Origin of the sequence: Enterobacter sp. S-33, assembly GCF_028735835.1 — a bacterium.
Classification (GTDB): domain Bacteria; phylum Pseudomonadota; class Gammaproteobacteria; order Enterobacterales; family Enterobacteriaceae; genus Enterobacter; species Enterobacter vonholyi.
The window spans coordinates 114,937-345,622 of the sequence record NZ_CP117838.1; the positions used below are offsets into that span (position 1 = coordinate 114,937).

Consider the following 230,686-nt stretch of genomic DNA (forward strand, 5'->3'; position numbering starts at 1 on the left):
CGCTCATGGCTTTGAACAATATCAAACTGCTGTTGCTGCCACAGCGCGCGCGCGGCTTGTGCAAACCCGCGTTCTCGACTGATGCGGCCCCATTTTTGAGGGTTGCAAATGTGGATATGCCAGTCGTCTTGCTTCTCTCCCTGCCACTCACGCGTGATGACGTTGAGTTCAAGGTTCTGATTGCTCAATGCGGTGAGAGCTCGCGAAACGAAGCGCTCTGCCCCGCCATCAGGGCGATATTTTTGGCGAACAATGGCCAGACGATGGTTTTTCATGACAGATATCTCCTTGCAGCGGAGACGACTGCATCAACAGGAATGGCATCGAGATAGCGTTCTTTCGTTTTAGTATCAATGGCATCCGGATCGGGCAGCGGGCCGTAATCGCCGGCCCAGATCACTTCCCCTTTAACCTGCCACGGTGACCAGAATGTCAGTTTTGATGGACCAAACAATGCCACGCAGGGCGTTTGCAGCGCGGCGGCCATATGCATTGGAACGGAGTCAACGCCAATAAACAGAGAGGCATGATCGATAAGCGATGCCAGTTGACGCAGCGTCAACTGGCCTGCCAGCGAAACCACGCCGGTTTTGGGTGCGGCAGCGAGAATGCGATCGATCATCGCCAGCTCTTTTTTATCCGGCCCCGCGGTGAGCACAATCGTATGACCATCCTGCTGCAGAGCAGTCATGGTTTGCGCCATCTTGTCTTCGCTCCAGCATTTAAAGAACCAGCGGGACGTCGGTTGGATCACGATATAGCTGTCGCCCACACCTTTCTGCGTCAATCTTTGACGGGCATGATCCCAGTCTTCTTCGGTGTAGGCCATGGTTACGGCAGGCTGTGGCGCGATCGGCAATGGTGTCAAAATGGAGAGATTCTGTTCGACCGTATGCAGGGATTTATGGCCGTCGACAGAGACCAGATCGGTATGACAAAAACGCCAGAACGCACTATTGCGTTTGTTAAACGCAAATCCGAGGCGAACGGGGGCACCGGTGAAACGGGTAACGATCGCGCTACGCCATTGATCGGCAAGGTTAATTACCAGATGATAATGCTGATTTCTTAACGCACACAACAACTGCCACTCTTTTTGAAGATGCTTCAGCGTGCCCAGCTGTTTCCATTTGCGATCAATTCCATAAATTGTACCGATCGCTGGATGCGCGGCGAGCATATCGCGGGTTTCTTCATACAGCAGGACATCAATCTGCGCCTGCGGCCATTTTTGACGTAACGAATCAATGACGGGAGTGGTCAGCAACATGTCGCCATGATGGCGGAGTTTGATAAGTAAAATGCGCAAATCAGGTGTGTCAGGTAAGTTATTCATCATCATCTTATCGGCGTTGTACTGATGGCAATTCTAATAGACCTGTTAGCGACTTGCACTCTTTCTCCATAATCTCAGTAATTTCCCTGGAAGGGTTTACTCATGCTTTGGAGAGTGCGTAACATAGCGCTAACTTTCCTGTCTTGCGGACTCATTATGAACAAACCAGCGTTTATCATCACAATTGATACTGAGGGCGATAATCTCTGGCAAAATCACCGCGTCATTAAAACGGAAAACGCGCGCTATCTGGCGCGTTTCCAGACGCTTTGCGAGCGTTTCGGCTTTAAGCCCGTCTGGCTGACCAATTATGAGATGGCGATCGAGCCCGTTTTCATCGAATTCGCAAGGGACGCGATCGCCCGCGGTCAGGGGGAGGTGGGAATGCACCTCCACGCATGGAATAGCCCGCCGGAACACGATCTCACGGGAGATGACTGGCGCTGGCAGCCTTATCTGATTGAATTTTCCGATGAGATGATGCGCGAGAAAGTGCTGTTCATGACCCAACTGCTGGAAGAGACCTTTCAGACCAAAATGTTAAGCCACCGTGCCGGACGTTGGGCATTTGACAGTCGCTATGCAAAATTGCTCGTTGAACTGGGTTACCAGGTTGATTGCTCCGTGACGCCACGCGTGAACTGGCGCAATGCGAAAGGCGCCCCGCAGGGCAATGGCGGAACGGATTACCAGCATTTCCCCGACCACGCCTATTTCATGGACTTAGACAATATTTCCCGGGCAGGTAATAGCCCATTACTCGAAGTGCCGATGAGCATTCAGTATAAACACCCGGCGTGGTTGAACACGATCAAACAGGGTTACGATCGGCTTCGGGGTAAATACCGTTCCCCGTCCGTCAACTGGCTAAGACCGTCCGGTGGGAATGCGGCGCAAATGATTCAGGTCGCACAGCAATGCCTGTCGCAGGGAAATGAGTACGTGGAGTTTATGCTTCATTCGTCGGAATTTATGCCAGGCGGAAGTCCTACGTTTAAAGATGAGGCAGCGATAGAAGGGTTGTATCAGGATTTAGAAACGCTCTTTGGCTGGTTATCCGATAAGACGGTAGGGATGACGCTGGCGGAGTTTTATCAATACAAGAAAAAATAATGCCCGCAAGGCGGGCACTATCATTAACGTTGCCTGGTTTGTGAAAAAGGTGTACTCAGCGCAAACACGGTGACAAAGAAAATTAAGGCCTCTGAACTCAATAGTATGACGTCCGTCATGCCGTAGAGTAATAAAAGAAGCAGGGTCGTCAGCAGCAGGCCATTTTTGTTTTTTAGTGCGTAAGCGAACATCGATATATAGGCAAAGAATAATATCGCTAGCCCGGGGATCCCTTGCAGTGAATATTTTTCAATAAACTCATTGTGCAGATGCACTTTGATAAACTCGAGTGCGGACGCAAGATGTGGATGCCCATTTTTCACATATTGCTGTGTCCATACTTCGCGGTCTTCAACTGATTGCCCTAAAGGATGGGCAAGTCCGTTTTGAATACCCACACTCCACATAGAGAAACGTGCGCCGAGCGAGGTTGCATCATTACCTTTTTGGTAATTTTCAACTTCAATTTGTGTTTGTTGTATCTTTGGTAAAATTAATGGCTTGTAGCTAACGACAACAATGCCCGCCACAATGCATAAGAAAATCAACGTTGATTTAAGATGTATTCTTCTGAAGTGGTAGAGCGTGAGTATAATCGCCAGGAGTAAATATAATCCCATTGCGGCACGCGTGCCCGTTAGAAGAATGACAAAGTAAGAGATTAATATGATGAATCCTGCGGCTACATACAGTTTTATATTTTTCTGTAGATAAAGGCTATATACAAACGCCAGTGACAGTACAGAGTAAACATAGGCCGACACGGTTGAACGGTTTATGGCCATCTCGATACGCCCCATACCCTGCGATGCTTGCCATAAGCCATAGCCAGTAGCAAGAATAAACCCAGCACCAGAAGCGTATAAGAAATATTTCTGGAAGGATGCTTGATCAATGTAAGACTTAAACCGGTCAAGATAGAATATAAGGATACTCGCCAGAATCAATTTTTTACTTGCACCGAGATAATCACTATAAACGTTCAAACCCTCGCTATGATACTCATACACCATATACCAGCTAAGGTTAAGCAACCCGATTAATAAAATCGGCAATGCGATAGTAAAAGGGCGCACTGTGATCTTTTTATATTCGCAAGCTAAACCGATGATGCTGGCATAAATTGCAATATAGAAAAACTCGCGCTGCTTACCTGAACTCAGCAGCGCCAGCGCAAGCGAAATAAGGCTCAAAATCAGCGTAAGCTGATAAAGCCGCAGTTTTACTTTTTCCATAATGCCTCAATGACCCTTTTTTTGTAGCTGAAACGTACATCTCTGGAGAAGAAAAAAGAGAAAGAATAAAGAGCGTTTACCCGCTGCTTAACCAGTTTGAGTTGCTGTTCAGTCAGATGCTGGCGGTGGTTACTGTAAATATCAAACCAGTGACAATTCACAAGGTGTCTAAATGATGGCGGAAATGTTTTTTCCATCTGTAGTGTGCATTCAACCAGCATAGCGATTTTACTGGCGTCGAGTCGACTCGACAAACTGTCGCTACGTTTAATGTAATAATAGTGTCCCTGACGCTGATAAACTATTTTACTCGATTGCATCAGCATGCCGGGAAATACGGCGAAATCTTCATAGCAGATCATCGAAGGAATCGGGTTGTTTGCATACAATTTTCGATGCATGAATTGCCCGATGAGATGTGCCTGAAAATCTTTGTGCTGCAGGAACCGCTTTATTGCTTCATGCTGTGACAAAGCAACAGGAGAGAAATCCTGCCAGTCGGCGGTGATTTTCTTAGTGTCGCGAATTTCCAGCAGGCGCGTCAGTAGCATATCAGGGTGTTCTTTTTTGAGAAAGGCCACTGCGTCCCTGATGCTGCCTGGTTTCAATCGGTCATCGCTATCCAGCATGGTAATATATTCACCTGAGGCCAGCGAGAGGGCACTGTTTCGAACATGACCTACGTTACGGTACTCAACGTATCGGGATTGGGCATTCGGAAACGCTGGCAGCCATGCTTCAATAATATCCTGCGTTGAGTCATTGGAGCTGTCGTTAAAGATAATGATCTCTACATCGTTGCCCGCACCATCAATTGCCTTTTGCAGGCTTTCCAGGGTTGCGTGAAGCGTATCTTTAGCGTTATGCGCGGCAATAATGATGCTTAGAAAAGCCATAGTAATTATTTTCCCTGAGCATCAAAGGAGTATGCGGTTGCGTTAGTTGTTGATAACTCGCAAATAAAATGTTTGAGGTCACGTAGCGATTCTTCAGTTACAGCGAAGAGTTCTTCTCTGCTCTGTGAGAAGTAATACCGCGTTTCAAAAACGTATGAGCAAATGTTGTCATCATTTCCAATTAGCAATACGTTGCCCAGCGGACGCTGTTCATAGTGGCAACAAGGCCCGAACAATAGGATAACTGGCACTCCGACGGCATCGGCGATGTAAACATTCCCCGAGTCAGAGGCGATATAACAATCCATTTTAGAAATGGCCCACGGCAGCTCTTCAAGCGAGATTTTGCCAATCAGATTAATAAAGTTGGGCAGTTCACCATAAGTGCGGGTGATATCGTCCATCCACGATTGTTCATTTGGGGCGCCAAAAACATAAAATTCGCAAGGCAGGTCAGCGAGACGATCGGCAATTTGCTTCCAGATGACCGGCGGAACGGTTTTCGCTTTATTCCCGGCGGCTACGCTGATGCCAATGCGGATCACGCCGGGTTTATCGAGGATTGCCGGATAGGTTGCGGGTTTGTAAAGTGGCTTTGTGGCGTGCTTTGGCGAGTCTTGCCAGGTTAAGGTGCGATCGGCCAGCTTGAGATAATTCGTGACCGAAAGAGTCTTCTTACCATGTTCAACAATACCGTCTGCCGTGGCATAGAAAATACCGTGATACCATCTGCGCGTGTAAGTGCTTAAAAACTGTTTGTTTTTAGCATTACACACGGAGGCGAAAAAGAGATTTACGCTGTTAGGTTGCAGGAGATAGACATTGTCATAGCGATTCATGATCCGGCAGGCAAAGACCAGTTTTCGCCACAGGTTACGCTTATGCTGCTCGATGAAAAAAATTTCATCGATCGTCTCATCATGCTTCGCCAGCGCACCCACGCTACGACTGATGAGTACGTCGCTTTTTTGAAGGTATGCCAGAAGGGGCGTTGCATTAACAAAATCGCCGATTTTAGCTGTCTGAATGACCAGGTTTTTACCTGTCTCTTTGCGGAACAGCTTCCGGATAAGCTTTACCGGAAAAAGTAAAATCAGCAGAAATACGTAACTCATGCGTTAGATATCCCTGTTGGAAAGCCAACGGCTGCCCTGTAAAAATGAAAAAATAGCATCTGCGCTGATATCCTTCGTTTGCTGGGTCGGGCTGACCATCTGATGCTGGTTCTTACCGTAACCCCCGATCAATCCGGGATCGGTCGGACCAAAAATCGTAATATTCGGACGATCCAGCGCCGCGGTTAAATGGCTTAAACCGGTATCAACGGAAACAATAGCATTCGCCCCCGCCAGCTGTGCAGCAACCTGCGCCAGCGTGAGTTTCGGCAATACCTCGACGTGCGAAAATCCTGCAGCCAGACGCTCTGCACGCTGCCGCTCATGTTCAGCGCCCCAGGGCAGTTTAATATGGATGCCGGTAGGTTGCATTAGTTCAATCAGGCTTCGCCAGTGCGTTTCCGGCCAGTGTTTATCGTCGCGAGTTGTGGCATGCAGGAACACAAGATAAGGCTGAGCACAGGGATCTGTATTGCGCAAAAAGTGCTGTGCAATGGCGTAGTCGCCCTGGGTTTCCGGTTTGGCATAGCCCAGGCTTTTTGCGAAAAGCTCGCGGGTACGTTCGACGGCATGCTGTTGCTTTGCGATGTAGTGGCGGCGGTTATAGAACAGGCTCGCCAGCGGTTCGCGGGCGGTGTGCCAGTCCATGCCGTGCTTTATGCCGCGTGCCAGACGCGTCACCAGCGCAGCGCTTTTCACCAGCCCCTGGGCGTCGATGATAGCGTCGTAATGTTGTGCCTGCACCGCCTCACGGAAGGCTTTGCGTTCGGCTTTAATTAGCGCGGAGAACCACGCTTTGCGCCAGCGGCGAATCGCCACCGGGATCACGCGGTCAACCGCTTCATGCCAGGTGGGGATCTGCGCGAAACCTTCTTCCACTACCCAGTCAAAACGAATGCCGGGAATGGCCCGCATGGCGTCCGTCAGTGACGGCAGCGTATGCAGAACATCGCCCATCGAAGAGGTTTTAACGATCAGTACCCGCATTCGTTATCCTTCTTCGCTCAGCAGCAGTTCGTTAAGTTCTTCGAGAACGCGCTTCGGGGTAATGTCGATCAGGCTCTGATGGTAGCCTTCTGCGGCATCGCCTTTGCGCACTTTGTGGTAGCCGGTGATCAGGCGAATGACGCGCGCTTTATGAGAAAGCGGGGGCGTGAAGTCCGGGCTACTTGGGCCATACAGCGCCACAAGCGGGCGGTTGAGCGCGGCAGCGACGTGCATCAGGCCAGAATCGTTACTTACTACAGCCTTACAGGCGGCAATCAGAATAACCGCCTGTTCAAGCTGCGTTTCTCCCGCCAGGTTGCGGCACCAGGCCTGCTGTTCATTACTGAGCGTCGCGAGAATTTCGTTGCCTGCCTCGTGGTCCTTTGCCGAGCCGAACAGGACAATCTGGTAGCCTTCGTCAATCAGCTGTTTCGCCAGCTCCGCATAATGATAGTGCGGCCAGCGTTTTGCCGGGCCGAACTCGGCGCCAGGGCAGAAGCCAATCATCGGGCGTTCAGACGAAAGACCAAACGCGTTACAGGTCTGGGATTTTTCACCGTCGTTAACCTGAAGCTGTGGCCAGAGCAGCGGCTGCGGCAGGTCTTTCGCACTGCGCATCACGCCTTTGTCATAGGCCAAAGCCACGTAGCGTTCCACCATCAGCGGCCAGGCCTCTTTATTCAGCACCCGTGCATCGTTCAGCAGGCCGTAGCGCATTTCGCCGCGCCAGCCGGTACGGTGCGGTATCCCCGCAAAAAAGGGCACCAGGGCGGATTTAAAGGAGTTTGGCAGGACATACGCCCGATCGTAGCGCTTCTCGCGCAGGCTATGACCGAGTTTGCGGCGTTCGCCGATTTCCAGCGCCCCGTGGCCAAGCGGCATCGGGATGGCTTCATTCACTTCCGGCATACGCGACAACAGAGGACGGCACCATGCAGGTGCCATCACGTCGATTATCGCCTGGGGATAGCGCGCCTTGAGCGTGCGATAGAGACTTTGCGACATCATCATGTCGCCCACCCATGACGGGCCGATCACCAGAATCTTCATACTTACGCGTCGCGGTTCAGCCAGGCCATATATTCCGTTACGCCTTCGGCAACGGTCTTGAACGGCTTGTCATAACCCGCTGCGCGCAGGTTAGTCAGATCGGCCTGCGTGAATGCCTGATAACGGCCTTTCAGCTTGTCAGGGAACGGAATGTACTCAATGCTGCCTTTTTTGTGATACGCCAGCGTGGCGTCAGCCACTGCCTGGAAGGACTCCGCGCGGCCGGTCCCCAGGTTGAAGATGCCGGATACGCCGTTTTCCCAGAACCACAGGTTCACTGCGGCAACGTCGCCTACGTAGACGAAATCACGCTTAAAGCCGTCACTGCCTTCGAACAGTTTCGGACTTTCGCCGTTATTCAGCTGGGTGTTCAGGTGGAACGCTACGCTTGCCATACTGCCTTTGTGGCCTTCGCGCGGTCCGTAGACGTTGAAGTAACGGAAGCCGACGATCTGCGAGTTCGCTTCTGGCAGAACCTGACGCACGTACTCGTCGAACAGAAACTTAGAATAACCGTAGACGTTCAGCGGCTGTTCATACTCGCGGGACTCGATGAAGTCTGAGGTGCGGCCGCCGTAGGTTGCAGCAGAGGAGGCGTACAGGAACGGAATTTCACGTTCCAGGCAGTAGTGCAGGATCTCTTTGGAGTACTGATAGTTGTTGTCCATCATGTACTTACCGTCCCACTCGGTGGTGGAAGAACACGCACCTTCGTGGAAGATGGCTTCGATCTCGCCGAACTCTTCCCCTGCCATAATCTGGATAAGGAAGTCTTCTTTATCCATGTAGTCAGCGATGTTCAGATCCACCAGGTTGACGAACTTGGTGCCGTCTTTCAGGTTGTCAACCACCAGGATGTCGGTGATGCCTTTGTCATTGAGGGCCTTAACAATATTGCTGCCGATAAAGCCCGCGCCGCCGGTAACGATGATCATAACTGTAACCTTTGAAGTGTGGAGCCCGGGGACAATCCCGGACGCTAATGTCTCTATCATATCATTAGTATGGCTGCCCTTCAGCCATTCACCTTCACAGCGCAGGGGTACGCGTGATTTATGCTGCAAAAACGACAAGAGATGACGTGTCATCTCGTCATGAACTATAGGTTTGGGTAATATGTCCCGAAATTTGCCGAGTCTGGAGAATTGCAATGCGTGGTGATTTTTACAAACAGTTAAACAGCGACCTCGACACCGCACGTGCGGAAGGGTTGTTCAAGGAAGAGCGTATTATCACGTCTGCCCAGCAGGCGGACATCACCGTTGCCGACGGCAGCCATGTGATCAACTTTTGTGCGAACAACTACTTAGGTCTCGCAAATCACCCTGAGCTGATTGCCGCTGCAAAAAACGGCATGGACACCCACGGTTTCGGCATGGCCTCCGTACGCTTTATCTGCGGTACGCAGGACAGCCACAAGCAGCTTGAGCAAAAGCTGGCGAGCTTCCTCGGAATGGAAGACGCGATTCTTTACTCCTCCTGCTTTGACGCCAACGGCGGTCTGTTTGAGACCCTGCTCGGTGCAGAAGATGCGATTATCTCCGACGCCCTGAACCACGCTTCCATCATCGACGGCGTACGCCTGTGTAAAGCGAAGCGTTTCCGCTACGCCAACAACGATATGGTTGAGCTGGAAGCGCGCCTGAAAGAGGCTCGTGAAGCGGGTGCTCGCCACGTGCTGATCGCCACCGACGGCGTGTTCTCCATGGACGGCGTGATCGCCAACCTGAAGGGCGTGTGCGACCTGGCGGATAAATACGACGCGCTGGTGATGGTCGATGACTCTCATGCGGTCGGTTTTGTCGGCGAAAACGGCCGCGGTTCCCACGAATACTGTGACGTGATGGGCCGCGTGGACATCATCACCGGCACGCTGGGCAAAGCGCTCGGCGGCGCGTCCGGCGGCTATACCGCCGCGCGTAAAGAGGTGGTCGAGTGGCTGCGTCAGCGCTCCCGTCCGTATCTGTTCTCCAACTCCCTGGCGCCGGCGATTGTTGCCGCCTCCATTAAAGTGCTGGAGATGGTGGAGTCCGGCGCTGAGCTGCGCGACCGCCTGTGGTCCAACGCCCGTCTGTTCCGTGAAAAAATGAGCGCCGCAGGGTTTACCCTGGCCGGTGCCGACCATGCGATCATTCCGGTGATGCTCGGCGATGCGGTCGTCGCGCAGCAATTTGCCCGCGAACTGCAGAAAGAAGGGATTTACGTCACCGGGTTCTTCTTCCCGGTGGTGCCAAAAGGTCAGGCGCGTATCCGCACCCAGATGTCTGCGGCGCATACGCTTGAACAAATTGAACGTGCGGTAGAAGCCTTTACCCGCATTGGTAAACAGCTGGGCGTAATTGCCTGAGGACGTGTGATGAAAGCGTTATCCAAACTGAAAGCGGAAGAAGGGATTTGGATGACCGACGTGCCGGAGCCGGAAGTCGGTCATAACGATCTGCTGATCAAAATTCGTAAAACGGCCATCTGTGGTACTGACGTTCACATCTATAACTGGGACCAGTGGTCGCAGAAAACCATCCCGGTACCGATGGTTGTCGGTCACGAATATGTCGGCGAAGTGGTGGGTATCGGCCAGGAAGTAAAAGGCTTCAAAATTGGCGACCGCGTCTCCGGTGAAGGCCATATTACCTGCGGCCACTGCCGTAACTGCCGCGGCGGGCGTACTCACCTGTGCCGTAATACCATCGGCGTGGGCGTGAACCGTCCGGGCTGCTTCGCGGAATATCTGGTGATCCCGGCCTTTAACGCGTTCAAAATCCCGGACAATATTTCTGACGATCTGGCCTCCATCTTCGACCCGTTTGGCAATGCGGTGCACACGGCGCTCTCTTTCGACCTGGTTGGTGAAGACGTGCTGGTCTCCGGCGCGGGCCCAATTGGCATTATGGCGGCAGCCGTGGCGAAGCACGTGGGTGCGCGCAACGTTGTGATCACCGATGTAAACGAATACCGTCTGTCGCTGGCGCGCAAAATGGGCGTCACCCGTGCGGTGGATGTCTCGAAAGAGAGCCTGAGCGACGTGATGGAAGAGCTGGGCATGACCGAGGGCTTTGACGTGGGTCTGGAGATGTCCGGCGCGCCACCGGCGTTTCGCACCATGCTCGACACCATGAACCACGGCGGTCGTATTGCGATGCTGGGTATTCCGCCATCGGATATGTCTATCGACTGGAACAAGGTCATCTTCAAGGGGCTGTTCATTAAGGGCATCTATGGCCGCGAAATGTTCGAGACCTGGTACAAGATGGCAGCGCTGATCCAGTCCGGTCTGGATCTGTCCCCGATTATCACTCACCGTTTCTCCATCGATGAGTTCCAGCAGGGCTTTGACGCGATGCGTTCCGGCCAGTCAGGGAAAGTGATCCTGAGCTGGGATAAGTAATCAAAAAGGGGCCTGAGGCCCCTTTTTTTATTGATTCTTTTTCTCTTCGTCCGTCAGGTAGCGCACCTTGCGAGTGTAGTCCTGACCTTTGAACAGCAGTTTGTTATCCGGTGATTCAAGATACTTTTGCCATTCTGAGAGAGGGAAACCGCCGTGCGCGCCAATCACCTCTTTCGGGACTACGGCTTCCTGCCCGCCGATCTTCTTGGAGACCGGCCAGTTCATCCAGTCACCCAGGTTAACCGTTTTTAAATCCAGCATGTCCAGCAGCGCGGCGAGCGGCAGCTGATCGGTCGGCGGCTGCGTGTCGTCCATCAGTTCCCAGGTATCCTGGAACAGCGTCAGCCACAGCGGGCAGATACGGCGCCAGGTTTTTTTAGTTGCCGCAAGAAACGCGCCGTTAACGTGATCGACCAGATAAGGGCGCACCGTCTCCTTGTAATACGCCGGCACTTTCTCCGCAGGCGCACCGTCCAGCTTGGCAATCATTTTACCCTGACGGAAGCTGGAGTAGATGTGCATATCGGCCATGTTGATCTCTGGCATCTTCAGCAAATTGAGATCGGAATCGATCATCAATATCCCTTCACCGCGAGCCTGTAGCGGGGCGTTAAGCTTCACCAGACGGCTGAGGTAGATCTGCTTATAGCGGTAACTTTCCTCACGAACGGGAAGGTTAAGCGTCACTACGCGGGTTTTAGGCGGCAGTATCCCAAAGGCAGATTCGGGTTGATCGCTGACGATGACGATTTCGCTCACCCCGGTGGCATAACGTTCCGCGAAGGTGGCAGAGAGTAATGCTTCTTCGACGAAATCTGCGCCGGTACACGGAATCACAATAGAGTCCACCGCAGCAAGCGCGCCCGTCATGGGAAGAGAGCTGTAAGGAATGTTGTGTCGCCCGGTGATATGACGATAGCGAGCATTAAGAAATTTAAACATAGTTATCTCGTTTGGTCAGCGCGCGCCAAGCACGGCTTCGACACCGCTGACGTAGTTTTCAATGGCGTAGTTATGACAGACGTTCTGGTAAGCAGCTGCCGCCAGTCGAGCCCGCAGTTCCGCGTCTGCCCAGATATTGTCCAGATGCTGTGCAAGTTGTGGAACATCGCTCCAGGGGAAGAGCAGACCTGTCGAATCATGGTCAATCAATTCTGCCGTGCCGGTCACCTGAGAGCCAATCACGGGGATATTGAGAAGCATCGCTTCCAGCACCACGCGCGGTAGCCCTTCGCTTTTTGAGGCGAGGATAAAGGCGTCAAACGTAGCGAGGTAATCAAACGGGGTGTTCTGAAAACCGGTGAAGATGACGTGATGTTCAATGCCCAGCGCTCGGGCCTGTTCCGCTAAAGCGCGGCGTTCGGCACCTTCGCCGACCAGCACCATTTTCCATTTCGCCTGCGGATGCTTCTCGCTGAACTGTGCCAGCGCCTCCAGCGTGTGGTGGTTGGCTTTACGAGGGATTAACGACCCGATACTGCCGAACACAAACGTGTCGTCATCAATATTCAGGCGCTGGCGCATCGCACGCCGGTCAGGCAAAGGCTGGTGGATGTCGATGGCATTATTGACCGTCGTACACAGTTCGGGCCGGACGCCATGCTGAAGTAACACGCGTTCAACGCCGTGCGAGACGGCGATGATTTTTGTGGCATGGGCATTAACCATCTTTACCAGAGGTGGGGTCAAAACAGGTTCAATGCGGCAGTGTTGGATCACCCGCGCCTGCAGGTTCGCCGCCGCCAGATAGCCTTCTTCATTTGAGCCAGGCTGGTTATTCATATAGAGCGTATCGAAACCGCCCTGCGAGAAAAGAGTTTCGATCTTGCTGACGTTAGGCCTGATGCGCCACATAATATCCACGTGACGCGTTAATGCCTTGCGGGCGCTGCGCGAGAAAAACAGCAGGCTACGTCCCGCTTCCTTCAGCAATTTGGCCCAGACCGGCTGCTGGCGTTGAGGGATAACGATGAGTGGGATCCCGATGCCTTTGAGCACCTGGCCAATCGTCTCACCTTCAGCACGACTATAATCACTGTAAAAACAACAGGTAATATCGAATTTATCGCGATTGATTCGCTTCAGGAGCTCAAGCATACTGTTGGTGCCTCCCCCCCATTCTTTACCCGTATCCAGGAGGAGAATTTTACTTTTGTGCGGCATGTCTGAATCCGTGTGCTACCCTTCATCTGACAGCATTATAAAGAATCTGTTGAAATAAAATAGATTTTTCTATTTTATTGCGCTTCAGGATTAGAGAAAATTTCAAGCGCGTTTATTTTAAAAGTGTGATTCAGGACTTTAACCATCTCTACTCATTTATATAGTATTAATAATATTAATTTAGGCTGCTATTGAGAGTGGGAAAATGTTTAAAATAACGGTCTGCTTATTAACGTTTAATTCTGAGAGATTGTTGCATGATGTTATTCCGCCTCTTTTAAAAATAGCGGATGAAGTCGTTGTGGTTGATTCAGGTAGTACGGACAAAACACGATATATTTGTGAAAGCTTTGGACTGCTCCCGGTCTATAAAAAATTTGTCTGGCATGGCGAGCAGATGAACCATGCCATATCCTTAGCCAGCAATGACTGGGTCCTGTGCATCGACAGCGACGAAATTCTTGATCAGGAAACGGTTAATGCCGTTTTAACGTTAAAAGCAGGCGATGAGCCAGACCCGGGAATGGCATGGCAAATATGCCGCCACTGGTTTGTTCTGGGTGAGGAAGTCCGGACGATTTATCCCGTTTCATCCCCTGATTATCCTGTGCGTCTTTTTAACCGTAACCAGTCCCGGTTTAATAACCGACCGGTAGACGATCAGGTCGAAGGTTTTCTCCGTTGTGAACGTATTCCGGGTTATGTAAAACATGATACGTTTCCCACGCTGCACGAGCTTTTTAATAAATTAAATTGTTATACAACCCGCCTGGTTCAACATCAAAAAATACGGCCCTCTGTTGGGCGCGGCGTAATCAGCGCCATCGGTGCTTTTTTCAAATGGTATCTTTTTAGCGGCGCCTGGCGTAAGGGCAAAGTGGGGGTGGCAACGGGACTGTATGCCACAGCCTATAGCTTTTTGAAGTATTTCAAATCCTGGTATCAGCATCAGGAAAAAAAAGAGTCCGTTGCTAACGAGCAGACGGACTCTCAGATTGCGAAATAAGCGTCAGGCTTTCTTACCCCATCCCTGCCACTGCTGCTGGACGTATTTCACCAGCGTACTGTTACTGATGCTGTCTCCGATGACGGAGAAGAAGCGGGTCGCATAGACCGGTTCAAGCGGCTGCTTCGGTACACAGCGCTTCACGCCGCGGAACGGATTACGCGGCGCTGTCGGGACGGGCTGCGCAGAATTCGGTGTAGAGGTATCCACCTGCGGCTCATTCAGTAGATCGCTCGGCCGTACCAGCGTGATATCGGAAGGCAAGGTCGGCAGCATCTGCTGCAGGACGCGAACGGTAGACGGGTGCGGGTGACCGATGGCGATGGCTGAGCCATTGCGGCGGGCCAGCTGTACCGCGCGATTAAACTGCATGCGGATATCGGCTTCGTTCTGGGTATCATCCAGGAACACCTTGCGCTTAATTACCTTTACGCCCGTTCCCTGAGCGGCACGCATCGCCTGGCTGTTGCCGATGGTCATGCTGTCGAGGAAGTAGAGGTTGTAACGCTCCAGCGCCTGCATCACTTTGAGCATCCCGTACAGGCTTGACGTCATCGCGCTGCCCATATGGTTGTTCAGCCCTACGGCATACGGCACTTTGTTGTAGGCGTCACGGATGATGCGCTCGATTTCCTCGCTGCTCATGTCCGGGCGCAGGGTATCTTTTTCCAGCGGCTGCTTGCTGAGAGGTGCCATTGGCAGGTGGATCAGCACCTGATGGCCGCTGCTGTGTGCTTTGGTCGCCATCTCACGCGCGTGGGGAGCATTCGGAAGGACGGCGACAGAGATGGCCGACGGCATCGCCAGCACCTGATTTTCATAGTGCGGACGATAACCGAAGTCATCAATCACGATAGCGAGTTTACCTGCGTATACCGGTGCAGCCAGCGCCAGCGCGCTGACGACGGAGAAAACCATTCGACGAAATTGAAGCAAAACTTATCTTCCCAACCACGGCTGTGGATTGACCGCCTGACCCTGGCGACGAATTTCGAAATAGAGTGACGGGCGGCCCTGACCGCCACTGCTGCCCACAAGGGCGATGGGTTGGCCGGCGCGCACCTGCGTGCCGACGCTGACCAGCGCGCTCTGGTTGTAGCCGTAAAGGCTCATATCACCTTTACCGTGTTCGACCACCACGACCAGTCCGTAACCCTGCAGCCAGTCGGCAAGAATCACGCGGCCATCGGCGATGGCTTTCACTTCGCTACCTTCAGACGCACCGATAACGATCCCTTTCCAACGTAGCTCACCCTGCAGCTGTTCGCCATAGCGATGCAGAATTGAACCGCGAACAGGCCAGAAAGCCTGGCCGCGAGGAGAACCCAAACCGCCGGTACGCGACATCAGGGAACGTTCGCTCTCGCTTGGCTTGTAGGTGGTGCCTTTGCGGGACGCTTCCTGCTGCTTGTCGCGAACGGCCTGCGCCTCGCGCGCTTCTTTTTCGGCACGCGCTTTCGCCGCGGCTTCCGCACGGGCGATGCTGTTACGCAGTTTTGATTCGTTGGCGCGCATTTCGCTGAGCTGGCTCTGTCCTTCCTGAATAGAGGATTCAAGGCCGGAAAGGGTTTTCTTACGCTCGTTGCGCGCCTGCTCGAGCTTCGCCTGCTGGGCCTGCTGATCGTAGAGCAGCGTCTGCTGCTGGCTCTGCTTCTCTTCCAGCTCGGCTTTTTGCGTGGTGACCTCTTCGCGCGTCTGCTTCAGCTGCGCGATAGTCTCCTGACGCGCCTGGTTGAGATAGCCAAAGTAGGCCTGCAGGCGCTGGCCGCGCTGGCTCTCTTCGCCGCTGAGGATCAGCTGGAGTCCGGTATGTTCACCCTGGCGGAATGCGGCATCAAGCTGTGCGGCAAGATTGCGCTCCTGCGCATCGCGCTGGCGTTCCAGTTTGGCAATCGACGCGTTCATCTCGTCGATCTGCTTGTTCAACAGGGCGAGGGTGTTTTGCGTTTCACGCAGTTTACGCGCGGCGGCGGAGATCGCCTCTTCCTGTTGCTTTAGCTGGGCAAGAAGTGCGGATCGCTGCTGTTGCTGCTGGCGTACCGCACGCTCTTTGGCGGCGATATCGGCCTGAATGGATTTCAGCTGGTCGCGGTCATCCGCGTGGGCGGATGCGGCGCACAGCAATACGCCAGCGCTGAGTGCGCTGGCGTAAAACAGAGGTCTGACTGATAACCTAAACGGCTTCACGACCCATGTGATTGAAAAAATCGCCTTTCCCCTCATGGGGAGCGATTATTCCACGATGAACAGCGGCTTACCAGTCATCTCTTCAGGGATCGGCATCCCCATCAGCGACAGCATGGTTGGCGCGATGTCAGAAAGCTTGCCACCCTCCACTGCTTTCAGTGATTTATCACCCACATAAATCAGCGGAACGGGCAGGTTGGTGTGGGCGGTATGCGCCTGGCCAGTCGCCGGGTCGCGCATCTGTTCAGCGTTACCGTGATCTGCGGTGATCAGCAGCTGGCCGCCAACGGATTCAACAGCTTTCGCAACCTGATCAACGCAGTGATCCAGTGCTTCAACCGCTTTCACTGCCGCTTCCATCACCCCGGTATGACCCACCATGTCGCCGTTCGGGTAGTTACAAATGATGGTGTCATATTTTCCGCTCTCGATGGCCGCAACCAGTTTTTCCGTCAATTCTGCAGAGCTCATTTCTGGCTGCAGATCGTAGGTGGCGACTTTCGGTGAGTTGATCAGAATGCGGTCTTCGCCTTTGAACGGCTCTTCAACGCCGCCGTTAAAGAAGAAGGTCACGTGTGCGTATTTTTCCGTTTCGGAAATACGCAGCTGCGTTTTGTCGTTCTTCGCCATCCACTCACCGAAGGTGTTTGCCAGCGAGGCCGGTGGATATGCGCACGGCGCTTTGATGTCTGCCGCATATTCTGTCAGCTGGATGAAGTCGATGTTTACCACTTTCTTGCGGGCAAAACCGTCGAAGTCGCTGTTGACGAAAGCACGGGTGATTTCGCGCGCGCGGTCAGCGCGGAAGTTCATGAAGATCAGCGCGTCGCCATCTTCCATGGCGGCGTCGGTCTGGCCTTCAGCGCGAATGACGGACGCTTTGACGAATTCGTCGTTTTCATCACGAGCATAAGCTGCTTCCAGCGCTTCAACGGCGGTCGCGAACTGGAACTCACCTTTTGCCAGGGTCAAAAGGTCATAGGCCTGTTCAACGCGATCCCAGCGGTTGTCGCGGTCCATGGCGTAGTAACGGCCAATAATGGATGCTACGCGGCCTTTACCCAACGCGGCGAATTTGTCTTCGAAGGCTTGCAGAGAGCCTTTTGCGCTGCGTGGTGGCGTATCGCGACCGTCCAGGAAGGCGTGCAGATAGATTTTTTCTGCACCGCGTTCAGCGGCCAGTTCAACCATCGCCATGATGTGATCTTCGTGGCTGTGCACGCCGCCAGCAGAGAGCAGGCCCATAATGTGTACAGCCTTGCCAGCGGCAACGGCTTTATCGACCGCGCCAGACAGCGTTGGGTTGGAGAAGAAGGTGCGTTCTTTGATTTCAACGTCCAGACGCGTCAGGTCCTGATACACAATACGCCCGGCGCCCAGGTTTACGTGACCGACTTCGGAGTTGCCCATCTGGCGGTCCGGCAGGCCCACTTCCAGGCCAGACGCGTCAATCAGCGTATGTGGACGTTTTGCCCACAGGGCATCCATGACCGGGGTTTTGGCGTTGAAAATAGCGTTATCCTGGCTATCTTCACGGTAGCCATAACCATCCAGAATCACCAGTACCATAGGTTTTTTAGAAACCGACATTGCGACAACCTCATGCTCAAGAGTCAAAATTTGCGTAATTTTACTACAGCTGAATCGATCAAATAGCCGCAGAAGATCAAAGAAAGCGCAGGGGCAAGGTGCCCTCCAGACCATTTTGAGGCATTTTTTTAGGTGGCATGCCGCAGAAAATGGATTAGGTTATGGTCGCTGGCTGTATTTGCCAGAACGCACAGGTATACTCCTGTCCTGGTTTTTTTATCACTTAGTCGGGAGTAGTTACCCTCCATGCAAGAAATTATGCAATTCGTTAGCCGCCATCCGGTTCTGAGCATCGCGTGGATTGGCCTGCTGGCCGCTGTGCTGTTCACCACTTTTAAGAGCCTGACGTCTAAGATTAAGGTTATCACCCGTGGTGAAGCGACGCGTCTGATTAACAAAGAAGATGCCGTCGTGGTCGATCTGCGTCAGCGTGACGATTTCCGTAAAGGTCACATTGCGGGCGCAATCAACCTGTTGCCAGCTGAAATCAAAGCGAACAACGTCGGTGAGCTTGAAAAACACAAAGCCCAGCCGATTATCGTTGTCGATGCGACCGGCATGCAGGCACAAGAATCTGCCAGCGCGCTTCATAAAGCAGGCTTCGAAAACGTAACTGTGCTGAAAGAAGGTATTTCCGGCTGGAGCGGGGAAAATCTTCCTTTGGTGCGCGGTAAATAAGGAGTTCAGTCATGGCCAATATTGAGATCTATACCAAAGCGACGTGTCCGTTCTGCCATCGTGCGAAAGCGCTGCTGAACAGCAAGGGCGTCACGTTCCAGGAACTGCCGATCGACGGTGACGCGATTAAACGCGAAGAGATGATCAAACGTAGTGGTCGCACGACGGTTCCGCAGATTTTTATTGATGCGCAGCACATTGGCGGCTGTGATGACTTGTATGCGCTCGACGCCCGTGGTGGACTCGATCCGCTGCTGAGCTAAGAGACTTTAGGACAATTAAAAAGGGTATTTCCATGTCAGAACAAAACAACACCGAAATGACTTTCCAGATCCAGCGTATCTACACCAAGGACGTCTCTTTCGAAGCGCCAAATGCGCCACACGTTTTCCAGAAAGATTGGCAGCCAGAGGTTAAACTTGATCTGGATACCGCATCTACCCAACTGGCAGATGACGTGTATGAAGTCGTGCTGCGTGTGACCGTTACCGCATCCCTGGGTGAAGAAACTGCATTCCTGTGTGAAGTACAGCAGGGCGGCATCTTCTCTATCGGCGGTATCGAAGGCAACCAGATGGCACATTGCCTGGGTGCGTACTGCCCGAACATTCTGTTCCCGTATGCGCGTGAATGCATCACCAGCCTGGTTTCTCGCGGTACATTCCCGCAACTGAACCTTGCGCCAGTTAACTTTGATGCGCTGTTCATGAACTATCTGCAGCAGCAGGCTGGCGAAGGTGCTGAACAACATCAGGATGCCTGATGAGCACTGTTAATGCGTCAATGACTGTGATCGGTGCCGGCTCATACGGCACCGCTCTTGCCATCACGCTGGCAAGAAATGGTCACGATGTGGTCCTCTGGGGCCACGACCCAAAACATATCGCAACGCTGCAGCGCGACCGCTGTAACGTGGCGTTTCTCCCGGACGTTCCGTTCCCTGACTCCCTGCACCTTGAAAGCGACCTTGCGACCGCGCTGGCGGCCAGCCGCAACATTCTGATTGTGGTTCCGAGCCATGTCTTTGGCGACGTGCTGCGTCAGATTAAGCCGCTGATGCGCCCGGATGCGCGCATTGTCTGGGCGACTAAAGGACTGGAAGCCGAAACCGGACGCCTGCTGCAGGACGTTGCCCGTGAAGCGCTGGGTGATGAGATCCCGCTGGCGGTCATCTCCGGCCCGACCTTTGCCAAAGAGCTGGCCGCTGGCCTGCCGACGGCGATTTCGCTGGCCTCAACCGATCGGGCCTTCTCAGACGATCTTCAACAGCTGCTGCACTGCGGCAAGAGCTTCCGCGTCTACAGCAACCCCGATTTTATCGGCGTGCAGTTGGGCGGAGCGGTGAAGAACGTGATTGCGATTGGTGCCGGGATGTCAGACGGCATTGGTTTTGGTGCCAACGCGCGTACGGCGCTGATCACCCGCGGTCTGACCGAGATGTCCCGCCTGGGCGAAGCGCTGGGTGCCGATCCGGCCACCTTTATGGGAATGGCTGGCCTGGGCGACCTGGTGCTGACCTGTACCGACAACCAGTCTCGTAACCGCCGTTTTGGCATGATGCTCGGACAGGGCAGCAATGTGAAAGACGCGCAGGAGAAGATTGGTCAGGTGGTGGAAGGTTACCGCAATACCAAAGAAGTCCGCGAGTTGGCGCACCGTTTTGGTGTCGAAATGCCAATAACCGAGGAAATTTATCAGGTATTATATTGCGGAAAAAATGCGCGCGAGGCAGCATTGACCTTATTAGGTCGTGCGCGCAAGGACGAGCGCAGCAGTAACTAGTCGGAACCGTTGTCACCTGAATGACCCAGCCAGCGCAGAACTGGCTGGTCATTAACTATCGTCTGGAGTAAGCAATGCCGTGTGAAGAACTGGATATCGTCTGGAACAACATTAAAGCCGAAGCCCGGGCGCTGGCCGACTGTGAGCCTATGCTGGCCAGTTTCTACCACGCAACGCTACTCAAGCACGAAAACCTCGGCAGCGCGCTCAGCTATATGCTCGCCAACAAGCTGGCATCCTCAATAATGCCTGCTATCGCTATCCGTGAAGTGGTGGAAGAGGCTTACGCCGCTGACCCGGAAATGATCGCCTCTGCCGCCTGTGATATCCAGGCGGTGCGCACGCGTGACCCGGCGGTCGATAAATATTCTACCCCGTTGCTGTACCTTAAGGGCTTCCACGCCCTGCAGGCTTATCGAATCGGCCACTGGCTGTGGAATGAAGGCCGCCGCGCGCTGGCGATCTTCCTGCAAAACCAGGTTTCCGTGACGTTTCAGGTTGATATTCACCCGGCGGCTAAGATTGGCCGCGGGATCATGCTCGACCACGCCACCGGGATCGTTGTCGGGGAAACGGCAGTGATTGAAGACGACGTCTCGATCCTGCAGTCGGTTACCCTGGGCGGTACCGGCAAAACCAGCGGCGATCGCCATCCGAAAATTCGTGAAGGGGTGATGATAGGCGCGGGTGCCAAAATTCTTGGCAATATCGAAGTCGGACGCGGCGCGAAGATCGGCGCAGGCTCCGTGGTGCTCCAGCCGGTGCCACCGCATACTACCGCCGCTGGCGTACCGGCGCGCATCGTCGGTAAACCAGACAGCGACAAGCCGTCCATGGACATGGATCAGCACTTCAACGGCATTCACCATACCTTCGAGTATGGCGACGGCATTTAACTTTTGAGAATGGCGCCCGGATATCCCAGCTGGCGCCATGCTTCATACACCACCACCGACACCGCGTTCGACAGGTTCATGCTGCGGCTGTCCGGCATCATCGGAATACGGATTTTCTGCTCGGCGGGCAGGGCATCCAGAATCGTGGCCGGCAGGCCGCGGGTTTCCGGGCCAAACATCAGATAGTCACCTGCCTGATAGCTCACGGCGCTGTGCGCCGGCGTGCCTTTGGTGGTCAGGGCGAACATGCGCTGCGGCTGCTCGGCTTCCAGAAACGCGGCGTAATCGTGGTGGCGAATAACGGCGGTAAATTCATGGTAATCCAGCCCTGCGCGACGCAGACGTTTGTCGTCCCACGTAAAGCCCATTGGCTCAATGATGTGCAGACGAAAACCGGTGTTGGCACACAGGCGGATAATATTGCCGGTATTCGGCGGAATTTCTGGTTCGAATAAAACGATGTTAAGCATGCTGCCCCCTTAATTGCGGGGGCAGAATAGCAGAAAAGAGAGGAACTACGCGACGCCGGGCTCCTGCGAGCGGCTGTACAGCATTTTGTAGACGGTTGCCGCGGCGGCCACCAGAGCGGGTATGCTGAGGATCATTAAAATACTGTCCGCCTGCCACTGCATAGAGAGAAGCTGGGCGCTGGTCATAGTTCCCGCCACGCCGCCAAAGCGGCCGATCCCCTGCATCCAGGCGATGCCCGTCGCGCGGCACTCGGTAGGGTAAAAGGTGGCGGCCAGGGTCTGCATGCCCGACTGCGCACCGTTCATCGCGATCCCCATCAGGAAAATCAACCCGCCAAACAGGGCGATATGATTATGCTCCATGCCGAGTAGCAGGATCAGCCCCATCGTCAGGATAAACCCGCCCGCGACCACCTTGTGCGCTTCCCAGCGGTCCATCATCCAGCCCGCGAGCAGGATCCCGGCCGTGCCGCCGAAGGTGAACAGCGAGGTGAGCCAGGCGGACTCCGCCAGGGCATAACCCATTCCCTGCATCAGCGTCGGCATCCAGCTCAGCAGGACGTAGTAAATCACCAGCCCCATAAAATAGGTCACCCACAGCATCAGGGTGCCGGGCAGCCAGGGCATGGAAAACAGCTGCGACACGCTCCCTTTTTTAGACGCGACTTTCTCCTCCGCCAGGAAAAAGCCCGTGACGCTATCCAGCGTGCTGCGGGCGAACCGGCTGGCGATGCGGCGGACCTGCATGACATCTCTTCCGCGCTGCACCAGAAACTTCACCGACTCCGGCAACAGCAGCGCCAGCAGCAGCGTTAAAATCAGCGGTGCAATTGCGCCGGTCAGCAGCACGCTTCGCCAGCCGTGGTGGGGAATCAGCCAGGACGAGATCGCGCCGCCGCCCGCCGCACCCAGAGGGAAGCCGCAGTACATGGTGTTAATCGCCATGGCGCGACAGCGCTGGGGGGCAAACTCGGAGATAAGCGTAATGGCGTTGGGCATCGCAGCACCGAGCCCGAGCCCCGTCAGGAAGCGCCACAGCGTCAGGGTATTCAGACTTTGCGCCCAGGCCGTCCCCAGGCTCGCCAGGCCGAAGAACAGGCACGAAAAGACCAGCACGCGCTTGCGCCCCATCCGGTCCGATACCGGACCGGCGATCAGCGCACCCAGCGACAGCCCCAGCAGCGCCGCGCTCAGCACCGGCCCCAGATCCTGTTTATGAATCCCCCATTCTGCCGACAGCGTAGGCGCGATGTAGCCCATCGCCGCCGTATCAAAGCCATCGATCGCCAGAACCAGAAAGCCCAGCACAATGAGCAGCCAGTGAAATCCTGAAAAGCGACTTTCATCGATCACCTGCTGAATATCCACCTTACCTGAATACGCCATACGCTCCCCTCTGATGTGATGTTGTTTTTGTGTTCTTGTCTTTGCTTGTCTATACAATTGCGGACGGCAGGCGGATGTCAAATTTTCTTATCCAATATGTTATCTGGATGTTATTTTTGGCATAAAAAAGCGCCCGAGGGGGACTTCGGGCACATGAGAAAGGGGGAGTAACCGGAGAAGGTCAGGCCGCGTTTCCCTGAGCAAGGGGAGCCAGCGCTGCCGGTAATTTGCTTAACTCCTGCACCAGGGAATCTCTGCTGATTTCGCCGATCGTTTTCGCACCGGTGAGCGTCATCGCCACCTTCATCTCTTTTTCGATCAGGTTGAGCAGATTCGCCACGCCTGCCTGACCGGCCGTCGCCAGGGCGTACAGATACGCGCGTCCCAGCAGCACGCTGTCGGCGCCCAGCGCAATCATGCGCACCACGTCCAGCCCGTTGCGGATCCCGCTGTCGGCCAGGATGGCGATATCGCCCTTCACCGCATCGGCAATGGCTGGCAGGGCGCGTGCGGAGGAGAGCACCCCGTCAAGCTGGCGTCCCCCATGATTAGAGACCACAATCCCGTCTGCGCCAAAGCGGACCGCATCGCGGGCATCTTCCGGGTCGAGGATCCCTTTGATCACCATCGGGCCATCCCAGAATTCGCGGATCCACTCTAGGTCTTTCCATGAGATGGACGGATCAAAGTTATTCGCCAGCCAGCCGATGTAATCCTCCAGCCCGGTGGGTTTACCCAGATACGCCGAGATATTCCCCAGATCGTGTGGACGACCGTTCAGGCCGACGTCCCACGCCCACTGTGGATGCGTTAACGCCTGCCAGTAGCGGCGGAGCGCCGCATTTGGGCCGCTCATGCCGGAGTGCGCATCGCGGTAGCGCGCGCCGGGGGTCGGCATATCAACGGTAAAGACCAGCGTGGAGCAGCCCGCCGCTTTGGCGCGCTCGAGCGCGTTACGCATAAAGCCGCGATCGCGCAGGACGTACAGCTGGAACCACATCGGGCGTTTGATGGTTGGGGCGACCTCTTCAATCGGACAAACCGAGACGGTAGAGAGGGTAAACGGAATACCTTTGGCATCCGCTGCAGCGGCGGCCTGCACTTCGCCACGGCGGGCATACATACCGCACAGGCCTACGGGCGCGAGCGCGACGGGCATGGAAAGCGTTTCGTTGAACAGTTTCGTCTCAAGGCTCAGGTCAGACATATTCTTCAGCACGCGCTGGCGCAGCGCCACCTCCGACAGGTCTTCCACGTTGCGGCGCAGGGTGTATTCGGCATACGCCCCGCCGTCGATGTAGTGGAACAGGAACGGGGGCAAAATGCGCTGCGCCGCGGCGCGATAGTCACTGGCTGCTGAAATAATCATGCTTTGTTCTCCCTGGAAATATCACTGTCGCCTGGCAGACGGGTAATACGCGCCTGTCGGGCCTGGTCTTCATCGAATCGTTTGATGGTGGTATGCACGAAGCCCAGATGCGCCATCATCGCTTTGCGCGCGGCCTCGGCATCACCGGCAAGAATGGCGTTGAGCACCGCCTCGTGCTGTTCGGTCAGTTGGGCAAACACCGGCGGAACCAGATACATGCGCTGGCGGCTCTGCTTCACGGAGGATTGCAGCAGGTCGAAAAACCCGCGCATGGTCTGGAGCAGCACCACGTTGTGCGACGCCTCGGCAATCGCAAGGTGAAAACGGACGTCCGCCTGGGAGGCGATATCCGGGTCGCTGCTTTGCGTGGCCTCAAAGCAGGCGATGAGTTTCTCTTTGTCGGCGTCGGTTGCCCTCATGGCCGCGTGCCAGGCGGTACTGGTTTCGATGGCGTGACGCGCTTCAAGGATGTCGAAGCTGTAGTCCGGGTCGTTCTCCATCAGCGTTTTCAGCGGCTGAACGATGTTTTGCTCGGACCAGTCGTCATGCTGCCAGCGCACAAAGGTGCCGCCGCCGCGACGGCTTACCAGTACCCCTTCGCTGACCAGCGTCGCCAGCGCCTCGCGCAGTGAATTGCGCGACACGCCAAGCTGGGCGGCGAGCTGGCGTTCGGCGGGCAACTTCATGCCCGCTTCCAGCTGTTGTTCTTCAATCAGCGCCCGCACGCGAGAGGCAATCTCGTCGGACAGGCGTCTGGGCATCACTATCATGGGATCATCCAGGTTAAGACATAGGCCTGCAGGGTGGTGATCACCCCGACCATGCAGGTGAATATCAGGCTGTGTTTCACGGTAAAGCGGAACAGATCCGACTCTTTACCGACCAGTCCCACCGCCGCACAGGCAATGGCGATGGATTGCGGGGAGATCATTTTCCCGGTCACGCCGCCCGTCGTGTTCGCGGCCACCAGCAGGACGTCCGACACGCCAATCTGCTGGGCCGCCGTGGCCTGCAGCGCGGCAAACAGGGCGTTAGACGAGGTATCGGACCCGGTCAGGAATACCCCCAGCCAGCCGAGGAACGGCGAGAAGAAGGTGAAGGCGTGGCTGGTATGGGCCAGCGCGAGCGCCAGCGTCGATGACAGTCCGGAGTAGTTCGAGATAAACGCGAACGCCAGCACCATGCCGATGGAGTAAATCGGCAGCATCAGCTCTTTAACGGTCGCCGCAAAGGTCTGTACCGCAGCCGCAGGCTTCATGCGCAGCCACACCACGGAAAGAATAGCGGCAAACAGGATGGCGGTCCCGGTGGCGGAGAACCAGTCGAATTTATAGACCGCGGCATACGGCGTGGCGGCGTGCACTACCGGCGGCATACGGGCGACCATCTTGTCGAGGAACGGCACGGAGATATTAATCACCATGTCGTACAGCGCGCCGCCAGGGGCGAACAGGGCTTTAAACGGCGGGATGCTCCACAGCGTGACCGTGGCGGTCAGGAACAGAAACGGTGACCAGGCGCGGATCACCTGTCCTGCGGTGTAGCCGGTGCGGGCCAGCGTTTGATCGACCTGCGAGGCGCCCATGTCGGCGAAGCGGAAAATACGGACCGGCTGCCAGCGTTTCAGGAACAGCGTCAGGCAGACCAGAGAAACCAGCGAAGAGATGATGTCCGGCAGCTCCGGGCCAAGGAAGTTCGAGCTGAGGTACTGGGCGATAGCGAACGAACCGCCCGCCACCATCACCGCAGGCCAGGTCTCCTTCACGCCGCGCCAGCCGTCCATAATCGCCATGATCCAAAACAAGACGATAATGGTCAGGAACGGCAGCTGGCGGCCAACCATCTGGCCGATCTCGAAGCTGTCCAGCCCGGTGACCTGCCCGGCCACCAGAATCGGAATACCCATCGCGCCAAACGCCACCGGCGCGGTGTTCACAATCAGGCACAGGCCCGCGGCATAGAGCGGGTTAAAGCCCAGACCCACCAGCAGCGCGGCGGTGATCGCCACCGGTGCGCCAAAACCTGCCGCGCCTTCCAGAAACGCCCCGAAGGAGAAGCCAACAATCAGCATCTGCAGGCGCTGGTCAGGCGTGATGGAGAGAATCGACGAGCGGATAATGTCGAACTGCCCGGTTTTCACCGAGATTTTATAGACAAAGACCGCCGCGATGATGATCCACGCAATCGGCCACAGGCCGTAGAAGAAACCGTAGACGACGGAGGCCAGCGCGCGATCGACCGGCATTTTGTAGAAGAACAACGCCACCATCAGGGCGATGGCAACGGTATACGTCGCGGCGAGGTAGCCCTTCAGCTTTAGCTTAATCAGCGCAAAGAAGAAGAACAGGATCGGAAGCGATGCGATCAGGCTCGACAGCCAGATATTTCCAGCCGGGTCGTAGTTTTGTTGCCAGAGGCTCATGCAGGTCTCCTGGGGACCAGACAGCCTGCGCTGCGGGTGAGTCTCCGCTCAACTCTGCGTCACAGGTTGTGTAAAAGTGGTCCTGCCAATGTTGTGTTGTAGGGTTAATGACAATGAATGGTTAACCAGATGTTATGAGCTAGCAATGGTTTTGTGAGCGGAAATAATGGAATTGTGAACCGGGGAAGGATTGATTGCGCTATTGGTTGGACCAATTCACGCGAAGGGGAAAAGAGTAGGCCGGGTAAGCGCAGCGCCACCCGGCATGAAATCAGAACGCGGTCTTACAAAAGCCCGTCATCTCTTTCAGGCCCATTTCGCGGCCAAGCTCGGTCATCGGGTGTACCACCACCAGACCGCGGACGCTTTTCTTCAGCTTGCCCATGTCGGCCTGTTCTTTTTTGGTGATCGCGCGGCGGTGCGGCATGTTCATCAGCTTCTGCGCTTCTTTGCTCAGCTTCTGGCCTTTGACTTCGCGCAGGCGCTCGATTTCCGCTTCCAGCTTCGCGGTCTCTTTCTCAAGCTCGGCGTATTTCTCGGCGGAATCGACCAGCGACAGGCCAGCCATCTGGTGGCGGATGAGATCCAGGCGGTCGCTCAGGCGTTTAATTTCGTTCTTTTCGACTTCTTTCATAACAAATGACTCTGAAAACGGGGAATTTACAGGGAAGGATACACCAATGTGAGCAGGCTTACTTCTGAAACGCTTTTTTTAAGCTGATTCGGGAAATCAGCTCAGTCAGGGAGAGAACCATCGTGGAACGGACAACCTGTTGATAACGCAGCTTTTGCATCGCGTAAAGCTCAGGGTCGCTGTTATCAAAATGGGGAGCAGGGGGCAGCGCGGTAACGCAGTGCAGCTCGCCGAAGGGCCCCAGAATCTCATCGTCGGTAAAGGTGTACTCGTTACCGTCATGATTGAGCTCTTCGCGCAGCGCCATTAGCAGCTCCGCATCTTCATACTCTTGTCGGTTCAGCACCCCAAGACCATAAATCAGCTTCAGACGCACGGATAAATCGCCCAGCGGTCCGTCTCCGTCCAGTAACGGTTCTACAGCATATTTTACCGCGTAGTCGTCTTTGCGAAACACCTGAAGCACCAGGATATTCACCGCCTCGGTTAACAGCTCGACGGCGGCAATCAGGAAACTTCGTACGGTTTTGCCAGCATTCAGACGCTCAAGCACACGATTTTCAAAGGCCTGGGTTTGTTCCATTATTGCCTGCATATCTGACAATCTGTAATCAGGGCGCAGGATTACCTGCGCCGCATTCTGCATCATTTGGTTGCGTTGTATGCGTTGACCGCCTCCGCAACCACGTCGCTGTTGGCGTCCAGACCGGAGATCTGCGCCAGCGCAGCCTGCGCGCCTTTATCATCAATCAGCTGAGCCAGCTCAATCGCCTGTGGGTCCTGCTCGCTGCGGTAGTGCATCGCTGCGGCAATCCCTTTCACCAGGTTGGCATGCGGCAGGCCGTATTCCAGCGTGCCCAGCAGCGGCTTAATCAGGCGATCGCCCGCGCTCAGCTTGCGCAGCGGCTGGCGGCCCACGCGCTCAACGTCATCTTTCAGATACGGGTTTTCAAAGCGACCGAGGATTTTCTGGATGTATGCTGCGTGTTTCTCAGCATCAAAACCGTAGCGTTTGATCAGCACCGCGCCGCTCTCTTCCATTGCCCCTTTTACCACCGCGCGGATCTTCTCATCGAGGATCGCGTCACGAATGGTTTGATGACCGGCCAATTTTCCGAGGTACGCGGTTATAGCATGCCCGGTGTTCAGCGTGAAGAGCTTGCGTTCGACAAATGCCATCAGGTTATCGGTTAATTCCATTCCCGGAATGGTCGGCAGCGCGCCTTTAAACTGGGTTTTATCGACGATCCACTCGCTGAAGGTTTCTACGGTCACTTCCAGCGGGTCGTTGGTCGCGGATTCGGAAGGCGGAACGATGCGATCCACGGCGGAATCCACAAAACCCACGTGCGCTTCAACCCAGGCTTTGTCTTCGTCTGCCACCGCGTTAAGAACGTGGCCTTTCAGCTGCGTAGTGCCGCGCACCATGTTTTCACAGGCGATGATGTTCAGCGGGGTGTCGATACCCTGCGCTTTACGTTTTGCCAGGCCTTTCGCGACAGCGGGTGCGATGCGCTCAAGGACGACCGGACCCACGGCGGTGGTGACCAGATCGACGCTGGCGATCAGGTCAATAACGTCTTCACCGATGCTGCTGACCGCGTTGACGCCAGATACTGTCTCAACCTGCTCGTTTTCGCCCACCACATGGACCTGATAGCTATGACGGGCATTCAGGGCATCCAGGACAACCTGATTCACATCGGCGAATGTCAGGGTAATGCCCGCGTCTGCCAGTAGTTTACCGATAAAACCACGACCGATATTACCTGCGCCAAAATGTAATGCTTTCATAGTGTTAACCTTCATCAATGTTTTTACCCGAGAGGGCTGGGGTGAGGAACGTTTTCCCCTCACCCTAGCCCTCTCCCCGGGGGGAGAGGGAAGAGAACTTATTTGTTCAGCAGAGCCAGCACTTCTTCCACGCTGGTGGTGTTGGCCAGACGCTCAATGACGGACTCATCGTCCAGCGCGTTGGTCAGGCTGGTAATCACCTGAATGTGCTCGTTGTTGCGAGCGGCGATACCAATTACCAGACGGGCGATGTCGTCTTCTTCTTCACCGAAGCGCACGCCCTGCGGATACTGACAGAATACGACGCCGGTTTTCAGGACGCGATCTTTCGCTTCAACCGTTCCGTGCGGCACCGCGATGGATTCGCCCAGGTAGGTTGGCGTCAGTTTTTCACGTTCCAGCATCGCGTCGACATATTCAGGCTGAACGTAGCCGCCTTTCACCAGCTGCTCACCGGCAAAGCGAATCGCTTCTTCTTTGGTGGCCGCGGTACGACCGAGGAAAATATTCTCCGCACCCAGCTTAAACAGGTGTGCATTGCTCTCATCAAAGCTGTCCTGCAGGCTGGAGCGCACTTTCACTTCGTTGTCTTCGTGACGCTGCGCGGCCACCAGACGTTCGGTCAGGCTGGTGTACAGGCCGCTGTCGAGGAAGTTGGTCAGCGAAATGTGCTGTGCCTGTGGTACCTGACGCATGGCGCGTTCGGTCAGATCGCGGTGCGTGATGACCAGGTCAACATCCGGCGGCAGGCTGTTAATGGCGCTGTTGGTCACGGAGATGTTGGTCAGGCCCGCATCCTGCACTTTCTTACGCAGCACGCCTGCACCCATCGCGCTGGAACCCATACCGGCGTCGCAGGCAACGATGATTTTACGCACGTGGCTCAGGTCGTTAGAGACATCACCGGCTGCCAGTGGCGTCGCGCCTTTGGATTCGGCTTTCATGTCGTGCATACGACGGGTTGCGGCTTCGATGTCATCATCTTCTTTCACTTTGCTGGTTTTCAGCAGGATAGAAGAGACCACGAAGGAGACGGCCATTGCCGCAAAGATAGCTGCGAGGTTCGCGAAATAAGCGCCTTTTGGCGTCATCGCCAGTACCGCCAGGATAGAACCCGGAGAAGCTGGAGAAACCAGACCGCCGCCCAGCACGCTCAGGGTGAACACGCCGGTCATACCGCCGAGGATAACGGCCAGGATCAGACGTGGGTTCATCAGCACGTACGGGAAGTAAATTTCGTGGATACCGCCCAGGAAGTGGATGATAGCCGCACCGCCAGCAGACTGTTTTGCGCTACCACGGCCGAAGAAGATGTACGCCAGCAGAACGCCCATACCCGGACCCGGGTTGGCTTCAATCAGGAAGAAGATAGACTTGCCGAGATCGTGAGACTGCTGAATACCCAGCGGCGAGAAGATACCGTGGTTGATGGCGTTGTTAAGGAACAGGATTTTCGCCGGTTCAACGAAGATAGACGCCAGCGGCAGCATTTCGTGCGCCACCATGAAGTTAACGCCTGCCGCCAGAATTTTAGACAGCACTTCAACCGCAGGGCCAATGCCGAGGAACGCCAGAATGGCGAGGATCATCCCGATGATGCCCGCAGAGAAGTTGTTCACCAGCATTTCGAAGCCGGATTTGATCTTACCATCAACCCAGACGTCGAATTTCTTAATCGCCCAGCCGCCCAGAGGACCGGCAATCATCGCACCGAGGAACATCGGCATATCCGCACCGACGATAACACCCATGGTTGTGATGGCACCCACTACGCCACCACGGTCACCGCCCACCAGACGACCCCCGGTGAAACCGATGAGCAGCGGCAGGAGATAGGTAATCATTGGGCCAACAAGTTTCGCCAGCGTTTCGTTAGGCAACCACCCTGTCGGAATGAACAATGCGGTGATGATACCCCACGCGATAAACGCGCCGATATTTGGCATCACCATGTTGCTGAGGAAACGACCAAAGCTTTGAACTTTGATCTTGAAATCGGATGACATAAAACACCCCTTCTTCTGTTTACGCTAAGGCTTATGGCCCGAGGTTTATTGTTAATGAGGCGGCAGAGGTAGCCGGGCCCTGTTCTGATGCTGTGAAATCTGGCACTGAATCGTTCAACTGTCCAGACAGTGAAAATTTATGTGATTCATGTCACGTAAATGTAGGGGGTGAGGATATCTATGAGGTGATCTGAATCACAAAAACGATGGGCAAAAAAAATACGATGGCGAGAAAAAAAGCAAAACAAACCCTTTTGTGTGATTGTTGTCACGTTTTGTTCTGGCGTGTTTGTTTCTGGATTGTGACTGATTTCACAAAATATTTTTATGCAGATTTCTCCGGCTGTGATCGACGGCAAACTCTGCTTCGCGTTTCAGCGCCAGGATGATATGGCACGACACGATAAGCCAAAAAATCACTTTTGATGTGTGGTATGGCGAAAAGTTAAAAGGTGGATTACGCTCATATTGTAAGGTTAAGTCTATTATTATTCAGGATATATTTTGACACGCTTATAAACTTGCATGGAGATATTATAAAAATCCATACTCCCCTGCTCGGAAATAATAAGCACAACCCCGTGTTTATAAAAAATTAATTAGGTTGCGTACCGTTTTATTAATTTAATGAGTTGACGTTGTTTAAGTGAGGAGAATATGTTTCTCAACTATTTTGCGCTGGGCGTATTGATTTTTGTATTTCTGGTTCTCTTTTATGGAATCATCGCCATCCATGATATTCCTTATAATATGGCTAAAAAGCGTAACCATCCGCATGCCGATGCCATTCATACGGCTGGCTGGATTAGCCTGTTTACGCTTCATGCCATCTGGCCATTCCTGTGGATTTGGGCCACGCTGTACCGCGAGGATCGCGGCTGGGGCATGCAAAACCACATCACAAAGCCTGATGAGGTCCCGGGCATGGATGCGCTGGCAAAACGCGTGGCCGAATTAGAACAAAAGCTGGCCGCGGTAAAGCCCGCTGCTGATAAGAACACGCTGGAGCGCTAATCATGGATCTGTTGATTATTTTGACCTACGTGGCATTTGCCTGGGCCATCTTTAAAATATTCCGAATTCCGGTCAACCAGTGGACGCTTGCCACCGCAACATTAGGCGGCGTATTTATTGTTGCCGGACTTATTCTGCTAATGAACTATAACCACCCGTATACGTTTACGGCGCAAAAAGCGGTTATTTCTATTCCAATCACGCCGCAGGTGACCGGTGTGGTCAGCGAAGTGACCGATAAAAATAACCAGCTAATTAAAAAAGGCGAAGTGTTATTTAAACTGGATCCAGGCCGCTATCAGGCGCGGGTCGACAGGCTTCAGGCCGACCTGGTGACCGCGACGCACAATATCGATAATCTGAAAGCGCAGCTGGCGGAAGCCGTTGCCAATACCACGCGCGTCTCCGCTGAACGCGATCGCCTCTATAAAGATTATCAGCGCTACCTGAAAGGCAGCCAGGCGAAGGTGAATCCGTTCTCTGAAAGCGATATCGACAACGCGCGGCAGAACTATCTGGCGCAGGATGCGCTGGTGAAAGGCTCCGTGGCTGAACAGGTACAGATCCAAAGCCAGTTAGACAGCATGGTGAACGGCGAGCAGTCGCAGATTGCGTCGTTACGCGCCCAGCTTGCCGAAGCCAAATACAACCTGGACCAGACCGTGGTGCGTGCGCCGAGCGATGGTTACATCACCCAGGTGCTGATACGTCCGGGGACCTATGCCGCCGCGCTGCCGCTGCGTCCGGTGATGGTCTTTATCCCAGAACAGAAGCGTCAGATTGTGGCCCAGTTCCGCCAGAACTCGCTGCTGCGTCTGAAGCCGGGCGATGAAGCGGAAGTGGTGTTTAACGCGCTGCCGGGCCAGGTGTTCTCCGGGAAGCTCACCAGTATTCTGCCGGTGGTGCCGGGGGGAACCTATCAGGCGCAGGGCGCGCTGCAGTCGCTGACGGTGGTGCCTGGAACGGACGGCGTTCAGGCACTTATTGAGCTGGAACCCAACGCCGAAGTCGATGCCCTGCCGGACGGTATCTATGCCCAGGTGGCGGTCTATTCGGACCACTTCGCCCACGTCTCGGTTATGCGTAAAGTACTGCTGCGTATGACCAGCTGGATGCACTACCTCTACCTCGATCACTAATCCTTCCAGGGCAGGAATGCGACATGCAGACCTGCCCTTTTTTCATCGCTTGATCCATACTGACTTTTTTCCGGCATCAAGGATCAGGCAATGAAACTCATCGGCAGCTATACCAGTCCCTTCGTGCGAAAAATCTCGATTCTCCTGCTGGAGAAGGGGATTGAATTTGAATTCGTGAATGAACAGCCCTACAACGCGGAAAACGGCGTCGCGCAGTACAACCCGCTGGGAAAAGTGCCAGCGCTGGTCATGGACGAGGGCGAATACTGGTTTGATTCCCCGATTATTGCGGAGTATATCGAGCTGCTGGGCGTTGCCCCGGCAATGCTGCCGGCTGACCCAAAAGCGGCGCTGGCGGTGAAGCAAATTGAAGCCCTGGCCGACGGTATTATGGATGCGGCATTAACCTCCGTACGGGAACAGGCCAGGCCCGTTGCCCAGCAGTCGGAAACGGAACTGTTACGCCAGCGGGAAAAAATCAGCCGCAGCCTGGACAGGTGCGAACAGCTTATCCGGGAGGGAAAGATCGACACCGACAGCCTGAACCTGGCAACTATCGCCATCGCCTGCGCCATCGGCTATCTCAACTTCCGCCGGGTTTCCCCTGGCTGGTGCGTCGACCGTCCGCTGCTGGTGAAGCTTGCAGACACGCTTTTTAGCCGCGAGAGCTTTGCCCGTACCGAACCGCCAAAGGCTTGACGCGGGTTATAACACTTCGGCGTCGGAGGCGGTACAATCCCTCTACATGTTAACTCCCTCTCCCGTCGGGAGGGGGGAAGATATTTACTCGCCAGGCGCTTTCATGACTACTCATCGTTCGCTGTACAGCCAGATCCCCGCTACCGACCGTCTCCTTCGCGAGCCCCGCATTTATGCTGTTGTTGAGCGCTTCGGCCATACCGCGACGGTGGAAATGTTACGCCTGCTTCAGGACGAAGCCCGCTGCGCGATTCAGGCAGAAAACGCCTTGCCCGACTGGTGCAGTGCGTGGGAGCAGGAAGTTGAACAGCGGCTGGATGAGAAGGCGCAAAGCGCATTACGCCCGGTGATTAACCTGACCGGTACCGTACTGCATACCAACCTCGGGCGAGCCCAGCAGGCGGAAGAGGCCGTTGCCGCCGTCGTGCAGGCCATGCAAGCGCCCGTGACGCTGGAGTACGATCTGGACGGCGCCGGACGCGGGCATCGCGACCACGCGCTGGCGGAGCTGCTGTGCCAGCTGACCGGCGCGGAAGATGCCTGCATTGTGAATAACAACGCCGCAGCGGTGCTGCTGATGCTGGCGTCCACCGCCAGCGGCAAAGAGGTAGTGGTGTCCCGCGGCGAGCTGGTGGAGATTGGCGGGGCATTTCGTATTCCGGACGTGATGCGCCAGGCGGGCTGTACGCTGCATGAAGTGGGCACCACCAACCGTACCCATGCGAAAGACTATCGCGCGGCAGTGAATGAAAATACTGCCCTGCTGATGAAGGTCCACACCAGCAATTATCATATTGAAGGCTTCACCAAAACGGTTGAAGAGGCGGAGCTGGCGGCGATTGGGCGCGAACTGAACATACCGGTGATTGCCGATCTCGGCAGCGGCTCGCTGGTGGATCTAAGCCTGTACGGGCTGCCAAAAGAGCCGATGCCGCAGGAGATGATTGCGGCGGGCGTTAGCCTGGTCAGTTTTTCCGGCGACAAACTGCTGGGCGGGCCGCAGGCCGGGATTATCGTCGGCAAGCGCGAGCTGATTGCGCAGCTGCAGCAGCATCCGCTCAAGCGCGCCCTGCGCGCCGATAAAATGACGCTTGCCGCCCTGGACGCTACGCTGCGGCTCTATCTCCACCCGGAGAAACTGGCCGACCGCCTGCCCACGCTGCGTCTGTTAACCCGTGATGCCGCTTCGATTCGCGCCCAGGCCGAACTTCTGCTGCCGCGCGTCGCCGCGCACTACCCCGATTTTGACGTTCGCATTGAGCCCTGCCAGTCGCAGATTGGCAGCGGTTCGCTGCCGGTGGACAGGCTGCCGAGTGAAGCGCTGACGTTCACGCCGCGTGACGGGCGCGGCGGCCATCTGGAAGCCCTGTCGTCGCGCTGGCGCGGTCTCTCGACGCCGGTTATCGGGCGGATTTACGATGGCCGAATGTGGCTGGATTTGCGCTGCCTTGAAGATGAAGAGCGATTTCTGGAGATGTTGTTGAAATGATTATTGCCACCGCCGGTCACGTTGACCACGGAAAAACCACGTTACTGCAGGCCATTACCGGCGTAAACGCCGATCGCCTGCCGGAAGAGAAAAAGCGCGGCATGACCATCGATCTGGGCTATGCCTACTGGCCCCAGCCTGATGGCCGCGTGCTGGGCTTTATTGATGTGCCGGGGCATGAAAAGTTTCTGTCCAACATGCTGGCGGGCGTGGGCGGCATCGATCATGCCCTGCTGGTGGTGGCCTGCGATGACGGCGTGATGGCGCAAACCCGCGAGCACCTGGCGATCCTCCAGCTGACCGGTAACCCGCAGCTGACCGTGGCGCTGACCAAAGCCGATCGCGTGGATGACGCACGCGTCAGCGAGGTGCGCGAAACGGTACAGGCGACCTTGCGGGAGTATGGTTTTTCCGATGCACGGCTATTTGTCACCGTGGCGACGGAAGGGCGCGGTATCGACGAACTTCGCCACCACTTACAGCAGCTTTCATCACGCGACCACGCCAGCCATCATCGTTTCCGCCTGGCGATCGACCGGGCGTTTACCGTAAAAGGCGCGGGGCTGGTGGTGACTGGTACGGCGCTGAGCGGCGAAGTGAACGTCGGTGATACGCTCTGGCTGACGGGCGTGAACAAACCGATGCGCGTGCGCGGGCTGCACGCACAAAACCAGCCCGCAGACCGCGCCCACGCCGGGCAGCGGATCGCGCTGAACATTGCCGGGGATGCGGAAAAAGAGCAGCTTAATCGCGGCGACTGGCTGCTGGCCGATGCTCCGCTGGAACCGTCTGAACGCGTCATCGTCTCCCTGCAGGCAAACGTGCCCCTGACCCAATGGCAGCCGCTGCATATTCACCACGCGGCCAGCCATATCACCGGGCGCGTGTCGCTGCTGGAAAACGATCTTGCCGAACTGGTATTCGATTCACCGCTCTGGCTGGCAGACAACGATCGTCTGGTTCTGCGTGATATTTCTGCAAGGGAAACGCTGGCCGGGGCGCGCGTGGTGGCGCTGAATCCACCGCGACGCGGCAAGCGCAAACCTGAATATCTGCAGTGGCTGGCCGCGCTGGCGCAGGCCAGCGATGATAACGCCGCGCTGCGGGTGCACCTCGATCGCGGGGCGGTGAGCCTGCGTGATTTTGCATGGGCACGCCAGCTGAGCGAAGAAGGGTTACGCCTGCTGGCCCAGCAGCCGGGCTTTATACAGGCCGGAGACAGCCTGCTCAATGCCCCGGTTGCTGCGCAATGGCAGCGTAAGATACTGAACACGCTTGCGACTTACCACGAACAGCATCAGGACGAGCCAGGCCCGGGCCGTGAGCGTCTGCGACGCATGGCGCTGCCGATGGAAGACGATGCGCTGGTGCTGCTGCTGATTGAAAACATGCGCGAAAGCGGGGTGATTAAAAGCCACCACGGCTGGCTGCACCTGCCGGATCACAAGGCCGGGTTCACCGCAGATCAGGAGGCGATATGGCAAAAAGTAGCCCCGCTGTTTGGCGATGAGCCGTGGTGGGTTCGCGATCTGGCTCGCGAAACCAACACCGACGAGCAGCTGATGCGCCAGGTATTGCGCCATGCGGCGCAGCAGGGGCTAATAGTCGCGATCGTGAAAGATCGTTATTACCGTAACGATCGTATTGTGGCGTTTGCCAGCCTGATCCGCGAGCTGGATCAGGCGCGCGGCTCGACCTGCGCAGCGGATTTCCGCGATCGGCTGAACGTGGGGCGCAAGCTGGCGATCCAGATCCTGGAATACTTCAACCGCATCGGCTTTACCCGCCGTCGCGGTAACGATCATTTATTACGCGATTCGTTATTATTTCCTGAAACTCCGTGACCCCCGTCGTAAACGCCGTTATCGGTTGGCGAGAAAATCGCCAGCCGGAACTACCCTTGTTGTACACCAACAGCAAGGAGACGGTCATGACAAACAATCCTCCCTCATCGCGTATCCAGCCCGGCGAGTATGGTTTTCCCCTCAAGCTGAAGCCTCGTTATGACAACTTTATTGGCGGCGACTGGGTAGCTCCCGTCGACGGCGAATACTATTCCAACCTTACTCCCGTTACCGGCCAGCCGCTGTGCGAAATTGCCAGCTCCGGCAAGCGTGATATCGACCTGGCGCTGGATGCGGCGCACAAAGCGAAAGAAAAATGGGCTCACACCTCCGTGCAGGACCGGGCGGCGATCCTGTTCAAAATCGCCGATCGGATGGAGCAGAATCTGGAGCTGCTGGCGACGGCTGAAACCTGGGATAACGGCAAGCCGATACGGGAAACGATGGCGGCAGACGTGCCGCTGGCCATTGACCACTTCCGCTATTTTGCTTCCTGCATTCGCGCTCAGGAGGGAGGAATAAGCGAGGTAGACAGCGATACCGTGGCGTATCACTTCCACGAACCGCTGGGCGTCGTTGGGCAAATCATACCGTGGAACTTCCCGCTGCTGATGGCGAGCTGGAAAATGGCGCCCGCGCTGGCGGCGGGAAACTGCATCGTGCTGAAACCGGCGCGTCTGACCCCGCTCTCGGTGCTGCTGCTGATGGAAATCGTTGGCGATCTTTTGCCGCCGGGCGTGATTAACGTGGTTAACGGTGCGGGCGGTGAGATAGGGGAATATCTGGCTACCTCAAAACGGATCGCCAAAGTGGCGTTTACCGGATCGACGGAGGTGGGCCAGCAGATCATGCAGTACGCCACGCAGAACATCATTCCGGTGACCCTGGAGCTGGGCGGGAAATCCCCGAACATCTTCTTCGCAGACGTGATGGAGGAAGAGGATGCCTTCTTCGATAAAGCCCTGGAAGGGTTTGCGCTGTTTGCGTTTAACCAGGGCGAAGTCTGCACTTGCCCAAGCCGTGCGCTGGTACAAGAGTCCATCTACGAGCGCTTTATGGAGCGGGCGATTCGGCGCGTTGAGTCTATCCGCAGCGGTAACCCGCTTGATAACGCCACGCAGATGGGGGCGCAGGTCTCGCATGGACAGCTGGAAACTATCCTCAACTACATTGATATCGGCAAGAAAGAGGGGGCGGATATTCTCACCGGTGGGCGTCGTAAGGTACTCGGTGGGGATCTGCAGGACGGGTATTATCTGGAGCCGACGATCCTGTTCGGTCAAAACAACATGCGCGTCTTCCAGGAAGAAATTTTCGGACCGGTACTGGCCGTGACCACCTTCAAAACGATGGAGGAGGCGCTGGAGATTGCCAACGACACGCCGTATGGCCTGGGAGCAGGCGTCTGGAGCCGCAACGGTAATCTGGCCTATAAAATGGGCAGAGGCATTCAGGCCGGGCGCGTATGGACCAACTGCTACCACGCCTATCCTGCGCACGCGGCATTTGGCGGTTATAAGCAATCGGGCATCGGGCGTGAAACCCACAAGATGATGCTGGAGCATTATCAGCAGACGAAATGTTTGCTGGTCAGCTACTCCGATAAGCCGCTGGGGCTGTTTTAATCACCCAGCTCAGGCCGTCCATGCACGGCCTGAGCAATTTGCTGGCGCAGGCAGTTCAGAACGCCATCCAGTACGTATTGCACGCGCCAGGGCTGGTATTCGCGTTTGCGGAAGATGGCCGTCAGATCGAGCCACCACTCTTCCTGATGCGGGAAGCAGGGGACCAGCATCCCTTGCGTTAATTCTTTTTTCAGACTTTCTTTTGGTGCAAAAACAATCCCAAGATTATTTCTTGCCAGCTCCAGAGCCGTCTGAGTATTGTCGCAAATATAATTACCGGTCACCCGGTAGTCATGCACGTCATCGCTGCCGTGCACTCGGAAACGCCAGATGTTGGCATCATCAACCAGCATGGAGTCAATGAGAATACAGGAGTGATTAATTAAATCTTCCGGTCCCGTTAAGGGGTGTTTATTTAAATACTCCACGGTTGCGAAGGCCGTAACGGAATATTGTGTCAGAACGCTGGCAACCAGACTTTCGTCTTTAGGCTGCGCATAAGTAATTAAAATGTCGCAGTCATCCGGAAAGGAAACGCCTTCTGAAAATTCATTCCGGTCCAGATTGTAGGTTTTCAAAGAGATGCGAATGTCACCGATGTCTTCTATCTGATGGATCACGTGTCGCGCGAGGTAGGTCACGATGCCGGTTGGGGCATAGATCGTCACTTTTCCGCGCTTTTCGTGCTTATAATCCGCAATGAAATTCACAAGCTGGCTGTTCTTATCCAGTGTTGCATTAACGTAAGGGAGCAACGCTTCACCAAACTGGGTCAGGGCAAGCTGGCGCGTGGTGCGCTCAAAAACCTTGAGTCCAACCCGCGTTTCAAAATCAGACAGATATTTACTGACGTTGGCCTGCGCCATACCCAGCAGGGCGGCGGCATCACCAATGCTGTGGGTGGCTGCAATGACGGAGATAATTTTTAATTCGCGTGGTTTTAGCTGTAATGTACTCATCATGCACACCCATCTATATGATTTTATATATAATATTATATAAACCGCAGCGTTGCATTGGCAATTTTGTAACCATTATTATGCGCCTCGCTTGTTTGGCATTTAAATGGATTACATAGAATGACTATTAAATACAATTTACTCATCGCGGCCACGTTATTTGCATCAACGTCTGCCATGGCTGGTGATTTTTCACTTGGAGCGGGGGCTGTATTTAATGAGTCTCCTTACAAAGGTTATAACGAAAATACTACCGCAGTACCGTTAATTAGCTACGAAGGCGATCGCTTTTATGTTCGCCAGACCACGGGTGGATGGATCCTCTGGAAAGACGCAAAAAATGAACTCAGCCTGACCGCAACGTGGATGCCGCTGCATTTCGATCCTGATGACAACGACGACCATCAGATGAAGCAGCTTGATGAGCGTAAAGCATCTGCGTTCCTCGGTGGGGCGTACTACCGTCACGAAAGCTGGGGGTCGCTGAAAGTGGCCGTTTCTGGCGATGCGATGGATGAAAGCGGCGGCGTGGTGGGCGAGGTATCGTACTTCCGTCCGATCAAAATGGAGCGCCTGACCCTGACACCTTCTGTTGGTGTTTTCTACAGCGACGAAAGCTATAACGACTATTACTACGGCGTATCCGGCAGCGAGTCTCGCCGCTCCGGACTGGATAAATACACCGCTGGCGACAGTTGGACGCCATACGTTGGCCTGGCGGCTAAATATCAGTTAACCCAGAATCTATACCTCAACGCCAGCGCGGTTTACACCGTGTTGCCTGACGACGTGAAGAACAGCCCGATGATCGACCGCGATGACAGCTTCGCGCTGATGACCGGCCTGACCTGGCGTTTCTGATGCGGTAAAGCCGGGGGCAGGTTCGCCTTACCCGGCCTACTTGAACTGCCATCGCAGTTTTACGTATGCCCGCGCGAGCGAAGCGCCGCCGGGTATTTTTGATTGTAATGAACTCCCATTTTCCTTTCCCTTAAAAACTTCCTCATTAATGTTCCTGATATGCTAATGCGATCTGCGCCATCAATAAAGATGTGCATCATGTGTATCATTCTTAAAGAAAATTAAATCTGGCACTCTCGCCCGTATTTGGCGAAAGGCGGGAATTAAGCACGGATATCAGGAGTCGTTATGTTTTTTCCGGCTTACATTCATTCTGATTCAGACGGTAGCGCCAGCGGCTTTTCCCTGACGTTCCATGCTGTTGTTTCAGGTGATTCCATGTACGACGCTTTTAAGGATGCACGTGATGCGCTCATAGCGCACTTCGAAGCGTATTTCGGGCTGAGGCAGCACGTCGCGTGCTGCCTGGGTAAAAAATTAATTATATAGAGCTGCTGTTGCTTTCAGCATATCAGCAAAGGAATAGATATCATCGACTGTCGTTATAGGGTGACGCGTTTCGTTTTTTTCTATGTCGAAAAGTCCGATGTATTTTTGTGTGCGATTAAAATGCAATCGGCAAAGAGGTTTGCGGTTGTTGTCATCTACAAGAACACCAAAGTAACTTTTGGTATCTCGATGAGTTATACGGGGTGCCTCCAGTACCGCTCTGGTGATTGCTTTAACAATATGATATCCCTCGAGCTCCTCTAGCGTTGTAACCACGTCGCTTTCATCTTTATGTTCGTCTTCCTCAATATGTGATGATTCATTTGGAGTTTCGATGATCGCTGGGGTTATGCCCGTAATAGCAGACTTGAGGCGCTCATTAACCTGATCATTTATGTACTGACTTGCAGCTTTTTTGGTCAAATTTAAAAAAGACTCTCTGACTTTTTGAGTCAGAATCCCATCATAAACTCGGGATGCAAAAAATTTCACAAAGTCATCTTCAGGATTATTTAGTTGAGAGTGCAGGATTTTTTTGATCTGGCTGACATATTTTAATTCACCAGCAGCATTGATAATTGATTCCAAATCAAAGGAAGACTTAGTTATTTTTTTTAACTCAGGTATGATATTTTCGTCAATATCAAGAAGATCTACTTCCAAAAATGGTTTTTCATCCATTTTATTAGGGGCATCCAGATCTGTGAAAAATTTATAATTTTGTCCATTGGTGAGTATTGAAATTCTGGCGTTTGTTACATGAAAATACCTGAATAATTGCGAGGCATGATTTATATTTAATGGTTCGCCAATTTTTTTACATTCAATAAGTATCTGCACATCATTGTTTTTCATTATGGCATAATCGATTTTCTCGCCTTTTTTTGTACCAACATCACAGACAAACTCAGGTGTCACCTCTGAAGGATCAAAAACATCATAACCCAGAACGTTATGGATGAATGGCATTACAAATGCAGTTTTTGTTGCTTCTTCAGTATTAATTGCATCAAGTTGTTGTCTTATTTTATTTGATAAGGCATTTAATCTTTCTGTGAATTCCATGGGATATCCTTATTTTTAGCTGTGTGTCTTTATGGAATAACACTAAAAGGCATCTCAGACAATGGTATGTCTGAGCTGAACGGCTGCAAAAAAAACAATATCGAGGGTTAGATCACATTGTCTTTCAATCGATGATAATCAGGGAACTCGGCATCACCGAACTCCATAAAAATATTATATATTCATAAAGGTGATATTATTCTTGTTTATGTTCCATCCACCCAGATCCGCATTTCTCCTTCTCCCCGATTTGCCCAACTGAACCAGGGAATAAGAGTCAGCGTGCAAGGCTGGCGCTGGAGATGATTTTACAGCAGGTGTCGCTCTCTTAAGAGTATGAAGACAGCGCGGATCAGGCCGGTGCGGCGATTGCGTGGAAGACGAAGCAGCTCATTCGCACGTAGTTTCATTTACCGCTTTCGAAGTCGCAGCCAGCAAAAGCGTTGCACGGCAGTATTGATTACTTCAGGCGCGTGTTTCGCCGGACTTTCCATTTAACCCTGACTGAGGCGATACATCGCCTCAGTCAGGGCAGCGGAAAACCGTAGCTGGATGGCTCTGCCTCGCTGACCGAAGTGGCAAACCGCTGCTGTTTTAATCACGTGGGCTATGTTCGGCAGATATTTTCAAAGCATACGGGCTTAACACCCGCTGTCTGGAAACGGCGGTACTGTAAAGAGCATATCAATTCCGGCTGAGCGCATCCTCTTTGACCCATAACACCTTCGCTGAATCTGGCGGTATGTATGATGTATACAGTACCCGCTTTTAATGCACGCGAGGCGTAACAGATGAACCGATTTATCATGGCGGATGCGGAAAAATGCATCGGGTGCCGCACCTGTGAAGTGGCCTGTGCGGTTGCGCATCAGGATGACTTCACCGCAGAGGCTTTTACCTCTCGCCTGCGGGTTGTGAAGGGGGATACATATACTACGGCGGTGGGTTGCCATCAGTGCGAGGACGCACCCTGTGCCAATGTCTGCCCAACCCATGCCATTTGCCTTATGGCGGGCGCCTGGCTTGTTGAGCAGACGCGCTGTATTGGCTGCAAGAGCTGTATGGTCGCCTGTCCGTTTGGGGCGATGCAGGTGCGTCTGGATGGGGGTAAGGCACAAGCGCTGAAATGTGATTTGTGCCTGCATCGCGAAGGCGGACCGGCCTGCGTGGAGGCCTGTCCAACCCACGCGCTGCGCTGTGTTGATCCTGCCAGTCTTCGGGCTGAAAAGCTTACTGCATTTTGTTGAAATTCCAGGTAAACGTCAGGCTGTAGCGCCAGTCTCTGTTGCGACTGTCTGTCGGAACATCCCCGACGGGTCTTGCCGCCTCAACCGTGATGCTATAGTGGCGGGTATCGCCTACCATCACGCCTGCCGCCACTGACCCGAGCCGCTGATGAGGCAAGCCGGAGGTGTTAAACCAGGTTTGCGCGGTATCGGCCAGGATGTAGGGCTGGATAGTGGCAAGCCAGGTGCTCTCTTTTCGCATCTGGATATAGCGCAGTTCTACCTGCCCGCCGTAGCCGTAGTCACCGCTTGCTTCACTGTCCTGATATCCTCGTCCAAAGCGCTGGGCACCGAAGCTAACGCGTTCGGGCTCGGGCAGCGTGTTGTTTGACCAGTCTCCCTCCCAGGAGGTTGATAGCCGCCATTTATCGGCAAACAGCCAGGCTGCGTCCAGATAGCTTTTCGTGAGCGTAAAATTAATATCGGGCCTGGGGGCCGAGACGATATCGGCACCCATCGCATCAATACCCTGACGAACGTTGAGTCGGCCGCTGATGCTGGCGGTTGTGAATTGATGTGCACCGTTGATGCCGACTTCCAGGGCGGGATAACGCGCGTGCTGATTGACGGAGTCAAGGCTATAGGTTTTGCCCTGCAGTCTGGCCTGCAGAGCATAATCATCCTGGCGGTCGGTGTAATCAAAACCGCTGGTCAGATTAATTTGTGATTTTTGCGTCAGCAGCAGGGGATAGCCAAACGTCACGCCGCCGTTGTATTGCGTTGTTTTTTGCTTCGAATCGACGCTGATATTATTCGGCAAAGAGAGCAGGGGAGAAAAATCTCGCGGCTCTTCATGGTAATAGCTGCCTTTGAGCTGCATCGTCAGCCCTTCATCGTTTAAAAACTGCTGCCAGTTGAGCCCGACATAGTTTTTTCGCGTGTTGCTATCTAACGGCACAAGCGTGGCCACGCCAAGCTGATCGCCATAGCTTGTCATGTTGCTGAGCGTGCCGTTCAGCATCATTAAATCTTGCCCTTTACGGGTATCGATCGTCGAGGCGATATTCCAGCTCCGCTCCTGGTTGCCGGTGATTTGCATCGCCGCCGCGCCATAGATATTGGTTGGCAGCTGCGCGTTAGCCGTAACCGGAACGTTCGGGGTGCGCGTCATCAGCTGGCTGTAGCGATCGAACGTATCCTGAGACAGCGGTTTTTCCGCCATGATTTTTTCGGACAGACGTTTAAGACGTTCAGCGATGTGGGGGTTATTACTGGTGATGTCGCTATGAGCGACATAGCCTTCAACCAGAACAATTTTAATATTGCCCTGCTGGAAATTATTATCGGGCAGCCAGGCATAGGAGAGCGGAAAACCGTCAGCCTTGTAGCGCGCCGTAATATCGTTTACCAGCCCCGTGAGCGTTTTTAGCGGCACGGTTTTTCCGGCGTAAGGTCTGAAGGGCTGAAGTAATTCCTTCAAGGGATAACGCGTGCCGCCAATAAACTGAATGTGATTAATGGTAATGGGCGTTTCAGGCGTCAGCGTTGACTTCGGTTTTTCTATTTTGACGGTCGGCTGTTGAACGGCTTCAGTCTGTTCGGGGGCAACGTTACGAGAAACTTGCGCCGGGTTATCGGGGTTAATAATAGAGGGCAGAGTATCGGCGCGGGCCATGCTCAGCACAACCAGCCCCGTCAGCGAAAAAAGGAAGTGGTGTTTCATCGCGCAATCCCTGTTCGTCATCCCCGGTTGGGGTAAGTGTCGCTGAATAAAGCGCCCCTTAACCAGGGGCGCAGACAGGCAATAAAAGGATTACTGTTTTGGCGTCAGTAGGCTCGACGTTAGCGTGTTGAGCCCGTTAATCGGGTTTGACGTAGATGTGTTTTGGGTTGTGCCTGCATTGGCCGTTACACCCGCAGTCAGCGTATTGAGGGTGGTATTGACCGTTGTGCTCAGGCTATTGTTTGTGGCTGTCACATTGGCATCGGCCGTCAGAGATCCTGTGCCGCTGCCTCCGGTGGTTGATGTGGGTTTCACTAGCGTACCGCTATCCGTGACCGTCTGGCCGACATTTTGAACGACCTGACCGACACCGCTAAGCCCGCTATTGCTGCTGCTAATGTTGGTCCCTACGCCGCTGACGGTGCCACCCACCTGGGTTAGCAGACCGTTGACCGGTGTGCCGAGACCCGTTGTGGTGCCTACGGTTTGCGTCACGCCTTGTACTCCGCCCAGCGTCTTGTTAGCCAGGGTCGTGGTATCGGTTGTTACCTGAGTGACTGCAGGGCTGCTTACCGTGTTGGTGAGACCCGTGCCGGTGTTACTGACCAGTTGCCCGGTACTGTTTACCACGCTACCCGTCAGGCCCGTTACGCCGCTGACCGATGTTCCGGAAGTGGAACTCGCCAGGCCCGTACCTACCGTTGAAACGGTATTGCCGAGGGAGGTGACCGACGTGGTCACGCCTTTAACCGTTGTACCCACACCGTTCGGGTTGTTTGGATCGCCAACGCCAGTCGTGACGCCTGTCCCCACGGTGGACACGGCACTGCCAACACCGCTGACGGTGGTTGAAACGGTTGATGTGACGGGATTATTTGTTGGAAGCTGGCTTCCGAGGCCATCCACAGTGGATCCGACGCTGGTCACGGTTTTACCTGCATCACCCAGTATCGTATTTACGCCTGAGGTAGTTGTTCCTCCACTGCCCCCTGAGCCTGAGCCCGATCCTGAACCAGAACCCGTTCCGCCACCAGCGCCTGTCCCGGTACCTGAACCCGTTCCGGTGCCCGATCCGTTGCTGCCCGAACCGCCATTGCTCGCGGTTGTGCCACTTCCATCATCTGAGCCGCTGCTGCTTCCCGTTGCAGGGTTATTTTTGGCTGTTGAGTGAGATCCGCCACCGCTTCCACTACAGGCAGAAAGAGAGAACGCGAGCAGTACCGCAACAGCAATAGCGCTGATGCGACTAACATTATTAGGTAGCATATGAATACTCCACGCAAAAGAACGCCGAGCGGCGTATTAGTGAGTATATGCAGTATTTTTAAATATGCATGAAAGTGGCTGAGGAAGATATTTTTCTTCGGTGTAGGTGGTTATTCAAAATAACAATAAGTTAGGGTATTTAATCGGTGCTTAATTATTTAGTGAGTAGTTAGTGGGCGTAAATTAAAGGAATATTCCTAAGAAAACTCAATGGGGATGATAAATGAAACGCTACAGGATATATCCTTATTGTAAGATTCAGATCACGGAAAAATAAGGCTCTTCATTTGAAGAGCCTTATTTTTTAACAATTGCCTTCGAGCCAGGCTTTTTCGATTTCTTCGGCGAGAATTTTAACCCCCGCTTCGATTTTTTCCGGGTCGGGGACGTAGTTCATGCGCATGCACTGATGGGTATGCGGCCATGGCTTATCCAGTCCCGGGAAGAAATAATCGCCCGGAACCATCAGCACCCCGCGCTTTTTAAGGCGCTGGTAGAGCAGTTCGGTAGTGATAGGCAAATCCTTAAACCACAGCCACAGGAAAATCGCTCCTTCGGGCTTGTGGATCAGGCAGCGTTCTTCCGGCAAATAGCGGCGAATTGTCGCGATTGTTTCCTGAACGCGCTGGTAATAGAAAGGCTTAATCACGTCATTCGACAGACGCAGCAGGTCCTTGCGTTTGATCATCTCGCACATCATCGCCGGGCCAATGCCGCCCGGTGAAAGGCTGATAATACCGTTCATATTGGTAATGGCGGTGATGATTTTCTCATTGGCGATGATGATGCCGCAGCGGCTGCCCGGCAGTCCCAGCTTAGAGAGGCTCATGCACAGGACAATGTTCGGGTTCCACAGCGGACGTGCTTCGCTGAAGATAATGCCCGGGAACGGCACGCCGTAGGCGTTATCGATTACCAGCGGAATGCCGTGCTGATTTGCCAGTGCATCCAGCTTCATCAGCTCGTCATCGGTGATCACATTGCCCGTTGGGTTAGTCGGGCGCGATACGCAGATCATGCCCGTCTCTTCACCAATATGCAGGTGTTCAAAATCGACGTGATATTTGAACTGGCCTTCCGGCAGCAGCTCGATGTTCGGGCGCGCGGAGACGAACAGATCCTCTTCCAGGCCGGAATCGGCATAGCCGATATACTCCGGCGCCAGCGGGAACAGCACTTTTTTGGTGGTGCCGTCGGCGCGACGCCCTGCGAACAGGTTAAACAAGTAGAAAAATGCGCTCTGGCTGCCGTTTGTCAGTGCAATATTCTGTGGTTCGATATCCCAGCCCAGCTCGTCACGCAGCATTTCGGCGAGGAGTGCCAGCAGTTCGGTTTTACCCTGCGGGCCGTCGTAATTGCAAAGCGCATCGGTTGCTTTGCCGCTTTCCAGCATCTGAGCGAGCAGCGTCTGGAAATAGGTCGTCATCTCCGGAATTTGAGCCGGGTTTCCGCCGCCGAGCATGATTGCGCCGGGTGTGCGCAGCCCGTCGTTGAGGTCCTCCATCAGGCGAGTAATGCCTGAATGGCGGGTAAATTTGTCGCCGAAAAGTGAAAACGTCATAGCAGGTGATCTGTCGAGCTTATTTTGAAAGTGGGTAACCATAACGCTAGCACCGTGTTGGTGCAAATCGGGTGGTGTGGTCGGATTTGTTGTTTTATAGGGCGGGAGTGGGTTTGTGTAGTGAATAGTTCTGGAGCTCCTCCCCTCTCCCCATGGGGAGAGGGTTAGGGTGAGGGGTATGATCTACTGATTCCCCGCCCAGACGACCATCACCTTATCGCCATCATGTTCACGTACGAAGCCATACCCCTCTTTCAGCGACAGCGTGGTTTGTTTGCCTTCACCAATCGCCGGGTGGCGGGCGCGGAACTGACCCAGCGTTTGCCAGTGGGCGACGGTTAAGGCCTGCTTGCCCGTAACGTCCTGCCAGTTCATATCCGAACGGGTGCCCTGCAGCGGGTCGGAGCCTGCTGGCCCGAATGGACGCTCAGACTCATCCCCGTAATAGATTTGCACGCTGCCCGGCGCCAGCAGGAGCAGCTCCGCCGCGCGCTGGCCTCCTTCGCGGAACAGACGCGTATCGTGTGATGAGAGATAGCTCAGCACGTTGAAGTTTTGCAGCTTTTCCGCCATCTGCTGCCAGGTGAGATCCATATCGGCCAGGCAATCCACCGCCTTTGCCGCCTGCTCCTGATAGTCAAAGTTAATCATCGCGTCAAAACCGTGACGGTAATAATCGCTCTGCATCACCCCGTGGCCCCAGGATTCCCCGGTCATCCAGAACGGTGCGTTGTCGATCTTTTTGTCCGGGTGAGCGCCTTTCCAGGCGGCCAGCGCCTGGCTTGCCTGGTCTTTCAGCTGTTTCCAGGCCGCAAGCTCAACGTGTTTCGCCGTATCCACCCGAAAACCGTCGATGCCGTAGTCACGTACCCACTGGCTGAGCCAGTGGGTCAGGTAGTCGCGCGGGGTATAGCCCGGAATCGCTTTCGCGTGGGTATCGGGCTTGTATTGATAGAAATTGGGCAACCCGGAAGGGACGGTGGATTCCGTTTTCAGATCGGGTAAAAACGCCAGCGACATTGTTAAATCATCAAAACCGGGGTTGTCGTAATCACCGATGTCGGTGCGGATCCACTTTTTACCCCACCATTTTTCCCATGCGGCTTTATCGCCGAAGTTAATGTAGTCGTTAAAGCTGTGCCAGCTTTGTCCCGCGCCCGGCTTCCAGTCCGTCCAGCGTTCTCCCAGCGTCTTTTTCAGTTCATCACCCTGCAGGTACAGGGCTCCAAACTGATACTCCTGCATGTCTGCAAGCGTGGCATAGCCAGCGTGGTTCATAACGATATCGAACAGAATGCGGATCCCGCGCTTGTGCGCTTCGTCGACAAGATGGCGTAAATCATCTTCGGTGCCCATGTTGGCGTCGAGTTTTGTCCAGTCCTGGGTGTAGTAGCCGTGATAGGCGTAGTGAGGAAAATCTCCTTTGGTGCCACCGCCGACCCAGCCATGGATCTGCTCAAGCGGGGAGCTTATCCAGAGCGCGTTCACTCCCAGCTGCTGCAGGTAGTCGAGCTTGCCGGCGAGTCCCTTGAGGTCACCACCGTGGAAGGTGCCTATCTCCTGCATACCGTCTTTATGGCGACCGTAGCTGTTGTCGTTACCCGGGTCACCATTCGCATAGCGGTCGGTCAGCACAAAATAGACGGTGGCATTTTGCCAGCTAAACGGCGCAGGCTTGTCGGTTTCGGCGCGCTCAAGCAGCAGCAGGCCGTTACTGTTGACGGCTGGCTGCAGAGTGATGTTTCCATTCTGCACCGTCGCCGTCTGTTTACTGTAGTAGTCGCGCACGACGGAGCCTTCCGGGAAGGTATGGCTGACGTCCAGCGTCAGCGGCTTACCGTCCCACTTCGGACACTGACGGATGACGTTTGCAACCGGCTGTTCTGCGGCGCTCTGAATCGTCAGCAGCAGGGTGGGCGTGCCGGAGCGGGTATCAATCCGCATCTGGTATTCACCGCCGCGGAAAAGGCGCCACTGCGGCGGCGTGCCGTCACAGGGCTTGAGCGACAGCATCTCATTGAGTTTTATCGCACCTGTAGGCTGCCAGCACGTCTTGTCAAAACTCAGCGTAAGAGGACGCGTACCCTTCGCAAGCTTTGCCTGGCTGGTGAAGACCCCGGTGCCTTCGGCGCTAAATGCGCTAAACCCTGGCGATGACCAGTCGGCATGCGCCAGTGCGGGTAACATCAGAAAGGCTAATGCGGTACGTTTCATTCCTTTTTCCTGTCGCGGCATTTTTGACCAGTGTGCCATCAGGCGAGGGGCAAAAACTCATCCCCAGTCGGTTTCCGCCAGGAGGATGCGTGAGGATGAGTGATCTCGCGCAAAATTAGGCAGTTATCTGCGATAGCGCACACAGTTTTTGTGGAATGATGTTTTTATGAGCAAGTTTCAGGTGACATAGTTTCGGAATTGGACTATTTCTATACGTGCTCTTGAAGTCCATTTTTGATATGATTTGAGATTCCGCTCTCAAATTTGTGAAAAAAATAAGGTGTTAGGATGATTACATCCGACCAGGAGACCTAATGATATCGACTCCCATTCGACGATATGGGGCTGCGATACTCATGTTACTCACCACGGCATTTTCGGGTGAGGTGCTTGCGAAGACGCACACGGATACAACGAGTAAGAAAGCCCACGTAATAAAGACGACAAGTAGTAAGGTTAGCAGTAAACAAGAGTATTCTCGCAATAGTGCAAAGAGTAGTTCACTTCCTGATTTGCGAAAATACCCTTCCGGAACACCAAGGAAAAAAGCGTTTCTCCGGACGGTAATGCCTTACATCACGAGTCAAAATGCCGCGATTACTGCGGATCGTAACTGGCTGATTTCCAAACAGTACGATAGCCGCTGGTCGCCATCCGAGCGCGCGCGTCTGAAGGATATCACGAAGCGCTACAAGCTGAGCTGGAACGGTAACACGCGTCGTGTGCCGTGGAACGCTCTCCTTGAGCGTGTGGATATCATCCCAGGCAGTATGGTTGCGACCATGGCTGCAGCCGAAAGCGGCTGGGGGACTTCTAAGCTTGCGCGTAGCAACAACAACCTTTTCGGCATGAAATGCGTGAAAGGCCGTTGTACTAATGCGCCGGGCAAGGTGAAAGGCTATTCGCAGTTTGAATCCGTGAAAGATTCCGTTAGCGCCTACGTGGTGAATCTGAACACGCACCCGGCCTACTCATCGTTCCGGAAATCACGCGCTCAGCTGCGTAAAGCGGACCAGGAAGTGACGGCCAGTACGATGATCCACAAGCTGAAAGGGTATTCGACGAAGGGACAGAGCTATAACAACTATCTGTTTGCTATGTACCAGGATAACCAGCGCTTAATCGCCGCCCATATGTAATCTCAAAAAAACGCCTTCCACCGGAAGGCGTTTTCTTTTCTAGATCAGCACCTCGCTGTGGCGATCCCGATACTCTTTCGGCGTGGTGTCATACTCTTTGCGAAACACCGAATAAAAATATTGCAGCGACGGGTAACCGCACATCTGCGAGATTTCGTTGATCGACAGCGATGTGGAGATGAGCAGGCTGCGTGCTTTCTCCAGCTTTTCAGCATGGATGACGGCATGAATAGTTTCGCCCACCTCTTCTTTAAAACGCTTCTCCAGATTCGAACGCGAAATACCCACCGAATCCAGCACCTGATCCACCTTAATCCCTTTGCAGGCGTGGTTGCGAATATAGTGCATGGCCTGAATGACGGCCGGGTCGCTTAAGGAGCGATAATCGGTTGAACGACGTTCTACGACGCGAACAGGAGGCACCAGCAGGCGCTGAAGCGGCAGAGATTCTTTATCGAGCAGGCGATGCAGCAGCTTCGCCGCCTGATAGCCCATCTGACGAGTGCCCTGGGCAACGGAGGAAAGCGCCACGCGGGACAGATAGCGGGTCAGTTCTTCATTATCAATGCCAATCACGCACAGCTTTTCGGGCACCGGAATATGTAAGTGTTCGCAGACCTGCAGCACGTGGCGCGCACGCGCGTCCGTCACGGCAATGATACCGGTTTGCGGCGGCAGCGTTTGCAGCCAGTCAGCGAGGCGGTTTTGCGCGTGCTGCCAGTTTTCCGGCGCGGTTTCCAGCCCCTGATAGACCACGCCGCGATACTTCTCCTGCGCGACCAGCTGGCAAAACGCGTGTTCACGCTCAACGGCCCAGCGCTTGCCGCTGGTGGCGGGTAGGCCGTAAAACGCAAAGCGGTGGACGCCTTTCTCTTTTAAATGGAGAAACGCGGCCTCGACCAGGGCATGGTTATCGGTGGCAATATAGTGAACCGGAGGATAGTGTTCGGGCGAATGGTAGGAGCCGCCGACGCCCACAATCGGAACGTCGACGTCGGTCAGCAGCTGTTCGATGACGGGGTCGTCATAGTCGGCGATAACGCCATCGCCCAGCCAGTCTTTGATGTTCTCCAGACGGGTGCGGAAATCTTCTTCAATAAAAATATCCCATTCGGATTGCGACGCCTGCAAATATTCACCCACGCCTTCTACCACCTGGCGGTCGTAGGCTTTGTTGGCATTGAATAACAACGTAATGCGGTGACGCTTTTCAAACATGGCTCACTTCCTAATTAAGTCACAATACCGTTATCAGGCCCGTCGCTTGGTGGCCGAATCCATCCAGACTGCCAGTAAAAGAATTGCCCCCTTGACGATATACTGCCAAAACGTCGGGACGTCCATCATACTCATCCCGTTATCCAGCGACGCCATAATAAATGCCCCCATGACCGCGCCTGCCACGCTACCGATACCCCCTGCGAGGCTGGTACCGCCAATGACGCAGGCGGCGATAGCATCCAGCTCGGCGATGTTACCGGCGGAGGGAGAGCCGGCGCCCAGTCTTGAGCTGAGGATCAGCCCGGCGATAGCGACCATCAGGCCGTTAATGGCGAAGACCGCGAGTTTGGTGCGTTCGACGTTAATACCCGAAAGCCGAGCAGCCTCAAGGTTGCCGCCAATGGCATAAATACGGCGGCCAAACGCGGTGCGCGTCGCCATAAACATACCGCCCAACAGTAAAAGTGCCAGCAGCAGGACGGGTGTCGGGACACCGCGGTAGTCGTTTAAAAGCCAGATGGCGCCCAGCACAATGACCGCCGTGAGCGCCTGACGCCCCACCACCGACGTTGACGCCGGAGAAGCGAGACCCAACGCCTGACGGCGCATGCGTCCACGCCACTGCCATGCGACAAACGCCAGCAATCCCACCACGCCGATGGAAAAGCCCACGCTATCTGAGAGGTAACTCTGGCCAATCTGCGACATGGCTGCACTGGTCGGGGAGACGGTGGTGCCGTTAGTGATGCCGATTAAGATCCCGCGGAAGGCCAGCATCCCCGCCAGGGTGACAATGAACGACGGCACTTTACGATAGGCTACCCACCAGCCGTTCCAGGCTCCCAGAACCAGACCCAGCACCAGCGTGACCGCTACGGTCAGCGGCAGAGGCCAGCCGAGCCATACGTCAAAAATCGCCGCCACGCCGCCGAGAAGTCCCATCATCGACCCGACCGACAGATCGATCTCCGCGGAGATAATCACGAACACCATGCCCACGGCCAGGATGCCGGTGATGGCGGTCTGGCGGAGCAGGTTGGAGACGTTTCGCGCGCTTAAGTACGAGCCATCGGTCATCCAGGTAAAGAACAGCATGATGACGATAATGGCCGCGATCATTACGAAGACCTGCAGGTTCAGCGCTTTTAGCCCTGCGAACGCACTGGGCGTCGGAACGGCGACTTTGATCTCAGACGGATTGCTTTTCGACATGACGTTCGCTCCTTAAAGCGGCTTCCATCACCTGCTCCTGCGTCAGGTTCTGGTTAATCAGGTTGGCTTTCAGTTTCCCCTCATGCATGACCAGCACGCGGTCGCTCAGACCGAGCACTTCGGGTAACTCAGACGAAATGACAATGACGGCAATCCCTTGCTGTACAAGCTGATTAATCAGTTTGTAGATTTCATATTTGGCACCGATATCAATCCCGCGCGTCGGTTCATCAAGGATTAATATGCGTGGATTAAGCAGCAGGCAGCGCGCCAGAATGGCTTTTTGCTGGTTGCCGCCGCTCAGGCGACCAATCGCCAGTTCCGGAGAGGATGTTTTGACCTTCAGACGGGCGAGTGACTGGAGGATGCACTGTTGCTCTGCGGCATCGTCCAGGCTGCTCAGCGCGCCGGAGAAGCGATCGAGCGCCGCCAGCGTAATGTTTTTCCCCACCGCCATGACCGGCACGATGCCGTCTTTTTTACGATCTTCCGGCACCATGGCAATGCCGCGGGCGATCGCCTGCTGGCAGTTGTCAATTTTCACCGGCTGACCGTCGATATAAATCGTGCCCTCCCAGCGCCCCGGCCACACGCCAAAGAGACACTGTACGGCCTCCGTGCGGCCGGCGCCGACTAACCCGGCAATACCAAGAATTTCGCCGCTGTGCAGAGAAAACGAGACGTTATTGACGCGCCTGATATGGCGGTTAACGGGGTGCCACGCGGTCAGGTTTTCCACGCGCAGCACTTCATCACCTTTGGTGTGAGGCTCATTCGGGTAGAGCGCCGTCAGCTCGCGCCCTACCATCATGGTGATGATGTCATCTTCGCTCATCCCGGCGGCTTCACGCGTGCCGATGTGCTGCCCGTCGCGGATCACGCAGATGGTATCCGAAATGGCTTTAACCTCGTTCAGCTTGTGTGAAATGTAGATGCAGGCGATGCCGTGGTTTTGCAGATCGCGGATGATATTGAGCAGAACCGCGGTTTCCTGTTCGGTGAGCGAGGCTGTAGGCTCATCGAGGATCAGCAGCCTGACCTGTTTATTGAGCGCTTTCGCTATTTCGACCAACTGCTGTTGCCCAAGGCCCAGGTCGCCCACGCGGGTATCCGGTGAAATGCTGAGGCTCACCTGCGCCAGCAGCTTTTCACAGCGGAGCGTCATGGTGTCGTAATCCAGCACGCCGTGGCGGGAAATTTCGGCCCCGAGGAAAATGTTCTCCAGCACGGTGAGATGCTTCACCAGCGCCAGCTCCTGGTGGATGATGGCGATGCCTTTACGTTCGGTATCACGAATGTGTGTCGCCTGGATAACTTCACCGGCAAAGACGATTTCGCCTTCGTAGCTGCCGTGCGGGTAGATCCCGCACAGCACTTTCATCAGCGTCGACTTGCCCGAGCCGTTCTCGCCACACAGCGAAACCACTTCGCCGGGGTTCAACCGGAGGCTGACGTTATCGACGGCTTTCACCGTGCCGAAGCGCTTGGTGATGCTTTTCATTTCAAGTAAATAAGGCATAACTGCTCCACATAACCCGAGGGAAGAACAGTACAACGTGATGCGCCCCCGCAAAGCAGGGGACGCGCCGGATTACAGTTCGCTCTTCTTGTGGAAGCCGTCTTTAATGACGGTGGCGTCAATGTTCTCTTTATTGACTTCAATAGGGGTGAGCAGGCGAGCCGGAACGTCTTTCAGCCCGTTATTTAGCGTTGCGTCTGCTTTAGGCTGCTTGCCATTGCCCAGTTCCACGGCGATTTCCGCCGCCGTATTGGCAAGCTCGGTAATCGGTTTGTAGACCGTCATGGTTTGGGTGCCTGCGATGATGCGTTTTACGCCAGCCAGATCGGCATCCTGTCCTGAAATGGCGACTTTACCGGCCAGCCCCTGTGCACTCAGGGCCTGGATAGCACCGCCTGCGGTGGCATCGTTGGAGGCCACAACCGCATCAATTTTGTTGTTGTTGGCCGTCAGCGCGTTTTCCATAATCTTCAGCGCGTTTTCTGGCAGCCAGCCGTCGGCCCACTGATCGCCGACCACTTTAATTTTCCCGTTGTCGATGTACGGCTTAAGGACTTTCATTTGCCCTTCGCGGAACAGCTTGGCGTTGTTATCCACCGGCGAGCCGCCCATCAGGAAATAATTGCCCTGAGGCACTTTGTCGATCAGGCTTTGCGCCTGTAATTCCCCGACTTTTTCATTGTCGAACGAAATATAATAATCAATGTCCGCATTATTAATCATGCGGTCATAGGCCAGGACTTTAATGCCTTCCTGTTTGGCTTCTTTCACCACGTTACTTAATACCTGGCCGTTATAGGGGATAATGACCAGCACATCGACGCCACGGTTAATCATATTCTCAATCTGCGACATTTGTGTTTCTTCGTTGCCGTTAGCCGACTGAACAAACACGCTGGCGCCGAGGGATTCTGCTTTTTTAACAAAAATATCGCGATCTTTTTGCCAGCGCTCCAGGCGCAGGTCGTCAATCGCCATGCCAATTTTGACCTCTTTGGCATGTCCTGCAAAGCTTGCAAGGAGGAGCGTAGTGCAGAGCGTTAGAGTCAGGTTCTTTATCTTCATAATTATTAGGCCTTTTTGTAGGGGTATATGTTGCTGAGATAAAAGAAACATTCACTGCTGGGACGCAGCAAATTTTTAACGCGGAAAGGCGGGCTGGCAATTACAGATTTTTATCTTCGCATTATGATATTTGGTTTATTTCTGAATTTATGACCGCGATCGGATTTTAAAATACGTAACCTCTTAATTACATTTGATTCTGGAATATGCGCCGAAAAATAGTTTGTCTGCGCATTATTTTGCGAGCCAGCGCACAGTTGTGCATTCTCTCAATAGCAGTGTGAAATAACGTAATTGAGCAACCCAAAATGTCTATTCACTATTACTCCTGTATCAACGACTCGCCGCATACCCTGATTATGGAGCTCAATATGCAAGCTTATTTCGACCAACTCGATCGTGTTCGTTACGAAGGCCCGAAAACGACCAATCCTTTAGCATTTCGTCACTACAACCCGGATGAGCTGGTGCTGGGTAAGCGCATGGAAGATCATCTGCGCTTTGCCGCCTGTTACTGGCATACCTTCTGCTGGAATGGCGCCGATATGTTCGGCGTGGGCTCCTTTGATCGCCCATGGCAGCAGCCGGGTGAGGCCATCGAACTGGCAAAGCGCAAAGCCGACGTTGCGTTTGAGTTCTTCCACAAACTGAACGTGCCGTACTACTGCTTCCATGACGTCGATGTGTCGCCGGAAGGCGCATCGCTGAAAGAGTATCTGAACAACTTTGCACAGATGGTGGATGTACTGGCAGCAAAACAGCAGCAAAGCGGCGTAAAGCTGCTCTGGGGCACGGCAAACTGCTTCACTAACCCACGCTACGGCGCGGGTGCGGCAACCAACCCGGACCCGGAAGTGTTTAGCTGGGCGGCCACGCAGGTTGTGACGGCAATGAACGCCACGCATCAGCTGGGTGGCGAGAACTATGTCCTGTGGGGTGGCCGTGAAGGCTATGAAACCCTGCTCAACACCGATCTGCGTCAGGAGCGCGAGCAGATTGGCCGCTTTATGCAGATGGTTGTCGACCACAAGCACAAAATTGGCTTCCGCGGCACGCTGTTGATTGAGCCGAAGCCGCAGGAACCAACGAAGCATCAGTATGACTACGACGTGGCGACGGTGTATGGCTTCCTGAAGCAGTTCGGTCTGGAAAAAGAGATCAAAGTGAACATTGAGGCCAACCACGCCACGCTGGCGGGCCACTCTTTCCACCACGAGATCGCGTCTGCGATTGCGCTGGGCATCTTCGGCTCGGTCGATGCGAACCGCGGCGACCCGCAGCTGGGCTGGGACACCGATCAGTTCCCGAACAGCGTGGAAGAGAATGCGCTGGTGATGTACGAGATCGTCAAAGCGGGCGGTTTCACCACCGGTGGCCTGAACTTTGACGCCAAAGTGCGTCGCCAGAGCACCGACAAATACGATCTGTTCTACGGCCACATTGGCGCGATGGACACCATGGCGCTGGCGCTGAAAGTGGCGGCACTTATGATTGAAGACGGCGAGCTGGATAAACGCGTGGCGAAGCGCTACAGCGGCTGGAACAGTGAGCTGGGCCAGCAAATTTTGAAAGGGCAGTTATCGCTTGCGGACATCGCGAAGTACGCTGAACAACATCAGCTGGCGCCGCAGCACCAGAGCGGGCACCAGGAACTGCTGGAAAATCTGGTTAATCACTACCTGTTCGATAAATAACAGCATCCAGGCCCGGTACGCGGAAGCGCCACCGGGCATTTCTGTCAAAGGAGTCACCGCAATGTATATCGGGATTGATCTGGGCACATCGGGTGTGAAAGCCATCCTGTTGAGCGAGCAGGGCGAGGTGTTAGCAACGCAGACTGAAAAGCTGCAGGTTTCACGTCCGCATCCGCTGTGGTCGGAACAGGACCCGGAGCAGTGGTGGCAGGCAACGGATCGTGCAATCAAGGGGTTAGGTGAACAGCATTCTCTGCGTGACGTGAAAGCGCTGGGGATTGCCGGGCAAATGCACGGTGCAACCTTGCTGGACAGCGAGCATCGCGTGTTGCGACCCGCCATTCTCTGGAACGATGGCCGCTGTGCAGAAGAGTGTGCGCTTCTCGAGGCGCGTGTACCCACTTCCCGCGCGATCACCGGCAACCTGATGATGCCCGGCTTTACCGCGCCCAAGCTGCTGTGGGTGCAGCGACACGAGCCGGAGATTTTCCGGCAGGTGGCGAAAGTCCTGCTACCGAAAGACTATCTGCGCTTTCGTATGACGGGCGATTTCGCCTCCGACATGTCCGATGCCGCCGGCACGATGTGGCTCGACGTGGCGAAACGTGACTGGAGCGAGGCGATGCTGGATGCTTGCCATCTAACCCGGGAACACATGCCCGGGCTGTTCGAAGGTAGCGAGGTAACAGGCACGTTGCTGCCGGACGTTGCGGAACGCTGGAATATGCCTGCCGTACCGGTGGTTGCCGGGGGCGGTGACAATGCCGCGGGTGCCGTGGGCGTCGGCATGGTTGAGGCGGGTCAGGCGATGCTGTCGCTGGGAACGTCTGGCGTCTATTTTGCCGTCAGTGACGGCTATCGCAGCAATCCCGAAAGCGCGGTGCACAGTTTCTGTCATGCACTTCCTGGGAAATGGCATTTGATGTCGGTGATGCTGAGCGCTGCGTCCTGCCTGGACTGGGCGGCGAAGTTGACCGGGATGGCCGATGTTCCTGCGTTGATTGCCGCAGCACAGCAGGCGGATGAAAATGCCGGTACCGTCTGGTTTTTACCGTATCTTTCCGGCGAACGTACGCCGCACAACAACCCGGAAGCGAAAGGGGTGTTTTTTGGCTTAACCCATCAGCATGGTCCGGCAGAACTGGCGCGTGCAGTTCTGGAAGGGGTGGGCTATGCGCTGGCCGACGGGATGGACGTGGTGCACGACTGCGGCCTGAAACCGACGAGCGTCACCCTGATTGGAGGAGGTGCGCGAAGCCCTTACTGGCGACAAATGCTGTCGGATATCAGCGGGTTGCAGCTGGATTTCCGCACGGGAGGGGATGTTGGCCCCGCGCTCGGCGCCGCGCGTCTGGCGCAGATAGCCATTCATCCGGAACAACCGCTTTCACAACTGCTGCCGCAGCTTACCCTTGAGCAGGCGCATTTCCCGAACGCGGTAAACCATGCGCGGTACGCGGAAAGGCGCGCGGTATTCCGTAAAATCTACCAGCAGCTGCTGCCGCTGATGTCGTAAATACGCTTGTCCGGGAGAGGCACGAGGATGTCCTTTTTTGGTCTGTGCGTGCCTTCCTTTCCTTGCCAGTATGGTGTTACACCCACCGGCGAGGAGATCCACCATGTCACGCATTGCACTCATCAATATTGATACTCAGCAGTCGTTCCATCATCGCAATTACTGGCAGGAGGACGACATTCCTGCCTTTCAGCAGGCGATGCTGGGGCTGATTGAAGGCTGCCAGGCGCGCAATATTCTGGTCGTTGATATTTTTCATGTGGATGAAGACGGTCCTTTCACCCTGGAAAGCGGCTATGTCAAACCGATGGCCTTTTTGCGTCATCAGCCGGATGTGGTTTTCCAGAAACACGTCCATAATGCCTTCACGGATACCGGGCTTGACCGCTGGCTGCGCGAGCGTGATATCAACCAGCTGATTATCTGCGGCATTCGCACTGAACAATGCTGTGAAACCACCGCCCGGGTGGCATCCGATCTGGGTTATGCTGTGACCTTTGTAAGCGAGGCGACGCTGACGTTTCCCATGACGTACAAAGGGATAACCCTTAGCGCAGCGGAAATTCGCCACCGTACCGAAACGGTACTGTCCGGGCGTTTTGCCGAAATTAAAACGGTAGCGGAGACGCTGGAGTCACTGTAATGAGCATCGACGTCTGGTTCGTCATGTTGCCCGGGGTGCTGTCATTAGATATGACGGGCCCGGCAGAGACCTTTGTGCTGGCTGGCGACGCGTTTCGTCTGCATTACATTGGCCCGCAACCGGACGTTCCGACGTCGATAGGCCTGACGATGAGCGGCATTCAGCCGCTGCCGGAACGTCTTCCAGAGGGGAGCCTGCTGGTATTGCCCGGCGTGAGTGACTCCCGCGCTCAGTTTTCGACACCACAGGCGTTACGGATACAGCACTGGCTGATGCGCCTGCAGCCGGCCATTCAGCGCCGGGATATCACGGTGATGTGCGTCTGTTCAGGGGCGCTGCTGGCGGCGAAATCGGGTCTGCTGAACAACCGGCAGTGTACAACCCACCATGACGTTATCAGCCGTTTACGCACCGCAGCCCCCTCGGCGACGATTAAAGAAAACCGCATCTTTGTGCAGGACGAGAACATCTGGACCAGCGCGGGGATCACGTCGGGCATCGATCTGGCGCTGCATATGATTAACCGCCTGTGCGGTCCCGAAAAGGCGCTGTGTGTGGCGCGTGAGATGGTGGTCTGGTTCCGCCGTTCCGGTGACGATCCCCAGCTATCCCCGTGGCTGCGCTACCGCAATCATCTTCATCCGGCGATCCATCGGGCGCAGGATGCGCTCACCGCCGAGCCGCAAAAAGCGTGGCGCTTGCCTGACATCGCCGCGCTGGCGCACGTCAGCCCGCGCCATCTCACCCGGCTTTTCCAGACTCATTTAGGCATTAGCGTTCGCGATTATCTGGAGCAGCTGCGTCTGGCGGTGGCGGAACAGTGGCTATTGCAGGGGCGCGGCGTGGAGCAGGCTTCGCTGGCGGCAGGGTTTTCCTCCCCGCGCCAGTACCATCGCGCCCGGCAGCGCAGCGTTAGCTGACGAAGCGGCGAACGTCTATTTTTTGCAGCAGCATCGACAGCAGCAGGCTGATCGCCAGGGTCGCGGCAAAAATCCAGACCATATCCAGTACCGGCCAGCTTTTTAGCTCAACGCCTCTCGTGCGCAGCGCGTGGATCACCAGCGCGTGAAAACCGTAAATCCCGAGAGAGTGTCGTGAAATGACGCTCAGTACGGGAAGGGGACGCGCATTCAGGGTGTTTTTGGCGAGCGTGAGCAGCGATACGGCACAGATAAAGACCATCGGCCCGCAGTAGAGATACCAGGTATCGGCAAAATTGCCGCGCCACTGCAGCTCGTACAGCGTCCCACGTGAAATCACCGCCACGCCAGCGATAAACAGCGCCCCGCAGAGCCAGTTCAGCCCGCGTTTTTGCGTGTCCATCATCCCGATGGCGCGCCCCAGCATGCCGTAAAGCACGTAGTAAAAGGTATCGCCGTTGATATAGAGGTTCACCGGCAGCCACTCAAACCCGTCGATTTTCTGCGAAACCGTATTCGGGTTGGCGATGATGCCAATCACCACCATCAGGGCCAGGAGCATTTTCCCGCTGACGTTTTTCACCTGAATGAGCGGGGAGACCAGATAGATAACGATAATGGCGAAGAAGAACCACAGGTGGTAGAACACCGGTTTTTGCAGCACGTATTTCAGCGATAGTCCGGCGTTTATTGAGGTAAATAGGGTGATATAGAGCAGGGCAACGGCGCTGTAAAACCCCAGGCAGGCTGCGATGCGGATGAAGTGCCTTGGCTGCGCGCTGCGCTCGCCAAAAAAGAGAAAGCCGGAAATCATAAAGAACAGCGGCACGCTGACGCGTGACGCAGAGTTGAGAATATTGGCGATATCCCAGTTAACGGGGCTGATGCTGTGGGCATTCGTGACGTACCAGGTCGTCGTGTGGATCATGACCACCATCAGACACGCTATTCCTCGCAGGTTATCAATCCAGTTAATTTTTGACGGCATCAGTTCCTCGTATTCCCTGTAAATTGAGTGTGACTCCCATTGTCCAAAAGTCTTCGTTTGGAAAATTCTGAGTTTTATGCGCAGGCTTGCCGGGAGACCGCGAGATTCGCAGAATGGCAGTCCTTAATCTATAAAAGTGTTGATACTAAAAATAACAGCCGCTGACCGGGACGGTAATAAAAATGATGATGAAGCGTGTGGCGTCACTCTTTCTGCTGTTGATCCTGGCGGGATGCAGTGCGCCGCAAGAAGCACCCGTGCAAAAAGCGCAGCAGGGTAAAATGAGCCCGGAACGTTCGCTGAATATGGAAGCACTCTGTAAAGATCGGGCCGCTCGGCGCTATAACTCGGACGTTCAAAAAATTGATGTCACCGGGTTCGAGCGTTTTCAGGGAAGCTACGAGCTACGGGGCCATACGTCGCGCAAAGAGGGCTTTGTCTGCTCGTTTGATGCGGACGGTCAGTTTTTACACCTCTCCATGCGCTAGCCTGCTCGCATAATCAACAGCCAGAAGCCGGCAGCGCCCTGGCGTGAATGCTTATTTCCCAATTTTCCCTAAACAACCCCGTTTCGTACTGTATATCTTGCAGCCAGCGGGTATACTGGTCGCTTCCATTTAAAACCACACGTATCCAGCACGAAATACTATGCAAAAGTTTGATACCAAGACCTTCCAGGGCCTGATCCTGACCTTACAGGATTACTGGGCTCGTCAGGGCTGTACCATTGTTCAACCTTTGGACATGGAAGTCGGCGCCGGCACTTCACACCCGATGACCAGTCTGCGTGCGTTGGGGCCAGAGCCAATGGCGACCGCGTATGTGCAGCCTTCCCGTCGTCCGACCGATGGTCGTTACGGTGAGAACCCGAACCGTCTGCAACATTACTATCAGTTCCAGGTGGTGATTAAGCCATCACCCGACAACATTCAGGAACTGTACCTCGGGTCGCTGAAAGAGCTGGGTATGGATCCAACCATCCACGACATCCGTTTCGTGGAAGATAACTGGGAGAACCCAACGCTGGGTGCCTGGGGTCTGGGTTGGGAAGTGTGGCTTAACGGTATGGAAGTGACCCAGTTCACTTACTTCCAGCAGGTGGGGGGTCTGGAATGTAAGCCGATCACCGGTGAAATCACCTACGGTCTGGAACGTCTGGCGATGTACATTCAGGGCGTAGACAGCGTTTACGACCTGGTCTGGAGCGACGGCCCGCTGGGTAAAACCACCTACGGCGACGTGTTCCATCAGAACGAAGTGGAGCAATCCACCTATAACTTCGAATACGCGGACGTGGACTTCCTGTTCACCTGCTTCGAGCAGTACGAGAAAGAAGCGCAGCAGCTGCTGGCGCTGGAGACTCCGCTGCCGCTGCCTGCCTACGAGCGTATTCTGAAGGCCGCCCACAGCTTCAACCTGCTGGACGCCCGCAAAGCCATCTCCGTGACTGAACGTCAGCGCTACATTCTGCGTATTCGTACCCTGACCAAAGCCGTTGCAGAAGCTTACTACGCGTCCCGTGAAGCCCTTGGCTTCCCGATGTGCAACCGAAACAAATAAGAGGCGGCCATGTCTGAGAAAACTTTCCTGGTGGAAATTGGCACCGAAGAGCTGCCACCAAAAGCCCTGCGCAGCCTGGCTGAATCTTTTGCTGCGAACGTGACCGCCGAGCTGGATAACGCTGGCCTGGCGCACGGTAAAATTGAGTGGTTTGCTGCCCCGCGCCGTCTGGCGCTGAAAGTGGCAAACCTGGCGGCGTCTCAGCCAGATCGCGAAGTCGAAAAACGTGGCCCGGCGATTGCTCAGGCGTTTGACGCGGAAGGCAAGCCGAGCAAAGCGGCGGAAGGCTGGGCGCGCGGCTGCGGCATCACCGTCGATCAGGCCGAGCGTCTGACCACGGATAAAGGCGAATGGCTGCTGTATCGTGCCCATGTGAAAGGCGAAAGCGCGGAAGCGCTGCTGCCGGACATGATTGCCACGTCTCTGGCGAAGCTGCCTATTCCTAAGCTGATGCGCTGGGGCGCGTCTGATGTGCACTTTGTGCGTCCGGTTCACACCGTGACCCTGCTGCTGGGCGACACCGTTATTCCGGCTACCATTCTGGGCGTGGCGTCCGATCGCGTGATCCGCGGCCACCGCTTTATGGGCGAGCCAGAGTTCACCATCGACAATGCCGACCAGTACCCGCAGATCCTGCTGGAGCGCGGCAAGGTCATTGCTGACTACGAACAGCGTAAAGCCAAAATCAAAGCGGACGCGGAAGACGCGGCGCGCAAGATTGGCGGTAAAGCCGATCTGAGCGACAGCCTGCTGGAAGAAGTGACCTCGCTGGTGGAATGGCCGGTTGTGCTGACCGCGAAGTTTGAAGAGAAATTCCTGGCCGTTCCGGCTGAAGCGCTGGTGTACACCATGAAGGGTGACCAGAAGTACTTCCCGGTCTATGCCAACGACGGCAAGCTGCTGCCAAACTTCATCTTCGTGGCAAACATCGAATCGAAAGATCCGATCCAGATTATCTCTGGTAACGAGAAGGTCGTGCGTCCACGTCTGGCCGATGCCGAGTTCTTCTTCAATACCGACCGTAAAAAGCGTCTGGAAGATCATCTTCCACGCCTGCAGACCGTGTTGTTCCAGCAGCAACTGGGTACGCTGCGCGACAAGACCGACCGTATCGCGGAGCTGTCCGGCTGGATTGCCCGTGAAATCGGTGCGGACGTCAACCACGCAACCCGTGCTGGCCTGCTGTCTAAATGCGACCTGATGACCAACATGGTGTTCGAATTTACCGACACCCAGGGCGTGATGGGCATGCACTACGCGCGTCACGATGGCGAAGCGGAAGACGTGGCCGTGGCCCTGAACGAGCAGTATCAGCCGCGCTTTGCGGGTGACGAACTGCCGTCCAACCCGGTTGCCTGTGCCGTGGCGATCGCCGATAAGATGGACACCCTGGCGGGTATCTTCGGTATCGGTCAGCATCCAAAAGGCGACAAAGATCCGTTTGCGCTGCGTCGTGCCGCGCTCGGCGTGCTGCGTATCATCGTTGAGAAGAACCTGAACCTGGATCTGCAGACCCTGACCGAAGAAGCGGTGCGTCTGTACGGCGACAAGCTGACCAACGCGAACGTGGTGGATGACGTGATCGACTTTATGCTCGGTCGTTTCCGCGCCTGGTATCAGGATGAAGGTTACACCGTCGACACCATTCAGGCGGTGCTGGCGCGTCGTCCGACCCGTCCGGCTGATTTCGATGCGCGTATGAAGGCGGTTTCCCACTTCCGTACGCTGGAAGCGGCATCTGCTCTGGCGGCGGCCAACAAGCGTGTATCCAACATTCTGGCGAAATCCGACGAGACGCTGAACGAGCGTGTGAACGCCGCGACGCTGAAGGAGCCGGAAGAGATCGCCCTGGCGATGCAGGTTGTGGTGCTGCGCGACAAGCTCGAGCCGGTCTTCGCGGAAGGTCGTTACCAGGAAGCGCTGGTGGAGCTGGCCGAGCTGCGTGACGTCATTGACGCCTTCTTCGAGAAAGTGATGGTGAACGTAGAAGATAAAGAGCTGCGTATTAACCGTCTCTCTATGCTCGAAAAACTGCGTGAGCTGTTCCTGCGCGTAGCGGATATTTCGCTGCTGCAGTAATGTGCCCGTTGATACAAATGCTAAAAACCCGCTTCGGCGGGTTTTTTTATGATGTGTTGCTGAAAATTTAACCTTGAAACCGTCAACACATTACCGCTATCCTTATCCACGTTAACTTTCTCGCGCTGGAGTGCCCCCCAAAAATGAACAAACACGACTGATGAATTTCGATCCTTGCTAAACGCCACCGCGTCGGCAGGGGATGTTTTGATTTCATTCAGGAGTGCTTATGGCTCATTTTGCGCAGTCCCCTTCTTTTATTCTGCATCAGGTTACCTGCCAGTTTCCGACGGGCGATACCCTTTTTGGCCCGCTGAATCTCACGCTGGAACCCTCTCTGTGCGCGCTGGTTGGCCGCAACGGCAGCGGAAAAACGCGTCTGCTGCGTCTGCTGGCGGGGCTGGACGAACCGGCTACCGGTCATATTGAACGCTTTGGCTCGCATGTCTTTGTGGCGCAGCAGCACGTTATTTCTTCGCAGACGACGCTGGCTGAACTTCTCGGATATGACGCGATTTTTACTGCGCGTAAGCGCATCGACAGCGGTGATTACCAGCCTGACGATCTGGCGTTGCTCGACGGCTACTGGGATGTAGCCGAGCGACTGAGCGAGGCGTTTATCAATGCGAAGCTCCCGGCGTTTGATCCGGATAAGCCTGCCCTGGAACTCAGCGGCGGCGAGCGCATCCGCGCCCTGCTGTGCGGCGCGTTTACGGCTGAAGCGGATTTCATGCTGCTGGACGAACCGACTAACCATCTGGATCGACAAGGTCGGGCGTGGTTCTACGACCAGTTGAGTCGCTATCAGGGCGGTGTGCTGGTGGCCTCTCATGACCGCGAACTTCTGGAGCAGGTGCCGCGTATTCTTGAGCTGAGCGCCTCGGGTCTGCGCAGCTACGGCGGAAATTATGCGGATTATCAAGCCCAGCGCGATGCCGAACAGCAGGCTGCCCGCGCGGCGCTCGAACATGCGGCAACCGAGCGCAAACGCACCCGCGCGCGCATGCAAAAAGAGCATGATGACAGCCAGCGGCGGTCGGCAAAGACGTTACGCACCGTCGATACCCTGAATATCGCATCGTTTGAGCGTGTCAAATACAAAGGCGCGGCAAAGGAGCGGATCGGCTCATGGAAAAAACAGCACAGCGAGCAAAATGAAGCCCTGAACGCCGCGGTAAACAAGGCGCGTGAACGCGTTGAAGAAGATAACCCGGTCATGTTCACCCTGCCGGGAAGTCAGGTCCCGGAAGGGAAACAGGTACTGGTTCTGGAGGATCTGGTGTTGCCGCATGTGCCTGTCCCACCCATCACATGGCGTATGGACGGACCGATGCGCGTGGCGTTAAAGGGACCGAACGGCTGTGGGAAATCGACGTTGTTAAAAACCATCCTCGGCGAGGTTACTCCCCGTTCGGGTGCCTGTAAGGTATCCGTCAGCTGTGCTTATCTCGACCAGCATCTGTCGCAACTCGATCTCACGCAGTCGGTCATGACGCATCTCAATTTGAGTCATACCCCTCTGGAAGAGGGGGTATTGCGAACCCGTTTAGCACAGCTTCAACTGGGGGCCGACAAAGTGAAGCTCCCATTGGCGGAGCTCAGCGGCGGCGAGTGTCTTAAGGCTGCCCTGGCCTGCGTGCTGTGGCGTGCGGAGGCCACGCAGCTTCTTCTGCTGGATGAACCGACCAACCATCTGGATCTGGCTTCAGTCCAGGCCATTGAAGCGGCGCTGGCCGGTTTCCCTGGGGCTCTGCTGGTGGTATCACACGATGAGGTTTTTTTAAGAGGCCTGGCGTTAACGCATGAGCTGGTATGGGAAGAGGTGGGTTGGCGTTGTGATAGCCTGTAAAACACAAGCCCCCGCAAAGGCGGGGGCATTCAATCTTCACTACGCTATCTGTTTGCTGAGTGCAGGGTTGGCCTGAATCAGGCGCATCAGCCGTAACTCGGTTGGGGTGGGTTTCTCACGTTTTGACTCCCACTCCTGCACCATAGCCACGCTGACACCCATCGCTCTGGCGAATTCTTCGGTTTTCAGTCCTGTCCCTTTGCGCAATTGCTCATATTCTGTAAAGGGATTGGATTTTTGTTGCAGGGTAATCATCTGCGGTACATCTTTAAAAATGATCTGTTCCAGACTGCTCAGCAGTTCAAACTCAGGATCTTTATATTCCATTGAGGACTCCTCTTAAATCTCACATCGTGATCAAGAACATCAGAGAGCCAGTTAAGAATAGTCCCTAATACCAACCCAGGATCGTCACGGGTGTGATTAATTGTGCGGTAACGATCGCTGTATCCGATTCAGCAATATGGATAGTTATGCTAATTCCCTGATTAGTCATAGGTCGGCTTCGCCAGGTATTTTTTTGTAAATGATAAGAAATAAATCGGCAATAGCCGTTTTGCATGAAAAGAGTATCTTGCAAGGCTGACCTGGACTATCCTTGTCAGCGTCGGGCACGCGTGTGCCGGTGTGCGCTTTTTTGGGTGAAAGGAGTAATAAAATGGCGACAGGAAAGTCCTGCTCTCGCTGGTTTGCGCCTATTGCGGCGTTGTTGATGGTTGTTAGCCTGAGTGGGTGTTTTGATAAAGAAGGCGATCAGCGCAAAGCGTTTATCGATTTTCTGCAGAATACAGTGATGCGCAGCGGGGAGCGGTTGCCGACGCTGACTGCGGATCAGAAAAAACAGTTTGGTCCCTTCGTGTCCGATTACGCCATTCTTTATGGTTATTCACAGCAGGTGAGCCAGGCGATGGATTCCGGTATCCGCCCGGTAGTGGATAGCGTGAACGCCATCCGCGTTCCACAGGATTATGTGACGCAGCGTGAACCGCTGCGCCAGTCCAACGGTGCGCTTGGCGTGCTGAGCCAGCAGTTGCAAAATGCGAAAATGCAGGCTGACGCGTCACGTTCTGCGCTCAAGCAAGGTGACGATCTTAAACCGGTCTTCGACAAAGTGTATGAGAAAGTGGTGACCAAGCCTTCTGAAGCGCTGCAACCGCTGATTCCGGCTGCGCAAATCTTCACGCAGCAACTGGTTCAGGTGGGTGACTTTATCGCCCAGCAGGATACGCAGGTGAGCTTTGTTGCCAACGGTATTCAGTTCCCGACCTCGCAGCAGGCAAGCCAGTATAATACGCTGATTGGGCCGCTGGCCTCCCAGCATCAGGCCTTTAGCCAGGCCTGGAGTGCGGCAGTCACTGCCACAGAATAAACCGAAAAACCCCCGCTTCTGGCGGGGTTTTTTTATGCCTGTCGAAAATAACGCTTGTCATTCCTCTACCACATCGGTATAACTATTCCCGTCGGTTTGTTACACAGACCTAAAGCAGTTTAGTAAAGCAGTCCAGATTGTTATCCATAGATACCCTTCGTAGTGACCCTTCCTTCATCGCTTAAAAATCTGTAACGCAATCCATCAAGCCGGAAGGCACAATATATTTGTTAATAAGGTAATTTCTATGTCTGCTAAAATGACTGGTCTGGTAAAATGGTTCAACGCTGATAAAGGTTTCGGCTTCATCACTCCTGACGATGGCTCTAAAGACGTGTTCGTACACTTCTCTGCTATCCAGAACGATGGCTACAAATCTCTGGACGAAGGTCAGAAAGTGTCCTTCACCATCGAAAGCGGCGCTAAAGGCCCAGCAGCTGGTAACGTTGTAAGCCTGTAAGCTTCCAACCCAGTAGCAAAAAATTTAAAAACCCGCCTTCTGGCGGGTTTTTTCGTTTCTACCGTTGCACCTGCGGGTTCACGCAGTTTATCTCCACCTTTCCGCTAAGGGCGGCAATTAGATTATCGACCGCCGTGGCCGCCATATTGTAGCGCGTCTCATGGGTGGCTGAACCGATGTGGGGCAGGGCAACCACGTTAGGCAGCGAAAGCAGCGGCGAATCCACCGGCAGCGGCTCCTGCTCAAACACGTCCAGACCTGCTGCATGGATCTGACCGTTTTTAAGGGCCTCAATCAGCGCCTTCTCATCCACCACCGGACCACGACCCGCGTTGATGAAAATGGCTGACGTCTTCATTTTTTCAAACGCCTCTTTGCCAATCAGATGACGGGTTTCGTTCGTGAGCGGCAGAACCAGGCAGACAAAATCGGCTTCCTGCAGCAGGGTATCCAGCTCGCAGTAACGAGCGTTGAAGCGTTCTTCGGCTTCACCGTGATGGCGACGCGCGTTATACAGAATCGGCATGTTAAAACCAAAATGCGCGCGCTGCGCCAGCGCCAGCCCGATACGACCCATACCGACAATGCCCAGCGTCTTGCCGTGAACGTCCACGCCGAACCAGTCCGGACCAATGCTTTTTGTCCATTCGCCCGCTTTGACGCGCTCAGCTACTTCCACCACGCGACGGGCCGTGGTGAGCATCAGCGCCATCAGCGTATCGGCCACGGTTTCCGTCAGGGCATGTGGGGTATGCATCAGCAGGATCTTGCGGGCGTTAAGGGCATCCACGTCGAAGTTGTCGTAACCCACGGAAACGGTTGAGGTAGCACGAAGCTTCGGCATTTTTTCCAGCAGGGCGACATCCACTTTCTCGCTTGAACCCAGCAGGCCTTCGGCGCTGGCGAACGCGTCGGCGTGCTGTGCCACGGTTTCCGGGCTCAGGTTCTTCACCTGCGTGACGGTGAAGTGTTCTTCAAGGCGTTTCTGCAGATCTTCCGGCAGTGCTTTATACAAAATGACGGACGGCTTCATGCTAATCTCCGTTGATTTTTAAGGATTCAGGCGTGGCGAGCGCCGACATGGTGTTGTTGATTATTAGCAGGCTTAACAATCAGAGTAAGCCACACGGAGGCGAAAAGCGCCACCCCCATAAAGATGTACGATGCGGACGGGCTGCCGGTGGCACCGTTCAGGTAGCCGACGAACCAGGAGCCGCAGAACGAGCCCAGCGCACCCATGCTGTTAATTAACGCCATTGCGCCACCCGCAACGTTACGCGGGAGCATCTCCGGGATGATGGCAAAGAACGGTCCGTAAGGGGCGTACATGGCCGCACCGGCAATCACCAGCAGGGTGTAAGAGGCCCAGAAATGGTTTGCGCCCACGGCCCAGGAGCCAATAAAGGCGAAGGCAGCAATCAGCAGCAGCGGCCAGACAAACAATTTACGGTTCTGCAGCTTGTCCGATGCCCAGGAGACGACGATCATGGCGATGGTTGCCGCCAGATATGGTACGGATGACAGCCAGCCTACTTCGACCATGCCGAGGTTCTCGCCGCCGCTGCGAATAATGGACGGCAGCCACAGCACAAAGCCGTACACGCCAATGCTCCAGGTAAAATACTGCGCGCAGAGCAGGAGCACGTTTCGCGAGCGGAAGGCTTCGCCGTAGTTACGTACCGCCTTCAGGCCCTGCTGTTCTTTGTCCAGCTGCGCCTGCAGCGCCGCTTTCTCATCTTCAGAAAGCCATTTCGCCTGGGCTGGTTTATCTTTCACCAGCACCCACCAGCAGAAGGCCCAGATAATCGCCGGCACCCCTTCAATGATAAACATTTCGCGCCAGCCGAAGGACTGGATCAGGTAGCCGGACACCACTGACATCCACAGTACCGTTACCGGGTTACCGAGGATAAGGAAGGTATTCGCGCGCGAGCGTTCAGATTTGGTAAACCAGTTGCTGATGTAGATCAGCATCGCCGGCATAACCGCCGCCTCAACGACGCCGAGGATAAAGCGAATGGCGGCCAGGGCAGGAATATTGTTCACCATGCCGGTCAGTGACGCGCAGGCGCCCCACAGGATCAGACAGATGAAGATCAGCTTACGCACGCTGCGGCGTTCCGCATAAATCGCGCCGGGGATCTGGAAGAAGAAGTAGCCCAGGAAGAAAAGGGCACCCAGCAGGGAGGAGATACCTTTGGTGATGCCAAGGTCCTCTGTGATCCCTGCCGCAGACGCGAAGCTGAAGTTGGCACGGTCAAGGTACGCCAGGCTGTACGTGATAAACACGATTGGCATGATGTACCACCAGCGTTTTACTGCATTGGTCGAACTGTTCATAGGCTTGCCTCTGTTGTTGAGGTTGTTACCGCCGTTGTCTGTAGGGTACACGGTGGCTTAATTATTTGGTGCGGCTTGCTGCCCTCACCCTGGCCCTCTCCCACAGGGAGAGGGAATTTAAACGCCGAGCTGTGCTCGCGTTGGTAATCCTTCGCTGTCGCCCTGCACCTGAATGGCCAGCGAGCCAATCTTGTTGCCTCGCGTGACGGCCTGCGGCAGCGTTTTGCCTTCCAGCAGTGCGCTAATCACGCCCACGGCAAAGCCGTCGCCCGCGCCGACGGTGTCGACTACGTTCTCGACCTTCACCGCCGCGACCGCGCCCTGTTCGCCGTCGGCCGTTTTAAACCATGCGCCATCAGCACCGGTTTTCAGCACCACCGCTTTTACCCCTTTATTCAGATAGAAATCGGCAATGCCTTCCGGCGTGCTTTCGCCGGTGAGGATCATCCCTTCTTTCAGGCCTGGCAGAACCCAGTCCGCCCTGAACGCCAGACGGTTCAGTTTCTCCACCATTTCCGCTTCGCTTTTCCACAGCACCGGGCGCAGGTTGGGGTCGAACGATATGGTTTTCCCCTGGGCTTTCAGGGTGGCTGCCGCATGATCCAGCAGCTCATACGAGCTGGCAGACAGCGCGGCCGCCACGCCGCTCAGGTGCAGATGGCGCGCGGAGGCAAAGTAATCTGTGTGGTAATCCGCGACAGACAGGTGGCTTGCGGCCGATCCTTTTCGGAAATACTCCACGATGGGATCGGTTCCATTTTCGACCTTAGATTTAAGCTGAAAGCCGGTAGGGAAGCGTCCGTCGAGGGTGACGCCTGCGGCATCAATCCCCTCTTTTTTCAGCGAATCGAGAACGAAATGGCCAAAGCTGTCATCCCCCACGCGGCTGACCCAGCCCACGTTCAGGCCAAGACGCGCCAGGCCGGTTGCGACGTTGAGTTCAGCGCCTGCGACGCGTTTAATAAAGTGCTCTACCGCGCTCAGCTCGCCCGTTTCGGTGGCGACAAACATCGCCATGGCCTCGCCGATCGTGATGACATCCAGCGTCTTGTGCATGGTTTACTCCTCGCGCAGCAGGTTGACGTAATGGCGGGTAACGGCGGTTAAATCCGCCCCTTCCAGCGGGAACTCGATACCGCGCGGGGCATCGGCAGGCAGCTGGCCGAGCAGATCCAGCCAGCGCGCATCGGCGCGGTCCGGCGCCACGGCGCGGAAGTTATCTTTATGCGGCACGGCGGCCTTCACGTGGATATAGCTCACCGCAGGGGCCAGATGACGCGCGGCCTCTTCGGGGGAATCACCGACCCATAGCCAGTTGCCCATGTCGAAGGTTAGCGTGACGGGTAAAGCCATTTCCCGACAGGCGGCCTGGAAGCGCTGCATGGGGGCGAGCTGCCCGCAGTCGGTCTGATCGTTCTCCACGACCAGCGCCATACCGCTTGCATTAAGCAGGCTACGCAAGTCGTCAAGAGGCTGCGCGTCGCGGAAATGGCCCAGGGAAACCTTCAGCCACAGGGCGTTCAGGGTGTTGGCTTCAGAAAGATAGCGGGGCAGGTCCGGGTTGAGGTTGCCGTCGGGCATAAACAGGGCGGCGGGTGCGGAGTAGCACGCAAGCAGGCCCAGCAGCTCAATGGATTCACCCAGCGCAGGCAGTGCCAGCAGCTCTTCGCTATTGAACAGTTCCCGGCGGATCTCCACGCCGTCTGCCCCTGCGCCTGCAATAACGGGAAGCATCGCCCGCTGACCGCCTGCCTGTCGCACCTGTTCCGCACCGTACGCGGCGGTGACCACCATAATTTTCCTGCCCATCTTCGGACTCCATCGCAACATATCAATACTATTACGCTAGATGGAACCGGTTCCAAAGAAAAGGTCAGGATGTTGAATTTATGATCGCTATCACAAGGGAAATTTAACGCGCGGTGGAGCCACGAACGATCAGCTCGCCGGAGAAGACCTGCTCGCGAACGGCATCGCTGGTACCTTCAATACGACGAACCACTTGTTCAACAGCAGCATAGCCAATTTGCCAGGTGGGCTGCTTGAGGGTGGTAATGCCTACGCCAGCCAGTTCCGCCCACTCCAGTTCATCAAACCCCAGCAGACCGATGTCGCTGCCCCAGTGGAGGCCAATGCGCTTGAGCGAGCGGGCGACCTGAAGCGTCAGCGCCCCGTTGGCCGAGATAACGGCTTTGCGCATCCCGCGATGGCGCGTGTGGAACTGACGCAGGGTGTTGTCGAGCTGCCCGGCTTCGTGAAGCGGCGTTTCGGCATTTTCGGCGATCACGCCGGGATATCGCTCCAGCGTGGCGCGAAATGCACTCAGGCGCTCGCGACGGGTATTGACCATCCCCAGCGGTTCACTCAGAAACAGAATAGCCTCGAAGCCCTGTTCAATGAGATGTTCGGTAGCGGTCGTGGCGGCCTGGGTGTTATCCAGCCCGACGACATCGCAGGCAAATTCAGGGATTTTACGGTCGATGAGGACCATAGGCAGAGAGGACTGCTGCAGGCGGTTTAACCCCTCTTCACGCATGCCTACCGCGTTGACCACAATCCCTTCCACCTGATAGCTGCGCAGCAGGTCGAGATAGTGCAGCTCCTGGTCGACTTCATTATTGGTATTACAGACCAGTGGCGTGAACCCCTTCTCGCGACAGGCGGCTTCGATACCGCTGAGCACGTTAACGGAGTAGGGATTAGTGATATCGGCGATGATAAGTCCGATAAGACGGGTGCGACCGCGTTTAAGCCCGCGCGCCATGAGGCTGGGACGGTAGTCGAGATCGGCAATGGCCTGTTCAATTCGCGCCAGCAACGCATCGGACAGCAGGTGTTTTTCACCGTTAAGGTAGCGCGAAATACTGGTTTTACCGGTTTTGGCGGCTTTCGCCACGTCGCTGATGGTGGCCCGGGCTGGTTTGCTCATCGCTGATTTCCCTGAATTTAGTGAGAATACCTTAGCGGGAAAATCAACGATGGCAAGTGGTTCATGCCGGGGTGTGGGGCTTGATGCCCTCACCCCGACCCTCTCCCGCTGGGAGAGGAGGAAATGCAATTACTGAATTGGGCTCAACGTAATCTCAACGCGGCGGTTCTGCGCTTTGCCTTCCGCCGTGCTGTTGCTGGCGATAGGGTTGGCAGGGCCCATGCCGCTGGTGCGGATGCGGTTTGCTTCAACGCCCTGAGTGATGAGCGAGCTGGCCACGGCGTCGGCGCGCTGCTGGGACAGACGCATGTTCAGTTCCTGGCTGCCGGTGCTATCGGTATAGCCCATCACGTTCACGGCAGTCTTGTTGTACTCTTTCAGCACCATTGCCACGCCGGTGAGCGTATTCGCACCTGCTGGTTTCAGCGTTGCGCTGCTGCTGTCGAAGGTCACGTTGTTCGGCATGTTCAGGATGATGTTATCGCCGCTGCGCGTCACGCTCACGCCGGTTCCCTTCATTTTGTCGCGCAGCTTCGCTTCCTGCACGTCCATGTAATAACCAACGCCGCCGCCCAGCGCCGCGCCCGCCGCTGCGCCAATCAGCGCGCCTTTGCCGCGGTCTTTCTTGGAGGAGGAGAGCGCCCCAACGCCTGCGCCGACCAGCGAGCCGATACCCGCGCCAATGCCGGATTTACCCGCTTCGCGTTCACCGGTGTAAGGGTTGGTTGTGCAGCCAGAAACAGCCAGGGCACCGCTCACCAGAGCGGCAATAACGAGTACGCGTTTTTTCATCTTCTTTCCTTAATCCTTTTTATTCTTTGCCACGGCGAGCGTGGCAGTTGATTATGACGTCCAGATACGGAGAAAATTCCGGGTATAACTCTGAAATTTGTGACAAACCATAAACTGCCTCAGCAAAGAAGGCCGTAAAACCTGCACGCAACCAGGAGCGCACGCTTGAGCACCTCAACGAAAACCATTCTGACCGCCGCCCACTGGGGTCCGATGCTGGTCGAAACCGATGGCGAAAATGTTCTGTCGTCCCGCGGGGCACTGCCAACCCAACATCCCAACTCGTTACAGACCGTCGTTCGCGATCAGGTGCACAGCAAAACGCGCGTGCGCTGGCCGATGGTGCGTCAAGGTTTTCTGGCCTCGCCGGACAAGCCGCAGGGTATTCGCGGTCAGGATGAGTTTGTTCGCGTGAGCTGGGATGACGCGCTGGCGCTGATCCACGCCCAGCACAAGCGTATCCGCAACAGCTACGGTCCGTCGTCCATTTTCGCCGGGTCCTACGGCTGGCGTTCAAACGGCGTGCTGCACAAAGCCTCGACGCTGCTGCAGCGCTACATGAGCCTGGCGGGAGGCTATACCGGTCATCTGGGGGATTACTCCACCGGCGCGGCGCAAGCGATCATGCCGTACGTCGTGGGCGGGAACGAAGTGTACCAGCAGCAGACCAGCTGGCCGCTGGTGCTGGAGCATACCGATGTGGTCGTACTGTGGAGCGCTAACCCCCTTAACACGCTGAAAATTGCCTGGAATGCCAGCGACGAGCAGGGCATTGGGTATTTCGACGCGCTGCGTAAAAGCGGCAAGCGCATCATCTGCATTGACCCGATGCGTTCTGAAACCATGGATTTCTTTGGCGACAGCGCCGAGTGGGTTGCCCCGCATATGGGCACCGACGTGGCAATGATGCTGGGTATCGCCCATACCCTGGTGGAGAACGGCTGGCACGATGTCGAATTCCTGACGCGCTGTACCACCGGTTTCGATAAATTCGCCGTCTACCTGACGGGTCAATCCGATGGGATTGCGAAAACGGCAGAGTGGGCGGCAAATATTTGTGGCGTTCCTGCGGAAAAAATCCGCGAACTGGCGGCGTTGTTCCATAAAAATACCACGATGTTAATGTCCGGCTGGGGAATGCAGCGCCAGCAGTTTGGCGAGCAAAAACACTGGATGCTGGTGACCCTTGCTGCGATGCTTGGGCAGATCGGCACGCCGGGCGGTGGTTTTGGTCTCTCCTATCACTTTGCTAACGGCGGCAACCCCACGCGTAAAGCGGCGGTGCTGGCGTCTCTGCAGGGCTCGGTGCAGGGCGGCGTGGATGCCGTGGATAAAATCCCGGTGGCGCGTATTGTTGAAGCCCTTGAAAACCCCGGTGGTTTTTATCAGCACAACGGTCTGGACCGCCATTTCCCGGACATTAAATTTGTCTGGTGGGCTGGCGGGTCGAACTTCACGCACCATCAGGATACCAACCGCCTGATCCGCGCCTGGCAAAAGCCGGAGCTGGTGGTGATTTCCGAGTGCTTCTGGACCGGTTCGGCTAAGCATGCAGATATCGTGCTGCCGGCGACCACCTCGTTTGAGCGTAACGATCTCACCATGACCGGTGACTACAGCAACCAGCATATGGTTCCGATGAAGCGCGTAGTGGCCCCGCGAGATGAAGCACGTGATGATTTTGAGGTGTTTGCTGAACTGAGCGAACTGTGGGAAACGGGCGGCCGCGAGCGTTTTACCGAAGGGAAAAGCGATCTGCAATGGCTGGAGACCTTCTACCAGATTGCCGGACAGCGCGGCGCAGCGCAGGGCGTGACGCTTCCGCCATTCGCTGAGTTTTGGGAGGCGAACCAGATTGTCGAGATGCCGGAGAGCGAGCAGAACGCGAAGTTTGTCCGTTTTGCCGATTTCCGTCGCGACCCCGAGAACCACCCGCTGAAAACAGAGAGCGGAAAGATCGTGATTTACAGCGAGCGCATCGCCAGCTTTGGCTATGCCGATTGCCCACCGCACCCTACCTGGCTCGAGCCGGATGAGTGGCACGGCAACGCCCGGCCGGAACAGCTACAGGTGTTGTCTGCGCATCCAGCGCACCGTCTGCACAGCCAGCTTAACTATACGTCCCTGCGCGAGCAGTATGCGGTCGCCGGGCGAGAGCCCATCACGCTGAATACCCATGATGCGAAAGCGCGCGGGATTGCCGACGGTGACGTGGTGCGCGTCTGGAACTCGCGCGGGCAGGTGCTGGCAGGGGCGGTGGTGAGCGACGGAATTAAACCGGGCGTGATCTGTATTCATCAGGGCGCATGGCCCGACCTTGAGCCCGCCGAGGGCGGTATCTGTAAAAACGGGGCGGTTAACGTGCTGACCAAAGATCTCCCCAGCTCGAAGCTGGGGAATGGTTGCGCAGGGAACACGGCGCTGGCCTGGGTCGAGAAATATGAGGGGCCCGAGCTTACCTTAACGGCGTTTGATCCGCCTGCCAGCTCATGATCCATGTCGGGTGCTGAGTATCATCCTGCCAGGCGCTGTCTTCAATGCGAAAGCCATGAGCATGATAGAAATTCACCGCCCGGACATTTTTCTGGTACACCTCCAGAGTTAAGTGCGGGAAGCGCTGTTGAACATGGTTCAGCAGCGCGCGCCCAATGCCTTTCCCGATGCATGACGGCGCCACAAACAGGGCGCCGACAAACTGAGACTGCATCACGCTGATAAATCCGTAAGGTTCGCCATCCTGTTCCCAAACCCAGGTTTCCGCCGACGGCAGGTAAACGTCCCGCACCATGGCCTCGTTCTCTTTCCAGTAACCCGGCTCGATAAACGGATGCGCTTCCGTGGTGCTTTCAAGCCACAGGCTCAAAAGCGGCGCGGTATTCTCATTTTGCCATTTGCGGATCATGATGGCCTCCCGGATGACAGAAGCAGCCGGTAACGTGGTCATTGACCAGGCCACAGGCCTGCATAAAGGCGTAGCAGATGGTGGAGCCGACAAACTTAAAGCCGCGTTTTTTCAGTGCTTTCGAGAGCGCATCCGAGGCCGGGGTGGAGGCCGGGATTTCCGCGAGCGTGGCGGCCTGAGTGAGTTGCGGTTTGTTGTTCACAAACGTCCAGACAAAATCTGAAAATGATTCGCCGTTTTGCTCCATCGCCAGGTAAGCGCGTGCGTTGCCGATGATGGCCTGGATCTTACCGCGATGGCGGATGATGCCGGCGTCCTGCACCAGCCGCTCCACGTCCTCATCGGTCATCACAGCGACGGCGACGGGATCGAACTGATGGAAAGCGTTGCGGTAATTTTCACGTTTTTTCAGTACCGTAATCCATGATAACCCCGCCTGCTGGCCCTCCAGGCAGATCATCTCGAAGAGCTTTTTGCCATCCCTTTCCGGCACGCCCCATTCCCGATCGTGATAGTCGATATAAAGCTGATCCTGGCTTACCCAACCGCAACGTTCCATCCGTCATCTCCCTTATTGATACTGATTTCGCAAAAATTTCGTTCTGACTGGCTTGACGTGTTTACTATAAAGACAATAGTTAATACAGGGCCATATGCTCTCTAAGCTCTTCCTGAATAACGACAAATATCGCCGAATTCGGCTCTCTCTGGGGTCGCGTTGATGATGATAAAAAAAATCAGTGGTCGCCATGCTGCTTCTGGCCTGGTGGGAATTTCAGCCTGCCTGTTCTTTTGTAATACAGCGTCTGCCTGGCAACAGGAATATATCGTTTCAGACGCCCAGAATAATACGGCGGAACGCTATACATGGGACGCGGATCACCAACCGCGTTATGAGGATATTCTGGCTGAGCGTATTCAGTCTTCGCAGAACGCGCCGGGACTTGCCCTGAATATACCGTCTGGCAGAACGACGGAGGGGGCAATGAGCGTGGGCTGGAATTTTCCCGTTTCAGCACGCATCACCACCGGCCCGGTGGTGGCATGGCGGTACGACGGCACGACTCCCATGATGATCAACGAGTTTGGTGATAGCGCGTCGACGCAAGCAATCACCGACCCGCTCTGGCATGCCAGCGTCAGCACGCTGGGGTGGCGCGTGAATACCCAGTATGGCGATCTCCGTCCGTGGGCGCAGATTAGCTATAACCAGCAGTTTGGTGAAAACCAGTGGAAATCGCAGTTTGGCATGCCGCAAACGCCAGCCCCTGCCCAAAACGGTAGCTGGATGGATGTCACCGTGGGAACGGATATTCCCTTTAACACGCGTATGGCGGCCTATGCGTCGCTGGCTCAGGGGGAGCACACCACCACCGGTGAGGAGTTTTTATACACACTCGGCGTCAGCGCAAATTTCTAGAGTTGTTACTTTTTTAAACGTTACGGTAACATCTCGAATACAATAACCACGGGCTTTACAGCGATAGCAGATACTAACATGCTATCGCTTTATTCCCGTGCCAGGTCATTCATTCCCGATTCCAGGCATTTCATTCCGTTCCGCCTGCATTTCATGCCGTTTTACCCCAGGTGTTTTAAGGTTTTGTTTATCGTTGTCCTCAGCGAACTTCCTTAATTTCTCTTGCAGGACAACTGCCATGAACACATCAACCTATAACCGCACGCGCTGGCTCACGCTCTTTGGCACCATCGTCACTCAGTTTGCATTGGGGTCGGTCTATACCTGGAGCCTGTTCAACAGCGCGCTTTCCGACAAACTCGGCGCGCCGGTCAGCCAGGTCGCGTTCTCCTTTGGTTTGCTGAGCCTGGGTCTGGCGATTTCATCTTCCGTCGCGGGTAAGCTGCAGGAGCGTTTTGGCGTGAAGCGCGTGACCATGGCGTCCGGCATCCTGCTGGGTCTGGGCTTTTTCCTGACGGCGCACTCCAGCAACCTGATGATGTTGTGGCTGAGCGCCGGCGTGCTGGTGGGTCTGGCCGATGGCGCAGGTTACCTGCTGACCCTGTCGAACTGCGTGAAGTGGTTCCCGGAGCGTAAAGGTTTAATCTCCGCGTTTGCCATCGGCTCTTATGGCCTGGGCAGCCTCGGGTTCAAATTTATCGATGCCCATTTGCTGGCGTCCGTCGGCCTCGAAAAAACCTTTATGATCTGGGGCGCAATCGTGCTGGTGATGATTTTGTTCGGCGCCACGCTGATGAACGATGCGCCGCAGCAGGAGGTTAAATCCGTGAACGGCGTGGTGGAGAACGACTTCACCCTCGCGCAGTCCATGCGTAAGCCACAGTACTGGATGCTGGCGGTAATGTTCCTGACTGCCTGCATGAGCGGTCTGTATGTTATCGGCGTGGCGAAGGATATCGCGCAGGGCATGGTGAAGCTGGATGCGGCCACGGCGGCGAACGCGGTGACGGTCATCTCCATTGCCAACCTCTCCGGTCGTCTGGTGCTCGGTATTCTGTCTGACAAAATTGCCCGCATCCGCGTGATTACGATTGGGCAAGTGGTCTCGCTGGTCGGTATGGCGGCGCTGCTGTTCGCTCCGCTGAATGAAGCCACCTTCTTTGCGGCGATTGCCTGCGTGGCCTTTAACTTCGGCGGCACTATTACCGTCTTCCCGTCACTGGTGAGCGAGTTCTTTGGCCTGAACAATCTGGCGAAAAACTACGGCGTTATCTATCTGGGCTTCGGGATCGGCAGTATCTGCGGCTCGCTGATTGCCTCCCTGTTCGGCGGGTTCTACGTGACCTTCTGCGTAATATTTGCCCTGCTGATTATCTCGCTGGCGCTCTCAACCACGATTCGCCAGCCGCAGCGCGAAGTATTCAAAGAAGCGCATGCGTAAGCGGTATGAAAGAGGCCTCTGTGGCCTCTTTTGTCTTTATGCGAGACGCTTCCCGTCTCGATATTTTGTAAAAATTTACACCGATCACACTCTCTGCTGCCACTTTTCTCTCCCGCTGTGGTCTACTTACCGCGCTTGTAGACGTTTCTCATAACGCTTCCTTACGCATTTACTTACTCTGTCCGCTTTCTCTTTGAGATTCGACGGGTCTTTATACCCCTTCCCCCAGGGTTGTTTGCATGAAATACATTAGGTCTCTTACCCAGCAAAGATTGTGTCTGATGCTGGCTGTCTATATCGGATTATTTCTGAATGGCGCGGTACTGTTCAGAAGAGTGGAAGGTTATTTCGAAAACCTTACCGTAAGTAATTGTATTTTTGCCGCAATTGAAGTGTTCGGCTCCGTCCTCGCTACCTTCTTCCTCTTACGCCTGCTGTCCCTTTTTGGCCGACGTACCTGGCAAATTTTGGCCTCGCTGGTGGTGATTATTTCTGCCGCCGCAAGCTATTACATGACCTTTATGAACGTGGTCATTGGGTACGGTATTGTTGCCTCGGTGATGACCACGGATATCGATCTCTCGAAAGAGGTGGTAGGGAAAGGCTTTATCGTCTGGACGGCTTTAACCTGTCTGATCCCGCTGTTCTTTATCTGGAACAATACGTGCCGCTATACGCTGTTACGCCAGCTGCGCACGCGTGGACAGCGGATCCGCAATATCGTCGTCGTCCTGCTGGCCGGTCTGCTGGTATGGGCGCCTATCCGCCTGATGGAAACGCAGCAAAAACGCGTTGAAAAAGCGACGGGCGTGGATATGCCAAGCTATGGCGGCGTGGTGGCAAACTCCTATTTGCCGTCTAACTGGCTGTCAGCGTTAGGTCTGTATGCCTGGGCGCAGGCGGATGAATCCGGTGATGTTAAGTCGCTGATCAATCCACTGAAAAAATTCACCTACCAGCCGCCAGCCGACGGGCTTGATGATACGTACGTCGTTTTTGTCATTGGCGAAACGACGCGCTGGGATCATATGGGCATTCTCGGCTATAACCGGGATACCACGCCAAAGCTGGCGCAGGAGAAGAACCTGGTGGCGTACCGGGGTTACTCCTGCGATACCGCGACCAAGCTTTCGCTGCGCTGTATGTTTGTTCGCGAAGGCGGTGCAAGCGATAACCCGCAGCGTACGCTGAAAGAGCAAAACGTCTTTGCCGTGCTGAAGCAGCTTGGATTTAGCTCAGACCTGTTTGCCATGCAAAGTGAGATGTGGTTCTACACCAATACCCTGGCAGATAATATCGCGTACCGTGAGCAGATTGGCGCCGAACCGCGTAATCGCGGTAAAAACGTCGACGACATGCTGCTGCTGGAAGAAATGTCGCAATCCCTCAAGAATCATCCGCAGGGCAAGCATCTTGTCATTCTGCATACCAAAGGATCGCATTACAGCTATTACCAGCGCTACACGCGTGATTTCGCGAAGTGGCAGCCTGAGTGCGTGGGCATTAATAAAGACTGCAGCAAGCAGGAGCTGATCAATGCCTATGATAACTCAGTGCTGTATGTGGATACCTTCCTGAGCCGGGTGATCGACCAGCTGCGCGATAAGAAAGCGATTGTGATTTATGCGGCAGACCACGGTGAATCCATCAACGAGAAAGAGCATCTGCACGGTACGCCGCGCAAGCTGGCACCGCCTGAACAGTTCCGCGTGCCGATGATCATGTGGATGTCGGATAAGTACCTGGAAAACCCGGAGAAGGCGAAGATGTTTGCTCAGCTGAAGAAAGAGGCGGAGATGAAGGTGCCGCGTCGTCACGTTGAGCTGTACGACACCATTATGGGTTGTCTCGGCTATACCTCACCGAACGGTGGGATTAACGAAAACAACAACTGGTGTAAACTCCCTGCTAACAGCGTAAAAACCGCGCAGTAGCTGCTCTGGCGAGAATATCGCCAGTTGAATGGCTTTTTGAAAATAAGGGATTGACGGGGGCGCACCTCAGCAGTAAGATGCGCTCCGCATTCGGCGAGTAGCGCAGCTTGGTAGCGCAACTGGTTTGGGACCAGTGGGTCGGAGGTTCGAATCCTCTCTCGCCGACCACATTCTGAAAAGGGCTAACCGCAAGGTTAGCCCTTTTTGCATTATGACCTTATCCCGCCAGAGTATCCAAAACGCCCCTTAGATCCGCTTCTTCCTGCCTGTTAACGATTTTGTGACATAATCCATTGTATTTTTTTATATATAGATTGATCTTTTTTCGCGTTGCTTATGGATAACCTCAGCATTTTTCGCTGTGCGTTTTAGCGTTCATGGAATTTAGTGCTCAGATAATCACCATTCTGCAAGAAAATTTACCCATTCTGAATAAAAGTTAATCACTGATTGTTGCGAAATATGAAGAGACTTGTGCTGCAGGATAGCGAGTAGCATAAATTTCCCTGCTGAAAACTGGCATACATAGTTTTTTTAATCTTTGTTTGCGGTTTCTCACACTCAGCGTAAATCCCCGTCACCTGTATTGACGTTTTCACATTCTGTTGACAGATTGTAGGGCATGAGGGGCATTTCAGGGACGATCTGCGCTGCAACTCAAACGCTCTTCTGAAAGGATTCTCCATCCCTTTAAAGCCTTCGGGCATCACCGACCGGACCGGGTAAAAAATAAATAAAGGTCTGGCGGCGTAACACAACAAAGCAAAACATCACATTGGAGCAGAATAATGAGTATTTCCTTGAAGAAGTCAGGGATGCTGAAGCTTGGTCTGAGCCTGGTGGCTATGACCGTGGCAGCAAGCGTACAGGCAAAAACCCTGGTTTACTGTTCTGAAGGCTCGCCGGAAGGCTTTAACCCACAGCTCTTTACCTCTGGTACGACTTACGACGCAAGCTCTGTACCGATCTATAACCGTCTGGTTGAATTCAAAACCGGTACCACGGAAGTGATTCCGGGGCTGGCAGAGAAGTGGGACGTCAGCGAAGACGGCAAAACCTATACCTTCCACCTGCGCAAAGGCGTGAAGTGGCAGGACAGCAAAGAATTCAAACCAACGCGCGACTTTAACGCCGACGACGTTGTGTTCTCCTTCGATCGTCAGAAAAACGCGCAGAACCCGTACCACAAAGTGTCTGGCGGCAGCTATGAATACTTCGAAGGGATGGGCCTGCCGGATCTGATTTCTGAAGTGAAAAAAGTGGACGACAATACCGTTCAGTTCGTGCTGACGCGTCCGGAAGCGCCATTCCTGGCTGACCTGGCTATGGACTTTGCTTCAATTCTGTCCAAAGAGTATGCGGACAACATGCTGAAAGCCGGTACGCCGGAAAAAGTCGACCTGAACCCAATCGGTACCGGTCCATTCCAGCTGCTGCAGTACCAGAAAGACTCCCGCATTCTGTACAAAGCGTTCGAAGGCTATTGGGGCACCAAGCCGCAGATCGACCGTCTGGTCTTCTCCATTACGCCTGATGCATCAGTGCGTTATGCAAAACTGCAGAAAAACGAATGCCAGGTTATGCCATACCCGAACCCGGCTGACATTGCCCGCATGAAGCAGGACAAGAACATCAACCTGCTGGAGCAGGCTGGCCTGAACGTGGGCTATCTCTCCTTCAACACCGAGAAGAAACCGTTTGATGACGTGAAAGTGCGTCAGGCGCTGACCTACGCGGTGAACAAAGAAGCGATCATCAAGGCGGTTTACCAGGGCGCTGGCGTTGCAGCCAAAAACCTGATCCCACCAACCATGTGGGGCTATAACGACGACGTTAAAGACTACAGCTACGATCCTGAGAAAGCGAAAGCGCTGCTGAAAGAAGCGGGCCAGGATAAAGGCTTCACCGTCGAGCTGTGGGCGATGCCGGTACAGCGTCCGTACAACCCGAACGCACGCCGCATGGCAGAAATGGTTCAGGCTGACTGGGCTAAGATTGGCGTTCAGGCCAAGATTGTGACCTACGAGTGGGGCGAGTACCTGAAGCGCGCTAAAGCGGGTGAGCACCAGGCGGTAATGATGGGCTGGACCGGTGATAACGGGGATCCGGACAACTTCTTCGCTACCCTGTTCAGCTGCGCGGCGGCGAAAGACGGTTCTAACTACTCTCGCTGGTGCTACAAGCCGTTTGAAGACCTGATCCAGCCGGCGCGTGCGACCGACGATCACAACAAACGTATTGAACTGTACAAGCAGGCTCAGGTTGTTATGCACGATCAGGCTCCGGCGCTGATTGTTGCTCACTCCACCGTGTACGAGCCAGTGCGTAAAGAAGTGAAGGGCTACGTGGTTGATCCACTGGGCAAACACCACTTCGAGAACGTATCTGTTGAATAATAAGTAGGGTGTTTTCCCTCTCCCTCCGGGAGAGGGCAGGGGTGAGGGGCGTGCATGCATCCCCTCACCCTCATCTTCTCTCAAGGGAGAAGAAATTTACATTTGTGAGCAATACAGACGTCACGCCACTGGTCGTGCGTCATCAGAGAGAATCCGGGTTATGTTGCAGTTCATCCTCCGACGTCTGGGACTTGTTATCCCCACGTTTATCGGTATCACCCTTCTCACTTTTGCCTTCGTCCATATGATCCCCGGCGACCCGGTAATGATTATGGCGGGCGAGCGTGGTATTTCCCCTGAGCGCCATGCACAGCTGCTGGCTGAACTCGGTCTCGATAAGCCGATGTGGCAGCAGTATCTCCACTATATCTGGGGCGTGCTGCACGGTGATTTAGGGATTTCGCTGAAAAGCCGTCTTCCGGTGTGGGACGAGTTCGTGCCGCGTTTTAAAGCGACGCTGGAGCTTGGCGTCTGCGCCATGATTTTCGCCACTGCGGTAGGTATCCCGGTTGGGGTACTGGCAGCCGTTAAGCGTGGCTCTATTTTTGACCATACCGCCGTGGGCCTGGCGCTGACCGGCTACTCCATGCCTATCTTCTGGTGGGGCATGATGCTGATCATGCTGGTCTCGGTGCAGCTTAACCTGACCCCGGTCTCCGGGCGCGTTAGCGATATGGTCTTCCTGGATGACTCCAACCCGCTCACCGGCTTTATGCTGATTGATACGGCTATCTGGGGCGAGGAGGGCAACTTCATGGATGCCGTCGCGCACATGATCCTGCCTGCCATGGTGCTGGGGACCATTCCTCTGGCGGTGATCGTGCGTATGACCCGTTCATCGATGCTGGAAGTGCTGGGTGAGGATTATATACGCACCGCGCGCGCCAAGGGCCTGACGCGTATGCGCGTCATCATTGTTCACGCGCTGCGTAATGCCATGCTGCCGGTGGTGACCGTTATCGGTCTCCAGGTGGGGACGTTGCTGGCGGGGGCGATTCTGACCGAAACCATCTTCTCCTGGCCGGGCCTGGGCCGCTGGCTGATTGACGCGCTGCAACGCCGTGACTATCCGGTTGTGCAGGGCGGTGTACTGCTGGTCGCGACGATGATTATCCTCGTCAACCTGCTGGTCGATTTGCTGTACGGCGTGGTGAACCCGCGTATTCGTCATAAGAAGTAAGGGACCATCATGTCACAAGTCACTCAAAATAAAGCGGTCGCGGCACCGGTTCCTATGACGCCGCTGCAGGAATTCTGGCACTACTTCAAGCGCAATAAAGGTGCGGTAGTAGGTCTGGTGTATGTTGCTATCATGATCCTGATTGCGGTGTTTGCGAACTTCCTCGCACCGTATAATCCGGCGGACCAGTTCCGCGATGCGCTGCTCGCGCCACCTGCGTGGCAGGACGGCGGTAGCCTGGCGCACCTGCTCGGTACCGATGACGTGGGCCGCGATGTGCTGTCGCGTCTGATGTACGGCGCGCGCCTGTCGCTGCTGGTCGGCTGCCTGGTGGTGGTGCTCTCCCTGATTATGGGGATCGTTCTCGGCCTGGTTGCCGGTTACTTCGGCGGTATCGTTGATAACATCATCATGCGTATCGTCGACATTATGCTGGCGCTGCCAAGCCTGCTGCTGGCCCTGGTGCTGGTGGCGATCTTTGGTCCGTCGATCGGTAATGCCGCCCTGGCGCTGACGTTCGTGGCGCTTCCTCACTATGTACGTTTAACCCGTGCGGCGGTGCTGGTGGAAGTGAACCGCGATTACGTTACCGCCTCTCGTGTGGCGGGGGCCGGTGCGATGCGCCAGATGTTCGTGAATATCTTCCCTAACTGCCTTGCGCCGCTGATCGTTCAGGCGTCGCTCGGTTTCTCTAACGCCATTCTTGATATGGCCGCTCTTGGCTTCCTGGGAATGGGTGCGCAGCCGCCAACACCGGAGTGGGGCACCATGCTCTCCGACGTGTTGCAGTTCGCACAAAGCGCCTGGTGGGTTGTCACCTTCCCGGGTCTGGCAATCCTGCTGACGGTGCTGGCATTTAACCTGATGGGTGATGGCCTGCGTGATGCGCTTGATCCCAAACTGAAGCAGTAAGAGGCACGAGATGGCGTTATTAAATGTAGATAAATTATCGGTGCACTTCGGCGATGAAGGCACCCCGTTTCGCGCCGTGGACCGCATCAGCTACAGCGTAAATCAGGGCGAAGTGGTAGGCATTGTCGGGGAGTCCGGTTCCGGTAAGTCGGTGAGTTCACTGGCGATCATGGGGCTGATTGATTACCCGGGCCGCGTGATGGCGGAAAACCTACAGTTCAACGGTCAGGATCTGAAGCGCATTTCTGAAAAACAGCGCCGCCAGCTGGTGGGCGCCGAAGTGGCGATGATTTTCCAGGATCCGATGACCAGCCTTAACCCCTGCTACACCGTTGGTTTCCAGATTATGGAAGCGATTAAGGTGCATCAGGGTGGGAATAAGAAAACCCGTCGCCAGCGCGCGATCGATCTGCTGAACCAGGTAGGTATTCCTGACCCGGCATCGCGGCTGGACGTTTACCCGCATCAGCTCTCCGGTGGGATGAGCCAGCGCGTGATGATCGCGATGGCGATTGCCTGTCGGCCAAAGCTGCTGATTGCGGATGAACCGACGACGGCGCTGGATGTGACTATTCAGGCACAAATCATCGAACTGCTGCTGGAGCTGCAGCAGAAAGAGAATATGGCGCTGGTGCTGATTACGCACGATCTGGCGCTGGTGGCCGAAGCCGCGCACAAAATCATCGTGATGTATGCGGGCCAGGTGGTTGAGACCGGAAATTCTCACGATATTTTCCGCGCGCCGCGTCACCCGTATACCCAGGCGCTTTTACGCGCGCTGCCGGAGTTTGCTCAGGACAAAGCGCGTCTGGCGTCGCTGCCGGGTGTGGTGCCGGGTAAATATGACCGTCCGCAGGGCTGTCTGCTCAATCCGCGCTGTCCATATGCGACGGACAAATGCCGGGCGGAGGAGCCAGATCTGAACCAGCTGGCTGATGGTCGTCAGTCGAAATGCCACTACCCACTCGATGATGCCGGGAGGCCAACACTATGAGTACGCAACAGGCCACCACGCAACAGCCGCTGTTGCAGGCCATCGACCTGAAAAAATACTACCCGGTGAAGAAGGGACTGTTTGCCCCTGAACGCCTGGTAAAAGCGCTGGACGGCGTCTCCTTTAACCTCGAACGCGGTAAAACGCTGGCGGTGGTGGGAGAGTCAGGCTGCGGGAAATCCACGCTGGGCCGTCTGCTGACGATGATTGAAGTGCCGACCGGCGGTGAGCTCTATTATCAGGGGCAAGATCTACTCAAGCACGATCCGCAGGCGCAGAAGCTGCGTCGCCAGAAAATCCAGATTGTGTTCCAGAACCCGTATGGTTCGCTGAACCCGCGTAAAAAAGTGGGACAGATTCTGGAAGAGCCGCTGCTGATCAACAGTAATCTGAGCAAAGAGCAGCGCCGTGAAAAAGCGCTGGCGATGATGGCGAAGGTCGGCCTCAAAACCGAGCATTACGATCGCTATCCGCACATGTTCTCCGGTGGCCAGCGTCAGCGTATTGCTATCGCGCGCGGGCTGATGCTCGATCCGGACGTGGTGATTGCCGATGAGCCGGTCTCCGCGCTCGACGTATCCGTGCGTGCGCAGGTGCTGAACCTGATGATGGATCTGCAGCAGGAGCTGGGGCTGTCTTACGTTTTCATCTCCCACGACCTGTCGGTGGTGGAGCATATTGCTGATGAGGTGATGGTGATGTACCTGGGACGCTGCGTGGAGAAGGGGACCAAAGACCAGATCTTTAATAATCCTCGTCACCCGTATACCCAGGCGCTGCTGTCTGCGACGCCGCGTCTGAACCCGGACGATCGTCGTGAGCGTATTAAGCTGACGGGTGAATTGCCAAGTCCGCTGAATCCGCCTCCGGGATGTGCATTCAACGCCCGCTGCAGCCGCCGCTTTGGCCCGTGCACCCAGCTCCAGCCGCAGCTGAAGGATTATGGCGGCCAGCTGGTTGCCTGCTTCGCGGTCGATCAGGATGAAAATGGCGAGAAGCCACACGCATAACGAAAAAAACCGGCGCTAAGCCGGTTTTTTTATGTCTGATTGATTATTTCCGCAGGCGAATCTGGTCGACGGCGTGCTTCTCGCTCTTGGTGAGGATCAGGCTCGCACGCTCGCGCGTCGGCAGGATGTTCTCTTTGAGGTTCACGTAGTTGATCTCATTCCATAGCCCCGTCGCCACATTGATCGCTTCTTCTTCAGAAAGCTGAGCATAGTGGTGGAAATAGGAATCCGGATCGGTGAACGCCCCTTCGCGGAACTTCAGGAAGCGGTTGATGTACCAGTTTTGCAGCAGGTCTTCCGGCGCATCGACATAAATAGAGAAATCGACGAAATCCGAGACGAATACGTGATGCGGGTCGTGAGGATAGTCCATGCCGCTTTGCAGCACGTTCAGACCTTCCAGAATGAGAATATCCGGCTGAACCACCGTTTTATCCCCACCCGGGATGCGATCGTAGATCAGGTGCGAATAGACTGGCGCAGTCACGTGCGGCACGCCGGATTTCAGGTCAGAGACAAATTTCACCAGACGGTGCATATCGTAAGAGAGCGGGAAGCCCTTCTTCTTCATCAGCCCACGTTCTTTTAATACCTCGTTCGGGTGCAGAAAACCGTCGGTGGTGATCAGCTCCACGCTGCGGTGTTCCGGCCAGCGGCTCAACAGTGCCTGCAGGACGCGCGCGGTGGTACTTTTACCCACGGCCACGCTGCCTGCGATACTAATGATATAAGGAATGCGTTGACCGTTCGTCCCGAGAAACTGCTCCAGCACGGCCTGACGACGCAGGTTTGAGCTGATATAGAAGTTAAGCAAGCGAGAGAGGGGGAGATAAATTTCTGCCACCTCTTCCAGGGACAGATCTTCGTTTATCCCTTTTAACCGTGCGATTTCACCTTCCGTCAGCGTCATAGGGACGGAATCACGCAGGGCAGCCCACTGGCTGCGGTTAAAGTGAAGATAAGGCGTCATTAACGTTTGCTCTTTTTTGCTCATAAGCATGCTTCAGCGAGCCAGCACCACACTGCCGGATCGTGGCTCATCACATAGTTAATTTTGGACAATGGGCAGGAGGTTAACACCAGATGACGGGAATAATAAGAAAAAAGATGGAAAGCGCTGCGTTACGCGGAAGCCGTCACGCTACGGTGAATACGGTGCAAATCACGATGATATGTTGAATATTTGACCTCGAATGGCTACTTTTACAGCGCTCTATACGCTGTTCGCATAAAATGTGAGCGAAAGAACGTTTTATGCAAATTTTTAGTTGCATGACCGCGCAGGTATCCATAGAATGCGCGCTACTTGATGCCGACTTAGCTCAGTAGGTAGAGCAACTGACTTGTAATCAGTAGGTCACCAGTTCGATTCCGGTAGTCGGCACCATCAAGTCCGGTGGGGTTCCCGAGCGGCCAAAGGGAGCAGACTGTAAATCTGCCGTCACAGACTTCGAAGGTTCGAATCCTTCCCCCACCACCACTTTCTGGCAGCGTAAATGCCGCCGGAGCTGGTTGGAAAAATTAGCCAGCTCAAACTGAAAAAGAGAGAAATCTCTTTTTTTGTTACAGAAAGAACTGGGTAGCCGAGTTTCAGGATGCGGGCATCGTATAATGGCTATTACCTCAGCCTTCCAAGCTGATGATGCGGGTTCGATTCCCGCTGCCCGCTCCAATACGTGCTGATATGGCTCAGTTGGTAGAGCGCACCCTTGGTAAGGGTGAGGTCCCCAGTTCGACTCTGGGTATCAGCACCACTTCACTTCTCCTTCCCGTTTCTCTCTGTTTCAATTTTACTGTATTCAACAATTCAGGCATTTCGCCTGGTTGATGTGGTGATATCACCGATTTATCCGTGTCTTAGAGGGACAATCGATGTCTAAAGAAAAGTTTGAACGTACAAAACCGCACGTTAACGTCGGTACTATCGGCCACGTTGACCATGGTAAAACAACGCTGACCGCTGCAATCACTACCGTTCTGGCAAAAACCTACGGTGGTTCTGCTCGTGCTTTCGACCAGATCGATAACGCACCAGAAGAAAAAGCTCGTGGTATCACTATCAACACCTCTCACGTTGAGTACGACACCCCGACTCGCCACTACGCACACGTAGACTGCCCAGGCCACGCCGACTATGTTAAAAACATGATCACCGGTGCTGCGCAGATGGACGGCGCGATCCTGGTTGTTGCTGCGACTGACGGCCCAATGCCTCAGACTCGTGAGCACATCCTGCTGGGTCGTCAGGTAGGCGTTCCTTTCATCATCGTGTTCCTGAACAAGTGCGACATGGTTGATGACGAAGAGCTGCTGGAACTGGTAGAGATGGAAGTTCGTGAACTGCTGTCTCAGTACGATTTCCCAGGCGACGATACTCCAATCGTTCGTGGTTCTGCTCTGAAAGCGCTGGAAGGCGAAGCTGAGTGGGAAGCGAAAATCATCGAACTGGCTGGCTTCCTGGATTCTTACATCCCAGAACCAGAGCGTGCGATTGACAAGCCATTCCTGCTGCCAATCGAAGACGTATTCTCCATCTCCGGTCGTGGTACCGTTGTTACCGGTCGTGTAGAGCGCGGTATCATCAAAGTTGGTGAAGAAGTTGAAATCGTTGGTATCAAAGAGACTGCGAAGTCTACCTGTACTGGCGTTGAAATGTTCCGCAAACTGCTGGACGAAGGCCGTGCTGGTGAGAACGTTGGTGTTCTGCTGCGTGGTATCAAACGTGAAGAAATCGAACGTGGTCAGGTTCTGGCGAAGCCAGGCTCAATCAAGCCACACACCAAGTTCGAATCTGAAGTGTACATTCTGTCCAAAGACGAAGGCGGCCGTCATACTCCGTTCTTCAAAGGCTACCGTCCACAGTTCTACTTCCGTACAACTGACGTGACCGGTACCATCGAACTGCCAGAAGGCGTTGAGATGGTAATGCCAGGCGACAACATCAAGATGGTTGTGACTCTGATCCACCCAATCGCGATGGACGACGGTCTGCGTTTCGCAATCCGTGAAGGTGGCCGTACCGTTGGCGCGGGCGTGGTTGCTAAAGTTCTCGGCTAATCGCTGATAACATTTGACGCAATGCGCATGAAAAGGGCATCATTTGATGCCCTTTTTGCACGCTTTCACATCAGAACCTGGCTCATCAGTGATTATTTTTGTCATAATCATTGCTGAGACAGGCTCTGCAGAGAGCGTATAATCCATAAAGGGATTAGCGTTTCGATTTGGCTCGCCTCGCAATCGCGGGGTGAAATTATTTGTAGAATTCTTCTGACAGGTTGGTTTATGAGTGCGAATACCGAAGCTCAAGGGAGCGGGCGCGGCCTGGAAGCGATGAAGTGGGTCGCTGTTGCCGTGCTGCTGATTGTGGCAATCGTTGGCAACTATCTTTATCGTGACATGATGCTGCCGCTCCGCGCGCTGGCAGTGGTGATTCTGATTGCTGCAGCGGGCGGTGTCGCGCTGTTGACGACTAAGGGTAAAGCGACCGTTGCTTTCGCTCGTGAAGCACGTACCGAAGTCCGCAAGGTCATTTGGCCGACTCGCCAGGAAACATTGCACACCACGCTGATCGTGGCTGCAGTGACTGCGGTAATGTCACTGATCCTGTGGGGACTGGATGGTATTCTGGTTCGCCTGGTTTCCTTTATTACTGGCCTGAGGTTCTAAGATGTCTGAAGCCCCTAAAAAGCGTTGGTACGTCGTTCAGGCGTTTTCCGGTTTTGAAGGCCGCGTAGCAACGTCGCTGCGTGAGCATATCAAATTACACAACATGGAAGAGTTATTTGGCGAAGTGATGGTTCCGACCGAAGAAGTGGTTGAGATCCGTGGCGGCCAACGTCGCAAAAGCGAGCGTAAATTCTTCCCGGGTTACGTGCTGGTTCAGATGGTGATGAACGATGCGAGCTGGCACCTGGTGCGCAGCGTACCGCGCGTGATGGGCTTTATCGGCGGCACGTCTGACCGTCCGGCGCCAATCAGCGATAAAGAAGTTGATGCGATTATGAACCGCCTGCAGCAGGTGGGTGATAAGCCGCGTCCGAAAACGCTGTTTGAACCGGGTGAAATGGTTCGTGTTAGCGACGGTCCGTTTGCTGACTTTAATGGCGTCGTTGAAGAAGTGGACTACGAGAAGTCCCGCCTGAAAGTTTCTGTTTCTATTTTCGGTCGTGCGACCCCGGTAGAACTGGACTTTGCGCAGGTCGAAAAAGCCTAAGCAGCGATCAAAAAAGCGGCGATTTAATCGTTGCACAGGGCGCGAGATTGGAATACAATTTCGCGCCTTTTGTTTTTATGGGCCCCGGCCCGTAAAACGAATTTTATTCACGGGGAGCCTCCCTGAGGCGCTATCACCCAATCAGAGGATTTTAGAATGGCTAAGAAAGTACAAGCCTACGTCAAGCTGCAGGTTGCAGCTGGTATGGCGAACCCAAGTCCACCAGTTGGTCCAGCTCTGGGTCAGCAGGGTGTGAACATCATGGAATTCTGTAAAGCGTTCAACGCAAAAACTGAATCCCTGGAAAAAGGTCTGCCAATCCCAGTCGTAATCACTGTTTACGCTGACCGTTCTTTCACTTTCGTTACCAAAACCCCTCCAGCAGCTGTTCTGCTGAAGAAAGCGGCTGGTATCAAGTCTGGTTCCGGTAAACCGAACAAAGACAAAGTGGGTAAAATTTCCCGCGCTCAGCTGCAGGAAATCGCGCAGACCAAAGCTGCCGACATGACTGGTGCCGACATTGAAGCGATGACTCGCTCAATCGAAGGTACTGCACGTTCCATGGGCCTGGTAGTGGAGGACTAAGAAATGGCTAAACTGACCAAGCGCATGTCCGTGATCCGTGACAAAGTTGATGCGACCAAACAGTACGACATCAACGAAGCTATCGCTCTGCTGAAAGAACTGGCAACTGCTAAGTTCGTTGAAAGCGTTGACGTTGCCGTTAACCTGGGCATCGACGCGCGTAAATCCGATCAGAACGTTCGTGGCGCAACTGTACTGCCACATGGTACTGGCCGTTCCGTTCGCGTAGCTGTATTTGCTCAGGGTGCAAACGCTGAAGCTGCTAAAGCTGCCGGCGCTGAACTGGTAGGTATGGAAGACCTGGCTGATCAGATCAAGAAAGGCGAAATGAACTTTGACGTTGTTATTGCTTCTCCAGATGCAATGCGCGTTGTTGGCCAGCTGGGCCAGGTTCTGGGTCCACGCGGCCTGATGCCAAACCCGAAAGTTGGTACTGTAACCCCTAACGTTGCTGAAGCGGTTAAGAACGCTAAAGCAGGTCAGGTTCGTTATCGTAACGACAAAAACGGCATCATCCACACCACCATCGGTAAAGTGGACTTTGACGCTGACAAACTGAAAGAAAACCTGGAAGCTCTGCTGGTTGCGCTGAAAAAAGCGAAACCAACTCAGGCGAAAGGCGTGTACATCAAGAAAGTTAGCATCTCCACCACTATGGGTGCAGGTGTTGCAGTTGACCAGGCTGGCCTGAGCGCTGCTGCAAACTAATGCCTTTACGTGGGCGGTGATTTTGTCTACAATCTTACCCCCACGTTTGCTAACAAAAGTTAGCGGCTAAAAGATTTGTTCGTTGGAGCCTGGCCTAATCCAGGCCTCCGTCGAAGACCGCAGGTGTTTCGCAAGAGACTTAATCCCCTGCGTAGACGGTGACAGAACGCTAAGATTATTTTTGGATACTCTGGCTTGTTTCTGCTCACCGTATTAAGACGCTCTTTCCGTTGGGGAGAGTGAAGTGAGTTCCGGAACATGAGTTCCGGCAAACATCCAGGAGCAAAGCTAATGGCTTTAAATCTTCAAGACAAACAAGCGATTGTTGCTGAAGTCAGCGAAGTAGCCAAAGGCGCGCTGTCTGCAGTAGTTGCGGATTCCCGTGGCGTTACTGTAGACAAAATGACTGAACTGCGTAAAGCAGGTCGTGAAGCTGGCGTATACATGCGTGTTGTTCGTAACACCCTGCTGCGCCGCGTAGTTGAAGGTACTCAGTTCGAGTGCCTGAAAGACACGTTTGTTGGTCCGACCCTGATTGCATACTCTATGGAACACCCGGGCGCTGCTGCTCGTCTGTTCAAAGAGTTCGCGAAAGCGAATGCAAAATTTGAGGTCAAAGCTGCAGCCTTTGAAGGTGAGTTGATCCCGGCATCGCAAATCGATCGCCTGGCAACCCTGCCGACCTACGAAGAAGCAATTGCACGCCTGATGGCAACCATGAAAGAAGCTGCGGCTGGCAAACTGGTTCGCACTCTGGCTGCTGTACGCGATGCGAAAGAAGCTGCTTAATCGCAGTTATCTTTATAAAGCATTTGCTTACGTATAAACTTATTCTGATTTTCAGGAACAATTTAAATGTCTATCACTAAAGATCAAATCATTGAAGCAGTAGCAGCTATGTCCGTAATGGACGTTGTAGAGCTGGTTTCTGCAATGGAAGAAAAATTCGGTGTTTCTGCTGCTGCTGCTGTAGCTGTAGCTGCGGGCCCGGCTGAAGCTGCTGAAGAAAAAACTGAATTCGACGTAATTCTGAAAGCTGCTGGCGCTAACAAAGTTGCTGTTATCAAAGCAGTACGTGGCGCAACTGGCCTGGGTCTGAAAGAAGCTAAAGACCTGGTAGAATCTGCTCCAGCTGCGCTGAAAGAAGGCGTGAGCAAAGACGACGCAGAAGCACTGAAAAAATCTCTGGAAGAAGCTGGCGCTGAAGTTGAAGTTAAATAAGCCAACTTTTCTGGTTGCAGCCTGAGTAATTAGGCTGATGGCTGGTGACTTTTTAGTCACCAGCCTTTTTGCGCTGTAAGGCATCAGTAGCATTTCACACTGTTTGACTGCTGATTGTCCTGACAATGCATGTTTCTATCGACGACTTAATATATTGCGACAGGGTGCTCGCTCTGTGTAAATCGCGACGAAATGATTTAAGCGTGATAGCAACAGGTATTGCGGAAAGTATTCAATTTTCCGGTCCACAAAATGGTGTTGCACAAACTGTCCCTTCGTCGGACAGATGGGTCGACTTGTCAGCGAGCTGAGGAACCCTATGGTTTACTCCTATACCGAGAAAAAACGTATTCGTAAGGATTTTGGTAAACGTCCACAAGTTCTGGACATTCCATATCTCCTTTCTATCCAGCTTGACTCGTTCCAGAAGTTTATCGAGCAAGATCCTGAAGGGCAGTACGGTCTGGAAGCAGCCTTCCGCTCCGTGTTCCCGATTCAGAGCTATAGCGGTAACTCCGAGCTGCAGTACGTCAGCTACCGCCTTGGCGAACCGGTGTTTGACGTTCAGGAATGTCAGATCCGTGGCGTGACCTATTCCGCACCGCTGCGCGTAAAACTGCGTCTGGTGATCTACGAGCGCGAAGCTCCGGAAGGCACCGTAAAAGACATTAAAGAACAAGAAGTCTACATGGGTGAAATTCCACTCATGACAGACAACGGTACTTTCGTAATCAACGGTACTGAGCGTGTTATCGTTTCCCAGCTGCATCGTAGCCCGGGCGTCTTCTTCGACAGCGATAAAGGTAAAACACACTCTTCCGGTAAAGTACTGTATAACGCACGCATCATTCCTTACCGTGGTTCATGGCTGGACTTTGAGTTCGATCCGAAAGACAACCTGTTTGTCCGTATCGACCGTCGTCGTAAGCTGCCTGCAACCATCATTCTGCGTGCACTGAACTATACCACTGAGCAGATCCTGGACCTGTTCTTTGAGAAAGTGATCTTTGAAATCCGCGACAACAAGCTGCAGATGGAGCTGGTGCCGGAACGTCTGCGTGGTGAGACCGCGTCGTTCGACATCGAAGCCGACGGCAAAGTGTATGTGGAAAAAGGTCGCCGTATCACCGCGCGCCACATCCGCCAGCTGGAAAAAGATGATATCAAACACATCGAAGTTCCGGTTGAATACATTGCAGGAAAAGTAGCCGCGAAAGATTACGTTGATGAATCAACTGGCGAGCTGATCTGCCCGGCGAACATGGAGCTGAGCCTGGATCTGCTGGCTAAGCTGAGCCAGTCTGGCCACAAACGTATCGAAACGCTGTTCACCAACGATCTGGACCACGGTGCGTATATCTCTGAGACTATTCGCGTCGACCCAACCACCGATCGTCTGAGCGCGCTGGTAGAAATCTACCGCATGATGCGTCCTGGTGAGCCACCAACTCGCGAAGCGGCGGAAAGTCTGTTCGAGAACCTGTTCTTCTCCGAAGACCGCTACGATCTGTCTGCGGTTGGTCGTATGAAGTTCAACCGTTCTCTGCTGCGCGACGAAATCGAAGGTTCCGGTATCCTGAGCAAAGACGACATCATCGAAGTGATGAAGAAGCTCATCGATATCCGTAACGGTAAAGGCGAAGTGGACGATATCGACCACCTCGGCAACCGTCGTATCCGTTCCGTAGGCGAAATGGCGGAAAACCAGTTCCGCGTTGGCCTGGTACGCGTAGAGCGTGCGGTGAAAGAGCGTCTGTCTCTGGGCGATCTGGATACCCTGATGCCTCAGGATATGATCAACGCCAAGCCGATTTCTGCAGCAGTGAAAGAGTTCTTCGGTTCAAGCCAGCTGTCTCAGTTCATGGACCAGAACAACCCGCTGTCTGAGATTACGCACAAACGTCGTATCTCTGCACTCGGCCCAGGCGGTCTGACCCGTGAACGTGCAGGCTTTGAAGTTCGAGACGTACACCCGACGCACTACGGTCGCGTATGTCCAATCGAAACGCCTGAAGGTCCAAACATCGGTCTGATCAACTCCCTGTCCGTGTACGCACAGACTAACGAATACGGTTTCCTTGAGACCCCGTACCGTAAAGTGACCGACGGTGTTGTAACCGATGAAATTCATTACCTGTCTGCTATTGAAGAAGGTAACTACGTTATCGCTCAGGCGAACTCCAACCTGGATGACGAAGGCCACTTTGTAGAAGATCTGGTTACCTGCCGTAGCAAAGGCGAATCCAGCTTGTTCAGCCGCGACCAGGTTGACTACATGGACGTATCCACCCAGCAGGTGGTATCCGTCGGTGCGTCCCTGATCCCGTTCCTGGAACACGATGACGCCAACCGTGCATTGATGGGTGCGAACATGCAACGTCAGGCCGTTCCAACTCTGCGCGCTGATAAGCCGCTGGTTGGTACCGGTATGGAGCGTGCTGTTGCCGTTGACTCCGGTGTTACTGCAGTTGCTAAACGTGGCGGTACTGTTCAGTACGTCGATGCATCCCGTATCGTTATCAAAGTTAACGAAGACGAGATGTATCCGGGCGAAGCAGGTATCGACATTTATAACCTGACCAAATACACCCGTTCTAACCAGAACACCTGTATCAACCAGATGCCTTGCGTGTCTCTGGGTGAGCCAGTTGAGCGCGGCGACGTGCTGGCAGACGGTCCGTCCACCGACCTCGGTGAACTGGCGCTCGGTCAGAACATGCGCGTAGCGTTCATGCCGTGGAACGGTTACAACTTCGAAGACTCCATCCTCGTCTCCGAGCGTGTGGTTCAGGAAGATCGTTTCACCACCATCCATATTCAGGAGCTGGCATGTGTGTCCCGTGACACCAAGCTGGGGCCAGAAGAGATCACCGCTGACATCCCTAACGTGGGTGAAGCTGCGCTCTCCAAACTGGATGAATCCGGTATCGTTTACATCGGTGCTGAAGTGACCGGCGGCGACATTCTGGTTGGTAAGGTTACGCCTAAAGGTGAAACCCAGCTGACGCCAGAAGAGAAACTGCTGCGTGCAATCTTCGGTGAGAAAGCGTCTGACGTTAAAGACTCTTCTCTGCGCGTACCAAACGGTGTTTCCGGTACGGTAATCGACGTTCAGGTCTTCACCCGTGACGGCGTTGAGAAAGATAAGCGTGCGCTGGAAATCGAAGAGATGCAGCTCAAACAGGCTAAGAAAGACCTGTCTGAAGAACTGCAGATCCTCGAAGCGGGTCTGTTCAGCCGTATCTATGCGGTGCTGGTTGCCGGTGGCGTTGAAGCTGAGAAGCTCGACAAACTGCCACGCGATCGCTGGCTGGAACTGGGCCTGACCGACGAAGAGAAACAAAATCAGCTGGAACAGCTGGCTGAGCAGTATGACGAACTGAAACACGAGTTCGAGAAAAAACTCGAAGCGAAACGCCGCAAAATCACTCAGGGCGACGATCTGGCACCTGGCGTGCTGAAGATTGTTAAGGTGTATCTGGCTGTTAAACGTCAGATCCAGCCTGGTGATAAGATGGCAGGTCGTCACGGTAACAAGGGTGTTATCTCTAAGATCAACCCGATCGAAGATATGCCGCACGATGCTAACGGTACGCCGGTAGATATCGTACTGAACCCGCTGGGCGTACCGTCTCGTATGAACATTGGTCAGATCCTGGAAACTCACCTGGGTATGGCTGCGAAAGGCATCGGCGATAAGATTAACGCCATGCTGAAACAGCAGCAGGAAGTCGCGAAACTGCGCGAATTCATCCAGCGTGCCTACGATCTGGGTACCGACGTGCGTCAGAAAGTCGACCTGAACACCTTCAGCGATGAAGAAGTGCTGCGTCTGGCAGAGAACCTGCGCAAAGGTATGCCAATTGCAACGCCGGTATTCGACGGTGCAAAAGAAGCTGAAATTAAAGAGCTGCTGCAACTGGGTGGTCTGCCAACGTCTGGTCAGATTACGCTGTTTGACGGCCGTACTGGTGAACAGTTCGAACGTCCGGTAACCGTAGGTTACATGTACATGCTGAAACTGAACCACCTGGTCGACGACAAGATGCACGCTCGTTCTACCGGTTCTTACAGCCTGGTTACTCAGCAGCCGCTGGGTGGTAAGGCACAGTTCGGTGGTCAGCGCTTCGGGGAGATGGAAGTGTGGGCGCTGGAAGCATACGGCGCGGCATACACCCTGCAGGAAATGCTCACCGTTAAGTCTGATGACGTGAACGGTCGTACCAAGATGTATAAAAACATCGTGGACGGCAACCATCAGATGGAGCCGGGCATGCCAGAATCCTTCAACGTACTGTTGAAAGAGATTCGTTCGCTGGGTATCAACATCGAACTGGAAGACGAGTAATTCTCGCTCAAACAGGTCACTGGTGCCGGGTTAACCCCCGGCACCAGATTGTGCTAACTCCGACGGGAGCAAATCCGTGAAAGATTTATTAAAGTTTCTGAAAGCGCAGACTAAAACCGAAGAGTTTGATGCGATCAAAATTGCTCTGGCTTCGCCAGACATGATCCGTTCATGGTCTTTCGGTGAAGTTAAAAAGCCGGAAACCATCAACTACCGTACGTTCAAACCTGAGCGTGACGGCCTTTTCTGTGCGCGTATTTTCGGGCCAGTAAAAGATTACGAGTGCCTGTGCGGTAAGTACAAGCGCCTGAAACACCGTGGTGTGATCTGTGAGAAGTGCGGCGTTGAAGTGACCCAGACCAAAGTGCGTCGTGAGCGCATGGGCCACATCGAGCTGGCGTCTCCGACCGCTCACATCTGGTTCCTGAAATCTCTGCCGTCCCGTATCGGTCTGCTGCTGGATATGCCGCTGCGCGATATCGAACGTGTTCTGTACTTCGAATCTTATGTGGTTATCGAAGGCGGGATGACGAACCTGGAACGTCATCAGATCCTGACTGAAGAGCAGTATCTGGACGCGCTGGAAGAGTTCGGTGACGAATTCGACGCGAAGATGGGTGCGGAAGCTATTCAGGCCCTGCTGAAGAGCATGGATCTGGAGCAAGAGTGCGAGCAGCTGCGTGAAGAGCTGAACGAAACCAACTCCGAAACCAAACGAAAAAAGCTGACCAAGCGTATCAAACTGCTGGAAGCGTTCGTTCAGTCTGGTAACAAACCAGAGTGGATGATCCTGACTGTTCTGCCGGTTCTGCCGCCAGATCTGCGTCCACTGGTTCCGCTGGATGGTGGTCGTTTCGCAACGTCCGATCTGAACGATCTGTATCGTCGCGTTATCAACCGTAACAACCGTCTGAAACGTCTGCTGGATCTGGCTGCGCCGGACATCATCGTACGCAACGAAAAACGTATGCTGCAGGAAGCGGTAGATGCCCTGCTGGATAACGGTCGTCGAGGTCGTGCGATCACCGGTTCTAACAAACGTCCTCTGAAATCTTTGGCCGACATGATCAAAGGTAAACAGGGTCGTTTCCGTCAGAACCTGCTCGGTAAGCGTGTTGACTACTCCGGTCGTTCTGTAATCACCGTAGGTCCATACCTGCGTCTGCATCAGTGCGGTCTGCCGAAGAAAATGGCACTGGAGCTGTTCAAACCGTTCATCTACGGCAAGCTGGAACTGCGTGGCCTCGCCACCACCATCAAAGCCGCTAAGAAAATGGTTGAGCGTGAAGAAGCTGTCGTTTGGGATATCCTGGACGAAGTTATCCGCGAACACCCGGTACTGCTGAACCGTGCACCAACTCTGCACCGTTTGGGTATCCAGGCATTTGAGCCAGTCCTGATCGAAGGTAAAGCTATCCAGCTGCACCCGCTGGTTTGTGCGGCCTATAACGCCGACTTCGATGGTGACCAGATGGCTGTTCACGTACCGCTGACGCTGGAAGCCCAGCTCGAAGCGCGTGCGCTGATGATGTCTACCAACAACATCCTGTCCCCAGCGAACGGTGAACCAATTATCGTTCCTTCTCAGGACGTTGTACTGGGTCTGTACTACATGACCCGTGACTGTGTTAACGCCAAAGGCGAAGGCATGGTGCTGACTGGTCCGAAAGAAGCTGAGCGTATTTATCGCGCTGGCCTGGCCTCTCTGCATGCGCGCGTTAAAGTGCGTATCACCGAATACGAAAAAGATGAAAACGGCGAATTCGTTGCGAAAACCAGCCTGAAAGACACGACCGTTGGCCGTGCCATTCTGTGGATGATCGTACCGAAAGGTCTGCCTTTCTCCATCGTCAACCAGGCGCTGGGCAAGAAAGCGATCTCCAAAATGCTGAACACCTGTTACCGCATTCTGGGTCTGAAGCCGACCGTTATCTTCGCTGACCAGACAATGTATACCGGCTTTGCTTACGCAGCGCGTTCAGGTGCATCTGTTGGTATCGATGACATGGTCATCCCAGAGAAGAAACATGAGATCATCTCTGAAGCGGAAGCCGAAGTTGCTGAGATCCAGGAGCAGTTCCAGTCTGGTCTGGTTACCGCGGGCGAACGCTATAACAAAGTTATCGATATCTGGGCAGCGGCGAACGATCGTGTATCCAAAGCGATGATGGATAACCTGCAGACCGAAACCGTGATTAACCGTGACGGCGTAGAAGAGCAGCAGGTTTCCTTCAACAGCATCTACATGATGGCCGACTCCGGTGCGCGTGGTTCCGCAGCACAGATTCGTCAGCTGGCAGGTATGCGTGGTCTGATGGCGAAGCCAGATGGCTCCATCATCGAAACGCCAATCACCGCGAACTTCCGTGAAGGTCTGAACGTACTCCAGTACTTCATCTCCACGCACGGTGCTCGTAAGGGTCTGGCGGATACCGCACTGAAAACTGCGAACTCCGGTTATCTGACGCGTCGTCTGGTTGACGTTGCCCAGGATCTGGTTGTGACCGAAGACGATTGTGGCACCCTCGAAGGTATCACCATGACCCCGGTTATCGAGGGTGGTGATGTTAAAGAGCCACTGCGCGATCGCGTTCTGGGTCGTGTGACCGCGGAAGACATTCTGAAGCCGGGCACTGCAGACATTCTGGTTCCACGCAACACGCTGCTGCACGAGCACTGGTGCGACCTGCTGGAAGCGAACTCTGTTGACTCCGTGAAAGTACGTTCCGTTGTATCCTGTGACACCGATTTTGGTGTATGTGCGCACTGCTACGGTCGTGACCTGGCGCGTGGCCACATCATCAACAAAGGTGAAGCAATCGGCGTTATCGCGGCACAGTCCATCGGTGAGCCGGGTACACAGCTGACGATGCGTACGTTCCACATCGGTGGTGCGGCATCTCGTGCGGCTGCTGAATCCAGCATCCAGGTGAAAAACAAAGGTAGCATCAAGCTCAGCAACGCGAAGTCTGTTGTTAACTCCGCTGGCAAGCTGGTTGTGACCTCTCGTAACACCGAGCTGAAGCTGATCGACGAATTCGGTCGTACCAAAGAGAGCTATAAAGTGCCTTACGGTGCGGTTATGGCGAAAGGTGATGGCGAGCAGGTTGCTGGCGGTGAAACCGTTGCAAACTGGGATCCACACACCATGCCGGTTATCACCGAAGTAAGTGGTTTCATCCGCTTCACTGACATGATCGACGGCCAGACCATTACTCGTCAGACGGACGAGCTGACCGGTCTGTCTTCTCTGGTGGTTCTGGATTCTGCTGAACGTACTACCGGTGGTAAAGATCTGCGTCCTGCACTGAAAATCGTTGATGCTCAGGGTAACGACGTTCTGATCCCGGGTACCGACATGCCTGCGCAGTACTTCCTGCCGGGTAAAGCGATCGTTCAGCTGGAAGATGGCATTCAGATCGGTGCGGGTGATGCTCTGGCGCGTATTCCACAGGAATCCAGCGGTACCAAGGACATCACCGGTGGTCTGCCACGCGTTGCGGACCTGTTCGAAGCACGTCGTCCGAAAGAGCCTGCAATCCTGGCTGAAATCAGCGGTATCATCTCCTTCGGTAAAGAGACCAAAGGGAAGCGCCGTCTGGTTATCACTCCAGTAGATGGCAGCGAACCGTACGAAGAGATGATTCCTAAGTGGCGTCAGCTCAACGTGTTCGAAGGTGAACGTGTAGAACGTGGTGACGTGGTTTCCGATGGTCCAGAAGCTCCGCACGACATTCTGCGTCTTCGTGGCGTACACGCAGTAACGCGTTACATCACCAACGAAGTACAGGACGTTTACCGTCTGCAGGGCGTTAAGATTAACGATAAGCACATCGAAGTTATCGTTCGTCAGATGCTGCGTAAAGCAACCATCGAAAACGCAGGCAGCTCCGAGTTCCTGGAAGGCGAGCAGGTTGAATACTCACGCGTCAAGATCGCTAACCGCGAACTGGAAGCGAACGGCAAAATCGGTGCGACCTTCTCGCGCGATCTGCTGGGTATCACCAAAGCGTCTCTGGCAACCGAGTCCTTCATCTCTGCAGCATCGTTCCAGGAAACGACTCGTGTCCTGACCGAAGCCGCTGTTGCAGGTAAACGTGATGAACTGCGCGGTCTGAAAGAGAACGTCATCGTGGGTCGTCTGATCCCGGCTGGTACCGGTTATGCGTACCATCAGGATCGTATGCGTCGTCGTGCTGCGGGCGAACTGCCAGCTGCACCGCAGGTGACTGCTGAAGATGCATCCGCGAGCCTGGCAGAACTGCTGAACGCAGGTCTGGGCGGTTCCGACAACGAGTAATCGTTGATGCCGTAAATAAAAAACCCGCCTCGGCGGGTTTTTTTACATCTGCATGTATTCAATTCACCAACGGGATCCGACGATAAAGCTCAATCATATCGCCCGCCAGATCCTGAATGACCATGGCGTTCATCAGGTGATCCTGCGAGTGGACGGTGATCAGGTTAACCGGAAGCTTCCCGGTTCCCTCATCAAGACCGATAAGCTGCGTCTGTATAGTGTGCGCATGCTTCACATATTCACGCGACTCTTCCATCGCTTTTTCAGCTTCGTCAAAATCACCTTTACGCGCCATCTGCAACGCCGTCAGGGCTGCACTGCGCGCCGCGCCCGCGTTGACCAGCAGTTCCATAATCGTGGTTTCTAAGTCTTCCATTATGACTCCAGAAGTTTGAGCGCTTTTTCCAGTACGGCATCACCTTTCATCATGCCGTAATCCATCATGTCGATCACCGCGACCTTTTTACCCAACGGGTCGGCCTGCGCCTGGAGTTTAGCCTGCTCGTATTTAACCTGTGGCCCCAGCAATACGATGTCGGCCGTCGCGATGTTGTCTTTAAACTCCGCAACCGGAACGGCTTTAATGGTGACTTCAACTCCTTTTTTCTGCGCGGCGTCTTTCATACGTTGAACCAGCATGCTGGTTGACATTCCCGCTGCACAGCATAAAACGATGTTCTTCATAATCAGCCTCGATCTACATGTGTTTATTGATAATTATCCCGTGCAGACCGCTTCAACAACCGCTTTACCGCGATTGTGTGTCAGGCATCACAAAGAAACCGGTGATTTTCTGAAACCGGTTACAATTTTGCATTGTCAGGCACCCGGCCCGTGGAAACGGGCAGGGTGAAAGAGGCAGGATTAGCTGATGGACGTTCGGTTGATGCGGTTTTTGCCCTGCTGTTTGGCGCTGTAGAGGGCGTTATCAACGCTCCCGACAAATTGCTCCAGCGGTTCAAAATGCCACTCTCCAAGACCGCCGCTGAACGTAACCCGCAGGTTTTCTTCCCGCCAGACGCGCTTTTCAACGGCGGTACGCCACGCTTCCAGCAATGAGAGCGCGGAAGACATCTGCTCAGCCTGGAAGATTACCGCGAACTCTTCTCCACCATAACGGTAAATTGAGACGTGATGTGGCTGCATGATCTGAATCCCTTCGCGAGCCACGTTACGCAGAACAATATCACCGGTCAGGTGGCCCAGCGTGTCGTTAATTGACTTGAAGTTATCAATGTCTACCAGCGCCATCGCGAAAGGCTGCTGGGCATTCAGCAGCTCCGCGACATCGCTGTCGAACGCGCGGCGGTTTTTACAGCCCGTCAGCGCATCGTGAGTGGCCTGGCGAACATACGCCATTTCACGCTCTTTGTTGGACTGAATCGTGTGGCTCAGCATCGCTTCCAGGCGCGGCGCCTCGCTAACATCGCCAGTTTTGATGGCATTGATAATGTGCATCAGCACTGAACGCGAGGCGTGGCGGAGGTATAAGCCGAAGAGGATGATGATGATGGCGGCCAGCGCAAACCCCCAGCCAACGATCGTTGTTTCGTGACGGGTAATATCGGTGAGCGTCTCGCCAGAGACCCGGTAGATGACAAACCAGTCCGGGTTGGTAAACGAGTAGTAGTAATACCAGGCGTTGCTTTTCTTGTCGTAAAGATGACCTTCGCCGCTGGTCATTTTGTCCATCAGCGCTTCGCTCACGTACTGTTTGAACAGCGCGCCGGTATCCGGATGCAGCACCACGGCACCATCGCGTTCGACGACGAAGAATTCCCCCTGAACGGGCGCCACCATCTGGCGCAGGGTGAAGCCCATAGACGTCAAATCGAGATGGAAAGCGAGCGTTCCCTTCAGTCTCCCTTCAGGCGAAATCAAAGGCTTATAGAGTGTTACCGTCGGATGGCCAGTGAAGTAGTCCATGTAGGGACGGGTGTAGTGACTGAAGATACTGGCTTCCGCCTGAGCGACGAACCACGGGCGTGTCCGGGGATCGAAGGTTTTACTCGTCTCCGTGGGGAGCACCTCTGGTGCGCGAAGATAATGCCCCTGCGTGTCCGCCAGCGAGATGGAGGAGACGGTCGGCATCAGGTTCTGCAAATGCATCATCATCTGCAGCCCTTGCGTCGGGTTGACGTTGAGCGTCTCGTTTAGCCTGTCGTCGCGGGCAAAGTACATCGCGGAACGGCCCAGGATATAGTCGTTTTCACGCAGGATAGATTCGGTGTAGTTCACCGCCAGGTTATGCGTGAAGTTGCTATTGATCTTATGATAATCCTCAAGAAAATCCTTTCGTTGCGAAAGCGTTACCGCGATCGCGATCACCGCAAAACTGCAGAGGATCCCCGCAAAGCTGAGCATGATTGGCCGTGTAAAAGAGAGCTTTTTGCTGTGAAGTGCCATGAGCTGTACATCGTTCCTGATGGTGAATATTTTTCGTCTGCCGATATCCTCTCAGCATAGTCGCTGTCCTGCGGTTAGCGGTGAATTATACGGCGCACGATTTCTGACGAGATGATTTATCTTAAGAACCATTAAGAAAATACTTATTCATTTGCCGGGGGCAGTTTGTGAAATGAATCAGAGGCAGGGCGAAACGAGGAAGAAGCTTTTCGCCCCGGTCAGCATCCGTTGCTGACCTTGTGACAATAAAAAACCGGACGATCGATGACAATCATCCGGTTTTGCCTTTTCGTAGCGTCTCGACAAATTTCTATGATGTTGCTGTGCGTTTCAACGTCATTGCGAGGCTCTTCCCAGCCAGCTGTCCCAGTCTTTCCAGACAGGCTGAAGGCCCTGCGCCGTCAGGGCTGCGGCGACCGCTTCCGGACGTCGCCCGTCATGCGGCACAAACTGCTCCAGCTCCGGACGATCGTCGGCGTAGCCGCCAGGCTGCGTTTTGGAAAATGCGCTGACGTTGTTAATTGCAAGCGGGATAACGCGATCGCGAAACGCCGGGGACTCACGCGTTGAGAGCGATAATTCAACTTCCGGGGCGAGCAGGCGAAACGCGCAGATCGTCTGCACCAGCTGGCGTTCATCCATTAGCGAAGCCGGTTCGATCCCTCCCGCACAGGGGCGCAGGCGCGGGAAGGAGATGGAATAACGGCTCTGCCAGTAGTGCTGCTGGAGCCACAGCAAATGTTCCGCCACCATATAACAATCCACCCGCCAGCTGTCGGAGAGCCCGATCAGCGCACCCAGACCGATTTTGTCGATACCCGCGCGGCCGAGCCTGTCCGGCGTTTCCAGCCGGAAAAAGAAATCCTGTTTCTTACCCTTCAGGTGGTGCCGGGCGTACGTCGCCTCATGATAGGTTTCCTGGTAGACCATGACCCCGTCCAGCCCGAGGTTTTTGAGCTCTGCGTACTCCTCCTGCGACAGGGGCTGCACTTCCATCTGCAACGACGCAAACTGACGACGAATGGCGGGAAGGTGCTGACGGAAATAGTCCATTCCCACTTTTCCCTGATGTTCGCCCGTGACCAGCAGAAGATGTTCAAAGCCCATTTCACGAATGGCCGCACACTCCCGGGAAATCTCATCTTCATCGAGCGTTTTACGCTTGATGCGGTTGCTCATGGAAAAACCGCAGTAGGTGCAGTCATTGGCGCACAGGTTGGAGAGATAGAGCGGCACGTAGAAGCTCACCGTGTTGCCAAAACGCTGGCGGGTGAGCCGCTGTGCTCGCTGGGCCATCGGTTCGAGGTACGCGCTCGCCGCGGGGGAGAGCAGGGCCATCAGATCCTCGCGGGTCAGATGGCGGGCATGCAGCGCGCGCTCCACGTCAGCCGCCGTTTTGCTGTTGATGCGCAGGGCAATGTCGTCCCAGTTAAGCTGCCGCCAGCGCTCGGTAAACGTGCTCATGAGATCGCCTCCAGAAAACCGGTCAGCGGGCTGGTGGCCTGCGCCTGGAAACTGCGCGAACCGGGGCCGGCTCCCCTTGCCAGCAGGCCAGCCTCTACGGCCATGCGGAATGCACGCGCCATCATGACCGGGTCGTCGGCAACCGAGATGGCCGTGTTGACCAGCACCGCGTCGGCGCCCATCTCCAGCGCTTGCGCGGCATGGCTGGGCACGCCAATGCCCGCATCAACGACCACCGGCACGGTGGCCTGCTCGATGATGATCTCCAGCATCGCGCGGGTTTCCAGCCCCTGGTTGGAGCCAATGGGGGCCCCCAGCGGCATGACGGCAGCGCATCCGACCTCTTCGAGACGTTTGCACAAAACAGGGTCAGCGCCGCAGTAAGGCAGAACGGTAAACCCTTGCTGCACCAGCTTTTCAGCCGCTTTCAGCGTTTCAATCGGGTCGGGCAGCAGCCAGCGGGCATCCGGATGGATTTCCAGCTTTAGCCAGCGGGTGCCGAGCGCCTCGCGGGCCAGCTGCGCGGCAAAAATCGCCTCTTCGGCCGTTTTGGCGCCGGAGGTGTTGGGCAACAGCGTGACGCCTGCTTCCAGCAACGGAGCCAGAATGGCATCGCTGTGGTGGCGCAGATCCACGCGCTTGAGCGCCAGCGTCACCAGCTGGCTGCCGCTTTCGCGAATGGCATCCACCATCAGCTGCGGCGAGGCGAATTTTCCGGTTCCGGTAAACAGATGCGAATCAAAAACCTTATCGGCAATACGTAACATCTCAGCCCCCTGCGATAACCTGAAACAGCAGGATCTGGTCGCCTTCATTGACCTGCTGATGTTCCCACTGCTCGCGCGGCAGGATCTGTTGATTGAGCGCCAGCGCCGTTCCCGGCTTGAGCTGACGCAGCTTGTCGAGCAGTGCGGCAACGGTAAGCCCGTCGTCGCATCTCATCGGCTCATCGTTAAACAGAATGCGCATCGCGGTCTCCACATACCGGGCAGCGGCTGGCGCGGCGTAACGCCAGCTGGCGCCAGCTGCTGGAGCGAGCATCAAACAGCCGCAGCGTATTGCGTTCCGTCTCCATGCCGCTGAGCAGCTTGATGGCCTCCAGTGCCTGCATGGTGCCCATCACCCCGACCACCGGGCCAAGAATGCCCGCCGTACGGCAGTTGCGCGTCGGCTCGGCATCGTCCGGCCACAGGCAGCGATAGCAACCCTGCGACCACGGCGGGGTCAGGACCATCATTTGCCCGCCGAACCCCACCGCGCTGGCGGTAATGAGCGGCGTATGATTTGCCACGCAGGCGGCGTTAATCGCCTGGCGCGTCGCCATGTTGTCCGTGCAGTCCAGTACCACGTCGGCAAGGGCGACTTCACGGCGCAGGCTTTCACCGCTAAGCCGCTCCTGTAAGGCAACCAGCTCGATATCCGGGTTGAGCTGCGCCAGGCGCTGCCGGGTGATTTGCGCTTTCGGCTGGCTGATATCCTCGGTGGTAAAGAGGATTTGTCGCTGCAGGTTGCTGAGGTGGACCTCATCGTCGTCCGCCAGCACCAGCGTGCCGATGCCCGCGCCTGCCAGATAGAGCGCGGCGGGCGCGCCTAATCCGCCCAGACCGACAATCAGCACCCGGCTGGCGAGCAGTTTTTGCTGGCCATCGATGGCGATATCCTCCAGCAGGATCTGACGGCTATAGCGCATAAAATCACGATCGTTCATCGCCTGCTCCTGCCAGCTGTAACAGCTGTTCGGTGGCGAGACGCCAGTCTGCGGCCTGGGTGATGGCGCTGACGACGGCGATGCTGCCGACGCCGGTCTCCAGCACCGCCGGGGCACGTTCAAGGCTGATTCCGCCGATGGCGACGGTGGGGTAATCGGCAAGGCGTTTAACGTGACTTGCCAGCTGCGTCAGACCCTGCGGAGCGGAGGGCATCTGCTTGGTTTGCGTCGGGAAGACGTGACCGAGCGCGATGTAAGAGGGACGAGCCGCCAGGGCCACGTCAATCTCCATGTCATCGTGCGTTGACACGCCCAGACGCAACCCGGCTTCACGGATTGCGCTCAGATCCGTTGTTACCAGGTCCTCCTGGCCCAGATGCACGCCGTACGCCCGGTGCTTAACGGCCAGCCGCCAGTAGTCGTTGATAAACAGGCGGGCGTTATACCGGCGCCCCAGCGCGATGGCGGCAACCACATCGGCTTCCACCTCGTCATCGCGTTTATCCTTGATGCGCAGCTGGATCGTTCGAACGCCTGTCTCCAGCAGGCGCTCTATCCACGCCACGCTGTCCACCACCGGATAGAGCCCTAAACGGAAGGGGACGGGTGGGAAATCAGGCTGGTACATTACGCCTCCTCTTTTTTGAGGTAGATTTCGCCGCCTTTGGCGCGGAAGGTTTCGGACATGTCCGCCATACCCACTTCAATGGTTTGCGTGGCGGCGTAGTCGCGCACCTCCTGGCTGATTTTCATCGAGCAGAACTTCGGCCCACACATGGAGCAGAAGTGCGCGACTTTGCCCGATTCCTGCGGCAGGGTTTCGTCGTGGTAGGCGCGGGCGGTGAACGGATCCAGCGCCAGGTTGAACTGGTCTTCCCAGCGGAATTCAAAGCGCGCCTTCGACATGGCGTTATCACGGATTTGCGCGCCCGGATGGCCCTTGGCCAGATCCGCCGCGTGGGCGGCAATCTTGTAGGTGATCAGCCCCTGCTTCACGTCCTCTTTGTTTGGCAGCCCGAGGTGCTCTTTCGGCGTCACGTAGCACAGCATGGCGCAGCCGAACCAGCCGATCATCGCCGCGCCAATGCCTGACGTGAAGTGGTCATAGCCCGGCGCGATGTCGGTGGTCAGTGGCCCCAGCGTGTAGAACGGCGCTTCGTGGCAGTGCTCCAGCTCCTCGGTCATGTTGCGGCGGATCATCTGCATCGGCACGTGTCCCGGGCCTTCAATCATCACCTGCACGTCATACTCCCAGGCGATTTTGGTCAGTTCGCCCAGCGTGTGGAGCTCGGCAAACTGCGCTTCGTCGTTGGCGTCACGGATGGAACCCGGGCGCAGGCCGTCGCCCAGCGACAGGGAGACGTCATAGGCGGCGCAGATTTCGCAGATCTCGCGGAAGTGTTCGTAGAGGAAGTTCTCCTGGTGGTGGGAGAGGCACCACTTCGCCATGATGGAGCCGCCGCGCGAGACGATGCCGGTCAGACGCTTCGCGGTCATCGGCACGTAGCGCAGCAGCACGCCCGCGTGAATGGTGAAGTAGTCCACGCCTTGCTCGGCCTGCTCCAGCAGGGTGTCGCGGAACGCTTCCCAAGTGAGGTCTTCGGCAATGCCGTTGACCTTCTCCAGCGCCTGATAAATCGGGACGGTGCCAATCGGTACCGGGCTGTTACGCAGGATCCATTCGCGGGTTTCATGGATATAGCGGCCGGTGGAGAGATCCATTACCGTGTCCGCACCCCAGCGCGTGGACCAGACCAGCTTTTCCACCTCTTCTTCGATGGAGGAGGTGACGGCCGAGTTACCGATGTTAGCGTTGACCTTCACCAGGAAGTTGCGGCCGATAATCATCGGCTCGGATTCCGGGTGGTTAATGTTGGCGGGGATAATCGCGCGGCCGGCGGCCACTTCGTCACGTACAAATTCCGGCGTGATGTTCTCCGGCAGGCGCGCGCCAAAGCCTTCACCAGGATGCTGATAGCGCAGCACTTCGCTGCGGATACGCTCGCGACCCATGTTTTCACGGATGGCGATGAACTCCATCTCCGGCGTGACGATACCCTGGCGGGCGTAGTGCAGCTGGGTCACGCATTTACCCGCTTTAGCACGTTTTGGCGTCAGCAGGCCGGTAAAGCGCAACTCGTCCAGACCGTCGTCGGCCAGGCGCTCTTTGGTGTACGCAGAGCTGAGCACGCTCAGCTCTTCGCAGTCGTTACGCGCGTCAATCCACGGCTGGCGCAGCTTTGCCAGCCCCTGCTGGACGTTGATGGCAACATCAGGATCGCCGTATGGGCCGGAGGTGTCATACACCGGCACGGCTTCGTTGTCTTCATACTGCGGATTCTGTTTGCTGCCGCCGATAAGCGTCGGGCTGAGCTGGATTTCGCGCATCGGGACGCGGATATCGGCCTGCGAGCCGGAAATGTAGATGCGTTTCGAGTTGGGGAAAGCGGTGCCTTCCAGGGTATCGATGAAGTGTTGGGCCTGTGCGCGCTGTTCGCGGCGGGTCAGTTTTGCAGTAGACATAGCTCATTCCAAAAGTGAAGGACATGGCTTGTCAGACGACGGATGAAGCAAGAGAGGATCGCCCGGTGGGCGATACAACAGCAGTGTGACTCTTGTTCCCTTCGCAGGTATTAACCTGATCAGGTTCCGCGGATCCCGAATTAACGGTCTCAGCCCGGCTTTCGCTCTGGGCACTCCGACAAGAAAAATCCCCCTCGTGAGAGGGGCGAATGGTTGTAAATTACTCGTTAACGATTAAGAACTCAAGCAGGGCGCGCGACGTTCTCTTCGTTACTGATGTTCAAATCATTGTCCAGGGCGAGAGAGATCAGCTTGTCTTCCAGCGTGAATCGCTCCTCCAGCGCTTCGCCGAGGTCGGATAGCGCTTTCTGGAACTCAAGATAGTTATCGTGATCGATGGCATTCTCGAGCGTGGAATCATAGTAATCCATGATCTGCTGGGTATTGGCTTCCAGCAGCGGATAGAGCTTGCTGGCCGCTAAATACGGCGTTGTCCCTTCCATTTCGCGGATAATGCGTTCATAAATATTGAAATGGCCGTCGGACAGATAGTCGACCAGGCCCTGACAAAAATCATCCAGCGCTTTTTCGTTCAGTCGCATAAACGATTCTTTGCCAGGCTTAATGCCGACCAGATTGTAATAAGCCACGAGTAGATGCTTGCGCACATGCAGCCAGCGATCCACCAGTTTGTTACTTCCTCTAACGCGCTCAGTCAGGCTTTCTAGCTGGTTTAACATGGTCGACTCCGCAAAGTGTAGGATTGAATCTGCTCATCCAGAATGTAACCACAATGCTAACAACATGTCAGTGAAGCGAAGGTAGTGCAATAGATATGGATCGTATTATTGAAAAATCAGATCTGGGTTGGTGGATCGTCAGCCACGAACAAAAATTATGGTTGCCCGGTGGAGAACTGCCCTACGGTGCGGCGGAAACGTTCGATCTCGTGGGCCAGCCTGCGCTAGAGATCGGCGAGTGGCAGGGTGAGCCTGTGTGGTTGATCCAGCAAGCGCGTCGTCAGGATATGGGATCCGTTCGCCAGGTGTTGGATCTGGACGTGGGCCTGTTCCAGCTGGCGGGGCGCGGCGTGCAGTTGGCGGAGTTTTATCGCTCGCACAAATACTGCGGCTACTGCGGTCATACCATGCACCCGAGCAAAACCGAGTGGGCGATGCTCTGCAGCCACTGCCGCGAGCGCTACTATCCGCAGATTGCGCCGTGCATTATCGTCGCTATCCGCCGGGATGATTCCATTCTGCTGGCGCAGCATACACGTCATCGCAACGGCGTACACACCGTGCTGGCCGGCTTCGTCGAGGTGGGCGAAACGCTGGAGCAGGCGGTGGCGCGCGAGGTAATGGAGGAGAGCGGCATCAAAGTGAAGAACCTGCGCTACGTCACCTCCCAGCCGTGGCCGTTCCCGCAGTCGCTGATGACGGCCTTTATGGCCGAATATGACAGCGGCGAGATCGTTATCGATCGGAAAGAGCTGCTGGACGCGAACTGGTATCGCTATGACGATCTACCGCTGCTCCCCCCACCGGGTACCGTGGCGCGTCGGCTAATAGAAGATACCGTGGCGATGTGTCGGGCCGAGTATGAGTAGTGTTACACTGAGGCCATGACGCTTAAGGAACTGCAAAAATGACCGAACTGAAGAACGATCGTTATCTGCGTGCGCTGCTGCGCCAGCCCGTTGATGTCACCCCGGTGTGGATGATGCGCCAGGCGGGACGCTATCTGCCAGAGTACAAAGCCACGCGCGCGCAGGCGGGCGATTTTATGTCGCTTTGCAAAAACGCCGAGCTGGCCTGTGAAGTGACGCTCCAGCCGCTGCGCCGCTTCCCGCTGGATGCGGCGATCCTCTTCTCGGATATTCTGACCATTCCGGATGCGATGGGCCTTGGCCTGTACTTCGAAACCGGTGAAGGTCCGCGTTTCACCGCTCCGATCAAAAGCAAAGCCGACGTGGACAAGCTGCCGATCCCCGATCCGGAAGGCGAACTGGGCTACGTGATGAACGCCGTGCGCACCATTTGCCGCGAGCTGAAAGGTGAAGTGCCGCTGATTGGCTTCTCAGGCAGCCCGTGGACGCTGGCGACCTATATGGTGGAAGGGGGCAGCAGCAAAGCCTTCACCATGATTAAAAAGATGATGTACGCCGAGCCGCTGGCCCTGCATGCGCTGCTCGACAAGCTGGCGAAGAGCGTTACGCTCTATCTGAACGCGCAGATTAAGGCGGGCGCGCAGTCGGTGATGATTTTCGATACCTGGGGCGGCGTGCTGACCGGGCGCGATTATCAGCAGTTCTCCCTGTATTACATGCATAAAATCGTTGATGGCCTGCTGCGTGAAAACGAAGGTCGCCGCGTGCCGGTGACGCTGTTCACCAAAGGTGGCGGCCAGTGGCTGGAAGCGATGGCGGCAACCGGCTGCGACGCGCTGGGTCTCGACTGGACCACCGATATTGCCGATGCGCGTCGTCGCGTGGGCGACAAAGTAGCGCTGCAGGGCAATATGGACCCGTCCATGCTTTATGCGCCGCCAGCCCGCATTGAAGAAGAAGTGTCGACTATACTGTCTGGTTTCGGCCAGGGGGAAGGCCACGTCTTTAACCTCGGCCACGGCATTCATCAGGATGTGCCGCCAGAACACGCAGGCGTATTTGTGGAGGCGGTGCATCGGCTTTCTGCCCAGTATCACAAGTAAGGAGTCGTTATGGATCTCGCGTCGCTACGCGCTCAACAAATCGAACTGGCCTCATCGGTGATCCGCGAGGATCGTCTGGATAAGGACCCTCCGCAGTACATTGGCGGAGCAGACGTCGGGTTCGAGCAGGGCGGGGACGTGACGCGAGCGGCGATGGTGGTACTGAAATACCCTTCGCTCGAGCTGGTGGAGTACAAGGTCGCGCGTATCGCGACCACCATGCCGTATATTCCGGGCTTTCTCTCCTTCCGCGAATATCCCGCGCTGCTGGCAGCGTGGGAGCAGCTCTCGCAAAAACCTGACCTGCTGTTTGTCGATGGGCACGGGATCTCACACCCGCGTCGTTTAGGCGTTGCCAGTCATTTTGGGCTGCTGGTGGATGTGCCGACCATTGGCGTCGCCAAGAAACGCCTGTGCGGCGCGTTTGAACCTCTTTCATCCGAGCCGGGTGCGCTGGCGCCGCTTATCCATAAAGGCGAGCAGCTGGCGTGGGTCTGGCGCAGCAAGGCACGCTGTAACCCGCTCTTTATCGCTACCGGGCACCGTGTGAGCATGGACAGCGCCCTCGCGTGGGTGCAGCGCTGCATGAAGGGCTACCGCTTGCCGGAGCCGACGCGCTGGGCAGACGCCGTGGCGTCTTCACGTCCGGCTTTTGTTCGTTGGCAGGAAATTCAGCGATGATTCAGGTAAACTGCGCCTAATTTTCGATTCGAGAGATCATCATGCTACAAAACCCGATTCACCTGCGCCTTGAAAAGCTGGAAAGCTGGCAGCACGTCACCTTCATGGCTTGCCTGTGCGAGCGCATGTATCCCAACTATGCCGCGTTCTGCAAGCAGACCGGCTTTGGTGATGGCCATATCTACCGCCGCATTCTGGATCTGATCTGGGAAACGCTGACGGTGAAAGACGCGAAGGTGAATTTCGACTCTCAGCTCGAAAAGCTGGAAGAGGCGATCCCGGTGGCGGATGATTTTGACCTGTACGGCGTCTACCCGGCAATTGATGCCTGCGTGGCGTTAAGCGAACTGCTTCACTCCCGTCTGAGCGGTGAAACGCTGGAGCACGCTATTGAAGTCAGTAAGGCATCTATTACGACCGTCGCGATGCTGGAAATGACCCAGGAAGGTCGGGAAATGACCGACGAAGAGCTGCGTGCGAACCCGGCGGTTGAGCAAGAATGGGACATTCAGTGGGAAATTTTCCGCCTGTTAGCAGAGTGTGAAGAACGCGATATTGAGCTGATAAAAGGGCTGCGCGCGGACTTACGAGAGGCTGGCGAGAGCAATATTGGTATAATTTTTAACCAATGAGACAATAAATCTTGAGATAACGCCCGTTTTGTCGCTCCTCGACTCTTCCCTTTCGCCCCTTGTCTGGTCTACATTTGGGGGGCGAAAAAAAGTGGCTATCGGTGCGTGTATGCAGGAGAGTGCTTTTTTGGCATTTTCGTCGCACTCGATGCTTAGCAAGCGATAAACACATTGAAAGGATAACTTATGAACAAGACTCAACTGATTGATGTAATTGCGGACAAGGCTGATCTGTCTAAAGTGCAGGCTAAAGCTGCTCTGGAATCTACCCTGGCTGCTATTACTGAGTCTCTGAAAGAAGGTGATGCTGTACAACTGGTTGGTTTCGGTACCTTCAAAGTGAACCACCGCGCTGAGCGTACTGGCCGCAACCCGCAGACCGGTAAAGAAATCAAAATCGCCGCAGCTAACGTGCCGGCATTTGTTTCTGGTAAAGCACTGAAAGACGCTGTTAAGTAAGACGCGTGGCAGTGAACAGTTTTAGCGAAGGGGCGGTAACGCCCCTTTTGTCTTTCTGGCGTGGAACGCTCGCGCTGGCAGGCATGCTGCTGCTGTCAGCCTGTAGCCACGACACCTCCCTGCCGCCGTTTACCGCCAGCGGTTACGCGGACAACCAGGGCGCGGTCAGGGTCTGGCGCAAAGATTCCGGCGGCGAAGTTCATCTGCTTTCTGCCTTCAGCCCGTGGCATAACGGCAATACGTCGACTGCGGAATATCGCTGGCAGGGAGATGACCTGTCGCTGATTGAACTGAACGTCTACAGCAAAACCCCCGAACACGTGAAAGTGCGTTTTGACGACCATGGCGAGCTGAGCTTTATGCAGCGCGAAGTCAGCGGTCAAAAACAGCAGCTTTCCAGCGATCAAATCGCCCTCTACCGTTATCGTGCTGAACAAATCCGCCAGACCAGCGATGCGCTTCGTCTGGGACGCGTCGTGCTGCGCCAGGGGCGCTGGCATAACGACGGGACGGTGACGACCTGCGAAGGGCAAACGGTCAAGCCTGAGCTCGAATCCTGGGCAACCGAACACATTCAACGCCGTCAGCGTCATTCATCAATGGAAGTGAGTGTGGCGTGGCTTGAGGCGCCGGAAGGCTCTCAGCTGCTGCTGGTGGCGAACGAAGACTTCTGCACCTGGCAGCCGACGGAGAAGAGTTTCTGAGGTAAATCCCCTCTCCCTTGAGGGAGAGGGTCAGGGTGAGGGGGAACAGACGGTTCCGTTACTTCCCCTGCTCGCGCGCAATCGCGCGATAGCCGATATCCTGACGGCTAAAGCTACCGTTCCAGTGAATATCTGCCATCAGCGCATAGGCGCGCTTCTGCGCTTCTGCCACGGTATGGCCCAGCGCGGTTGCACACAGCACGCGGCCGCCGTTGGTGAGGACGCGATCGTCGCCAGCCAGCTTCGTACCCGCGTGGAACACCTTCGCACCTTCAATCTCTTCCAGCGGCAGGCCGTGGATTTCATCACCGGTGCTGTAGTTCCCCGGATAACCACCCGCAGCAATCACCACGCCGAGAGACGCACGCTCGTCCCACTCGGAGGTTTTCTCGTCCAGCTTGCCATCGCAGGCTGCCAGACAGAGCTCCACCAGATCGGATTTCATGCGCAGCATGATTGGCTGCGTTTCCGGATCGCCAAAGCGGCAGTTGAATTCGATGACCTTAGGGTTACCCTGCTTGTCGATCATCAGACCTGCGTAAAGGAAACCGGTGTAGGTATTCCCTTCTGCCGCCATTCCCTTCACGGTAGGCCAGATGATGCGATCCATGGTGCGCTGGTGAACTTCGTCAGTCACTACCGGAGCGGGGGAGTAAGCGCCCATTCCACCGGTATTCGGGCCGGTATCGCCATTGCCCACACGCTTGTGGTCCTGGCTGGTGGCCATCGGCAGAACGTGCTCACCGTCGACCATCACGATGAAGCTTGCTTCTTCACCGTCGAGGAACTCTTCGATCACGATGCGGTGGCCCGCATCACCGAAAGCATTGCCCGCCAGCATATCCTGAACTGCGGCTTCGGCTTCGTCGAGCGTCATCGCGACGATCACGCCTTTACCGGCGGCCAGACCGTCGGCCTTGATAACAATCGGCGCGCCCTTCTCACGTAAGTAGGCCAGAGCAGGCTCCACTTCAGTGAAATTCTGATATTCCGCCGTCGGGATGTTATGACGCGCGAGGAAATCTTTGGTGAAGGCTTTGGAGCCTTCCAGCTGCGCGGCGCCTTCCGTTGGGCCGAAAATTTTCAGGCCCGCTGCGCGGAACGCATCCACCACGCCAATCACCAGCGGCGCTTCCGGGCCGACGATGGTCAGGTCGATTTTCTCGCTCTGGGCAAAACTCAGCAGCGCCGGAATGTCGGTCACGCCGATAGCCACGTTCTGCAGCGCGGGTTCCAGTGCGGTACCGGCGTTGCCCGGTGCCACGAAGACCGTTGTCACCAGCGGAGACTGCGCCGCTTTCCATGCCAGCGCGTGCTCGCGTCCGCCGTTACCAATCACTAATACTTTCATTTTCAGCTCCGGGAATTAATGGCGGAAGTGGCGCATGTCGGTGAAGATCATCGCGATGCCGTGTTCGTCGGCAGCGGCAATCACTTCGTCGTCGCGGATTGAACCGCCTGGCTGGATCACGCAGGTGATGCCCACAGCGGCTGCGGCGTCGATACCGTCACGGAACGGGAAGAAGGCGTCAGAGGCCATGGCGGAGCCTTTGACTTCCAGACCTTCGTCACCTGCTTTAATACCCGCGATTTTCGCAGAGTAAACGCGGCTCATCTGGCCTGCGCCTATCCCGATAGTCATGTTCTCTTTCGCATAGACGATGGCGTTGGATTTTACGAACTTCGCCACTTTCCAGCAGAACAGCGCGTCACGCAGTTCCTGTTCGGTCGGCTGGCGTTTGGTCACCACGCGCAGGTCGGCTTTTGTCACCATGCCCAGATCGCGGTCCTGAACCAGCAGGCCGCCGTTTACGCGTTTGAAGTCCAGGCCCGGCACGCGTTCTGCCCACTGGCCGCAAATCAGTACGCGCACGTTCTGTTTTGCCGCGGTGATTTTCAGCGCTTCTTCGGAGGCCGATGGCGCGATAATCACTTCGACAAACTGGCGGGAGATAATGGCCTGTGCGGTTTCAGCATCCAGTTCGCGGTTGAAGGCGATAATGCCGCCGAACGCGGAGGTCGGGTCGGTTTTGTAGGCGCGATCGTAGGCATCCAGAATAGAGGTGCTTACCGCCACGCCGCATGGGTTGGCGTGCTTGACGATAACGCAGGCCGGCTCGCTGAACTCTTTCACGCATTCCAGCGCCGCGTCGGTGTCGGCAATGTTGTTATAGGAGAGCGCTTTGCCCTGAACCTGCTGAGCGGTCGCAACAGAGGCTTCTTTTACCTCTTCTTCTATATAGAAGGCAGCCTGCTGGTGGCTGTTCTCACCGTAACGCATATCTTGTTTCTTAATGAAGTTCAGATTCAGGGTACGCGGGAAGCGGCCAGAAGGATCTTTGCTTTCACCGTGGTAAGCCGGCACCAGGCTACCGAAGTAGTTGGCGATCATGCTGTCATACGCTGCGGTGTGCTCGAAAGCTTTAATGGCGAGGTCGAAACGGGTATCCAGAGTCAGCGACCCTTCGTTGGCATCCATCTCATTAATAATGGTCTCGTAATCGCTGCTCTTCACCACGATAGCCACATCTTTATGGTTCTTGGCTGCTGAGCGCACCATGGTTGGGCCGCCAATATCAATATTCTCTACGGCATCCTCCAGAGAACAGCCTTCGCGGGCAACGGTCTGGGCAAACGGGTAGAGGTTAACGACAACCATGTCGATCGGCGCGATGTCGTGCTGTTCCATAATGGCGTCGTCCTGGCCGCGACGGCCAAGAATACCGCCGTGGACTTTCGGATGCAGGGTTTTGACGCGTCCATCCATCATTTCCGGGAAACCGGTGTAATCGGACACTTCGGTTACCGGCAGACCTTTATCTGCTAACAGGCGAGCGGTACCGCCTGTAGAAAGCAGTTCTACACCGCGTGCAGAAAGTGCCTGAGCGAATTCGACGATACCGGCTTTATCAGAAACACTGAGCAGAGCGCGGCGGACTGGACGACGTTGTTGCATGGTAAATCCCCTGGATTTCACGATTACAGAGAGCGTTAGATGAATTTTCCTGCGAAAAACTCATCTAACACACCTGACGAGGCATCCTTGTTAAGCGCGAGCATTTTAACGAAAACGTTTGCGCAACGCTCGCACATTTTCACTTTTTCGCATCACTGTGGATAACTTTGTGCATAAAAGGGTATAAGGCGGGGTTTTGCTGGGGAATGCAGCAGTCAGTCATTTTTTTGCAACTTTTCGGTTGCGGTCGTTCGGGAACTCCCTATAATGCGCCTCCATCGACACGGCGGATGTGAATCACTTCACAAACAGCCGGTCGGTTGAAGAGAAAAAATCCTGAAATAACGGGTTGACTCTGAAAGAGGAAAGCGTAATATACGCCACCTCGCAACGGTGAGCGAAAGCTGCGTTGCACTGCTCTTTAACAATTTATCAGACAATCTGTGTGGGCACTCAAAGTGACATGGATTCTTAATGTCTTCGGACAATAAATGAATACCAAGTCTCTGAGTGAACATGCGTAATTCATTACGAAGTTTAATTCACGAGCATCAAACTTAAATTGAAGAGTTTGATCATGGCTCAGATTGAACGCTGGCGGCAGGCCTAACACATGCAAGTCGAGCGGCAGCGGAAAGTAGCTTGCTACTTTGCCGGCGAGCGGCGGACGGGTGAGTAATGTCTGGGAAACTGCCTGATGGAGGGGGATAACTACTGGAAACGGTAGCTAATACCGCATAACGTCGCAAGACCAAAGAGGGGGACCTTCGGGCCTCTTGCCATCAGATGTGCCCAGATGGGATTAGCTAGTAGGTGGGGTAACGGCTCACCTAGGCGACGATCCCTAGCTGGTCTGAGAGGATGACCAGCCACACTGGAACTGAGACACGGTCCAGACTCCTACGGGAGGCAGCAGTGGGGAATATTGCACAATGGGCGCAAGCCTGATGCAGCCATGCCGCGTGTATGAAGAAGGCCTTCGGGTTGTAAAGTACTTTCAGCGGGGAGGAAGGCGGTGAGGTTAATAACCTCATCGATTGACGTTACCCGCAGAAGAAGCACCGGCTAACTCCGTGCCAGCAGCCGCGGTAATACGGAGGGTGCAAGCGTTAATCGGAATTACTGGGCGTAAAGCGCACGCAGGCGGTCTGTCAAGTCGGATGTGAAATCCCCGGGCTCAACCTGGGAACTGCATTCGAAACTGGCAGGCTAGAGTCTTGTAGAGGGGGGTAGAATTCCAGGTGTAGCGGTGAAATGCGTAGAGATCTGGAGGAATACCGGTGGCGAAGGCGGCCCCCTGGACAAAGACTGACGCTCAGGTGCGAAAGCGTGGGGAGCAAACAGGATTAGATACCCTGGTAGTCCACGCCGTAAACGATGTCGACTTGGAGGTTGTGCCCTTGAGGCGTGGCTTCCGGAGCTAACGCGTTAAGTCGACCGCCTGGGGAGTACGGCCGCAAGGTTAAAACTCAAATGAATTGACGGGGGCCCGCACAAGCGGTGGAGCATGTGGTTTAATTCGATGCAACGCGAAGAACCTTACCTACTCTTGACATCCAGAGAACTTTCCAGAGATGGATTGGTGCCTTCGGGAACTCTGAGACAGGTGCTGCATGGCTGTCGTCAGCTCGTGTTGTGAAATGTTGGGTTAAGTCCCGCAACGAGCGCAACCCTTATCCTTTGTTGCCAGCGGTTAGGCCGGGAACTCAAAGGAGACTGCCAGTGATAAACTGGAGGAAGGTGGGGATGACGTCAAGTCATCATGGCCCTTACGAGTAGGGCTACACACGTGCTACAATGGCGCATACAAAGAGAAGCGACCTCGCGAGAGCAAGCGGACCTCATAAAGTGCGTCGTAGTCCGGATTGGAGTCTGCAACTCGACTCCATGAAGTCGGAATCGCTAGTAATCGTAGATCAGAATGCTACGGTGAATACGTTCCCGGGCCTTGTACACACCGCCCGTCACACCATGGGAGTGGGTTGCAAAAGAAGTAGGTAGCTTAACCTTCGGGAGGGCGCTTACCACTTTGTGATTCATGACTGGGGTGAAGTCGTAACAAGGTAACCGTAGGGGAACCTGCGGTTGGATCACCTCCTTACCTTAAAGAACCTGCCTTTGTAGTGCTCACACAGATTGTCTGATGAAAAGTAAATAGCAAGGCGTCTTGCGATTGAGACTACACGTCCCCTTCGTCTAGAGGCCCAGGACACCGCCCTTTCACGGCGGTAACAGGGGTTCGAATCCCCTAGGGGACGCCACTTGCTGGTTCGTGAGTGAAAGTCACCTGCCGTCATATCTCAAAACTGACTTGCGAGTCATGTTTGAGATATTTGCTCTTTAAAAATCTGGATCAAGCTGAAAATTGAAACGACACATCTTTAATGGTGTGTTCGAGTCTCTCAAATTTTCGCAATCTTGAAGTGAAACATCTTCGGGTTGTGAGGTTAAGCGACTAAGCGTACACGGTGGATGCCCTGGCAGTCAGAGGCGATGAAGGACGTGCTAATCTGCGAAAAGCGCCGGCGAGGTGATATGAACCTTTGACCCGGCGATGTCCGAATGGGGAAACCCAGTGCAATTCGTTGCACTATCGTTAACTGAATACATAGGTTAACGAGGCGAACCGGGGGAACTGAAACATCTAAGTACCCCGAGGAAAAGAAATCAACCGAGATTCCCCCAGTAGCGGCGAGCGAACGGGGAGCAGCCCAGAGTCTGAATCAGCTTGTGTGTTAGTGGAAGCGTCTGGAAAGTCGCACGGTACAGGGTGACAGTCCCGTACACGAAAGCACACAGGCTGTGAACTCGAAGAGTAGGGCGGGACACGTGGTATCCTGTCTGAATATGGGGGGACCATCCTCCAAGGCTAAATACTCCTGACTGACCGATAGTGAACCAGTACCGTGAGGGAAAGGCGAAAAGAACCCCGGCGAGGGGAGTGAAAAAGAACCTGAAACCGTGTACGTACAAGCAGTGGGAGCACCTTCGTGGTGTGACTGCGTACCTTTTGTATAATGGGTCAGCGACTTATATTCTGTAGCAAGGTTAACCGTATAGGGGAGCCGAAGGGAAACCGAGTCTTAACTGGGCGTTAAGTTGCAGGGTATAGACCCGAAACCCGGTGATCTAGCCATGGGCAGGTTGAAGGTTGGGTAACACTAACTGGAGGACCGAACCGACTAATGTTGAAAAATTAGCGGATGACTTGTGGCTGGGGGTGAAAGGCCAATCAAACCGGGAGATAGCTGGTTCTCCCCGAAAGCTATTTAGGTAGCGCCTCGTGAATTCATCTTCGGGGGTAGAGCACTGTTTCGGCTAGGGGGCCATCCCGGCTTACCAACCCGATGCAAACTACGAATACCGAAGAATGTTATCACGGGAGACACACGGCGGGTGCTAACGTCCGTCGTGAAGAGGGAAACAACCCAGACCGCCAGCTAAGGTCCCAAAGTCATGGTTAAGTGGGAAACGATGTGGGAAGGCACAGACAGCCAGGATGTTGGCTTAGAAGCAGCCATCATTTAAAGAAAGCGTAATAGCTCACTGGTCGAGTCGGCCTGCGCGGAAGATGTAACGGGGCTAAACCATGCACCGAAGCTGCGGCAGCGACGCTTATGCGTTGTTGGGTAGGGGAGCGTTCTGTAAGCCGTTGAAGGTGTGCTGTGAGGCATGCTGGAGGTATCAGAAGTGCGAATGCTGACATAAGTAACGATAAAGCGGGTGAAAAGCCCGCTCGCCGGAAGACCAAGGGTTCCTGTCCAACGTTAATCGGGGCAGGGTGAGTCGACCCCTAAGGCGAGGCCGAAAGGCGTAGTCGATGGGAAACAGGTTAATATTCCTGTACTTGGTGTTACTGCGAAGGGGGGACGGAGAAGGCTATGTTAGCCGGGCGACGGTTGTCCCGGTTTAAGCATGTAGGCGGAACGACCAGGTAAATCCGGTCGTTTATTAACGCTGAGGTGTGATGACGAGGCACTACGGTGCTGAAGTAACAAATGCCCTGCTTCCAGGAAAAGCCTCTAAGCATCAGGTAACACGAAATCGTACCCCAAACCGACACAGGTGGTCAGGTAGAGAATACCAAGGCGCTTGAGAGAACTCGGGTGAAGGAACTAGGCAAAATGGTGCCGTAACTTCGGGAGAAGGCACGCTGATATGTAGGTGAAGCCCCTGCGGGTGGAGCTGAAATCAGTCGAAGATACCAGCTGGCTGCAACTGTTTATTAAAAACACAGCACTGTGCAAACACGAAAGTGGACGTATACGGTGTGACGCCTGCCCGGTGCCGGAAGGTTAATTGATGGGGTTAGCGGCAACGCGAAGCTCTTGATCGAAGCCCCGGTAAACGGCGGCCGTAACTATAACGGTCCTAAGGTAGCGAAATTCCTTGTCGGGTAAGTTCCGACCTGCACGAATGGCGTAATGATGGCCAGGCTGTCTCCACCCGAGACTCAGTGAAATTGAACTCGCTGTGAAGATGCAGTGTACCCGCGGCAAGACGGAAAGACCCCGTGAACCTTTACTATAGCTTGACACTGAACACTGGTCCTTGATGTGTAGGATAGGTGGGAGGCTTTGAAGCGTGGACGCCAGTCTGCGTGGAGCCGTCCTTGAAATACCACCCTTTAATGGCTGGTGTTCTAACGTAGACCCGTGATCCGGGTTGCGGACAGTGTCTGGTGGGTAGTTTGACTGGGGCGGTCTCCTCCCAAAGAGTAACGGAGGAGCACGAAGGTTAGCTAATCCTGGTCGGACATCAGGAGGTTAGTGCAATGGCATAAGCTAGCTTGACTGCGAGAGTGACGGCTCGAGCAGGTGCGAAAGCAGGTCATAGTGATCCGGTGGTTCTGAATGGAAGGGCCATCGCTCAACGGATAAAAGGTACTCCGGGGATAACAGGCTGATACCGCCCAAGAGTTCATATCGACGGCGGTGTTTGGCACCTCGATGTCGGCTCATCACATCCTGGGGCTGAAGTAGGTCCCAAGGGTATGGCTGTTCGCCATTTAAAGTGGTACGCGAGCTGGGTTTAGAACGTCGTGAGACAGTTCGGTCCCTATCTGCCGTGGGCGCTGGAGAATTGAGGGGGGCTGCTCCTAGTACGAGAGGACCGGAGTGGACGCATCACTGGTGTTCGGGTTGTCATGCCAATGGCACTGCCCGGTAGCTAAATGCGGAAAAGATAAGTGCTGAAAGCATCTAAGCACGAAACTTGCCCCGAGATGAGTTCTCCCTGAGACTTTAAGTCTCCTGAAGGAACGTTAAAGACTATGACGTTGATAGGTCGGGTGTGTAAGCGCAGCGATGCGTTGAGCTAACCGATACTAATGAACCGTGAGGCTTAACCTTACAACGCCGAAGGTGTTTTGGCGAAGAGACAGAACAATCAAATTTCAGCCTGATACAGATTAACAGAATTTGCCTGGCGGCTTTAGCGCGGTGGTCCCACCTGACCCCATGCCGAACTCAGAAGTGAAACGCCGTAGCGCCGATGGTAGTGTGGGGTCTCCCCATGTGAGAGTAGGGAACTGCCAGGCATCAAAATAGAAGAACCCCGTACCGAAAGGTGCGGGGTTTTTTGCTTTTGTTTTTCACCCTCTCCCTGCGGGAGAGAGACGGGGCGAGGGGCATCAAACCGTACCATTCTCTCCTTGAAACTTTCTCACCTTCCGCTTGCAGACTCGACATTCAAACCGTTTCTGGGTATCGTTAGCTATCTGGATGTCTAAACGTTTATACGTATGCTGTGAGGATATAAAGCTATGCCGATTCGGGTGCAGGACGAGCTACCAGCCGTCAATTTCTTGCGTGAAGAAAATGTCTTTGTCATGACGACTTCACGTGCGACAGGTCAGGAAATTCGCCCGCTGAAGGTGCTTATTCTCAATCTGATGCCAAAAAAGATCGAAACAGAGAACCAGTTCCTGCGTCTTCTGTCGAACTCCCCGCTGCAGGTCGATATTCAGCTGCTGCGAATCGATGCCCGTGAGTCACGTAACACGCCTTCCGAGCATCTGAACAACTTCTACTGTAACTTCGATGACATTCAGGGTGAAAATTTCGACGGACTGATTGTGACCGGCGCGCCGCTGGGCCTGGTGGAATTTAACGATGTCGCTTACTGGCCGCAGATCAAACAGGTTCTGGAGTGGGCAAAAGATCACGTCACGTCCACGCTGTTTGTCTGTTGGGCGGTACAAGCCGCACTGAATATTCTCTATGGCATCCCCAAGCAAACCCGCACTGAAAAGCTCTCCGGCGTATACGAACACCACATTCTCCATCCACATGCGTTGCTGACGCGTGGTTTCGATGATTCTTTCCTGGCCCCGCATTCTCGCTACGCTGACTTCCCGGCCCAGCTGATTCGTGATTACACCGATCTGGAGATTCTGGCTGAAACGGAAGATGGGGACGCTTACCTGTTTGCCAGTAAAGATAAGCGCATTGCCTTTGTGACCGGACATCCTGAGTACGATCCGCACACCCTTGCGGCAGAATATTTCCGTGATGTCGAAGCGGGTCTTAACCCGGATGTCCCGTACAACTATTTCCCGAAGGACGATCCACAAAACAAACCGAGAGCGACCTGGCGCAGCCACGGGAATTTGCTTTTTACTAACTGGCTCAACTATTACGTCTACCAGATCACACCATACGATCTGCGTCACATGAATCCAACGCTGGAGTAATCGTCTGCACTAAACGATCCTAAAGCGTTTCAGCTATTCAAATCAGGCACCTTCGGGTGTCTTTTTTATTTCCGAAATGCCACTCATCATTCTTTAAAACTTTAATTTCAATAAAATCAATCATTTAAATTCAATTTATAATTAAAATGGAAATTGTTTTTGATTTTAGAAGAAATAGAGATAGTCTTAATTCTGCTGAGCGAAAACTACCCAACGATCTTTCGTTCGCATCGGGAGCGTGATTTTGGATCTTTGATGAGGAGCAGAGTAATGACTCAACAGGCAACGACGGTCGATGAACTGGCCTTTACCCAGCCGTATGGTGCGCAAGAACAGCAGGTATTGACGGCAGAAGCGGTAGAATTTCTGACTGAACTGGTGACCCGCTTTACGCCGCAGCGTAATAAGCTGCTGGCGGCACGCATTCATCAGCAGCAGGAAATTGATAACGGCAAGTTGCCTGGTTTTATTTCGGAAACCGCTTCCATTCGCCGTGGCGAGTGGAAAATCCGCGGCATCCCTGAAGATTTACAGGATCGTCGCGTTGAGATCACCGGTCCGGTAGAGCGAAAAATGGTGATCAACGCCATGAACGCGAACGTTAAGGTCTTCATGGCCGATTTTGAAGATTCCCTGGCGCCGGACTGGCGTAAGGTCATCGAGGGCCAGATCAACCTGCGCGACGCCGTGAACGGCACCATCAGTTATACCAACGAAGCCGGTAAAATTTACCAGCTCAAACCGAACCCGGCGGTGCTGATCTGCCGCGTGCGCGGCCTGCACCTGCCTGAAAAACATGTCACCTGGCGTGGGGAAGCCATTCCGGGAAGTCTGTTTGATTTCGCGCTCTATTTCTTCCACAACTACAAAGCCCTGCTGGCGAAGGGCAGCGGCCCGTATTTCTATCTGCCTAAAACGCAGGCCTGGCAGGAAGCAGCCTGGTGGAGCGAGGTCTTCAGCTACGCGGAAGATCGTTTCAACCTGCCGCGCGGCACCATCAAAGCCACGCTGCTGATTGAAACGCTGCCTGCCGTATTCCAGATGAATGAAATTCTGCACGCCCTGCGTGACCACATTGTCGGTCTGAACTGCGGACGCTGGGACTATATTTTCAGCTACATCAAAACCCTGAAAAACTATCCCGATCGCGTACTGCCGGATCGCCAGGTCGTGACCATGGATAAACCGTTCCTGAGCGCCTACTCGCGTCTGCTGATCAAAACCTGCCACAAGCGCGGCGCCTTTGCGATGGGCGGCATGGCGGCTTTTATCCCGAGCAAAGACGCAGAGCGCAACAATCAGGTGCTCAACAAGGTGAAAGCCGATAAAGAGCTTGAAGCCCGGAACGGTCACGACGGCACGTGGATTGCGCATCCCGGCCTGGCCGATACGGCAATGGAGGTCTTCAACCGCGTCCTCGGTGACAACAAAAACCAGCTGTTTGTCACGCGTGAAGACGATGCCCCAACGGCTGAAGAACAGCTGCTGGCCCCGTGCGCGGGCGAACGGACGGAAGAGGGGATGCGGGCCAATATTCGCGTCGCCGTGCAGTACATCGAAGCATGGATCTCCGGCAACGGCTGCGTGCCGATCTACGGCCTGATGGAAGATGCCGCGACGGCGGAGATCTCACGTACCTCTATCTGGCAGTGGATCCACCATCAAAAAACGCTCAGCAACGGCAAGCCGGTGACCAAATCCCTGTTCCGCCAGATGCTGGCCGAAGAGATGCGGGTGATCCAGGACGAGCTGGGCGAACACCGCTTCAGCAGCGGACGCTTTGACGACGCCGCGCGCCTGATGGAGCAAATCACCACATCAGATGACTTAATCGACTTCCTGACCCTGCCGGGCTACCGCTTCCTGGCGTAATCCACCACATAACAATATGGAGCATCTGCACATGAAAACCCGTACCCAACAAATCGAAGAATTGAAGAAAGAGTGGACACAACCTCGCTGGGAAGGCATCCGCCGTCCTTACAGCGCTGAGGAAGTGGTGAAATTACGCGGCTCGGTCAATCCGGAATGCACGCTGGCGCAAAATGGCGCGGCGAAAATGTGGAAGCTGCTGCACGGCGGTTCCAAAAAAGGCTACATCAACAGCCTCGGTGCGCTGACCGGCGGTCAGGCCCTGCAGCAGGCGAAGGCGGGTATTGAGGCTATTTACCTCTCCGGCTGGCAGGTCGCGGCGGACGCCAACCTGGCCTCCAGCATGTATCCGGATCAGTCGCTCTATCCGGCTAACTCCGTGCCGTCGGTCGTGGATCGGATCAACAACACCTTCCGCCGTGCGGATCAGATCCAGTGGGCTGCCGGTATCGAACCTGGCGATCCGCGCTTTATTGACTACTTCCTGCCGATCGTTGCGGATGCGGAAGCGGGCTTCGGCGGCGTGCTGAACGCCTTCGAGCTGATGAAATCGATGATTGAGGCCGGTGCAGCGGCCGTTCACTTCGAAGACCAGCTGGCGTCAGTGAAGAAGTGCGGACATATGGGCGGTAAAGTGCTGGTTCCTACACAAGAAGCGGTTCAGAAGCTGGTTGCCGCACGTCTGGCTGCTGACGTGCTCGGCGTGCCGACGCTGGTCATTGCCCGTACCGATGCGGACGCGGCTGACCTGATCACCTCTGACTGCGATCCGTACGACAGCGAGTTCATCACCGGCGAGCGTACCAGTGAAGGTTTCTATCGTACCCACGCGGGTATCGAGCAGGCTATCAGCCGCGGTCTGGCGTACGCGCCGTACGCGGATCTGGTCTGGTGTGAAACGTCCACGCCGGATCTGGCGCTGGCAAAACGCTTTGCTGATGCCATTCATGCGAAGTACCCGGGCAAACTGCTGGCCTACAACTGCTCGCCGTCCTTCAACTGGCAGAAAAAGCTGGATGACAAAACGATCGCCAGCTTCCAGCAGCAGCTGTCCGACATGGGCTACAAATACCAGTTCATTACTCTGGCAGGCATCCACAGCATGTGGTTCAACATGTTCGACCTGGCGCACGCCTATGCGCAGGGTGAGGGCATGAAGCACTACGTTGAGAAGGTGCAGCAGCCGGAATTTGCGGCGGGCAAAGATGGTTATACCTTCGTCTCTCACCAGCAGGAAGTGGGAACCGGCTACTTCGATAACGTGACCACGATCATTCAGGGCGGCACCTCCTCCGTCACCGCCTTGACGGGTTCAACGGAAGAAGCACAGTTCTAATCTTTCCCCCTCTCCCCCCTGGGGAGAGGGCTGGTGGTGAGGGGGAATATATGTCGCGTGGCCTGGAATTACTGATTGCCCAAACTATTTTGCAGGGCTTCGATGCCCAGTATGGTCGTTTTCTTGAAGTGACCTCCGGCGCGCAGCAGCGCTTCGAACATGCAGACTGGCATGCGGTTCAGCAGGCCATGAAGCAGCGTATCCATCTCTACGATCACCACGTGGGTCTGGTGGTGGAGCAGCTGCGCTGTATTACCGACGGTAAAAGTCCGGACGCGGAATTTTTACTGCGCGTGAAGGAGCACTACACCCATCTGTTACCCGACTACCCGCGCTTCGAGATTGCGGAGAGCTTTTTCAACTCCGTCTATTGCCGGTTATTTGACCACCGCTCATTATCTCCTGAGCGGTTATTTATCTTCAGCTCCCAGCCCGAGCGGCGCTTTCGTACCATTCCGCGTCCGCTGGCGAAAGATTTCTTTCCCGATCGCGGATGGGAAAAGCTCCTGCACCGCGTGCTAACGGATTTGCCGCTGCGCCTGCCCTGGGAGAATAAAACCCGGGATATTGGTTATATCCACGCGCATCTCAACGAAACCTTCGGCGCGGAGGTGCTCAGCCACAGCCATTTGCAGGTTGCCAACGAGCTTTTCTACCGCAATAAAGCCGCCTGGCTGGTGGGTAAACTGGTTACCCCTACGGCCATCGTGCCGTTTCTGCTGCCCATTCACCGCACCGACGGTGGGGAACTGTTTGTCGATACCTGTCTGACCACCAGCGCCGAGGCCAGCATCGTGTTTGGCTTCGCCCGTTCCTATTTTATGGTCTATGCTCCGCTGCCTGCCGCGCTGGTGGAGTGGCTGCGCGAGATCCTGCCGGGCAAAACCACCGCCGAGCTGTATATGGCCATTGGTTGCCAGAAGCATGCCAAAACGGAAAGCTACCGGGAATACCTGCGTTATGTCACTACCGCTGATGAGCAATTTATCGAAGCGCCCGGCATTCGCGGCATGGTGATGCTGGTGTTTACGCTGCCGGGCTTCGACCGGGTCTTTAAGGTGATTAAGGACAGATTCGCGCCGCAGAAAGAGATGACCGCCGCGCACGTCCGCGCCTGCTACCAGCTGGTTAAGGAGCACGACCGCGTCGGGCGCATGGCGGATACTCAGGAATTCGAAAACTTTGTGCTGGATAAGCAGCAGATCGACCCGGCGCTCATGGCGCTGTTAATGCAGGAAGCTCCCGCGAAAATCACCGATCTGGGTGATAAAATCGTGATTAGCCATCTCTATATTGAACGCCGCATGGTGCCGCTGAATATCTGGCTGGAGCAGTCCGAAGGTCAGGCTTTAAGAGATGCGATTGAAGAGTACGGCAACGCGATTCGCCAGCTTGCCGCCGCCAATATCTTCCCGGGCGATATGCTGTTCAAAAACTTCGGCGTTACACGTCACGGGCGGGTGGTGTTCTACGATTACGACGAAATTTGCTACATGACTGAAGTGAATTTCCGCGATATCCCACCGCCCCGCTACCCGGAAGATGAGCTTTCCAGCGAGCCGTGGTACAGCGTCTCGCCGGGCGATGTTTTTCCCGAAGAGTTTCGCCACTGGCTGTGCGCCGACCCGCGCATCGGGCCGCTATTCGAAGAGATGCATGCCGATCTGTTTCGCGCCAGCTACTGGCGCGGACTGCAAACGCGGATCAAAAATGGGCATGTCGAAGATGTGTATGCATACCGCCGCAAGCAGCGGTTTTGCATCAGGTTTTCAGAGGGCATCATGTAGGCCGGGTATGGCGAAGCCGCCACCCGGCAATGCATACTTAACGAATCCCACCGTACGCCAGCGTCACCTCTTTCGCCGCCTTAATTACCAGTGCGCCCAGCTCGGTAACCCGGTCATCGGTCATGCGCGAAATCGGTCCGGAGATAGAGATGGCGGCAAACGGCTCGCGGTGCTCGTCAAAAATACAGGCTGCGATACAGCGCAGGCCGAGGGCGTGCTCCTCGTCGTCAAACGAATAGCCGCGCTTGCGGGTCAGGGCCAGATCTTCTTTCAGATGGACGGGTGACACCAGCGTGGCGTGGGTATAGGCGTGCAGCCCTTTACGGTGCAGTAGCCCCGTCACCTGCTCCTCGCTCAGCTGCGAGAGAAATGCTTTCCCCGCCCCGGACGCGTGCATCGGCAGCTTACCGCCAATCGGCGCGGACATGCGCATCAGCTGCGTGCACTGTACCTGGTCGATGATAATCGCCTGATGGTCGCTCTGGTCCAGCACCGCCAGGTTTACGGTCTCGCCGGAGTCCTCCATCAGCTTGCGCAGAATCGGGTGAACAATCGCCAGCAGGTTGCGGCTCTGCAGGAAGCTGCTGCCAACGATAAATGCATGCGCGCCCACCGCCCAGTGCCCCAGCTCGCCCACCTGGCGGACAAAGCCCAGCTGCTGCATGGTGGTCAGAAGACGGTGCGTCGTGGAGTTCGGCAGGCCAGCCTGCTGGGCAAGCTCCGTCAGGGCCACGCTGCTGTGCGACTCGGCTATCCACTCCAGCAGCTTCAAACCGCGCGTGAGCGATTGAACCTGTCCGCCCTGTTGTGCGGTGGTGGCAGCAGCAGGTTTTCTGCCGCGTTTAGCGGGAACGGTCGCGACCATGACGATCTCCTTTTTCTGTATCGTGGAAATCATTTTCGTTTTATTTGGTGAATTTGCAACCGTTATCCTGACTGATCGGAGGAGTGATGGTGAACATGTCTCATGTTACCGCTGAGCGACTTTTCCGCCCTGCGAGATTGTGCCAGTATGGAACGCAGCCTTTTGGCCTTGTTGAGCGTTGTCGGGAGCAAGTGTGAGCAGCAAAGTAGAGCAACTGCGTGCGCAGTTAAATGAACGAATTCTGGTGCTGGACGGCGGCATGGGCACCATGATCCAGGGGTATCGTCTGAGTGAAGATGATTTCCGCGGCGAACGCTTTGCCGACTGGCCCTGCGACCTGAAAGGGAACAACGACCTGCTGGTGCTCAGCAAGCCGTCCGTGATTAAAGATATCCACAACGCCTACTTCGAAGCGGGTGCGGATATCATTGAAACCAACACCTTTAACTCGACAACCATCGCCATGGCGGATTACCAGATGGAATCCCTGTCGGCGGAAATCAACCTGGAAGCCGCGAAGCTGGCGCGCGCCTGCGCCGACGAGTGGACGGCCCGCACGCCGGATAAACCGCGCTACGTTGCCGGGGTGCTTGGCCCAACCAACCGCACCGCGTCGATTTCACCGGACGTCAACGACCCGGCGTTTCGTAATATCACCTTTGACCAGCTGGTTGCTGCCTACCGTGAATCGACCAAAGCGCTGGTGGAAGGCGGTTCCGATCTGATCCTGATTGAAACGGTATTCGACACCCTCAACGCCAAGGCCGCGATTTACGCGGTAAAAGAGGAGTTCGAGGCGCTGGGCGTTGACCTGCCGATCATGATTTCCGGAACCATCACCGATGCCTCTGGCCGTACCCTGTCCGGCCAGACCACCGAAGCGTTTTATAACTCCCTGCGCCACGCCGACGCGCTCTCCTTCGGCCTGAACTGCGCGCTGGGTCCAGATGAACTGCGCCAGTACGTGCAGGAGCTTTCGCGTATTGCGGAATGCTACGTCACCGCGCACCCGAACGCCGGTCTGCCGAACGCCTTCGGCGAATACGATCTTGATGCCGATACCATGGCGGCGCAAATCCGCGAGTGGGCCGAGTCTGGATTTCTGAACATCGTCGGCGGCTGCTGCGGCACCACGCCTGAACATATCGCTGCTATGAGCAACGCCGTGGCCGGGCTGCCGCCGCGCAAGCTGCCCGAGCTTCCGGTTGCCTGTCGTCTCTCCGGCCTTGAGCCGTTGACCATCGGCGAAGACAGCCTGTTTGTGAACGTGGGCGAGCGTACGAACGTTACCGGTTCCGCCAAGTTCAAACGCCTGATCAAAGAGGAGAAGTACAGCGAAGCGCTGGATGTTGCCCGTCAGCAGGTGGAAAGCGGCGCGCAGATTATCGATATCAACATGGATGAGGGGATGCTCGACGCCGAAGCGGCGATGGTGCGTTTCCTCAACCTGATTGCCGGTGAGCCGGACATCGCCCGCGTGCCGATCATGATCGACTCCTCCAAATGGGACGTGATCGAGAAGGGGCTGAAGTGCATTCAGGGTAAAGGCATCGTCAACTCCATCTCGATGAAAGAGGGCGTGGAGATCTTTATCCACCACGCGAAAATGGTGCGCCGCTACGGTGCCGCCGTGGTGGTGATGGCCTTTGACGAAGTGGGCCAGGCCGATACCCGCGCGCGTAAAATTGAGATTTGCCGCCGCGCGTACAAAATACTGACCGAAGAGGTGGGCTTCCCGCCGGAAGACATCATCTTTGACCCGAACATCTTCGCCGTGGCGACCGGTATCGAAGAGCACAATAACTACGCCCAGGACTTTATCGGCGCGTGCGAGGACATTAAGCGCGAGCTGCCGCATGCGCTGATCTCCGGCGGCGTGTCGAACGTGTCGTTCTCGTTCCGCGGTAACGACCCGGTGCGCGAAGCGATCCACGCCGTGTTCCTCTACTACGCCATCCGCAACGGGATGGACATGGGGATCGTCAACGCCGGCCAGCTGGCGATTTACGACGACCTGCCCGCAGAGCTGCGCGACGCGGTAGAAGACGTGATCCTTAACCGTCGCGACGACGCCACCGAGCGCATGCTGGACCTGGCGGAAAAATACCGCGGCAGCAAATCGGATGAATCGGCCAACGTTCAGCAGGCCGAGTGGCGCGCCTGGGACGTGAAAAAGCGTCTGGAATATTCGCTGGTAAAAGGCATCACCGAGTTTATCGAGCAGGATACCGAAGAGGCGCGTCAGCAGTCAGCCCGCCCGATCGAGGTGATCGAAGGGCCGCTGATGGACGGCATGAACGTGGTGGGCGATCTGTTCGGTGAGGGCAAAATGTTCCTGCCGCAGGTGGTGAAATCCGCCCGAGTGATGAAGCAGGCCGTGGCGTACCTGGAGCCGTTTATCGAGGCCAGCAAAGAGAAAGGCTCCAGCAACGGCAAAATGATCATTGCCACCGTCAAGGGCGACGTGCACGACATCGGCAAGAATATCGTCGGCGTGGTGCTGCAGTGCAATAACTACGAGATTATCGATCTTGGCGTTATGGTCCCGGCGGATAAAATCCTCAAGACCGCGCGCGAAGTGAACGCCGATCTGATTGGCCTCTCCGGGCTGATCACCCCGTCGCTGGACGAAATGGTTAACGTGGCGAAGGAGATGGAGCGCCAGGGCTTCACCATTCCTCTGCTGATTGGCGGCGCGACCACCTCCAAAGCGCACACGGCGGTCAAAATCGAGCAGAACTACAGCGGGCCGACGGTCTACGTTCAGAACGCCTCGCGCACGGTGGGCGTGGTCTCCGCGCTGCTCTCTGACACCCAGCGCGACGAGTTTGTTGAGCGCACCCGCAAAGAGTACGAAACCGTTCGCATCCAGCACGGGCGCAAGAAACCGCGCACCCCGCCAGTTTCACTCCAGGCGGCGCGCGATAACGATCTGGCTTTTGACTGGTCGAGCTATACGCCGCCGGTCGCGCATCGGCTGGGCGTTCAGGAGGTCAGCGCCAGCATAGAAACGCTGCGCAACTACATCGACTGGACGCCGTTCTTTATGACCTGGTCGCTGGCGGGCAAATATCCGCGCATCCTGGAAGATGAGGTCGTAGGTGAAGAAGCGAAACGCCTGTTTAAAGATGCCAACGATATGCTCGACACGCTGAGTGCTGAGAAAACCCTCAATCCGCGCGGCGTGGTGGGGCTGTTCCCGGCCAACCGCGTGGGAGACGACATCGAAATTTATCGCGATGAAACCCGCACCCACGTGCTGGCGGTCAGCCGCCATCTGCGTCAGCAAACCGAGAAAGTGGGCTTTGCCAACTACTGCCTGGCCGATTTTGTCGCGCCGAAGCTGAGCGGAAAAGCCGACTATATCGGCGCCTTTGCGGTAACCGGCGGTCTGGAAGAAGATGCGCTGGCGGACGCGTACGAAGCGCAGCACGACGATTACAATAAAATCATGGTGAAAGCGATAGCCGACCGCCTGGCGGAAGCCTTCGCCGAGTACCTGCACGAGCGCGTGCGCAAGGTGCACTGGGGCTACGCGGCGAATGAAAACCTCAGCAACGAGGAACTGATCCGCGAAAACTACCAGGGTATTCGTCCGGCACCGGGATATCCGGCCTGTCCGGAACACACCGAAAAGGGCACTATCTGGCAACTGCTGGACGTCGAAGCCCATACCGGAATGAAGCTCACCGAGTCGTTCGCCATGTGGCCGGGTGCGTCCGTCTCCGGCTGGTACTTCAGCCACCCGGACAGCAAGTACTTTGCCGTGGCGCAGCTGCAGCGCGATCAGATTGAAGATTACGCCCTGCGCAAAGGCATGAGCGTATCAGAAGTCGAGCGCTGGCTGGCACCGAATTTAGGCTACGACGCAGACTAACGTCACTTTTCCTTACAACAAACAGGGCACCTCAAGGGTGCCTTGTCTCTTTCTTACGCTTAAACCCTTATACTGAACCTATGGAAAACGAATAACGATAAGGAGGAAAACCTTTCGTGCTGACCTTGTTACACCTGCTTTCTGCAGTCGCACTGCTCGTATGGGGCACCCATATCGTTCGTACCGGCGTGATGCGCGTCTTTGGCGCGCGCTTGCGTACCGTTCTCAGCAGCAGCGTTGAGAAGAAGCCGCTCGCCTTCTGCGCGGGTATTGGCGTAACGGCACTGGTGCAGAGCAGTAACGCCACAACCCTGCTTGTCACCTCCTTTGTGGCGCAGGATCTGGTGGCGCTGGCTCCGGCGCTGGTCATTGTGCTGGGGGCCGACGTGGGGACCGCGCTGATGGCGCGTATCCTGACCTTCGATCTCTCCTGGCTGTCGCCGCTGCTGATTTTTGTCGGCGTCATCTTCTTCCTCGGCCGCAAACAGACGCGCGCCGGCCAGCTTGGACGCGTGGGCATTGGCCTGGGGCTGATTCTGCTGGCGCTGGAGCTGATTGTGCAGGCGGTCACCCCTATTACCGAGGCCAACGGCGTTCAGGTCATCTTCGCTTCCCTGACCGGGGACATCATGCTCGACGCGCTGATTGGCGCGGTGTTTGCCATCGTCAGCTACTCCAGCCTGGCCGCCGTGCTGCTGACGGCCACGCTTACCGCCGCCGGGGCGATCTCCTTCCCGGTGGCGCTGTGTCTGGTGATAGGTGCCAACCTCGGCTCTGGCCTGCTGGCGATGCTCAATAACAGCGCGGCCAACGCTGCCGCCCGCCGCGTGGCGCTCGGTAGCCTGCTGTTTAAGCTGGTGGGCAGCCTGATTATCCTGCCCCTTATCCATCCGCTGGCGAACCTGATGGACAACCTCCCGCTGCCGAAGGCGGAGCTGGTGATCTACTTCCACGTGTTCTACAACCTGGTGCGCTGCCTGGCGATGGTGCCTTTTGCCGGGCCGATGGCCCGCTTCTGCGAACGTCTCATTCAGGATGAACCGGAGCTGGATGCGCGCCTGAAGCCGAAGCACCTGGATACGTCCGCGCTGGATACCCCGGCACTGGCGCTGGCGAATGCCGCGCGCGAGACGCTGCGCATGGGCGACGCAATGGAAACCATGCTCGAAGGCCTGCAAAAGGTGATGCACGGCGAGCCGCGAGAGGAGAAAGAGCTGCGCAGACTGGCGGACGATATCAACGTGCTCTATACCGCCATTAAGCTTTACCTGGCGCGCATGCCGCAGGACGAACTGGCGGAAGAGGAGTCCCGCCGCTGGGCGGAAATCATTGAGATGTCGCTTAACCTTGAGCAGGCCTCCGATATTGTTGAGCGCATGGGCAGCGAGATAGCCGATAAATCGCTGGCCGCACGCCGGGCGTTCTCCGTTGAAGGCTTAAAAGAGCTTGCAGCGCTGCACGAACAGCTGGTCAGCAACCTCAAGCTGGCGATGCTGGTCTTCTTTTCCAGTGACGTGCCGAGCGCGCGCCGCCTGCGCCGCAACAAGCATCGTTTCCGTATCCTGAACCGCCGCTATTCGCACGCCCACGTCGAGCGTCTGCATCAGCAGAACGTGCAGAGTATTGAGACCAGCTCACTCCACCTGGGGCTGCTGGGCGATATGAAGCGTCTCAACTCGTTGTTCTGCGCGGTGGCCTACAGCGTGATGGAACAGCCGGATGAAGATGACGAGCGGGATGAGTATTAATCTCTGAAAGCGCCTCGCAAAACCTTTTTGCGAGGCGTGACACCTTATCAAGCGCCATTTACACACTACACTTCGCCAATTCATGCGCATTCCGATGGGGGCTCATGCGCACTACTCATGGCTGCACTGCAGGAGCAGTTTCGTGCGCATCAGCGCGCAGAGTGGTTAGCAGAAAATAAAGTTTCTATCGAGGCCATTAACCAGTGGGTTGATGAAAACGGCTCCTTTAGTAACTTTCAGAGGTCGTTCTGATGGATCAATAGGCAGGCATATCGCCAAAAGAGTTAGGCGAGCGTGTCGCCGATCTTACGCAAAACAGTGCTTCATTGCGGGATGCACTCGATTTTTTGATCAACGGTTACTAACACTTTTTTGTCAGCCGCAAGGTAAGGTATATTTCGCCCTTCACAGGAGAAACTATGCTGCCAACTCAATCAACCCGATTAAACAAATACATTAGCGAGAGCGGAATCTGCTCACGTCGCGAGGCTGACCGTTACATTGAACAAGGTAACGTGTTTCTTAACGGCAAACGCGCCACCATCGGCGACCAGGTGGTCCCTGGCGATGTGGTTAAAGTGAATGGTCAGGTCATCGAACCGCGTGATGCTGAAGACCTGGTGTTTATCGCGTTGAACAAACCGGTTGGGATTGTCAGCACCACAGAAGACGGCGAGCGGGACAACATCGTTGATTTCGTGAACCACAGCAGCCGTATCTTCCCGATTGGCCGTCTGGATAAAGACTCTCAGGGGCTGATTTTCCTCACCAACCACGGCGATCTGGTCAACAAGATCCTGCGTGCCGGTAACGATCACGAAAAAGAGTACATTGTGACGGTGAATAAACCGGTCACGGACGACTTTATTCGCGGCATGGGCGCCGGTGTGCCGATCCTCGGTACCGTCACGAAAAAGTGTAAGGTGAAGAAAGAAGCGCCGTTCGCGTTCCGCATTACCCTGGTGCAGGGCTTAAACCGCCAGATCCGCCGCATGTGCGAACATTTCGGTTATGAAGTGACGAAGCTGGAGCGCACGCGCATCATGAACGTCAGCCTGTCCGGTATTCCGCTGGGTGAGTGGCGCGACTTAACGGACGACGAGCTGATCGAGCTGTTCAAGCTTATCGAGAATTCCTCGTCCGAAGCGAAGCCGAAGGCCAAAGCAAAACCGAAAGCTCAGGCGATTAAGCGCCCGGTCGTGAAGGCGCCGCAGGCGGAAGAGAAAGGGCGAGGCAAGCCGGGCAACGGAAAACGCTTTACCCAGCCGGGGCGTAAAAAGAAAGGGCGCTGATTAGCGCCTTCCACGGGTTGATGTGGTGGCGGACCAGGAAAAGGTCGCTTCTGCATCAGGTTTATAAGCCTGCTCTTTTTTCAGCTTGCGGGCCTTTTTCGCCGCGGCGTCACGTTGCGCCATCAGCTTATCGATGTACTCTTTTTTTACCTGATTGGTTTCGGCGTTCGTCAGCGTGCGGCCATGTGCGATACGAGCGCGGTCGAGAAGCGTTTTCAGCTCGCGCTGCTCGGCTTCCGTCATGTCTTTCTGGGTCAAACGTGGTGTAGCCATTGCTGAAGCCTCCTGATGTGGAGGCTTCAGTGTAAAGCAAGCAGCGTAAATTAACCCTGCTTCACCGCATCTTTTTTCGTTTGTTCATCAATCGGTTTGCCGGACCAGTAGCCCGCCAGCAGCGAGCCGGAGAGATTGTGCCAGACGGAGAACAGCGCACCCGGCAGGGCCGCCAGCGGCGAGAAGTAGATTTTACCGAGCGCCGCCGCCAGGCCGGAGTTCTGCATCCCTACCTCAATTGCCAGCGTGCGGCAGGTCGATTCGTCGAAGCCAAACAGCTTCCCGCCCCAGTAGCCGCCCAGCAGGCCAATGGTGTTATGCAGCACCACCGCGACGATCACCACAAAGCCTACGGAAGCAATGTGCGAGGCGGAGCCCGCCACCACGGCGCTGATGATGGCCAGAATACAGACCATCGAAAATGCGGGCAGGTATGGCTCAACGGCCTTCACCACGCGCGGTAAAAGATGGTGAATGACCAGCCCCAGCGCAATCGGGATCACCACGATTTGCAGAATGCTCAGCAGCATTCCCATCACGTCCACCTGAATATGCGCATCCACGTACAGGCGGGTTAACAGCGGTGTGGCAACGACGCCCACCAGCGTGGAGACGGACGAGATAGTGACGGAGAGCGCCACGTCGCCTTTCGCCAGATAGATCATGACGTTGGACGCCGTGCCGCTGGCCACGCTGCCCACCAGCACCATCCCGGCGGAAAGGTCGGGCGGCATCTTAAAGGCCATCGCCAGCAGCCACGCCGCGAGCGGCATCACCAGGTAGTGCAGAAATATCCCTGCCGCGACGGGCGCAGGGCGAGACAGCACGCGTTTGAAGTCGTCGACTTTCAGATGCACGCCCATACCGAACATGATCAGCATCAGCAGCGTGGTGACCCACGGACCAATACCGGTGAACGTGGTGGGCGTGTAATACGCGAGTACGGAAAGCAGCAGCGCCCATAACGGGAACAGCCGCGTAATAGCGGATAACATATTGGATTCCTTGCAGTATTGTCGTGTTGTTTAGTTATAAAAAAGCCGGGTCTGTGCCCGGCTTATAGATATTGTTTATCGTGCTAACGAATTTTATTCAAACAAATTCTGATGAAGTTTCTGCACCACCTGCTCGGCCTGATCGGCTGGCACCAGGAAGCAGAGGTTATAGCTGGACGCACCGTAGCAAATCATGCGGATGTTGAACGGGTCGAGCACGCCAAATACCTCTTTGCCCACGCCGCAGGCGCGCGACAGCTTGTTGCCGATGATGGCAACCAGCGCCAGGTCTTCTTCCACTTCCACGCGGCACAGCTCAGACAGCTCAATCAGCAGCGACTGCGTCAGCAGGGTGTCACCCGTTGAGGTTGAACCGGTGGTGTCCAGCGTTAGCGCAATGCTCACTTCCGAGGTGGTGATCAGATCCACGGAGATGTTGTGGCGTGCCAGAATGCCAAACACTTCCGCCAGGAAACCGCGGGAGTGCAGCATATTGTGACTGTGGAGCGTCACCAGCGTCTGGCGACGGCGCAGGGCTAGGGCGCGGAACAGCGGTGGGTTTTCCGTTTTCTTGCAGACCAGCGTCCCGCCCGCTTTTGGATCTTTACTGGAGCCGACGAAGACCGGGATATCGCTGCGTACGGCAGGCAGCAGCGTGGCCGGGTGCAGCACTTTCGCGCCGAAGGTGGCCATTTCCGCTGCTTCTTCGAAGGCGATCACATCAATACGTTTCGCCGCGGAAACGACGCGCGGGTCGGTGGTGTAAATGCCCGGAACGTCAGTCCAGATATCGACGCGCGTGGCATGCAGGGCTTCGCCCAGCAGCGCGGCGGTGTAGTCGCTGCCGCCGCGGCCAAGCGTGGTGGTGCGGCCTTTCGCTTCGCTGCCGATAAAGCCCTGGGTGATCACGATGCCGTCTGCCAGACGCGGGGCCAGCTGCTGATTGGTCAGTTCCGCCAGCGCCTCAACGTCCGGCTCGGCGCGGCCAAAGCGGTCGCTGGTGCGCATCACTTTACGCACGTCAAACCACTGCGCCTGAACGTTACGCTCGCGCATGATTTCAACAAACAGCAGGGTGGACATCAGCTCGCCGTGGCTGACCAGCTCGTCGGTCAGGGCGGTGGAGGTTGCCAGAGAAGCCGCTTCTGCCAGGGTAGTGATATTTTCCAGCAAACGTTCCACTTCCTCGCGGATGACGTTAGGGTTCTGCAGACGTTCAAGAATGTCGAACTGAATTTTGCGCAGTGCATCCAGCTTCACGAAACGTTCTGTCGCTTCCAGTCCTTCAGACAGAGAAACCAGCAGGTTCGTCACGCCGGCGGAGGCAGACAGCACCACCAGGCGGGTATTCGGATCGGCCAGCACCACATCGGCGCTGCGGTTCATGGCATCGTAATCGGCCACACTGGTGCCGCCAAATTTGGCGACCACAAAACTCGTCATAACAACCTCGTGTCAGGGAATGAATAAGCGACCTTGGCACAAGAGTGAAACGAAAACAGGTGCAGGCGCAAAATACGGCCCTATAAATAAAATGCGGGGGAGGTCCTGTCAATGCTGGGATTATGCGGATTTTTTATGGGGGGGTACCCCTGAGAAACAGGACTTATAACAGGGCCAGATTTTATGCTCCGTTTTAGGGCGTTTTGACCGACATTTATCCGCTCCGGGAGGGCGCTTCAGCAGCTATACTTTTCGGGTCTTTTCACCTGTGTTTGATGCAGGCCAGGGCAATGGCATAAAAACCATCACAATTTTTATTTGCAGGCGCTACAATCGACCGCAGTCACAATTCTCAAATCAGAAGAGTATTGCTAATGAAAAACATCAACCCAACGCAGACCGCTGCCTGGCAGGCACTCCAGAAACATTATGATGAAATGAAAGACGTCACCATCGCGGATCTTTTCGCGAAAGATGCCGATCGTTTCAACAAGTTCTCCGCGACCTTCGACGACCTGATGCTGGTGGATTTTTCTAAAAACCGCATTACCGAAGAGACGCTGGCAAAACTGCAGGATCTGGCGAAAGAGACTGAGCTTGCAGACGCCATCAAATCCATGTTCTCCGGCGAGAAGATCAACCGCACCGAAGATCGTGCCGTGCTGCACGTGGCCCTGCGTAACCGTAGCAATACGCCAATCATCGTTGACGGCAAAGACGTCATGCCGGAAGTGAACGCGGTGCTGGAAAAGATGAAAGCGTTCTCCGAAGCGATTATCTCCGGTAGCTGGAAAGGCTACACCGGCAAACCTATCACCGACGTGGTTAACATCGGTATCGGCGGTTCTGACCTCGGCCCGTTCATGGTGACCGAAGCGCTGCGTCCGTATAAAAACCACCTCAACATGCACTTTGTGTCTAACGTCGATGGTACCCACATCGCCGAAGTGCTGAAGAACGTGAACCCGGAAACCACCCTGTTCCTGGTTGCGTCTAAAACCTTTACCACTCAGGAAACCATGACCAACGCCCACAGCGCGCGCGACTGGTTCCTGAAAACCGCTGGCGACAACAAGCACGTGGCGAAACACTTCGCGGCGCTTTCTACCAACGGTAAAGCCGTCAGCGAGTTCGGTATCGACACCGCGAACATGTTCGAGTTCTGGGACTGGGTTGGCGGCCGCTACTCCCTGTGGTCTGCGATTGGCCTGTCCATCATCCTGTCCGTGGGCTTCGACACCTTCGTTGAGCTGCTCTCCGGCGCGCACGCGATGGACAAACACTTCTCCACCACCGCGCCTGAGAAAAACCTGCCGGTGCTGCTGGCGCTGATCGGGATCTGGTACAACAACTTCTTCGGCGCTGAAACCGAAGCGATCCTGCCGTACGACCAGTACATGCACCGCTTTGCGGCGTACTTCCAGCAGGGCAACATGGAATCCAACGGTAAATACGTTGACCGTAACGGCAACGCGGTGGACTACCAGACTGGTCCAATTATCTGGGGCGAGCCGGGCACTAACGGTCAGCATGCTTTCTACCAGCTCATTCACCAGGGCACCAAAATGGTACCGTGCGATTTCATCGCTCCGGCTATCACCCATAACCCGCTGTCCGACCACCATCCGAAGCTGCTGTCCAACTTCTTCGCCCAGACCGAAGCGCTGGCGTTCGGTAAATCCCGCGAGGTGGTTGAGCAGGAATACCGTGACCAGGGTAAAGATCCGGCAACGCTGGACCACGTGGTGCCGTTCAAGGTGTTTGAAGGCAACCGTCCAACCAACTCCATCCTGCTGCGCGAAATCACGCCGTTCAGCCTGGGCGCGCTGATTGCCCTGTACGAGCACAAAATCTTCACGCAGGGCGCGATCCTGAACATCTTCACCTTTGACCAGTGGGGCGTTGAGCTGGGCAAACAGCTGGCAAACCGTATTCTACCAGAGCTGGGTGACGATAAAGCGATTACCAGCCATGACAGCTCGACCAATGGGTTGATCAACCGTTATAAAGCATGGCGTGCGTAATTAAAACGACATGAAAACGTGCCGGCTTAATGCCGGCATTTTTTTATCGGATAATTCCTGATGTCTGTTATTTAACTCAAATTCTGGATCTGAGTTTAATCCGAAAAAGACGCTTAACCCGTTAATTGCTGCGGTTTATTTTAAGAAAATACGCAGAAATTAGATAATGTAAATATATTATAAGTATTTGTTTTGTATTTCTTTTGTATTTTTTGGATTTGTCCTTCATTTCCATTTTAACCATTATTCCGAAAACCCACTCCCTATTTCCCCTTACGGCAAACCCACGGCATGAGTTGTGTATACTCGATTCCGCCTGAAATTCTTTTCGGGCAAATCTCCATTCATTCATTGAAGGGAAATTGTTATGAAGAAAGTACTGTATGGCATTTTTGCCATATCTGCGCTTGCGGCGACATCTGTTTATGCAGCTCCGGTTCAGGTCGGGGAAGCGGCAGGGTCGGCTGCGACGTCTGCGTCTGCGGGAAGTTCTACCGCAGCCAGCGCCAGCACCGTAAGTTCAGCCGTGGGTGTCGCGCTGGCGGCAACCGGTGGCGGTGATGGCTCCAACACCGGAACCACGACCACCACGACAACCAGCACCCAGTAATAGCGGGTGTTTTAATCATAACCACACTTCGGTGTGGTTATTTCGCCCCTTCGGAGAAGAGTCGTGAAGCGACCTGCAATCATTCTGATTTGCCTGCTGCTGCAGGCGTGCTCGGCCACCACTAAAGGGCTGGGAAATTCACTGTGGGAAAGCATGTTCGGCACGCCGGGCGTACATCTGACCGATGACGAACTTCAGAACATGCCTTATGCCAGTCAGTACATGCAGCTTAACGATGGCCCGCAGCTGTTTGTGGTGCTCGCTTTCGATGAAAACGGGCAGCAGAAATGGGTGACGCAGGATCAGGCCACCATCGTGACGCAGCATGGCCGTATCGTGAAAACCCTGCTGGGCGGCGACAACCTGCTGGAGGTGAATAATCTCGCCGACGACCCGCTGATCAAGCCGAACCAGATCGTCGACGGCGCAGGCTGGACGCGCACGATGGGCTGGACTGAACACAAGCAGGTGCGTTACGCCACGGCACGCTCGACCTTCCGCTGGGACGGCACCGACAGCGTGAAGGTCGGCAGCGACGAAACGCAGGTTCGCGTGCTGGATGAAGAGGTCACTACCGATCGGGCCACCTGGCACAACCGCTTCTGGATTGACGAGGAAGGGCAGATCCGCCAGTCATTACAGTATCTTGGTGCCGGATTCTTTCCGGTCAAAACCACCCTGATCAAGGCGGCGAAATCATGAAAATGCTCATCCACGCTGCGCTTATCGCCAGTTTTGCCGCGCCGCTGGCATGGTCCGCCGGGACTGTGAAAGTCTACACGCCGGACAGTGAAAAACCCAAAACCTTAACCCACGCCGAGCATCTTCTCGATCTCGTCGGACAGCCAAGGCTCGCCAACAGCTGGTGGCCAGGCGCGGTCATCGCTGAACGGCAGAAGACCGTTGAAGCGGAACAGCAGCACAAGGCGCTCCTTGCCAGGCTAACGGGATTAGCGGAGCAGGAAGACGGCGACGACGCGGCGGCGATTAATAGCGTTCGCCAGCAGCTGCAGGCGCTGAAGGTGACGGGCCGACAGAACGTCAATCTTGACCCGGATGACGTGCGGGTCACGGAAAACGGCAACCCGGCGCTGGAAGGGGACTACACGCTCTGGCTTCCGGCGAAGCCGACGACGGTGACCGTGATGGGGCTGATCGGCAGCCCGGGTAACAAGCCCTTTACCCCCGGTCGTGACGTGGCGAGTTATCTCGACGAGCAGAGTCGGCTGAGCGGCGCGGATAACAGCTACGCCTGGGTGATTTACCCCGACGGCCACACGCAAAAAGCCCCCGTTGCTTACTGGAATAAACGTCATATCGAACCCATGCCGGGCAGCATTATTTTTGTCGGTTTTGCCGACCATTTCTGGACGAAGGCGTATGACGGGCTTAACGCCGATATCCTTCACTCCCTGATTCAGCGGATACCGGAATAATGAAAAGAACCTATCTCTACAGCATGCTGGCGCTCTGCGTGAGTGCCGCCTGCCATGCAGAAACGTATCCGGCACCCATTGGCCCGTCTCAGTCAGACTTCGGCGGCGTCGGTTTACTGCAAACGCCCACCGCGCGTATGGCGCGCGAAGGGGAAATTAGCATTAACTACCGTGATAACGACCAGTATCGCTACTACTCGGGGTCAGTGCAGCTGTTCCCGTGGCTTGAAGCCACGCTGCGCTATACCGACGTGCGGACGAAACAATACAGCAGCGTCGAGGCGTTCTCAGGCGATCAGACCTACAAAGATAAAGCCTTCGACGTCAAGCTGCGCCTGTGGGAAGAGAGCTACTGGATGCCGCAGGTCTCCGTGGGCGCCAAAGATATCGGCGGTACCGGCCTGTTTGATGCGGAATACATCGTGGCCAGCAAGGCCTGGGGGCCGTTCGACTTCTCGCTTGGCCTGGGATGGGGCTATCTCGGCACCAGCGGAAACGTGAAAAACCCGTTTTGCTCCTACAGCGATAAATACTGCTACCGCGATAACAGCTATAAGAAAGCGGGCTCCATCAACGGGGATCAGATGTTCCACGGTCCGGCATCGCTGTTTGGCGGTGTGGAGTATCAAACCCCATGGCAGCCGTTACGCCTGAAGCTGGAGTACGAGGGGAATGATTACTCGCAGGACTTCGCCGGGAAGATTGAGCAGAAGAGCAAGTTTAACGTCGGCGCAATTTATCGCGTCACCGACTGGGCCGACGTTAACCTCAGCTACGAGCGCGGCAATACGGTGATGTTCGGCTTCACGCTGCGCACCAACTTTAACGACATGCGGCCGCACTACAATGATAACGCGCGGCCTGCATACCAGCCGGAACCGCAGGATGCGATTCTGCAGCACTCCGTGGTGGCAAACCAGCTGACGCTGCTGAAATACAATGCCGGCCTGGCGGATCCTAAAATTCAGGTGAAAGGCGATACGCTTTACGTCACCGGCGAGCAGGTGAAATACCGCGACTCGCGGGAAGGGATCGAGCGCGCCAACCGGATCATCATGAACGATCTGCCAGAGGGGATCCGCACGATCCGCGTGACGGAGAACCGTCTCAACCTGCCGCAGGTGACGACGGAAACGGATGTTGCCAGCCTTAAGCGCCACCTCGAAGGCGAGCCGCTGGGACATGAAACCGAGCTGGTGCAAAAACGCGTTGAGCCGATCGTGCCAGAAACCACAGAGCAGGGCTGGTATATCGACAAGTCGCGCTTCGATTTCCATATCGATCCGGTGCTGAACCAGTCCGTCGGTGGGCCGGAAAACTTCTACATGTATCAGCTGGGCGTCATGGCGACGGCGGATCTGTGGCTGACCGACCATCTGCTGACCACCGGCAGCCTGTTCGGCAACATCGCCAACAACTACGACAAGTTCAACTACACCAATCCGCCAAAAGACTCGTCGCTGCCGCGCGTGCGTACCCGCGTGCGTGAGTACGTGCAGAACGATGCTTACGTGAACAACCTGCAGGCCAACTACTTCCAGTACTTCGGCAACGGCTTCTACGGCCAGGTGTACGGTGGATATCTGGAAACCATGTACGGCGGCGCGGGGGCGGAAGTGCTTTATCGTCCTGTCGACAGCAACTGGGCGTTCGGGATTGATGCTAACTATGTTAAACAGCGTGACTGGCGCAGCGCGCAGGACATGATGAAGTTCACCGACTACAGCGTCAAAACCGGACACCTGACCGCCTACTGGACGCCGTCGTTCGCGCCTGACGTGCTGGTGAAAGCCAGCGTAGGCCAGTACCTGGCGGGCGATAAGGGCGGTACGCTGGACATCTCCAAACACTTCGATAGCGGCGTCGTGGTGGGCGGCTACGCCACCATTACCAACGTCTCGCCGGACGAATACGGGGAAGGGGACTTCACCAAGGGAGTCTATGTGTCGATTCCGCTGGATCTGTTCTCGTCAGGCCCAACCCGCAGCCGTGCAGCGGTTGGCTGGACGCCGCTGACGCGCGACGGCGGCCAGCAGCTTGGACGTAAGTTCCAGCTGTACGACATGACCAGCGATAAGAACATTAACTTCCGCTGATTCTTTACGCCGGGCGGCACTGCGCTTACCCGGCCTACGGCTTCGTAGGCCGGGTAAGCGCAGTGCCACCGGGAAAATCACAAGCGGCGCAGCAGCCTCGCCGGGTTACCGGCATAGACACCTTTCTCGACAATCGATTTTGTTACCACGCTTCCTGCTCCAATCACCGCCCCGTCGCAGATGGAGACCGCCAGGATGGTGGCACCGCTGCCTATTGATACGTCATTACCCACGGTAATGCGTCCCCAGCTGTTTCGGTCAGCATTGGGTTTGCCTTCGCGGAACATATCGTTGGCAAACATCACCCCATGGCCAATAAAACAGCGTTCGCCTACGGTAACGTACTCGCAAATGAAGGTGTGCGACTGAATTTTGCTGTCGTCGCCAATGTACGTATTGCCCTGGATTTCAACAAACGGGCCGACGAATACGGCGTTGCCCAGCACGCAGTCGTAAAGATTAGTAGGTTCATATACGGTCACATTGTCGCCGCAGGTCACGTTGCGAACCCCGGTTGGTTTACGATCCATCGGTTACCTCCCTACATAAAACATAATTAAAAAATATAGATCTCCGTCACATTTTTGCGTTATACAGAAACCTCGCCCTGGAGAATGAGGTGCTGTATGACATCCCTGACTCGCCCGCGCGTTGAGTTTATCTCAACTATCCTCCAGACCGTGCTGAACCTCGGTCTGTTGAGCCTTGGCCTGATACTGGTCGTCTTTTTGGGTAAAGAGACGGTGCATCTGGCGGATGCGCTGTTTGCCCCTGAACAAACCAGCAAATATGCGCTGGTGGAAGGACTGGTGGTCTACTTTCTCTACTTTGAATTTATCGCCCTGATTGTGAAGTATTTTCAGTCCGGCTTTCACTTCCCACTACGTTATTTTGTCTACATTGGGATCACCGCCATTGTGCGGCTGATCATCGTCGATCATAAATCCCCGCTCGACGTGCTGATCTACTCGGCGGCGATCCTGCTGCTGGTGATCACCCTCTGGCTGTGCAATTCGAAGCGGCTGAAACGGGAATAAAAAAATGGCGCTCCGAAGAGCGCCTAACAACAGTCACAAGTTGGGTCAATACAATACGTCTAAAGTTGAGGGTTGCAGTGGCATAACAAAATGAAACTTAACCTTTCACACCGCCCGCCGTCAGGCCGTTCACCAGCCAGCGCTGCGCCAGCAGGAACACCACGGTAATCGGGATGGCAGAGAGTACGGCCGCCGCGGCAAAGTCGCCCCACAGGTAGTTTTGCGGGTTGAGGTATTGCTGCATACCCACGGCCAGGGTGTAGCTGTTCACATCACGCAGTAACAGTGAGGCAACCGGTACTTCAGTGATCGCAGCGATAAACGACAGGATAAACACCACCGCCAGAATCGGCACCGACAGCGGCAGCAGCACCAGGCGGAACGCCTGCCACGGGGTAGCCCCATCCAGCGCGGCGGCTTCTTCCAGCGAGCCGTCGATGGTTTCGAAATAGCCTTTAATGGTCCACACATGCAGTGCGATACCGCCAAGGTAGGCGAAGATCACGCCGCCGTGGGTGTTCAGGCCGATAAACGGGACGTACTGGCCCAGGCGGTCAAACAGGGCATACAGCGCCACCAGCGACAGCACCGCCGGGAACATCTGGAAAATCAGCATCCCTTTCAGCAGCGTCGCTTTGCCCGGGAAACGCATACGGGCAAAGGCGTAGGCGCAGGTGGTGGACAGCGCCACGATACCAATGGCGGTAATGCCTGCGATTTTCACCGAGTTCCACAGCCACAGCAGCACCGGGAACGGCGGCGGCGTGACGCGGCCATCCGCGTGTTCCACGCTAAAGCCCAGCGCGAGCTTCCAGTGCTCCCAGGAGATTTCGTCCGGGATCAGGCTTCCTGTCGCGAAGTTACCTGAACGCAGGGAGATGGCGATAACCATCAGCAGCGGGAACATGATCGCCGCGATGAAAATCAGCAGGCCTAAGTGCGTCGCCAGGAGGCGCAACTTCTGAGATTTGGGTTGTACCATTGCCATGATCGATGCCCTCCTTAGTCGAATTTCATACGTGTGGCTTTCAGGTTCACAATCGCCAGGGCGCCTACCAGCAGGAAGATCAGGGTGGCAATCGCTGCCGCCAGACCGAAGTCCTGGCCGCCGCCGCCTTCGAAGGCGATACGGTAGGTGTAGCTCACGAGCAGGTCGGTATAGCCTGCCGGCGTCGTAGTGCCGAGGCGGTCCGGGCCGCCGTTGGTCAACAGCTGAATCAGCACGAAGTTGTTAAAGTTAAAGGCGAAGCTGGCAATCATCAGCGGGGTGAGCGGCTTGATGAGCAGCGGCAGCGTAATCTTAAAGAAGTTCTGGAACGGGCCCGCGCCGTCCATTGCCGAAGCTTCGTACAGGTCATCCGGGATGGCCTTCAGCAGCCCCATGCACAGGATCATCATGTACGGATAGCCCAGCCAGGTATTCACGATGATGATCATCGAGCGAGCGGTGGTCGGGTCGCTGAACCAGGCCGGTTTGATGCCGAACAGGGCGCTCAGCATCATGTTGATTTCACCGAAGCTCTGGTTAAACAGCCCTTTGAAAATCAGAATCGAGATAAACGACGGCACGGCATACGGCAGAATCAGCAGCACGCGGTAGATCGCTTTGCCCTTCAGGGATTCCCACTGGACCAGACAGGCCAGAACCATGCCCACGGCAACGGTCAGTATCACCGTCAGCACCGAGAAGACCACCGTCCAGACAAAGATGGCGAAGAAGGGTTTCTGAATGCCTTCGTCGGTAAACACGCGGGTAAAGTTGTCCCAGCCGATGGTGACGGTGTAGCCCGGGCTGAGCTTGTCATCACCCCATTTGCCGTCGGCAGTAATGGACTGATAGAAACCAATGTCGTTATTCGGACGGTACTTCACGCCGCTCTGGTTGTTGGTCAGCGTGCCGTCATCCGCCAGGGTATAGAGCGGTTGGGTGCCGGAGAACTGGCGCAGCGAGCTCATGGTCACTTTGCTTTCATCTGGCAGCACGGCGGTGAGCTGGGTCAGCGCCTGGCGGTTCTGGGTAATGACGCGCAGGTTGGCACGTTCACCTTCCGGCAGGGCCTCGGCCTCTTTTAAGGCCAGCTTCAGCTCGCCGCCAAATTTGAACGCGTCGGAAACGTAGTATTTGCCGCTTGCTTCGTCAGTAAGCGCTAACTTCCACTCGTTCCCCGCAGGATAGAGGCCGAAGTTAAAGGTCTTGCCTGCCTGATATGAGCGATCCAGCAGGACCTGCTGGGCGCGTTCCTGCGCAAGCTGGTTGGTGCTGCTGTAGTTGGTAAACGCAATGGCGATGGTACAAATCAGCGGGAACAGGACAAACAGCCCCATCCCGGCCACGCCCGGGTAGACATAGCGCCAGGCATAGGCTTTACGGTTGGCGAAAATATACAGGCCAGCAGAGCTTAAAATCAGCGTCATGATGGCGAACAGATATTCCCCTTGTACGTACATTAAAACAACAAGGTAACCCACCAGCAGACACAGCAGACCTATCGCTGACCACTTCAGCGCGTCGCTTTGCCACCAGCGTTTCTTTTTAATGACATCCATGGGGTTTTTCCTCTACAACGTTTGATCTTTTCTCCCTCTCCTGGGGGAGAGGGCCGGGGTGAGGGCGTGCGAATAGCGACGACCCTCACCCTAACCCTCTCCCAAAGGGAGAGGGGACTACGTCATTACTTAGTAATACGACCCTGAGCATCTTTCAGCGCGGCATCAACGGTCTGGCGACCGCTTGCAGCGTTGATGACCGCGGTACGGGTGGCGTACCAGAACGCAGCCATCTGTGGGATGTTCGGCATGATTTCGCCTTTCTGGGCGTTATCCATGGTAGCCGCGATACGTGGGTCTTTCGCCAGCTGATCCTGGAAGGATTTCAGCGCAACGGCGCCCAGCGGTTTGTCCTTGTTCACTTCATCCAGACCCTGATCGGTCAGCAGGTAGTTTTCCAGGAACTCTTTCGCCAGCTCTTTGTTCGGGCTGGCGGCGTTGATACCCGCGCTCAGCACGCCAACGAACGGTTTAGACGGCTTGCCTTTGAAGGTTGGCAGCAGCGTCACGCCGTAGTTGATTTTGCTCTTGTCGATGTTGGTCCAGGCCCACGGACCGTTGATGGTCATCGCGGTTTCGCCTTTGTTGAACGCCGCTTCCGCGATGGAGTAATCGGTATCCGCGTTCATGTGTTTGTTCTTGATCAGGTCAACCAGGAAGGTCAGGCCCGCTTTCGCACCTGCGCTGTCGACGCCCACGTCTTTTACGTCGTATTTGCCGTTTTCAAACTTGAACGCGTAACCGCCGTCGGCAGCAATCAGCGGCCAGGTGAAGTACGGCTCTTGCAGGTTGAACATCAGGGCAGATTTACCTTTCGCCTTCAGCTCTTTGTCCAGTTTCGGGATCTCTTCCCAGGTTTTCGGCGGGTTAGGTACCAGGTCTTTGTTATAAATCAGAGACAGGGCTTCAACCGCGACAGGATAAGCGATCAGCTTGCCGTTATAGCGAACAGCGTCCCAGGTGAACGGGAACAGTTTGTCCTGGAAAGCTTTGTCCGGGGTGACTTCAGCCAGCAGGCCAGACTGCGCGTAACCACCGAAACGGTCATGCGCCCAGAAGATGATGTCCGGGCCGTCGCCGGTTGCCGCAACCTGCGGGAATTTCTCTTCCAGTTTGTCCGGGTGTTCTACGGTAACTTTGATGCCGGTGTCTTTCTCGAATTTTTTGCCCACTTCGGCCAGGCCGTTATAGCCTTTGTCGCCGTTAATCCAGATAACCAGTTTGCCTTCTTCAATTTTGGCGAGCGCCGGTGCGGAAATCATCATTGCTGCGAGGGCGGACAATGCGAAAACGCGTGCGCCAGTCTTGATATTCATAGCTGCCATCCTTTTTGGTGATGTCTCATGGTATGACTTCAGTGGTTCAACGTGTCTCAGTCTCCTTATTTGACATCCTCTTTCCATCCTCCCAACCCCTACGCCCCGCCCCCCGTTTGTGTGATCTCCGTTGCATAAATTTAAGTTATGAGTGCTGGCGCACATAAAAACCCACCGAATTTTGCAGGCGGCTTCACGAATTTTGCCTCAGCCCTCCCACGGCGGTCGCAGAGCCTGCTCTCTCATCCTCCCGCCTCCTCCCCCATAAAAAAGGCGGGGGGTGGAGGATTCGGGAAAGTAATGGATACCCCATAGTGAACTTATCTTGAATGTTTCTGTCGGTGACAGGTTGTAACGAAGGGAGAAGGGCATGGCGAGCGTACAGCTGCGTAATGTAACGAAAGCCTGGGGTGACGTTGTGGTGTCCAAAGACATCAATCTGGACATCAACGAAGGCGAATTCGTGGTGTTTGTTGGCCCATCAGGCTGTGGTAAATCTACTCTGCTGCGTATGATTGCCGGTCTTGAAACCATCACCAGCGGCGACCTGCTGATTGGTGATACCCGAATGAATGACATCCCGCCTGCCGAACGTGGCGTAGGCATGGTGTTCCAGTCTTATGCACTCTATCCCCATCTTTCCGTTGCCGAGAACATGTCCTTTGGCCTGAAGCTGGCCGGCGCGAAGAAAGAGGTCATTAACCAGCGCGTGACGCAGGTAGCTGAAGTATTACAGCTGGCGCACCTGCTGGAGCGAAAGCCGAAAGCGCTTTCCGGCGGTCAGCGTCAGCGCGTGGCGATTGGCCGTACCCTGGTCGCCGAGCCGCGCGTCTTCCTGCTCGACGAACCGCTTTCCAACCTGGATGCCGCCCTGCGCGTCCAGATGCGTATCGAAATCTCCCGTCTGCACAAGCGTCTTGGCCGCACGATGATTTACGTCACCCACGATCAGGTCGAAGCGATGACCCTCGCCGACAAAATCGTGGTGCTGGATGCCGGTCGCGTGGCGCAGGTGGGTAAACCGCTGGAGCTGTATCACTACCCGGCAGACCGCTTTGTTGCGGGCTTCATTGGCTCGCCAAAGATGAACTTCCTGCCCGTCAAAGTGACCGCGACAGCCATTGAACAGGTACAGGTGGAGCTGCCAAACCGCCAGCAGGTCTGGCTGCCGGTCGACAGCGCCAACGTACAGGTCGGGGCAAACATGTCCCTCGGTATTCGTCCTGAGCATCTGCTGCCGAGCCACATCGCTGATGTGACCCTGGAAGGCGACGTTCAGGTCGTCGAACAGCTTGGTCACGAAACACAGATTCATATCCAGATCCCCGCCATCCGTCAGAACCTGGTCTACCGCCAGAATGACGTGGTGTTGGTAGAAGAGGGTGCCACATTCGCTATCGGCTTGCCGCCAGAGCGTTGCCATCTGTTCCGTGAGGATGGCACTGCATGTCGTCGGTTGCATAAAGAGCCAGGCGTTTAAGCAATCCCAAAAGAAAACACGAAACCGACAGGTGAAGTGTTCAAAGAAAAGCAATGATCTCAGGAGATAGAATGATGATTACTCTGCGCAAACAAGTCCCTCTGGCAATCGCCATTGCGGCAGGCATCCTGTCTGCCCAGGCGGGTGCTGTAGATTTTAAAGGTTATGCTCGTTCTGGCATCGGCTGGACCGGGAGTGGTGGTGAACAACAATGTTTCCAGACCACCGGTGCGGATTCTAAATATCGTCTTGGTAACGAGTGTGAAACCTATGCGGAAGTTAAATTAGGCCAGGAAGTGTGGAAAGAAGCGGACAAGAGCTTCTATTTCGATTCCAACATCGCCTATAAAACTGCTCAGCTTAACGACTGGGAAGACAGTAACACGCCAGCAGTGCGTGAGTTTAACGTCGTAGGTAAAAACCTGATTGATTCACTGCCAGGGGCAAATATTTGGGCAGGTAAGCGTTTCTATCAACGTCATGACGTTCACATGATCGACTTCTACTACTGGGATATTTCTGGTCCTGGTGCAGGTCTGGAAAACGTTGATGTCGGTATAGGTAAACTCTCTCTCGCAGCAACTCGTTCTTCTGAATCCGGCGGCTCCTCGGCTTTTGGCGATCGCGATCCGAATACCGGTCTGCGTACCTATAACAACAAAGTGCCAAACGACGTGTTTGATGCGCGTTTAGCCGGTATGGAAATTAACCCGGGCGGTACTCTGGAACTGGGTGTTGACTACGGCCATACCAACATTCCTGACGATTACTACCTGCAGCCTGGTGCATCGAAAGATGGCTGGATGTTCACTGCAGAACACACCCAGAGCATGATGAAAGGCTTCAACAAGTTTGTGGTGCAGTACGCCACCGACTCCATGATTTCTCAGGGTAAAGGTCAGGCGCGTGGGGGTGCTGTTGATAATGACGGCAGCCTGATCCGTATCCTCGACCACGGTGCGATCACGCTGGCGGATAAATGGGACCTGATGTACGTCGGTATGTATCAGGATATCGATCGTGACAACAATCAAGGTACCACCTGGTACACCGTGGGCGTGCGTCCAATGTACAAATGGACGCCTATCATGAGCACCTTGCTGGAAGTGGGATATGACAACGTCAAATCTCAGCAAACCGGCGATCGTAACGACCAATACAAAATCACTCTGGCACAACAGTGGCAGGCGGGTGACAGCATCTGGTCCCGTCCAGCGATTCGCGTGTTTGCTACCTACGCCAAGTGGGATGAGAAATGGGGTTACGTGAAGACCGACTCTGAGGGTAACTTCTCTTCCACTGCTGCAAGCAACAGCACTGTAACTCCGTTCGGTACGACCAGCCGTGGTGACAGCGATGAGTGGACCTTCGGTGCTCAGATGGAAATCTGGTGGTAATTTTAGACGTTAATGTATTTAAAAGAGGGGCTTAGGCCCCTCTAACTCATAACGCATTTCTCGGAAAGTATGCGCTATTGCCTGGCTACCATGCTTTCGAATAATGAGGTCATAACGATGAAAAAAAGTCTCTTAGCACTCTGTCTGACGGCGGGCATGTTTGCTGCATTACCAGCAGTGAGCTTGGCTGATGTCAATATCGTTCCGCAGAACACGACTGCTGCGCCTGCGATCCCCTCTGCCACACTGCAAAGTCTGAACTGGGTGCCCGTGAATGTGGCACAAACCCAGACCATCGAGTTGGGGAATACAGGACAGACCCTGAATGTACCGGGAATTTCAGGACCGGTTGCTGCATGGAGTGTCCCTGCAAATGTGGGTGAGTTAACGTTAACGCTTGTCAGTGAAGCCGACAAAACACCCTCTGTATTTGCACCAAACGTGTTAGTGCTTGATCAAAACATGTCGCCTTCAGCTTTTTTCCCAAGCAGTTATTTTACCTATCAGAAACCCGGCGTCATGTCGGCTGACCGCCTTGAGGGCATACTGAAACTGACACCCGCTTTAGGCCAGCAAAAGATTTATATCCTCGCGTTTACTACGCCCGAAGATCTGCAGCGCACCACCAAAATGATTGATCCGGCAAAATCCTATGCTCAGGGGGCGGGTAACGCTATTCCTGATATTCCTGATCCGGTCGCTCGCCACGTGACGAACGGTACGCTAAAACTCAAAGTTCAAACAAACACCAGCTCCAGTATTCTGGTCGGGCCGTTATTCGGATCCTCTGGCCCTGCTGCTGTCACCGTTGGCAACACTGCGGCACCTGCACCTGCCTATACCGCACCCGCTGCCACGGCAGCCGCACCGGTAGCGACTGCAGCGCCTGCCCCGGCGAAGAAAGCCGAGCCGGTACTGAACGACACCGAAGAGTACTTCAACAACGCCATTAAGCAGGCGGTGAAGCGCGGCGATGTCGATAAAGCGCTGAAGCTGCTTGATGAAGCCGAACGTTTAGGTTCAACCACTGCCCGTTCCACCTTTATCAGCAGTGTAAAAGGCAAGGGGTAACCGTTTCCCCACAGTGCTGATTTGTTAGTAGTTTGGTGCGCCTGAGTGGGCGCACTTTTTTTCGTATCGGCCAGGCTGTTGCGCCCATGTTGCGATCGTGATCGTTAAATAACGTTTGGCCCCCCTCAATCCGTGTTTCTGCGATACAATGCCATTACGTTATGTATCGGAGAGTCTGGCATGTCACACCCTGCGCTAACGCAACTGCGTGCGCTGCGCTATTTCGACCAAATACCTGCGCTTGATCCGCAGCAGCTGGACTGGTTGCTGCTGGAAGATTCCATGACGAAACGTTTTGAGCAACAGGGTAAAACGGTCACGGTGACCCTGATTCAGGAAGGGTTTGTCTCTGGCGATGAGATCGCCAACGAGCTGCCGCTGCTGCCGCCCGAGCCACGTTACTGGCTGCGCGAAATTTTGCTCTGTGCCGATGGCGAGCCGTGGCTTGCCGGACGGACGGTAGTGCCCGAGTCCACCCTTTCCGGGCCAGAACTGGCACTGCAACGTCTGGGGAAAACGCCTCTGGGGCGTTACCTTTTCACCTCGTCTGAGCTTACCCGGGATTTTATTGAGATTGGTCGTGATGCTGAACTGTGGGGGCGTCGTTCCCGCCTTCGCCTGAGCGGTAAACCGTTAATACTGACGGAGCTTTTTTTACCGGCATCACCGTTGTACTAAGAGGAAGAAAAAATGGAGTGGAGCCTGACGCAGAATAAGCTGTTGGCGTATCACCGCTTAATGCGTACCGATAAACCCATTGGCGCGTTGCTGCTGCTGTGGCCGACCCTCTGGGCGCTGTGGCTTGCCACGCCGGGCGTGCCGCCGCTGTGGATCCTGGGCGTGTTCGTTGCCGGCGTCTGGCTGATGCGCGCGGCGGGCTGCGTGGTGAATGACTATGCCGATCGTAAATTCGACGGTCATGTTAAGCGTACTGCCGGTCGTCCGTTACCCAGCGGGCAGGTCACCGGGAAAGAAGCCCGCGTGCTGTTTATTGTTCTGGTGCTGCTCTCTTTCCTGCTGGTGTTAACCCTGAACACCATGACCATTTTGCTTTCCGTTGCGGCGCTGGCCCTGGCCTGGGTTTATCCGTTTATGAAGCGCTATACCCACCTGCCTCAGGTGGTGCTGGGCGCGGCGTTTGGCTGGTCGATTCCGATGGCGTTTGCGGCGGTTAGTGAGTCCTTACCGCTCAGCTGCTGGCTGATGTTCCTGGCGAACATTCTCTGGGCGGTGGCTTACGACACGCAATATGCAATGGTAGACCGCGACGATGACCTGAAAATCGGCATCAAATCCACCGCCATCCTCTTTGGTCGTCACGACAAGCTGATTATCGGTATCCTGCAGGTCGCGGTATTGGCGCTGATGGTGGCGATTGGCCGCCTGAACGGGCTGAACTGGGCGTTTTACTGGTCCGTGCTGGTGGCGGGGCTGCTGTTTGCTTATCAGCAGAAGCTGATCGCTAAGCGTGAACGTGATGTCTGCTTCAAGGCGTTTATGAACAATAACTACGTCGGTCTGGTGCTGTTTTTAGGCCTGGCGATGAGCTATTTCTTATAAAAAAGTCGGGTGGCGGCTTCGTCTTACCCGATCCACGATCTGGCAGGAAATGTAGGCCCGGTAGCGTTAGCGCCACCGGGCGTTTTTTTACCGGCGACGCAGCAGCCGAAGCGCGTTCGCCGTCACCAGCACCGTTGCCCCCGTATCCGCCAGCACCGCCAGCCACAGTCCGGTCATGCCGAGCAGGGTCGTCACCAGGAAAATCCCCTTCAGCCCGAGCGCGATGCCGATGTTCTGACGGATATTGGCCCGCGTCGCGCGCGCAAGATCGATCATCTGGGCCAGCCCGGTCAGGCGGTTGTGGGTCAGCGCCGCGTCGGCGGTCTCCAGCGCCACGTCAGTACCGCTACCCATCGCAATACCAATGGTGGACGCTTTCATCGCCGGGGCATCGTTGATCCCGTCACCGACCATTGCCAGCGGCGCCTGAGCGTTCAGTTCCGTCACCGCGCTGACCTTATCCGCAGGCAGCAATCCGGCTTTAAACGCCAGCCCCAGCTCACCGGCAATCGCTGCCGCCGCGCGAGGGTTATCACCGGTGAGAATCACGCCCTTCACGCCCAGCTGATGCAGCGCCGCCACGGCCTCTTTTGCGTCATCGCGCAGGGTGTCGCGTAGCGCCAGCATCCCTTTTGCGGTGCCGTCCTGCATGACGGTCACGACCGTCTGTCCGGTCTGTTCTAACGTCTCCACCTCTGGAGTAGAAGACTTACCCGCCGCGACAATCAGCACCTTTTTACCGTCAACGGTGGCTTCAATCCCTGACCCTACCAGCGCCCGCTGGGCGGTTGCCGGAGGTATGTTTAGTCCGCGCGACTGCGCTTCACGCACAATCGCCTGCGCCAGCGGATGGGTGGAGCCCTGTTCAACGGCGGCGGCCAGGGTCAGCAGTTCATCCTCACTGATATCCTGCGGATACACGCCGGTCACCTGCGGCTTGCCCACGGTCAGCGTACCGGTTTTATCAAAAGCGATATGCTGGACCTGGCTGAGCTGCTCCAGCGCCGCGCCGCCCTTAATCAGCGCCCCGCGACGTGCCGCAGCCGCCAGACCGGACGTAATCGCCGCCGGGGTGGAAATCACCAGCGCGCATGGGCAGCCGATCAGAAGCAGCGTCAGCCCTTTATAAATCCAGCCCTCCCACGGCGCGCCAAAGAACAGCGGTGGGACGACGGTAACCAGCAGGGCCACCAGCATAATGGCGGGCGTGTAGATCCGGCTGAAGCGGTCGATAAAGCGTTCGACCGGCGCGCGGCGCTCCTCAGCCTCTTCAATCAGCTTCAGGATACGGTCGATGGCGCTGTCGCCTGGCTCGGAAAGCACGGTGAGCTGTACCAGACGATCGACGCTGGTGGCGCCTGCAGGCACTTTTTCACCCGCCTCACGTTCAACCGGAATGGACTCGCCGGTCAGGGCGCTTTCATCAAAGCTTGCGGTGGCGGTAAGCAGCGCGCCGTCTGCAGGCAGGCGTCCGCCTGCCGCGACTTCTATCACGTCGCCCGGACGCAGCGTAGTGATGGCGACCGTTTCACGCGTACCGTTTACCACGCGAATGGCGGTTTCCGGCTTCAGCGCCATCAGCGCGCTGACCCCTTTACGCGCCCGGCTCGCCGCCCAGCCCTCAAGACGTTCGCCGATTAAGAACAGCAGCAGCACCATCGCCGCTTCTGCCGTCGCGCCAATGAACAGCGCGCCGATGGCCGCCACGCTCATCAGCGTTTCGATGGCAAACCAGCTGCCGCTTTTCATCAGGCGCAGCGCCTGACGGGCAATCGGGAACAGACCGACCAGGGTGGTGGCGATAAACGCCAGATTGCCGAACGGGTGGTTAATCTGCTCCAGACCCCAGCTCAGGGACATCATGATGATGAGGGTAATGAGCGGCAGGTTTTCTTTCAGGGAGGAGACTTTTTCAATGGGCGCCGTTTCGCTGCGCAGGGTATAACCCGCCTTGCTGACGGCGGCTTCAACCTGCTTGCTGACGTCGTTATCGGCGCTAACCAGCAGCTTTTCGGTGGCGAACAGCACCTGAACGTGACTCACGCCCGGCACCTGTTTGACGGCGTTTTCCACTTTGCGCGCGCAGGCGGCGCAGTCCATGCCGTTGACGACCCAGCTGTAGCGGTTGCCGCTTTCAGAAAGGGGTTGAGTTTGCGTTTCGCACGCGCCTTCGCAGCAGCAGTCGTCTTTCGACGGAGCCGGGCTGAGCTTAAGTGCCGAGAATTGAGGAACTTTTTTAGGTATTTCTGGAGTCGACATGGCAGTCTCCGGCAATGATAATTTTCTCATTAACCGCAGCATACACTCTGGAGTCGACTCCAGAGTCAAGCGCTATTTAGATATACAGCGAACGCACAATAAGGAAATGCCCGGCAAAGTAACAGGCGGCGGCAATCGCGTTATCCGCCCGGAAGCGGCGGCGATAGTGGCTGCCCAGCCAGACGACGTTCCCGATCAGCAGCAGTGCGGCGCCGAAGAACGCTGACATCGCCGGAGCGGTCGGACGAAAGAACCACAGTTCACCTGCCAGCCATACCATTACCAGCGTCATGGCGATAAACGTACAAACCGGCAAACGCATCTCTTCCAGACGCGACCAGATCACCGCGATCAGCAGGGCGCCAATCACCAGCAGGACCAGCGGCAGCGGCCAGAAGAAAGAGAGCGTCATCTGGCTGGCGAAGTAGATGGTATACAGCAGATGCGACAGGAAAAATGCCCCTACGGCATACAGCAGGCGCTGGCGCGGCAGCAGGGTCAGGGCATCGCCAATCAGAGAGGCGCACAGCCCGGCGAGCACCAGATAGCTGACGGCGTTAAACATTGGCGCTTGCCAGGCCAGCAGAAGCAGGAGCAGCAGCGTGACCGGTTTAAACAACCAGCGCTGCCAGGTGGGACCACGGTACGACGCATCGACATAAAGCCATGCGGAAAAACAGACAGCGATAAATGACCAAAGCATATTAACTCCCTGTATCTGTTAAGCCTGAATAATCAGTTTCTGATCCAGTGTAGTGACGCGGGCGGGCGTTTGGCAATGGTGGGGAAGGCAAGGTATCCTGAATTCCGCATAATCTGATGGGATTTTTCAATGAGCAAGATGCCGCTTTTTTTCATTATCGTGGTGGCGATTATCGTCATTGCCGCCTCGTTCCGTTTCGTGCAGCAGCGCCGCGAGAAGGCGGATAACGATGCCGCACCGCTGATGCAAAAGCGCGTGGTGGTGACGAACAAACGCGAAAAACCGCTCAATGACCGCCGCTCGCGCAAGCAGCAGGTGTCGCCTGCGGGCACAACAATGCGCTATGAAGCGAGCTTTAAGCCGGAAACGGGCGGCCTTGAGATGACCTTCCGCCTGGAGGCGCAACAGTACCACCAGCTGACGGTGGGAGAGAGAGGAACGCTGAGTTACAAAGGGTCGCGGTTTGAAGATTTTAGGGCTGAGTAATGCGCGATCGTTTCCCTCTCCCTGTGGGAGAGGGTTAGGGTGAGGGCATCAGGCCGCACCTTACTTCTTCACCTGCGCCTTAAACTTCTTCATCCACACCAGCAGCTCAAACACGCCGAAAATAAAGACGCGCAGCTGCTGCCAGCCCGTCATCTGCGGGCCGTCTTTCGGCAGGCCGTTTTTCAGCATCACCATCTGCAGGGCGTGCATAAACGACGTGAAAATCAGCGCCACGTTAACGAAAATGTTCATCGGGCGCGGGAACGGATGCACCAGATTCAGAATCAAGAACGCCCAGACGCCCAGCATCAGCAAGCGTCCCAGGTTAATCAGTACCGGCATCGGATCCTCCTTGTGCCTGACGGTGATAAAGACGATAAGCAACCTGACCTGCCACTTTTTCACGGTGCAGATCCCAGTGGGCGGGAACCGGCGGTAAACCGTTTTCCACTTCGCTTTCAACATAAATTAGCGCGTCATCCGCCAGCCAGCCGTTTTGCTCCAGCAGGGATAACGTCTCTTCAAGCAGCCCCTTGCGGAACGGCGGGTCGACAAACACCACGTTATGCGGCGTGCCCTTTTGCGCGAGGAAGCTCAGCGTGTTGGTGTTCACCACTTTGGCGTTGCTCGCCTTCAGCGTCGCCAGATTTTGCTGCAGCGTCTGCGCAACGCCGCGCTCCATCTCCAGCAGCGTGGCGCTGGCGGCATAGCGCGACAGCGCTTCCAGCCCGAGGGCGCCGCTTCCGGCGAAGCAGTCCAGGCAGTGGGCGTCTACCATAGACGGAGCCAGCCAGTTAAACAGCGTCTCGCGCACGCGGTCGGTAGTTGGGCGTAAACCGGGGCTGTTCGGCACCGGTAATTTCCGGCCTCGCCACTGACCGCCGATAATACGAATTTGACCGGCCGGGGCGCGGTTGGGTTTCTTCATCTCAGGAAAGCTCTGTTAACAATTGGCCTGCGATTGCGGGCGGTGATGTCAATTAAGTAAAGTGTTAGACTATTTCATCATTTTTTTAGCTTCCATGTATATAGCGCCGCGAGGAGTGTAGTCGCAGATGGCAAAACAAAAAAAACGTGGCTTCTTTTCCTGGCTGGGCTTCGGTGAAAAAGAGCAAGAAACAGAACAGAAAACCGAAGAGCAACAAGCCGTTGAAGAGCAGTCACAGCCTGAAACGCCTGTAGAAACCGCCGCGGTTGTCGAAGCGGAAGAAACGGCGCACAGCAAAGAAGAGATTGAAACCTTTGCTGAAGAGGTGGTTGAGATCACTGAACAGGTTCAGGAGAGCGAGAAGCCAGAACCGGTTGTCGTCGAAGCCGTTACCGAAGCGCCACAGGCCGCTATCGAACACGAAGAGCTTCCGCTGCCGGAAGAGGTCAAAGACGAAGCGGTGTCTGCCGAAGAGTGGCAGGCCGAAGCGGAAACCGTTGAAATCGTTGAGGCGGTGGAAGAAGAAGCGACGCTTGAGCCAGAGCTGACCGACGAAGAGCTGGAAGCCCAGGCGCTGGCGGCGGAGGCAGCTGAAGAAGCGGTCATCGTTGTGCCGGTAGAAGAGCATGCCGAAGACGAGATCGTTCAGGAGCAGGAAAAACCGACCAAAGAAGGTTTCTTCGCGCGCCTGAAGCGCAGCCTGCTTAAAACTAAAGAAAACTTAGGTTCCGGATTTATCAGTCTGTTCCGCGGCAAAAAGATCGACGACGATCTGTTTGAAGAGCTGGAAGAACAGCTGCTGATTGCTGACGTTGGGGTAGAAACTACCCGTAAGATCATCGCCAATCTGACCGAAGGGGCGAGCCGCAAACAGCTGCGCGACGCCGAAGCGCTGTACGGTCTGCTGAAAGACGAGATGGGTGAAATTCTCGCAAAAGTTGACGAACCGCTTAATATTGAAGGCAAAACGCCATTTGTTATTCTGATGGTCGGCGTGAACGGCGTGGGTAAAACCACCACCATCGGCAAGCTGGCGCGCCAGTTCGAGCAGCAGGGCAAATCGGTGATGCTGGCGGCGGGCGATACCTTCCGTGCAGCGGCGGTTGAGCAGCTGCAGGTGTGGGGCCAGCGCAACAACATTCCGGTGATTGCCCAGCATACCGGCGCGGATTCCGCGTCCGTGATCTTTGACGCCATCCAGGCGGCGAAGGCGCGCAACGTGGACGTGCTGATTGCCGATACCGCAGGGCGTTTGCAGAACAAATCGCACCTGATGGAAGAATTGAAGAAAATCGTTCGCGTCATGAAGAAGCTGGACGAAGACGCACCGCATGAAATTATGCTGACCATTGATGCCAGCACCGGACAGAACGCCATCAGCCAGGCAAAACTGTTCCATGAAGCGGTAGGACTGACGGGGATCACGCTGACCAAACTGGACGGCACCGCGAAAGGCGGGGTGATTTTCTCCGTGGCTGACCAGTTCGGCATTCCTATCCGTTATATCGGTGTGGGCGAGCGTATTGAGGATTTACGTCCGTTTAAGGCGGACGACTTTATTGAGGCATTATTTGCCCGAGAGGACTAACAATGATTCGCTTTGAACACGTCAGCAAGGCCTATCTCGGTGGGAGACAAGCGCTGCAGGGGGTCACATTCCACCTGCAGCCGGGCGAGATGGCATTCCTGACCGGCCATTCCGGCGCGGGGAAAAGTACCCTGCTCAAGCTTATCTGTGGGATCGAGCGGCCAAGCGCCGGGAAGATCTTTTTCAGCGGCCATGAGATCAGCCGCCTGAAAAACCGTGAGGTGCCGTTCCTGCGTCGCCAGATCGGTATGATTTTCCAGGATCACCATCTGCTGATGGATCGCACCGTTTTCGATAACGTGGCCATTCCGCTGATTATTGCCGGCGCCAGCTATGACGATATCCGCCGCCGCGTCTCTGCGGCGCTGGATAAGGTCGGGCTACTGGACAAAGCGAAGAACTTCCCGATCCAGCTCTCCGGCGGTGAACAGCAGCGCGTGGGTATCGCCCGCGCGGTGGTGAACAAGCCTGCGGTGCTGCTGGCGGATGAACCGACCGGTAACCTGGACGATGCTCTGTCAGAAGGGATTTTGCGTCTGTTTGAGGAATTTAACCGCGTAGGGGTCACCGTATTGATGGCGACGCACGACATCGGGCTGATTTCCCGTCGTTCGTACCGCATGCTGACCCTGAGCGACGGTCATTTGCACGGAGGCCACGGTGAATAAGCGTGATGCAATAAACCAGATTCGGCAGTTCGGGAACCGGTTTGACCGTTTCCGTAAGCCGCAGGGCGGGGGTGACGGCAATCGTAATGCGCCGAAGCGCCAGAAGGCCGCGCCAAAACCGGCCTCCCGTAAAACCAACGTGTTTAACGAGCAGGTGCGCTACGCGTTCCACGGCGCGCTGCAGGACCTGAAAAGCAAACCGCTGGCGACGTTCCTGACGGTGATGGTGATCGCCATCTCCCTCACGCTTCCAAGCGTCTGCTATATGGTCTATAAAAACGTCAACCAGGCGGCCTCCCAGTATTATCCGTCCCCGCAGATCACGGTCTATCTGGATAAAGCGCTCGACGATAACGCGGCGGCCCAGGTGGTTGGGCAAATTCAGGCCGAGCAGGGCGTAGAGAAGGTCAACTATCTCTCACGTGAAGACGCGCTGGGCGAGTTCCGTAACTGGTCTGGCTTTGGCGGCGCGCTGGATATGCTCGAAGAGAACCCGCTGCCCGCCGTGGCGGTGGTGATCCCGAAGCTGGATTTCCAGGGGACCGAGTCGCTTAACACCCTGCGCGATCGCATCACGCGCATTAAGGGCATTGATGAAGTGCGCATGGATGACAGCTGGTTTGCGCGCCTTTCTGCTCTCACCGGGCTGGTAGGCCGCGTCGCGGCGATGATTGGCGTGTTGATGGTGGCGGCGGTCTTCCTCGTCATCGGCAACAGCGTGCGCCTGAGCATCTTTGCCCGTCGCGATACCATCAACGTGCAGAAACTGATTGGTGCGACGGATGGTTTCATCCTCCGACCGTTCCTTTACGGTGGCGCACTGCTCGGTTTTTCCGGCGCATTTCTTTCACTGATATTGTCAGAAATTTTGGTGATGCGGCTTTCCTCTGCCGTGACTGAAGTGGCGCAGGTTTTCGGAACGAAGTTTGATATCAGTGGCTTAGGGTTCGATGAGTGCCTGTTACTGCTGCTGGTGTGTTCGATGATTGGGTGGGTGGCAGCGTGGCTGGCAACCGTTCAACATTTACGTCACTTTACTCCCGACTAATAAAAGCGTGATATAATCTTTCCCTGCACCGAGATGTTCGCTCTGCAGGGAAAGCGTCCCTGTTGTCTCTTCCCCTGTTATCATCTCCATGTCACATTTTGTGCGTAATTTATTCACCGTTGCACCTGGAACTTGTGGATAAAATCACTGTCTGATAAAAGAGTGAATGCTAATCTCGTTGCTCAAACGCTTTGGCATGGTTGTTGCCTGACGGGGACAGCCTGGACCAGAAGAAATACTGAGAGGAATGAATGACCAAAGAAATGCAAACTTTAGCTTTAGCCCCTGTTGGTAACCTGGAATCTTATATCCGGGCTGCGAACACCTGGCCGATGTTAACGGCCGAGGAAGAAAAGGAGCTTGCTGAAAAGCTGCATTACCAGGGCGATCTGGAAGCAGCGAAAAAGCTGATCCTGTCTCACCTGCGCTTTGTTGTTCACATTGCTCGTAATTATGCGGGCTATGGCCTGCCGCAGGCGGACTTGATTCAGGAAGGCAACATCGGCCTGATGAAGGCTGTGCGTCGCTTCAACCCGGAAGTGGGTGTGCGACTCGTCTCCTTCGCCGTACACTGGATCAAGGCAGAGATTCATGAATACGTGCTGCGCAACTGGCGTATCGTGAAAGTCGCCACGACAAAAGCGCAACGCAAACTGTTCTTTAACCTGCGTAAAACCAAGCAGCGTCTGGGCTGGTTCAACCAGGATGAAGTGGAAATGGTGGCGCGCGAGCTGGGCGTAACCAGCAAAGACGTGCGTGAGATGGAATCCCGTATGGCCGCGCAGGACATGACCTTTGATATGTCCTCCGACGACGACGCCTCCGACAGCCAGCCGATGGCACCGGTTCTGTATCTGCAGGATAAAACCTCTAACTTTGCTGATGGCATCGAAGAGGACAACTGGGAAGATCAGGCCGCGAACAAGCTGACCCATGCGATGGAAGGCCTCGACGAACGTAGCCAGGATATTATCCGCGCCCGCTGGCTGGACGAAGACAACAAGTCCACGCTGCAGGAGCTGGCTGACCGTTACGGCGTCTCTGCAGAACGTGTGCGTCAGCTTGAAAAGAACGCCATGAAAAAACTTCGCGCCGCTATCGAAGCGTAATTTCCGCGAAGTACACCGAGAACCCCTGGATGAGAGTCTGGGGGTTTTGTTTTTTTAGCGCCCGCTCTGGCGAATTCCCTCCCCCTGGCAAACACTTACTGATGCGCTAAGCAGGCGACTTTCTCAGGGGGACAGGGTGAAAAACAACGAACTGAACGACCGGCGTTTACAGGCGACGCCGCGCGGCATCGGCGTGATGTGTAACTTCTATGCCGATAAAGCCGAAAACGCCACGGTGTGGGACGTGGAAGGCAATGAGTATATCGACTTCGCCGCCGGGATCGCGGTGCTGAATACCGGCCATCGGCATCCCAAAGTCATTTCCGCCATCGAAAAACAACTCCACGCGTTTACCCACACGGCCTACCAGATTGTGCCGTACGAAGGCTACGTGGCGCTTGCCGAGCGTATCAACGCACGCGTGCCCGTAGAAGGTCCTGCCAAAACGGCGTTCTTCTCCACGGGGGCTGAGGCGGTCGAAAACGCGGTCAAAATTGCGCGCGCCTATACCAAACGTCCTGGCCTTATCACCTTCGGCGGCGCGTTCCACGGCCGCACCTTTATGACCATGGCGCTTACCGGCAAAGTTGCGCCGTACAAGCTCGGCTTCGGACCCTTCCCCGGCTCGGTTTACCACGCGCAGTATCCGAATGAACTGCACGGCGTCAGCACCGCTGAGGCGTTGAAAAGCCTGGAACGTATCTTTAAAGCGGATATTGCTCCTGACCAGGTCGCGGCGATTATTCTCGAACCGGTTCAGGGGGAGGGCGGCTTCAACATTGCGCCTGCTGATTTTATGCAGGCTCTTCGCACCCTGTGCGATACCCACGGTATTTTGCTGATTGCCGACGAGGTGCAAAGCGGCTTCGCCCGCACCGGCAAGCTTTTCTCGATGGAACACCACTGCGTGAAGCCGGACCTGATCACCATGGCAAAAAGCCTGGCGGGCGGGATGCCGCTCTCGGCGGTATCGGGCCGTGCCGACGTGATGGACGCGCCTGCGCCGGGCGGGCTGGGCGGCACCTACGCGGGTAATCCGCTGGCGATTGCCGCAGCGCACGCGGTGCTGGACGTGATTGACGAGGAAGATCTCTGCACGCGCTCGGCGCATCTCGGCCATCACCTGGTGGAAGTGCTCAACAAAGCCAAGGAACACTGCCCGTATATCGCTGACATTCGCGGGCAGGGCTCGATGGTGGCGGTAGAGTTTAACGACCCGCAAACGGGCCAGCCTTCGCCGGAATTTACCCGCCAGGTGCAGGAACGTGCGTTGAACCAAGGGCTGCTTCTGCTGAGCTGCGGCGTCTACGGCAACGTCATTCGTTTCCTCTATCCGCTGACTATCCCTGAAGCGCAGTTCCGTAAAGCGCTGGACATTATCTCCGCGTCGCTGACACGTTAAAGCCACATGCCCGGCGGTAAATCCTGCCGGGCTTATCATATATTCATTTCAAATTAGCTATTCCAAAATCATAAAAATCGGGTATGTTTTAGCAGAGTATGCTGAAAAAGCGCGGACAGCACACCTATAACTGACATAAAGCGCTGCACAACAACATCACAACAATCGTAATAACCATAATAATGGGGAATCTCAGGATGAACATGAAGGGTAAAGCGTTACTGGCAGGATGTATCGCGTTGGCATTCAGCACCATGGCACAGGCAGACATCAAGGTGGCTGTGGTTGGCGCGATGTCCGGTCCGGTAGCACAGTACGGCGACCAGGAATTTACCGGCGCTGAACAGGCGGTTGCAGACATTAATGCTAAGGGCGGTATCAAAGGCGAAAAACTGCAGATCGTAAAATATGATGATGCCTGTGACCCGAAACAAGCGGTCGCGGTCGCGAACAAAGTGGTGAACGACGGGATCAAATACGTTATCGGTCACCTGTGCTCTTCCTCTACTCAGCCCGCATCTGACATCTACGAAGACGAAGGTATTCTGATGATCACCCCGGCAGCGACCGCACCGGAGCTGACTGCGCGTGGCTACAAGCTGACCCTGCGCACCACCGGTCTGGACTCTGACCAGGGCCCAACCGCGGCGAAATACATCGTTGAAAAAGTGAAGCCGAAGCGCATTGCTATCGTTCATGACAAGCAGCAGTACGGTGAAGGTCTGGCGCGTTCAGTGCAGGACAACCTCAAGAAAGCGAATGCCGACGTGGTGTTCTTCGACGGGATCACCGCCGGTGAGAAAGACTTCTCCACCCTGGTGGCGCGTCTGAAGAAAGAGAATATCGACTTCGTATACTACGGCGGCTACCATCCGGAAATGGGCCAGATCCTGCGTCAGGCGCGCGCTGCGGGCCTGAAAACCCAGTTTATGGGCCCGGAAGGCGTGGCGAACGTTTCTCTGTCTAACATTGCGGGTGAATCAGCCGAAGGTCTGCTGGTGACCAAACCGAAGAACTACGACCAGGTCCCTGCGAACAAACCTATCGTAGATGCCATCAAGGCGAAGAAACAGGATCCAAGCGGCGCGTTCGTCTGGACCACCTACGCGGCGCTGCAGTCTCTGCAGGCAGGTCTGAACCAGTCAGCCGATCCGGCTGAAATTGCCACCTGGCTGAAAGCGAATACGGTTCAGACCGTTATGGGGCCACTCTCCTGGGACGAGAAGGGCGACCTGAAGGGCTTCGAGTTCGGCGTGTTTGACTGGCATGCCAATGGCACGGCGACAGACGCAAAATAATTTTCCCGTCTCCTTTCGCGCCGCAGGTGCGTTGGCTGCGTTATTCAACCCCGGTCACTTACTTATGTAAGCTCCCGGGGATTTCATAACTTGCCGCCTTCCTGCAACACGAAATGCTTGGGAAAATACAGTGGAGAATGTAGGCCGGGTAAGGCGCAGCCGCCACCCGGCTTTCTTTTAGCGCTTCTCCCACCCGCTCTCCTGCGCCGTAAAGCCTAACGCCTGCATAAACGCTGCCATCACGCCGCGGTCTTCCACGCCCACGTCGGCCATCCACCATGAGGTCACGCTTGGGTTTTCGCGGATCACTTCTTCAATTAAATACTGTCCCACGCCGCGACGACGGGTGACGTCACGAACGCGCAGTGAGTCCAGCGCTCCTTCTGTACCGCTCAGGGTGACGCGAACCGCAGCCAGCAGGCGCTCGTTAAAACGCGCGGCATAAATGCGGTGGGTCTCATCAACGCGCAGCGACGAAGGGGAATATTCCGGCCAGATCTTGCCCAGGTCGATATGATCCTGGTCGCTAAAGGTCACCAGACGCACGATAGTCAGTTTCATTAGCTACTTGTCCAAATCAAATTGAGTAGAGGCAGTGTACTCAATTTATTCACTCAGCGGCTTCCTCTTTTTATTCTCATTAACCAGGTGATTAGTTTTTTGGCAACGCGATGGGCAGTTTGAAAACACATGGATCGAAAAATAAGCAGAATTTTAACCTGAGTGGTAGTGATTTATTCGGCGCTTTGTACCGTTATTTTATGCTGCAAACTGCACTTTTATTTGTTTATCTCTGCCTGATTTCAGAATATTATCTTTGCTTAATCGCCTGAAAAATAGAGATTTTAGTCTGGTTTTTGACAAAAACCTGCGCTAAACCATTAAAGGCACTGGTAAAAATAGCGTTGTTCATTAAAAGTACAGAATGCTTTTTAACCATAATAAAACAAAATATAAACACGACATCACGAATGGGGATTCAGAGATGAAAAGGAACGCGAAGACGTTAATCGCGGGGATGGTCGCACTGTCGATCTCGCATGCCGCCATGGCGGAGGACATTAAAGTTGCGGTAGTGGGCGCGATGTCCGGCCCTGTTGCCCAGTGGGGTGATATGGAGTTCAACGGTGCGCGCCAGGCCATCAAAGACATCAACGCTAAGGGCGGCATCAAAGGCGACAAGCTGGTGGGCGTAGAATATGACGACGCCTGCGATCCGAAACAGGCCGTCGCGGTCGCCAACAAAATCGTTAACGACGGCATCCAGTATGTTATCGGCCACCTGTGCTCGTCGTCCACCCAGCCCGCTTCTGACATCTACGAAGACGAAGGCATTCTGATGATCACCCCTGGCGCCACTAACCCTGAGCTGACCCAGCGCGGATACCAGCACATCATGCGTACCGCGGGGCTGGACTCCTCTCAGGGGCCAACCGCCGCCAAATACATCCTTGAAACCGTCAAGCCGCAGCGTATCGCCATTATTCATGACAAGCAGCAGTACGGCGAAGGCCTGGCGCGCTCCGTTCAGGACGGCCTGAAAAAAGGCGGCGCAAACATCGTCTTTTTCGACGGGATTACCGCCGGTGAGAAAGACTTTTCCGCGCTGATCGCCCGCCTGCAAAAAGAGAATATCGACTTTGTTTACTACGGCGGCTACTACCCGGAGATGGGCCAGATGCTGCGTCAGGCGCGCGCCACCGGTCTGAAGACCCAGTTTATGGGGCCAGAGGGCGTGGGCAATGCCTCTCTGTCAAACATCGCCGGGGATTCTGCTGAAGGCATGCTGGTGACGATGCCAAAACGCTATGACCAGGATCCGGCCAACAAGGCTATCGTGGATGCGCTCAAGGCGCAGAAGAAAGATCCGAGTGGTCCGTACGTCTGGATCACCTACGCCGCCGTACAGTCTCTGGCCACCGCGCTGGAACGCTCCGGCAGCAAAGAACCGCTGGATCTGGTGAAAGATTTAAAAGCACACGGGGCGAACACCGTGATTGGGCCGCTGAACTGGGATGAGAAAGGCGATCTGAAGGGATTTGAGTTTGGTGTCTTTAAGTGGCACGCCGACGGTTCATCCTCGGCCGCCAAATAATTATCCCACCGCCCGGACTGACGGGCGGGTATAAAAAGGTTTGCATATGTCCGAGCAGTTTCTCTATTTCCTGCAGCAGATGTTTAACGGCGTTACGCTGGGAAGCACCTACGCGCTGATCGCCATCGGCTATACGATGGTTTACGGCATTATCGGCATGATCAACTTCGCCCACGGCGAGGTCTACATGATCGGTAGCTATGTCTCCTTTATGATCATCGCCGCGCTGATGATGATGGGCATCGACAGCAGCTGGCTGCTGGTCGCAGCCGGGTTTGTTGGCGCGATTGTGATTGCCAGCGCCTACGGCTGGAGCATCGAGCGCGTGGCCTACCGGCCGGTGCGCAGCTCCAAGCGTCTGATTGCGTTGATTTCCGCGATCGGGATGTCGATCTTCCTGCAAAACTACGTCAGCCTCACCGAAGGCTCGCGTGACGTGGCGCTGCCAAGCCTGTTTAACGGCCAGTGGATTGTGGGGGCCAGTGAAAACTTCTCGGCTTCTATCACCACTATGCAGCTGGTTATCTGGGTCGTGACCTTTATTGCGATGCTCGCCCTGACGCTGTTCATCCGCTACTCGCGTATGGGTCGCGCCTGCCGCGCCTGCGCAGAAGACCTGAAGATGGCGAGCCTGCTCGGCATCAACACCGACCGCGTGATTGCCCTGACCTTCGTGATTGGCGCCGCGATGGCGGCCGTCGCAGGCGTGCTGCTCGGCCAGTTCTACGGCGTGATCAACCCGTACATCGGCTTTATGGCCGGGATGAAAGCGTTTACCGCGGCGGTTCTGGGCGGTATCGGCAGTATTCCGGGGGCGATGATCGGCGGCCTGATCCTGGGCGTGGCGGAAGCGCTCTCCTCGGCGTATCTGAGCACTGAGTATAAAGATGTGGTGTCGTTTGCCCTGCTGATTCTGGTTCTGCTGGTGATGCCTACCGGTATTCTGGGCCGTCCGGAGGTAGAGAAAGTATGAAACCGATGCATTTTGCAATGGCGCTGCTCTCTGCCGCCATGTTCTTCGTGCTGGCGGGCGTCTTTATGGGCGTCCAGTTAGGTCTGGACGGGACGAAGCTGGTGGTAGACGCCGCCCCCGACATCCGCTGGCAGTGGGTATTTATCGGCACTGCCGTGGTGTTCCTGTTCCAGCTGCTGCGTCCGCTGTTCCAGAAGTCGCTGAAAAACGTCTCCGGGCCGAAATTCGTTCTGCCGGCCATCGACGGGTCAACCGTTAAGCAGAAGCTGTTCCTCGTGGCGCTGCTGGTGGCCGCCGTGGCGTGGCCGTTTGTGGTCTCTCGTGGAACCGTAGATATCGCTACCCTGACCATGATCTACGTGATTCTTGGTCTTGGTCTGAATGTGGTGGTGGGGCTATCTGGCCTGCTGGTGCTTGGCTACGGCGGCTTCTACGCCATCGGCGCCTACACCTTCGCGCTGCTGAACCACTATTACGGCCTCGGCTTCTGGACCTGTCTGCCGCTGGCGGGGCTGGTCTCCGCCGCAGCCGGTTTCCTGCTTGGCTTCCCGGTGCTGCGCCTGCGCGGTGACTACCTGGCGATCGTGACCTTAGGCTTCGGTGAAATCGTCCGTATCCTGCTGCTGAACAACACCGAAGTGACCGGCGGCCCGAACGGCATCAGCCAGATCCCGAAACCGACCTTCTTCGGTCTGGAGTTCAGCCGTACCGCCCGCGAAGGCGGCTGGGATACCTTCAGTAACTTCTTCGGCGTGAAGTATGACCCGTCCGACCGCGTGATCTGGCTCTATCTGGTGGCGCTGCTGCTGGTGGTGATCACCCTGTTCGTGATTAACCGCCTGCTGCGCATGCCGCTGGGCCGCGCGTGGGAAGCACTGCGCGAGGATGAGATTGCCTGCCGTTCCCTGGGCCTGAACCCGACACGCATCAAGCTGACCGCGTTCACCATCAGCGCCGCGTTTGCCGGTTTCGCCGGGACGCTGTTTGCCGCGCGTCAGGGCTTCGTCAGCCCGGAATCGTTCACCTTTGCCGAATCTGCCTTTGTGCTGGCGATTGTGGTGCTCGGCGGGATGGGCTCGCAGTTCGCCGTTATCCTCGCGGCCATCCTGCTGGTGGTTTCGCGCGAGCTGATGCGCGACTTTAACGAATACAGCATGTTAATGCTGGGTGGTTTGATGGTGCTGATGATGATCTGGCGTCCGCAGGGCTTGCTGCCGATGACCCGTCCACAGCTGAAGCTGAAGAACGGGCAAGCGAAAGGAGAGCAGGCATGAGTCAGCCATTATTATCCGTTAACGGTCTGATGATGCGTTTTGGCGGCCTGCTGGCGGTCAACAATGTGTCACTGGATCTGCACAAGAAAGAGATTGTCTCCCTGATTGGCCCGAACGGCGCGGGGAAAACCACCGTCTTTAACTGCCTGACCGGCTTCTACAAGCCGACGGGCGGCACCATCATGCTGCGCGACAAGCACCTTGAAGGGCTGCCGGGCCAGCAGATTGCCCGCATGGGCGTGGTGCGTACCTTCCAGCACGTGCGTCTGTTCCGCGAGATGACGGTGATTGAGAACCTGCTGGTTGCGCAGCATCAGCAGCTGAAAACCGGGCTGTTCTCCGGTCTGCTGAAAACCCCGGCCTTCCGCCGCGCCCAGGATGAAGCGCTCGATCGCGCCGCCACCTGGCTCGACCGAATTGGCCTGCTGCAGCACGCTAACCGCCAGGCGAGCAATCTGGCCTACGGCGACCAGCGTCGTCTGGAGATTGTGCGCTGCATGGTCACCCAGCCGGAAATCCTGATGCTCGACGAACCGGCGGCGGGCCTCAACCCGAAAGAGACCAAAGAGCTGGACGAGCTGATTGCCGAGCTGCGCGATCACCACGACACCACCATTCTGCTGATTGAGCACGACATGAAGCTGGTAATGGGCATTTCCGACCGTATCTACGTGGTTAACCAGGGTACGCCGCTGGCAAACGGCACGCCGGAAGAGATCCGCAACAACCCGGACGTGATCCGCGCATACCTGGGTGAGGCATAAGATGGAAAAAGCGATGTTAACGTTCGACAAGGTCAACGCGCACTACGGCAAGATCCAGGCGCTGCACGACGTCAGCCTGCATATCAATCAGGGTGAAATCGTGACCCTGATTGGCGCCAACGGCGCGGGCAAAACCACGCTGCTCGGCACCCTGTGCGGCGACCCGCGCGCCACCAGCGGGCGGATTGTGTTTGATGGCAAAGACATTACCGACTGGCAGACCGCCAGAATCATGCGCGAGGCGGTGGCGATTGTTCCGGAAGGGCGCCGCGTGTTCTCGCGTATGACGGTGGAAGAGAACCTGGCGATGGGTGGGTTCTTCGCCCACCGCGATGAATACCAGACCCGCATCAAGTGGGTGTACGAACTCTTCCCGCGCCTGTGGGAGCGCCGCATTCAGCGTGCGGGCACCATGTCCGGCGGTGAACAGCAGATGCTGGCGATCGGCCGCGCGCTGATGAGCCAGCCGCGCCTGCTGCTGCTGGACGAGCCGTCGCTCGGCCTGGCGCCAATCATCATCCAGCAGATATTCGACACCATCGAGCAGCTGCGCAAAGAGGGGATGACCATCTTCCTCGTCGAGCAGAACGCCAACCAGGCGCTGAAGCTCGCCGACCGTGGCTACGTGCTGGAGAACGGCCGCGTGGTGCTGGAGGACACCGGCGACGCGCTGCTGGCGAACGAAGCGGTGCGGAGCGCGTATCTGGGCGGCTGAGTCGTCTGTATCGCCCGGTGGCGCTTACGCTTACCGGGCCTACGGTATCAACCAGGCCGGGTAAGGCGAAGCCGCCACCCGGCTTTTTCACATAAACCCCCTTCACACAACCATCATCCCCCTGACCCTTTACTGTCACTTATCTGTAAACAAACAGTTATTTTTCTGTCATTCGAGCATGTCATGTTACCTCGCGAGCATAAAACGCGTGATATCGCGCATCCGGCACAATAAGAGAGATGACAATGACATCGTTACGACACACAGCTTTGGGTCTGGCACTGGGTCTGGCTTTTGCGACGAACGCAATGGCTGTGACGACCATTCCGTTCTGGCATTCCATGGAAGGGGAGTTGGGTAAAGAAGTTGACTCCCTGGCGCAGCGTTTCAACGACACCCACCCGGATTACAAAATTGTGCCGGTGTACAAAGGCAACTACGAGCAGAGCCTGAGCGCGGGCATTGCCGCCTTCCGTACCGGCAATGCGCCTGCACTGTTACAGGTTTATGAAGTGGGCACCGCCACCATGATGGCCTCCAAAGCCATCAAGCCGGTCTATGAAGTATTCAAAGAAGCGGGTATCAACTTCGATGAATCCCGGTTTGTACCGACCGTAGCCGGTTACTACACCGATTCCAAAACCGGCCATCTGCTGTCCCAGCCGTTCAACAGCTCCACGCCGGTGCTGTACTACAACAAAGACGCCTTCAAAAAAGCCGGTTTAGACCCGGAGCAGCCGCCAAAAACCTGGCAGGACCTGGCCGAATACATCGCGAAGCTGAAAGCGGCGGGGATGAAGTGCGGCTACGCCAGCGGCTGGCAGGGCTGGATCCAGATTGAAAACTTCAGCGCCTGGCACGGCCTGCCGGTTGCGACCAAAAACAACGGCTTCGACGGCACCGATGCGGTACTGGAGTTCAACAAGCCGGAGCAGGTGAAGCACATTGCGCTGCTTGCCGATCTGAACAAGAAGGGCGACTTCAGCTACTTCGGGCGTAAAGACGAATCCACCGAGAAGTTCTACAACGGCGACTGCGCCATTACCACCGCCTCGTCCGGCTCTCTGGCGGATATCCGCCACTACGCCAAATTTAACTACGGCGTGGGCATGATGCCGTATGACGCTGACGTGAAGGGCGCGCCGCAGAACGCCATCATCGGCGGGGCGAGCCTGTGGGTGATGCAGGGTAAAGACAAGGGCACCTATAAAGGCGTGGCCGAGTTCCTCGACTTCCTGGCGAAGCCGGAAAACGCCTCCGAATGGCACCAGAAGACCGGCTACCTGCCGATCACCAAAGCCGCGTATGACCTGACCCGCGAGCAGGGCTTCTACAGCAAGAACCCGGGCGCGGATATCGCGACGCGTCAGATGCTGAACAAGCCGCCGTTGCCGTTCACCAAAGGCCTGCGCCTGGGCAACATGCCGCAGATCCGCACCATTGTGGATGAGGAGCTGGAAAGCGTCTGGACCGGTAAGAAAACGCCACAGCAGGCGCTGGATTCCGCGGTAGAGCGCGGGAATCAGCTGCTGCGCCGCTTTGAACAGTCGACGAAATCGTAATTCAAACCTGCCCCTCACCCCGGCCCTCTCCCCAAAGGGGCGAGGGAGAAAAGACGGCTCCGTGCAGTCCCCTCTCCCCTCTGGGGAGAGGGCTAGGGTGAGGGGTGAATACCTACAGAGCTAACCTATGTCATCATCCCGTCCGGTGTTCCGTTCCCGCTGGCTGCCGTACCTGCTGGTCGCGCCTCAGCTGGTCATCACCGTTATCTTCTTTATCTGGCCTGCGGGCGAAGCGCTGTGGTACTCGGTACAAAGCGTCGATCCGTTTGGGCTTTCCAGCCAGTTTGTCGGGCTGGACAACTTTACCGCGCTGTTCAATGACAGCTACTACCTGGAGTCCTTCTGGACGACGATGAAATTCAGCGCGCTGGTCACCTTCAGCGGCCTTGTTGCCTCGCTATTTTTCGCCGCGCTGGTCGATTACGTGGTGCGTGGCAGCCGCCTGTATCAGACCCTGATGCTGCTGCCTTACGCCGTGGCGCCCGCCGTCGCCGCCGTGCTGTGGATTTTCCTGTTTAACCCCGGTCGCGGGCTGATTACCCACTTCCTGGCTGAGTTCGGCTACGACTGGAACCACGCCCAGAACAGCGGCCAGGCCATGTTCCTGGTGGTGTTCGCCTCGGTGTGGAAGCAGATTAGCTATAACTTCCTGTTCTTCTTTGCCGCGCTGCAGTCCATTCCGCGTTCGCTGGTGGAAGCCGCCGCGATTGACGGCGCAGGGCCGATTCGTCGCTTCTTCAGGCTGTCGCTGCCGCTGATCGCCCCGGTAAGCTTCTTCCTGCTGGTGGTTAACCTCGTTTACGCCTTCTTCGACACCTTCCCGGTAATCGATGCGGCCACCGCAGGCGGCCCGGTGCAGGCGACCACCACGCTGATTTACAAAATCTATCGCGAAGGCTTCGCCGGGCTGGATCTCTCCGCCTCTGCCGCGCAGTCGGTTGTGCTGATGTTCCTCGTCATCATCCTCACGGTGGTGCAGTTCCGCTATGTCGAAAGTAAGGTGCGCTATCAATGATTGAGAACCGTCGCGGGCTGACGATTTTCAGCCATACCATGCTGATTTTAGGGATCATCGTCATCCTCTTCCCGCTGTACGTGGCCTTTGTTGCCGCCACGCTGGACACCAAAGCGGTGTTCGATACGCCGATGACGCTGATCCCCGGCGGCCACCTCTTTGAGAACATGAAGACCATCTGGACCCAGGGCGTGGGCGTCAACAGCGCACCGTTCTGGCTGATGATGCTCAACAGCTTCATCATGGCGTTTGGCATTACGGTCGGCAAAATTACGGTGTCGATGCTTTCGGCGTTCGCCATCGTCTGGTTCCGCTTTCCGCTGCGTAACCTCTTCTTCTGGATGATCTTCATCACGCTGATGCTGCCGGTTGAGGTGCGTATCTTCCCGACGGTGGAGGTGATCGCCAACCTGAAGATGCTCGACAGCTACGCGGGCTTAACCCTGCCGCTGATGGCCTCGGCGACCGCCACCTTCCTCTTCCGCCAGTTCTTTATGACCCTGCCGGACGAGCTGATTGAAGCCGCGCGCATCGACGGCGCCTCACCGATGCGCTTCTTCCGCGACATCGTGCTGCCGCTGTCGAAAACCAACCTTGCGGCGCTGTTTGTGATCACCTTTATCTACGGCTGGAACCAGTACCTGTGGCCGCTGCTGATTATTCAGGACGTCAATCTCGGCACCGCCGTGGCGGGCATCAAAGGCATGATTGCCGTCGGCGAAGGCACCACCCTCTGGAACCAGGTGATGGCGGCGATGCTGCTCACCCTTATCCCACCCGTAGTCATTGTTTTAGCCATGCAGCGCGCGTTTGTCCGCGGCCTGGTCGATAGCGAGAAATAAGATGGCAGGTTTAAAACTTCAGGCAGTAACCAAAAGCTGGGACGGCAAAACCCAGGTGATCCAGCCGCTGACGCTCGACGTGGCGGACGGGGAGTTTATCGTGATGGTCGGCCCGTCCGGCTGCGGCAAATCCACCCTGCTGCGCATGGTGGCGGGGCTGGAGCGCGTGACGTCTGGGGACATCTGGATTGACCGCCAGCGCGTCACCGAGATGGAGCCGAAAGACAGAGGTATCGCGATGGTCTTCCAGAACTACGCTCTCTACCCGCACATGAGCGTGGAGGAGAACATGGCCTGGGGGCTGAAAATCCGCGGCATGGGCAAAGGCCATATCGAGGAGCGCGTGAAAGAAGCCGCCCGCATTCTGGAGCTGGACGGCCTGCTCAAGCGCCGCCCGCGCGAGCTCTCCGGCGGCCAGCGCCAGCGCGTAGCGATGGGGCGCGCCATCGTGCGCGATCCGGCGGTATTCCTGTTCGACGAGCCGCTCTCTAACCTCGACGCCAAGCTGCGCGTGCAGATGCGTCTTGAGCTGCAGCAATTGCACCGTCGTCTGAAAACCACCTCGCTGTACGTTACCCACGATCAGGTCGAAGCCATGACCCTCGCCCAGCGCGTGATGGTGATGAACAAAGGCGTTGCCGAGCAGATTGGTACCCCGGTGGAAGTGTATGAGAAACCGGCTACCCGCTTTGTGGCGAGCTTTATCGGCAGCCCGGCGATGAACCTGCTGGAAGGGCGTATCAGCAGCGCGGGCTCGCACTTTGAGCTGGAAAGCGGGATGGCATTGCCAATCAACTGGTACTATCGTGGCTACGCCGGGCGTAAGATGACGCTCGGTATCCGCCCGGAACATATCGGTTTAACCTCTCAGGCGGAAGGCGGCGTGCCGCTGATCATGGACACGCTGGAGATGTTGGGTGCAGATAACCTGGCGCACGGGCGCTGGGGCGAGCAAAAGATGGTGGTGCGTCTGGCACATCAGGAGCGCCCTAAAGCAGGCAGCACGCTGTGGCTGCACCTGCCGGAAAATCATCTGCACCTGTTTGACGGTGAAACAGGACAACGAGTATGAGCAACTGGCCTTATCCCCACGTCGTCGCCCACCGCGGCGGCGGTAAGCTGGCGCCGGAAAACACGCTGGCGGCGATTGACGTCGGCGCGCGCTACGGTCACACGATGATCGAGTTCGACGCCAAGCTGTCGAAAGACGGCGAAATTTTCCTGCTGCATGACGATAACCTTGAACGCACCAGCAACGGCTGGGGCGTGGCGGGCGAGCTGCCGTGGCGCGATCTGCTGAAAGTTGACGCCGGAAGCTGGTACAGCGGCGAATTTAAAGGCGAACCGCTGCCGCTGCTGGCGGAAGTAGCCGATCGCTGTCGCCAGCACGGCATGATGGCCAATATCGAAATCAAACCGACCACCGGCACCGGGCTGCTGACGGGCAAAGTGATTGCCCTTGCCGCGCGCGAGCTGTGGGAAGGGATGACCGCGCCGCTGCTCTCCTCGTTTGAAATTGACGCACTGGAAGCGGCACAGGCGGCCGTGCCGGAGCTGCCGCGCGGGCTGCTGCTTGACGAGTGGCGCGAGGACTGGCGCGAGCTGACGACGCGCTTAGCGTGCGTCTCTATTCATCTCAACCACAAGCTGCTGGATGAGACGCGGGTGAAGATGCTGAAGGACGCGGGTCTGCATATTCTGGTTTACACCGTCAATAAACCCCAGCGCGCGGCCGAACTGCTGCGCTGGGGGGTGGACAGCATCTGCACCGATGCAATCGACCTGATCGGCCCGGACTTTAGTTCTGCGGATTAAGCATACTGCCATTCGACTGCGGCGGCAGCATATGCTGCTGTCCGCTGCCTGACGACGTCATTCCCCCTAACATCCCGCCGTTTTTATTTGGCAACGGCTGCTCGCGCACCTGCCCCTGCTGCACGCGCTGGGTGTTGGCGTTCATCTGATTTTGCAGGCTTTGCTGCTGCACCTGGGTCTGCGTTCTCAGCTGCTGATTCAGCATCCCTTTTTGCTGCTGCTGCTGGCTCATCATCTCGGTCTGCATACGCTGCTGGCTCGGGATGACGTAACCCTGCTGATTCGGGTTATTCATGGTGTTGAGTGGCTGTGCGAGCGCGGCAAAGGGGATCAGCGCCGTAAGAATCAATAAGCGTTTCATTGTCATTTCCTCCTCTTGAGGTCTCTCTTAAGTTTACCCTGATTTCACCATGACGATGATTTTTTAGGAGTTGTGAACCAGGCTTAAGCGGGGAATATGGATCCCTTCACCTGGAGAACAATAATGATGAAACCAACGTTTTTGCGCTGGGTCGCCCTCGCCGCGCTGATGGCTGGCGGTACATTTAGCGTGGCGGCGAACCCGCCCGCGGCGCCTCCGGTCTCTTACGGCGTGGAGGAAGATGTTTTTCATCCCGTGCGGGCAACCCACGGCATGGTGGCATCCGTGGATGCGCTGGCGACCCGCGTGGGCGTCGATATTCTCAGACAGGGCGGTAACGCGGTGGATGCCGCGGTCGCCGTCGGCTACGCGCTGGCGGTGACGCACCCGCAAGCGGGGAACCTGGGCGGTGGCGGCTTTATGATGCTGCGCACCAAAGACGGGAAAACCACCGCCATCGACTTCCGTGAAATGGCGCCTTCTCAGGCGTCACGGGACATGTTCCTTGATGACCAGGGCAACCCGGACAGTAAAAAATCCCTGACCTCGCATCTCGCGTCCGGCACGCCGGGCACCGTTGCTGGCTTCTCGCTGGCGCTGGAAAAATACGGCTCGATGCCGCTAAACAAGGTGGTGCAGCCTGCCATCAAGCTGGCGCGGGAGGGCTTTGTGGTGAATGACGCGCTGGCAGACGACCTCAAAACCTACGGTAGCGAAGTCATTCCGAATCACGAAAACAGCAAGGCGATCTTCTGGAAAGATGGCGAGCCGCTGAAGAAGGGCGATAAGCTGGTGCAGAAGAACCTCGCCAAAAGCCTGGAGCTGATTGCGGAGCACGGTCCGGACGCCTTCTACAAAGGGGCGATTGCCGATCAGATTGCGGAAGAGATGCAGAAGAACGGCGGGCTCATCACCAAAGCGGATCTGGCGGACTACAGGGCGGTGGAGCGCGAGCCGATTAGCGGCACCTACCGCGGCTATGAGGTCTTCTCCATGCCGCCGCCGTCTTCCGGGGGCATTCACATCGTGCAGATCCTCAACATTCTTGAAAACTTCGATATGCACAAGTTCGGCTTTGGCAGCGCGGATGCCATGCAGATAATGGCGGAAGCGGAAAAACGCGCCTATGCCGATCGCTCGGAATATCTCGGCGACCCGGACTTCGTGAAGGTGCCGTGGCAGGCGCTGACCAACAAGGCGTACGCCAAATCCATTGCCGATCAGATCGACATCAACAAGGCTAAGCCGTCGAGCGAGATCCGCCCCGGCAAGCTGGCGCCGTATGAAAGCAACCAGACCACCCACTTCTCGGTGGTGGATAAAGACGGTAACGCGGTGGCGGTGACCTATACGCTCAACACCACGTTTGGCACCGGGATTGTGGCGGGCAATAGCGGCATTCTGCTGAACAACGAGATGGATGACTTCTCCGCCAAGCCGGGCGTGCCGAACGTCTACGGGCTGGTCGGCGGCGATGCGAATGCGGTAGGGCCGAAGAAACGTCCGCTGTCGTCCATGTCGCCCACCATTGTCGTGAAAGATGGCAAAACCTGGCTGGTAACCGGCAGCCCGGGCGGCAGCCGAATTATCACCACAGTATTGCAGATGGTGGTGAACAGCATTGACTTTGGGATGAACGTCGCCGAAGCCACCAACGCCCCGCGCTTCCATCATCAGTGGCTGCCGGACGAGCTGCGCGTCGAGAAGGGCTTTAGCCCGGACACCATTAAACTGCTTGAGCAGCGTGGGCAGAAGGTGGCGGTGAAAGAGGCGATGGGCAGCACCCAGAGCATTATGGTAGGGCCGGACGGAGCGCTGTTTGGCGCATCAGATCCGCGTTCGGTGGATGATTTGACGGCGGGGTATTGATGTATTGCCCGGTGGCGCTGCGCTTACCGGGCCTACAACTGCACGAACGTAGGCCGGGCAAGGCGAAGCCGCCACCCGGCAAATCACTACTTCATTCTCGCCATATAATACGCGTCCACATATTCGCCGTTGCGCAGGGCAAATTTCTTGCCGGTCCCTTCGATTTCAAAACCAAAATTTTTATAGAGGGCAACTGCCGCGGGGTTATCGGCAAAGACCGTCAGTTCGATACGTTCAATGCGCAACCAGTTGTCACACAGGTTGATCATCTCGCTCATGAGCCTGCGGCCTACGCCGCGTCCCTGCATATCCGCAGCCACGCTGATGCCGAATGTGGCAACATGGCTGCGACGCGGGTTTTCCATTACGTCCAGCGCCATATGTCCAATAACGCGCTGGTCAAGACAGGCAACGAGATGGCGCCGGCCTGGTTTTGTCGCAACGCGTTCGTGCCACATTTCCATAGAAGGATGAGGGAGTTGTAGCGTGTCGTGATACACATCAGGATGCGACATGATGTCACGTAAAGCTTCTGCATCGCTGGGTTCGATATGGCGTATCACTATCTCACTCATTCCTTGTTCCTCAGTCAGTTAAAAGTCCCTTCCAACATCAATGACTTTAAAATTTGAGTCAACCGCTATTTTTTGCAAAAAGTATTGGACAAGTGCGAATGAGAATGATTATTATTGCTCTGCATTCAGGAAGACTCCTACGGGAACCTGAAAGCACGACATTGCTCACATTGCTTCCAGTATTACTTTAGCCAGCTTTTAGCTGGCTTTTTTTTGTTATGGTTAGACTCAGTAACCTTCCAAAAGGACTGAGCCATGACACTACACTGTGCATTTATTGGATTTGGTAAAAGCACCACCCGCTATCACCTGCCGTATGTCCTCAACCGTAAAGATACCTGGCATGTGGCCCATATCTACCGCCGCCGCGCGAAGCCGGAAGAGCAATCTCCGCAGTATTCCCACATCCACTTCACCAGCGATCTCGACGAGGTGCTTAACGACCCGCAGGTGAAGCTGGTGATTGTCTGCACCCACGCCGACAGCCATTTTGACTATGCCAAACGCGCGCTCAATGCGGGTAAAAACGTGCTGGTAGAAAAGCCGTTCACCCCGACTATTGCCGAAGCGAAAGAGCTGTTCGCGCTGGCGAAAAGCAAAGGCCTGACCGTTACGCCGTACCAGAACCGTCGCTTTGACAGCTGCTTCCTGACGGCGAAAAAAGCGATTGAAAGCGGCAAGCTCGGCAACATCGTGGAAATCGAAAGTCACTTCGATTACTACCGTCCGGTGGCGGAAACGCAGCCCGGACTGCCTCAGGATGGTTCGTTCTATGGTCTGGGCGTGCACACCATGGACCAGATCATCTCCCTGTTTGGCCGCCCGGACCACGTGGCGTATGACATTCGCAGCCTGCGCAACAAAGCCAATCCGGACGATACCTTCGAAGCCCAGCTGTTCTACGGCGATCTGAAGGCCATCGTCAAAACCAGCCACCTGGTGAAGATCGACTACCCGAAATTTATCGTTCACGGTACCCGGGGTTCGTTCATTAAGTACGGCATTGACCAGCAGGAGACCAGCCTGAAGGCCAATATCATGCCGGGCGAGCCGGGATTTGCCGCAGGCGATTCCGTGGGCGTGCTGGAGTATGTGAACGACGAGGGCATGACGGTCAAAGAAACGCTGAAGCCGGAAAGCGGCGACTATGGCCGCGTCTACGATGCGCTGTTTGAGACCCTCACAAACGGCACGGCGAATTACGTCAAGGAATCTGACGTTCTGACCAACCTCGAAATCCTTGAACGGGCCTTCGAACAGGCTTCTCCTGCCACGATAACCCTCGCGAAATAAGCAAAAACGGCTCCTCTGTGCTTGTTCATAATTTTTGAACAGAGGAGTCAATTTTCACCCTCTATGATCCCAGGCCGTTTGCGTCCACACTTACTCCATCGAAACGAACTGAGGGTGAAAACAATGATCTACTTACGCAAAGCAAACGAACGTGGTCACGCGAATCATGGCTGGCTGGACTCATGGCATTCATTCTCGTTTGCCGACTACTACGACCCGAACTTCATGGGCTTCTCCGCGCTGCGCGTGATTAACGACGACGTGATTGATGCAGGCCAGGGCTTCGGTACCCACCCGCACAAAGACATGGAAATCCTGACCTATGTGCTGGAAGGCGCGGTTGAGCACCAGGACAGCATGGGCAACAAAGAGCAGGTTCCGGCAGGCGAGTTCCAGATTATGAGCGCGGGTACCGGGGTGCGTCACTCCGAGTACAACCCGAGCAAAACGGAAAAACTGCACCTGTATCAAATCTGGATCATTCCAGAAGAGACCGGCATCACGCCGCGCTACGAGCAGCGCCGCTTCGACGCGAAACAAGGCAAACAGCTGGTGCTGTCCCCGGATGCGCGTGAAGGTTCCCTGAAAGTGCATCAGGATATGGAGCTGTACCGCTGGGCGCTGGCGAAAGATGAACAGTCCGTGCATCAGATTGCCGCTAACCGCCGCGTCTGGATCCAGGTGGTGAAAGGTGACGTGTCCATCAACGGGACCAAAGCGACAACCGCCGATGGTCTGGCCATCTGGGATGAGCAGGCGATCTCCGTGCATGCCGACAGCGAAAGCGAAATTCTGCTGTTTGACCTGCCGCCGGTGTAATAAAACATAAATAAATCCCCATCCTTCCCTTTGACAGGGGAAGGATGGGCTTTGTCCGTGGTAAACTGAGCAAATCTCTCACTTCAAGATTTCTCAGGACGATGAAAAAGAAACGCCCCGTACTTCAGGATGTCGCCGATCGCGTCGGTGTGACCAAAATGACGGTCAGCCGTTTTTTACGTAACCCGGAACAGGTTTCCGTGGCGTTACGTGGCAAGATTGCCGCTGCCCTTGATGAACTGGGTTATATCCCCAACCGTGCACCCGATATTCTCTCGAATGCGACCAGCCGCGCGGTGGGCGTTCTGCTTCCTTCTTTGACCAACCAGGTTTTCGCCGAAGTATTACGTGGAATTGAAAGCGTCACCGATGCGTTTGGCTACCAGACCATGCTCGCCCACTACGGGTACAAGCCGGAACTCGAAGAGGAACGTCTTGAATCGATGCTTTCCTGGAACATTGACGGCCTGATTTTAACCGAACGAACCCACACTGCCCGCACGCTCAAAATGATTGAAGTGGCCGGTATTCCGGTCGTGGAGCTGATGGACAGCCAGTCGCCGTGCCTCGACATCGCCGTCGGCTTTGATAACTTCGAAGCGGCGCGCCAGATGACGGCGGCCATTATCGCCCGCGGGCATCGTCATATCGCCTATCTGGGTGCGCGTCTTGATGAACGTACTATCATCAAACAGAAGGGATACGAGCAGGCGATGCTCGACGCGAACTTAACCCCGTACAGCGTGATGGTGGAGCAGTCCTCTTCCTATACGTCGGGTATTGAGCTGATGCGTCAGGCACGACGCGAGTATCCGCAACTGGACGGTATTTTCTGTACCAACGATGACCTTGCGGTCGGCGCAGCATTTGAGTGTCAGCGTCTGGGGCTGAAGATCCCTGATGATATGGCGATCGCCGGTTTCCACGGCCACGACATTGGCCAGGTGATGGAGCCGCGTCTGGCGAGCGTCCTGACGCCGCGTGAACGTATGGGCCGCATTGGCGCAGAACGCCTGCTGGCGCGCATTCGTGGCGAGACGGTGACCCCGAAAATGTTAGATTTAGGTTTCACCTTGTCACCGGGTGGATCTATTTGAACTGACAAATTTGAAGTAGCTCACACTTATTCACTTCGCGCACGTTTGGATATTGCTTCTCTTTTGCCCCAGCAGGACAATGTTACCGATAACTGTTACCCGTAACAATTGACTGAGGGACACCCTTTGAGCACGACTAATCACGATCACCACGTCTACGTCCTGATGGGCGTTTCCGGTAGCGGGAAATCAGCCGTGGCCAGCGAAGTGGCGCATCAACTCCAGGCTGCGTTTCTTGATGGCGACTTCCTCCATCCGCGCAGCAACATCATGAAAATGGCCTCCGGCGAGCCGCTGAACGATGACGACCGCAAACCGTGGTTGCAGGCGCTGAATGACGCCGCGTTCGCGATGCAGCGTACCAATAAAGTCTCCCTGATCGTCTGCTCCGCGCTAAAAAAAACCTACCGCGACCTGCTGCGTGACGGCAACCCGAATCTCTCTTTCATCTACCTGAAAGGGGATTTCGAAGTGATTGAAAGCCGCCTGAAGGCGCGTAAAGGTCACTTCTTCAAAACCCAGATGCTGGTAACGCAGTTCGAAGCGCTGCAGGAGCCGGGTGAAGACGAGAAAGACGTCTTAGTGGTTGATATCGATCAGTCACTGGAGGGTGTTGTTGCCAGCACCATCGAGGTCATTAATAAAAGGCAGTAAGTTTTGAGTACATTAACGCTAGTTTTGACAGCAGTGGGTTCGGTATTGCTGCTGCTGTTTTTAGTGATGAAGGCGCGCATGCACGCCTTTGTTGCTTTGATGGTGGTTTCTATTGGTGCTGGTCTCTTTTCCGGTATGCCGCTCGACAAGATCGCCGCGACAATGGAAAAAGGGATGGGCGGTACGCTGGGCTTCCTGGCGATTGTGGTCGCGCTGGGCGCGATGTTTGGCAAGATTTTGCACGAGACGGGCGCGGTCGACCAGATTGCCGTCAAGATGCTGAAATCCTTTGGCCACAGCCGTGCGCACTACGCGATTGGCCTGGCAGGGCTGATTTGCGCGCTGCCGCTGTTCTTCGAAGTGGCCGTTGTGCTGCTGATAAGCGTCGCATTCTCCATGGCGCGCCATACTGGTACTAACCTCGTGAAGCTGGTCATTCCGCTGTTTGCGGGGGTGGCGGCGGCTGCGGCGTTTCTGCTGCCGGGGCCTGCGCCGATGCTGCTTGCCTCCCAGATGCACGCCGACTTTGGCTGGATGATCCTGATTGGCCTGTGCGCGGCAATCCCGGGGATGATTATCGCCGGTCCGCTGTGGGGCAACTTCATCAGCCGTTACGTTGAGCTGCATATTCCGGATGACGTCACCGAGCCGCACCTGGGCGAGGGCAAAATGCCGTCCTTCGGCTTCAGCCTGTCGCTGATCCTGCTGCCGCTGGTTCTGGTGGGTCTGAAAACCATCGCCGCGCGCTTTGTGCCGGTGGGTTCCAGCGCCTACGAATGGTTCGAGTTCATCGGTCACCCATTTACGGCGATCCTGGTGGCCTGTCTGGTGGCGATTTACGGCCTGGCGATGCGTCAGGGGATGCCGAAAGACCGGGTGATGGAGATTTGCGGTGCGGCGCTGCAGCCTGCGGGCATTATCCTGCTGGTGATCGGTGCCGGCGGCGTGTTCAAGCAGGTGCTGGTGGATTCCGGCGTGGGCCCGGCTCTGGGTGAAGCGCTGACCGGGATGGGTCTGCCGATTGCGGTCACCTGCTTTGTGCTGGCTGCGGCGGTGCGTATCATCCAGGGTTCCGCCACCGTGGCGTGTTTAACCGCCGTGGGTCTGGTGATGCCGGTGATTGAACAGCTGAACTACTCCGGTGCCCAGATGGCCGCGCTCTCTATCTGTATCGCGGGCGGTTCGATTGTGGTCTCTCACGTTAACGACGCCGGCTTCTGGTTGTTCGGTAAGTTTACCGGCGCCACCGAAGCGCAAACCCTGAAAACCTGGACGCTGATGGAAACTATCCTCGGCACGACGGGGGCGATTGTCGGGATGATTGCCTTTACGCTGCTCAGCTAAATGCAATGATTTAACAAGGCAAAAAAAGGCCCGGTAGCGTCAGCGCTTACCGGGCCTTTTTATTATCCAGGGCGTCAGGCCGGGTCAGGTGAAACCATCACCCGGCTTTTTAACATCACTCGCCCTGCGTGGCGCTCTCAATCGTCAAGCGCACGTCCGAGGTAATCAGCTCTGCGAGCATCTGGTAAACCTTCAGCGTCTCTTCCGGCTCGGCATCGCCCGTATCGCTGATGAAGCCTTCATCACGCAGCGTCAGTACCAGAGAACTAAAGACTGCTTTGTCGAAGAATTCAGGGGCGTTAATGCCGTGCAGAACGGACAGGCGCTGGGCCAGCGTCCGGCTTTCTTTCTCCAGCGTACCGCGGTTGATGGACGGGTTCGCACTCAGCAGCCAGAACGTAATGGCGTAGCGCTGCAGCGTTTCACGCGCACCGGCCGCCAGCAGCTGCAAGGTACGGGAGCGTGACGGATTGATGTGCAGCTCGTCGTTTGAAACAGCGATCAGCCCCTGGCGACGCATCTCTTCCGTCATCTTATCCAGTTCTGTCGCCAGCTCATCCTTACTCCAGCGCAGGAACAGCTCCGCTTTCAGCATCGGATAGATGGTCTCAAGATGGCGCAATAGCTCCTGACGGGAGATATGACGATGCTGGGTAATAATGGCGGCCATGAGCGACGGCAGCATCAGCATATGCGTGATGTTGTTGCGGTAGTAGGTCATCAGCACCGCCTGCTCGCGCGGCAGAATGATGATGTCGCCGATCGTGTCCTTTTCGACTTCAAACTTGTTCATCTGAAGCGCGTGATCGATAAGCTCACTGGCGGTCGCAGAAGGTACGGTCGAATCAACCGAATACGGCACGTTCCGCATCATATCCAGATAGCAATCCAGCTGCTCTGTGAGCTGTTCACGGGTCAGCGAGCGCTGGCGCGAAGCCAGAAGTGCCGTACAGCACAGGTTCATGGCGTTAGCCGCACCGGCGTTGTTAATGCGCACCATCAGCTCGGACGCGATGCCGTTAACCGTTGGCGTCAGCCAGGCCGGACGCACCGCTTCGATAGGATCGATGGACTCGCGCCACTCCGGAACGTGATGGTTCAGGTACGTCATCAGCGGCATCGGCTCGCCGAAGTTCACGTAGCCCTGACCAAGATTGCGCAACTTGCTCAAGCCGCGCAGCATCTGCGGCAGGCTCTCTTTCTCTTTGGTCGCGCCACGCAGCTCTTTCGCGTACGTGCCCACTTCCATCACGTGCTCGTAGCCAATGTAGATAGGCACCAGCGTAATCGGACGGGTACCTCCGCGCAGCATGGCCTGGATGGTCATCGACAGCGTGCCGGTCTTCGGATCGAGCAGACGACCGGTACGGGAACGACCGCCCTCCACGAAGTACTCCACGGAATAGCCGCGGCTGAACAGCTCGCCCAGATACTCGCGGAACACGGTGGAGTAGAGCTTGTTACCCTTGAAGGTACGACGAATAAAGAACGCGCCCAGGCGGCGGAAAATCGGACCTGCTGGCCAGAAATTCAGGTTGATACCGGCAGCAATGTGCGGCGGTACCAGCCCCTGATGATAGAGCACGTAGGAAAGGAGCAGGTAGTCCATGTGGCTGCGGTGGCAGGGGACATAGACAATTTCATGGCCATCATGCGCCAGCTGACGCACGCGCTCGGCGTTATGGACGTTGATGCCCTGATAAAGGCGGTTCCACGTAAAGCCGAGAATACGATCGGAAAGGCGAATCATCTCGTAAGAGAAGTTCGCTGCAATCTCTTCCATCAGCGCAATGGCGTTCTGCTGGGCTTTCTCATGCGAAATTTTCTTGCTGCGCGCTTCATCTTCAACGGCGCGGGCAATCGCTTTGGAGGCCAGCAGCTTGTTGAACAGATCCTGACGCGCCGGGAGGCGTGGCCCTACGGCAGCGAGGCGCTGACGAGCGAAGTGCATACGCGCCACGCGCGCCAGTTTTTGCGCGATGATCTTGTCGGTGCCGTGCTCGTCCGCCATGCGACGCAGCGAAACGGAAGGGGAGAAACGTACAAAGCTGTCGCGTCCCAGCCAGGAGACCGCAAAGAACTTCTGGATGCCGTTAAGCATGCGCAGCGGCGGGTTCTCTTCACCTTTTTCGCGGCCCGGACGACGACCAAACATCACCGATACCGGCACCATCTGCACATCCAGATCGGGGTTGCTGCGGTGCAGGTCGAGATAGTCATGGAACAGCTTGATGGACTCTTCTTTCGGCGTGTAATAGGTAAACACGCGCGGCCCGCCGTGGATGAACACGTAGCGCGGCAGCAGCGTACCGTCAACTTCCAGCGGTTCAAGCGGATCTGGTAAGTCATGCGCCAGACACTGGGCGCGAAGCGTCAGTAAGTCAGCCTTCGAGTTATAAGGCAAAACGTACATAATGGGACGCGACGTATCGAGCCCCAGTTCCAGCGCGGGTTCTGCTGGGATAGACTTGCTTTTTACCAGGATGCTTAATGGTAAATTAAGTAATTTGTAGTAAATTCGTGGCCAGCCGGACATAAACGATGTAAAGCCTCTGGTTAATAATGCAATTGCGGCGCAAGGATAACAGAAAGCGCGCAAAATTTCTGTTGTTACCCGTCATACTTCAGGCTGTAGCGAAACGCTCTACGGCTCCTGTTACTGACGCTCTTTTTTAAAAAAGGTTCTTTTAATGGCCAATAATACCACTGGGTTAACACGTATCATCAAAGCCGCCGGCTATTCATGGAAAGGTTTCCGTGCCGCATGGGCCAACGAGGCCGCGTTTCGCCAGGAGGGCGTCGCCGCTATCATCGCGGTGATCGTCGCCTGTTTCCTTGATGTTGATGCTATTACCCGCGTACTTCTTATCGGTTCCGTACTTCTGGTGATGATAGTGGAAATTCTTAATAGCGCTATTGAGGCCGTTGTGGATCGCATCGGTTCCGATTTCCATGAGCTTTCTGGCCGCGCAAAAGACATGGGATCTGCTGCCGTATTACTGGCGATTATCACTGCCGTTATCACCTGGGTCACGCTGCTTTGGTCACATTTCCGATGAGCCTCGAGGAATAATTAAGTCCCTGGTTTTTTGTGCAGTTTTTGGTTCCAAAATCGCCTTTGACTGTATATACTCACAGCATAACTGTATATACACCCAGGGGGCGGAATGAAAGCGTTAACGACCAGGCAGCAAGAGGTGTTTGATCTCATCCGGGATCATATCGGCCAGACGGGTATGCCACCTACGCGTGCGGAAATCGCGCAGCGTCTGGGTTTCCGTTCTCCGAATGCTGCCGAAGAACACCTGAAAGCGCTGGCGCGTAAAGGCGTGATTGAGATTGTATCAGGCGCGTCACGCGGTATCCGACTGCTGGTAGAAGAAGAGACGGGCATTCCGCTGGTAGGTCGTGTTGCTGCCGGTGAGCCTTTACTGGCACAGCAGCATATTGAAGGTCATTACCAGGTCGATCCAGCCATGTTCAAGCCGAGCGCTGATTTTCTGCTGCGCGTTAGCGGCATGTCGATGAAAGACATCGGTATTCTTGACGGCGATCTGCTTGCGGTACATAAAACGCAGGATGTGCGTAACGGCCAGGTGGTTGTCGCGCGCATTGACGATGAAGTCACCGTCAAACGTCTGAAAAAACAGGGTAACACCGTTCAGTTGCTGCCTGAAAACAACGAGTTCACCCCAATTGTGGTCGATCTCCGCGAACAGAACTTCTCTATCGAAGGTCTGGCAGTAGGCGTGATTCGTAACGGTGAATGGCTGTAATCTCTTCCTGACAGGCTACGCTTCCGCTGTAGCCTGTTCATCTACCTTTCCCGGTATTTCGCATGTCACTACTGACGGCATCAGATAAGGCATTGTGGCGTCTTGCCCTGCCGATGATTTTCTCCAATATTACCGTGCCTTTACTGGGACTGGTTGATACTGCCGTTATAGGCCATCTTGATTCACCAGTTTATCTTGGCGGCGTGGCGATTGGCGCGACGGCAACCAGCTTCCTGTTTATGCTGTTGCTCTTTTTACGCATGAGCACCACCGGTCTTACCGCACAGGCTTATGGTGCGAAAGATCCGCTGCGTCTGGCGCGCGCGCTGGTGCAGCCGCTGATACTCGCGCTTGGCGCGGGTGCGTTAATCGTTGTATTGCGGACACCCCTGATCGATCTTGCGCTTCATATCGTTGGCGGCAGCGAGGCGGTACTGGATCAGGCGCGACGTTTCCTTGAAATCCGCTGGCTCAGCGCGCCCGCGTCGCTGGCTAACCTGGTTCTGCTGGGGTGGCTACTGGGCGTTCAGTATGCCCGGGCGCCAGTGATTTTGCTGGTGGTGGGCAACCTTCTCAACATTGTGCTGGATATCTGGCTGGTGATGGGCCTGCATATGAACGTGCGGGGCGCGGCGCTGGCGACGGCGATTGCCGAATACGGGACCTTTATCATTGGCTTGTGGATGGTCTGGCGCGTGCTGTCGATGCGCGGGATCTCTCTGGCGCTGCTCAAAACCGCATGGCGCGGCAATATCCGTAAGCTGCTGGCCCTCAACCGTGACATCATGCTGCGCTCGCTGCTTCTTCAGCTCTGCTTCGGCGCGCTGACGGTTTTCGGGGCTCGACTGGGGCCAGAAATCGTGGCGGTCAACGCGATATTGATGACGCTTCTGACCTTTACCGCCTATGCGCTGGACGGTTTTGCCTACGCGGTTGAAGCGCATTCCGGGCAGGCGTACGGTGCGCGAGAAAGCGGGCAGCTTCGGGATGTCTGGCGGGCAGCCTGCCGTCAGTCGGGACTGGTGGCGCTGGCCTTTGGTCTGGTTTACGCCTGCTTTGGTGAGCAGATCGTTGCATTGCTGACGACTATCCCCGCTCTGCGCGAGCTGGCGAGTCACTATCTCCTCTGGCAAGTCATCTTACCGGTGGTCGGCGTCTGGTGTTATCTGCTGGACGGCATGTTTATTGGTGCGACGCGCGGAGCGGAAATGCGCAACAGCATGGCGGTCGCGGCGGCAGGGTTTGGTCTGACGATGCTAACGCTTCCCTGGCTGGGTAATCACGGTTTGTGGCTGGCCCTGGCCGTCTTCCTCTCGCTGCGCGGGTTATCGCTGGCGTTTATCTGGCACCGCCACTGGCAAAACGATACCTGGTTCTCTTCGCGCCACGATATATCGTGACGGTTAAAGATTCCGAATATGAAATTAACTACGGAATCCTTAACTACAATAATTATCACGTCCAGCAGAAAAGAACGTAACGGACGTTACGACCCGACGCTTAACTAAGAGGACACGATGATGAATAAAGACGAAATCGGCGGCAACTGGAAGCAGTTCAAAGGTAAAGCGAAAGAAAAGTGGGGTAAGCTGACTGATGACGATATGACCGTCATTGAAGGTAAACGCGATCAGCTTGTCGGTAAAATTCAGGAACGTTACGGCTACGCGAAAGATCAGGCGGAAAACGAAGTCAAAGACTGGGAAACCCGTAACGACTACCGCTGGTAACGCTGAATAACCCACAGGGCGGCTCCAGGCCGCCTTTTTCTTTTGCCGCTAACGCGGCTTTTTCTTCACCAGGATAGAGTGGTCGTGCTGACACGCGTCCTGATGGCGACAGGCTTCCACCTCCACGCACGCGGAACAGAGCCCGTGCGCTTCAATCACGTTATGACGCAGGGCAAACCCCATTTTCGCTGCCAGCGTATGCATAATGTCTTCCACGCCTTCCGCAGCCTCTTCTTTCACCACGCCGCAGCGGTCACAGATAAACATCGCCGATGTGTGGGTGGGCTGATCAAACAGATGGCACAGCACATAGCTGTTGGTGGATTCCACCTTGTGCACGAACCCTTGTTCAAGCAGGAAATCCAGAGCGCGATAGACCGTCGGCGGCTTTGCCTGCGGCTCGCTTTCGCGGAGCAGGTCGAGCAGATCGTAGGCGCTGATGGCACCCTGCTGCAGGCTCATCAGGCGTAATACTTCAAGGCGCTGCGGAGTCAGGCGCACATTGCGTTGCGCACACAGCTTTTCGGCCTGCGCTAACAGCTCTTTTGTGGACTTATCCATGTAGCACCCCGGATGTTATAGGACGGAAAACCCTCACTTTATCATGTTCTGGTAAAAACGCCGAGATCCGCCAGTCTGTGCTATACCTGACCCATTACAAACCGGGAAATAAACAATGAAAAAACCTGACTGTATTCGGCACTGGCGCGACGTTGAAGGCGCGGATGATTCGACCTATCCCGACAGCGACGAGCTGTTTTCTATCGGCGCCCCGCTGGCTCGCAAGCTTGGGCTCGGGCGTATTGGTATCCATCATGAGCGCCTGCCACCCGGGCGCAGGACGTCTTATCCGCACGCGGAGAGCGACGAAGAAGAGTTTATTTACGTGCTTGAAGGCCACCCTGACGCCTGGATTAATGGCTACTTGTGGAAGCTGGAGCCTGGCGACAGCGTAGGTTTTCCCGCCGGTACCGGCATCTGTCATACCTTTATCAACAACACGGACGACGAGGTTCGGCTCCTGGTCGTTGGCGAGGCCAACAAGAAGCATAACCGCATATACTATCCGCTTAACCCGGTTTATGCCGCTACCCGAGAGGATCGCTGGGTAGACCACCCGCCCCAGTTTTTTGGACCGCATGATGGAAAACCTGGGAAAAAATAATTTCCTCTTCTATAAATATTGAGGGCCGTCACAAAATATAACAGGCCGTAAGGGAGTTTTACTTAGGGATAGAAATAGCGGGTCTTTTACTACTTATTCACAGCAATAGTTCGTTCCTGTTTGGGTGATAACAGACAGGGGTTATTTCATAACAGACTATAACGGGCATACTGTGAAAAAAAATTTTAAATTTTCGGTGGTTAGTATCGCTGTTTCCTTGTTTATGGCAAATCAGGCGGGAGCAGCCAATACCTGGACAGAATCACGAAGCGACGCAATGGGTGGCACTGGCGTTGCCTCCGGGAGCTATGGCAGTGGGGCATTAATCAACCCCGCGCTGCTGGCAAAGGCAAAACCTGACGATGATGTGACGGTCATTTTGCCGTCCGTTGGCGTACAGGTAACGGATGAGGACAATCTTCAGGACGAGATTGATACCATCAACGACAAAATCAATCACTACAAGGATGTGGTTGATAATCTCACGCCAAGAGAAATTATCACCAATCCATTAGGTTCCATTAATCAGTTCCAGGGCGCGGCCAAAGATCTGGCCGATGAGCTGGACTATCTCAAAGGCAAAACCGCACGCGCAACGGCTGGTGCAGGGCTTGCGGTGAGTATCCCTAACGATGTCCTTTCGGTAGCCTTCATGGCGAAAGGCTATGCCCATGGCCGGGTAAGCTCGTCTATCGATCAGCAGGATATTGATTACCTTCGCGGTATTCAACGCAGTAATGTGGTGGCTGCCGGTGTCGCCCTGGACGCTGCGCTGAACGGCACGGATCAGATCACTAAAAACCTCAACTCAACCGCGTCTGGCCGGGCAGCGATTGTCTCAGACTATGGTGTTGCCGTTGCCCGCCAGTTTGACCTCGGCGGCGTCCCTGTTTCCGTGGGCGTGACGCCAAAGCTGCAAAAAACCTGGGTCTATAACTACACCACGTCAATCTACGATTACGACAGTAACAAGTGGAACGACAGCCGCTACCGTACTGACGATACGGGCTTCAACGTGGATGCCGGTATTGCGGCCGATTTCGGCGAACACTGGACCGTTGGCGTGAGCGGACAAAACCTGATGTCGCGCGATATCGACACCAAAGATATCCGTATCCGCAATGGCCGTACGGGAGAAGTGGTGAGCTATAAAGACACCTATCAGATCCGCCCGCTGGTAACCGCCGGTGCCGCCTGGCACAACGACCTGGTGACGCTGACCGCCGATGGCGATCTGACCGAAACCAAAGGCTTCAAGAGCGAAGATACGTCGCAGTACGTGGGTGTCGGTGCCGAGGTGACGCCGCTGAGCTGGCTGGCGGTGCGTGCGGGTTATCGTGCAGACGTGAAGGGTAACGACAGCAACGTCTTTACCGGCGGTGTCGGTTTCGCGCCGTTTAGCACCGTGCATGTTGACCTGATGGGCCTGTACGGTGAAGATGAAACCTGGGGCGCAGGGGCTCAGCTGAGCATGACGTTCTAAAGTCAACCGGAGGCGCTGCGCCTCCGGCTTTTCTTTGTGCTATAGTAGCGCCCCTTTTCCACCAGATGCTTAAAACTTCGCCATGTCGTCAGAATCACAGACCGCTTTCCCCGCACACCGTTTCTCCATTGCGCCGATGCTCGACTGGACGGACAGACACTGCCGCTATTTCCTGCGCCAGCTCTCCCGCCATACGCTGCTGTACACCGAAATGGTGACCACGGGCGCAATTATTCACGGGAAGGGCGACTATCTGGCCTACAGTGAGGAAGAGCATCCGGTTGCCCTGCAGCTGGGCGGCAGCGATCCGGCCGCGCTGGCGCAGTGTGCGAAGCTGGCGGAAGCGCGCGGCTACGACGAGATCAACCTGAACGTTGGCTGCCCGTCCGACCGTGTGCAAAACGGTATGTTCGGTGCCTGCCTGATGGGGAATGCCCAGCTGGTAGCGGACTGTATCAAGGCGATGCGCGACGTCGTTTCCATTCCGGTGACGGTCAAAACCCGTATCGGGATTGACGACCAGGACAGCTACGAATTCCTGTGCAACTTCATCGATACTGTCTCCGGAAAGGGCGAATGCGAGATGTTCATCATCCACGCGCGAAAAGCCTGGCTCTCCGGCCTGAGCCCGAAAGAGAACCGCGAAATCCCGCCGCTGGACTACCCGCGCGTGCATCAGCTGAAGCGTGACTTCCCGCACCTGACGATGTCGATCAACGGCGGCATTAAGTCGCTGGAAGAGGCCAAAGCGCATCTGGCGCATATGGATGGCGTGATGGTCGGCCGCGAGGCGTACCAGAACCCGGGCATTCTGGCGACGGTCGATCGCGAAATCTTTGGCATCGAAGGTTCAGACACCGATCCGGTTGGCGTCGTGCGTGCGATGTACCCTTATATTGAGCGCGAGCTGAGCAACGGTACGTATCTCGGCCACATCACCCGCCATATGCTGGGTCTGTTCCAGGGTATACCGGGCGCGCGTCAGTGGCGCCGCTACCTGAGCGAGAATGCGCATAAAGCCGGAGCCGATATTGAGGTGCTGGAACATGCGCTGCGACTGGTGGCAGACAAGCGATAACTTTCGCTAAAAGTTCGTCAAATTCACCACGCCCTGCGAGTTCTCGCGGGGCGTTTTGCTTTAAGAACAAAACGTTAGCTTTGGCATAGATCTTGTAATGCTTAATGCATTACTCGGGAACTCGTGGGAGAGCACCATGCTGGAACTACTTTTTGTGATTGGCTTTTTTGTTATGCTGTTAGCGACAGGCGTTTCGTTGATCGGCATTCTGGCGGCTATCGTGGTGGCGACGGTGGTCATGTTTATTGGCGGACTGTTTGCGCTGACGATCAAACTGCTGCCGTGGTTACTGCTGGCCGTTGCTGTGGTGTGGGTGATTCGGTCGATTAAATCGCCAAAAGTGCCCGGTTATCAGCGCAATAACCGCTTCCGTTACTAAGGTATTGAGGGGTTCGTCACATAGTTGTAACTTTTCCGGCAGCATGGCTTAGAACAGAATAGGATTTACTTATCGAATCTGTCACTATGACTGCCGTTAAAGAATTCATCGTGCTGTACCCTACATACAGCCGAACTAAAAAAAGAAAGGGCTTCCCACGGGAAGCCCAATTTCTTTTTGGGGCTCAGGGAATCAACAGGCTCGACCCCTGCGTCGCCCGGCTCTCCAGCACCTCATGCGCGCGCTGCGCATCGGTCAGCGCGAATTTCTGCGCATCTGCCACGTCCACTTTGATGACACCGCTGGCGATCAGCGAGAACAGCTCGTTGCTGGCTTCTTCAAGTTCTTCCCGGTTGGTGATGTAGCCCTGCAGGGAAGGGCGCGTGACGTACAGCGAACCTTTCTGATTCAGAATACCAAGATTCACGCCGGTGACAGCGCCTGACGCATTGCCGAAGCTCACCATCAGCCCACGACGCTGCAGACAGTCCAGCGACGCTTCCCAGGTGTCTTTCCCAACCGAGTCATACACGACGCGCACCTTTTTGCCGCTGGTGATCTCCTTCAGCCGTTCGACAATGCTCTCTTCACGATAGTTAATCACCTGCCAGGCGCCCGCCTGCAGCGCGCGCTGCGCTTTTTGGGCATTGCCCACGGTGCCGATCAGTTTTGCGCCCAGGGCTTTTGCCCACTGACAGGCGATGAGCCCGACGCCGCCCGCCGCGGCATGAAACAGGAACTGCTCGTCGGGTTTAATTTCATAGGTTTTACGCAGCAGGTAGTAAACCGTCAGACCTTTCAGGAACGAGGCCGCCGCCTGTTCGAAGGAGATAGCGTTAGGCAGCAGGGCGGCTTTATCCGCCGGGACGTTGTGGACGGAGCTGTAAGCGCCCAGCGCCGACTGCGCATATACCACGCGGTCGCCCTCTTTAATATGCTTAACCGCGCTGCCCACTTTGACGACGACACCGGCTGCCTCGGTGCCCAGTCCGCTCGGCATCGACGGAGGCGGGTAGAGCCCGCCGCGAATATAGGTGTCGATGTAGTTTATGCCTATGGCTTTGTTTTCAACCTGCACTTCGTTTTCGCCAGGCGCGGTGGGGGTGAACTCCACCGCTTTGAGTACGTCTGGCCCACCGTGTTTCTGGAATTCAATGCGCGTTGCCATGCTCCCTCCGTAAGAAAAATATGGTAATCTTTCGACCCACTCTTTATCTCGGTAACTCCATTCACTATGGCAGGAAACAAACCCTTCAACAAACAGACTGAACCTCGCGAGCGTGATTTCCAGGTCGCAGGGTTAAAGGTCCCGCCGCACTCGATTGAAGCGGAACAGTCGGTGTTGGGCGGTTTAATGCTGGATAACGAGCGCTGGGACGACGTCGCCGAGCGCGTCGTGGCGGAAGATTTCTACACCCGCCCGCACCGCCACATCTTTACCGAAATGGCGCGTCTGCAGGAGTCGGGCAGCCCGATCGACCTGATCACGCTCGCGGAATCACTGGAGCGTCTTGGTCAGCTCGACAGCTGCGGTGGGTTTGCCTATCTGGCGGAACTGTCAAAAAACACGCCTAGTGCGGCGAACATCAGCGCTTATGCCGATATCGTGCGCGAACGTGCCGTCGTCCGTGAGATGATCTCGGTGGCGAACGAGATCGCCGAAGCCGGTTTTGATCCGCAGGGGCGCACCAGCGAAGACCTGCTTGACCTTGCCGAGTCCCGCGTTTTTAAAATCGCCGAAAGCCGCGCCAACAAAGACGAAGGCCCAAAAAATATCGCCGATGTGCTCGACGCCACCGTCGCCCGTATCGAACAGCTGTTCCAGCAGCCGCACGATGGCGTCACCGGAGTGAATACCGGCTATGATGATTTGAACAAGAAAACCGCCGGCCTTCAGCCGTCGGATTTGATTATCGTCGCCGCGCGTCCGTCGATGGGTAAAACCACTTTTGCGATGAACCTCGTCGAAAATGCGGCGATGTTGCAGGATAAGCCGGTGCTTATCTTCAGTCTTGAGATGCCCTCCGAGCAGATTATGATGCGTTCTCTGGCGTCGCTGTCTCGCGTGGATCAGACCCGCATTCGTACCGGCCAGCTCGATGATGAAGACTGGGCGCGCATCTCCGGCACCATGGGCATTCTGCTGGAAAAACGGAACATCTATATCGATGACTCCTCCGGCCTGACGCCGACGGAGGTTCGTTCCCGCGCGCGTCGTATCGCCCGCGAACACGGCGGCATCGGCCTCATCATGATCGACTACCTTCAGCTGATGCGCGTCCCGTCGCTTTCAGACAACCGTACGCTGGAGATTGCGGAGATTTCCCGCTCGCTCAAGGCGTTAGCCAAAGAGCTGCACGTGCCGGTGGTCGCGCTGTCGCAGCTGAACCGCTCCCTGGAACAACGCGCCGACAAGCGCCCGGTCAACTCCGACCTGCGTGAATCCGGCTCCATCGAGCAGGATGCCGACTTAATCATGTTTATCTACCGTGATGAGGTTTATCACGAGAACAGCGACCTGAAAGGGATCGCCGAAATTATTATTGGTAAACAACGTAACGGCCCAATCGGAACGGTGCGTCTGACCTTTAACGGACAGTGGTCGCGTTTCGACAACTATGCCGGTCCTCAATATGATGATGAGTAATTTCTAAGGAATTCAAATGCAAGCGGCAACTGTTGTTATTAACCGCCGCGCTCTGCGACACAACCTGCAACGTCTGCGTGAACTGGCGCCTGCCAGCAAGCTCGTTGCAGTCGTGAAAGCGAACGCTTACGGACACGGTCTTCTTGAGACCGCGCGAACGCTCCCCGATGCCGATGCCTTTGGCGTCGCCCGTCTTGAAGAAGCCCTCCGCCTGCGCGCGGGGGGGATTACCCAACCGATTCTTCTCCTCGAAGGTTTTTTCGAAGCCAGCGATCTGCCAACCATTGCTGACCAGCATCTGCACACGGCGGTACACAATGAAGAACAGCTGGCCGCACTTGAAACCGCCGAGCTGAGCGAGCCGGTGACCGTCTGGATGAAGCTAGACACGGGCATGCACCGTCTGGGCGTGCGTCCGGAAAGCGCGGAAGCGTTTTACCAGCGTTTATGCCGGTGCAAAAACGTGCGCCAGCCGGTGAATATTGTCAGCCACTTCGCCCGTGCCGATGAGCCCGAGTGCGGTGCAACCGAGCGGCAGCTGGATATCTTTAATACCTTCTGCGAAGGCAAGCCGGGGATGCGCTCGATCGCAGCTTCCGGCGGGATCCTGCTGTGGCCGCAGTCGCACTTCGACTGGGCGCGACCGGGCATCATTCTTTACGGCGTGTCGCCGCTGGAGAATAAACCCTGGGGACCGGACATGGGTTTCCAGCCGGTCATGTCGCTGGTCTCTAACCTGATTGCCGTGCGCGAACACAAAGCCGGTGAGCCGGTGGGCTACGGCGGCACCTGGATCAGCGAGCGCGACACCCGCCTCGGCGTCGTGGCGATGGGCTATGGCGACGGCTATCCGCGCGCTGCACCCACGGGTACGCCGGTGCTGGTCAACGGTCGCGAAGTGAAGATCGTTGGCCGCGTGGCGATGGACATGATTTGTGTCGATCTGGGGCCTGAAGCCCAGGATAAGCCCGGCGACGATGTGGTGATGTGGGGGGAAGGTTTACCCGTTGAACGTATTGCTGAAATCACGAAAGTAAGTGCTTACGAACTTATTACCCGCCTGACGTCTCGGGTGGCGATGAAGTACGTCGACTGAAACGTGTACATAACAGTCCAACGGCATACGCTGCCGTTGGACAAGTAACGCTTATTTCAACACGTTATAAATCGCCTGATTCGTTAAATAATCTGACGCCAGCCCTGACTCTGGACTGAAGCGCGCGCCCTGGATGGATGAGAAGCGTTTTCCTGTGTTGCCCAGTGAGACATAGCGTTCTCCCCCATCGTTTTCCGAAATGGTGTACACCGTTTTCTGCATTTCGGCGAACAGCGGAGCGTTACGCTGAATGACCTGATGCAATTCCAGCAGCTGCACACCATCAAGATTGAGCTTTTTATCCAGCGTGACCCCCCATCTTTGCAGGCAAACTTCGGCAAAATGACGCACGATCGTGCCCGGTTCATGCACCACTTTTTCCCCGCTATTCCCATTAGCCGACGCATTTCCCACCAGCGTAGCATGACGACCAGACATAGGATAAATATGTACCTTTGTCGTGCTATCGGTCTGTGGAATGACGCACGAGAAACCTTTTGAACGCTCGTGTCGGGCATAGAAAGCCACATACTCCTTCACGTTGCTGCCCAGAGTGACTTTTTCCGGCTGGAAATTACCCATTCCCGGAACCGGATCCACAGCGAAAATATTCACCGGAATAGTTGTCAAAAGGGGATCGGCCAGCATCGCATTCGCAAGCATATGGCAGCTAATTCCGCCCCGGCTCCATCCCACAAGGTTCACCTGAGTGGGCAGAATCTGGCCCTGACGGAAGGTTTTAATAATTTGCTGCTGCAGCGCCTGCTGGGTCACTTTACGGTCACCATAATCATACTTGCGCCACCAAAACGATCCGGTAACCTCAACGTCCTGAATCGGCACGCCCGCCTTTTTGAGCTGCTCATAGTTCTCTTTTGTGAGCTTTTCTCGCTGCCAGTCAACGTGCCCTTTAATAATATTGATCGCGTGCTGAACATTCTCATTCCAGCCGCTGCCCAGAAGCTGGGCCCGAAGCTGAGAATATTCTCCGCTTTTGACCCAAAGTTCATCGCTTTGAAGATTACCGCTTCCCGGGCCATCAAGAATGACCCATTCGGCGAACTCTTTACCCTTGTTATTGGCGGCCAGAGAAGAAATGAGCTCGCCGTTCCAGTAATTAGCATGAGACTCATCAAACTTATTAGAACCAGTACCACAGAAATACACTGTTAGTATTGTCATAAATGACCTCATTGAAATATTAATATGTAGATGGATGGCACGCGTGCAGTTAAATAATACGTGTCGGCAATATTTCGAGAAATATGCTATTAAGCCCAGGGTATTTTTGATAGCGATAAGTTCGTTCTTAATTAAATATGACTATGTTTAATGTGTAGCACTGCTTAACTTTTTGCTTAGGCATATGACATTTGCCTTATGCCGAATGCTGTTTTTACAGTTCTGCAATAGCACGCATACTTAATTTCGGAATAAGTTAGTTGAATAATCTAAGAAAATAGATTTCATACGGGGTTATGCTACAATGAACATATTAATGATCGATGAATTACCGATCTTCATTCATGGTATGAAAACAGAGCTGGAACGCGTAATGCCGGAATGCACTGTTTTTTCAGCGAACAACTTTGAAGATGCACACGCAATTTTAACCTCTATGCCAGTCAGCATTATTTTGCTGGATGGTGAAATGAAATGCCGTGATTTTATCACAAATTTGATGTCAAACTGGCCTGAGCTACCGATCGTGGTAATGTTACGAAAAACGACGGATAAGATATTCAACTTCTACATTCGTCAAAGCATTAAGGGCATTTTTACTAAGGATCTTCCCGCCGAGAAAATCAGCCAGATACTTAGCATGGTTTCCTCGGGTGTGGTCTGCTTTCCGGAGCAGGCCGTGATTCAGCGAGAACAACCCACTGGCGGTTTACCGATTCATACTCTGAGTCGTCGGCAGAAGGAAGTGCTCAAGCTGCTGGCGAATGGAGGAACAAATAAGCAGATCAGCAGACAACTGAATATCAGTGCTGGTACGGTCAAAGTACATCTGGAATCCATTTTTCACCGATTGCAGGTCAACAATCGAACACAGGCTGCAATGCTCTATTTTAAATATATGGGCAATTAGGCCGTTTTTGTAAGACGCAGGATTGGTATCAAACTATGTTTAGTGAAAAGCGCGACAGGCAGAATACTGTCGCGCTTTTTTTAATGATACTGAGATTTGAAATAGTATATCACGACCACCAGCGTTCCAAAGTCCTGCAATAGCCAGAAGGGAAAACTGTCACTCAGTATATCAGCCCCAGTAAGGATAAATTTCATGTTTAAACTGCTCTCACCAAAAAAGCCAAAGGCGAGGGCAGCTAAGCCGACTTTACACATTACCGGCAGAGCATGGACTCTTCGACTATAGGCTGCAAACAAAATGAGCAGCGAGGTGACAAGGTCGACGAGGATAATAAAGGGAAGAACCCAGCCATTCATTATGTTAAGCATTTACTCTCCATCGGGATTGTTATGGGTTAAATCAGGCGGAGAAAGTGACTCGTGCCTGACTTTGCTTTTGATGACGCTGGCGACATCAAAAATATCGCGCTGTTCGTGCCGGCGGAAAAAGTTTGCCAGCCAGACGATCAGACCATTACTCATTGCCCCGAGGATATAACCTAAACCAAGCGTGATATCGGCCTGGTTAAGGTCTATCTTTAACCAGCGGGCTGATAAGCCACCTAATGCGACGGCCGCACCCATGCTGATTCCGCCAAAAATAATGCCTGCCATAAATCGGCTGTGCTGATGCAGCCGCTGCGGTTGCCAGAAAAACGAAATACTGACGCCGCCAAATAAGCCTGAAAATGCCAGCAAGGCTTCGCTGATGAGGGTCGGGAGATAGATGTCAGACATACATTCATCCTCTGCAAGGATAAACCCCCTCGAAAAAGGGGATTTATTATCGTAACGGGCGCTTATTATTGGCAGGGATCCAGCTCAACAATATGCTGATACTTATCGGTAGTGATAAAGCGCTGTTGCCCTGACAGGCTGTAAATCAAACGTTCAGGAGAGCGATAGCCCTTTACGACATCCACATCCGCGCTAAGCCAGGGCTGATCGGCAGGAAGAGCGCTATGGCTGTATTTGTCGCCTCCGATCCATTTTTGATGAGTGAGTTTCAACCCCCAAAGTGACTCGCTTTCACTCCCCGACCAGCCGAGGCGTTTGGCTTCTTCCGACGTGATATAGCGGTCGGGCAGGCGGCCAAAATTTTTTATATGGCGAAGGGTTGTCGCCAGCTCGGTCACATTATTGACGGGCGGTACACCCTGAGAAGATAAAAAGGCGTTAACTTCCTTTATTTCATCTTCGCAGGTTGGTATGGCGGCAGTAGCCTGTAAAACGGCGAATAAGGAAGCAGAAAGAACGGCCATTTGCACTATGGATAATGATTTCATGTGTTTTTCCTGTCGAGTTAACTGAGAAATAACTTCATTTCCGCCTCGCGGCGACGCGTCAGACCAGCCAATACCTTCCCGCCTGCCTTATTCCAGCTTTTGAACTGCAGTGCGGCGCCCTGAACATCGCCCGCGTTGAATTTTTTGAGCAGCGTTGATTTCTTCAAATTGCCAACGCCGAGGTTGAAGGCGAAGGAAACCAGCGCGTCGAATTGCGCCTGCGTTGCTGACTGGTTCAGCAGCTTTTTCACGCCGTCCTCGGTGCGTTTCAGATCTTTGCGCAGCAGTTCTTTGGCTTCGCCGGTAGTAATTTTGGTGAGCTTTTCCATCTCCTCTTTGAGGATCAAATGGCCATAGCCGATGGTCCATAAACCTACGGCATCGCGATAACGCTCCAGCTTCAGTCCTTCAAACTGGCAAATCAGCTGAATACCCTTGTCACCTGTACGTTCTGGTTGTGTGTGCATTACGGAGTCTCCTCTGCTTTCGGACGGGGAATCACCTTGTTGGTGTATTCGTCAATCAAGCGCATAACGCTTTCCGGTGGCTCAAGCGCGGTAAACTGCATCTCCACATCGACGTGGCGGCTGTCACGCCCGCCTTTGTTATCGCTGGAAGGCGAAAGGCTGACGTGAAAGCGACCAAATTCGTTTTCACCAGACTGGCGGGAAGGTGCCTGCATGCCTTCTGTACGGATCGTCAGGTTGACCTTCATTTTCTCCAGCATCAGCCCGCGCGGCGTTGAAAGTGCGACCAAGGGCAGGTCAAAGTAGTGCTTTTCATCCAGTGCCAGCTGTATCGTGCGTGGAACCAACGAACCGTCCTCAGCAGGTTCGAAAAAGGGATCCAGCGCTTTCATATACTGCTGAGCAATCAGTTCGTTGGCCGCCGTGGCCGCGTACTGCATCCCGCGCGTAATATCTTCAAGCGAGATCGGCACGCCGGGAATATCGGCTGGCGGCGTAGGGGGCGTGTTTTCCTGTACAGGCGGCGTGCCTTCATCCTCTTTGCCCGTCCTGTTTTCCGGCTCTTCATCCTTGCCGCCGCGCAGCCATTTTTTAAAAGACATATTTCGCTCCTGGAAAAAGGGCTACCCGGGTAGCCCCTGCGTTACGGAATCGCACGTATGTCGCGGCGTGGAAGATTATTGCGCGGCGACAGGCTTGGTTTTGGCGTTGGTCAGGTAATCAATCACGCGCTGCAGAGCTTCAGGTGGTTCCTGGCGTTTAATCTGGGTATGAATGGAGTATTTCGCGCGTGTGTCGGTCGAACGGGTCTGCTCCGATTTATGGGAGACTTTGCCGGTCATTTTGGCTTTAAAGACACCCCAGCCGACGGACGCTTCCACGGATGCCTCCGCTTCGGTACTGCTGGAACTGGCTTCGCTCTGGCTCACTTCCAGTTCAAAGTCGATAGTGCCGTCTTCGATACAGATGATAGGGTGCGTGATCGCCGCCAGTAGCGGAATGCTCATCTTGCGGGTCACGCTGCCTTTGTTCACGCCTTGTTCGTCTACCACGGTTTCGTCGTAGTCGAACTCGATCGCGACGGCTTTGCCGTCTTTAATGCAGACAGAGAGCAGGAAGTCGGTATAGGACTTGCTCGCCTGAACCTGTGCTTTGATCATCGCCTGCAGCGGACCGCCGATCATATGCTCCAGCGGCAGGGCGTTAATAACTGAACCAATAAATTGTGAATCCATGATGTGAACTCCTTGAATCAGTGAATGCGCGGTTGCGCAGGAGTCACATTACGGAAAGCGAGAAGGGGAAAATATTGGGTAAATGTCATGGCTAAAGGACGCAAAAAACCTATGCCGATCGCAGGATAATCCTAAGGGGTGGTGTTGCGTGATATTCCGGTTTATTGTTGAAATCCCTGCCTCATCGAATTCCGGAGAACCATCGCGTGTTTCAGAAAGTTGACGCCTATGCCGGCGACCCTATCCTCTCCTTAATGGAGCGTTTCAAAGAAGATCCTCGCAGCGACAAAGTGAACCTCAGCATCGGTCTGTATTACAACGAGGATGGCATCATTCCTCAATTAAAAGCCGTTGCCGAAGCCGAAGCGCGTCTGAACGCTGTTCCACACGGCGCTTCCCTTTATCTGCCGATGGAAGGGCTAAACGCTTATCGCAACACCATTACACCGCTGCTGTTCGGCGCCGATCACGCGGTGCTCGCGCAAAAACGCGTGGCGACCATCCAGACGCTGGGCGGCTCGGGTGCGCTAAAAGTGGGTGCAGACTTCCTGAAAAAATACTTTCCGGATTCAGGCGTGTGGGTCAGTGACCCGACGTGGGAAAACCACGTTGCGATCTTCGAGGGCGCAGGTTTTAAGGTCGAGACCTATCCATGGTTCGACAGCAAAACTAACGGCTTGCGCGTTGAAGCGCTGTTGGAAAAACTGAACACGCTGCCGGCGCGCAGTATTGTGCTGCTGCACCCATGCTGCCATAACCCGACCGGTGCAGATCTCACTAACGCCCAGTGGGATGCGGTGATTGAGGTACTGAAGGCCCGTGACCTGATCCCGTTCCTCGACATTGCCTACCAGGGATTTGGCGCGGGCATGGAAGAAGATGCTTACGCCATCCGCGCCGTAGCCAGCGCCGGGCTGCCTGCTCTGGTTAGTAACTCCTTCTCTAAAATCTTCTCCCTGTACGGTGAACGCGTTGGCGGTCTGTCCGTAGTGTGTGAGGATGCCGAAGCAGCCAGCCGCGTGCTCGGCCAGCTGAAAGCGACGGTACGCCGTATCTACTCCAGCCCGCCAAACTTTGGTGCGCAGGTGGTGGCGACGGTTCTCGGTGACGAGCAGCTGAAAGCGTCCTGGCTTGGCGAAGTGGAAGCGATGCGTAAGCGCATTCTTTCGATGCGTCAGGAACTGGTTAACGTCCTGAAAGAGGCGGTGCCGGGACATAACTTCGACTATCTGCTCAAGCAGCGCGGGATGTTCAGCTATACCGGACTGAGTGCGGCCCAGGTCGATCGTCTGCGCGAAGAGTTCGGCGTCTACCTGATTGCCAGCGGCCGTATGTGCGTGGCGGGCCTGAATGCCAGCAACGTTCATCGCGTGGCGCAGGCGTTTGCTGCTGTAATGTAAGTACTTACCAACTCACCCTCTCCCTGTGGGAGAGGGTCGGGGTGAGGGCATCAGGCCGCACAAAAACGTTGCCCGGCTTTTGTGATCGTCTTCTTTTTATTCCCCTTCATAAGCAAAAACTCCTTCCCTTCACCTCCCGCTGGGGTTATGGTCGGATAGTTTTTTGACCGTTCGCTCAAATTAAAACGATAACAAACTGAATTTTCAGGGGAAAACATGCGCAAGATCACACTGGCGCTCAGCGCCGCCTGCTTATTGTTCTCGCTTAATAGCGCCGTCGTCGCGCGAGCTTCTGCCCCGACGCCGCTTTACACCGGTACCACTGCAGCCATGCTTGCCGAGCAGGCGCCCATTCACTGGGTTTCCGTGGCTCAAATCGAAAACAGCCTGATGGGCCGTGCGCCAATGGCCGTGGGTTTTGACATTGACGATACCGTTCTCTTCTCCAGCCCGGGCTTCTGGCGCGGCAAAAAAATGTATTCGCCCGACAGCGAAGCGTATCTGAAGAACCCGGAATTCTGGGAAAAAATGAATAACGGCTGGGACGAATTCAGCATCCCGAAAGAGGTTGCCCGTGCGCTTATTGCCATGCACGTGAAGCGCGGTGACAGCATTTACTTTGTGACCGGCCGCAGTCAGACCAAAACGGAAACCGTCTCCAAAACCCTGCAGGATGATTTTCAGATCCCGGCAGCCAGCATGAATCCGGTGATTTTTGCCGGTGACAAAGAAGGGCAAAACACCAAAACCCAGTGGCTGGAAAAGAAAAATATCAAAGTATTCTACGGCGATTCGGATAACGACATCACCGCCGCGCATGACGTGGGTGCAAGAGGGATCAGGGTATTGCGTGCCTCTAACTCGACCTATCGACCGCTGCCGATGGCCGGAAAGTTTGGCGAAGAGGTCATTGTGAACTCTGAGTATTAAACCGCAGGCGACGAGTTTGACTCTTTTTTAAGCAAATCTCGTCGCTGCGGGTTTTACCTTTCGCCTTCTTGCTGCACACTTAGAAAGATTCATCTTTCATTACGGAGCAGCACATGTGGTATCAACAGACCCTGACCTTAAGCGCTAAACCACGCGGATTTCATCTGGTGACGGACGAAGTCATCGGGCAAATCCGCGACCTGCCGCGGGTCAAAACGGGTTTGCTGCATCTGCTCCTTCAGCACACGTCTGCCTCTCTCACGCTTAATGAAAATTGCGATCCCACCGTCCGGTCAGACATGGAGCACCATTTTCTGAAGAGCGTCCCGGACAACGCCCCTTACGAGCATGACTATGAGGGGGCAGACGATATGCCTTCGCATATTAAATCCTCCCTGTTGGGCGTATCGCTTATGCTGCCGGTTCACAACGGGCGGCTGCTGTTGGGAACGTGGCAGGGGATCTGGCTGGGAGAGCATCGCATTCACGGTGGTTCGCGTAAAATTATCGCCACGCTACAAGGGGAATAAAGATGACAATTTCGGAGATACTTCAGTACTGCATGAGCAAGCCCGGCGCGGAGCAGAGCGTCCATAGCGACTGGAAAGCCACGCAGGTTAAGGTGGGGGATGTGCTGTTTGCGATGGTGAAAGAGGTGGAAGGCCGTCCGGCGGCGTCGCTGAAAACCAGCCCTGAACTGGCGGATTTGCTACGTCAACAGCATGATGACGTGAGGCCGAGCAAGCACCTCAATAAGGCGCACTGGAGCACCGTCTATCTGGATGGATCGATTCCAGGCTCGCAAATTTACTACCTGGTGGACGCGTCCTATCAGCAGGCGGTTGAGCTGCTGCCGGAAACGACCCGACAGCAGCTCTCCGTGTGACAATTACAGCAACGGTTTAAGGAAGCGCGCGGTGTGCGAGGCTTCGCACTCTGCAACCGTCTCTGGCGTACCTGAGACGAGGATTTCACCGCCGCCGCTGCCGCCTTCCGGGCCGAGATCGACAATCCAGTCCGCGGTTTTAATCACGTCCAGGTTATGTTCGATGACCACGATAGTGTTGCCCTGATCGCGCAGCTGATGCAGCACGTCGAGCAGCTGCTGGATATCGGCAAAGTGCAGGCCGGTGGTCGGCTCGTCCAGAATGTAGAGCGTCTGACCGGTGCCGCGTTTTGACAGCTCGCGCGCCAGCTTCACGCGCTGCGCTTCGCCGCCGGACAGCGTAGTTGCCGACTGCCCCAGACGAATGTAGGTCAGGCCCACGTCCATCAGCGTCTGCAGCTTACGCGCCAGCGCAGGAACGGCATCAAAGAATTCGCGCGCCTCTTCGATGGTCATGTCCAGCACTTCGTGGATGGTCTTGCCTTTGTACTTAATCTCCAGCGTTTCTCGGTTATAGCGCTTGCCTTTGCACTGGTCGCACGGCACGTAGATATCCGGCAGGAAGTGCATCTCAACCTTGATCACACCGTCGCCCTGGCACGCTTCGCAGCGGCCACCGCGTACGTTAAAGCTGAAACGTCCTGGCGTATAGCCGCGGGAGCGTGCTTCCGGCACACCGGCAAACAGTTCACGTACGGGCGTGAAGACGCCGGTATAGGTTGCCGGGTTAGAGCGCGGGGTACGGCCAATCGGGCTCTGGTCAATGTCGATAACTTTATCGAAATGCTCCAGCCCCTGGATGTCACGGTACGGCGCCGGCTCGGCCAGCGTCGCGCCGTTCAGCGCCGTCTGCGCAATCGGGAACAGCGTATCGTTGATTAGCGTCGATTTACCGGAACCGGATACGCCGGTGATACAGGTAAACAGTCCAACAGGCAGCGTCAGGGTGACGTCTTTCAGATTGTTGCCGCGCGCGCCGGTCAGCTTCAGCACTTTTTCAGGATCTGCCGCTATGCGCTGTTTTGGCACCTCAATCTTACGCTTGCCGCTCATGTACTGGCCGGTCAGCGATTCGGGCACCGCCATGATGTCCTTCAGCGTCCCTTCTGCAACCACCTGCCCGCCGTGTACGCCTGCGCCCGGACCAATATCGATCACGTGATCAGCCGCGCGGATCGCATCTTCATCGTGCTCGACCACGATTACCGTGTTGCCGAGGTTGCGCAGGTGGACCAACGTGCCGAGCAGACGCTCGTTGTCGCGCTGGTGCAAGCCGATGGACGGCTCATCCAGTACGTACATCACGCCTACCAGACCCGCGCCAATCTGGCTCGCCAGACGAATACGCTGGGCTTCACCGCCGGAGAGCGTTTCTGCCGAGCGGGATAACGTCAGGTAGTTCAGGCCGACGTTCACCAGGAATTTCAGGCGATCGCCAATCTCTTTCAGCACTTTTTCGGCAATTTTCGCGCGCTGGCCGGAGAGCTTCAGGTTATTGAAGAAGTCCATCGCGTGGCCGATGCTCATGTCTGAGATGGTCGGCAGCGCCGTGTTTTCCACAAATACGTGGCGCGCTTCGCGGCGCAGGCGCGTTCCTTCACAGGTGGCACAGGAGCGGTTGCTGATGAACTTCGCCAGCTCCTCGCGCACCGCGCTGGATTCGGTCTCTTTGTAGCGGCGCTCCATGTTGTGCAGCACCCCTTCGAACGGGTGGCGACGCACGGAGGTATCGCCGCGATCGTTCATGTATTTGAACTCGATGTTCTCTTTACCGGAACCGAACAGGATCACTTTGTGCACGTTCGGGCTCAGGCTGGCCCACGGCGCTTCAACGTCAAACTTGTAGTGTTCTGCCAGCGATTTCAGCATCTGGAAGTAGTAGAAGTTACGCTTGTCCCAGCCGCGAATGGCCCCGCCCGCCAGCGACAGCTCCGGGTTCTGGATCACGCGATCCGGATCGAAATACTGCTGCACGCCCAGGCCGTCACACGTCGGGCACGCGCCCGCCGGGTTGTTGAACGAGAACAGGCGCGGTTCCAGCTCGCGCATGCTGTAGCCGCAAATCGGGCAGGCAAAGTTGGCGGAGAAGAGCAGCTCTTCCGCTTTCGGATCGTCCATGTCGGAGACCACGGCCGTGCCGCCAGAGAGTTCCAGCGCCGTTTCAAAGGATTCCGCCAGACGCGTGGCGAGATCGTCGCGCACCTTAAAGCGGTCAATCACCACTTCGATGGTATGCTTCTTCTGCAGCTCCAGCTTGGGTGGATCGGACAGGTCACACACTTCGCCGTCGATACGGGCGCGGATATAGCCCTGGCTTGCCAGGTTTTCCAGCGTTTTGGTGTGTTCGCCCTTACGCTCTTTGATGATTGGCGCAAGGAGCATCAGGCGTTTGCCTTCCGGCTGCGACAGCACGTTATCGACCATCTGGCTCACGGTTTGCGCCGCCAGCGGGACGTCGTGGTCCGGGCAGCGCGGCTCGCCCACGCGGGCATACAGCAGACGCAGGTAGTCATGAATTTCGGTAATGGTACCGACCGTTGAGCGCGGGTTATGCGACGTGGACTTCTGCTCAATAGAGATAGCAGGTGACAACCCTTCAATATGGTCGACATCCGGTTTTTCCATCAGTGACAGGAACTGACGAGCGTACGCCGAGAGCGATTCAACGTAACGACGCTGTCCTTCGGCATACAGAGTGTCGAAAGCCAGTGAGGATTTGCCAGACCCCGAAAGCCCGGTCACGACAATGAGTTTGTCGCGAGGGATTATGAGGTTGATATTCTTGAGATTGTGGGTGCGGGCGCCCCGAACTTCGATCTTATCCATTCACCTTTCCCGGTTGGAACACGGATTGCCTGGTTTGTTTGAAGGACAAACGGCTGTCAGAAACGGCTAATTATGACACAATTTGACCTGTTTGAATATACAGTATTGGAATGCATTTTCTGATTCGCTGTGTAACAATGTTGAGTTGCGGGAGAACTCTGGAACGTGCTACGCAACTATCAAAGTGCAGCATGGAAATGGTACACTCGCGCGTTTACACTATTAAGAAACGTATTCAGGAGACACGAACATGGCCAGCAGAGGCGTAAACAAGGTGATTCTCGTCGGTAATCTGGGCCAGGACCCGGAAGTACGCTACATGCCGAGTGGTGGCGCAGTTGCCAACATTACGCTGGCTACTTCCGAATCCTGGCGTGATAAAGCGACCGGTGAGATGAAAGAGCAGACCGAGTGGCACCGCGTTGTGCTGTTTGGCAAACTGGCCGAAGTGGCCGGAGAATATCTGCGTAAAGGTTCTCAGGTCTATATCGAAGGCCAGCTGCGTACCCGCAAATGGACCGATCAGTCCGGTGCTGAGAAGTACACGACTGAAGTAGTGGTCAACGTGGGCGGCACCATGCAGATGCTGGGTGGCCGTCAGGGCGGTGGCGCACCTGCAGGTGGCGGTCAGAGCCAGCAGCAGGGCGGTTGGGGTCAGCCTCAGCAGCCGCAGGGTGGCAACCAGTTCAGCGGCGGCGCACAGTCTCGTCCGCAGCAGCAGTCTGCTCCGGCGCCGTCTAACGAACCGCCAATGGATTTCGACGACGACATTCCGTTCTGATTTCCGCGTGCTAAAACAAAAAACCCAGACCATCGTCTGGGTTTTTTTATTCCGTAAGGGATCAGGTAATCACCATCGGCCAGTCTGGCGGCGTGTGGCTCATCGCCTCAACCATCACCACTTTAATGTTTTCCCAGACGGCAGCGATATCCAACAGGGTGATACCAAGCAGACCCGTTGCAAACCAGCAGGCCGCACCTAGCCCCAGCAGGGTGCTGATGACAGCAAGACCCGCATAGTCAGATTTACGAAACTGAATGTTCAGCGTGCTGGCTAAAAACATCAGTACCGCACTCAACAAAGGCCAGCGCAGGAGAACCATGCTGGTAGTAATGGTTGCCATAAAACCCATCCTCTACAAATCAGACGAACTGAATGAAACAGTGTTTCTCGTTACAAAATATGTGTGAACTATATCACAATTGATGATTTATTCGCCAGTGCCTGTGCGATCAAAAAAGAGGATTTTATTCCCCAGGAAAAGCGATTCTGTAGGCAGGACCAGCCTCGGCGCATGAGGAGGTGAACCCACAACGCGCCGGAAACGCCCGTCGGGCAAGTGGGGATACCGCAAATTCGGTTTTATAACTGGGGCGTTATTCTCCGCCATTACTGAAAATAGTGTGGTGAAGACTGATTATTTATAAATCAACAAACACAGTACCCGGAGCAAATAGCATAAAACGTCATGACGATGTTGTACTTTTTTCATGCTGTCAGACGTTTGGCTTAATCAACGATCGTCTGTTGTGTTATCTTTCCGTCGGCCCCGGCGGGCTGGATAATTATTTCCCTTAATTGAAACGGAACGAATACTTACAGTTTAACTTACGGGAAAATATTATCGTCATAACGAAATTTAAGATTTTTAATACTAAAAGTCAGTTGCTAACTTTGCATGATTCATGCAACGTAATCACCTGTTTAACAAAGCATCCGGCCTTCATTACTACAGGCGTACAACATGCAGGGATATAGGGCGGGAAATGAATCGTAGCGCGCGGCGCAAAATGCTCAGGGTGGTAGGGATCATCATGGTAGTTATGCTGCCGGTGATGCTTGCCCTATGGTTTGCCCAGCTACGCGCCGTGTCTGAAACAAGCGCACAGCTACGCACATTTGCTGAACTGGCTTTAGACAAAACAGAGCTTGTTATTCAACAGGTTGAGCTGGCCCGGGACGAGGCTGAAAAATATCAGGGTGAGCTTTGCACGCCGGGACACCGTCAATATATGCTGAACGTTGTTCGTGGCCGCCTGTTTGTCGCCGATTTAATTTACGCTGAAGGTCAGAATTTTCTTTGTTCGACCGTTTTTACACCGGACCATCCCTACGCCATTCCTGTCGCTAATTACACGCGTAAACCTGACGTCGCTATCTATTATTATCGCGATACCCCATTTTATACTGGCTATAAAATGACATATATGCAGCGCGGAAATTATGTGGTGGTCGTCAATCCGCTTTCATACAGCGAAGTCATGTCCGCGGATCATTCTCTCTCGTGGGGTGTGTACGACACGGTAACCAATGCTTTCTTTTCGGTTAGCCAGAAAGCCAATGTTTCTTTATTAAATTCGATGATTCGAGATAAGGAATCGGTATTTCAAAAAGATAACCGCTTTTATACGATCGTAACGTCTCCCAAAAGACCTATTGCGGCCATTGTGTCGACATCGAATAAACGCTTTTATGAAACGCTTTATCACCAGGCGACGTTGACGCTACCGCTGGGCATGATCTGCAGCATTATTATTTTGCTGGTATGGTCCCGTACCCATCGTGAGCTTAATTCACCGGGGCGCTTACTGCACCGGGCGCTGAACAAGCGACAGCTTTGCGTCCACTATCAGCCGATTATTGATATCAAGAACAACCAGTGTGTGGGTGCGGAAGCGTTGTTACGCTGGCCGGGTTTTAACGGGCAGGTGATGAGCCCGGCTGAGTTTATTCCGCTGGCGGAAAATGAGGGAATGAGCGAGCGGATTACGGACTATGTCGTTGAGGAGGTGTTCAACGATCTGGGCCATTTCCTGGCGGAGCATCCGCATCTCTATATTTCGATTAACCTGTCGGCCACGGATTTCCACTCCTCGCGGCTGATCGCCATGATTTCCGACAAGGCTCGCCACTACGCCGTCCGCGCGCAGCAAATCAAAATTGAAGTGACGGAACGTGGTTTTATCGATGTGCCAAAAACCACGCCGGTGATTCAGGCTTTTCGTCAGGCGGGTTATGAAGTCGCGATCGATGACTTCGGTACCGGCTACTCGAACCTGCACAACCTCTACTCGCTGAACGTGGATATCCTGAAGATCGATAAATCGTTTATCGATACCTTAACGACCAACAGTACCAGCCACCTGATCGCCGAGCATATTATCGAGATGGCGCAGAGCCTGCGCCTGAAAACCATTGCGGAAGGGGTAGAGACGGCAGAGCAGGTGAGCTGGCTGTTGAAGCGCGGCGTCCAGTTTTGTCAGGGATGGCACTTCGCGAAAGCGATGCCGCCCCAGGAATTTATGACCTGGCAGCAGCAGCCTTTGCACTGAGAGTGATTAATTCAACTGGTGGCGATAGTCGCTCGGCGTACGGTCAAACTCGCGGCGAAACACGCGGGAAAAGGTTTGTTGCGACACATAGCCAAGGTCCATCGCGATATCAAAAATGGGCCGCTGCGTTGAGCGTAGCGCCTGCGCTGCCAGCAGAAGTCTGCGCTGGCGAATGTACTCACCCAGCGTCTGATGCATGACCGTGCGGAACATTCTCTGTAAATACCATTTCGAATAGCCCGACTTTTTCGCGACCACATCAATGTTCAACGGTTGGTCGATATGGTCATCAATCCATTCAATAAGCGTCTGAATAATCTGCTGATGCGACATAAGGTTGCCCCTCTGTAGATACAACTATCTCGGTTAATTCGTCGTTTTCTCTGCGGGGGAGTATAATTCCTCAAGTTAACTTGAGGTAAAGAGGTTTTATGGAAAAGAGATTGCCGCGAATTAAAGCGCTTTTAACTCCCGGTGAAGTGGCGAAGCGAAGCGGCGTTGCGGTATCGGCGCTCCACTTCTATGAAAGCAAAGGGTTAATCAAGAGCATCCGTAACGGGGGTAACCAGCGTCGCTATACTCGCGACGTGCTCCGCTACGTGGCGATAATCAAAATTGCGCAACGAATCGGAATTCCCCTGGCCACGATCGGTGAGGCCTTTGGGGTACTGCCGGAAGGGCACACGCTGAGTCCGAAAGAGTGGAAAGAGCTGTCGTCCCAGTGGCGTGAAGAGCTGGACAGGCGTATTCACACGCTGGTCGCTCTGCGTGACGAGCTGGATGGCTGCATCGGCTGCGGCTGCCTGTCGCGCAGCGACTGCCCGCTGCGTAACCCCGGCGACAAACTGGGCGAGCAGGGGACGGGGGCGCGGCTGCTGGAAGAGGATTGAGATTGCGCGGCAAAAAGCACATAAAGAACTAAAGCGCCACATAAGGGCGCTTTAGTTTTTCCCGGTCTTTGTCTTTCACTCTATCCCGCTGGTTCACAGGAGGGTTTCCCCCGACGTCAGCACCCCTCAGTGTCGAGCTGGTTGGGGAGGTTCCGGATTGTGCTGACACTTTAATTCTATGCAAGACCCGTTTTTTCGCCAGCGTCGCTGACCGGTTTTTAGCCGAATTTTTTTCGCGGTGTTGTTCAATTTTCTATAGTTAAAAAGTATGAATAACAGGAGAAAGCCATGCTCACGGTACACCACCTTAACCAGTCGCGCTCGCACCGCGCGATCTGGGCGCTGGAAGAACTCGGCCTGCCTTATGAGATCGTTCACTATCAGCGCCAAAAAAACATGCTGGCGCCGGAGGCTCTCAAAAAGGTACATCCGTTGGGTAAATCACCGGTTATCGAAGATAACGGGCTGATCCTTGCGGAGTCTGGCGCCATTCTGGAGTACCTGCAGGAAACTTACGATCCCGAGTCGCGGCTTAAGCCTTTAGATCCGGCGCATAAGGTGCAGTACCGCTTCTGGCTGCACTACGCGGAAGGATCGCTGATGCCGCTGTTGTTAATGAAGCTGGTCTTCAGCAGCCTCGGAAAACCGCCGGTGCCGTTTGGTATCCGAACCCTGGGGAAAGCGCTGGGGCAGGGGGTGCAGAAAGCGTACCTCAACCGCCAGCTGGAAACCCATGCGCGCTTTATTGAATCACATCTGGCTAAAAACAGCTGGTTTGCCGGGGATACGCTCAGCATGGCCGACATCCAGATGAGCTTTCCGATTTTTGCCCTGCTGGCGCGCGGCGGTATTAACAACCTGCCGCATATTCAGGCATGGAAAAGTAAGGTTGAGAACAGCCCTGGCTGGCAAAGAACTCTGGAGCAAGGGGGGCCGTTATCCATCCCGGGTGAGGATTAAATGTAAACAAATTGCGCATTGACGATAACGTTTGCGCATCCTCTGTTTATTTCTTCAGCGTCATAAGTGAATTTTAGCGAAAAACGATAAAGTTCAGTTGAAAAGGGCGGGGATTAGGCTGGATAATCGTTTGCCTTAATTTGACCACCCGTTTGTAAGCGCGGAGCTAAACGTTTGCTTTTTTTGTGACGCCCTTTCGTCGCAAACGCAACACAAGGATTTGACGTTTAGCTGGCAGTGGCGTCTCCACCTCGCTTACGGACTTCCTAAAAAACTCTCAGGGGATGTTTTCTATGTCTACGCCATCTGCGCGTACTGGCGGTTCACTTGACGCCATGTTTAAAATTTCGGCCCGCGGCAGCACCGTGCGTCAGGAAATCGTTGCTGGTTTGACAACGTTTCTGGCGATGGTTTATTCCGTCATCGTTGTGCCGGGCATGCTGGGCAAAGCGGGCTTCCCGCCAGCGGCTGTCTTTGTAGCGACCTGCCTTGTGGCCGGCGTGGGCTCTATCGTGATGGGCCTGTGGGCGAACCTGCCGCTGGCGATTGGTTGCGCCATCTCCCTGACCGCGTTTACCGCGTTCAGCCTGGTGCTGGGTCAGCACATCAGCGTACCGGTTGCGCTGGGCGCCGTGTTCCTGATGGGTGTGCTGTTTACCATTATTTCAGCGACCGGCATCCGTAGCTGGATCTTGCGCAACCTGCCGCAGGGCGTGGCGCACGGTACCGGCATCGGCATCGGCCTGTTCCTGCTGCTGATCGCCGCCAACGGCGTCGGTCTGGTCATCAAGAACCCGCTGGACGGCCTGCCGGTGGCGCTCGGCCATTTCGCCAGCTTCCCGGTGATCATGTCGCTGATCGGCCTGGCGGTGATTATCGGTCTGGAAAAACTGAAAGTCCCGGGCGGCATCCTGCTGACCATTATCGGCGTGTCGATTGTGGGCCTGATTTTCGATCCGAACGTCCACTTCTCCGGCATTTTCGCCATGCCGTCGCTGAGCGATGACAAAGGCAACTCCCTGATTGGCAGCCTGGATATCGTTGGCGCGCTGAACCCGGTGATCCTCCCAAGCGTGCTGGCGCTGGTGATGACCGCCGTGTTTGACGCGACCGGTACTATTCGTGCGGTGGCCGGTCAGGCGAACCTGCTGGATAAAGACGGTCAGATTATTGACGGCGGCAAAGCGCTGACCACTGACTCCCTGAGCAGCGTCTTCTCTGGTCTGGTGGGTGCGGCGCCTGCGGCGGTATACATCGAGTCCGCGGCGGGTACGGCGGCAGGCGGTAAAACCGGCCTGACGGCGATCACCGTCGGCGTGCTGTTCATGCTGATCCTGTTTCTCTCTCCACTCTCGTACCTGGTTCCGGCGTACGCGACCGCGCCAGCGCTGATGTACGTTGGCCTGCTGATGCTGAGCAACGTGGCGAAAATCGACTTTGCGGATTTTGTGGACGCGATGTCTGGCCTGATTACTGCGGTCTTCATCGTACTGACCTGTAACATCGTGACCGGCATTATGATCGGCTTCGCGTCGCTGGTGATCGGTCGTCTGGTCTCCGGTGAATGGCGCAAGCTGAACGTTGGCACCGTTGTTATCGCCGTTGCGCTGGTGGCGTTCTACGCGGGCGGCTGGGCAATCTAAGTTGTCCTTTGATGCGAAAACGGGTGGCTCAGGCCGCCCGTTTTTATTTTCAGGACTCATCCTGTTGCCTTTTGCGTTACTCTGGGGAAGATAGAATAAAAGGCACGACGCCTTCCGGAGTACATAAGCAACACAGCAAACAGGGAACGCATGGAAATCTTCTTCACAATACTCATCATGACCCTTGTGGTCTCGCTATCCGGGGTGGTTACACGCGTACTGCCCTTTCAGGTCCCCCTGCCATTAATGCAAATTGCCATCGGCGCGCTGCTGGCGTGGCCGACGTTTGGCCTGCACGTGGAATTTGACCCCGAACTGTTCCTCGTGCTGTTTATTCCGCCACTGCTGTTTGCCGATGGCTGGAAAACGCCCACGCGCGAATTCCTTGAGCACGGGCGAGAGATCTTCGGCCTGGCGCTTGCGCTGGTGGTGGTCACCGTCGTCGGGATTGGTTTCCTGATCTACTGGACGGTGCCGGGCATTCCGTTAATACCGGCTTTTGCGCTGGCCGCCGTGCTGTCGCCAACCGATGCCGTGGCGCTGTCCGGCATTGTGGGTGAAGGCCGTATTCCGAAGAAAATCATGGGGATTTTACAGGGTGAGGCGCTGATGAACGACGCCTCCGGCCTGGTCGCCCTGAAGTTTGCCGTGGCCGTAGCGATGGGTACGATGGTCTTTACCGTCGGCGGCGCAACGCTGGAATTCTTCAAGGTGGCGATTGGCGGTATTCTCGCAGGCTTCGTGGTGAGCTGGCTGTACGGCCGCTCGCTGCGCTTCCTCAGCCGCTGGGGCGGCGATGAACCCGCTACGCAGATCGTACTGCTGTTCCTGCTGCCGTTTGCCTCTTATCTGATTGCCGAACATATCGGCGTGTCGGGCATTCTGGCAGCGGTTGCGGCAGGGATGACCATTACCCGTTCCGGCGTAATGCGCCGCGCGCCGCTGGCCATGCGCCTGCGTGCAAACAGCACCTGGGCCATGCTGGAGTTTGTCTTTAACGGCATGGTGTTCCTGCTCCTGGGCCTGCAGCTGCCTGGCATTATGGAGTCCTCGCTGGTGGCGGCGGAGGCCGACCCGAACGTTGAGGTCTGGATGCTGTTTACCGACATCGTGCTGATCTACCTGGCGCTGATGCTGGTTCGTTTCGGCTGGCTGTGGACGATGAAAAACTTCAGCGTCCGCTTCCTGAAGAAAAAACCGATGGAGTTCGGCTCGTGGACAACGCGTGAACTGCTGATTGCCTCTTTTGCGGGCGTACGCGGGGCGATCACCCTTGCCGGTGTGCTCTCCATTCCGCTGCTGCTGCCGACAGGCGATGTCTTCCCGGCACGCTACGAGCTGGTCTTCCTGGCGGCGGGCGTGATTCTCTTCTCACTGTTTGTCGGCGTGATTATGCTGCCGATCCTGCTGCAGCATATTGATGTTGGCGATTCGACCCAGCAGCACAAGGAAGAGCGCATTGCGCGTGCGGCCACCGCCGAAGTGGCGATTGTCGCCATCCAGAAAATGGAAGAGCGTCTGGCCGCGGATGCGGAAGAGAACATCGATAATCAGCTGCTGACGGAAGTGAGTTCCCGCGTAATTGGTAACCTTCGCCGCCGCGCGGACGGGCGTAACGATGTGGAAAGCTCGCTGCAGGAGGAGAACCTGGAACGCCGGTTCCGTCTGGCAGCGCTGCGCTCAGAGCGTGCCGAACTGTACCACCTGCGCGCCACGCGCCAGATCAGCAACGAGACGCTGCAAAAGCTGCTGCACGATCTGGACCTGCTGGAAGCGCTGTTGATAGAGAATCAGTAGCGCGCTTTTGCCCGGTGGCGCTGCGCTTACCGGGCCTACGTTAGAACCGTAGGCCGGGTAAGGCGAAGCCGCCACCCGGCACTATTCAGACCGCACCCAAAACCCCTCACAACACTGCAGCCACGCCTGCGCGCTCTGCGACAAATAGACCCCTTCACGCCAGATCATGCCCAGTTGCCAGTGCAGATCGCTCTCCAGTGGGATCCAGCGCAGCGTGTTTTTATCCAGACGCTCGCAAATCGGCTGCGGCAGAATGGCAATCCCCACGCCGGCCTGCACCATCGCCGCCAGGAAATCCCACTGTCCGCTGCGTACCGCAATGCGTGGCTTGACGTTATGCTGGTTAAACAGCGTCATAAGCTGGCGGCTGAGGGCGAAGTCTTCGTTGTAGATCAGCAGAGGGTGCTCGCCGAGCAGTTCAGGCTTCACCGACTCCCTCTTTAGCCAGTCGCCGGAGCGGGGCACCAGCACGCACAGCGGGTGGCTAAAGAGCGGAAGCGTCGCCAGGCCGCTCTCTTCCTCAACGGGGAGGGCAGTCATGGCCACGTCGAGCTCGCCGTTAGTGACGGCCTGCTGGACGGTTAACCCACCAAACTCCGAAATCTTCAGCTCTACGCCGGGATAGCGCTGGCGAAACAGGCTAATCGGCCCGGCCATCATCATCCCCACCATCGGTGGAATGCCGAGGCGAAGCACCCCTTTGGTCAGATGATTAATATCGTCCAGCTCTGCTTTCAGCTGGCGGAACTCCGCCAGAATCGCCAGCCCGCGCTCGAACACCACGCGTCCGGTGTCGGTCAGCAGCAGCTTGCGCCCGTCGCGGATCAGCAGGGTACAGTTCAGTTCATCTTCGAGGTTTTTCAGCATCTTGCTGATGGTGGGCTGGGTAACAAACAACTTCTCCGCTGCGCGAGTAAAACTTTGCTGGCGAACCACTTCGACAAAATAGCGCAGCGTTCTTATGTCCATGATTATTCCTCGAAACTATACCTGTGATGATTTTAATTCATTTCAGTCCACACCGTGCGCTCACTATACTGGCGCCTCGTCTCATTTTTGAGGAAAACCCCCATGGCCGTGGCGTTAAGCCGTGTTACGCCTGCCGTTGTACAACGACTCCAGGTCCCGGTTCAGGTACTGCTCTACGCGGGACTGTTTGTTTTCGCCGAATATCTTGTCGGCTGGCTCCATCTGCCGCTGCCTGCCAACCTGGTGGGGATGCTGCTGATGTTGACGCTCATCCTCTGTCGCGTAATCCCCCTCAACTGGGTGCGCGCCGGGGCGCGCTGGCTGCTGGCGGAGATGCTGCTGTTCTTTGTCCCTGCCGTGGTGGCGGTGGTGAACTATGCGCAGCTGCTGATGGTGGACGGCTGGCGAATCTTTGCGGTCATCGCGCTGAGTACGCTGATGGTGCTGGGGGCGACCGCCTGGGTTGTGGATAAAGTCTACCGGTTTGAAATCAGCAGGCACAAACATGACTAACTTTCAGATAAGCGTCCTGTGCCTGATTGCGACGCTCGGGATCTACTTTGCCAACAAGCGGCTGTATCGCCGTTTTCATGCCCTGCCGCTGATGCCGCTGGTCTTCACGCCGATCCTGCTGGTGCTGATGCTGGTCTTCGGCCATATCTCCTGGCAAAACTATATTGGTGAATCCCACTGGCTGCTGTGGCTGCTCGGCCCGGCGACCATCGCCTTTGCCGTGCCCGTTTACGACAACCTGGCGATTATCAAACGCCACTGGATGTCGCTCAGCGCAGGCGTGATTACCGCCACGGTGGTCGCGGTCTGTAGCTCCGTCTGGCTGGCGCGGCTGTTTACGCTGCCCGACGAAATTCAGCGCAGCCTGGCCGTGCGCTCGGTGACCACGCCGTTCGCGCTGGCGGCGGCTAAACCCCTCGGCGGACAGCCGGACCTGGTGGCGCTGTTTGTGGTGGTGACGGGCGTCTTTGGGATGGCGGTGGGCGATATGCTGTTTCTGCGGCTTTCTATTCGGGAAGGGATGGCCAAAGGCGCGGGGTTTGGCGCGGCGTCGCACGGCGCGGGCACGGCACGTTCCTATGAGCTGGGCCAGCAGGAGGGCGTTGTCGCGAGCCTGGTCATGATGCTGTCGGGCGTGGTAATGGTGCTGGTTGCGCCGCTGGTGGCGTGGGTGATGTTTTAAGCTCCCCGGCCAGAATGACCGGGGAGAAAGGCTTAGTGCGCGCGGCCCTGCTCAACGCCGAGACCGGTTTGTGAACGGATAAACTGGGCGCGGAATTTCTCACGCTCCAGGTTACCCTCCGGCGAATTGTCGGTGGCCGAGAAGACCCAGATACCGATAAACGCCACGGCAATAGAGAACAGCGCCGGGTATTCATACGGGAAGATGGCGCTTGCGTGACCGAGGATCTGCACCCAAATGGTTGGTCCCAGAATCATCAGGATCACCGCCGTCAGCAGTCCCAGCCAGCCGCCAATCATCGCCCCACGGGTGGTCAGTTTCGACCAGTACATGGAGAGCAGGATGATCGGGAAGTTACAGCTGGCCGCAATCGAGAAGGCCAGCCCCACCATAAAGGCGATGTTCTGCTTCTCGAACAGAATGCCTAACAGAATCGCCACGACGCCCAGCACCAGCACGGTGATTTTCGAGACCTTCAGCTCATCGCGCTCGCTTGCGCCTTTGCGGAAGACGTTGGCGTAGAGGTCATGCGAAACCGCCGACGCCCCGGCCAGCGTTAAACCCGCAACCACCGCAAGAATGGTGGCGAAGGCCACGGCGGAGATAAAGCCGAGGAACAGGTTACCGCCCACAGCGTCCGCCAGATGCACCGCCGCCATGTTGTTACCGCCAATCAGCGCGCCCGCCGCGTCTTTAAACGCCGGGTTCGCCCCCACCAGCATGATCGCGCCAAAGCCGATGATGAAGGTCAGAATATAGAAGTAGCCCATGAAGCCGGTAGCGTAGAAGACGCTCTTGCGCGCTTCACGCGCATCGCTCACGGTGAAGAAGCGCATCAGTATATGCGGCAGACCCGCGGTACCGAACATCAGGCCGAGACCAAGCGAGAGTGCGGATATCGGGTCTTTCACAAGCCCGCCCGGGCTCATAATGGCTTCCCCTTTCGGGTGGACCGCCATCGCTTCGGTGAACAGGTTATTGAAGCTGAACCCGACGTGCTTCATCACCATAAAGGCCATAAAGCTGGCGCCGAACAGCAGCAGAACGGCTTTGATGATCTGCACCCAGGTGGTCGCCAGCATGCCGCCGAACAGCACGTACATCACCATCAGCACGCCCACCAGCACTACCGCGATGTGGTAGTTCAGGCCGAACAGCAGTTCGATCAATTTACCCGCGCCGACCATCTGCGCAATCAGGTACAGCGCCACTACCACCAGCGAGCCGCAGGCGGAGAGGGTACGAATCGGCCCCTGCTTCAGGCGATACGAGGCCACGTCGGCGAAGGTATAGCGGCCCAGGTTTCGCAGGCGCTCGGCAATCAGGAACAGAATGATCGGCCAGCCGACGAGGAAGCCGAGGGAGTAGATCAGGCCATCATAGCCGGAGGTGTACACCAGCGCGGAGATCCCGAGGAACGAGGCGGCGGACATAAAGTCACCCGCAATCGCCAGCCCGTTCTGGAAGCCGGTAATATTGCCGCCTGCGGTGTAGTAATCGTTACGGGAGCGCACGCGTTTCGACGCCCAGTAGGTGATGTACAGCGTCAGCACCACGAAAATCAGGAACATCACAATCGCCTGCCAGTTGGTTGGCTGGCGCTGTACCTCGCCGGTAATGGCATCCGCCGCGTGGGCGGCAAAGGGAAGTGTGGCGGCTAGCGCCGTCAGGACTCGCTTCATGATGCTTTTACCTCTTGCAGTACCGCTTTATTAAGACGATCGAATTCACCGTTCGCGCGCCAGACGTAGACGCCGGTCAGCACAAATGAAATCACGATGACGCCAATGCCAATGGGGATACCGCGCGTCACGCTGGTGCCCTCGTGTAACGGGGTGCCCAGCCAGTGCGGCGCAAAGGCAATCAGCAGAATAAAGCCGACATAGATAATCAGCATGATGATGGAAAGGGTGAAGGCAAACCGTTGCCGCTTATCGACGAGCTCCCTGTAGTGCGCACTATTCTCTATCTGCTGACAAATATGGTCATTCATCACAGAGTCTCCAAAGGTAAGGTTGGTTTGTTTTTATCCCCTCTCCCCTATGGGGAGAGGGTGAGGGGAGAGGGAGAAATCACTAGGAAGGCATTGCGATGGTCTGCTTCTCTTCGAGCAGTTTTTCCACCACGCCAGGATCCGCGAGCGTTGAGGTATCACCGAGGTTGCTGGTGTCCCCTGCCGCGATTTTGCGCAAGATACGACGCATAATTTTGCCGGAGCGGGTTTTCGGCAGAGAGTCGGTCCAGTGCAACACGTCCGGCGTGGCCAGCGGGCCAATCTCTTTACGCACCCAGTTGCGCACTTCGGTATACAGCTCTGGCGACGGCTCTTCCCCGTGGTTCAGGGTGACGTACGCGTAAATCGCCTGGCCTTTAATGTTGTGCGGAATGCCCACAACAGCCGCTTCGGCAATCTTCGGATGCGACACCAGCGCCGATTCAATCTCAGCTGTGCCCAGACGGTGGCCGGAGACGTTCAGCACGTCGTCCACGCGTCCGGTAATCCAGTAATATCCATCTTCATCACGGCGCGCGCCGTCGCCGCTGAAGTACATGTTTTTAAAGGTCGAGAAGTAGGTCTGCTCGAAGCGATCGTGATCGCCAAACAGGGTACGCGCCTGACCCGGCCACGAGTCCGTGATCACCAGATTGCCTTCGGTGGCGCCTTCCTGCGGGTTACCTTCGTTATCCACCAGCGCAGGCTGCACGCCGAAGAACGGACGGGTTGCCGAGCCTGCTTTCAGCTGCGTGGCGCCCGGCATTGGGGTGATCATAAAGCCGCCGGTTTCGGTCTGCCACCAGGTGTCCATGACCGGGCATTTCTCGTTGCCGATTTTCTTCCAGTACCACTCCCAGGCTTCCGGGTTGATGGGCTCACCCACGGAACCGAGGATGCGCAATGAAGAGCGGTCAGTGCCTTCGATGGCTTTATCGCCTTCCGCCATTAATGCGCGGATCGCCGTTGGCGCGGTGTAGAGAATATTGACCTGATGCTTGTCGACCACCTGACACATCCGCGCCGGAGTCGGCCAGTTCGGTACGCCCTCAAACATCAGCGTCGTTGCGCCACAGGCCAGCGGGCCGTACAGCAGGTAGCTGTGTCCGGTAACCCAGCCCACGTCGGCTGTACACCAGTAGATGTCGCCCGGATGGTAATCAAAGACGTATTTGAAGGTGGTGGCCGCGTAGACCAGATAGCCGCCGGTGGTGTGCAGCACGCCTTTCGGCTTACCGGTCGAGCCGGAGGTGTAAAGAATGAAGAGCGGATCTTCTGCGTTCATCTCTTCCGGCTGATGCTGGTCGCTCGCCTTTTCAATCAGGTCGCTCCACCACAGGTCACGCCCCTCGTTCCAGTCGATTTTGCCGCCGGTACGCTTAAGGACGATAACGTTGCTGACCGTTTTGACGTTCGGGTTTTTCAGCGCTTCGTCGACGTTTTTCTTCAGGGGGATTCCGCGTCCGGCGCGCACGCCTTCATCGGCGGTGATCACCAGTTTTGAACTGGAATCGACAATACGGCCCGCAACCGCTTCTGGTGAGAAACCGCCAAAAATAACGGAGTGGATCGCACCAATACGCGCGCAGGCCAGCATGGCTACCGCCGCTTCCGGCACCATCGGCATATAGATAGCGACCACATCGCCTTTTTTAATGCCTTTTTCCAGCAGGACGTTGGCGAAGCGGCACACGTCGCGGTGCAGTTCTTTATAGGTAATGTGTTTGCTCTGGGAGGCATCATCGCCTTCCCAGATAATCGCCGTCTCGTTTCCGTGCTCGGCAAGGTGACGATCAAGGCAGTTCGCCGCCAGGTTCAGGGTGCCATCTTCAAACCATTTAATGGAGACATTGCCGGGCGCAAAGGAGGTGTTCTTCACCTTCTGATAAGGTTTGATCCAGTCAAGGATATGACCCTGCTCACCCCAGAAGGTGTCCGGGGCGGTGATAGATTGCTGATATTTCTCGTGGTACTGCTCCGGGGTGATCAGGCAACGGTCCGCAATATTTGCGGGAATGTCATGTTTGTGTATTTGGCTCATGGCTTTTTTTCTCCTTGTAAGATGTTAATAATATGTCGCAAAAACGTTAATTGTAGGGGCTTTACAAGCTTTGTTTATTATTTGGGCTGCAGATCACGCATTGTTTGAAGAGTATGAAAATTGAGCGAATGAATCTTTGAAGGAAAATAATTTATGCTGACGATTATTCACATTTATGTTTAAAAAAGCGTTTTTATAACAAAAGGTTATTTATCAGAATTAGAACAAACTGCCGTCATCGTCGCTTTTGTGAGT

204 protein-coding genes, 6 tRNA genes, 3 rRNA genes, 4 pseudogenes and 1 riboswitch (1 of these 218 cut by a window edge) are annotated in these 230,686 nt (G+C 55.5%); of the genes and pseudogenes, 128 read left to right on the plus strand and 89 right to left on the minus strand.

Going from position 1 to position 230,686, the window contains the following annotated elements; genetic code table 11:
- Positions 1-275 carry the 5' portion of a glycosyltransferase family 4 protein gene (locus tag PUP35_RS00515; protein WP_149367271.1) on the minus strand. It extends 853 nt beyond the left edge of the window, so 275 of the gene's 1,128 nt are visible here — the first part of the coding sequence; the start codon lies at positions 273-275; the stop codon falls past the left edge of the window.
- Positions 272-1,342: a putative lipopolysaccharide heptosyltransferase III gene (rfaQ, locus tag PUP35_RS00520; RefSeq protein WP_274241562.1), complete on the minus strand. Its 1,071-nt coding sequence runs from the start codon at positions 1,340-1,342 to the stop codon at positions 272-274. The genes PUP35_RS00515 and rfaQ overlap by 4 nt, the downstream gene beginning before the upstream one ends.
- Before the next feature lie 150 nt (positions 1,343-1,492).
- Here rfaQ and PUP35_RS00525 point away from each other — a divergent pair, with 150 nt between their 5' ends.
- Positions 1,493-2,449: a polysaccharide deacetylase family protein gene (locus PUP35_RS00525; RefSeq protein WP_274241564.1), complete on the plus strand. Its 957-nt coding sequence runs from the start codon at positions 1,493-1,495 to the stop codon at positions 2,447-2,449.
- A gap of 23 nt (positions 2,450-2,472) precedes the next feature.
- Here the strand turns inward: PUP35_RS00525 and PUP35_RS00530 are convergent, their stop codons facing one another.
- Genes PUP35_RS00530 through rfaD form a run of 6 tightly spaced genes read right to left on the minus strand, consistent with a single transcriptional unit; the run spans position 2,473 to position 8,667 of the window.
- Positions 2,473-3,684: an O-antigen ligase family protein gene (locus PUP35_RS00530; protein ID WP_274241566.1), complete on the minus strand. Its 1,212-nt coding sequence runs from the start codon at positions 3,682-3,684 to the stop codon at positions 2,473-2,475.
- Complete coding sequence (locus PUP35_RS00535) at positions 3,672-4,580, minus strand: glycosyltransferase family 2 protein (RefSeq protein WP_274241568.1); 909 nt, start codon at positions 4,578-4,580, stop codon at positions 3,672-3,674. The genes PUP35_RS00530 and PUP35_RS00535 overlap by 13 nt, the downstream gene beginning before the upstream one ends.
- Positions 4,581-4,585: 5 nt before the next feature.
- Positions 4,586-5,695 carry a glycosyltransferase family 9 protein gene (locus PUP35_RS00540; protein WP_274241570.1) on the minus strand — a complete coding sequence of 370 codons (1,110 nt, stop codon included), beginning with the start codon at positions 5,693-5,695 and terminating at the stop codon, positions 4,586-4,588.
- A gap of 3 nt (positions 5,696-5,698) precedes the next feature.
- Positions 5,699-6,682 carry a lipopolysaccharide heptosyltransferase RfaC gene (gene rfaC, locus PUP35_RS00545; protein ID WP_274241573.1) on the minus strand — a complete coding sequence of 328 codons (984 nt, stop codon included), beginning with the start codon at positions 6,680-6,682 and terminating at the stop codon, positions 5,699-5,701.
- A gap of 3 nt (positions 6,683-6,685) precedes the next feature.
- Positions 6,686-7,732, minus strand: a complete 1,047-nt coding sequence (gene rfaF / locus PUP35_RS00550) for an ADP-heptose--LPS heptosyltransferase RfaF (protein WP_274241575.1) — start codon at positions 7,730-7,732, stop codon at positions 6,686-6,688.
- 2 nt (positions 7,733-7,734) lie between these two features.
- A complete protein-coding gene (gene rfaD / locus PUP35_RS00555; protein ID WP_008502707.1) occupies positions 7,735-8,667 on the minus strand; it encodes an ADP-glyceromanno-heptose 6-epimerase in 933 nt (310 codons plus the stop codon).
- 215 nt (positions 8,668-8,882) lie between these two features.
- Here rfaD and kbl point away from each other — a divergent pair, with 215 nt between their 5' ends.
- Together kbl and tdh are read left to right on the plus strand one after the other, a co-directional pair.
- Complete coding sequence (kbl, locus tag PUP35_RS00560; RefSeq protein WP_241174764.1) at positions 8,883-10,079, plus strand: glycine C-acetyltransferase; 1,197 nt, start codon at positions 8,883-8,885, stop codon at positions 10,077-10,079.
- A gap of 9 nt (positions 10,080-10,088) precedes the next feature.
- Positions 10,089-11,117 carry an L-threonine 3-dehydrogenase gene (tdh, locus tag PUP35_RS00565; protein ID WP_111964308.1) on the plus strand — a complete coding sequence of 343 codons (1,029 nt, stop codon included), beginning with the start codon at positions 10,089-10,091 and terminating at the stop codon, positions 11,115-11,117.
- 27 nt (positions 11,118-11,144) lie between these two features.
- Here the strand turns inward: tdh and PUP35_RS00570 are convergent, their stop codons facing one another.
- The gene (locus PUP35_RS00570) at positions 11,145-12,059 is read right to left on the minus strand and encodes a hypothetical protein (RefSeq protein ID WP_115876699.1); all 915 of its coding nucleotides are present in this window, start codon (positions 12,057-12,059) and stop codon (positions 11,145-11,147) included.
- A gap of 15 nt (positions 12,060-12,074) precedes the next feature.
- A complete protein-coding gene (locus PUP35_RS00575) occupies positions 12,075-13,280 on the minus strand; it encodes a glycosyltransferase (protein WP_274241581.1) in 1,206 nt (401 codons plus the stop codon).
- 205 nt (positions 13,281-13,485) lie between these two features.
- Between PUP35_RS00575 and PUP35_RS00580 the strand changes: the two genes are divergently transcribed.
- Entirely contained in the window at positions 13,486-14,286 is an 801-nt protein-coding gene (locus tag PUP35_RS00580) for a glycosyltransferase family 2 protein (RefSeq protein ID WP_115876697.1), read from the plus strand.
- 3 nt (positions 14,287-14,289) lie between these two features.
- Here PUP35_RS00580 and PUP35_RS00585 read toward each other — a convergent pair whose 3' ends face one another.
- Genes PUP35_RS00585 through gpmM form a run of 3 tightly spaced genes read right to left on the minus strand, consistent with a single transcriptional unit; the run spans position 14,290 to position 18,063 of the window.
- Positions 14,290-15,222, minus strand: a complete 933-nt coding sequence (locus PUP35_RS00585) for a divergent polysaccharide deacetylase family protein (RefSeq protein ID WP_115876696.1) — start codon at positions 15,220-15,222, stop codon at positions 14,290-14,292.
- A 3-nt stretch (positions 15,223-15,225) separates the two neighbouring features.
- Positions 15,226-16,485, minus strand: a complete 1,260-nt coding sequence (gene envC / locus PUP35_RS00590) for a murein hydrolase activator EnvC (protein WP_274243364.1) — start codon at positions 16,483-16,485, stop codon at positions 15,226-15,228.
- A gap of 33 nt (positions 16,486-16,518) precedes the next feature.
- Positions 16,519-18,063: a 2,3-bisphosphoglycerate-independent phosphoglycerate mutase gene (gene gpmM, locus PUP35_RS00595; RefSeq protein WP_274241585.1), complete on the minus strand. Its 1,545-nt coding sequence runs from the start codon at positions 18,061-18,063 to the stop codon at positions 16,519-16,521.
- 246 nt (positions 18,064-18,309) lie between these two features.
- Between gpmM and PUP35_RS00600 the strand changes: the two genes are divergently transcribed.
- The 5 genes from PUP35_RS00600 to cysE all read left to right on the plus strand — a co-directional run bounded on the left by PUP35_RS00600 (position 18,310) and on the right by cysE (position 21,419).
- The gene (locus PUP35_RS00600; RefSeq protein WP_023309913.1) at positions 18,310-18,741 is read left to right on the plus strand and encodes a rhodanese-like domain-containing protein; all 432 of its coding nucleotides are present in this window, start codon (positions 18,310-18,312) and stop codon (positions 18,739-18,741) included.
- An 11-nt stretch (positions 18,742-18,752) separates the two neighbouring features.
- A complete protein-coding gene (gene grxC, locus PUP35_RS00605) occupies positions 18,753-19,004 on the plus strand; it encodes a glutaredoxin 3 (protein WP_023309914.1) in 252 nt (83 codons plus the stop codon).
- A 32-nt stretch (positions 19,005-19,036) separates the two neighbouring features.
- Positions 19,037-19,504 (plus strand): protein-export chaperone SecB, encoded by a 468-nt coding sequence (secB, locus tag PUP35_RS00610; RefSeq protein WP_003860835.1) that lies wholly within the window; start codon positions 19,037-19,039, stop codon positions 19,502-19,504.
- Positions 19,504-20,523 (plus strand): NAD(P)H-dependent glycerol-3-phosphate dehydrogenase, encoded by a 1,020-nt coding sequence (gene gpsA / locus PUP35_RS00615; RefSeq protein ID WP_115876693.1) that lies wholly within the window; start codon positions 19,504-19,506, stop codon positions 20,521-20,523. The genes secB and gpsA overlap by 1 nt, the downstream gene beginning before the upstream one ends.
- 74 nt (positions 20,524-20,597) lie before the next feature.
- Positions 20,598-21,419 carry a serine O-acetyltransferase gene (gene cysE, locus PUP35_RS00620; RefSeq protein WP_008502718.1) on the plus strand — a complete coding sequence of 274 codons (822 nt, stop codon included), beginning with the start codon at positions 20,598-20,600 and terminating at the stop codon, positions 21,417-21,419.
- Here the strand turns inward: cysE and trmL are convergent.
- The 9 genes from trmL to PUP35_RS00665 all read right to left on the minus strand — a co-directional run bounded on the left by trmL (position 21,416) and on the right by PUP35_RS00665 (position 31,500).
- Complete coding sequence (gene trmL / locus PUP35_RS00625) at positions 21,416-21,889, minus strand: tRNA (uridine(34)/cytosine(34)/5-carboxymethylaminomethyluridine(34)-2'-O)-methyltransferase TrmL (protein ID WP_133293524.1); 474 nt, start codon at positions 21,887-21,889, stop codon at positions 21,416-21,418. The two genes, cysE and trmL, sit on opposite strands and share 4 nt — an antisense overlap.
- Positions 21,890-21,934: 45 nt before the next feature.
- Entirely contained in the window at positions 21,935-23,275 is a 1,341-nt protein-coding gene (locus PUP35_RS00630; protein ID WP_133293525.1) for an MFS transporter, read from the minus strand.
- A 181-nt stretch (positions 23,276-23,456) separates the two neighbouring features.
- Positions 23,457-24,644, minus strand: coding sequence for an FMN-dependent L-lactate dehydrogenase LldD (lldD, locus tag PUP35_RS00635; RefSeq protein WP_274241596.1), 1,188 nt, complete (start codon positions 24,642-24,644; stop codon positions 23,457-23,459).
- Positions 24,641-25,414, minus strand: a complete 774-nt coding sequence (gene lldR, locus PUP35_RS00640) for a transcriptional regulator LldR (RefSeq protein WP_023294814.1) — start codon at positions 25,412-25,414, stop codon at positions 24,641-24,643. Before lldR ends, lldD begins: the two co-directional genes overlap by 4 nt.
- Positions 25,411-27,066 (minus strand): L-lactate permease, encoded by a 1,656-nt coding sequence (gene lldP, locus PUP35_RS00645; protein WP_023309919.1) that lies wholly within the window; start codon positions 27,064-27,066, stop codon positions 25,411-25,413. Before lldP ends, lldR begins: the two co-directional genes overlap by 4 nt.
- A gap of 271 nt (positions 27,067-27,337) precedes the next feature.
- Entirely contained in the window at positions 27,338-27,700 is a 363-nt protein-coding gene (locus PUP35_RS00650) for a YibL family ribosome-associated protein (RefSeq protein ID WP_008502724.1), read from the minus strand.
- Positions 27,701-27,758: 58 nt separating this feature from the next.
- A complete protein-coding gene (mtlR, locus tag PUP35_RS00655) occupies positions 27,759-28,349 on the minus strand; it encodes a mannitol operon repressor MtlR (protein ID WP_115876689.1) in 591 nt (196 codons plus the stop codon).
- Positions 28,346-29,494, minus strand: coding sequence for a mannitol-1-phosphate 5-dehydrogenase (gene mtlD, locus PUP35_RS00660; RefSeq protein ID WP_127729151.1), 1,149 nt, complete (start codon positions 29,492-29,494; stop codon positions 28,346-28,348). The genes mtlR and mtlD overlap by 4 nt, the downstream gene beginning before the upstream one ends.
- Before the next feature lie 98 nt (positions 29,495-29,592).
- Positions 29,593-31,500: a PTS mannitol transporter subunit IICBA gene (locus PUP35_RS00665; protein WP_045907896.1), complete on the minus strand. Its 1,908-nt coding sequence runs from the start codon at positions 31,498-31,500 to the stop codon at positions 29,593-29,595.
- Between the two features lie 657 nt (positions 31,501-32,157).
- Between PUP35_RS00665 and PUP35_RS00670 the strand changes: the two genes are divergently transcribed.
- From PUP35_RS00670 to aldB, 6 genes are all read left to right on the plus strand, one after another.
- Positions 32,158-32,514: a DUF3302 domain-containing protein gene (locus PUP35_RS00670; protein ID WP_024906600.1), complete on the plus strand. Its 357-nt coding sequence runs from the start codon at positions 32,158-32,160 to the stop codon at positions 32,512-32,514.
- Positions 32,515-32,516: 2 nt separating this feature from the next.
- Positions 32,517-33,653, plus strand: coding sequence for an HlyD family secretion protein (locus tag PUP35_RS00675; RefSeq protein WP_115876687.1), 1,137 nt, complete (start codon positions 32,517-32,519; stop codon positions 33,651-33,653).
- Between the two features lie 90 nt (positions 33,654-33,743).
- Positions 33,744-34,352, plus strand: coding sequence for a glutathione S-transferase (locus PUP35_RS00680; RefSeq protein WP_274241610.1), 609 nt, complete (start codon positions 33,744-33,746; stop codon positions 34,350-34,352).
- A gap of 103 nt (positions 34,353-34,455) precedes the next feature.
- Positions 34,456-35,841 carry an L-seryl-tRNA(Sec) selenium transferase gene (gene selA, locus PUP35_RS00685; protein ID WP_274241612.1) on the plus strand — a complete coding sequence of 462 codons (1,386 nt, stop codon included), beginning with the start codon at positions 34,456-34,458 and terminating at the stop codon, positions 35,839-35,841.
- Positions 35,838-37,685, plus strand: coding sequence for a selenocysteine-specific translation elongation factor (gene selB, locus PUP35_RS00690; protein WP_274241614.1), 1,848 nt, complete (start codon positions 35,838-35,840; stop codon positions 37,683-37,685). The genes selA and selB overlap by 4 nt, the downstream gene beginning before the upstream one ends.
- 86 nt (positions 37,686-37,771) lie before the next feature.
- On the plus strand, positions 37,772-39,310 hold the full coding sequence (gene aldB, locus PUP35_RS00695; RefSeq protein ID WP_111964324.1) for an aldehyde dehydrogenase AldB: 1,539 nt from the start codon (positions 37,772-37,774) through the stop codon (positions 39,308-39,310).
- On the opposite strand, the gene PUP35_RS00700 is transcribed toward aldB, so the two are convergent.
- Positions 39,307-40,272, minus strand: coding sequence for a LysR family transcriptional regulator (locus PUP35_RS00700; RefSeq protein ID WP_111964325.1), 966 nt, complete (start codon positions 40,270-40,272; stop codon positions 39,307-39,309). The two genes, aldB and PUP35_RS00700, sit on opposite strands and share 4 nt — an antisense overlap.
- Positions 40,273-40,389: 117 nt before the next feature.
- On the opposite strand from PUP35_RS00700, the gene PUP35_RS00705 reads away from it, so the two are divergent.
- Both PUP35_RS00705 and PUP35_RS21950 read left to right on the plus strand, forming a co-directional pair.
- Positions 40,390-41,130 (plus strand): MipA/OmpV family protein, encoded by a 741-nt coding sequence (locus tag PUP35_RS00705; RefSeq protein WP_133293532.1) that lies wholly within the window; start codon positions 40,390-40,392, stop codon positions 41,128-41,130.
- Positions 41,131-41,418: 288 nt separating this feature from the next.
- A pseudogene (locus PUP35_RS21950) lies at positions 41,419-41,559 on the plus strand (type II toxin-antitoxin system HicB family antitoxin); the annotation flags it as partial.
- A gap of 48 nt (positions 41,560-41,607) precedes the next feature.
- Here the strand turns inward: PUP35_RS21950 and PUP35_RS00710 are convergent.
- Positions 41,608-42,684 carry a type I restriction endonuclease gene (locus tag PUP35_RS00710; protein WP_115876680.1) on the minus strand — a complete coding sequence of 359 codons (1,077 nt, stop codon included), beginning with the start codon at positions 42,682-42,684 and terminating at the stop codon, positions 41,608-41,610.
- A gap of 206 nt (positions 42,685-42,890) precedes the next feature.
- Positions 42,891-42,980, minus strand: a pseudogene (locus PUP35_RS21955) (hypothetical protein); the annotation flags it as partial.
- A 42-nt stretch (positions 42,981-43,022) separates the two neighbouring features.
- Here PUP35_RS21955 and PUP35_RS21925 point away from each other — a divergent pair.
- Together PUP35_RS21925 and PUP35_RS00715 are read left to right on the plus strand one after the other, a co-directional pair.
- Positions 43,023-43,382, plus strand: a pseudogene (locus tag PUP35_RS21925) (helix-turn-helix domain-containing protein); the annotation flags it as partial.
- 93 nt (positions 43,383-43,475) lie between these two features.
- Positions 43,476-43,931, plus strand: a complete 456-nt coding sequence (locus PUP35_RS00715; protein WP_274241621.1) for a 4Fe-4S dicluster domain-containing protein — start codon at positions 43,476-43,478, stop codon at positions 43,929-43,931.
- Here PUP35_RS00715 and PUP35_RS00720 read toward each other — a convergent pair.
- The 5 genes from PUP35_RS00720 to PUP35_RS00740 all read right to left on the minus strand — a co-directional run bounded on the left by PUP35_RS00720 (position 43,915) and on the right by PUP35_RS00740 (position 50,674).
- The gene (locus tag PUP35_RS00720; protein WP_127729161.1) at positions 43,915-45,633 is read right to left on the minus strand and encodes a ShlB/FhaC/HecB family hemolysin secretion/activation protein; all 1,719 of its coding nucleotides are present in this window, start codon (positions 45,631-45,633) and stop codon (positions 43,915-43,917) included. The genes PUP35_RS00715 and PUP35_RS00720 overlap by 17 nt on opposite strands.
- A gap of 90 nt (positions 45,634-45,723) precedes the next feature.
- Positions 45,724-46,560, minus strand: coding sequence for a collagen-like triple helix repeat-containing protein (locus PUP35_RS00725; protein ID WP_244599398.1), 837 nt, complete (start codon positions 46,558-46,560; stop codon positions 45,724-45,726).
- A 29-nt stretch (positions 46,561-46,589) separates the two neighbouring features.
- Positions 46,590-46,886 (minus strand): hypothetical protein, encoded by a 297-nt coding sequence (locus PUP35_RS00730; RefSeq protein WP_274241629.1) that lies wholly within the window; start codon positions 46,884-46,886, stop codon positions 46,590-46,592.
- A 317-nt stretch (positions 46,887-47,203) separates the two neighbouring features.
- A complete protein-coding gene (gene avtA, locus PUP35_RS00735; RefSeq protein ID WP_111964330.1) occupies positions 47,204-48,460 on the minus strand; it encodes a valine--pyruvate transaminase in 1,257 nt (418 codons plus the stop codon).
- Positions 48,461-48,643: 183 nt separating this feature from the next.
- Positions 48,644-50,674 carry an alpha-amylase gene (locus PUP35_RS00740; RefSeq protein ID WP_274241632.1) on the minus strand — a complete coding sequence of 677 codons (2,031 nt, stop codon included), beginning with the start codon at positions 50,672-50,674 and terminating at the stop codon, positions 48,644-48,646.
- A 314-nt stretch (positions 50,675-50,988) separates the two neighbouring features.
- Between PUP35_RS00740 and PUP35_RS00745 the strand changes: the two genes are divergently transcribed.
- A complete protein-coding gene (locus PUP35_RS00745; RefSeq protein ID WP_111964332.1) occupies positions 50,989-51,813 on the plus strand; it encodes a protein bax in 825 nt (274 codons plus the stop codon).
- A gap of 39 nt (positions 51,814-51,852) precedes the next feature.
- Here the strand turns inward: PUP35_RS00745 and xylR are convergent, their stop codons facing one another.
- The 4 genes from xylR to xylF form a co-directional block, all read right to left on the minus strand.
- Positions 51,853-53,031 (minus strand): D-xylose utilization transcriptional activator XylR, encoded by a 1,179-nt coding sequence (xylR, locus tag PUP35_RS00750; RefSeq protein ID WP_021242460.1) that lies wholly within the window; start codon positions 53,029-53,031, stop codon positions 51,853-51,855.
- A 33-nt stretch (positions 53,032-53,064) separates the two neighbouring features.
- The gene (gene xylH / locus PUP35_RS00755; protein ID WP_252093552.1) at positions 53,065-54,246 is read right to left on the minus strand and encodes a xylose ABC transporter permease XylH; all 1,182 of its coding nucleotides are present in this window, start codon (positions 54,244-54,246) and stop codon (positions 53,065-53,067) included.
- A complete protein-coding gene (locus PUP35_RS00760; protein ID WP_115876672.1) occupies positions 54,224-55,765 on the minus strand; it encodes a xylose ABC transporter ATP-binding protein in 1,542 nt (513 codons plus the stop codon). Before PUP35_RS00760 ends, xylH begins: the two co-directional genes overlap by 23 nt.
- Positions 55,766-55,837: 72 nt before the next feature.
- Positions 55,838-56,830 (minus strand): D-xylose ABC transporter substrate-binding protein, encoded by a 993-nt coding sequence (xylF, locus tag PUP35_RS00765; protein ID WP_111964335.1) that lies wholly within the window; start codon positions 56,828-56,830, stop codon positions 55,838-55,840.
- Positions 56,831-57,201: 371 nt separating this feature from the next.
- Here xylF and xylA point away from each other — a divergent pair, with 371 nt between their 5' ends.
- The 4 genes from xylA (at position 57,202) to PUP35_RS00785 (ending at position 61,603) form a co-directional block, all read left to right on the plus strand.
- Complete coding sequence (xylA, locus tag PUP35_RS00770) at positions 57,202-58,524, plus strand: xylose isomerase (RefSeq protein WP_274243366.1); 1,323 nt, start codon at positions 57,202-57,204, stop codon at positions 58,522-58,524.
- Positions 58,525-58,585: 61 nt separating this feature from the next.
- Positions 58,586-60,040, plus strand: coding sequence for a xylulokinase (gene xylB / locus PUP35_RS00775; protein ID WP_274241638.1), 1,455 nt, complete (start codon positions 58,586-58,588; stop codon positions 60,038-60,040).
- A gap of 103 nt (positions 60,041-60,143) precedes the next feature.
- Positions 60,144-60,683 (plus strand): isochorismatase family protein, encoded by a 540-nt coding sequence (locus PUP35_RS00780; protein ID WP_274241640.1) that lies wholly within the window; start codon positions 60,144-60,146, stop codon positions 60,681-60,683.
- Entirely contained in the window at positions 60,683-61,603 is a 921-nt protein-coding gene (locus tag PUP35_RS00785) for a GlxA family transcriptional regulator (RefSeq protein ID WP_274241642.1), read from the plus strand. Before PUP35_RS00780 ends, PUP35_RS00785 begins: the two co-directional genes overlap by 1 nt.
- Here PUP35_RS00785 and PUP35_RS00790 read toward each other — a convergent pair.
- Positions 61,596-62,591, minus strand: coding sequence for an acyltransferase (locus PUP35_RS00790; protein ID WP_271369159.1), 996 nt, complete (start codon positions 62,589-62,591; stop codon positions 61,596-61,598). The two genes, PUP35_RS00785 and PUP35_RS00790, sit on opposite strands and share 8 nt — an antisense overlap.
- A gap of 182 nt (positions 62,592-62,773) precedes the next feature.
- Between PUP35_RS00790 and PUP35_RS00795 the strand changes: the two genes are divergently transcribed.
- The 4 genes from PUP35_RS00795 (at position 62,774) to PUP35_RS00810 (ending at position 68,079) form a co-directional block, all read left to right on the plus strand.
- Positions 62,774-63,079: a YsaB family lipoprotein gene (locus PUP35_RS00795; protein WP_024909071.1), complete on the plus strand. Its 306-nt coding sequence runs from the start codon at positions 62,774-62,776 to the stop codon at positions 63,077-63,079.
- Between the two features lie 160 nt (positions 63,080-63,239).
- Positions 63,240-64,151, plus strand: a complete 912-nt coding sequence (gene glyQ / locus PUP35_RS00800; RefSeq protein ID WP_003860141.1) for a glycine--tRNA ligase subunit alpha — start codon at positions 63,240-63,242, stop codon at positions 64,149-64,151.
- A 9-nt stretch (positions 64,152-64,160) separates the two neighbouring features.
- Positions 64,161-66,230, plus strand: a complete 2,070-nt coding sequence (gene glyS / locus PUP35_RS00805; protein ID WP_045907867.1) for a glycine--tRNA ligase subunit beta — start codon at positions 64,161-64,163, stop codon at positions 66,228-66,230.
- Positions 66,231-66,459: 229 nt separating this feature from the next.
- Positions 66,460-68,079: an ABC-F family ATP-binding cassette domain-containing protein gene (locus PUP35_RS00810; RefSeq protein ID WP_274241646.1), complete on the plus strand. Its 1,620-nt coding sequence runs from the start codon at positions 66,460-66,462 to the stop codon at positions 68,077-68,079.
- 39 nt (positions 68,080-68,118) lie between these two features.
- Here PUP35_RS00810 and PUP35_RS00815 read toward each other — a convergent pair whose 3' ends face one another.
- Positions 68,119-68,406, minus strand: a complete 288-nt coding sequence (locus tag PUP35_RS00815) for an HTH-type transcriptional regulator (protein WP_111964342.1) — start codon at positions 68,404-68,406, stop codon at positions 68,119-68,121.
- Between the two features lie 331 nt (positions 68,407-68,737).
- On the opposite strand from PUP35_RS00815, the gene PUP35_RS00820 reads away from it, so the two are divergent.
- Both PUP35_RS00820 and cspE read left to right on the plus strand, forming a co-directional pair.
- Positions 68,738-69,448 (plus strand): DUF3053 domain-containing protein, encoded by a 711-nt coding sequence (locus PUP35_RS00820; RefSeq protein WP_014882044.1) that lies wholly within the window; start codon positions 68,738-68,740, stop codon positions 69,446-69,448.
- Positions 69,449-69,695: 247 nt separating this feature from the next.
- The gene (cspE, locus tag PUP35_RS00825; protein WP_003860775.1) at positions 69,696-69,908 is read left to right on the plus strand and encodes a transcription antiterminator/RNA stability regulator CspE; all 213 of its coding nucleotides are present in this window, start codon (positions 69,696-69,698) and stop codon (positions 69,906-69,908) included.
- Between the two features lie 58 nt (positions 69,909-69,966).
- On the opposite strand, the gene ghrB is transcribed toward cspE, so the two are convergent.
- The 6 genes from ghrB to PUP35_RS00855 form a co-directional block, all read right to left on the minus strand.
- Positions 69,967-70,941, minus strand: a complete 975-nt coding sequence (gene ghrB / locus PUP35_RS00830; RefSeq protein WP_115876665.1) for a glyoxylate/hydroxypyruvate reductase GhrB — start codon at positions 70,939-70,941, stop codon at positions 69,967-69,969.
- Between the two features lie 26 nt (positions 70,942-70,967).
- A complete protein-coding gene (locus tag PUP35_RS00835) occupies positions 70,968-72,248 on the minus strand; it encodes an MFS transporter (RefSeq protein ID WP_274241648.1) in 1,281 nt (426 codons plus the stop codon).
- 117 nt (positions 72,249-72,365) lie between these two features.
- Positions 72,366-73,304 carry a sugar kinase gene (locus PUP35_RS00840; RefSeq protein WP_274241649.1) on the minus strand — a complete coding sequence of 313 codons (939 nt, stop codon included), beginning with the start codon at positions 73,302-73,304 and terminating at the stop codon, positions 72,366-72,368.
- 3 nt (positions 73,305-73,307) lie between these two features.
- Positions 73,308-74,057 carry a sugar phosphate isomerase/epimerase family protein gene (locus tag PUP35_RS00845; RefSeq protein WP_127729188.1) on the minus strand — a complete coding sequence of 250 codons (750 nt, stop codon included), beginning with the start codon at positions 74,055-74,057 and terminating at the stop codon, positions 73,308-73,310.
- Positions 74,058-74,160: 103 nt separating this feature from the next.
- Entirely contained in the window at positions 74,161-75,177 is a 1,017-nt protein-coding gene (locus tag PUP35_RS00850) for a LacI family DNA-binding transcriptional regulator (RefSeq protein WP_008502761.1), read from the minus strand.
- Between the two features lie 129 nt (positions 75,178-75,306).
- A complete protein-coding gene (locus PUP35_RS00855; protein WP_032650803.1) occupies positions 75,307-75,969 on the minus strand; it encodes an OmpA family lipoprotein in 663 nt (220 codons plus the stop codon).
- Between the two features lie 213 nt (positions 75,970-76,182).
- Between PUP35_RS00855 and PUP35_RS00860 the strand changes: the two genes are divergently transcribed.
- Positions 76,183-78,462, plus strand: a complete 2,280-nt coding sequence (locus PUP35_RS00860; protein ID WP_274243368.1) for a molybdopterin guanine dinucleotide-containing S/N-oxide reductase — start codon at positions 76,183-76,185, stop codon at positions 78,460-78,462.
- On the opposite strand, the gene PUP35_RS00865 is transcribed toward PUP35_RS00860, so the two are convergent.
- The gene (locus PUP35_RS00865; protein WP_115876660.1) at positions 78,425-78,871 is read right to left on the minus strand and encodes an N-acetyltransferase; all 447 of its coding nucleotides are present in this window, start codon (positions 78,869-78,871) and stop codon (positions 78,425-78,427) included. The genes PUP35_RS00860 and PUP35_RS00865 overlap by 38 nt on opposite strands.
- A complete protein-coding gene (gene tag, locus PUP35_RS00870; protein ID WP_115876659.1) occupies positions 78,849-79,430 on the minus strand; it encodes a DNA-3-methyladenine glycosylase I in 582 nt (193 codons plus the stop codon). The genes PUP35_RS00865 and tag overlap by 23 nt, the downstream gene beginning before the upstream one ends.
- A gap of 162 nt (positions 79,431-79,592) precedes the next feature.
- Between tag and PUP35_RS00875 the strand changes: the two genes are divergently transcribed.
- From PUP35_RS00875 to dppF, 9 genes are all read left to right on the plus strand, one after another.
- Positions 79,593-80,291 carry an autotransporter domain-containing protein gene (locus PUP35_RS00875; RefSeq protein ID WP_115876658.1) on the plus strand — a complete coding sequence of 233 codons (699 nt, stop codon included), beginning with the start codon at positions 79,593-79,595 and terminating at the stop codon, positions 80,289-80,291.
- A gap of 238 nt (positions 80,292-80,529) precedes the next feature.
- Positions 80,530-81,732, plus strand: a complete 1,203-nt coding sequence (locus PUP35_RS00880) for an L-lactate MFS transporter (RefSeq protein ID WP_248175438.1) — start codon at positions 80,530-80,532, stop codon at positions 81,730-81,732.
- A gap of 239 nt (positions 81,733-81,971) precedes the next feature.
- Positions 81,972-83,666, plus strand: a complete 1,695-nt coding sequence (eptB, locus tag PUP35_RS00885) for a kdo(2)-lipid A phosphoethanolamine 7''-transferase (RefSeq protein ID WP_274241652.1) — start codon at positions 81,972-81,974, stop codon at positions 83,664-83,666.
- A 91-nt stretch (positions 83,667-83,757) separates the two neighbouring features.
- Positions 83,758-83,834: transfer RNA gene (locus PUP35_RS00890), tRNA-Pro, on the plus strand.
- Positions 83,835-84,454: 620 nt separating this feature from the next.
- Positions 84,455-86,062, plus strand: coding sequence for a dipeptide ABC transporter periplasmic-binding protein DppA (dppA, locus tag PUP35_RS00895; protein ID WP_111964353.1), 1,608 nt, complete (start codon positions 84,455-84,457; stop codon positions 86,060-86,062).
- A gap of 160 nt (positions 86,063-86,222) precedes the next feature.
- On the plus strand, positions 86,223-87,242 hold the full coding sequence (gene dppB, locus PUP35_RS00900) for a dipeptide ABC transporter permease DppB (RefSeq protein ID WP_008502770.1): 1,020 nt from the start codon (positions 86,223-86,225) through the stop codon (positions 87,240-87,242).
- A 9-nt stretch (positions 87,243-87,251) separates the two neighbouring features.
- Entirely contained in the window at positions 87,252-88,154 is a 903-nt protein-coding gene (dppC, locus tag PUP35_RS00905) for a dipeptide ABC transporter permease DppC (protein WP_274241657.1), read from the plus strand.
- Between the two features lie 10 nt (positions 88,155-88,164).
- Positions 88,165-89,148: a dipeptide ABC transporter ATP-binding protein gene (dppD, locus tag PUP35_RS00910; RefSeq protein WP_133293554.1), complete on the plus strand. Its 984-nt coding sequence runs from the start codon at positions 88,165-88,167 to the stop codon at positions 89,146-89,148.
- Complete coding sequence (dppF, locus tag PUP35_RS00915) at positions 89,145-90,158, plus strand: dipeptide ABC transporter ATP-binding subunit DppF (RefSeq protein WP_032644494.1); 1,014 nt, start codon at positions 89,145-89,147, stop codon at positions 90,156-90,158. Before dppD ends, dppF begins: the two co-directional genes overlap by 4 nt.
- A 43-nt stretch (positions 90,159-90,201) precedes the next feature.
- Here dppF and coaA read toward each other — a convergent pair whose 3' ends face one another.
- The gene (coaA, locus tag PUP35_RS00920) at positions 90,202-91,152 is read right to left on the minus strand and encodes a type I pantothenate kinase (protein ID WP_021242480.1); all 951 of its coding nucleotides are present in this window, start codon (positions 91,150-91,152) and stop codon (positions 90,202-90,204) included.
- A gap of 317 nt (positions 91,153-91,469) precedes the next feature.
- Here coaA and PUP35_RS00925 point away from each other — a divergent pair.
- From PUP35_RS00925 to rpoC, 13 genes are all read left to right on the plus strand, one after another.
- A tRNA-Thr gene (locus PUP35_RS00925) sits at positions 91,470-91,545 on the plus strand.
- Positions 91,546-91,553: 8 nt separating this feature from the next.
- Positions 91,554-91,638, plus strand: a tRNA-Tyr gene (locus tag PUP35_RS00930).
- 117 nt (positions 91,639-91,755) lie between these two features.
- Positions 91,756-91,830 (plus strand) — tRNA-Gly (locus PUP35_RS00935).
- A gap of 6 nt (positions 91,831-91,836) precedes the next feature.
- Positions 91,837-91,912, plus strand: a tRNA-Thr gene (locus tag PUP35_RS00940).
- Positions 91,913-92,030: 118 nt separating this feature from the next.
- Positions 92,031-93,215, plus strand: coding sequence for an elongation factor Tu (tuf, locus tag PUP35_RS00945; protein ID WP_014068448.1), 1,185 nt, complete (start codon positions 92,031-92,033; stop codon positions 93,213-93,215).
- Between the two features lie 228 nt (positions 93,216-93,443).
- Entirely contained in the window at positions 93,444-93,827 is a 384-nt protein-coding gene (gene secE / locus PUP35_RS00950) for a preprotein translocase subunit SecE (RefSeq protein WP_014068449.1), read from the plus strand.
- 1 nt (position 93,828) lies between these two features.
- Complete coding sequence (nusG, locus tag PUP35_RS00955) at positions 93,829-94,374, plus strand: transcription termination/antitermination protein NusG (protein WP_002438628.1); 546 nt, start codon at positions 93,829-93,831, stop codon at positions 94,372-94,374.
- 156 nt (positions 94,375-94,530) lie between these two features.
- Entirely contained in the window at positions 94,531-94,959 is a 429-nt protein-coding gene (gene rplK, locus PUP35_RS00960; RefSeq protein ID WP_008503452.1) for a 50S ribosomal protein L11, read from the plus strand.
- Positions 94,960-94,962: 3 nt separating this feature from the next.
- Entirely contained in the window at positions 94,963-95,667 is a 705-nt protein-coding gene (gene rplA, locus PUP35_RS00965) for a 50S ribosomal protein L1 (RefSeq protein ID WP_006810530.1), read from the plus strand.
- A 291-nt stretch (positions 95,668-95,958) separates the two neighbouring features.
- Positions 95,959-96,456: a 50S ribosomal protein L10 gene (gene rplJ / locus PUP35_RS00970; RefSeq protein WP_003862338.1), complete on the plus strand. Its 498-nt coding sequence runs from the start codon at positions 95,959-95,961 to the stop codon at positions 96,454-96,456.
- A 66-nt stretch (positions 96,457-96,522) separates the two neighbouring features.
- Entirely contained in the window at positions 96,523-96,888 is a 366-nt protein-coding gene (gene rplL / locus PUP35_RS00975) for a 50S ribosomal protein L7/L12 (RefSeq protein WP_002445276.1), read from the plus strand.
- A gap of 319 nt (positions 96,889-97,207) precedes the next feature.
- Positions 97,208-101,236: a DNA-directed RNA polymerase subunit beta gene (gene rpoB / locus PUP35_RS00980; protein WP_032644498.1), complete on the plus strand. Its 4,029-nt coding sequence runs from the start codon at positions 97,208-97,210 to the stop codon at positions 101,234-101,236.
- 76 nt (positions 101,237-101,312) lie between these two features.
- Positions 101,313-105,536 carry a DNA-directed RNA polymerase subunit beta' gene (gene rpoC, locus PUP35_RS00985; protein WP_023309968.1) on the plus strand — a complete coding sequence of 1,408 codons (4,224 nt, stop codon included), beginning with the start codon at positions 101,313-101,315 and terminating at the stop codon, positions 105,534-105,536.
- Between the two features lie 58 nt (positions 105,537-105,594).
- On the opposite strand, the gene PUP35_RS00990 is transcribed toward rpoC, so the two are convergent.
- From PUP35_RS00990 to rsd, 10 genes are all read right to left on the minus strand, one after another.
- Positions 105,595-105,912 carry a PTS lactose/cellobiose transporter subunit IIA gene (locus PUP35_RS00990; protein WP_003862327.1) on the minus strand — a complete coding sequence of 106 codons (318 nt, stop codon included), beginning with the start codon at positions 105,910-105,912 and terminating at the stop codon, positions 105,595-105,597.
- Positions 105,912-106,220: a PTS sugar transporter subunit IIB gene (locus PUP35_RS00995; protein ID WP_010425948.1), complete on the minus strand. Its 309-nt coding sequence runs from the start codon at positions 106,218-106,220 to the stop codon at positions 105,912-105,914. Before PUP35_RS00995 ends, PUP35_RS00990 begins: the two co-directional genes overlap by 1 nt.
- Positions 106,221-106,400: 180 nt before the next feature.
- Positions 106,401-107,942 (minus strand): sensor domain-containing diguanylate cyclase, encoded by a 1,542-nt coding sequence (locus PUP35_RS01000; protein ID WP_115877033.1) that lies wholly within the window; start codon positions 107,940-107,942, stop codon positions 106,401-106,403.
- A gap of 336 nt (positions 107,943-108,278) precedes the next feature.
- On the minus strand, positions 108,279-109,406 hold the full coding sequence (gene thiH / locus PUP35_RS01005; RefSeq protein WP_111966107.1) for a 2-iminoacetate synthase ThiH: 1,128 nt from the start codon (positions 109,404-109,406) through the stop codon (positions 108,279-108,281).
- Positions 109,403-110,173, minus strand: coding sequence for a thiazole synthase (gene thiG, locus PUP35_RS01010; RefSeq protein ID WP_127729200.1), 771 nt, complete (start codon positions 110,171-110,173; stop codon positions 109,403-109,405). Before thiG ends, thiH begins: the two co-directional genes overlap by 4 nt.
- A 1-nt stretch (position 110,174) precedes the next feature.
- Positions 110,175-110,375, minus strand: a complete 201-nt coding sequence (gene thiS, locus PUP35_RS01015; RefSeq protein ID WP_032644502.1) for a sulfur carrier protein ThiS — start codon at positions 110,373-110,375, stop codon at positions 110,175-110,177.
- Positions 110,359-111,114 (minus strand): HesA/MoeB/ThiF family protein, encoded by a 756-nt coding sequence (locus tag PUP35_RS01020; protein ID WP_115877034.1) that lies wholly within the window; start codon positions 111,112-111,114, stop codon positions 110,359-110,361. The genes thiS and PUP35_RS01020 overlap by 17 nt, the downstream gene beginning before the upstream one ends.
- A complete protein-coding gene (gene thiE / locus PUP35_RS01025) occupies positions 111,101-111,742 on the minus strand; it encodes a thiamine phosphate synthase (RefSeq protein WP_274241672.1) in 642 nt (213 codons plus the stop codon). Before thiE ends, PUP35_RS01020 begins: the two co-directional genes overlap by 14 nt.
- On the minus strand, positions 111,742-113,637 hold the full coding sequence (gene thiC, locus PUP35_RS01030) for a phosphomethylpyrimidine synthase ThiC (RefSeq protein ID WP_274241673.1): 1,896 nt from the start codon (positions 113,635-113,637) through the stop codon (positions 111,742-111,744). The genes thiE and thiC overlap by 1 nt, the downstream gene beginning before the upstream one ends.
- 79 nt (positions 113,638-113,716) lie before the next feature.
- Positions 113,717-113,825: riboswitch (TPP riboswitch) on the minus strand.
- Positions 113,826-113,879: 54 nt separating this feature from the next.
- Positions 113,880-114,377, minus strand: coding sequence for a sigma D regulator (rsd, locus tag PUP35_RS01035; RefSeq protein ID WP_111966112.1), 498 nt, complete (start codon positions 114,375-114,377; stop codon positions 113,880-113,882).
- Positions 114,378-114,472: 95 nt separating this feature from the next.
- Here rsd and nudC point away from each other — a divergent pair, with 95 nt between their 5' ends.
- The 6 genes from nudC (at position 114,473) to PUP35_RS01065 (ending at position 118,825) form a co-directional block, all read left to right on the plus strand.
- Positions 114,473-115,246 carry an NAD(+) diphosphatase gene (gene nudC, locus PUP35_RS01040; protein ID WP_115877038.1) on the plus strand — a complete coding sequence of 258 codons (774 nt, stop codon included), beginning with the start codon at positions 114,473-114,475 and terminating at the stop codon, positions 115,244-115,246.
- Between the two features lie 38 nt (positions 115,247-115,284).
- Positions 115,285-116,349 (plus strand): uroporphyrinogen decarboxylase, encoded by a 1,065-nt coding sequence (gene hemE / locus PUP35_RS01045; RefSeq protein WP_274241674.1) that lies wholly within the window; start codon positions 115,285-115,287, stop codon positions 116,347-116,349.
- Between the two features lie 9 nt (positions 116,350-116,358).
- Positions 116,359-117,030, plus strand: coding sequence for a deoxyribonuclease V (gene nfi, locus PUP35_RS01050; protein ID WP_025910411.1), 672 nt, complete (start codon positions 116,359-116,361; stop codon positions 117,028-117,030).
- Between the two features lie 41 nt (positions 117,031-117,071).
- On the plus strand, positions 117,072-117,662 hold the full coding sequence (locus PUP35_RS01055; protein ID WP_008503468.1) for a YjaG family protein: 591 nt from the start codon (positions 117,072-117,074) through the stop codon (positions 117,660-117,662).
- A gap of 186 nt (positions 117,663-117,848) precedes the next feature.
- A complete protein-coding gene (gene hupA, locus PUP35_RS01060; RefSeq protein ID WP_002445246.1) occupies positions 117,849-118,121 on the plus strand; it encodes a nucleoid-associated protein HU-alpha in 273 nt (90 codons plus the stop codon).
- Positions 118,122-118,132: 11 nt separating this feature from the next.
- Positions 118,133-118,825 (plus strand): DUF1481 domain-containing protein, encoded by a 693-nt coding sequence (locus tag PUP35_RS01065; RefSeq protein WP_111966116.1) that lies wholly within the window; start codon positions 118,133-118,135, stop codon positions 118,823-118,825.
- A gap of 58 nt (positions 118,826-118,883) precedes the next feature.
- Here the strand turns inward: PUP35_RS01065 and purD are convergent, their stop codons facing one another.
- The gene (purD, locus tag PUP35_RS01070) at positions 118,884-120,176 is read right to left on the minus strand and encodes a phosphoribosylamine--glycine ligase (RefSeq protein WP_274241675.1); all 1,293 of its coding nucleotides are present in this window, start codon (positions 120,174-120,176) and stop codon (positions 118,884-118,886) included.
- A 15-nt stretch (positions 120,177-120,191) separates the two neighbouring features.
- Entirely contained in the window at positions 120,192-121,781 is a 1,590-nt protein-coding gene (gene purH, locus PUP35_RS01075) for a bifunctional phosphoribosylaminoimidazolecarboxamide formyltransferase/IMP cyclohydrolase (RefSeq protein ID WP_127729212.1), read from the minus strand.
- 559 nt (positions 121,782-122,340) lie between these two features.
- Here purH and PUP35_RS01080 point away from each other — a divergent pair.
- The 8 genes from PUP35_RS01080 (at position 122,341) to aceK (ending at position 133,470) form a co-directional block, all read left to right on the plus strand.
- A 16S ribosomal RNA gene (locus PUP35_RS01080) occupies positions 122,341-123,882 on the plus strand.
- Between the two features lie 84 nt (positions 123,883-123,966).
- Positions 123,967-124,042 (plus strand) — tRNA-Glu (locus tag PUP35_RS01085).
- Between the two features lie 184 nt (positions 124,043-124,226).
- Positions 124,227-127,132: ribosomal RNA gene (locus PUP35_RS01090) — 23S ribosomal RNA — on the plus strand.
- 72 nt (positions 127,133-127,204) lie between these two features.
- Positions 127,205-127,320: ribosomal RNA gene (rrf, locus tag PUP35_RS01095) — 5S ribosomal RNA — on the plus strand.
- Together the 16S, 23S and 5S rRNA genes with 1 tRNA gene alongside form the textbook arrangement of a ribosomal RNA operon.
- A gap of 225 nt (positions 127,321-127,545) precedes the next feature.
- Positions 127,546-128,475 (plus strand): homoserine O-acetyltransferase MetA, encoded by a 930-nt coding sequence (gene metA / locus PUP35_RS01100; protein ID WP_136195985.1) that lies wholly within the window; start codon positions 127,546-127,548, stop codon positions 128,473-128,475.
- Positions 128,476-128,745: 270 nt separating this feature from the next.
- Positions 128,746-130,347: a malate synthase A gene (gene aceB / locus PUP35_RS01105; protein ID WP_274241676.1), complete on the plus strand. Its 1,602-nt coding sequence runs from the start codon at positions 128,746-128,748 to the stop codon at positions 130,345-130,347.
- Between the two features lie 31 nt (positions 130,348-130,378).
- Entirely contained in the window at positions 130,379-131,683 is a 1,305-nt protein-coding gene (aceA, locus tag PUP35_RS01110) for an isocitrate lyase (protein WP_024906665.1), read from the plus strand.
- Between the two features lie 50 nt (positions 131,684-131,733).
- Positions 131,734-133,470, plus strand: coding sequence for a bifunctional isocitrate dehydrogenase kinase/phosphatase (aceK, locus tag PUP35_RS01115; protein ID WP_274241677.1), 1,737 nt, complete (start codon positions 131,734-131,736; stop codon positions 133,468-133,470).
- 37 nt (positions 133,471-133,507) lie between these two features.
- On the opposite strand, the gene iclR is transcribed toward aceK, so the two are convergent.
- Entirely contained in the window at positions 133,508-134,335 is an 828-nt protein-coding gene (iclR, locus tag PUP35_RS01120) for a glyoxylate bypass operon transcriptional repressor IclR (protein WP_127729219.1), read from the minus strand.
- 193 nt (positions 134,336-134,528) lie between these two features.
- Here iclR and metH point away from each other — a divergent pair, with 193 nt between their 5' ends.
- From metH to rluF, 4 genes and pseudogenes are all read left to right on the plus strand, one after another.
- Positions 134,529-138,212, plus strand: a complete 3,684-nt coding sequence (gene metH, locus PUP35_RS01125) for a methionine synthase (RefSeq protein WP_274241678.1) — start codon at positions 134,529-134,531, stop codon at positions 138,210-138,212.
- 116 nt (positions 138,213-138,328) lie between these two features.
- The gene (locus PUP35_RS01130; protein WP_274241679.1) at positions 138,329-139,960 is read left to right on the plus strand and encodes a Na/Pi cotransporter family protein; all 1,632 of its coding nucleotides are present in this window, start codon (positions 138,329-138,331) and stop codon (positions 139,958-139,960) included.
- A gap of 108 nt (positions 139,961-140,068) precedes the next feature.
- Positions 140,069-140,212: pseudogene (locus PUP35_RS01135) on the plus strand (type II toxin-antitoxin system CcdA family antitoxin); the annotation flags it as partial.
- A 167-nt stretch (positions 140,213-140,379) separates the two neighbouring features.
- Complete coding sequence (gene rluF, locus PUP35_RS01140; protein ID WP_032644660.1) at positions 140,380-141,252, plus strand: 23S rRNA pseudouridine(2604) synthase RluF; 873 nt, start codon at positions 140,380-140,382, stop codon at positions 141,250-141,252.
- Here rluF and PUP35_RS01145 read toward each other — a convergent pair whose 3' ends face one another.
- From PUP35_RS01145 to lysC, 3 genes are all read right to left on the minus strand, one after another.
- Positions 141,253-141,525, minus strand: coding sequence for a DUF3811 domain-containing protein (locus tag PUP35_RS01145; RefSeq protein ID WP_023309994.1), 273 nt, complete (start codon positions 141,523-141,525; stop codon positions 141,253-141,255). It abuts the gene before it with no gap.
- A gap of 50 nt (positions 141,526-141,575) precedes the next feature.
- Positions 141,576-142,520, minus strand: coding sequence for a ketopantoate/pantoate/pantothenate transporter PanS (panS, locus tag PUP35_RS01150; protein ID WP_274241683.1), 945 nt, complete (start codon positions 142,518-142,520; stop codon positions 141,576-141,578).
- A 93-nt stretch (positions 142,521-142,613) separates the two neighbouring features.
- Positions 142,614-143,963: a lysine-sensitive aspartokinase 3 gene (gene lysC, locus PUP35_RS01155; protein WP_033144379.1), complete on the minus strand. Its 1,350-nt coding sequence runs from the start codon at positions 143,961-143,963 to the stop codon at positions 142,614-142,616.
- 374 nt (positions 143,964-144,337) lie between these two features.
- On the opposite strand from lysC, the gene pgi reads away from it, so the two are divergent.
- The 5 genes from pgi (at position 144,338) to PUP35_RS01180 (ending at position 150,129) form a co-directional block, all read left to right on the plus strand.
- Complete coding sequence (gene pgi, locus PUP35_RS01160; protein WP_274241687.1) at positions 144,338-145,987, plus strand: glucose-6-phosphate isomerase; 1,650 nt, start codon at positions 144,338-144,340, stop codon at positions 145,985-145,987.
- Between the two features lie 367 nt (positions 145,988-146,354).
- Positions 146,355-146,597 (plus strand): exopolysaccharide production protein YjbE, encoded by a 243-nt coding sequence (gene yjbE / locus PUP35_RS01165; protein ID WP_008503423.1) that lies wholly within the window; start codon positions 146,355-146,357, stop codon positions 146,595-146,597.
- A 63-nt stretch (positions 146,598-146,660) separates the two neighbouring features.
- A complete protein-coding gene (locus PUP35_RS01170) occupies positions 146,661-147,299 on the plus strand; it encodes a YjbF family lipoprotein (protein ID WP_115876948.1) in 639 nt (212 codons plus the stop codon).
- Positions 147,296-148,033 carry a capsule biosynthesis GfcC family protein gene (locus PUP35_RS01175; RefSeq protein ID WP_274241690.1) on the plus strand — a complete coding sequence of 246 codons (738 nt, stop codon included), beginning with the start codon at positions 147,296-147,298 and terminating at the stop codon, positions 148,031-148,033. The genes PUP35_RS01170 and PUP35_RS01175 overlap by 4 nt, the downstream gene beginning before the upstream one ends.
- Positions 148,033-150,129: a YjbH domain-containing protein gene (locus tag PUP35_RS01180; protein WP_274241692.1), complete on the plus strand. Its 2,097-nt coding sequence runs from the start codon at positions 148,033-148,035 to the stop codon at positions 150,127-150,129. The genes PUP35_RS01175 and PUP35_RS01180 overlap by 1 nt, the downstream gene beginning before the upstream one ends.
- A gap of 77 nt (positions 150,130-150,206) precedes the next feature.
- Here PUP35_RS01180 and PUP35_RS01185 read toward each other — a convergent pair whose 3' ends face one another.
- The gene (locus PUP35_RS01185) at positions 150,207-150,659 is read right to left on the minus strand and encodes an acyltransferase (RefSeq protein ID WP_271369657.1); all 453 of its coding nucleotides are present in this window, start codon (positions 150,657-150,659) and stop codon (positions 150,207-150,209) included.
- Positions 150,660-150,755: 96 nt separating this feature from the next.
- On the opposite strand from PUP35_RS01185, the gene psiE reads away from it, so the two are divergent.
- Positions 150,756-151,166 carry a phosphate-starvation-inducible protein PsiE gene (psiE, locus tag PUP35_RS01190; RefSeq protein ID WP_115876945.1) on the plus strand — a complete coding sequence of 137 codons (411 nt, stop codon included), beginning with the start codon at positions 150,756-150,758 and terminating at the stop codon, positions 151,164-151,166.
- A 97-nt stretch (positions 151,167-151,263) separates the two neighbouring features.
- On the opposite strand, the gene malG is transcribed toward psiE, so the two are convergent.
- From malG to malE, 3 genes are all read right to left on the minus strand, one after another.
- On the minus strand, positions 151,264-152,154 hold the full coding sequence (gene malG, locus PUP35_RS01195; protein ID WP_023310002.1) for a maltose ABC transporter permease MalG: 891 nt from the start codon (positions 152,152-152,154) through the stop codon (positions 151,264-151,266).
- Between the two features lie 14 nt (positions 152,155-152,168).
- Positions 152,169-153,713 (minus strand): maltose ABC transporter permease MalF, encoded by a 1,545-nt coding sequence (gene malF / locus PUP35_RS01200; RefSeq protein ID WP_274241695.1) that lies wholly within the window; start codon positions 153,711-153,713, stop codon positions 152,169-152,171.
- A gap of 125 nt (positions 153,714-153,838) precedes the next feature.
- Positions 153,839-155,029 (minus strand): maltose/maltodextrin ABC transporter substrate-binding protein MalE, encoded by a 1,191-nt coding sequence (malE, locus tag PUP35_RS01205; protein ID WP_045909150.1) that lies wholly within the window; start codon positions 155,027-155,029, stop codon positions 153,839-153,841.
- A 370-nt stretch (positions 155,030-155,399) separates the two neighbouring features.
- Here malE and malK point away from each other — a divergent pair, with 370 nt between their 5' ends.
- From malK to ubiA, 5 genes are all read left to right on the plus strand, one after another.
- Positions 155,400-156,509, plus strand: a complete 1,110-nt coding sequence (gene malK / locus PUP35_RS01210; RefSeq protein WP_023310005.1) for a maltose/maltodextrin ABC transporter ATP-binding protein MalK — start codon at positions 155,400-155,402, stop codon at positions 156,507-156,509.
- A 71-nt stretch (positions 156,510-156,580) separates the two neighbouring features.
- Positions 156,581-157,906, plus strand: coding sequence for a maltoporin (locus PUP35_RS01215; protein ID WP_047173657.1), 1,326 nt, complete (start codon positions 156,581-156,583; stop codon positions 157,904-157,906).
- A gap of 111 nt (positions 157,907-158,017) precedes the next feature.
- Positions 158,018-158,977 carry a maltose operon protein MalM gene (gene malM, locus PUP35_RS01220; protein ID WP_133295391.1) on the plus strand — a complete coding sequence of 320 codons (960 nt, stop codon included), beginning with the start codon at positions 158,018-158,020 and terminating at the stop codon, positions 158,975-158,977.
- 180 nt (positions 158,978-159,157) lie between these two features.
- A complete protein-coding gene (gene ubiC, locus PUP35_RS01225; RefSeq protein ID WP_274241701.1) occupies positions 159,158-159,655 on the plus strand; it encodes a chorismate lyase in 498 nt (165 codons plus the stop codon).
- Positions 159,656-159,667: 12 nt separating this feature from the next.
- A complete protein-coding gene (gene ubiA / locus PUP35_RS01230) occupies positions 159,668-160,537 on the plus strand; it encodes a 4-hydroxybenzoate octaprenyltransferase (protein ID WP_274241703.1) in 870 nt (289 codons plus the stop codon).
- A gap of 87 nt (positions 160,538-160,624) precedes the next feature.
- Here the strand turns inward: ubiA and zntA are convergent, their stop codons facing one another.
- Together zntA and PUP35_RS01240 are read right to left on the minus strand one after the other, a co-directional pair.
- Entirely contained in the window at positions 160,625-162,796 is a 2,172-nt protein-coding gene (zntA, locus tag PUP35_RS01235; protein WP_274241705.1) for a Zn(II)/Cd(II)/Pb(II) translocating P-type ATPase ZntA, read from the minus strand.
- A 76-nt stretch (positions 162,797-162,872) separates the two neighbouring features.
- Entirely contained in the window at positions 162,873-163,499 is a 627-nt protein-coding gene (locus tag PUP35_RS01240; protein WP_024906687.1) for a lysoplasmalogenase, read from the minus strand.
- Between the two features lie 129 nt (positions 163,500-163,628).
- Here PUP35_RS01240 and PUP35_RS01245 point away from each other — a divergent pair, with 129 nt between their 5' ends.
- Complete coding sequence (locus PUP35_RS01245; protein WP_274241708.1) at positions 163,629-163,985, plus strand: DUF2500 domain-containing protein; 357 nt, start codon at positions 163,629-163,631, stop codon at positions 163,983-163,985.
- Positions 163,986-164,045: 60 nt separating this feature from the next.
- On the opposite strand, the gene PUP35_RS01250 is transcribed toward PUP35_RS01245, so the two are convergent.
- Complete coding sequence (locus PUP35_RS01250; protein ID WP_010436509.1) at positions 164,046-164,327, minus strand: DUF1145 family protein; 282 nt, start codon at positions 164,325-164,327, stop codon at positions 164,046-164,048.
- Positions 164,311-164,913: a 16S rRNA (guanine(966)-N(2))-methyltransferase gene (gene rsmD / locus PUP35_RS01255; protein WP_274241710.1), complete on the minus strand. Its 603-nt coding sequence runs from the start codon at positions 164,911-164,913 to the stop codon at positions 164,311-164,313. The genes PUP35_RS01250 and rsmD overlap by 17 nt, the downstream gene beginning before the upstream one ends.
- Positions 164,914-165,040: 127 nt before the next feature.
- Here rsmD and ftsY point away from each other — a divergent pair, with 127 nt between their 5' ends.
- The 6 genes from ftsY to livJ all read left to right on the plus strand — a co-directional run bounded on the left by ftsY (position 165,041) and on the right by livJ (position 172,026).
- The gene (gene ftsY, locus PUP35_RS01260; protein WP_274241712.1) at positions 165,041-166,501 is read left to right on the plus strand and encodes a signal recognition particle-docking protein FtsY; all 1,461 of its coding nucleotides are present in this window, start codon (positions 165,041-165,043) and stop codon (positions 166,499-166,501) included.
- 2 nt (positions 166,502-166,503) lie between these two features.
- A complete protein-coding gene (gene ftsE / locus PUP35_RS01265) occupies positions 166,504-167,169 on the plus strand; it encodes a cell division ATP-binding protein FtsE (protein WP_045402529.1) in 666 nt (221 codons plus the stop codon).
- Entirely contained in the window at positions 167,162-168,217 is a 1,056-nt protein-coding gene (ftsX, locus tag PUP35_RS01270) for a permease-like cell division protein FtsX (RefSeq protein WP_111965831.1), read from the plus strand. Before ftsE ends, ftsX begins: the two co-directional genes overlap by 8 nt.
- Before the next feature lie 251 nt (positions 168,218-168,468).
- Entirely contained in the window at positions 168,469-169,326 is an 858-nt protein-coding gene (gene rpoH / locus PUP35_RS01275) for an RNA polymerase sigma factor RpoH (protein WP_115876938.1), read from the plus strand.
- 136 nt (positions 169,327-169,462) lie between these two features.
- Positions 169,463-170,728 carry a 4-aminobutyrate--2-oxoglutarate transaminase gene (locus PUP35_RS01280; protein ID WP_115876937.1) on the plus strand — a complete coding sequence of 422 codons (1,266 nt, stop codon included), beginning with the start codon at positions 169,463-169,465 and terminating at the stop codon, positions 170,726-170,728.
- Positions 170,729-170,925: 197 nt separating this feature from the next.
- Positions 170,926-172,026, plus strand: coding sequence for a branched chain amino acid ABC transporter substrate-binding protein LivJ (livJ, locus tag PUP35_RS01285; RefSeq protein WP_143344528.1), 1,101 nt, complete (start codon positions 170,926-170,928; stop codon positions 172,024-172,026).
- 177 nt (positions 172,027-172,203) lie between these two features.
- On the opposite strand, the gene panM is transcribed toward livJ, so the two are convergent.
- Positions 172,204-172,587, minus strand: a complete 384-nt coding sequence (gene panM / locus PUP35_RS01290) for an aspartate 1-decarboxylase autocleavage activator PanM (RefSeq protein ID WP_023334145.1) — start codon at positions 172,585-172,587, stop codon at positions 172,204-172,206.
- Positions 172,588-173,011: 424 nt separating this feature from the next.
- Between panM and livK the strand changes: the two genes are divergently transcribed.
- The 10 genes from livK (at position 173,012) to ugpQ (ending at position 183,081) form a co-directional block, all read left to right on the plus strand.
- Positions 173,012-174,121, plus strand: coding sequence for a high-affinity branched-chain amino acid ABC transporter substrate-binding protein LivK (gene livK / locus PUP35_RS01295; RefSeq protein ID WP_047653117.1), 1,110 nt, complete (start codon positions 173,012-173,014; stop codon positions 174,119-174,121).
- 46 nt (positions 174,122-174,167) lie between these two features.
- Entirely contained in the window at positions 174,168-175,094 is a 927-nt protein-coding gene (livH, locus tag PUP35_RS01300; protein ID WP_013099131.1) for a high-affinity branched-chain amino acid ABC transporter permease LivH, read from the plus strand.
- The gene (gene livM / locus PUP35_RS01305; protein ID WP_048226437.1) at positions 175,091-176,368 is read left to right on the plus strand and encodes a branched chain amino acid ABC transporter permease LivM; all 1,278 of its coding nucleotides are present in this window, start codon (positions 175,091-175,093) and stop codon (positions 176,366-176,368) included. Before livH ends, livM begins: the two co-directional genes overlap by 4 nt.
- Positions 176,365-177,132 carry a high-affinity branched-chain amino acid ABC transporter ATP-binding protein LivG gene (livG, locus tag PUP35_RS01310; RefSeq protein ID WP_024906698.1) on the plus strand — a complete coding sequence of 256 codons (768 nt, stop codon included), beginning with the start codon at positions 176,365-176,367 and terminating at the stop codon, positions 177,130-177,132. The genes livM and livG overlap by 4 nt, the downstream gene beginning before the upstream one ends.
- 1 nt (position 177,133) lies before the next feature.
- Complete coding sequence (gene livF, locus PUP35_RS01315; RefSeq protein ID WP_008500102.1) at positions 177,134-177,847, plus strand: high-affinity branched-chain amino acid ABC transporter ATP-binding protein LivF; 714 nt, start codon at positions 177,134-177,136, stop codon at positions 177,845-177,847.
- A gap of 245 nt (positions 177,848-178,092) precedes the next feature.
- A complete protein-coding gene (gene ugpB, locus PUP35_RS01320) occupies positions 178,093-179,409 on the plus strand; it encodes a sn-glycerol-3-phosphate ABC transporter substrate-binding protein UgpB (RefSeq protein ID WP_274241721.1) in 1,317 nt (438 codons plus the stop codon).
- A gap of 127 nt (positions 179,410-179,536) precedes the next feature.
- Positions 179,537-180,424 carry a sn-glycerol-3-phosphate ABC transporter permease UgpA gene (gene ugpA / locus PUP35_RS01325; RefSeq protein ID WP_274241722.1) on the plus strand — a complete coding sequence of 296 codons (888 nt, stop codon included), beginning with the start codon at positions 179,537-179,539 and terminating at the stop codon, positions 180,422-180,424.
- Positions 180,421-181,266 (plus strand): sn-glycerol-3-phosphate ABC transporter permease UgpE, encoded by an 846-nt coding sequence (gene ugpE / locus PUP35_RS01330; protein ID WP_274241723.1) that lies wholly within the window; start codon positions 180,421-180,423, stop codon positions 181,264-181,266. The genes ugpA and ugpE overlap by 4 nt, the downstream gene beginning before the upstream one ends.
- Position 181,267: 1 nt before the next feature.
- Entirely contained in the window at positions 181,268-182,338 is a 1,071-nt protein-coding gene (locus PUP35_RS01335; RefSeq protein ID WP_274241724.1) for a sn-glycerol-3-phosphate import ATP-binding protein UgpC, read from the plus strand.
- A complete protein-coding gene (gene ugpQ / locus PUP35_RS01340) occupies positions 182,335-183,081 on the plus strand; it encodes a glycerophosphodiester phosphodiesterase (protein ID WP_274241725.1) in 747 nt (248 codons plus the stop codon). Before PUP35_RS01335 ends, ugpQ begins: the two co-directional genes overlap by 4 nt.
- Here ugpQ and PUP35_RS01345 read toward each other — a convergent pair.
- On the minus strand, positions 183,065-183,442 hold the full coding sequence (locus PUP35_RS01345) for a DUF2756 family protein (protein WP_111964217.1): 378 nt from the start codon (positions 183,440-183,442) through the stop codon (positions 183,065-183,067). The two genes, ugpQ and PUP35_RS01345, sit on opposite strands and share 17 nt — an antisense overlap.
- 123 nt (positions 183,443-183,565) lie before the next feature.
- On the opposite strand from PUP35_RS01345, the gene ggt reads away from it, so the two are divergent.
- Positions 183,566-185,311, plus strand: a complete 1,746-nt coding sequence (gene ggt, locus PUP35_RS01350) for a gamma-glutamyltransferase (RefSeq protein WP_274241726.1) — start codon at positions 183,566-183,568, stop codon at positions 185,309-185,311.
- 86 nt (positions 185,312-185,397) lie between these two features.
- Here the strand turns inward: ggt and yhhY are convergent, their stop codons facing one another.
- On the minus strand, positions 185,398-185,886 hold the full coding sequence (gene yhhY, locus PUP35_RS01355; protein WP_021242744.1) for an N-acetyltransferase: 489 nt from the start codon (positions 185,884-185,886) through the stop codon (positions 185,398-185,400).
- A 255-nt stretch (positions 185,887-186,141) separates the two neighbouring features.
- On the opposite strand from yhhY, the gene PUP35_RS01360 reads away from it, so the two are divergent.
- The 5 genes from PUP35_RS01360 (at position 186,142) to gntU (ending at position 191,093) form a co-directional block, all read left to right on the plus strand.
- Positions 186,142-187,179: an oxidoreductase gene (locus tag PUP35_RS01360; RefSeq protein WP_274241728.1), complete on the plus strand. Its 1,038-nt coding sequence runs from the start codon at positions 186,142-186,144 to the stop codon at positions 187,177-187,179.
- A gap of 123 nt (positions 187,180-187,302) precedes the next feature.
- The gene (locus PUP35_RS01365) at positions 187,303-187,998 is read left to right on the plus strand and encodes a pirin family protein (protein ID WP_021242746.1); all 696 of its coding nucleotides are present in this window, start codon (positions 187,303-187,305) and stop codon (positions 187,996-187,998) included.
- Between the two features lie 101 nt (positions 187,999-188,099).
- Complete coding sequence (gene gntR / locus PUP35_RS01370) at positions 188,100-189,095, plus strand: gluconate operon transcriptional repressor GntR (RefSeq protein ID WP_021242747.1); 996 nt, start codon at positions 188,100-188,102, stop codon at positions 189,093-189,095.
- Positions 189,096-189,221: 126 nt separating this feature from the next.
- Positions 189,222-189,749: a gluconokinase gene (gene gntK, locus PUP35_RS01375; RefSeq protein ID WP_008503362.1), complete on the plus strand. Its 528-nt coding sequence runs from the start codon at positions 189,222-189,224 to the stop codon at positions 189,747-189,749.
- Between the two features lie 3 nt (positions 189,750-189,752).
- A complete protein-coding gene (gene gntU, locus PUP35_RS01380) occupies positions 189,753-191,093 on the plus strand; it encodes a gluconate transporter (RefSeq protein WP_023310036.1) in 1,341 nt (446 codons plus the stop codon).
- 115 nt (positions 191,094-191,208) lie between these two features.
- On the opposite strand, the gene plsB is transcribed toward gntU, so the two are convergent.
- Positions 191,209-193,629, minus strand: coding sequence for a glycerol-3-phosphate 1-O-acyltransferase PlsB (plsB, locus tag PUP35_RS01385; protein WP_115876928.1), 2,421 nt, complete (start codon positions 193,627-193,629; stop codon positions 191,209-191,211).
- 154 nt (positions 193,630-193,783) lie between these two features.
- Between plsB and PUP35_RS01390 the strand changes: the two genes are divergently transcribed.
- From PUP35_RS01390 to PUP35_RS01405, 4 genes are all read left to right on the plus strand, one after another.
- Positions 193,784-194,152, plus strand: coding sequence for a diacylglycerol kinase (locus PUP35_RS01390; protein WP_111964212.1), 369 nt, complete (start codon positions 193,784-193,786; stop codon positions 194,150-194,152).
- A 108-nt stretch (positions 194,153-194,260) separates the two neighbouring features.
- Positions 194,261-194,869: a transcriptional repressor LexA gene (gene lexA, locus PUP35_RS01395; protein WP_111964211.1), complete on the plus strand. Its 609-nt coding sequence runs from the start codon at positions 194,261-194,263 to the stop codon at positions 194,867-194,869.
- Between the two features lie 62 nt (positions 194,870-194,931).
- Entirely contained in the window at positions 194,932-196,269 is a 1,338-nt protein-coding gene (gene dinF, locus PUP35_RS01400; protein WP_274241734.1) for an MATE family efflux transporter DinF, read from the plus strand.
- A gap of 120 nt (positions 196,270-196,389) precedes the next feature.
- The gene (locus PUP35_RS01405) at positions 196,390-196,599 is read left to right on the plus strand and encodes a CsbD family protein (protein WP_024906712.1); all 210 of its coding nucleotides are present in this window, start codon (positions 196,390-196,392) and stop codon (positions 196,597-196,599) included.
- Positions 196,600-196,647: 48 nt separating this feature from the next.
- Here the strand turns inward: PUP35_RS01405 and zur are convergent, their stop codons facing one another.
- The gene (zur, locus tag PUP35_RS01410) at positions 196,648-197,160 is read right to left on the minus strand and encodes a zinc uptake transcriptional repressor Zur (RefSeq protein WP_008503369.1); all 513 of its coding nucleotides are present in this window, start codon (positions 197,158-197,160) and stop codon (positions 196,648-196,650) included.
- Between the two features lie 115 nt (positions 197,161-197,275).
- Between zur and PUP35_RS01415 the strand changes: the two genes are divergently transcribed.
- The 4 genes from PUP35_RS01415 (at position 197,276) to pspG (ending at position 200,704) form a co-directional block, all read left to right on the plus strand.
- Positions 197,276-197,764, plus strand: a complete 489-nt coding sequence (locus PUP35_RS01415) for a cupin domain-containing protein (RefSeq protein WP_127729258.1) — start codon at positions 197,276-197,278, stop codon at positions 197,762-197,764.
- Between the two features lie 172 nt (positions 197,765-197,936).
- Positions 197,937-199,247: a conjugal transfer protein TraF gene (locus PUP35_RS01420; protein WP_115876924.1), complete on the plus strand. Its 1,311-nt coding sequence runs from the start codon at positions 197,937-197,939 to the stop codon at positions 199,245-199,247.
- Between the two features lie 82 nt (positions 199,248-199,329).
- Positions 199,330-200,325, plus strand: coding sequence for a tRNA dihydrouridine(20/20a) synthase DusA (dusA, locus tag PUP35_RS01425; protein WP_274241739.1), 996 nt, complete (start codon positions 199,330-199,332; stop codon positions 200,323-200,325).
- A 136-nt stretch (positions 200,326-200,461) separates the two neighbouring features.
- Positions 200,462-200,704: an envelope stress response protein PspG gene (gene pspG / locus PUP35_RS01430; RefSeq protein WP_115876922.1), complete on the plus strand. Its 243-nt coding sequence runs from the start codon at positions 200,462-200,464 to the stop codon at positions 200,702-200,704.
- A 184-nt stretch (positions 200,705-200,888) separates the two neighbouring features.
- Here pspG and PUP35_RS01435 read toward each other — a convergent pair whose 3' ends face one another.
- Positions 200,889-201,872, minus strand: coding sequence for a quinone oxidoreductase (locus tag PUP35_RS01435; protein ID WP_133293585.1), 984 nt, complete (start codon positions 201,870-201,872; stop codon positions 200,889-200,891).
- Between the two features lie 66 nt (positions 201,873-201,938).
- Between PUP35_RS01435 and dnaB the strand changes: the two genes are divergently transcribed.
- Entirely contained in the window at positions 201,939-203,351 is a 1,413-nt protein-coding gene (dnaB, locus tag PUP35_RS01440; protein WP_023310046.1) for a replicative DNA helicase, read from the plus strand.
- A 16-nt stretch (positions 203,352-203,367) separates the two neighbouring features.
- Positions 203,368-204,447 carry an alanine racemase gene (alr, locus tag PUP35_RS01445; protein WP_115876921.1) on the plus strand — a complete coding sequence of 360 codons (1,080 nt, stop codon included), beginning with the start codon at positions 203,368-203,370 and terminating at the stop codon, positions 204,445-204,447.
- Positions 204,448-204,498: 51 nt separating this feature from the next.
- Here alr and PUP35_RS01450 read toward each other — a convergent pair whose 3' ends face one another.
- Complete coding sequence (locus PUP35_RS01450) at positions 204,499-205,641, minus strand: ENY2 family protein (protein WP_240741471.1); 1,143 nt, start codon at positions 205,639-205,641, stop codon at positions 204,499-204,501.
- 304 nt (positions 205,642-205,945) lie between these two features.
- Between PUP35_RS01450 and PUP35_RS01455 the strand changes: the two genes are divergently transcribed.
- A complete protein-coding gene (locus tag PUP35_RS01455) occupies positions 205,946-206,539 on the plus strand; it encodes a response regulator transcription factor (RefSeq protein WP_240741472.1) in 594 nt (197 codons plus the stop codon).
- Positions 206,540-206,619: 80 nt separating this feature from the next.
- On the opposite strand, the gene PUP35_RS01460 is transcribed toward PUP35_RS01455, so the two are convergent.
- The 6 genes from PUP35_RS01460 to PUP35_RS01485 form a co-directional block, all read right to left on the minus strand.
- Entirely contained in the window at positions 206,620-206,910 is a 291-nt protein-coding gene (locus tag PUP35_RS01460) for a hypothetical protein (protein ID WP_111967849.1), read from the minus strand.
- On the minus strand, positions 206,911-207,318 hold the full coding sequence (locus PUP35_RS01465) for a hypothetical protein (protein ID WP_115876918.1): 408 nt from the start codon (positions 207,316-207,318) through the stop codon (positions 206,911-206,913). It lies immediately after the preceding gene.
- A gap of 65 nt (positions 207,319-207,383) precedes the next feature.
- Positions 207,384-207,866 (minus strand): ribonuclease domain-containing protein, encoded by a 483-nt coding sequence (locus PUP35_RS01470; protein WP_271369642.1) that lies wholly within the window; start codon positions 207,864-207,866, stop codon positions 207,384-207,386.
- A gap of 17 nt (positions 207,867-207,883) precedes the next feature.
- A complete protein-coding gene (locus PUP35_RS01475) occupies positions 207,884-208,333 on the minus strand; it encodes a lysozyme (RefSeq protein ID WP_274241748.1) in 450 nt (149 codons plus the stop codon).
- The gene (locus tag PUP35_RS01480; RefSeq protein WP_271369641.1) at positions 208,333-208,935 is read right to left on the minus strand and encodes a DUF2589 domain-containing protein; all 603 of its coding nucleotides are present in this window, start codon (positions 208,933-208,935) and stop codon (positions 208,333-208,335) included. Before PUP35_RS01480 ends, PUP35_RS01475 begins: the two co-directional genes overlap by 1 nt.
- 75 nt (positions 208,936-209,010) lie before the next feature.
- A complete protein-coding gene (locus PUP35_RS01485; RefSeq protein WP_045335167.1) occupies positions 209,011-209,568 on the minus strand; it encodes a DUF2589 domain-containing protein in 558 nt (185 codons plus the stop codon).
- A gap of 206 nt (positions 209,569-209,774) precedes the next feature.
- On the opposite strand from PUP35_RS01485, the gene tyrB reads away from it, so the two are divergent.
- From tyrB to PUP35_RS01505, 4 genes are all read left to right on the plus strand, one after another.
- The gene (gene tyrB / locus PUP35_RS01490) at positions 209,775-210,968 is read left to right on the plus strand and encodes an aromatic amino acid transaminase (protein ID WP_274241752.1); all 1,194 of its coding nucleotides are present in this window, start codon (positions 209,775-209,777) and stop codon (positions 210,966-210,968) included.
- 216 nt (positions 210,969-211,184) lie between these two features.
- Positions 211,185-211,898: an acid phosphatase AphA gene (gene aphA / locus PUP35_RS01495; RefSeq protein ID WP_127729274.1), complete on the plus strand. Its 714-nt coding sequence runs from the start codon at positions 211,185-211,187 to the stop codon at positions 211,896-211,898.
- Positions 211,899-212,011: 113 nt separating this feature from the next.
- A complete protein-coding gene (locus PUP35_RS01500) occupies positions 212,012-212,428 on the plus strand; it encodes a secondary thiamine-phosphate synthase enzyme YjbQ (RefSeq protein WP_111964202.1) in 417 nt (138 codons plus the stop codon).
- Between the two features lie 2 nt (positions 212,429-212,430).
- Positions 212,431-212,784, plus strand: coding sequence for an MmcQ/YjbR family DNA-binding protein (locus tag PUP35_RS01505; RefSeq protein ID WP_111964201.1), 354 nt, complete (start codon positions 212,431-212,433; stop codon positions 212,782-212,784).
- A gap of 3 nt (positions 212,785-212,787) precedes the next feature.
- Here PUP35_RS01505 and uvrA read toward each other — a convergent pair whose 3' ends face one another.
- The gene (gene uvrA / locus PUP35_RS01510; protein ID WP_274241756.1) at positions 212,788-215,610 is read right to left on the minus strand and encodes an excinuclease ABC subunit UvrA; all 2,823 of its coding nucleotides are present in this window, start codon (positions 215,608-215,610) and stop codon (positions 212,788-212,790) included.
- Between the two features lie 250 nt (positions 215,611-215,860).
- Here uvrA and ssb1 point away from each other — a divergent pair, with 250 nt between their 5' ends.
- Complete coding sequence (ssb1, locus tag PUP35_RS01515; RefSeq protein ID WP_023310055.1) at positions 215,861-216,391, plus strand: single-stranded DNA-binding protein SSB1; 531 nt, start codon at positions 215,861-215,863, stop codon at positions 216,389-216,391.
- Positions 216,392-216,452: 61 nt separating this feature from the next.
- Here the strand turns inward: ssb1 and PUP35_RS01520 are convergent, their stop codons facing one another.
- Entirely contained in the window at positions 216,453-216,734 is a 282-nt protein-coding gene (locus tag PUP35_RS01520) for a YjcB family protein (protein WP_008503385.1), read from the minus strand.
- Between the two features lie 643 nt (positions 216,735-217,377).
- Between PUP35_RS01520 and PUP35_RS01525 the strand changes: the two genes are divergently transcribed.
- Positions 217,378-218,943 carry an EAL domain-containing protein gene (locus PUP35_RS01525; protein WP_111964200.1) on the plus strand — a complete coding sequence of 522 codons (1,566 nt, stop codon included), beginning with the start codon at positions 217,378-217,380 and terminating at the stop codon, positions 218,941-218,943.
- Between the two features lie 6 nt (positions 218,944-218,949).
- Here the strand turns inward: PUP35_RS01525 and soxS are convergent, their stop codons facing one another.
- Entirely contained in the window at positions 218,950-219,276 is a 327-nt protein-coding gene (gene soxS / locus PUP35_RS01530) for a superoxide response transcriptional regulator SoxS (protein WP_008503387.1), read from the minus strand.
- 98 nt (positions 219,277-219,374) lie between these two features.
- Between soxS and soxR the strand changes: the two genes are divergently transcribed.
- From soxR to PUP35_RS01550, 4 genes are all read left to right on the plus strand, one after another.
- Complete coding sequence (soxR, locus tag PUP35_RS01535) at positions 219,375-219,833, plus strand: redox-sensitive transcriptional activator SoxR (RefSeq protein WP_008503388.1); 459 nt, start codon at positions 219,375-219,377, stop codon at positions 219,831-219,833.
- Positions 219,834-220,121: 288 nt separating this feature from the next.
- The gene (locus PUP35_RS01540; RefSeq protein ID WP_115876910.1) at positions 220,122-220,793 is read left to right on the plus strand and encodes a glutathione S-transferase family protein; all 672 of its coding nucleotides are present in this window, start codon (positions 220,122-220,124) and stop codon (positions 220,791-220,793) included.
- 293 nt (positions 220,794-221,086) lie between these two features.
- Positions 221,087-222,436 (plus strand): guanine/hypoxanthine transporter GhxP, encoded by a 1,350-nt coding sequence (gene ghxP, locus PUP35_RS01545; RefSeq protein WP_115876909.1) that lies wholly within the window; start codon positions 221,087-221,089, stop codon positions 222,434-222,436.
- Positions 222,437-222,586: 150 nt separating this feature from the next.
- Entirely contained in the window at positions 222,587-224,233 is a 1,647-nt protein-coding gene (locus PUP35_RS01550; RefSeq protein ID WP_008503391.1) for a Na+/H+ antiporter, read from the plus strand.
- Positions 224,234-224,314: 81 nt separating this feature from the next.
- Here the strand turns inward: PUP35_RS01550 and PUP35_RS01555 are convergent, their stop codons facing one another.
- Entirely contained in the window at positions 224,315-225,202 is an 888-nt protein-coding gene (locus PUP35_RS01555) for a LysR family transcriptional regulator (RefSeq protein WP_274241765.1), read from the minus strand.
- Between the two features lie 102 nt (positions 225,203-225,304).
- On the opposite strand from PUP35_RS01555, the gene PUP35_RS01560 reads away from it, so the two are divergent.
- Positions 225,305-225,715 (plus strand): CidA/LrgA family protein, encoded by a 411-nt coding sequence (locus tag PUP35_RS01560; RefSeq protein ID WP_021242769.1) that lies wholly within the window; start codon positions 225,305-225,307, stop codon positions 225,713-225,715.
- On the plus strand, positions 225,708-226,397 hold the full coding sequence (locus tag PUP35_RS01565) for an LrgB family protein (RefSeq protein ID WP_024906731.1): 690 nt from the start codon (positions 225,708-225,710) through the stop codon (positions 226,395-226,397). Before PUP35_RS01560 ends, PUP35_RS01565 begins: the two co-directional genes overlap by 8 nt.
- A gap of 32 nt (positions 226,398-226,429) precedes the next feature.
- On the opposite strand, the gene actP is transcribed toward PUP35_RS01565, so the two are convergent.
- From actP to acs, 3 genes are all read right to left on the minus strand, one after another.
- The gene (gene actP / locus PUP35_RS01570) at positions 226,430-228,079 is read right to left on the minus strand and encodes a cation/acetate symporter ActP (protein ID WP_274241769.1); all 1,650 of its coding nucleotides are present in this window, start codon (positions 228,077-228,079) and stop codon (positions 226,430-226,432) included.
- A complete protein-coding gene (locus tag PUP35_RS01575) occupies positions 228,076-228,390 on the minus strand; it encodes a DUF485 domain-containing protein (RefSeq protein ID WP_008503396.1) in 315 nt (104 codons plus the stop codon). Before PUP35_RS01575 ends, actP begins: the two co-directional genes overlap by 4 nt.
- 82 nt (positions 228,391-228,472) lie before the next feature.
- Positions 228,473-230,431: an acetate--CoA ligase gene (gene acs / locus PUP35_RS01580; protein ID WP_274241772.1), complete on the minus strand. Its 1,959-nt coding sequence runs from the start codon at positions 230,429-230,431 to the stop codon at positions 228,473-228,475.
- Between the last annotated feature and the right edge of the window lie 255 nt (positions 230,432-230,686).

Coding starts and splice junctions, on each gene's coding strand:
- rfaQ (WP_274241562.1), bottom strand. CDS start 1,342: ATGATGATGAATAACTTACCTGACACACCTGATTTGCGCATTTTACTT.
- PUP35_RS00525 (WP_274241564.1), top strand. CDS start 1,493: ATGAACAAACCAGCGTTTATCATCACAATTGATACTGAGGGCGATAAT.
- PUP35_RS00530 (WP_274241566.1), bottom strand. CDS start 3,684: ATGGAAAAAGTAAAACTGCGGCTTTATCAGCTTACGCTGATTTTGAGC.
- PUP35_RS00535 (WP_274241568.1), bottom strand. CDS start 4,580: ATGGCTTTTCTAAGCATCATTATTGCCGCGCATAACGCTAAAGATACG.
- PUP35_RS00540 (WP_274241570.1), bottom strand. CDS start 5,695: ATGAGTTACGTATTTCTGCTGATTTTACTTTTTCCGGTAAAGCTTATC.
- rfaC (WP_274241573.1), bottom strand. CDS start 6,682: ATGCGGGTACTGATCGTTAAAACCTCTTCGATGGGCGATGTTCTGCAT.
- rfaF (WP_274241575.1), bottom strand. CDS start 7,732: ATGAAGATTCTGGTGATCGGCCCGTCATGGGTGGGCGACATGATGATG.
- rfaD (WP_008502707.1), bottom strand. CDS start 8,667: ATGATCATCGTTACCGGCGGCGCGGGCTTTATCGGCAGCAATATTGTT.
- kbl (WP_241174764.1), top strand. CDS start 8,883: ATGCGTGGTGATTTTTACAAACAGTTAAACAGCGACCTCGACACCGCA.
- tdh (WP_111964308.1), top strand. CDS start 10,089: ATGAAAGCGTTATCCAAACTGAAAGCGGAAGAAGGGATTTGGATGACC.
- PUP35_RS00570 (WP_115876699.1), bottom strand. CDS start 12,059: ATGTTTAAATTTCTTAATGCTCGCTATCGTCATATCACCGGGCGACAC.
- PUP35_RS00575 (WP_274241581.1), bottom strand. CDS start 13,280: ATGCCGCACAAAAGTAAAATTCTCCTCCTGGATACGGGTAAAGAATGG.
- PUP35_RS00580 (WP_115876697.1), top strand. CDS start 13,486: ATGTTTAAAATAACGGTCTGCTTATTAACGTTTAATTCTGAGAGATTG.
- gpmM (WP_274241585.1), bottom strand. CDS start 18,063: ATGTCGGTTTCTAAAAAACCTATGGTACTGGTGATTCTGGATGGTTAT.
- PUP35_RS00600 (WP_023309913.1), top strand. CDS start 18,310: ATGCAAGAAATTATGCAATTCGTTAGCCGCCATCCGGTTCTGAGCATC.
- grxC (WP_023309914.1), top strand. CDS start 18,753: ATGGCCAATATTGAGATCTATACCAAAGCGACGTGTCCGTTCTGCCAT.
- secB (WP_003860835.1), top strand. CDS start 19,037: ATGTCAGAACAAAACAACACCGAAATGACTTTCCAGATCCAGCGTATC.
- gpsA (WP_115876693.1), top strand. CDS start 19,504: ATGAGCACTGTTAATGCGTCAATGACTGTGATCGGTGCCGGCTCATAC.
- cysE (WP_008502718.1), top strand. CDS start 20,598: ATGCCGTGTGAAGAACTGGATATCGTCTGGAACAACATTAAAGCCGAA.
- trmL (WP_133293524.1), bottom strand. CDS start 21,889: ATGCTTAACATCGTTTTATTCGAACCAGAAATTCCGCCGAATACCGGC.
- PUP35_RS00630 (WP_133293525.1), bottom strand. CDS start 23,275: ATGGCGTATTCAGGTAAGGTGGATATTCAGCAGGTGATCGATGAAAGT.
- lldD (WP_274241596.1), bottom strand. CDS start 24,644: ATGATTATTTCAGCAGCCAGTGACTATCGCGCCGCGGCGCAGCGCATT.
- lldR (WP_023294814.1), bottom strand. CDS start 25,414: ATGATAGTGATGCCCAGACGCCTGTCCGACGAGATTGCCTCTCGCGTG.
- lldP (WP_023309919.1), bottom strand. CDS start 27,066: ATGAGCCTCTGGCAACAAAACTACGACCCGGCTGGAAATATCTGGCTG.
- PUP35_RS00650 (WP_008502724.1), bottom strand. CDS start 27,700: ATGAAAGAAGTCGAAAAGAACGAAATTAAACGCCTGAGCGACCGCCTG.
- mtlR (WP_115876689.1), bottom strand. CDS start 28,349: ATGATGCAGAATGCGGCGCAGGTAATCCTGCGCCCTGATTACAGATTG.
- mtlD (WP_127729151.1), bottom strand. CDS start 29,494: ATGAAAGCATTACATTTTGGCGCAGGTAATATCGGTCGTGGTTTTATC.
- PUP35_RS00665 (WP_045907896.1), bottom strand. CDS start 31,500: ATGTCATCCGATTTCAAGATCAAAGTTCAAAGCTTTGGTCGTTTCCTC.
- PUP35_RS00670 (WP_024906600.1), top strand. CDS start 32,158: ATGTTTCTCAACTATTTTGCGCTGGGCGTATTGATTTTTGTATTTCTG.
- PUP35_RS00675 (WP_115876687.1), top strand. CDS start 32,517: ATGGATCTGTTGATTATTTTGACCTACGTGGCATTTGCCTGGGCCATC.
- PUP35_RS00680 (WP_274241610.1), top strand. CDS start 33,744: ATGAAACTCATCGGCAGCTATACCAGTCCCTTCGTGCGAAAAATCTCG.
- selA (WP_274241612.1), top strand. CDS start 34,456: ATGACTACTCATCGTTCGCTGTACAGCCAGATCCCCGCTACCGACCGT.
- selB (WP_274241614.1), top strand. CDS start 35,838: ATGATTATTGCCACCGCCGGTCACGTTGACCACGGAAAAACCACGTTA.
- aldB (WP_111964324.1), top strand. CDS start 37,772: ATGACAAACAATCCTCCCTCATCGCGTATCCAGCCCGGCGAGTATGGT.
- PUP35_RS00700 (WP_111964325.1), bottom strand. CDS start 40,272: ATGATGAGTACATTACAGCTAAAACCACGCGAATTAAAAATTATCTCC.
- PUP35_RS00705 (WP_133293532.1), top strand. CDS start 40,390: ATGACTATTAAATACAATTTACTCATCGCGGCCACGTTATTTGCATCA.
- PUP35_RS00710 (WP_115876680.1), bottom strand. CDS start 42,684: ATGGAATTCACAGAAAGATTAAATGCCTTATCAAATAAAATAAGACAA.
- PUP35_RS00715 (WP_274241621.1), top strand. CDS start 43,476: ATGAACCGATTTATCATGGCGGATGCGGAAAAATGCATCGGGTGCCGC.
- PUP35_RS00720 (WP_127729161.1), bottom strand. CDS start 45,633: ATGAAACACCACTTCCTTTTTTCGCTGACGGGGCTGGTTGTGCTGAGC.
- PUP35_RS00730 (WP_274241629.1), bottom strand. CDS start 46,886: ATGTTAGTCGCATCAGCGCTATTGCTGTTGCGGTACTGCTCGCGTTCT.
- avtA (WP_111964330.1), bottom strand. CDS start 48,460: ATGACGTTTTCACTTTTCGGCGACAAATTTACCCGCCATTCAGGCATT.
- PUP35_RS00740 (WP_274241632.1), bottom strand. CDS start 50,674: ATGAAACGTACCGCATTAGCCTTTCTGATGTTACCCGCACTGGCGCAT.
- PUP35_RS00745 (WP_111964332.1), top strand. CDS start 50,989: ATGATATCGACTCCCATTCGACGATATGGGGCTGCGATACTCATGTTA.
- xylR (WP_021242460.1), bottom strand. CDS start 53,031: ATGTTTGAAAAGCGTCACCGCATTACGTTGTTATTCAATGCCAACAAA.
- xylH (WP_252093552.1), bottom strand. CDS start 54,246: ATGTCGAAAAGCAATCCGTCTGAGATCAAAGTCGCCGTTCCGACGCCC.
- PUP35_RS00760 (WP_115876672.1), bottom strand. CDS start 55,765: ATGCCTTATTTACTTGAAATGAAAAGCATCACCAAGCGCTTCGGCACG.
- xylF (WP_111964335.1), bottom strand. CDS start 56,830: ATGAAGATAAAGAACCTGACTCTAACGCTCTGCACTACGCTCCTCCTT.
- xylA (WP_274243366.1), top strand. CDS start 57,202: ATGCAAGCTTATTTCGACCAACTCGATCGTGTTCGTTACGAAGGCCCG.
- xylB (WP_274241638.1), top strand. CDS start 58,586: ATGTATATCGGGATTGATCTGGGCACATCGGGTGTGAAAGCCATCCTG.
- PUP35_RS00780 (WP_274241640.1), top strand. CDS start 60,144: ATGTCACGCATTGCACTCATCAATATTGATACTCAGCAGTCGTTCCAT.
- PUP35_RS00785 (WP_274241642.1), top strand. CDS start 60,683: ATGAGCATCGACGTCTGGTTCGTCATGTTGCCCGGGGTGCTGTCATTA.
- PUP35_RS00790 (WP_271369159.1), bottom strand. CDS start 62,591: ATGCCGTCAAAAATTAACTGGATTGATAACCTGCGAGGAATAGCGTGT.
- PUP35_RS00795 (WP_024909071.1), top strand. CDS start 62,774: ATGATGATGAAGCGTGTGGCGTCACTCTTTCTGCTGTTGATCCTGGCG.
- glyQ (WP_003860141.1), top strand. CDS start 63,240: ATGCAAAAGTTTGATACCAAGACCTTCCAGGGCCTGATCCTGACCTTA.
- glyS (WP_045907867.1), top strand. CDS start 64,161: ATGTCTGAGAAAACTTTCCTGGTGGAAATTGGCACCGAAGAGCTGCCA.
- PUP35_RS00810 (WP_274241646.1), top strand. CDS start 66,460: ATGGCTCATTTTGCGCAGTCCCCTTCTTTTATTCTGCATCAGGTTACC.
- PUP35_RS00815 (WP_111964342.1), bottom strand. CDS start 68,406: ATGGAATATAAAGATCCTGAGTTTGAACTGCTGAGCAGTCTGGAACAG.
- PUP35_RS00820 (WP_014882044.1), top strand. CDS start 68,738: ATGGCGACAGGAAAGTCCTGCTCTCGCTGGTTTGCGCCTATTGCGGCG.
- cspE (WP_003860775.1), top strand. CDS start 69,696: ATGTCTGCTAAAATGACTGGTCTGGTAAAATGGTTCAACGCTGATAAA.
- ghrB (WP_115876665.1), bottom strand. CDS start 70,941: ATGAAGCCGTCCGTCATTTTGTATAAAGCACTGCCGGAAGATCTGCAG.
- PUP35_RS00835 (WP_274241648.1), bottom strand. CDS start 72,248: ATGAACAGTTCGACCAATGCAGTAAAACGCTGGTGGTACATCATGCCA.
- PUP35_RS00840 (WP_274241649.1), bottom strand. CDS start 73,304: ATGCACAAGACGCTGGATGTCATCACGATCGGCGAGGCCATGGCGATG.
- PUP35_RS00845 (WP_127729188.1), bottom strand. CDS start 74,057: ATGGGCAGGAAAATTATGGTGGTCACCGCCGCGTACGGTGCGGAACAG.
- PUP35_RS00850 (WP_008502761.1), bottom strand. CDS start 75,177: ATGAGCAAACCAGCCCGGGCCACCATCAGCGACGTGGCGAAAGCCGCC.
- PUP35_RS00855 (WP_032650803.1), bottom strand. CDS start 75,969: ATGAAAAAACGCGTACTCGTTATTGCCGCTCTGGTGAGCGGTGCCCTG.
- PUP35_RS00860 (WP_274243368.1), top strand. CDS start 76,183: ATGCTGGTCGAAACCGATGGCGAAAATGTTCTGTCGTCCCGCGGGGCA.
- PUP35_RS00865 (WP_115876660.1), bottom strand. CDS start 78,871: ATGATCCGCAAATGGCAAAATGAGAATACCGCGCCGCTTTTGAGCCTG.
- tag (WP_115876659.1), bottom strand. CDS start 79,430: ATGGAACGTTGCGGTTGGGTAAGCCAGGATCAGCTTTATATCGACTAT.
- PUP35_RS00875 (WP_115876658.1), top strand. CDS start 79,593: ATGATGATAAAAAAAATCAGTGGTCGCCATGCTGCTTCTGGCCTGGTG.
- PUP35_RS00880 (WP_248175438.1), top strand. CDS start 80,530: ATGAACACATCAACCTATAACCGCACGCGCTGGCTCACGCTCTTTGGC.
- eptB (WP_274241652.1), top strand. CDS start 81,972: ATGAAATACATTAGGTCTCTTACCCAGCAAAGATTGTGTCTGATGCTG.
- dppA (WP_111964353.1), top strand. CDS start 84,455: ATGAGTATTTCCTTGAAGAAGTCAGGGATGCTGAAGCTTGGTCTGAGC.
- dppB (WP_008502770.1), top strand. CDS start 86,223: ATGTTGCAGTTCATCCTCCGACGTCTGGGACTTGTTATCCCCACGTTT.
- dppC (WP_274241657.1), top strand. CDS start 87,252: ATGTCACAAGTCACTCAAAATAAAGCGGTCGCGGCACCGGTTCCTATG.
- dppD (WP_133293554.1), top strand. CDS start 88,165: ATGGCGTTATTAAATGTAGATAAATTATCGGTGCACTTCGGCGATGAA.
- dppF (WP_032644494.1), top strand. CDS start 89,145: ATGAGTACGCAACAGGCCACCACGCAACAGCCGCTGTTGCAGGCCATC.
- coaA (WP_021242480.1), bottom strand. CDS start 91,152: ATGAGCAAAAAAGAGCAAACGTTAATGACGCCTTATCTTCACTTTAAC.
- tuf (WP_014068448.1), top strand. CDS start 92,031: ATGTCTAAAGAAAAGTTTGAACGTACAAAACCGCACGTTAACGTCGGT.
- secE (WP_014068449.1), top strand. CDS start 93,444: ATGAGTGCGAATACCGAAGCTCAAGGGAGCGGGCGCGGCCTGGAAGCG.
- nusG (WP_002438628.1), top strand. CDS start 93,829: ATGTCTGAAGCCCCTAAAAAGCGTTGGTACGTCGTTCAGGCGTTTTCC.
- rplK (WP_008503452.1), top strand. CDS start 94,531: ATGGCTAAGAAAGTACAAGCCTACGTCAAGCTGCAGGTTGCAGCTGGT.
- rplA (WP_006810530.1), top strand. CDS start 94,963: ATGGCTAAACTGACCAAGCGCATGTCCGTGATCCGTGACAAAGTTGAT.
- rplJ (WP_003862338.1), top strand. CDS start 95,959: ATGGCTTTAAATCTTCAAGACAAACAAGCGATTGTTGCTGAAGTCAGC.
- rplL (WP_002445276.1), top strand. CDS start 96,523: ATGTCTATCACTAAAGATCAAATCATTGAAGCAGTAGCAGCTATGTCC.
- rpoB (WP_032644498.1), top strand. CDS start 97,208: ATGGTTTACTCCTATACCGAGAAAAAACGTATTCGTAAGGATTTTGGT.
- PUP35_RS00990 (WP_003862327.1), bottom strand. CDS start 105,912: ATGGAAGACTTAGAAACCACGATTATGGAACTGCTGGTCAACGCGGGC.
- PUP35_RS00995 (WP_010425948.1), bottom strand. CDS start 106,220: ATGAAGAACATCGTTTTATGCTGTGCAGCGGGAATGTCAACCAGCATG.
- PUP35_RS01000 (WP_115877033.1), bottom strand. CDS start 107,942: ATGGCACTTCACAGCAAAAAGCTCTCTTTTACACGGCCAATCATGCTC.
- thiH (WP_111966107.1), bottom strand. CDS start 109,406: ATGAGCACGTTTACCGAGCGCTGGCGGCAGCTTAACTGGGACGACATT.
- thiG (WP_127729200.1), bottom strand. CDS start 110,173: ATGTTACGTATTGCCGATAAGGTTTTTGATTCGCATCTGTTTACCGGA.
- thiS (WP_032644502.1), bottom strand. CDS start 110,375: ATGCGCATTCTGTTTAACGATGAGCCGATGAGATGCGACGACGGGCTT.
- PUP35_RS01020 (WP_115877034.1), bottom strand. CDS start 111,114: ATGAACGATCGTGATTTTATGCGCTATAGCCGTCAGATCCTGCTGGAG.
- thiE (WP_274241672.1), bottom strand. CDS start 111,742: ATGTACCAGCCTGATTTCCCACCCGTCCCCTTCCGTTTAGGGCTCTAT.
- thiC (WP_274241673.1), bottom strand. CDS start 113,637: ATGTCTACTGCAAAACTGACCCGCCGCGAACAGCGCGCACAGGCCCAA.
- rsd (WP_111966112.1), bottom strand. CDS start 114,377: ATGTTAAACCAGCTAGAAAGCCTGACTGAGCGCGTTAGAGGAAGTAAC.
- nudC (WP_115877038.1), top strand. CDS start 114,473: ATGGATCGTATTATTGAAAAATCAGATCTGGGTTGGTGGATCGTCAGC.
- hemE (WP_274241674.1), top strand. CDS start 115,285: ATGACCGAACTGAAGAACGATCGTTATCTGCGTGCGCTGCTGCGCCAG.
- nfi (WP_025910411.1), top strand. CDS start 116,359: ATGGATCTCGCGTCGCTACGCGCTCAACAAATCGAACTGGCCTCATCG.
- PUP35_RS01055 (WP_008503468.1), top strand. CDS start 117,072: ATGCTACAAAACCCGATTCACCTGCGCCTTGAAAAGCTGGAAAGCTGG.
- hupA (WP_002445246.1), top strand. CDS start 117,849: ATGAACAAGACTCAACTGATTGATGTAATTGCGGACAAGGCTGATCTG.
- purD (WP_274241675.1), bottom strand. CDS start 120,176: ATGAAAGTATTAGTGATTGGTAACGGCGGACGCGAGCACGCGCTGGCA.
- purH (WP_127729212.1), bottom strand. CDS start 121,781: ATGCAACAACGTCGTCCAGTCCGCCGCGCTCTGCTCAGTGTTTCTGAT.
- metA (WP_136195985.1), top strand. CDS start 127,546: ATGCCGATTCGGGTGCAGGACGAGCTACCAGCCGTCAATTTCTTGCGT.
- aceB (WP_274241676.1), top strand. CDS start 128,746: ATGACTCAACAGGCAACGACGGTCGATGAACTGGCCTTTACCCAGCCG.
- aceA (WP_024906665.1), top strand. CDS start 130,379: ATGAAAACCCGTACCCAACAAATCGAAGAATTGAAGAAAGAGTGGACA.
- aceK (WP_274241677.1), top strand. CDS start 131,734: ATGTCGCGTGGCCTGGAATTACTGATTGCCCAAACTATTTTGCAGGGC.
- iclR (WP_127729219.1), bottom strand. CDS start 134,335: ATGGTCGCGACCGTTCCCGCTAAACGCGGCAGAAAACCTGCTGCTGCC.
- rluF (WP_032644660.1), top strand. CDS start 140,380: ATGCTGCCAACTCAATCAACCCGATTAAACAAATACATTAGCGAGAGC.
- PUP35_RS01145 (WP_023309994.1), bottom strand. CDS start 141,525: ATGGCTACACCACGTTTGACCCAGAAAGACATGACGGAAGCCGAGCAG.
- panS (WP_274241683.1), bottom strand. CDS start 142,520: ATGTTATCCGCTATTACGCGGCTGTTCCCGTTATGGGCGCTGCTGCTT.
- lysC (WP_033144379.1), bottom strand. CDS start 143,963: ATGACGAGTTTTGTGGTCGCCAAATTTGGCGGCACCAGTGTGGCCGAT.
- pgi (WP_274241687.1), top strand. CDS start 144,338: ATGAAAAACATCAACCCAACGCAGACCGCTGCCTGGCAGGCACTCCAG.
- yjbE (WP_008503423.1), top strand. CDS start 146,355: ATGAAGAAAGTACTGTATGGCATTTTTGCCATATCTGCGCTTGCGGCG.
- PUP35_RS01175 (WP_274241690.1), top strand. CDS start 147,296: ATGAAAATGCTCATCCACGCTGCGCTTATCGCCAGTTTTGCCGCGCCG.
- PUP35_RS01180 (WP_274241692.1), top strand. CDS start 148,033: ATGAAAAGAACCTATCTCTACAGCATGCTGGCGCTCTGCGTGAGTGCC.
- PUP35_RS01185 (WP_271369657.1), bottom strand. CDS start 150,659: ATGGATCGTAAACCAACCGGGGTTCGCAACGTGACCTGCGGCGACAAT.
- psiE (WP_115876945.1), top strand. CDS start 150,756: ATGACATCCCTGACTCGCCCGCGCGTTGAGTTTATCTCAACTATCCTC.
- malG (WP_023310002.1), bottom strand. CDS start 152,154: ATGGCAATGGTACAACCCAAATCTCAGAAGTTGCGCCTCCTGGCGACG.
- malF (WP_274241695.1), bottom strand. CDS start 153,713: ATGGATGTCATTAAAAAGAAACGCTGGTGGCAAAGCGACGCGCTGAAG.
- malE (WP_045909150.1), bottom strand. CDS start 155,029: ATGAATATCAAGACTGGCGCACGCGTTTTCGCATTGTCCGCCCTCGCA.
- malK (WP_023310005.1), top strand. CDS start 155,400: ATGGCGAGCGTACAGCTGCGTAATGTAACGAAAGCCTGGGGTGACGTT.
- PUP35_RS01215 (WP_047173657.1), top strand. CDS start 156,581: ATGATGATTACTCTGCGCAAACAAGTCCCTCTGGCAATCGCCATTGCG.
- ubiC (WP_274241701.1), top strand. CDS start 159,158: ATGTCACACCCTGCGCTAACGCAACTGCGTGCGCTGCGCTATTTCGAC.
- ubiA (WP_274241703.1), top strand. CDS start 159,668: ATGGAGTGGAGCCTGACGCAGAATAAGCTGTTGGCGTATCACCGCTTA.
- zntA (WP_274241705.1), bottom strand. CDS start 162,796: ATGTCGACTCCAGAAATACCTAAAAAAGTTCCTCAATTCTCGGCACTT.
- PUP35_RS01240 (WP_024906687.1), bottom strand. CDS start 163,499: ATGCTTTGGTCATTTATCGCTGTCTGTTTTTCCGCATGGCTTTATGTC.
- PUP35_RS01245 (WP_274241708.1), top strand. CDS start 163,629: ATGAGCAAGATGCCGCTTTTTTTCATTATCGTGGTGGCGATTATCGTC.
- PUP35_RS01250 (WP_010436509.1), bottom strand. CDS start 164,327: ATGCCGGTACTGATTAACCTGGGACGCTTGCTGATGCTGGGCGTCTGG.
- rsmD (WP_274241710.1), bottom strand. CDS start 164,913: ATGAAGAAACCCAACCGCGCCCCGGCCGGTCAAATTCGTATTATCGGC.
- ftsY (WP_274241712.1), top strand. CDS start 165,041: ATGGCAAAACAAAAAAAACGTGGCTTCTTTTCCTGGCTGGGCTTCGGT.
- ftsE (WP_045402529.1), top strand. CDS start 166,504: ATGATTCGCTTTGAACACGTCAGCAAGGCCTATCTCGGTGGGAGACAA.
- rpoH (WP_115876938.1), top strand. CDS start 168,469: ATGACCAAAGAAATGCAAACTTTAGCTTTAGCCCCTGTTGGTAACCTG.
- livJ (WP_143344528.1), top strand. CDS start 170,926: ATGAACATGAAGGGTAAAGCGTTACTGGCAGGATGTATCGCGTTGGCA.
- panM (WP_023334145.1), bottom strand. CDS start 172,587: ATGAAACTGACTATCGTGCGTCTGGTGACCTTTAGCGACCAGGATCAT.
- livK (WP_047653117.1), top strand. CDS start 173,012: ATGAAAAGGAACGCGAAGACGTTAATCGCGGGGATGGTCGCACTGTCG.
- livH (WP_013099131.1), top strand. CDS start 174,168: ATGTCCGAGCAGTTTCTCTATTTCCTGCAGCAGATGTTTAACGGCGTT.
- livM (WP_048226437.1), top strand. CDS start 175,091: ATGAAACCGATGCATTTTGCAATGGCGCTGCTCTCTGCCGCCATGTTC.
- livG (WP_024906698.1), top strand. CDS start 176,365: ATGAGTCAGCCATTATTATCCGTTAACGGTCTGATGATGCGTTTTGGC.
- livF (WP_008500102.1), top strand. CDS start 177,134: ATGGAAAAAGCGATGTTAACGTTCGACAAGGTCAACGCGCACTACGGC.
- ugpB (WP_274241721.1), top strand. CDS start 178,093: ATGACATCGTTACGACACACAGCTTTGGGTCTGGCACTGGGTCTGGCT.
- ugpA (WP_274241722.1), top strand. CDS start 179,537: ATGTCATCATCCCGTCCGGTGTTCCGTTCCCGCTGGCTGCCGTACCTG.
- ugpE (WP_274241723.1), top strand. CDS start 180,421: ATGATTGAGAACCGTCGCGGGCTGACGATTTTCAGCCATACCATGCTG.
- PUP35_RS01335 (WP_274241724.1), top strand. CDS start 181,268: ATGGCAGGTTTAAAACTTCAGGCAGTAACCAAAAGCTGGGACGGCAAA.
- ugpQ (WP_274241725.1), top strand. CDS start 182,335: ATGAGCAACTGGCCTTATCCCCACGTCGTCGCCCACCGCGGCGGCGGT.
- PUP35_RS01345 (WP_111964217.1), bottom strand. CDS start 183,442: ATGAAACGCTTATTGATTCTTACGGCGCTGATCCCCTTTGCCGCGCTC.
- ggt (WP_274241726.1), top strand. CDS start 183,566: ATGATGAAACCAACGTTTTTGCGCTGGGTCGCCCTCGCCGCGCTGATG.
- yhhY (WP_021242744.1), bottom strand. CDS start 185,886: ATGAGTGAGATAGTGATACGCCATATCGAACCCAGCGATGCAGAAGCT.
- PUP35_RS01360 (WP_274241728.1), top strand. CDS start 186,142: ATGACACTACACTGTGCATTTATTGGATTTGGTAAAAGCACCACCCGC.
- PUP35_RS01365 (WP_021242746.1), top strand. CDS start 187,303: ATGATCTACTTACGCAAAGCAAACGAACGTGGTCACGCGAATCATGGC.
- gntR (WP_021242747.1), top strand. CDS start 188,100: ATGAAAAAGAAACGCCCCGTACTTCAGGATGTCGCCGATCGCGTCGGT.
- plsB (WP_115876928.1), bottom strand. CDS start 193,629: ATGTCCGGCTGGCCACGAATTTACTACAAATTACTTAATTTACCATTA.
- PUP35_RS01390 (WP_111964212.1), top strand. CDS start 193,784: ATGGCCAATAATACCACTGGGTTAACACGTATCATCAAAGCCGCCGGC.
- lexA (WP_111964211.1), top strand. CDS start 194,261: ATGAAAGCGTTAACGACCAGGCAGCAAGAGGTGTTTGATCTCATCCGG.
- dinF (WP_274241734.1), top strand. CDS start 194,932: ATGTCACTACTGACGGCATCAGATAAGGCATTGTGGCGTCTTGCCCTG.
- PUP35_RS01405 (WP_024906712.1), top strand. CDS start 196,390: ATGAATAAAGACGAAATCGGCGGCAACTGGAAGCAGTTCAAAGGTAAA.
- zur (WP_008503369.1), bottom strand. CDS start 197,160: ATGGATAAGTCCACAAAAGAGCTGTTAGCGCAGGCCGAAAAGCTGTGT.
- PUP35_RS01415 (WP_127729258.1), top strand. CDS start 197,276: ATGAAAAAACCTGACTGTATTCGGCACTGGCGCGACGTTGAAGGCGCG.
- dusA (WP_274241739.1), top strand. CDS start 199,330: ATGTCGTCAGAATCACAGACCGCTTTCCCCGCACACCGTTTCTCCATT.
- pspG (WP_115876922.1), top strand. CDS start 200,462: ATGCTGGAACTACTTTTTGTGATTGGCTTTTTTGTTATGCTGTTAGCG.
- PUP35_RS01435 (WP_133293585.1), bottom strand. CDS start 201,872: ATGGCAACGCGCATTGAATTCCAGAAACACGGTGGGCCAGACGTACTC.
- dnaB (WP_023310046.1), top strand. CDS start 201,939: ATGGCAGGAAACAAACCCTTCAACAAACAGACTGAACCTCGCGAGCGT.
- alr (WP_115876921.1), top strand. CDS start 203,368: ATGCAAGCGGCAACTGTTGTTATTAACCGCCGCGCTCTGCGACACAAC.
- PUP35_RS01450 (WP_240741471.1), bottom strand. CDS start 205,641: ATGAGGTCATTTATGACAATACTAACAGTGTATTTCTGTGGTACTGGT.
- PUP35_RS01455 (WP_240741472.1), top strand. CDS start 205,946: ATGATCGATGAATTACCGATCTTCATTCATGGTATGAAAACAGAGCTG.
- PUP35_RS01460 (WP_111967849.1), bottom strand. CDS start 206,910: ATGCTTAACATAATGAATGGCTGGGTTCTTCCCTTTATTATCCTCGTC.
- PUP35_RS01465 (WP_115876918.1), bottom strand. CDS start 207,318: ATGTCTGACATCTATCTCCCGACCCTCATCAGCGAAGCCTTGCTGGCA.
- PUP35_RS01470 (WP_271369642.1), bottom strand. CDS start 207,866: ATGAAATCATTATCCATAGTGCAAATGGCCGTTCTTTCTGCTTCCTTA.
- PUP35_RS01475 (WP_274241748.1), bottom strand. CDS start 208,333: ATGCACACACAACCAGAACGTACAGGTGACAAGGGTATTCAGCTGATT.
- PUP35_RS01480 (WP_271369641.1), bottom strand. CDS start 208,935: ATGTCTTTTAAAAAATGGCTGCGCGGCGGCAAGGATGAAGAGCCGGAA.
- PUP35_RS01485 (WP_045335167.1), bottom strand. CDS start 209,568: ATGGATTCACAATTTATTGGTTCAGTTATTAACGCCCTGCCGCTGGAG.
- aphA (WP_127729274.1), top strand. CDS start 211,185: ATGCGCAAGATCACACTGGCGCTCAGCGCCGCCTGCTTATTGTTCTCG.
- PUP35_RS01500 (WP_111964202.1), top strand. CDS start 212,012: ATGTGGTATCAACAGACCCTGACCTTAAGCGCTAAACCACGCGGATTT.
- PUP35_RS01505 (WP_111964201.1), top strand. CDS start 212,431: ATGACAATTTCGGAGATACTTCAGTACTGCATGAGCAAGCCCGGCGCG.
- uvrA (WP_274241756.1), bottom strand. CDS start 215,610: ATGGATAAGATCGAAGTTCGGGGCGCCCGCACCCACAATCTCAAGAAT.
- ssb1 (WP_023310055.1), top strand. CDS start 215,861: ATGGCCAGCAGAGGCGTAAACAAGGTGATTCTCGTCGGTAATCTGGGC.
- PUP35_RS01520 (WP_008503385.1), bottom strand. CDS start 216,734: ATGGCAACCATTACTACCAGCATGGTTCTCCTGCGCTGGCCTTTGTTG.
- PUP35_RS01525 (WP_111964200.1), top strand. CDS start 217,378: ATGAATCGTAGCGCGCGGCGCAAAATGCTCAGGGTGGTAGGGATCATC.
- soxS (WP_008503387.1), bottom strand. CDS start 219,276: ATGTCGCATCAGCAGATTATTCAGACGCTTATTGAATGGATTGATGAC.
- soxR (WP_008503388.1), top strand. CDS start 219,375: ATGGAAAAGAGATTGCCGCGAATTAAAGCGCTTTTAACTCCCGGTGAA.
- PUP35_RS01540 (WP_115876910.1), top strand. CDS start 220,122: ATGCTCACGGTACACCACCTTAACCAGTCGCGCTCGCACCGCGCGATC.
- ghxP (WP_115876909.1), top strand. CDS start 221,087: ATGTCTACGCCATCTGCGCGTACTGGCGGTTCACTTGACGCCATGTTT.
- PUP35_RS01550 (WP_008503391.1), top strand. CDS start 222,587: ATGGAAATCTTCTTCACAATACTCATCATGACCCTTGTGGTCTCGCTA.
- PUP35_RS01555 (WP_274241765.1), bottom strand. CDS start 225,202: ATGGACATAAGAACGCTGCGCTATTTTGTCGAAGTGGTTCGCCAGCAA.
- PUP35_RS01560 (WP_021242769.1), top strand. CDS start 225,305: ATGGCCGTGGCGTTAAGCCGTGTTACGCCTGCCGTTGTACAACGACTC.
- PUP35_RS01565 (WP_024906731.1), top strand. CDS start 225,708: ATGACTAACTTTCAGATAAGCGTCCTGTGCCTGATTGCGACGCTCGGG.
- actP (WP_274241769.1), bottom strand. CDS start 228,079: ATGAAGCGAGTCCTGACGGCGCTAGCCGCCACACTTCCCTTTGCCGCC.
- PUP35_RS01575 (WP_008503396.1), bottom strand. CDS start 228,390: ATGAATGACCATATTTGTCAGCAGATAGAGAATAGTGCGCACTACAGG.
- acs (WP_274241772.1), bottom strand. CDS start 230,431: ATGAGCCAAATACACAAACATGACATTCCCGCAAATATTGCGGACCGT.